At 72.1% G+C, this 182,414-nt stretch carries 161 protein-coding genes; 94 read left to right on the top strand and 67 right to left on the bottom strand.

The window, feature by feature from the left end; all coding sequences use genetic code 11:
* Positions 1 to 268: 268 nt before the first annotated feature.
* The 7 genes from FHS13_RS04555 (at position 269) to FHS13_RS04525 (ending at position 10,727) form a co-directional block, all read left to right on the top strand.
* Positions 269 to 1,117, top strand: coding sequence for a lytic transglycosylase domain-containing protein (locus tag FHS13_RS04555; protein WP_184287908.1), 849 nt, complete (start codon positions 269 to 271; stop codon positions 1,115 to 1,117).
* A gap of 177 nt (positions 1,118 to 1,294) precedes the next feature.
* The gene (locus FHS13_RS04550) at positions 1,295 to 3,016 is read left to right on the top strand and encodes a glycerol-3-phosphate dehydrogenase/oxidase (protein ID WP_184287905.1); all 1,722 of its coding nucleotides are present in this window, start codon (positions 1,295 to 1,297) and stop codon (positions 3,014 to 3,016) included.
* Positions 3,017 to 3,037: 21 nt separating this feature from the next.
* Positions 3,038 to 4,054 carry a hypothetical protein gene (locus tag FHS13_RS04545; protein ID WP_184287903.1) on the top strand — a complete coding sequence of 339 codons (1,017 nt, stop codon included), beginning with the start codon at positions 3,038 to 3,040 and terminating at the stop codon, positions 4,052 to 4,054.
* Positions 4,055 to 4,097: 43 nt separating this feature from the next.
* Positions 4,098 to 4,529, top strand: a complete 432-nt coding sequence (locus FHS13_RS04540; RefSeq protein WP_184287900.1) for a transporter — start codon at positions 4,098 to 4,100, stop codon at positions 4,527 to 4,529.
* 55 nt (positions 4,530 to 4,584) lie between these two features.
* Entirely contained in the window at positions 4,585 to 6,096 is a 1,512-nt protein-coding gene (locus FHS13_RS04535) for a 3' terminal RNA ribose 2'-O-methyltransferase Hen1 (protein WP_184287897.1), read from the top strand.
* Complete coding sequence (locus FHS13_RS04530) at positions 6,093 to 8,684, top strand: polynucleotide kinase-phosphatase (protein ID WP_184287895.1); 2,592 nt, start codon at positions 6,093 to 6,095, stop codon at positions 8,682 to 8,684. Before FHS13_RS04535 ends, FHS13_RS04530 begins: the two co-directional genes overlap by 4 nt.
* A 177-nt stretch (positions 8,685 to 8,861) precedes the next feature.
* Entirely contained in the window at positions 8,862 to 10,727 is a 1,866-nt protein-coding gene (locus FHS13_RS04525; protein WP_343064895.1) for an endonuclease/exonuclease/phosphatase family protein, read from the top strand.
* A gap of 41 nt (positions 10,728 to 10,768) precedes the next feature.
* Here the strand turns inward: FHS13_RS04525 and FHS13_RS04520 are convergent, their stop codons facing one another.
* From FHS13_RS04520 to FHS13_RS04500, 5 genes are all read right to left on the bottom strand, one after another.
* Positions 10,769 to 11,515: an ABC transporter permease gene (locus FHS13_RS04520; protein ID WP_184288027.1), complete on the bottom strand. Its 747-nt coding sequence runs from the start codon at positions 11,513 to 11,515 to the stop codon at positions 10,769 to 10,771.
* Between the two features lie 5 nt (positions 11,516 to 11,520).
* Complete coding sequence (locus FHS13_RS04515) at positions 11,521 to 12,270, bottom strand: ABC transporter permease (RefSeq protein ID WP_184287889.1); 750 nt, start codon at positions 12,268 to 12,270, stop codon at positions 11,521 to 11,523.
* The gene (locus tag FHS13_RS04510) at positions 12,270 to 13,166 is read right to left on the bottom strand and encodes an ABC transporter ATP-binding protein (protein WP_184287886.1); all 897 of its coding nucleotides are present in this window, start codon (positions 13,164 to 13,166) and stop codon (positions 12,270 to 12,272) included. The genes FHS13_RS04515 and FHS13_RS04510 overlap by 1 nt, the downstream gene beginning before the upstream one ends.
* A gap of 109 nt (positions 13,167 to 13,275) precedes the next feature.
* Positions 13,276 to 13,968 (bottom strand): response regulator, encoded by a 693-nt coding sequence (locus FHS13_RS04505; RefSeq protein ID WP_184287867.1) that lies wholly within the window; start codon positions 13,966 to 13,968, stop codon positions 13,276 to 13,278.
* The gene (locus FHS13_RS04500; RefSeq protein WP_184287864.1) at positions 13,965 to 15,182 is read right to left on the bottom strand and encodes a sensor histidine kinase; all 1,218 of its coding nucleotides are present in this window, start codon (positions 15,180 to 15,182) and stop codon (positions 13,965 to 13,967) included. Before FHS13_RS04500 ends, FHS13_RS04505 begins: the two co-directional genes overlap by 4 nt.
* Positions 15,183 to 15,587: 405 nt before the next feature.
* Between FHS13_RS04500 and galE the strand changes: the two genes are divergently transcribed.
* Both galE and guaA read left to right on the top strand, forming a co-directional pair.
* Positions 15,588 to 16,616: a UDP-glucose 4-epimerase GalE gene (gene galE, locus FHS13_RS04495; protein WP_184287861.1), complete on the top strand. Its 1,029-nt coding sequence runs from the start codon at positions 15,588 to 15,590 to the stop codon at positions 16,614 to 16,616.
* 275 nt (positions 16,617 to 16,891) lie between these two features.
* Positions 16,892 to 18,469, top strand: a complete 1,578-nt coding sequence (gene guaA / locus FHS13_RS04490) for a glutamine-hydrolyzing GMP synthase (RefSeq protein ID WP_184287858.1) — start codon at positions 16,892 to 16,894, stop codon at positions 18,467 to 18,469.
* A 116-nt stretch (positions 18,470 to 18,585) separates the two neighbouring features.
* On the opposite strand, the gene FHS13_RS04485 is transcribed toward guaA, so the two are convergent.
* Positions 18,586 to 20,460 carry a serine/threonine-protein kinase gene (locus FHS13_RS04485; RefSeq protein WP_184287854.1) on the bottom strand — a complete coding sequence of 625 codons (1,875 nt, stop codon included), beginning with the start codon at positions 20,458 to 20,460 and terminating at the stop codon, positions 18,586 to 18,588.
* Between the two features lie 262 nt (positions 20,461 to 20,722).
* Between FHS13_RS04485 and FHS13_RS04480 the strand changes: the two genes are divergently transcribed.
* From FHS13_RS04480 to FHS13_RS04470, 3 genes are all read left to right on the top strand, one after another.
* On the top strand, positions 20,723 to 21,685 hold the full coding sequence (locus FHS13_RS04480) for a 4-(cytidine 5'-diphospho)-2-C-methyl-D-erythritol kinase (RefSeq protein WP_184287851.1): 963 nt from the start codon (positions 20,723 to 20,725) through the stop codon (positions 21,683 to 21,685).
* Positions 21,686 to 21,783: 98 nt separating this feature from the next.
* Positions 21,784 to 23,562 carry an ABC-F family ATP-binding cassette domain-containing protein gene (locus FHS13_RS04475; protein ID WP_184287848.1) on the top strand — a complete coding sequence of 593 codons (1,779 nt, stop codon included), beginning with the start codon at positions 21,784 to 21,786 and terminating at the stop codon, positions 23,560 to 23,562.
* Positions 23,563 to 23,600: 38 nt separating this feature from the next.
* The gene (locus FHS13_RS04470; protein WP_184287845.1) at positions 23,601 to 23,837 is read left to right on the top strand and encodes a hypothetical protein; all 237 of its coding nucleotides are present in this window, start codon (positions 23,601 to 23,603) and stop codon (positions 23,835 to 23,837) included.
* Positions 23,838 to 23,877: 40 nt separating this feature from the next.
* On the opposite strand, the gene FHS13_RS04465 is transcribed toward FHS13_RS04470, so the two are convergent.
* The 4 genes from FHS13_RS04465 to FHS13_RS04450 form a co-directional block, all read right to left on the bottom strand.
* Positions 23,878 to 24,891 carry a GDSL-type esterase/lipase family protein gene (locus tag FHS13_RS04465; RefSeq protein WP_184287843.1) on the bottom strand — a complete coding sequence of 338 codons (1,014 nt, stop codon included), beginning with the start codon at positions 24,889 to 24,891 and terminating at the stop codon, positions 23,878 to 23,880.
* An 83-nt stretch (positions 24,892 to 24,974) separates the two neighbouring features.
* The gene (locus tag FHS13_RS04460; protein WP_184287840.1) at positions 24,975 to 25,484 is read right to left on the bottom strand and encodes a MarR family winged helix-turn-helix transcriptional regulator; all 510 of its coding nucleotides are present in this window, start codon (positions 25,482 to 25,484) and stop codon (positions 24,975 to 24,977) included.
* Positions 25,485 to 25,558: 74 nt separating this feature from the next.
* Positions 25,559 to 26,158 (bottom strand): TetR family transcriptional regulator, encoded by a 600-nt coding sequence (locus tag FHS13_RS04455; RefSeq protein WP_420221223.1) that lies wholly within the window; start codon positions 26,156 to 26,158, stop codon positions 25,559 to 25,561.
* A 58-nt stretch (positions 26,159 to 26,216) separates the two neighbouring features.
* The gene (locus tag FHS13_RS04450) at positions 26,217 to 27,185 is read right to left on the bottom strand and encodes an acyl-CoA desaturase (RefSeq protein ID WP_184288024.1); all 969 of its coding nucleotides are present in this window, start codon (positions 27,183 to 27,185) and stop codon (positions 26,217 to 26,219) included.
* Between the two features lie 548 nt (positions 27,186 to 27,733).
* Here FHS13_RS04450 and glmU point away from each other — a divergent pair.
* The 4 genes from glmU to pth all read left to right on the top strand — a co-directional run bounded on the left by glmU (position 27,734) and on the right by pth (position 31,793).
* On the top strand, positions 27,734 to 29,221 hold the full coding sequence (gene glmU, locus FHS13_RS04445) for a bifunctional UDP-N-acetylglucosamine diphosphorylase/glucosamine-1-phosphate N-acetyltransferase GlmU (protein ID WP_184287834.1): 1,488 nt from the start codon (positions 27,734 to 27,736) through the stop codon (positions 29,219 to 29,221).
* A gap of 17 nt (positions 29,222 to 29,238) precedes the next feature.
* Positions 29,239 to 30,207 (top strand): ribose-phosphate diphosphokinase, encoded by a 969-nt coding sequence (locus FHS13_RS04440; protein WP_184287831.1) that lies wholly within the window; start codon positions 29,239 to 29,241, stop codon positions 30,205 to 30,207.
* Positions 30,208 to 30,532: 325 nt separating this feature from the next.
* A complete protein-coding gene (locus tag FHS13_RS04435) occupies positions 30,533 to 31,111 on the top strand; it encodes a 50S ribosomal protein L25/general stress protein Ctc (RefSeq protein ID WP_184287828.1) in 579 nt (192 codons plus the stop codon).
* Between the two features lie 106 nt (positions 31,112 to 31,217).
* Positions 31,218 to 31,793, top strand: coding sequence for an aminoacyl-tRNA hydrolase (gene pth, locus FHS13_RS04430; RefSeq protein WP_184287825.1), 576 nt, complete (start codon positions 31,218 to 31,220; stop codon positions 31,791 to 31,793).
* 44 nt (positions 31,794 to 31,837) lie between these two features.
* Here pth and FHS13_RS04425 read toward each other — a convergent pair whose 3' ends face one another.
* On the bottom strand, positions 31,838 to 32,977 hold the full coding sequence (locus FHS13_RS04425) for an endo-1,4-beta-xylanase (RefSeq protein WP_184287822.1): 1,140 nt from the start codon (positions 32,975 to 32,977) through the stop codon (positions 31,838 to 31,840).
* 161 nt (positions 32,978 to 33,138) lie between these two features.
* On the opposite strand from FHS13_RS04425, the gene FHS13_RS04420 reads away from it, so the two are divergent.
* The 11 genes from FHS13_RS04420 to FHS13_RS04370 all read left to right on the top strand — a co-directional run bounded on the left by FHS13_RS04420 (position 33,139) and on the right by FHS13_RS04370 (position 46,610).
* Positions 33,139 to 34,164 carry a substrate-binding domain-containing protein gene (locus FHS13_RS04420; protein WP_184287819.1) on the top strand — a complete coding sequence of 342 codons (1,026 nt, stop codon included), beginning with the start codon at positions 33,139 to 33,141 and terminating at the stop codon, positions 34,162 to 34,164.
* A gap of 121 nt (positions 34,165 to 34,285) precedes the next feature.
* A complete protein-coding gene (locus tag FHS13_RS04415; RefSeq protein ID WP_184287817.1) occupies positions 34,286 to 34,999 on the top strand; it encodes a polysaccharide deacetylase family protein in 714 nt (237 codons plus the stop codon).
* Between the two features lie 299 nt (positions 35,000 to 35,298).
* Positions 35,299 to 36,804 (top strand): sugar transferase, encoded by a 1,506-nt coding sequence (locus FHS13_RS04410; RefSeq protein WP_184287814.1) that lies wholly within the window; start codon positions 35,299 to 35,301, stop codon positions 36,802 to 36,804.
* Positions 36,805 to 36,807: 3 nt separating this feature from the next.
* On the top strand, positions 36,808 to 37,599 hold the full coding sequence (locus FHS13_RS04405; protein ID WP_184287811.1) for an inositol monophosphatase family protein: 792 nt from the start codon (positions 36,808 to 36,810) through the stop codon (positions 37,597 to 37,599).
* Positions 37,600 to 37,645: 46 nt separating this feature from the next.
* Positions 37,646 to 38,578, top strand: a complete 933-nt coding sequence (cysD, locus tag FHS13_RS04400) for a sulfate adenylyltransferase subunit CysD (RefSeq protein ID WP_184287808.1) — start codon at positions 37,646 to 37,648, stop codon at positions 38,576 to 38,578.
* 61 nt (positions 38,579 to 38,639) lie between these two features.
* Positions 38,640 to 39,908, top strand: coding sequence for a sulfate adenylyltransferase subunit CysN (cysN, locus tag FHS13_RS04395; protein WP_184287805.1), 1,269 nt, complete (start codon positions 38,640 to 38,642; stop codon positions 39,906 to 39,908).
* 704 nt (positions 39,909 to 40,612) lie between these two features.
* Positions 40,613 to 41,230 carry a hypothetical protein gene (locus tag FHS13_RS04390; RefSeq protein WP_184287802.1) on the top strand — a complete coding sequence of 206 codons (618 nt, stop codon included), beginning with the start codon at positions 40,613 to 40,615 and terminating at the stop codon, positions 41,228 to 41,230.
* Between the two features lie 417 nt (positions 41,231 to 41,647).
* Complete coding sequence (locus FHS13_RS04385; RefSeq protein ID WP_246404400.1) at positions 41,648 to 42,787, top strand: S8 family peptidase; 1,140 nt, start codon at positions 41,648 to 41,650, stop codon at positions 42,785 to 42,787.
* Between the two features lie 395 nt (positions 42,788 to 43,182).
* Positions 43,183 to 44,343 carry a S8 family peptidase gene (locus tag FHS13_RS04380; RefSeq protein ID WP_184287796.1) on the top strand — a complete coding sequence of 387 codons (1,161 nt, stop codon included), beginning with the start codon at positions 43,183 to 43,185 and terminating at the stop codon, positions 44,341 to 44,343.
* 212 nt (positions 44,344 to 44,555) lie between these two features.
* The gene (locus FHS13_RS04375; RefSeq protein ID WP_184288022.1) at positions 44,556 to 45,446 is read left to right on the top strand and encodes a sulfotransferase; all 891 of its coding nucleotides are present in this window, start codon (positions 44,556 to 44,558) and stop codon (positions 45,444 to 45,446) included.
* Between the two features lie 141 nt (positions 45,447 to 45,587).
* Entirely contained in the window at positions 45,588 to 46,610 is a 1,023-nt protein-coding gene (locus FHS13_RS04370; protein WP_221442391.1) for a glycoside hydrolase family 26 protein, read from the top strand.
* Positions 46,611 to 46,645: 35 nt separating this feature from the next.
* On the opposite strand, the gene FHS13_RS04365 is transcribed toward FHS13_RS04370, so the two are convergent.
* The 8 genes from FHS13_RS04365 to FHS13_RS04330 form a co-directional block, all read right to left on the bottom strand.
* The gene (locus FHS13_RS04365) at positions 46,646 to 48,148 is read right to left on the bottom strand and encodes a glycosyltransferase (RefSeq protein ID WP_184287791.1); all 1,503 of its coding nucleotides are present in this window, start codon (positions 48,146 to 48,148) and stop codon (positions 46,646 to 46,648) included.
* Positions 48,145 to 48,603 (bottom strand): glycosyltransferase family 28 protein, encoded by a 459-nt coding sequence (locus tag FHS13_RS04360; protein ID WP_184287788.1) that lies wholly within the window; start codon positions 48,601 to 48,603, stop codon positions 48,145 to 48,147. Before FHS13_RS04360 ends, FHS13_RS04365 begins: the two co-directional genes overlap by 4 nt.
* Positions 48,604 to 48,642: 39 nt before the next feature.
* Complete coding sequence (locus FHS13_RS04355; RefSeq protein WP_184288019.1) at positions 48,643 to 50,148, bottom strand: lipopolysaccharide biosynthesis protein; 1,506 nt, start codon at positions 50,146 to 50,148, stop codon at positions 48,643 to 48,645.
* On the bottom strand, positions 50,118 to 50,981 hold the full coding sequence (locus FHS13_RS04350; RefSeq protein ID WP_184287785.1) for a sulfotransferase domain-containing protein: 864 nt from the start codon (positions 50,979 to 50,981) through the stop codon (positions 50,118 to 50,120). Before FHS13_RS04350 ends, FHS13_RS04355 begins: the two co-directional genes overlap by 31 nt.
* Before the next feature lie 38 nt (positions 50,982 to 51,019).
* A complete protein-coding gene (locus tag FHS13_RS04345) occupies positions 51,020 to 52,237 on the bottom strand; it encodes an aminoglycoside phosphotransferase family protein (RefSeq protein ID WP_184287781.1) in 1,218 nt (405 codons plus the stop codon).
* Positions 52,234 to 53,622, bottom strand: coding sequence for a ligase (locus FHS13_RS04340; RefSeq protein WP_246404398.1), 1,389 nt, complete (start codon positions 53,620 to 53,622; stop codon positions 52,234 to 52,236). The genes FHS13_RS04345 and FHS13_RS04340 overlap by 4 nt, the downstream gene beginning before the upstream one ends.
* Positions 53,622 to 55,352 (bottom strand): chain length determinant family protein, encoded by a 1,731-nt coding sequence (locus tag FHS13_RS04335; protein WP_184287778.1) that lies wholly within the window; start codon positions 55,350 to 55,352, stop codon positions 53,622 to 53,624. The genes FHS13_RS04340 and FHS13_RS04335 overlap by 1 nt, the downstream gene beginning before the upstream one ends.
* 136 nt (positions 55,353 to 55,488) lie before the next feature.
* Positions 55,489 to 55,881, bottom strand: a complete 393-nt coding sequence (locus FHS13_RS04330) for a DUF4190 domain-containing protein (protein ID WP_184287775.1) — start codon at positions 55,879 to 55,881, stop codon at positions 55,489 to 55,491.
* A gap of 317 nt (positions 55,882 to 56,198) precedes the next feature.
* Here FHS13_RS04330 and purN point away from each other — a divergent pair, with 317 nt between their 5' ends.
* Genes purN through FHS13_RS04315 form a run of 3 tightly spaced genes read left to right on the top strand, consistent with a single transcriptional unit; the run spans position 56,199 to position 59,271 of the window.
* On the top strand, positions 56,199 to 56,834 hold the full coding sequence (gene purN, locus FHS13_RS04325; protein WP_184288013.1) for a phosphoribosylglycinamide formyltransferase: 636 nt from the start codon (positions 56,199 to 56,201) through the stop codon (positions 56,832 to 56,834).
* Positions 56,831 to 58,399: a bifunctional phosphoribosylaminoimidazolecarboxamide formyltransferase/IMP cyclohydrolase gene (purH, locus tag FHS13_RS04320; protein ID WP_184287773.1), complete on the top strand. Its 1,569-nt coding sequence runs from the start codon at positions 56,831 to 56,833 to the stop codon at positions 58,397 to 58,399. Before purN ends, purH begins: the two co-directional genes overlap by 4 nt.
* Positions 58,400 to 58,425: 26 nt before the next feature.
* Positions 58,426 to 59,271 (top strand): bifunctional methylenetetrahydrofolate dehydrogenase/methenyltetrahydrofolate cyclohydrolase, encoded by an 846-nt coding sequence (locus FHS13_RS04315; RefSeq protein ID WP_184287770.1) that lies wholly within the window; start codon positions 58,426 to 58,428, stop codon positions 59,269 to 59,271.
* Between the two features lie 630 nt (positions 59,272 to 59,901).
* Here FHS13_RS04315 and FHS13_RS04310 read toward each other — a convergent pair.
* Positions 59,902 to 60,507: an FHA domain-containing protein gene (locus FHS13_RS04310; protein ID WP_184287767.1), complete on the bottom strand. Its 606-nt coding sequence runs from the start codon at positions 60,505 to 60,507 to the stop codon at positions 59,902 to 59,904.
* 409 nt (positions 60,508 to 60,916) lie between these two features.
* Between FHS13_RS04310 and FHS13_RS04305 the strand changes: the two genes are divergently transcribed.
* Together FHS13_RS04305 and FHS13_RS04300 are read left to right on the top strand one after the other, a co-directional pair.
* Positions 60,917 to 61,246, top strand: coding sequence for a DUF3017 domain-containing protein (locus FHS13_RS04305; protein ID WP_246404506.1), 330 nt, complete (start codon positions 60,917 to 60,919; stop codon positions 61,244 to 61,246).
* A 184-nt stretch (positions 61,247 to 61,430) separates the two neighbouring features.
* Positions 61,431 to 62,648: an NADP-dependent isocitrate dehydrogenase gene (locus FHS13_RS04300; RefSeq protein ID WP_184287765.1), complete on the top strand. Its 1,218-nt coding sequence runs from the start codon at positions 61,431 to 61,433 to the stop codon at positions 62,646 to 62,648.
* A gap of 490 nt (positions 62,649 to 63,138) precedes the next feature.
* Here the strand turns inward: FHS13_RS04300 and FHS13_RS04295 are convergent, their stop codons facing one another.
* Both FHS13_RS04295 and FHS13_RS04290 read right to left on the bottom strand, forming a co-directional pair.
* The gene (locus FHS13_RS04295) at positions 63,139 to 64,416 is read right to left on the bottom strand and encodes an LCP family protein (RefSeq protein WP_184287762.1); all 1,278 of its coding nucleotides are present in this window, start codon (positions 64,414 to 64,416) and stop codon (positions 63,139 to 63,141) included.
* A gap of 157 nt (positions 64,417 to 64,573) precedes the next feature.
* Positions 64,574 to 65,695 (bottom strand): galactokinase family protein, encoded by a 1,122-nt coding sequence (locus tag FHS13_RS04290; protein ID WP_184287759.1) that lies wholly within the window; start codon positions 65,693 to 65,695, stop codon positions 64,574 to 64,576.
* 304 nt (positions 65,696 to 65,999) lie between these two features.
* On the opposite strand from FHS13_RS04290, the gene FHS13_RS04285 reads away from it, so the two are divergent.
* From FHS13_RS04285 to FHS13_RS04270, 4 genes are all read left to right on the top strand, one after another.
* A complete protein-coding gene (locus FHS13_RS04285; protein WP_184287756.1) occupies positions 66,000 to 67,169 on the top strand; it encodes a glutamate--cysteine ligase in 1,170 nt (389 codons plus the stop codon).
* A 31-nt stretch (positions 67,170 to 67,200) separates the two neighbouring features.
* A complete protein-coding gene (locus FHS13_RS04280; protein WP_184287753.1) occupies positions 67,201 to 68,442 on the top strand; it encodes a M20 family metallopeptidase in 1,242 nt (413 codons plus the stop codon).
* A 113-nt stretch (positions 68,443 to 68,555) separates the two neighbouring features.
* On the top strand, positions 68,556 to 69,653 hold the full coding sequence (locus tag FHS13_RS04275; protein ID WP_184287750.1) for an adenosine deaminase: 1,098 nt from the start codon (positions 68,556 to 68,558) through the stop codon (positions 69,651 to 69,653).
* Complete coding sequence (locus FHS13_RS04270; protein WP_184287745.1) at positions 69,653 to 70,288, top strand: PH domain-containing protein; 636 nt, start codon at positions 69,653 to 69,655, stop codon at positions 70,286 to 70,288. Before FHS13_RS04275 ends, FHS13_RS04270 begins: the two co-directional genes overlap by 1 nt.
* Positions 70,289 to 70,791: 503 nt before the next feature.
* On the opposite strand, the gene FHS13_RS04265 is transcribed toward FHS13_RS04270, so the two are convergent.
* Entirely contained in the window at positions 70,792 to 71,619 is an 828-nt protein-coding gene (locus FHS13_RS04265; protein WP_184287742.1) for a purine-nucleoside phosphorylase, read from the bottom strand.
* Between the two features lie 296 nt (positions 71,620 to 71,915).
* Here FHS13_RS04265 and FHS13_RS04260 point away from each other — a divergent pair, with 296 nt between their 5' ends.
* The 3 genes from FHS13_RS04260 to FHS13_RS04250 all read left to right on the top strand — a co-directional run bounded on the left by FHS13_RS04260 (position 71,916) and on the right by FHS13_RS04250 (position 74,398).
* Positions 71,916 to 73,298, top strand: coding sequence for an NAD(P)H-quinone dehydrogenase (locus FHS13_RS04260; protein WP_184287739.1), 1,383 nt, complete (start codon positions 71,916 to 71,918; stop codon positions 73,296 to 73,298).
* A 94-nt stretch (positions 73,299 to 73,392) separates the two neighbouring features.
* Positions 73,393 to 73,734, top strand: coding sequence for a zf-TFIIB domain-containing protein (locus FHS13_RS04255; protein ID WP_184287737.1), 342 nt, complete (start codon positions 73,393 to 73,395; stop codon positions 73,732 to 73,734).
* Between the two features lie 22 nt (positions 73,735 to 73,756).
* Positions 73,757 to 74,398, top strand: a complete 642-nt coding sequence (locus FHS13_RS04250; RefSeq protein ID WP_184287735.1) for a P-loop nucleotide/nucleoside kinase family protein — start codon at positions 73,757 to 73,759, stop codon at positions 74,396 to 74,398.
* A gap of 67 nt (positions 74,399 to 74,465) precedes the next feature.
* On the opposite strand, the gene FHS13_RS04245 is transcribed toward FHS13_RS04250, so the two are convergent.
* A complete protein-coding gene (locus FHS13_RS04245) occupies positions 74,466 to 75,725 on the bottom strand; it encodes a chemotaxis protein CheA (RefSeq protein ID WP_184288008.1) in 1,260 nt (419 codons plus the stop codon).
* 226 nt (positions 75,726 to 75,951) lie between these two features.
* Here FHS13_RS04245 and FHS13_RS04240 point away from each other — a divergent pair, with 226 nt between their 5' ends.
* Entirely contained in the window at positions 75,952 to 76,569 is a 618-nt protein-coding gene (locus FHS13_RS04240) for a Uma2 family endonuclease (RefSeq protein ID WP_420221193.1), read from the top strand.
* Positions 76,570 to 76,617: 48 nt separating this feature from the next.
* Here the strand turns inward: FHS13_RS04240 and FHS13_RS04235 are convergent, their stop codons facing one another.
* The 4 genes from FHS13_RS04235 to FHS13_RS04220 form a co-directional block, all read right to left on the bottom strand.
* Complete coding sequence (locus FHS13_RS04235) at positions 76,618 to 78,069, bottom strand: cation:dicarboxylate symporter family transporter (protein ID WP_184287729.1); 1,452 nt, start codon at positions 78,067 to 78,069, stop codon at positions 76,618 to 76,620.
* Positions 78,070 to 78,567: 498 nt separating this feature from the next.
* Entirely contained in the window at positions 78,568 to 80,328 is a 1,761-nt protein-coding gene (locus FHS13_RS04230; protein WP_184287726.1) for an ATP-binding protein, read from the bottom strand.
* Between the two features lie 69 nt (positions 80,329 to 80,397).
* The gene (locus FHS13_RS04225; RefSeq protein WP_184287723.1) at positions 80,398 to 80,619 is read right to left on the bottom strand and encodes an acyl-CoA carboxylase epsilon subunit; all 222 of its coding nucleotides are present in this window, start codon (positions 80,617 to 80,619) and stop codon (positions 80,398 to 80,400) included.
* A complete protein-coding gene (locus FHS13_RS04220) occupies positions 80,616 to 82,226 on the bottom strand; it encodes an acyl-CoA carboxylase subunit beta (RefSeq protein ID WP_184287720.1) in 1,611 nt (536 codons plus the stop codon). The genes FHS13_RS04225 and FHS13_RS04220 overlap by 4 nt, the downstream gene beginning before the upstream one ends.
* 336 nt (positions 82,227 to 82,562) lie before the next feature.
* Between FHS13_RS04220 and FHS13_RS04215 the strand changes: the two genes are divergently transcribed.
* The 4 genes from FHS13_RS04215 to FHS13_RS04200 all read left to right on the top strand — a co-directional run bounded on the left by FHS13_RS04215 (position 82,563) and on the right by FHS13_RS04200 (position 88,016).
* Positions 82,563 to 85,130 carry a phosphoenolpyruvate carboxylase gene (locus tag FHS13_RS04215; protein ID WP_184288005.1) on the top strand — a complete coding sequence of 856 codons (2,568 nt, stop codon included), beginning with the start codon at positions 82,563 to 82,565 and terminating at the stop codon, positions 85,128 to 85,130.
* Between the two features lie 80 nt (positions 85,131 to 85,210).
* On the top strand, positions 85,211 to 86,065 hold the full coding sequence (locus FHS13_RS04210; protein WP_184287718.1) for a biotin--[acetyl-CoA-carboxylase] ligase: 855 nt from the start codon (positions 85,211 to 85,213) through the stop codon (positions 86,063 to 86,065).
* 208 nt (positions 86,066 to 86,273) lie between these two features.
* Positions 86,274 to 87,278: an adenylate/guanylate cyclase domain-containing protein gene (locus tag FHS13_RS04205; RefSeq protein ID WP_184287715.1), complete on the top strand. Its 1,005-nt coding sequence runs from the start codon at positions 86,274 to 86,276 to the stop codon at positions 87,276 to 87,278.
* 102 nt (positions 87,279 to 87,380) lie between these two features.
* Positions 87,381 to 88,016: an MBL fold metallo-hydrolase gene (locus tag FHS13_RS04200; protein WP_184287712.1), complete on the top strand. Its 636-nt coding sequence runs from the start codon at positions 87,381 to 87,383 to the stop codon at positions 88,014 to 88,016.
* A 100-nt stretch (positions 88,017 to 88,116) separates the two neighbouring features.
* Here FHS13_RS04200 and FHS13_RS04195 read toward each other — a convergent pair whose 3' ends face one another.
* Complete coding sequence (locus FHS13_RS04195) at positions 88,117 to 89,121, bottom strand: LysR family transcriptional regulator (protein WP_184287709.1); 1,005 nt, start codon at positions 89,119 to 89,121, stop codon at positions 88,117 to 88,119.
* Between the two features lie 131 nt (positions 89,122 to 89,252).
* On the opposite strand from FHS13_RS04195, the gene FHS13_RS04190 reads away from it, so the two are divergent.
* Genes FHS13_RS04190 through FHS13_RS04180 form a run of 3 tightly spaced genes read left to right on the top strand, consistent with a single transcriptional unit; the run spans position 89,253 to position 92,593 of the window.
* On the top strand, positions 89,253 to 89,903 hold the full coding sequence (locus FHS13_RS04190; protein ID WP_343064900.1) for a succinate dehydrogenase cytochrome b subunit: 651 nt from the start codon (positions 89,253 to 89,255) through the stop codon (positions 89,901 to 89,903).
* Positions 89,904 to 91,850, top strand: a complete 1,947-nt coding sequence (locus FHS13_RS04185; RefSeq protein ID WP_184287703.1) for a fumarate reductase/succinate dehydrogenase flavoprotein subunit — start codon at positions 89,904 to 89,906, stop codon at positions 91,848 to 91,850.
* Complete coding sequence (locus FHS13_RS04180; protein ID WP_184287700.1) at positions 91,847 to 92,593, top strand: succinate dehydrogenase/fumarate reductase iron-sulfur subunit; 747 nt, start codon at positions 91,847 to 91,849, stop codon at positions 92,591 to 92,593. Before FHS13_RS04185 ends, FHS13_RS04180 begins: the two co-directional genes overlap by 4 nt.
* 68 nt (positions 92,594 to 92,661) lie before the next feature.
* Here FHS13_RS04180 and FHS13_RS04175 read toward each other — a convergent pair whose 3' ends face one another.
* The 7 genes from FHS13_RS04175 to FHS13_RS04145 form a co-directional block, all read right to left on the bottom strand.
* A complete protein-coding gene (locus FHS13_RS04175; RefSeq protein ID WP_184287697.1) occupies positions 92,662 to 93,021 on the bottom strand; it encodes a PRC-barrel domain-containing protein in 360 nt (119 codons plus the stop codon).
* The gene (locus FHS13_RS04170) at positions 93,018 to 93,392 is read right to left on the bottom strand and encodes a hypothetical protein (RefSeq protein WP_246404394.1); all 375 of its coding nucleotides are present in this window, start codon (positions 93,390 to 93,392) and stop codon (positions 93,018 to 93,020) included. The genes FHS13_RS04175 and FHS13_RS04170 overlap by 4 nt, the downstream gene beginning before the upstream one ends.
* Complete coding sequence (locus tag FHS13_RS04165) at positions 93,392 to 94,621, bottom strand: divalent metal cation transporter (RefSeq protein WP_184287691.1); 1,230 nt, start codon at positions 94,619 to 94,621, stop codon at positions 93,392 to 93,394. The genes FHS13_RS04170 and FHS13_RS04165 overlap by 1 nt, the downstream gene beginning before the upstream one ends.
* A complete protein-coding gene (locus tag FHS13_RS04160; protein WP_343064892.1) occupies positions 94,618 to 95,037 on the bottom strand; it encodes a hypothetical protein in 420 nt (139 codons plus the stop codon). The genes FHS13_RS04165 and FHS13_RS04160 overlap by 4 nt, the downstream gene beginning before the upstream one ends.
* A 126-nt stretch (positions 95,038 to 95,163) precedes the next feature.
* The gene (locus tag FHS13_RS04155) at positions 95,164 to 95,790 is read right to left on the bottom strand and encodes a GNAT family N-acetyltransferase (protein ID WP_184287685.1); all 627 of its coding nucleotides are present in this window, start codon (positions 95,788 to 95,790) and stop codon (positions 95,164 to 95,166) included.
* Between the two features lie 95 nt (positions 95,791 to 95,885).
* Positions 95,886 to 96,521 carry a GNAT family N-acetyltransferase gene (locus FHS13_RS04150; RefSeq protein WP_184287682.1) on the bottom strand — a complete coding sequence of 212 codons (636 nt, stop codon included), beginning with the start codon at positions 96,519 to 96,521 and terminating at the stop codon, positions 95,886 to 95,888.
* Between the two features lie 41 nt (positions 96,522 to 96,562).
* Complete coding sequence (locus FHS13_RS04145) at positions 96,563 to 97,252, bottom strand: TrmH family RNA methyltransferase (protein WP_184287680.1); 690 nt, start codon at positions 97,250 to 97,252, stop codon at positions 96,563 to 96,565.
* Between the two features lie 172 nt (positions 97,253 to 97,424).
* Here FHS13_RS04145 and FHS13_RS04140 point away from each other — a divergent pair, with 172 nt between their 5' ends.
* Positions 97,425 to 97,856 (top strand): YciI family protein, encoded by a 432-nt coding sequence (locus FHS13_RS04140; RefSeq protein ID WP_184287677.1) that lies wholly within the window; start codon positions 97,425 to 97,427, stop codon positions 97,854 to 97,856.
* Between the two features lie 286 nt (positions 97,857 to 98,142).
* On the opposite strand, the gene FHS13_RS04135 is transcribed toward FHS13_RS04140, so the two are convergent.
* Both FHS13_RS04135 and FHS13_RS04130 read right to left on the bottom strand, forming a co-directional pair.
* Positions 98,143 to 98,490, bottom strand: coding sequence for a hypothetical protein (locus FHS13_RS04135; RefSeq protein ID WP_184287674.1), 348 nt, complete (start codon positions 98,488 to 98,490; stop codon positions 98,143 to 98,145).
* Positions 98,491 to 98,492: 2 nt separating this feature from the next.
* Positions 98,493 to 98,960, bottom strand: a complete 468-nt coding sequence (locus FHS13_RS04130) for a prevent-host-death protein (RefSeq protein WP_184287671.1) — start codon at positions 98,958 to 98,960, stop codon at positions 98,493 to 98,495.
* A gap of 400 nt (positions 98,961 to 99,360) precedes the next feature.
* Here FHS13_RS04130 and FHS13_RS04125 point away from each other — a divergent pair, with 400 nt between their 5' ends.
* Positions 99,361 to 100,722, top strand: coding sequence for an RNA polymerase sigma factor (locus tag FHS13_RS04125; protein WP_343064891.1), 1,362 nt, complete (start codon positions 99,361 to 99,363; stop codon positions 100,720 to 100,722).
* Positions 100,723 to 100,743: 21 nt separating this feature from the next.
* On the opposite strand, the gene FHS13_RS04120 is transcribed toward FHS13_RS04125, so the two are convergent.
* Complete coding sequence (locus FHS13_RS04120; RefSeq protein ID WP_184287665.1) at positions 100,744 to 101,118, bottom strand: DUF3054 domain-containing protein; 375 nt, start codon at positions 101,116 to 101,118, stop codon at positions 100,744 to 100,746.
* An 85-nt stretch (positions 101,119 to 101,203) separates the two neighbouring features.
* Positions 101,204 to 103,381 (bottom strand): S9 family peptidase, encoded by a 2,178-nt coding sequence (locus FHS13_RS04115; protein ID WP_184287662.1) that lies wholly within the window; start codon positions 103,379 to 103,381, stop codon positions 101,204 to 101,206.
* A gap of 95 nt (positions 103,382 to 103,476) precedes the next feature.
* On the opposite strand from FHS13_RS04115, the gene mshB reads away from it, so the two are divergent.
* Positions 103,477 to 104,343: an N-acetyl-1-D-myo-inositol-2-amino-2-deoxy-alpha-D-glucopyranoside deacetylase gene (mshB, locus tag FHS13_RS04110; RefSeq protein WP_184287659.1), complete on the top strand. Its 867-nt coding sequence runs from the start codon at positions 103,477 to 103,479 to the stop codon at positions 104,341 to 104,343.
* Entirely contained in the window at positions 104,340 to 104,789 is a 450-nt protein-coding gene (locus FHS13_RS04105; RefSeq protein ID WP_343064890.1) for a hypothetical protein, read from the top strand. Before mshB ends, FHS13_RS04105 begins: the two co-directional genes overlap by 4 nt.
* A gap of 215 nt (positions 104,790 to 105,004) precedes the next feature.
* Here FHS13_RS04105 and FHS13_RS04100 read toward each other — a convergent pair whose 3' ends face one another.
* The 3 genes from FHS13_RS04100 to FHS13_RS21265 form a co-directional block, all read right to left on the bottom strand.
* Positions 105,005 to 106,042, bottom strand: coding sequence for a site-2 protease family protein (locus FHS13_RS04100; protein ID WP_184287657.1), 1,038 nt, complete (start codon positions 106,040 to 106,042; stop codon positions 105,005 to 105,007).
* Positions 106,043 to 106,125: 83 nt separating this feature from the next.
* Positions 106,126 to 107,475 (bottom strand): hypothetical protein, encoded by a 1,350-nt coding sequence (locus tag FHS13_RS04095; protein ID WP_184287655.1) that lies wholly within the window; start codon positions 107,473 to 107,475, stop codon positions 106,126 to 106,128.
* Positions 107,476 to 107,661: 186 nt separating this feature from the next.
* Positions 107,662 to 107,916 carry a putative acetyltransferase gene (locus FHS13_RS21265; RefSeq protein ID WP_246404392.1) on the bottom strand — a complete coding sequence of 85 codons (255 nt, stop codon included), beginning with the start codon at positions 107,914 to 107,916 and terminating at the stop codon, positions 107,662 to 107,664.
* 183 nt (positions 107,917 to 108,099) lie between these two features.
* Between FHS13_RS21265 and fdxA the strand changes: the two genes are divergently transcribed.
* Together fdxA and dapC are read left to right on the top strand one after the other, a co-directional pair.
* On the top strand, positions 108,100 to 108,420 hold the full coding sequence (gene fdxA, locus FHS13_RS04090) for a ferredoxin (RefSeq protein WP_184287652.1): 321 nt from the start codon (positions 108,100 to 108,102) through the stop codon (positions 108,418 to 108,420).
* A 162-nt stretch (positions 108,421 to 108,582) separates the two neighbouring features.
* A complete protein-coding gene (gene dapC / locus FHS13_RS04085) occupies positions 108,583 to 109,692 on the top strand; it encodes a succinyldiaminopimelate transaminase (RefSeq protein WP_184287649.1) in 1,110 nt (369 codons plus the stop codon).
* 35 nt (positions 109,693 to 109,727) lie between these two features.
* Here the strand turns inward: dapC and FHS13_RS04080 are convergent, their stop codons facing one another.
* Complete coding sequence (locus FHS13_RS04080) at positions 109,728 to 110,606, bottom strand: hypothetical protein (protein ID WP_184287646.1); 879 nt, start codon at positions 110,604 to 110,606, stop codon at positions 109,728 to 109,730.
* 174 nt (positions 110,607 to 110,780) lie between these two features.
* Here FHS13_RS04080 and FHS13_RS04075 point away from each other — a divergent pair, with 174 nt between their 5' ends.
* Positions 110,781 to 111,617: a 2,3,4,5-tetrahydropyridine-2,6-dicarboxylate N-succinyltransferase gene (locus tag FHS13_RS04075; RefSeq protein ID WP_184287643.1), complete on the top strand. Its 837-nt coding sequence runs from the start codon at positions 110,781 to 110,783 to the stop codon at positions 111,615 to 111,617.
* Between the two features lie 361 nt (positions 111,618 to 111,978).
* Positions 111,979 to 113,043, top strand: a complete 1,065-nt coding sequence (gene dapE / locus FHS13_RS04070) for a succinyl-diaminopimelate desuccinylase (protein WP_184287640.1) — start codon at positions 111,979 to 111,981, stop codon at positions 113,041 to 113,043.
* 73 nt (positions 113,044 to 113,116) lie between these two features.
* Here dapE and map read toward each other — a convergent pair whose 3' ends face one another.
* From map to FHS13_RS04055, 3 genes are all read right to left on the bottom strand, one after another.
* Positions 113,117 to 113,893: a type I methionyl aminopeptidase gene (gene map / locus FHS13_RS04065; protein WP_184287637.1), complete on the bottom strand. Its 777-nt coding sequence runs from the start codon at positions 113,891 to 113,893 to the stop codon at positions 113,117 to 113,119.
* A 970-nt stretch (positions 113,894 to 114,863) separates the two neighbouring features.
* Positions 114,864 to 115,346 carry an ATP-binding protein gene (locus FHS13_RS04060; protein WP_184287634.1) on the bottom strand — a complete coding sequence of 161 codons (483 nt, stop codon included), beginning with the start codon at positions 115,344 to 115,346 and terminating at the stop codon, positions 114,864 to 114,866.
* Positions 115,343 to 115,912 (bottom strand): hypothetical protein, encoded by a 570-nt coding sequence (locus FHS13_RS04055; RefSeq protein WP_184287631.1) that lies wholly within the window; start codon positions 115,910 to 115,912, stop codon positions 115,343 to 115,345. The genes FHS13_RS04060 and FHS13_RS04055 overlap by 4 nt, the downstream gene beginning before the upstream one ends.
* A 397-nt stretch (positions 115,913 to 116,309) precedes the next feature.
* Between FHS13_RS04055 and FHS13_RS04050 the strand changes: the two genes are divergently transcribed.
* The 5 genes from FHS13_RS04050 to FHS13_RS04030 all read left to right on the top strand — a co-directional run bounded on the left by FHS13_RS04050 (position 116,310) and on the right by FHS13_RS04030 (position 120,417).
* Positions 116,310 to 117,101, top strand: a complete 792-nt coding sequence (locus FHS13_RS04050) for an LOG family protein (protein WP_184287629.1) — start codon at positions 116,310 to 116,312, stop codon at positions 117,099 to 117,101.
* 54 nt (positions 117,102 to 117,155) lie between these two features.
* Positions 117,156 to 117,629 carry a hypothetical protein gene (locus tag FHS13_RS04045; protein WP_343064889.1) on the top strand — a complete coding sequence of 158 codons (474 nt, stop codon included), beginning with the start codon at positions 117,156 to 117,158 and terminating at the stop codon, positions 117,627 to 117,629.
* Between the two features lie 146 nt (positions 117,630 to 117,775).
* Complete coding sequence (locus tag FHS13_RS04040; protein ID WP_184287626.1) at positions 117,776 to 118,378, top strand: hypothetical protein; 603 nt, start codon at positions 117,776 to 117,778, stop codon at positions 118,376 to 118,378.
* A gap of 293 nt (positions 118,379 to 118,671) precedes the next feature.
* Positions 118,672 to 118,839, top strand: coding sequence for a DUF3117 domain-containing protein (locus tag FHS13_RS04035; RefSeq protein ID WP_184287623.1), 168 nt, complete (start codon positions 118,672 to 118,674; stop codon positions 118,837 to 118,839).
* A 93-nt stretch (positions 118,840 to 118,932) separates the two neighbouring features.
* Positions 118,933 to 120,417: a leucyl aminopeptidase gene (locus tag FHS13_RS04030; protein ID WP_184287620.1), complete on the top strand. Its 1,485-nt coding sequence runs from the start codon at positions 118,933 to 118,935 to the stop codon at positions 120,415 to 120,417.
* Positions 120,418 to 120,469: 52 nt separating this feature from the next.
* On the opposite strand, the gene FHS13_RS04025 is transcribed toward FHS13_RS04030, so the two are convergent.
* Positions 120,470 to 121,000 carry an O-methyltransferase gene (locus FHS13_RS04025; protein ID WP_343064899.1) on the bottom strand — a complete coding sequence of 177 codons (531 nt, stop codon included), beginning with the start codon at positions 120,998 to 121,000 and terminating at the stop codon, positions 120,470 to 120,472.
* A 377-nt stretch (positions 121,001 to 121,377) separates the two neighbouring features.
* On the opposite strand from FHS13_RS04025, the gene sigE reads away from it, so the two are divergent.
* From sigE to FHS13_RS04005, 4 genes are read left to right on the top strand one after another with little or no spacing between them, the layout of a single operon-like run.
* Entirely contained in the window at positions 121,378 to 121,977 is a 600-nt protein-coding gene (gene sigE, locus FHS13_RS04020; protein ID WP_184287617.1) for an RNA polymerase sigma factor SigE, read from the top strand.
* The gene (locus tag FHS13_RS04015) at positions 121,974 to 122,630 is read left to right on the top strand and encodes a zf-HC2 domain-containing protein (RefSeq protein WP_184287614.1); all 657 of its coding nucleotides are present in this window, start codon (positions 121,974 to 121,976) and stop codon (positions 122,628 to 122,630) included. The genes sigE and FHS13_RS04015 overlap by 4 nt, the downstream gene beginning before the upstream one ends.
* On the top strand, positions 122,627 to 123,682 hold the full coding sequence (locus FHS13_RS04010; protein WP_184287611.1) for a sigma-E factor regulatory protein RseB domain-containing protein: 1,056 nt from the start codon (positions 122,627 to 122,629) through the stop codon (positions 123,680 to 123,682). The genes FHS13_RS04015 and FHS13_RS04010 overlap by 4 nt, the downstream gene beginning before the upstream one ends.
* Before the next feature lie 52 nt (positions 123,683 to 123,734).
* Positions 123,735 to 125,180, top strand: coding sequence for a S1C family serine protease (locus tag FHS13_RS04005; protein ID WP_246404391.1), 1,446 nt, complete (start codon positions 123,735 to 123,737; stop codon positions 125,178 to 125,180).
* 66 nt (positions 125,181 to 125,246) lie between these two features.
* On the opposite strand, the gene FHS13_RS04000 is transcribed toward FHS13_RS04005, so the two are convergent.
* A complete protein-coding gene (locus tag FHS13_RS04000; protein WP_184287608.1) occupies positions 125,247 to 126,386 on the bottom strand; it encodes an Mrp/NBP35 family ATP-binding protein in 1,140 nt (379 codons plus the stop codon).
* A gap of 407 nt (positions 126,387 to 126,793) precedes the next feature.
* Between FHS13_RS04000 and FHS13_RS03995 the strand changes: the two genes are divergently transcribed.
* Positions 126,794 to 127,798: a CPBP family intramembrane glutamic endopeptidase gene (locus tag FHS13_RS03995; protein ID WP_343064888.1), complete on the top strand. Its 1,005-nt coding sequence runs from the start codon at positions 126,794 to 126,796 to the stop codon at positions 127,796 to 127,798.
* Between the two features lie 5 nt (positions 127,799 to 127,803).
* Here the strand turns inward: FHS13_RS03995 and FHS13_RS03990 are convergent, their stop codons facing one another.
* Positions 127,804 to 128,295 (bottom strand): GtrA family protein, encoded by a 492-nt coding sequence (locus tag FHS13_RS03990; protein WP_184287602.1) that lies wholly within the window; start codon positions 128,293 to 128,295, stop codon positions 127,804 to 127,806.
* Positions 128,296 to 128,614: 319 nt separating this feature from the next.
* Here FHS13_RS03990 and FHS13_RS03985 point away from each other — a divergent pair, with 319 nt between their 5' ends.
* Both FHS13_RS03985 and purE read left to right on the top strand, forming a co-directional pair.
* On the top strand, positions 128,615 to 129,772 hold the full coding sequence (locus FHS13_RS03985; protein ID WP_184287599.1) for a 5-(carboxyamino)imidazole ribonucleotide synthase: 1,158 nt from the start codon (positions 128,615 to 128,617) through the stop codon (positions 129,770 to 129,772).
* 32 nt (positions 129,773 to 129,804) lie between these two features.
* On the top strand, positions 129,805 to 130,305 hold the full coding sequence (gene purE / locus FHS13_RS03980) for a 5-(carboxyamino)imidazole ribonucleotide mutase (protein WP_184287993.1): 501 nt from the start codon (positions 129,805 to 129,807) through the stop codon (positions 130,303 to 130,305).
* A gap of 63 nt (positions 130,306 to 130,368) precedes the next feature.
* Here purE and FHS13_RS03975 read toward each other — a convergent pair whose 3' ends face one another.
* Entirely contained in the window at positions 130,369 to 130,941 is a 573-nt protein-coding gene (locus tag FHS13_RS03975) for a TetR/AcrR family transcriptional regulator (RefSeq protein ID WP_184287596.1), read from the bottom strand.
* A 69-nt stretch (positions 130,942 to 131,010) separates the two neighbouring features.
* Here FHS13_RS03975 and FHS13_RS03970 point away from each other — a divergent pair, with 69 nt between their 5' ends.
* Positions 131,011 to 132,519, top strand: coding sequence for an MFS transporter (locus tag FHS13_RS03970; protein WP_184287594.1), 1,509 nt, complete (start codon positions 131,011 to 131,013; stop codon positions 132,517 to 132,519).
* A gap of 49 nt (positions 132,520 to 132,568) precedes the next feature.
* Here FHS13_RS03970 and FHS13_RS03965 read toward each other — a convergent pair whose 3' ends face one another.
* The 3 genes from FHS13_RS03965 to FHS13_RS03955 all read right to left on the bottom strand — a co-directional run bounded on the left by FHS13_RS03965 (position 132,569) and on the right by FHS13_RS03955 (position 136,258).
* Positions 132,569 to 133,900 carry a nucleotide sugar dehydrogenase gene (locus FHS13_RS03965; RefSeq protein ID WP_184287591.1) on the bottom strand — a complete coding sequence of 444 codons (1,332 nt, stop codon included), beginning with the start codon at positions 133,898 to 133,900 and terminating at the stop codon, positions 132,569 to 132,571.
* A 233-nt stretch (positions 133,901 to 134,133) separates the two neighbouring features.
* Positions 134,134 to 134,760 carry a YIP1 family protein gene (locus FHS13_RS03960; protein ID WP_184287589.1) on the bottom strand — a complete coding sequence of 209 codons (627 nt, stop codon included), beginning with the start codon at positions 134,758 to 134,760 and terminating at the stop codon, positions 134,134 to 134,136.
* A 25-nt stretch (positions 134,761 to 134,785) separates the two neighbouring features.
* Positions 134,786 to 136,258: an LCP family protein gene (locus FHS13_RS03955; RefSeq protein ID WP_184287586.1), complete on the bottom strand. Its 1,473-nt coding sequence runs from the start codon at positions 136,256 to 136,258 to the stop codon at positions 134,786 to 134,788.
* 308 nt (positions 136,259 to 136,566) lie between these two features.
* Here FHS13_RS03955 and FHS13_RS03950 point away from each other — a divergent pair, with 308 nt between their 5' ends.
* Together FHS13_RS03950 and FHS13_RS03945 are read left to right on the top strand one after the other, a co-directional pair.
* Entirely contained in the window at positions 136,567 to 136,806 is a 240-nt protein-coding gene (locus FHS13_RS03950) for a TM2 domain-containing protein (RefSeq protein ID WP_184287581.1), read from the top strand.
* 164 nt (positions 136,807 to 136,970) lie between these two features.
* On the top strand, positions 136,971 to 137,966 hold the full coding sequence (locus tag FHS13_RS03945) for a glycosyltransferase (RefSeq protein ID WP_184287578.1): 996 nt from the start codon (positions 136,971 to 136,973) through the stop codon (positions 137,964 to 137,966).
* Positions 137,967 to 138,476: 510 nt separating this feature from the next.
* Here the strand turns inward: FHS13_RS03945 and FHS13_RS03940 are convergent.
* Both FHS13_RS03940 and FHS13_RS03935 read right to left on the bottom strand, forming a co-directional pair.
* On the bottom strand, positions 138,477 to 139,250 hold the full coding sequence (locus FHS13_RS03940) for a glycerophosphodiester phosphodiesterase (RefSeq protein ID WP_184287575.1): 774 nt from the start codon (positions 139,248 to 139,250) through the stop codon (positions 138,477 to 138,479).
* Entirely contained in the window at positions 139,247 to 139,993 is a 747-nt protein-coding gene (locus tag FHS13_RS03935; RefSeq protein ID WP_184287572.1) for an IspD/TarI family cytidylyltransferase, read from the bottom strand. The genes FHS13_RS03940 and FHS13_RS03935 overlap by 4 nt, the downstream gene beginning before the upstream one ends.
* 478 nt (positions 139,994 to 140,471) lie before the next feature.
* Between FHS13_RS03935 and FHS13_RS03930 the strand changes: the two genes are divergently transcribed.
* The 7 genes from FHS13_RS03930 to FHS13_RS03900 all read left to right on the top strand — a co-directional run bounded on the left by FHS13_RS03930 (position 140,472) and on the right by FHS13_RS03900 (position 146,948).
* Positions 140,472 to 141,320: an ABC transporter permease gene (locus FHS13_RS03930; protein WP_184287569.1), complete on the top strand. Its 849-nt coding sequence runs from the start codon at positions 140,472 to 140,474 to the stop codon at positions 141,318 to 141,320.
* Positions 141,320 to 142,183 carry an ABC transporter ATP-binding protein gene (locus FHS13_RS03925; RefSeq protein ID WP_184287566.1) on the top strand — a complete coding sequence of 288 codons (864 nt, stop codon included), beginning with the start codon at positions 141,320 to 141,322 and terminating at the stop codon, positions 142,181 to 142,183. The genes FHS13_RS03930 and FHS13_RS03925 overlap by 1 nt, the downstream gene beginning before the upstream one ends.
* 83 nt (positions 142,184 to 142,266) lie before the next feature.
* Positions 142,267 to 142,821, top strand: coding sequence for a hypothetical protein (locus tag FHS13_RS03920; protein ID WP_184287563.1), 555 nt, complete (start codon positions 142,267 to 142,269; stop codon positions 142,819 to 142,821).
* Positions 142,822 to 143,295: 474 nt separating this feature from the next.
* Positions 143,296 to 144,027, top strand: coding sequence for a phosphocholine cytidylyltransferase family protein (locus tag FHS13_RS03915; RefSeq protein ID WP_184287560.1), 732 nt, complete (start codon positions 143,296 to 143,298; stop codon positions 144,025 to 144,027).
* Positions 144,028 to 144,032: 5 nt separating this feature from the next.
* Positions 144,033 to 145,082, top strand: coding sequence for an iron-containing alcohol dehydrogenase family protein (locus FHS13_RS03910; RefSeq protein ID WP_184287557.1), 1,050 nt, complete (start codon positions 144,033 to 144,035; stop codon positions 145,080 to 145,082).
* Positions 145,060 to 145,830, top strand: a complete 771-nt coding sequence (locus FHS13_RS03905; RefSeq protein WP_184287554.1) for a CDP-alcohol phosphatidyltransferase family protein — start codon at positions 145,060 to 145,062, stop codon at positions 145,828 to 145,830. Before FHS13_RS03910 ends, FHS13_RS03905 begins: the two co-directional genes overlap by 23 nt.
* A 287-nt stretch (positions 145,831 to 146,117) precedes the next feature.
* A complete protein-coding gene (locus FHS13_RS03900; RefSeq protein WP_184287990.1) occupies positions 146,118 to 146,948 on the top strand; it encodes a glycosyltransferase in 831 nt (276 codons plus the stop codon).
* Positions 146,949 to 147,003: 55 nt separating this feature from the next.
* Here FHS13_RS03900 and FHS13_RS03895 read toward each other — a convergent pair whose 3' ends face one another.
* The 4 genes from FHS13_RS03895 to FHS13_RS03880 all read right to left on the bottom strand — a co-directional run bounded on the left by FHS13_RS03895 (position 147,004) and on the right by FHS13_RS03880 (position 152,383).
* Complete coding sequence (locus FHS13_RS03895) at positions 147,004 to 147,609, bottom strand: malonic semialdehyde reductase (protein ID WP_184287551.1); 606 nt, start codon at positions 147,607 to 147,609, stop codon at positions 147,004 to 147,006.
* 97 nt (positions 147,610 to 147,706) lie between these two features.
* Positions 147,707 to 148,888: a glycosyltransferase gene (locus tag FHS13_RS03890; protein ID WP_184287547.1), complete on the bottom strand. Its 1,182-nt coding sequence runs from the start codon at positions 148,886 to 148,888 to the stop codon at positions 147,707 to 147,709.
* A 219-nt stretch (positions 148,889 to 149,107) separates the two neighbouring features.
* The gene (locus FHS13_RS03885; RefSeq protein WP_184287545.1) at positions 149,108 to 150,472 is read right to left on the bottom strand and encodes a nucleotide sugar dehydrogenase; all 1,365 of its coding nucleotides are present in this window, start codon (positions 150,470 to 150,472) and stop codon (positions 149,108 to 149,110) included.
* Between the two features lie 105 nt (positions 150,473 to 150,577).
* Positions 150,578 to 152,383, bottom strand: a complete 1,806-nt coding sequence (locus tag FHS13_RS03880) for a glycosyltransferase family 4 protein (RefSeq protein ID WP_425491124.1) — start codon at positions 152,381 to 152,383, stop codon at positions 150,578 to 150,580.
* Between the two features lie 153 nt (positions 152,384 to 152,536).
* Between FHS13_RS03880 and wecB the strand changes: the two genes are divergently transcribed.
* The 3 genes from wecB (at position 152,537) to FHS13_RS03865 (ending at position 157,746) form a co-directional block, all read left to right on the top strand.
* The gene (gene wecB, locus FHS13_RS03875; protein ID WP_184287542.1) at positions 152,537 to 153,649 is read left to right on the top strand and encodes a non-hydrolyzing UDP-N-acetylglucosamine 2-epimerase; all 1,113 of its coding nucleotides are present in this window, start codon (positions 152,537 to 152,539) and stop codon (positions 153,647 to 153,649) included.
* Positions 153,650 to 153,725: 76 nt separating this feature from the next.
* Positions 153,726 to 155,486, top strand: coding sequence for a hypothetical protein (locus FHS13_RS03870; protein ID WP_184287539.1), 1,761 nt, complete (start codon positions 153,726 to 153,728; stop codon positions 155,484 to 155,486).
* A gap of 58 nt (positions 155,487 to 155,544) precedes the next feature.
* Complete coding sequence (locus FHS13_RS03865; RefSeq protein ID WP_343064887.1) at positions 155,545 to 157,746, top strand: glycosyltransferase; 2,202 nt, start codon at positions 155,545 to 155,547, stop codon at positions 157,744 to 157,746.
* Between the two features lie 226 nt (positions 157,747 to 157,972).
* On the opposite strand, the gene FHS13_RS03860 is transcribed toward FHS13_RS03865, so the two are convergent.
* The 3 genes from FHS13_RS03860 to FHS13_RS03850 form a co-directional block, all read right to left on the bottom strand.
* Positions 157,973 to 159,259: a sensor histidine kinase gene (locus FHS13_RS03860; protein WP_184287536.1), complete on the bottom strand. Its 1,287-nt coding sequence runs from the start codon at positions 159,257 to 159,259 to the stop codon at positions 157,973 to 157,975.
* A gap of 66 nt (positions 159,260 to 159,325) precedes the next feature.
* Entirely contained in the window at positions 159,326 to 159,994 is a 669-nt protein-coding gene (locus FHS13_RS03855; protein WP_184287533.1) for a response regulator transcription factor, read from the bottom strand.
* Positions 159,995 to 160,263: 269 nt separating this feature from the next.
* On the bottom strand, positions 160,264 to 162,393 hold the full coding sequence (locus tag FHS13_RS03850) for a bifunctional metallophosphatase/5'-nucleotidase (protein ID WP_184287530.1): 2,130 nt from the start codon (positions 162,391 to 162,393) through the stop codon (positions 160,264 to 160,266).
* Positions 162,394 to 162,564: 171 nt separating this feature from the next.
* Between FHS13_RS03850 and FHS13_RS03845 the strand changes: the two genes are divergently transcribed.
* Complete coding sequence (locus FHS13_RS03845) at positions 162,565 to 163,116, top strand: hypothetical protein (protein ID WP_184287527.1); 552 nt, start codon at positions 162,565 to 162,567, stop codon at positions 163,114 to 163,116.
* 80 nt (positions 163,117 to 163,196) lie between these two features.
* Here FHS13_RS03845 and FHS13_RS03840 read toward each other — a convergent pair whose 3' ends face one another.
* Entirely contained in the window at positions 163,197 to 164,411 is a 1,215-nt protein-coding gene (locus FHS13_RS03840) for an ROK family protein (RefSeq protein WP_221442290.1), read from the bottom strand.
* A 60-nt stretch (positions 164,412 to 164,471) separates the two neighbouring features.
* Between FHS13_RS03840 and xylA the strand changes: the two genes are divergently transcribed.
* Both xylA and xylB read left to right on the top strand, forming a co-directional pair.
* Positions 164,472 to 165,656, top strand: a complete 1,185-nt coding sequence (gene xylA, locus FHS13_RS03835) for a xylose isomerase (RefSeq protein ID WP_420221159.1) — start codon at positions 164,472 to 164,474, stop codon at positions 165,654 to 165,656.
* 9 nt (positions 165,657 to 165,665) lie between these two features.
* Entirely contained in the window at positions 165,666 to 167,120 is a 1,455-nt protein-coding gene (gene xylB, locus FHS13_RS03830; protein ID WP_184287521.1) for a xylulokinase, read from the top strand.
* A gap of 107 nt (positions 167,121 to 167,227) precedes the next feature.
* Here the strand turns inward: xylB and FHS13_RS03825 are convergent, their stop codons facing one another.
* Positions 167,228 to 168,286, bottom strand: a complete 1,059-nt coding sequence (locus tag FHS13_RS03825) for a serine/threonine-protein kinase (RefSeq protein WP_184287518.1) — start codon at positions 168,284 to 168,286, stop codon at positions 167,228 to 167,230.
* 138 nt (positions 168,287 to 168,424) lie between these two features.
* Here FHS13_RS03825 and FHS13_RS03820 point away from each other — a divergent pair, with 138 nt between their 5' ends.
* From FHS13_RS03820 to FHS13_RS03785, 8 genes are all read left to right on the top strand, one after another.
* The gene (locus FHS13_RS03820) at positions 168,425 to 169,510 is read left to right on the top strand and encodes a hypothetical protein (protein ID WP_184287515.1); all 1,086 of its coding nucleotides are present in this window, start codon (positions 168,425 to 168,427) and stop codon (positions 169,508 to 169,510) included.
* 79 nt (positions 169,511 to 169,589) lie between these two features.
* Positions 169,590 to 170,000 carry an MmcQ/YjbR family DNA-binding protein gene (locus FHS13_RS03815; protein WP_184287512.1) on the top strand — a complete coding sequence of 137 codons (411 nt, stop codon included), beginning with the start codon at positions 169,590 to 169,592 and terminating at the stop codon, positions 169,998 to 170,000.
* Between the two features lie 16 nt (positions 170,001 to 170,016).
* Positions 170,017 to 172,302 (top strand): SF1B family DNA helicase RecD2, encoded by a 2,286-nt coding sequence (gene recD2 / locus FHS13_RS03810; protein WP_184287510.1) that lies wholly within the window; start codon positions 170,017 to 170,019, stop codon positions 172,300 to 172,302.
* Between the two features lie 11 nt (positions 172,303 to 172,313).
* Positions 172,314 to 172,751 (top strand): NUDIX domain-containing protein, encoded by a 438-nt coding sequence (locus tag FHS13_RS03805; RefSeq protein WP_184287507.1) that lies wholly within the window; start codon positions 172,314 to 172,316, stop codon positions 172,749 to 172,751.
* A gap of 131 nt (positions 172,752 to 172,882) precedes the next feature.
* On the top strand, positions 172,883 to 174,775 hold the full coding sequence (gene typA / locus FHS13_RS03800) for a translational GTPase TypA (protein WP_184287504.1): 1,893 nt from the start codon (positions 172,883 to 172,885) through the stop codon (positions 174,773 to 174,775).
* Between the two features lie 75 nt (positions 174,776 to 174,850).
* Positions 174,851 to 175,516, top strand: a complete 666-nt coding sequence (locus FHS13_RS03795) for a DUF6758 family protein (RefSeq protein ID WP_184287501.1) — start codon at positions 174,851 to 174,853, stop codon at positions 175,514 to 175,516.
* Positions 175,517 to 175,534: 18 nt separating this feature from the next.
* Positions 175,535 to 176,410, top strand: a complete 876-nt coding sequence (locus FHS13_RS03790; protein WP_184287498.1) for a PHP domain-containing protein — start codon at positions 175,535 to 175,537, stop codon at positions 176,408 to 176,410.
* A gap of 101 nt (positions 176,411 to 176,511) precedes the next feature.
* Positions 176,512 to 177,378: an MBL fold metallo-hydrolase gene (locus tag FHS13_RS03785; RefSeq protein ID WP_184287495.1), complete on the top strand. Its 867-nt coding sequence runs from the start codon at positions 176,512 to 176,514 to the stop codon at positions 177,376 to 177,378.
* Positions 177,379 to 177,435: 57 nt separating this feature from the next.
* Here the strand turns inward: FHS13_RS03785 and FHS13_RS03780 are convergent, their stop codons facing one another.
* Positions 177,436 to 178,344: an alpha/beta fold hydrolase gene (locus FHS13_RS03780; RefSeq protein ID WP_184287492.1), complete on the bottom strand. Its 909-nt coding sequence runs from the start codon at positions 178,342 to 178,344 to the stop codon at positions 177,436 to 177,438.
* A gap of 169 nt (positions 178,345 to 178,513) precedes the next feature.
* Positions 178,514 to 180,097 carry a DEAD/DEAH box helicase gene (locus FHS13_RS03775; protein WP_184287489.1) on the bottom strand — a complete coding sequence of 528 codons (1,584 nt, stop codon included), beginning with the start codon at positions 180,095 to 180,097 and terminating at the stop codon, positions 178,514 to 178,516.
* 578 nt (positions 180,098 to 180,675) lie between these two features.
* Here FHS13_RS03775 and FHS13_RS03770 point away from each other — a divergent pair.
* From FHS13_RS03770 to FHS13_RS03760, 3 genes are all read left to right on the top strand, one after another.
* Positions 180,676 to 181,383 (top strand): ferritin-like fold-containing protein, encoded by a 708-nt coding sequence (locus tag FHS13_RS03770; RefSeq protein WP_184287487.1) that lies wholly within the window; start codon positions 180,676 to 180,678, stop codon positions 181,381 to 181,383.
* 141 nt (positions 181,384 to 181,524) lie between these two features.
* On the top strand, positions 181,525 to 181,836 hold the full coding sequence (locus tag FHS13_RS03765; protein WP_184287484.1) for a DUF6401 family natural product biosynthesis protein: 312 nt from the start codon (positions 181,525 to 181,527) through the stop codon (positions 181,834 to 181,836).
* Between the two features lie 265 nt (positions 181,837 to 182,101).
* Positions 182,102 to 182,344 carry a hypothetical protein gene (locus FHS13_RS03760; RefSeq protein WP_184287481.1) on the top strand — a complete coding sequence of 81 codons (243 nt, stop codon included), beginning with the start codon at positions 182,102 to 182,104 and terminating at the stop codon, positions 182,342 to 182,344.
* Positions 182,345 to 182,414: the final 70 nt, after the last annotated feature.

Here is a 182,414-nt window from a genome sequence, read left to right as displayed (position 1 = left end):
CCGGCCCGGGGCCCGGGCGGGGCTGTTCCTGGCCCCCGCGGGCCCCGCCCCCCCCCCGGCGGCCCCCGCGCCCGGGCGCCCCCGGGGGGGGGGGGGGGCCGCCGGCCCCCCCCCCGCCCCCCCCCCCGGGGGGGGGGGGGCCCCCCCCCCCCGCCCCCCCACCCCTCCCTCTCTTCCCCGGGGGTGTGTGAGCGATGGCTTTGTGCAACTATGTCCCCTGTTTCGGAGTCACATGATCCGACACGGTCCCGAGGGAAGAAGGAACTCCATGGGTGACAAGAGCGGTGCGCGGCGGAGCAAGGGACCGCTGGTCGCCGTCAGCGTGGCCCTGACGCTGTGCCTGCTGGTGGCCGGGGGCGTGGTGTACCTGGTCGGCAGGATCTCCGCAGCGGTCGACGGGTGGGAGCCGCCCACGGCGGCGGAGACCCTCTCCGCGATTCCGACCCCTCCGCACGACCAGCTCACCGGACCTCCCGCGCCGGCCGAGGTGGCCCCGGACGGCGCCGCCTCCGCCGACCCCGAGGCCGACGAGCAGCAGACCCCCGGTGCGTCCGCCGCACCGCGCCCCGGCGACGTGTGGCTCGACGAGGTGTCCGAGGCCACCACCGTTCCCCGCCGCGCGCTGGAGGGGTACGCCACCGCCCAGCTGGTGCTGGCCCAGGAGCAGCCCGAGTGCAACCTGTCGTGGCCGACGCTGGCCGGGATCGGTTACGTGGAATCCCTGCACGGCACGTACGCGGGCGGCGAGATCGGCCCGGACGGGACCACGACGGTGGACATCATCGGCATTCCGCTGAACGGCACCAACAACACCCGCGCCATCCGCGACACCGACGGCGGCGAGCTGGACGGGGACACCGAGTGGGACCGGGCGGTCGGCCCCATGCAGTTCATCCCCACCACGTGGGAGCGCTGGGGCGCCTCCCCCGACGGCACCGACCCCGACCCCCACGACATCGACGACGCCGCGCTGACCGCCGGGCGCTACCTGTGCGCCGAGGGACGCGACCTGACGGTGGCCGAGGACTGGGAGGCCGCGGTCTTCGAGTACAACCACTCCGGCCAGTACATCGCCGACGTCCTGGCCTACGCCCACGCCTACGCCGACGCCTCCTGACGCCGGGCGGCCGTGCCCGCCGGCCCGGTGCGGGCCCGGCGGCTCCCCCCGCGCCCCGCGCGCCCGCTCCTGTGTCCGGCCCGGTCGCCGCCCCGGGGGCGGGCGCGGCCAGGTGGGCGGAGGCCCTCGATGGGTAGAGCCCGGGAGGAGGGAAACACCACACGGGAGGAACGCGGGATGACGACCACCAGGCTGGGACCGGCGGGGCGCGACGAGGCACTCGCCTCGATGGCCGAGGAGGAGCTCGACGTCCTCGTCGTCGGAGGGGGCATCGTCGGTGCGGGCATCGCGCTGGACGCGGTCTCCCGCGGGCTGTCCACCGGGCTGATCGAGGCGCGCGACTTCGCGTCGGGCACCTCCAGCAGATCCAGCAAGCTCATCCACGGCGGGCTCCGCTACCTGGAGCAGTTCGACTTCGAGCTCGTCCAGGAGGCACTCCGGGAGCGCGGCCTGCTGCTGACCACGATCGCCCCCCACCTGGTCCGCCCGGTGCCGTTCCTCTTCCCGTTCGCCCACCACTGGGAGCGCTTCTACATCGGCGCGGGCGTCACCCTCTACGACGCCCTGGCCCACACCTCCCGCAACAACCGGGGCCTGCCCGCCCACCGGCATCTGACCCGCTCGGGCGCGCTGAAGGTCTTCCCGGCGCTGCGCCGCGACGCCCTGGCGGGGGCCGTCCAGTACTGGGACTGCCAGGTCGACGACGCCCGCTTCGTCACCACCGTGCTGCGCACCGCCGCCGGACTGGGCGCCAAGGTCGCCTCCCGTGTCCAGGCGGTGGGATTCCTGCGCGAGGGCGAGCACGTCGTCGGGGCCCGCGCCGCCGACCTGGAGAAGGGCCGGGAGATCGACATCCGGGCCCGCCAGGTGGTCAACGCGGCCGGAGTGTGGACCGACGAGATCCAGGAGATGGTGGGCGGACGCGGCCAGATCCACGTGAGCGCCTCCAAGGGGATCCACCTGGTGGTGCCGCGCGACCGCATCCAGGCCTCCTCCGGGATGATCCTGCGCACCGAGAAGAGCGTGCTGTTCGTCATCCCGTGGGGCCGCCACTGGATCGTCGGCACCACCGACACCGCCTGGAACCTGGACAAGGAGAACCCGGCGGCCAGCCGAGCCGACATCGACTACGTCCTGGACCGCCTCAACCGGGTCCTGCGCACCCCGCTGACCAGGGACGACGTCGAGGGCGTCTACGCGGGTCTGCGCCCCCTGCTGTCCGGGGAGTCGGAGGAGACCTCCAAGCTCTCCCGCGAACACACCGTCGCCCACCCGGTGCCGGGCCTGGTCCTCATCGCCGGCGGCAAGTACACCACCTACCGGGTGATGGCCAAGGACGCCGTGGACGCCGTCGCACACGGCCTGGGCGGCGCGGTCCCGCCCTCGGTCACCCACAGGCTCCCGCTGGTGGGGGCCGCGGGTTACGAGGCGCTGGTCAACCAGAGGCACCGGCTGGCCCGCGAGTCGGGGCTGCACGTCTCGCGCGTCAGCCACCTGCTGCGCCGCCACGGCACGAACGCGCGCGACCTGCTCGACCTGGTGCGCGAACGGCCCGACCTGGGCCGGTCGCTGGCCGGCGCCGACGACTACCTGCGCGCCGAGGTGGTGTACGCGGTGGAGGCCGAGGGCGCCCGCCACCTGGAGGACGTGCTGTACCGGCGCACCCGGATCTCGTTCGAGTCCTGGGACCGGGGCATCGCCGCGGCCGAGGAGGCCGCCGAGCTGATGGCGCCGCTCCTGGGCTGGAGCGAGGACCAGGTCGAGCGCGAGGTCGAGTTCTACCGCAAGGGGATCGAGGCCGAGCGCGCCGCCCAGGAGCAGGACACCGACCAGGAGGCGGACGCCATCCAGCACGGCGCCCCCGAGATCGTCCCCGAGGCGCGTATCCTGCGCCCCTGACCTGCCGGTAGCGTCAAGGGCATGTGGCGATGGAACCCCGCTGCCCCGAGGCCGCTCCGCGGGCACGAGATCGAGGCGCACCTGGCACCGGCGTCGCTGGGCACCGACCCCCTGCTCCGGGCCGGCGCCGAGGCGGTGCTCGACGGAGACACCCGGGCGGGGCTGACCCTGCTGGCCGACAGCCGCGACGACCCGGAGCGGAGGGTCCTGGAGGCCGAGGTGCTCGGCCGCGCCGCGATCGACCGGTTCGAGGAGCTGACCGAGCACCTGGACGGCGGGGCCGACCGGGCCGACCTCCTGCTGTGGATGGGCAACACGCTGCTCGCCCGGGCCCGGCGGTCGGGCGGGGGCACGGCCGACCGCAAGGCGGCCGTGGCCGTGCTCGGCGACGCGGTGCAGCTGCTGCTGACCGCGGCCGGGTTGCGGCCCGACGACGCGGCCCCGTGGGTCGCGCTCCAGACCGCCGCCATGGGCGCGGGTGCGGAGCGGGAGGAGAAGGACCGGCTCTGGCAGGAGGCCGACCGGAGGGCGCCCCACCTGTTCGCCGCGCACATGACCCGGGTGCGGTCGCTGTCCCCGCTGCGGGGCGGCTCGGAGGAGGAGATGTTCGCGTTCGCGGGCGCCGCCGCCGACGGCGCGCCCGAGGGCGACCCGCTGCCCGCCCTCCTGGCCCTGGCCCACGCCGAGTTCCTCCGGGCCGAGCGCAGGCGGCTGAGCGGCGAGGTGTTCCTCGGGTTCATCGCCGAGCAGGCGGCGGGGCGCCTGCGCGGCGAGGCCCTCCAGGAACTGTTCGAGTCCGCCCGGGGATGGGCCGCGAGTGCCCGGCCGCACCCGTGCGACGTCCAGGCGCACCACCTGTTCGCCTGGGCGTTCCACCGCACGGGGGCGGCGGAGGCGGCGCGCTGGCACCTGGAAGCGGCCGGAAACGTCTACTGCGAGATGCCGTGGTCCTTCTTCGGCGACCCGCGCGCCGCGGTCGCCGCGGCGATGGCCGAACTGGGGGTGCACCCCGGCCGCCCCGCTCCGGAGGTTGAGTAGCGCTACTCAGGCGGGTCCGGGGCGCGGCGGAGAAACTGGGAACATGAACCCCGGCACCCACCCTCGCCCCCGCCCCGCCGCCGTCGCGGCCCGCGCCTCCCTGGCCGCCCTGGCCTCCTACGCCCTGGCCTTCCTCGCCGCCGCCGGCATCACCGCCCTCATGCTGGCGGCGGACGGCCCCGAGGCCGACGCCAACATCGGCGCGGGACTGGTCTACCTGGGCCTCCCCTTCGTCCTCGCCCCGGCAGCGGCCTGGCCCGCGGCGCGGATCGCGGGACTGGCCCGTCCCCTGGCCACGGTGGCGGCCGCCCTGCCCCTGCACCTGGTCCTGTCCGGTGCCGCCCTGTGGGTGGTCACGGGCACCGACGGCGCCTTCGCCGCGACCCCCGCCTTCGACGCCGTCCTGTTCGGGTCGGGGGCCCTGTCGCTCGCCGTCTCCCTGACGGCGGCGGCGCTCCTCCTCCGGAGGCGGTGAGGCCGCGGGGCGAAAACACCTGGCCCTTCCCCGCCGGGGCCGGAACAATGTACGCGTGCTACTGACGATCACCGCCACCGCGACCCCGGAGGCCTCCGCCACGGACCTCGGCTTCCTGCTCCACAAGCACCCCGACAAGGTGCAGGAGTTCGAGCAGTCCTTCGGGACCGCGCACGTCTTCTACCCCGAGGCCACGCGGGACCGCTGCACCGCGGCGCTCCTGCTGGAGGTCGACACGCAGGCCCTGCTGCGGGCGCGCACGTCCGTGAGCACACCCGACTTCGCCCTGGCCCGGTACGTCAACGACCGGCCCTTCGCCTCCTCCTCGCTGTTCACGGTGGCCCTGGGCAAGGTCTTCCGCTCCGCCATGAGGGGGTCCTGCCCCTCGCGTCCCGAACTGGCGCGCACGCCCCTGCCGCTGGAACTGCACCTGCCGGCCGTGCCCTGCCGGGCCGGGGCGGAGAAGGCGCGGGCCCTGTTCGAGCCGCTCGGCTGGCGGGTGACCGCCGAGCCGGTGCCGCTCGACCCCGGGCTGCCCGGATGGGGCGACTCCCACCACCTGTCGCTCACCCTCACCGGGGAACAGGTGCTGTCGGAGGCGCTCAGCCACCTGTACGTGCTGCTGCCGGCGATGGACGCCGGCAAGCACTACTGGACGGACCGCAGCGAGATCGACAAGCTCCTGCGCGCCGGCGGTGCGGCCGGGACGGGGGAGGAGGGCGCGGAAGGGGATGCCGAGGAGGGTGCCCGGCCCGGATGGCTGGCCCGCCACCCCGAACGGGCCTGGATCACCCGCCGCTACCTCGACCGCCGCGACGGCCACGTGCGGACCGCACTGGCGCGCCTGTCCGAGGTTCTCGGGGAGGACGGGACCGGCGACGACCCCGCCGCCGAGGAGGCGGAGGAGGCCGAGGAACGCGGACCCTCCCTGGCCGAGCAGCGCGCCGGCGCGGTCCTGGCCGTGCTCCGCGCCGAGCGGGTCTCCAGCGTGATCGACCTCGGCTGCGGGTCGGGCCGGCTGCTGGCCCGCCTCGCCGAGGAGCCCGGGCTGGAACGGGTGACCGGCGTGGACGTCGACACCGTTGCCCTGGAGCGCGCCCACCGCCGCGTGTGCCGGGGGTGCGAGGGCGGCCCCGGACGGCACCGCCCCCTGCTCGCCGGTGCGTCCGGGCGCCGGGGCGGACCGAGCGGGCCCGAACTGCTCGTCGGTTCGGTCGTCCACCGCGACCGGCGCTTCGAGGGCCACGACGCGGCCGTCCTCATGGAGGTGGTCGAGCACATCGACCCGTCGCGGCTGCCCGCGATGGCGGAGAGCGTCTTCGGCCTGGCCCGGCCGCGCGTGGTGGTGGTCACCACCCCCAACGCCGAGTACAACGTCCACTACGAGGGCCTCGCCGACGGCAGCCTGCGCCACAGCGACCACCGCTTCGAGTGGACCCGCCCCGAGTTCACCCTGTGGGCGGACTCCGTGGCCCGCAGGTACGGCTACGGTGTCCGCCACCTGCCGGTGGGGGACGAGCGCCCCGGCACCGGCGCACCGACCCAGATGGGAGTCTTCACCCGATGAGTGCGACAGAAGCGGCACCGGCCGCCGCGCCGCCCGTGCTCGGTGTGCCCGAGATGGGGCTCGTCGTGCTGGTCGGCGTGTCCGGCTCGGGCAAGTCCACGTTCGCCGCCAAGCACTTCCGCCCCACCGAGGTGGTCAGCTCCGACCGCTGCCGGGGCATGGTCAGCGACGACGAGAACGACCAGGGCGCCAGTGCCGACGCGTTCTCGCTGCTGCACACCATCGTCGACATCCGGCTGCGCCGCGGCCTGCTCGCGGTGGTCGACGCCACCAACGTGCAGAGCCGGGCCCGCCAGGAACTGGTGCGCATCGCCAAGGACAACGACGTCCTGGCCACCGCCGTCGTCCTCGACGTACCCGAGTCCCTGGCCCTGGAGCGCAACCGCACCCGGCCCGACCGCGACTTCGGCGACCACGTCGTCCGGCGCCAGCGGCGCGACCTCCGCCAGGGGATCAAGCGCCTGCGCAAGGAGGGCTTCCGCAAGGTGTACGTCCTCCGGGGCCCCGAGCAGATCGACGCCGCCGTCGTCGAACGCGAACGCGCCTGGCCCGACCGGACCGAGCTCACCGGCCCGTTCGACATCATCGGCGACGTCCACGGCTGCCGCGCCGAGCTGGAGGAGCTGCTCGGCGAGCTGGGCTACACCCTCACCCGGGACGGCCGGGGCAGGGCGGTCGGCGCACGCCACCCCGAGGGGCGCACCGCCGTGTTCGTCGGAGACCTCGTCGACCGGGGTCCCGACAGCCCCGGCGTGCTGCGGCTGGCCATGGGTATGGTCCGCGACGGCGACGCCCTCTGCGTGCCCGGAAACCACGAGAACAAGTTGGTGCGCGCCCTCAAGGGCGCTCAGGTGCGTACGACGCACGGGCTCGCCGAGACACTGGAGCAGCTGGAGCGTGAGAGCGACGAGTTCCGGGCCGAGGTGCTGGAGTTCTGCGACGGACTGGTGAGCCACCTCCTGCTGGACGGCGGAAAGCTGGTGGTCGCCCACGCCGGTCTCAAGGAGGCCTACCACGGCCGGGCCTCGGGCCGCGTGCGTTCCTTCGCGCTCTACGGAGACACCACGGGGGAGACCGACGAGTACGGCCTGCCGGTGCGCCTTCCCTGGGCGCGCGAGTACCGGGGGAAGGCGGCGGTCGTGTACGGCCACACGCCCACCCTGCGGGCCGAGTGGCTCAACAACACCCTCTGCCTGGACACCGGCTGCGTGTTCGGCGGCAAGCTGTCCGCGCTGCGCTACCCCGAACGCGAGGTCGTCGAGGTCAAGGCCCACAGGACGTGGTACGAGCCAGCCCGACCCCTGGCCGAGCCCGCCGCTCCGGAGGACGGGCGCCCCGAGGCCCTCGTGGACATCGAGGACGTGGGGCTGGGCGCGGCCGGGGCCGGCCTGCACGTGGAGACCCGGTACGGGCACGTCCACGCCGACGCCGGGAGCTGTCTGGCGGCGCTGGCGGTCACGAGCCGCTTCTCCGTCGACCCCCGGTGGCTGCTGTACCTGCCGCCGACCATGGCCCCGGCGCCCACCAGCGCCGAACCGGGCCTCCTGGAGCACCCGAACGAGGCGCTGGCCGCCTACCGCGGTGCGGGGATCGGCCAGGTGGTGTGCCAGGAGAAGCACATGGGCTCGCGCGCGGTCGCGGTGCTGTGCCGGGACGAGGAGGCCGCCGGGCGGCGCTTCGTGCCCGGGGAGCTCGGCACCGTCTACACGCGCACCGGACGGCCCTTCTTCTCCGACCCGGTACTGGGGGCCGAGGTCGTCGGCCGGCTGCGCGCCGCGGTCACCGAGGCAGGGCTGTGGGACCGGCTGGGCACCGACTGGATCGCCCTGGACGGGGAGATGCTGCCGTGGTCGGCCAAGGCTCGCACGCTGATCCGCGACCAGTACGCGTCGGTGGGCGCCGCCGCCCGGGCGGCCCTGCCCGCCGCCGGGCGGGCCCTGGCCGCGGCCGCCGCCCGGGGCCTGGACACGGACGCCCTCGCCGCACGGACGGCGCGCCGCGCCGACCAGGTGGAGGAGTTCAGCCGGGTGTACCGGCGCTACTCGTGGGACACCGACGGCGCCGCCGGGCTCAGGTACGCGCCGTTCGCGGTGCTGGCCACGGAGGGACGGGAGTACACCGACGCCGACCACCTGTGGCACATGGGGATCGCCGAGCAGCTCGCCGAGACGGGCGGGATGGTGCGCGGCACCCGCTACCTGGCCGTGGACGCCACCGACCCGGACGCCTGCGCCTCCGCCGTCGCCTGGTGGCGCGACCTGGTGTCGGCCGGCGGCGAGGGCATGGTCGTCAAACCCGTCCTGGGTGCCCGAGCCGAGGGGGCGAAGGGGCTCGCCCAGCCGGGTCTGAAGGTGCGCGGCCCCGACTACCTGCGGATCGTCTACGGACCCGACTACACCGACCCCGAACGGCTGGAGGTGCTCAAGCAGCGCAACACCGGCCGCAAGGCGGGCCTGGCGATGCGCGAGCACAAGCTGGGGCTGGAGGCCCTGGCCCGGCACGCGCGCCGCGAACCGCTGTGGCGGGTCCACGAGGCCGTGTTCGCGGTCCTGGCCCTGGAGTCGGAGCCGGTGGACCCCCGCCTGTGACAGGTCTCCGGCGGGGCGCGGTTGGAGGATCGGACATGCGCTGCTTCCGAGGGTGATCGTCCGATCACACCAATTGCGCCCCGCTCGGCCCCGCCCTCGCGCTTCCGGTTTCGCCGGGGTCCCCCCTGGGTCATGATGGCTGGGTTATTACTCCCCAGTACCCCCGGAGAGAAGAACGTGTCCTCCACCCGCCCCCGGCGCGTACCCGCGCCGACGTCCGCCGCGGCCGCCCTGCTCCTGGCCGCCGGGCTCGCCCCGGCACCCGCCCTCGCGGACGCCCCCGCACCGGCCGCCGGTGACGTGCGTGTCCACGACATCCAGGGCACCACCCGCACGTCCCCGTTCGCCGGGACGGAGGTCTCGGACGTTCCCGGCACGGTCACCGCCGTGAACGCGTTCGGCAGCGCCCGCGGCTTCTGGTTCCAGGACACCGAGGGCGACGGCGACCCGCGCACCAGCGAGGGCCTGTTCGTCTTCACCGGCCGCGAGACCCCCGATGTCGCCGTCGGCGACGAGGTCCTGGTCAGCGGCCGGGTCGACGAGTACCGGCCCGCAGAGGGCGCCCAGACCGTCACCCAGATCGGCGGGGCCGACTGGACCGTCCTGTCCGGCGGCAACGAGCTGCCCGCGTCGGTCCTGCTCGACGAGAACGCGATCCCCCGGGCGCAGGCGCCCGACCACGGCGGCGACATCTCCGGCCTGGAACTGTCCCCCGGCGAGTACGCCCTCGACTTCTGGGCCGCGCACGAGCACATGCTCGTGCGCGTGGAGGACGCCCCGGTCGTCGGCGCCACCGACGGCTACCACGCGCTCTGGGTGACCACCCGCCCCGACCACAACCCCAGTGCCAACGGCGGCACCGTCTACGGCTCCTACGACGACCCCAACACCGGCCGGGTCAAGATCGAGTCGCTGATCGACCGGGCCGAGCGCCCCTTCCCCGAGGCGGACGTGGGCGACACCCTCGCCGGCGTGACCGAGGGCCCCGTGTACTACACCCAGTACGGCGGCTACCTCGTCCGCGCCACCACGCTGGGCGAGCACGTCCCCGGCGGCCTGGAGCGCACCCCGGTGCGCGACCGCCGCCGGCACGAGGTCTCCGTCGCCACGTACAACGTGGAGAACCTCGGGGGCCGCGACCCCCAGGACAAGTACGACGCCCTGGCCGCCGGCATCGTCGAGCACCTCCGCTCGCCCGACATCATCGGCCTGGAGGAGATCCAGGACGACAACGGCACCGTCGACGACGGGACCGTGGACGCCGGAGTCACCCTCGACCGCCTCACCGAGGCGATCGCGGCCCGGGGCGGGCCCGAGTACGAGTGGCGCCAGATCAACCCGCAGGACAAGCAGGACGGCGGCGTCCCGGGCGGCAACATCCGCAACGCCTTCCTCTTCGACCCTGCCCGGGTCCAGTTCGTGGACGTGCCCGGAGGCGACGCCACCACCGCCGTCGAGGTGGTCCCCGGCAGGCGCGGCAGCGCCGCGCTGTCGGTCTCGCCCGGTCGGATCAGCCCCGCCGACGAGGCCTGGGAGGAGAGCCGCAAACCGCTGGTGGGCCACTTCCGCGCCCTCAACCGCGACATCTACGTGGTGACCAACCACTTCAACTCCAAGGGCGGCGACCAGCCGCTGCACGGCGTCGTGCAGCCTCCGCGGCGCTCCAGCGAGGCGCAGCGCCACGCGCAGGCCGCACTGGTGCGGGAGTTCGCCGAGGAGCTGCTCGCGGTCGACCCGGACGCCGACCTGGTGGTCATGGGCGACCTGAACGACTTCCAGTTCTCCCGCACCCTGGAGATCCTCACCGAGGACGGGCCGCTGCACAACCCGATGACCGCCCTGCCCGCCTCGGAGCGGTACGGCTACGTGTTCGACGGCAACTCGCAGGCACTCGACCACATCCTCGTCAACGATGCGGTCCGGCACCGGGCCGACTACCGGGTCGTGCGGATCAACTCGGAGTTCCACGACCAGGTCAGCGACCACGACCCGCAGGTGCTGTGGCTCGACACCCGCCGCAGCACCCCGCCGGGGCGCGGCTGACGCACCGCGCGCCCGGCCGGGAGACGGCCGGGCGCGCGCCGTCAGCGCACGTCCCTGCGGCTCAGCACCGCCGATCCGAGCGCCCACAGGAGGAGGGTGAGCGCGGCCGACGCGACCGCGACGGGCGCCGCCGTCGACAGGTCGAGGACGCCCGCGTCGGAGACGGCCGTGCCGCCGAGGCTGAGGGACCTGATGACCAGGGCCTGGGGGACGAGGTAGGGGACCGCCCCGCCGATCCCCGCGTAGAGGATGCCCACCCCGGCCACGCACCCCAGCAGGCCGAGGACGACGGGTGCGGCGAAGGAGCGGATCAGCATCGACAGCACCGACTGCAGGGCGACGACCGGCAGCGCGGCCACGATGCCCAGCAGCGCCGCGGCGACGCCGTTCCAGGGCAGGAAGCCGTCCAGGCCGAGGACGAGCTTCCCGGTCAGGACCACCATCAGGAGCAGGACGAGCTGCATGACCGCGACCACCAGGGCCAGGGCGGCGATCTTGGCGCCGACGACCGACCGGGCCCGGGCGGGCACGGCCATCAGCAGGTTCCAGTTGTGGCCGCGGTGCTCCATGCGCCAGGCGGCCGAGGCCAGCACCGCGATGGCCGTCGACATGAACAGCATTCCGTAGAAGATCGTGACCTGCGACCAGTAGGACGTCCATCCGGCGGAGAGGGCACCCTGATTGGCGCTGTAGTTGACGGTCCCCGTGATGACCGTGAGCAGCGGCAGCACCGCCGCGACGATCCACAGGGCCGAGCGGCGCAGCTTGGTGAGTTCGGCCAGGACCATGCCCGTCACCCCTCCGTCCGGTCGAAGCGGTGGCAGGCCGCACCGAACAGGGCCGCCACGACCAGCAGGAACACGGCCAGCCAGCCGTATCCGGGGGTGATCACCCGGAGGGCGTCCTCGCCCATCGCCACCGGGGAGACCACCGCGTAGTAGCCCCACGGCAGGGCACGGGCCAGGGCCGGCGGCATCAGCAGGGAGAACACCCCGCAGAACGAGCCGAGCAGACCGATGCCCATCCCGACGAGCTGGTTGTCCACCCGCGCGGCCAGCCATATGTGCAGGCACAGCAGCGCCAGGTCCACCAGGAACAGGCACACCGCGTACCGGACCCAGATTCCTGCCTGCAGGGGCACGGTGATCCCCGCAGCCAGGCCCGCCGCGACGACCAGGGAGGTCTGGACGGCCACCAGGGCGGCCAGGACCGCACCCAGCACGGCGGCCTTGGCGCGGCACAGCCGCCCCGGGGAGAGCCCGGCCACCTGCGACAGCATCCAGCCCCGGCCCTGGTGCTCCACGTCGACCTGCCGGGAGGCCAGCACCGCCACCAGGAGGGGCGAGGTCATCGCCGACACCAGGACGTAACTCAGGAGCAGGGTCTCCCACGGTTGGGCGGCGGGGTCGCCGAAACCGGCCCGTGCGGAGTCGGACATCAGGCCCGCGCACGTCAGGGCGGTGACGGCGGCCACCATGACCGCGCACACCGGTGCGACGCGGAGCCTGCGCATCTTCTGTACCTCCAGAACCGCCGCGCGCATCACAGGAGCCCCTCGCGGCCGGTGAGGTCCATGAAGACCTCTTCCAGACTCTGCTGGACGCGCCGCACGCCGTGGACCGGTACGTCGTGCTCGACCAGCTGCCGGACGAGGCGGGCCGTGTCGCGGTCGTCGAACCCGGACAGGCGGATGCCCCGGTCCGCGCGCACGGCGGGGATGCCCAGCGCGAGGGCCCGCTCGGGTTCGGGGGTGTCCACGAGCAGGTCCGGCAGGCTGCGGTGGAACAGCTCGGTCCGCGTGCCCTGGAAGATCAGCCTCCCCCGGCCGAGGATGCCCAGGACCGACGCCATCTTGTCGATCTCGTCGAGCAGGTGGCTGGAGACCATGACCGTGATGCCCTCGCCCGCCAGTGACACCAGCAGCTCGCGGATCTCCTCGATGCCGGCGGGGTCCAGGCCGTTGGTGGGTTCGTCGAGGACGAGCAGGCGCGGCTCCCGGGCCAGGGCCATCGCGATGCCCAGGCGCTGCTTCATGCCCAGCGAGTAGGCGCGGACCAGCTTGTCCATGTGCTCCTGGAGGCGCACGACGGCGACCGCGTCGGCGATCTGGCGGTCGCCGAGCCCGAGCATCCGCTGGACGATCGCCATGTTCTCCCGCCCGGTCAGGTGGGCGTACCCGGGCGGGGCCTCGATGAGCGAGCCGATCTCCCGCAGGAGTCCGGGGCGCGTCTCCCGGTTCATCGGTCTGCCGAAGACGCTGATCTCGCCCCGGGTGGGCCGGACCAGCGACAGCAGCATCTTCATGGTGGTCGACTTGCCCGACCCGTTGGGGCCCAGGAAGCCGTACACGCAGCCCTGCGGCACCCGGAGGTCGAGGGAGTCGACGACGGTGCGGGACCCGTAGGCCTTCGTCAGGCCGCGGGTGGTGATGATGTCCATGGAACTCCTTCCGCGGACAAGCCTCCGGCCCGGCCGCCGGGGAGGGCATCGTGCCGGGGGACGAAGAACGCGGTCGTACCCCGGTAGGAGAGCCCGGCGGCGCGGCCGGTCAGGCCTCCCGGAGCAGGTCCTCCCGGTCCACCAGCCCCGCGCGGAAGGCGAACAGCACCGCCTGCACCCGGTCCCGGGAACCGGTCTTGGCCAGGATGTGGCCGATGTGGGTCTTGACGGTGGGCATGGAGAGCACGAGACGCTCGCAGATCTCCGTGTTCGTGTACCCGAGCGCCACGGCGGTGAGGACCTCCTGCTCGCGCGGGGTCAGCGACTCGGCGGCGCGGCGGGTGTCCCGGTCGAGCGGGGCGGAGGGGGAGGAGCCGCCGAGCAGCGGGCGCACGTGCTGCAGGAGCCTGCGCGTGGAACGGGCGGAGACGACGGAGTCGCCGCTGTGCACGGTGCGCACGGCCGCCAGAAGCTCCTCCGGTGGGGTGTTCTTGAGCAGGAAGCCCGCGGCCCCCGCCTCGACGCCCTCGACCACGTACTCGTCGGTGTCGAAGGTGGTGAGGACGACGATGCGGCAGCCCGCCCCCGACGAGACGAGGGTGCGCGTGGCGCTCAACCCGTCGGTGCCCGGCATCTGGACGTCCATGAGCAGGACGTCGACAGGGTCCGACCGCTGGAGCCGGACGGCCTCCGCCCCGTCGCCCGCCTGCCAGGCGACGGACATGTCCGGCTGGGAGTCCACGACCATCGCCAGGCCGGCGGTGAACAGCCGCTGGTCGTCGGCCAGTCCCACGCGGATCACGCGTGCTCCCAGGGGATCACCGCGTGCACCCGCCAGCCGCCGGTCGCCTCGTCGGTCCCGGCCTCCAGGGCGCCGCCGTGCAGGCCGACGCGCTCGCGCATGCCGATCAGGCCGTGGCCCCGCCGGCCTTCCTCGGGCGCACCTCCCTCGGGCACGGCCGCGGGGACGGGGTTGGCCACGAGCACCTCGGCCCGTCCGGGCGACCAGGTGATCTCGACCCGGACCGGAACGGGGCCCGCGTGCCTCAACACATTGGCGAGTGACTCCTGCACGACGCGGTAGACCGTCAGGGACGCGGCCGCAGGCAGCGCCGGCTGCTCCCCGTGCCGGGACAGGCGGATCCGCAGCCCGACCCGGCGGTACTCCTCGACGAGGACGGGCAGGTCGTCCGCGCCGGGAGCCGGGGCGGTCCCGCGGGCCTCGCCGTCGCGCAGCACGTCCAGGAGCCGGTGGAGTTCCGCCGCGGACTCGCGTCCCACCTGGGCGATGGTGTCCAGGGCGGCCACCGCGCGACCGGGGTCGGCGGCCGCGGCGTAGCGGCCTCCATCGGCCTGGGCGACGACGACGTTCAGCGAGTGCGCGAGGATGTCGTGCATCTCGCGGGCGATGCGGGTCCGCTCGGCGAGCGCGGCCAGGCGCACCTCCTGCTCCTGCTGGGTCTCCAGCAGGCGGGCGTGCTCGACGACGCGGCCGAACTCCTCGCGGTTCCGGCGGCGGAGCGCTCCCAGCAGGGAGAACAGCACGACGGCCGTCCAGCCCGAGAGGACGGTGTTGAGCCGGAGCCGGGGATCCGCCGCGATGTGCTCCGGGGCGATGTCGAGGATCGCCCACACCGTTCCTGCGGTGAGCACGGCGAATCCGGCGGTGCGCCACGGGCCCGGCAGCTCGGCCTGCACCGTGTAGGCCCCGACCAGGGCGGCGACCCCGGCCAGCGCCGTGAGGTGGTCGAACCACAGGACGTGGACCGCCATCAGCGCCCCGAGCGCGGCCAGGGCCGGGAGGGGGCGGGTGCGGCGCAGCGCCAGGGCGGCGCAGGAGGCGGCCGCCAGACCGAGGTAGACCCACGCCTCGGCGGTGTGGAGTCCGTCCCTGGGCCGGGTCGCCACCAGCAGGACGAACCAGAGTGCCGCCCAGCACACGTCCACGGCGAGCACGTGGCGGCGGGCCCAGAGCGTCGCGCGGTCCAGAAGGGCGCGCGGGGACAGGTCAGACATTCCTCCACGATATAAACGCGCAGGCGGCGGGGCCTCGTACCCCGGTACGAGATCGGCGCGGCCCCCGCCCGGCTCCCGTGTGATCTTGCACCGGGGGCCGACCTCACCCTGACCTGCTGCTGTCCGGTATCCGGTCAAGGTGACCGCAGGTACAAGATCACGGCAGGAAAAGGTCATGGCCGGGGGGACCGGGAACCTTCGGCCGGACCTTCCCCGGCCGGACCTTCCTCCGCGGCATCGGAGGACGGGCGGCGGACGGGCGGAGGACGGGCGGAGGACGGGCGGCGGCGGGGGGCGGTGGCCCGCCGCGGGACCGGCGCGGCCGGGAGATGTCCCGGGAGGGGACACCTATCCTGGGAGCGCCCGCGGCGGCGCGGGCCCACCTCAACACCCAGGGGAGCGCGGATGAACATTCTGCTCACCGGAGGGGCCGGCTACATCGGTTCCCACGTCGCGGTCGAACTGCTGGAGGCCGGACACGGGGTCGTGGCCCTGGACTCGCTGGTCAACAGCCACGAGGAGGCCCTGCGGCGGGTCGAGCGGATCACCGGGGCGGCCCTGTCCTTCCACCGGGCGGACTGCACCGACCCCGCGGCGCTGCGGCGCGTGTTCGAGGCCCACGACATCGACGCCGTCATCCACCTCGCCGGGCTCAAGGCCGTCGGCGAGTCCGTCGAGCAGCCCCTGCGCTACTACCGCAACAACCTCGACGCCCTGCTCACCCTCCTGGAGGCGATGGGCGAGCACGGGGTGCACCGCCTGGTCTTCAGCTCCTCGGCGACCGTCTACGGCGACCCCGAGCGGGTGCCCATCACCGAGGACTGCGCCCTGGACGCCACCAACCCCTACGGCGCCACCAAGCTCTTCGCCGAGCGGATCCTCGCCGACGCGGCGGCCGCCGATCCGCGCCTGCGGATCATCTCCCTGCGCTACTTCAACCCCATCGGGGCCCACCCCAGCGGACTCATCGGCGAGGACCCCCAGGGGGTGCCCAACAACCTGTTCCCCTACATCGCCCAGGTGGCCGCGGGCCGGCGCGAGCAGCTGCGGGTCTACGGGGACGACTACGACACCCCCGACGGCACCGGCGTGCGCGACTACCTGCACGTGGTGGACCTGGCGCGCGGCCACCTCGCCGCGGTCGACCACCTGGCCGACGCCCCGGGCCACCGGGTCTACAACCTCGGCACCGGCCGGGGCACCTCCGTCATGGAGGCCCTGCGCGCCTTCGAGAGGGCCGTCGGCGCACCGATCCCGCACACCGTGGCCGATCGCCGCCCCGGCGACATCGCCGTCTGCTACGCCGACCCGGGCGCCGCCGCCCGCGACCTGGAGTGGAAGGCCGTGCGCGGTGTCGAGGAGGCCTGCGCGGACGCCTGGCGCTGGCAGACCGCCAACCCGTACGGCTTCGCGGGCCCGCCGGAGCGCCTCTGAGCGTGACAGCACACCCGGCACAGCCCGTCGGGGGACGCCGAAGCCCCAGGCCCTGTTGTGTGGATCATCTCGGGCTGCACGGCCACCAGACGCTCCCGTGCCGCGCCGGAGAGCTTGCGAAGCCACACCGGGCTGAGCTGCGCTCTCCGCCTCGCAAGGGAACGCCTGGTTGGCCGTTCGCGGGGGGATCGGCTCCGCCGATACGGCGAGAGCATCCACAGAACACGGCCTAGACTGGGGCCATTCCCTTGAACTCCTGCGGAAGGTCCTCCGTCGTGTCCGTTGCTGCTGACAGCACGTTCGACACCGTCCTCGTCGTGGACTTCGGCGCGCAGTACGCGCAGCTGATCGCACGGCGGGTGCGCGAAGCGCACGTGCACAGCGAGATCGTGCCCTCGACCATGCCCGTCGAGGAGATGCTCGCCAAGAAGCCGAAGGCGATCATCCTCTCCGGCGGCCCCTCCTCGGTGTACGCCGAAGGGGCCCCGGTCGTGGGCGCCGAGCTGTTCGAGACCGGGGTGCCCACCTTCGGGATCTGCTACGGCTTCCAGGCGATGACCCGTGCCCTGGGCGGCACGGTCGCCCGGACGGACCTGAGCGAGTTCGGCCGCACCGAACTGACCGCCGTCACCGACTCCGTGCTGTTCCAGGGCATGCCCGCCGAGCAGCTGGTGTGGATGTCGCACGGCGACTCGGTGTCCGAGGCCCCGGCGGGCTTCCGTGCCGTCGCCAGCACCGCGGGCGCCCCGGTCGCCGCGTTCGAGGACGCCGAGCGCCGCCTCTTCGGCGTGCAGTTCCACCCCGAGGTCCTGCACACCGAGCACGGCCAGGAGGTGCTGCGCCGCTTCCTGTACGAGGGCGCGGGCTGCCGCCCGACCTGGACGATGGTCAACATCGTCGAGGAGCAGGTGGAGCGCATCCGCGAGCAGATCGGCGACAAGCGCGTCATCTGCGCCCTGAGCGGCGGCGTGGACTCGGCCGTGGCCGGTGCCCTGGTGCAGCGCGCCGTCGGCGACCAGCTCACCTGCGTGTTCGTCGACCACGGCCTGCTGCGCAAGGGCGAGGCCGAGCAGGTCGAGAAGGACTACGTCGCGGTGACCGGCGCCCGGCTGAAGGTCGTCGACGCCGAGGAGCGGTTCCTGTCGGCGCTGGCCGGGGTGACCGACCCCGAGACCAAGCGCAAGATCATCGGCCGCGAGTTCATCCGCGTCTTCGAGCAGGCGGCCCGCGAGGTCGTCGCCGAGAGCGGGGAGGAGGCCGAGGTCGAGTTCCTGGTGCAGGGCACCCTGTACCCGGACGTGGTCGAGTCCGGCGGCGGCAGCGGCACCGCCAACATCAAGTCGCACCACAACGTCGGCGGCCTGCCCGACGACCTGCAGTTCACCCTCGTCGAGCCGCTGCGCGAGCTGTTCAAGGACGAGGTGCGCAAGGTCGGCGAGGAGCTCGGCCTGCCCGCGGAGATGGTCTGGCGCCAGCCGTTCCCCGGCCCCGGCCTGGGCATCCGCATCATCGGCGAGGTCACCCGCGAGCGCCTGGAGATCCTGCGCGAGGCCGACGCGATCGCCCGTGAGGAGCTCTCCCGCGCCGGGCTGGACCGCGACATCTGGCAGTGTCCGGTGGTGCTGCTGGCCGACGTCCGCTCGGTGGGTGTGCAGGGCGACGGCCGCACCTACGGCCACCCGGTGGTGCTGCGTCCGGTCAGCAGCGAGGACGCGATGACCGCCGACTGGTCGCGCGTCCCCTACGACGTGCTCGCCAAGATCTCCAACCGGATCACCAACGAGGTCCGCGAGATCAACCGCGTGGTGCTCGACGTCACCAGCAAGCCCCCGGGCACCATCGAGTGGGAGTAGGCCTCCCGTGAGGTGAGGGGGCTGGCGCACCTGGTGCGCCGGCCCCCTCTTGCGTCTTCTCCGTCCCCGGCGGCCGGCCCGTGCGGTCGGGCCGGACCCGATCGCGGGGCCGCGTGTCAGTCGACGAGGCCGCTGACGGCGATCCTGGTCTCGGGGCCGCCGGGCCTGTGGCTGAGCACGAGCGTCTCGGGGCCGTCGTCCGCGGAGAGGATGAACACCAGCTCGCCCGCGGCCGCCTCGCCCGGGGCGATCCCACCGCTCCACAGAGGCTCCTCGTACTCGGTCCGGCTCGGGGTCTCGGCCTCCAGGGTGCTGCCTTCGCGGGTCAGCATGCCCTGGGCGTCGTGGTCGAACGCGAGCACCTCGTCGCTGTGGTTCTCCAGTCGCAGGCTGATGACGCAGTACTGGCCCGAACGCAGGGTGGAGCGGCTCTCGACACGCTCCATGCCGCAGTCCGCGCGGGCGATGCCGTAGGTGACCATGCCGTCCGCCGAGGACACCGGGGCCTCCCCGGGTGTCGGGGCGGGGTCCTTCTCGGGGACCTCGGAGCCGTCCTGGCCGCCGTCCTCCCCGGGGGCGGGGGCGCCGGTTCCCGACTGCTGGGCGCCGCCGGGAGCCGCGGAGCCGTTCGAGTTCACCACGACGAACACCGCTGTCAGCAGTGCCACCAGCAGGGCCACGCCGGCCGCCGCGGCGATGACGAGCAGGCTCCGCCGGCGGCCGGGGGCCGCGGGGCGGTGCGGTGGCGGCGGTACGGGCGGGACGTAGGGCTGCGGTCCGGGCCGGGGCGCCTGCTGGTCGGCGGGCGGCACCATCGGGATCGGTCCCGTGGAGGCGGGGTGCTGGGCCGGAGGGTGGCCGGCGTGGCGCTGCTGGGCGCCCTGCTGCGGGTGCCCTCCCGGGTGGGCCGGAGGAGGCGCCTGCTGCGGGTGCACGAAGTTGCCCGTCTGGTGCGCGGGAGCCCCCGGATGCGCCGTCTGGGGACCGGGCCCGCCCTGGGGGACGGGGGAGGACGGGGCCTGGTAGTGGCCCGGGTGCATCCCCGCCATGCCCGGGTGGTGCCCCTGCTGCGGGTGCGGCGGGGCGGTCGGCGGGAGGTTGGGGCGCCAGGACTGGTGCAGCGCGTGCGACACCATCTCGTTCGGGTTGGTGCTCTCCTCGCCCCCCGCGAGCTCCAGCAGGAGGTCCTGGGCGGTGGGGCGCCGGTTCGGGTCCTTGTCCAGGGCGCGCAGCACCAGCCGGTCCAGAGGGCTGTCGAGGTTGCCGATCTGGGGCTCGGCGAACAGCACCCGCTTGCCCAGCGTCATGGCGTCGCCGTTGCCGAAGGGGTGGGTGCCGTTGCCGGCGAAGGCCACCAGACACCCCCAGGCGAAGATGTCGGCCTTGGTGGTGACCTGCTCCTCCAGCAGCTGCTCGGGTGCCATCCACCCGGGACTGCCCATGACGATGCCGGTCTGGGTGTGGTTGGTGGCGGTGTTCATCGCCCGGGCGATGCCGAAGTCGATCACGCGCGGACCCGACAGCGACAGCAGCACGTTGGCGGGCTTGAGGTCGCGGTGGACCAGGCCCGTGCGGTGGATGGCCGCCAGGGCCGCGGCGACGCCCAGGGCGAAGCCGTGCAGGGTGGAGGAGTCCAGCGGACCGTTCTCGGCGATGTGCTCGGCCAGCGCGGTACCGGCGATGTACTCGGTGACCATGTAGGGACGGTTCTCGAACGTCCCGTGGTCGAGCACTTTGGCGGTGCAGAAGGAGGCGACCTTGCGGGCGTTCTCCATCTCGTCGCGGAAGCGCGCCCGCGTCGCCTCGTCGAAGGCGAGTTCGGGGCGGATGACCTTGATCGCTACCTGGTTGCCCCGGTCCGGCAGGCTGCCCAGGTACACGGTGCCCATACCGCCGCTACCCAGCTTCCCGGACAGCACATAGGGACCGATGGTGGCCGGATCCCCGGCGGCCAGCGGTTCCAGGTTCTTCGGGAGCCCATCCGACGGCAAGCGACCCTCCCCGACGGTGTCCAAACCCCGCCTTGCCCCAAGGTAGCGGGGTTTGTGCCCTGATTCCCACTCGCGGACCGCATCGGGCCGCTCGGTTCCAGGACGGTTGACATGACAGTGATGACGATCCCCGAACCGCGGCCGTGGTTCCCGCCTTCTCCGTACCGTTGTGTTCTCGCCGGCGGGAGGGTGTGAACACAGCGGCTCCCCGCCGGGGGTGTGTGTTCACACAAGGTGGAGGTTCCTTTACGATTGGGGACTCGTGACCGTTAGTACCACCGTAACCGTGCGGGTTCCCGCGAAAGTGAACCTGCAGTTGGCGGTGGGGCCCAGACGTGAGGACGGGTTCCACAACCTCGTCAACGTGTTCCACGCCGTCTCGCTGTTCGATGAGATTACCGTCCGGGAGGCGCGGCCGCGCCGCGGGCGCCCCGACAGCGGCGTCGTCGCCGGTCTGACGGCCGGCGGTGACCTGGGATCCCACCTGGCCCGTGTGCCGCTGAACTCCTCCAACCTCGCAGCGGGGGCCGCGGCCCTCCTGGCGAAGGAGACGGGCCGGGGCGCGCCGGTCGAGATCCACCTGGCCAAGAGCATCCCCGTGGCGGGCGGCATGGCCGGGGGCAGCGCGGACGCCGCGGCCGCCCTGGTGGCCTGCGACCGCCTGTGGGGAACCGGGCTGTCCCGGGCCGAACTGCTGCGCCTGGCCGCCGAACTGGGCAGCGACGTGGCCTTTCCCCTCGTCGGCGGCACCGCGGTGGGCCTGGGCCGCGGAGAGCTGCTCACCCCGATGGACAGCCCCGGACGCTACCGGTGGGTGTTCGCGCTGTCCCCGCACGGGCTCTCGACGGGGGCCGTCTTCGCCGAGTACGACCGGCTGCGTCCGGACGCCCCCGAGCCGGAGCCGAGCGCGCCTCTGCGCGAGGCGCTGGCGGCGGGCGACGCCCGCGCGCTGGGTGCGGCCCTGGCCAACGACCTCCAGGAGGCCGCGCTGTCGCTCCTGCCCGAGCTGGGGCGGACCCTGGAGGCCGGCCGTGCGGCGGGCGCCCTGGGGGCCCTGGTGTCCGGCTCGGGGCCGACGTGCGCCTTCCTGGTGGGCGGCGGCTCGGAGGACCGGGAGACGGTGTCCGGCCGGGAGGCCGCCGTGGTGGCGGCCCTGGAGGCGAGCGGGCTGTGCGAGCAGATCGTGTCGGCCGACGGCGACGTCCCGGGAACCGTGTTCGTATGAGGCACATCACGCCGGCTTCTCCGGTGGTGGAGGGCCCCTCCTGACCCGAACCCCTTCCGCGGTCCGGGCACCGGGCGGGAACCGGGACAATGGAGGGGATGACGAATCTGGTCAACCTTCAGGACGTGTCCCTGGCCTACGGGCCCCTCGTGCTCCTCGACAAGGTGTCGCTGGGAGTCGACGAGGGCGAACGCATCGGCGTGGTCGGCCGCAACGGCGGCGGAAAGTCCACGCTGATCTCGGTGCTGTCCGGAGTGATTCCGCCCGACTCGGGCCGCGTGGTGCACAACCGCGGCCTCCGGGTCGGCTTCCTCCAGCAGCGCGACGACTTCCCCGACAGCACCGTCGGGCAGTTCGTGCTGGGTGGGCGGGCCGAACACGAATGGGCGGGCGACGCGCGCATCCGCGACATCCTGCGCGGCCTGCTCAGCGGCTGGGACCTCGACACCCCGATGGCGGGCCTCTCCGGCGGTGAGCGCCGCCGCAGCGGGCTGGCCCGCCTCCTGGTCGACGACCACGACCTCATCGTCCTCGACGAGCCCACCAACCACCTCGACATCGAGGGCATCCACTGGCTGGCCGAGCACCTGAAGGGCCGCCCCGAGGCGCTCGTGGTCGTCACCCACGACCGCTGGTTCCTGGACGCGGTCACCACCCGTACCTGGGAGGTCGGCCGGGGCGCCGTCGAGCGCTACGAGGGCGGCTACGCGGCCTACGTGCTGGCCAAGGCCGAGCGCGCCCGCCAGGCGGCGGCGTCCGAGGAGCGGCGCCAGAACCTCATGCGCAAGGAACTGGCCTGGCTGCGGCGCGGTGCGCCCGCCCGCACCTCCAAGCCCAAGTTCCGGATCGAGGCCGCCAACCAGCTCATCTCCGACGAGCCGCCGCCGCGCGACACGGTCGAGCTGGTGCGCTTCGCCGGCTCCCGGCTGGGCAAGACCGTCATCGATCTCAAGGACGTGACGGCGACGGTTCCCGGACGCACCCTTCTGGACCGCCTCACCTGGCAGCTCGGCCCGGGCGACCGGGTCGGACTGGTGGGTGTCAACGGGGCGGGCAAGTCCACCCTGCTGCGGATCCTCGCCGAGGAGCGCGCACCCGAGTCGGGGAGTGTGCGCACCGGCAAGACGGTCCGGCTCGCCCACCTGTCCCAGAACATCGCCGAGCTCGACCCGGAGGCGCGCCCCCTCCAGGCGGTCATGGACGTGCGGGAGCACGTCACCATCGGCAAGCGCGACTACACCGCCAGTCAGATGCTGGAGAAGTTCGGCTTCCGCGGCGAGCGGCAGTGGACGCCCGTCGGCGACCTGTCGGGCGGTGAGAAGCGGCGGCTGCAACTGCTGCGGCTGCTCATGGACGAGCCCAACGTGCTGCTGCTGGACGAGCCCACCAACGACCTGGACATCGAGACGCTCACGGAGCTGGAGGACCTGCTCGACGGCTGGCCCGGCTCGATGGTGCTGGTCTCCCACGACCGCTACTTCCTGGAGCGCGTCACCGACCGCGTGCTGGCGCTGATGGGCGACGGAACCCTGGCCTTCCTGCCGGGCGGCGTGGACGAGTACCTGGAGCGGCGGGCCGCGAGCCTGGGTGAGGCGGCCGTACCCACGGCCTCCTCCGGCTCCGCACCGGCCGGGAGCGCGCCCGAGCCGGCGGTGTCGGCGGCCGAGCGGCGCGCCGCCCAGAAGGAGATGCAGCGCATCGAGCGGCGCATGGACAGGATCGCCGCCCGTGAGGCCGAGCTGCACGGGCTCATGGCCGAGGCCGCCGACGACTACACGCGGCTCGCGGAGCTGGACACCGAGGCCAGGGCCCTGGCCGCCGAGCGCGAACAGCTCGAGGAGTCCTGGCTGGAGCACGCCGAGACCGCGGGGGACTGACCCCCGGGGTCCGGGCCCCCTGTGGCTATGGTGGTCCCATGGCCATGTGGGCGGCGGACAACAGGGCGGGTCGTGTGCGCGAGGGGCTGACGCTCCTGCTGTCGCAGGGACTGATCGAGGACTTCGAGATCAGGCCCGACGACGAGCATCCCTATCGGGTGACCATGCCCGCCGGAGTGATCGCCCTGAACGAGAACCAGGTGGCGCACTTCCTCCTGGGCGTCGTCACCGCGCGCTTCGGTCCCCTCGCCCGCCGGTGCGGCAGCGGATCCTGACCGCCTCCGCGGGCGGCGCGGACCGCCCGCGGCCCCTCCGTCAGGAGAGATGGGCCCGGAAGGCCTCGGCGATGACGCGGGCGCCCTCGCTGTTGGGGTGGATGTCGGGACCGCGTTCGGTGTTGCACATCCACGTCAGGTCGCAGACCGCCTGGACGTTGGCGGGCCAGCCGGTCCCGCTGTCCTCGGGAACGTCGAAGTCGGTGGAGTCGAAGGCCGCCTCCACGTCGGCGACCTGGATGTCGGCGGCGGCGTAGGCCGAGCGCAGCGACTCGTTCATCTGCTCCAGGACATCGGTGGCGTAGCCGCCCAGGGACGCGTCGAGGGGCAGCTCGCCCTCGGCCTCGGCCAGGGACGGCCCCGCGTCGGGGTCGATCTCCGGCTCCGCGTCCTCGGCCTCCTCCGGGGAGGGCTCCTCCGACGGCTCCGCCTCCGCCTCGGCCTCCAGCAGCATGGCGGCCAGGAAGGGGTTGTAGTAGGTCATCCCGATGATCTGGGTGTCCGGGCCCGCCGCCGTGCGCAGGCGGTCGGCGATCTCGGGGGCCTCCGACTCGATGCGCTCCAGGCCGTCGTCGACGCAGTCGGTGTCGAGGACCGCCGAGGAGACGTCCTCCGTGTCGCCGAGGCCCTCGACGCACCGGGTGAAGTTGTTGCCGCCGATGGTGACGGTCACCAGGGAGACCTGCCCCTCGTGCTCGGACAGGAAGTCCTCGGCCGCCTCGATCTGGGGTGCGCCGTCGTAGCGCTTCTCACACGAGGGGAGGCCGCCTTCGAGGAAGGTCGTCGTGTCCTCCCCGCCGCAGCCGATGCGCTCGTGGCGCAGCGTGGAGTCGGAGTCGTAGAGGTGCCGGTACAGCATGTCGGTGTAGCTCTCGGAGGTCTCCTGGGGGATCCGGTCCTCACCGGGCTGCACGCCCACGGTGATCGAGTCGCCCAGGGACAGGTAGTAGTGCGGTCCGGCCGCGGCCGCGCCGCTCTCGTCGCTGCCGCATCCCGTCAGGGCCAGCAGTGCAGCGGCCGCCGCGGCCGACGCCGCGCTCCACCGGTTTCTCACGTCTCTTCTCCAACCAACGCGTGGGCACAGGGAACACTCGCGCCTGACAGCGGACCCCGGTGAGGGGCGGATGCCGCATGCGGTCAGCCTTGCGGACCGGACGGGTCCATGTCGAGGGGAGCGAGAAGGCATCTCAGTAACGATGCCAGATGCCGGCGGTCCTCAAACGGCATGGGGGAGAGGAGGGACTCCTCGTAGCTCAGCAGGGAGGCGAGGGCGGCGTCGATGAGCTCGGCGCCCTTGTCGGTGAGGCACACCAGTACACCGCGCTTGTCGGCGGGGTCGGGGCGGCGCCGGACGAGCCCGGCCGCGGCCAGGCGGTCCACGCGGTTGGTCATGGTCCCCGAGGTGACCAGGGTGGCGCGGAGCAGGCGGCCGGGACTCAGTTCGTAGGGCGGCCCCGAGCGGCGCAGCTCGGCGAGCACGTCGAACTCCCAGGGTTCCAGCGAGTGCTCGGTGAACACCGTGCGCCGGGCACGGTCCAGGTGGCGCGCGAGCCGCGAGACCCGGCTGAACACCTCCAGCGGCGTCACGTCAACGTCGGGGCGTTCGGAGCGCCACGCCTCGATAAGCCCATCCACCTCATCGCGCATGGGAACAGTTTATCTCTTGACATCAAGATAGCGGGGCGGGTATGCCGTGCACACCCGCCCCGCAGAGCGCTTTCCTACCGGCGCCGGGTCTGGAGCCGAGGCTTGGGATCCAGGTTCGACAGGCCGTTCCAGGCGAGGTTGACCAGGTGCGCCGCCACGACCTCGCGCTTGGGCTTGCGCACCTCCAGCCACCACTGGCCGGTGAGCGCCCACATGCCCACGAGGGCCTGGGCGTACATCGGGGCGAGCACGGGGTCGTATCCCCGCTGGTCGAACTCGTCCACCATGATGTACTCGACCTGGCTGGCGATGTCGTTGATCAGGCTCGCGAAGCTGCCCGTTCCCGAAGCCACGTGGGAGTCCCGGGTGAGCACCAGGAAACCGGTGGTGTGCTCCTCCACGTAGCGCAGCAGCGCCAGGGCCGCCTTCTCGATCTTGTTGCGCGCGCCCTCGGCACCGAGGGCCTCGCTCACCATGTCGACGAGGATGCGCATCTCCTGGTCGACCACGACCGCGTAGACGCCCTCCTTGCCGCCGAAGTGCTCGTAGACCACGGGCTTGGACACGCCGGCCCGCGCCGCGATCTCCTCCACGGAGGTCGCGGCGAAGCCGCGTTCGGCGAACAGCTCCCGGCCGATCCCCACCAGCTGTCGTCGCCGTTCCTCGCCCGTCATGCGCTTGCGGCGCGTGCGGACTCCCTGATGATCGACTGCTCCCATGATGGTGGAGATCCTAGACGCTGACCCGCTTGGCAGCCAGTCGTTCGTTGTTGGGCCAGCGCACCTTGGTCGCCCAGCCCACCTTCTCGAAGAACCAGATGACGCGGGCGGAGATGTCGATCTGCCCCTTGAGCACGCCGTGCCGGGCGCAGGTGGGGTCGGCGTGGTGCAGGTTGTGCCAGGACTCGCCGAAGGACGGGATGGCCAGCCACCACACGTTGCGGGAGCGGTCGCGCACCTCGAAGTTCTCCTCGCCGATGGTGTGGCAGATGGAGTTGACCGACCAGGTCACGTGGTGCAGCAGCGCGACGCGCACCAGGCTCGCCCAGAAGAACGCGGTGAAGGCGCCCCACCAGGACATCGTCACCAGGCCGCCGATGAGGGCGGGCGCTCCGAGCGAGAAGAGCACGATCGGCACGAACAGCTTGTCGACGAGGACGATGTCCTTGTCCTTGAGCAGGTCGGGCGCGAAGCGGCGCGGCGAGGTCTTCTTCTCGTCCAGGTACATCCAGGCCATGTGCGCGTAGTAGAGGCCCTTGGCGACCGAGCGCCAGTCGTCCCCGAAGCGCCACGGGGAGTGCGGGTCGCCCTCGGCGTCGGAGTACTTGTGGTGGCGCCGGTGGTCGGCCACCCACTTGATGACGCTGCCCTCGATGGCCATGGAGCCGGCGACCGCCATCGCGATCTTCAGTGCCCGGTTCGCGCGGAACGAGCCGTGGGTGAAGTAGCGGTGGAAGCCGACCGTGATGCCGAGCCCGCTGATCACGTAGAAGACGACCGCGATGGCCACGTCGACCAGGGTCAGGCCCCAGCCCCAGAAGAAGGGCACCGAGGCGAGCAGGGCGATCAGCGGGACGAACACGAACGCGAAGACGGTGAAGCGCTCGGCCTTGCCGCGCAGTTCGGGCTCGTACTCGGGTATCGGCTCGCGGCGTGCGCCGGGGCGCTGCGCTTCGGTGGATACGTCGGGAGCGGCGGTCATGGGTCTCACCCAATCTTCCTGATCTTCGAAAAACGTCGTCGTGGTCAGGACCAGCGTCCGAAGGGCGCTACCCGTCGCGACTACCCAACCTATACCTACGTAACCGTAACCTACGATCCCGTAGGTTTGGCAAGGGTTGATCAGGAGGCGCTATGTTGGTGCTTGTCATGCGGGCGCGGCCTGTACGCGCCCTGCGTGTTCCCGGATGATGTAATCGGCAGCATGTGGGGTTTTGGTCCCCGTCGTCCAGGTTCGAGCCCTGGTCCGGGAGCTGGGTGCCTTCCGCCGCCCGGCCGCCGCGCGGTTTCGGCCGCACTGCGGAGCGGCGCATGTCACACACCGGTACTCCGAGCCGTTACCGCAGGCCACACAGGGGCTGCGGGCGCCCTCCACGTGGTGGGGAGCGGTCTCCGGGAGCCCCGAACCCGCATGTATCCTTCCCCTGTCGGCCGCTGGTCATCCGACGGCCGCCCGCGCGGCATGCGGGACGCGCCGCCGAAGGGTGAGCCGACAGGTCAATCGCCAGCTATCGCGAGGGGTCTCCTTCAGTGAGCGTGAACCGCCCGGCTGCCGTCGTCGTCCTTGCCGCAGGCGAGGGCACCAGGATGAAGTCCAGACTTCCCAAGGTCCTTCACGAGATCAGCGGACGCAGCCTCGTCGGGCACGTGCTGGCCGCCGCCGACGAGCTCGACCCCCGGCGAACGGTCGTCGTCGTGGGACATGCCCGGGAGCAGATCCGGGAGCACCTGGCGCAGATCGCGCCCGAGGCCCTCACCGCGGTCCAGGAGGAGCAGAACGGCACCGGGCACGCGGTCCGCATGGCCGTCGAGGACCTCGCCGCCCAGGGTGTCGAGCTGAGCGGGACCGTCGTCCTCACCTGCGGCGACACCCCCCTGCTGCGCGGCTCCACCCTCACCGAGCTGGTCGCCTTCCACGAGAAGGAGGGCAACGCCGTCACGGTGCTCTCCGCGCGCGTTCCCGACCCCCACGGCTACGGGCGCATCGTCCGCGACGCCGACGGGGACTTCACCGCCATCGTCGAGCACGCCGACGCCACGCCGGAGCAGCACGCCGTCGACGAGATCAACTCCGGCATGTACGCCTTCGACGGCGCCCTGCTCACCTCCGTCGTCCAGCGTCTGACCAGCGACAACGCCAAGGGCGAGGAATACATCACCGACGCGGTCGCGCTCCTGCGCGGTGACGGCCACCGGGTGGACGCCTGGGTCGCCGAGGACTGGCAGGAGGTCCAGGGCGTCAACAACCGCGTCCAGCTCGCCGAGGCCCGCCGCGTCCTCAACGACCGCATCCTGCGCGACCACATGCTGGCCGGCGTCACCGTCGTGGACCCCGCCACGACCTGGGTGGACGCGCAGGTCCGCATCGGCCGCGACGCCCTGATCGAGCCGGGGACCCGCCTGCGCGGCTCCACCGTCATCGGTGAGGACGCCGTCGTCGGCCCCGGCGCGGACCTGGCGGACACGGTCGTGGGCGCGGGCGCCGCCGTCCGCGAGACCACCGCGGAAGGGGCCGAGATCGGACCGGGGGCCACCGTGGGCCCCTACACCTACCTCCGGCCGGGCACCCGCCTGGCCGAGCGGGCGAAGGCCGGCGCCTTCGTCGAGGTCAAGAACGCGAACGTCGGCGCCGGATCCAAGATCCCGCACCTGACCTACGTCGGGGACGCGGACATCGGCGAGGGCAGCAACATCGGCTGCTCCTCGGTGTTCGTCAACTACGACGGCGTCAACAAGTCCCGGAGCACCATCGGCGACCACGTGCGCATCGGCAGCGACAACACCATCGTCGCGCCGGTCACCGTGGGCGACGGTGCCTACTCCGGGGCCGGGACGGTGATCCGCGACGACGTTCCGCCGGGAGCCCTGGCCGTGTCCGAGGGGCACCGCCAGCGCAACGTGGAGGGGTGGACCGTGCGCAAGCGCCCGGGCAGCCCTTCCGCCGAGGCGGCGCAGAAGGCCGTGGCGGCCGAGGCCGGTACGGACAGCGATCGGCACAGAGCCGACGACAAGCAGTGACTGTGGGGGAGAGACACGTGACCGGGATGAAGGCCACCGGCCAGAGGAACCTGATGCTGTTCTCGGGGCGCACGCACCCGAGCCTGGCCGAGGAGGTCGCGAAGGAACTGGGGATCGAGACGGTCCCCACCCGGTTCGACACCTTCGCCAACGGTGAGATCTTCGTCCGCTACCTGGAGTCGGTCCGGGGATCGGACGCGTTCGTCATCCAGGCGCACGCCGATCCGATCAACGAGGCGATCATGGAGCAGCTGATCATGGTCGACGCGCTCAAGCGCGCCTCGGCCAAGCGGATCACCGTGGTCACCCCGTTCTTCGGATACGCCAGGCAGGACAAGAAGCACCGCGGCCGCGAGCCCATCTCGGCCCGCCTGATGACCGATCTGTTCCGCACCGCGGGCGCCGACCGGATGATGGCCGTCGACCTGCACACCGACCAGATCCAGGGCTTCTTCGACGGCCCGGTCGACCACCTGTTCGCGCTGCCGATGCTGGCCGACCACATCGCCTCCCGCGTCGACCTGTCCGAGATCACCGTGGTCTCCCCGGACGCGGGCCGCGTGCGGACCGCCGACCGCTGGGCCGACCGCCTCGGCGCCCCGCTGGCGATCATCCACAAGCGGCGCGACCCGGACGTGGCCAACCAGGTGCGCGTTCACGAGGTCGTCGGCACGGTCCGCGACCGCGTCTGCGTGCTGGTGGACGACATGATCGACACCGGCGGCACCATCGTCAAGGCCGCCGACGCGCTGTTCGAGCAGGGCGCCCGCAAGGTCGTGGTGGCCGCCACGCACGGCGTGCTGTCGGGACCGGCGGCCGAGCGCCTGCAGAACTCGCAGATCTCCGAGGTGGTCATCACCAACTCGCTGCCCGTGCCCGAGGCGCGCTCCTTCGAGAAGCTGACCCAGCTCTCGATCGCCCCTCTGCTGGCCCGTGCGATCAGCGAGGTCTTCACGGACGGCTCGGTCACCAGCCTGTTCGAGTAGGAGTCCGGTGCCGGGGCCTCGGCCCCGGCACCCCGGCCGGGGCGGGGCATGTTCTGAGTCGTCGGTTGAGCCGGTAGACTTGACAGAGTGTCCCCGTGCCCGGGCGGAGCCTCCGCAGAGGCTGCGCGCGGAGGTTCGGGCAGGGGTGCGCGACGAGCGTTCCCGGGCCCGCGGGTCCGGTGGCTGCTCGCCGGGCACGCCTGGAACCAGGGCGTCCGCGCCCTCCCCGAGGGGGCCCCGCGCTTTCCCCGCCGAGAGCGGGAATCGTTCGTACTACTGGAGTCGTGTTCCCCGTGTAGCGGGGTTGAACCCGAGGAGTTTTGTCGTGTCCGAGGTACGTATCGCTGCCGAGCCCCGCACGGAATTCGGCAAGGGCGCCTCCCGTCGCGCCCGCCGCGCGGGTAAGGTGCCGGCCGTCCTCTACGGCCACGGCACCGACCCCCGCCACCTGAACCTGCCGGGGCACGAGCTCATGCTCGCCCTGAAGACCCCGAACGTCCTCCTGCGCCTGGACGGCCTGGACAAGGACAACCTCGCCCTGCCCAAGAGCGTCCAGCGCGACGCGATCAAGGGCTTCCTGGAGCACGTCGACCTGCTGGTCGTCACCAAGGGCGAGAAGGTCGAGGTCGAGCTGCCCATCACCCTCACCGGTGAGATCAAGGCCGGCGGCGTGATCTCCCAGGAGCTCGTGACGGTGACCATCGAGGCCGAGGCCACCCGCATCCCCTCGGACGTCGAGCTCAGCGTCGAGGGCATGGAGGTCGGCACCGTCGTGAACGCCGGCGACCTGAAGCTGCCGGAAGGCGCCGTCCTGGCGATGGAACCCGACATGATGATCCTGAGCATCGCCGCCGCACAGGTCGAGAAGGCCCAGGACGAGGACGGCGAGGACGCCGCCGAGTAGGCGTCGGCCGCAGACCTTTCGACGAACGCGCGGTTCCCTTCCGGGGACCGCGCGTTCGCCGTGTCGGTAGGGTTTCCCTGTGCTGGGATGGCTGAGGAAGAGAGACATGGCGGAGACCGAGCGATGGCTGGTCGTCGGACTGGGCAATCCGGGGCCCAAGTACGCCGGGAACCGGCACAACGCCGGGTTCATGGTGGTGGAGGCGCTGGCCGGCGGTGAGCGCTGGAAGGCGCACAAGGCGCACGCCGAGGTGGTGGAGACCCGCCTGGGCGGCGTCCCGGCGGTGCTGGCCAAGCCCCGCAGCTTCATGAACCTGTCCGGGGGGCCGGTGTCGGCGCTGGCCAGGTTCTACAAGGTGCCGATCGAGCGGATCGTCGTCGTGCACGACGAGATGGACATCGACTACGGCGCCCTCAAGCTCAAGAAGGGCGGAGGCTCGGGCGGGCACAACGGGCTCAAGTCGGCGACCGCCTCGCTGTCGAGCCCCGACTACCTGAGGGTGCGCTTCGGGGTGGGCCGCCCGCCGGGGCGGATGGACCCGGCGGCGTACGTGCTCAAGGACTTCTCGTCGACCGAGCGCGCGGAACTGGAGCTCAACGTGGAGCGCGCGGCCGACGCCGTGCGCACGATCCTCACCGAGGGTCTGGAGCGGGCGCAGAACATCTACCACACCGCCGCCTGACCTGTCCCCGGGCCGGTCCGCCGCGGACCGGCCCGGGGGATCGGCTACCTGCCGCCGTGCCTGCTCTCCAGCAGGGCGGACCACAGGGAGAAGTAGGCGGGCTTGGGGCCGAAGTTGTCCCACATGACCGTCGCGGCTCCCTCCCCCTCGAAGAACACCGGCACCCAGGAGTACTTGTCGGTGAAGCCCCAGATGGTGAAGGAGTCGCAGCCCTCCACGCCCAGGCACGCCGAGAGCGCCCGACCGTAGTAGTCGGCCTGCTGCTCCAGCTGGGCCCAGGTCGGGCGGCCGTTCTCCGGCAGCTGCATGCGCACGTCCACCTCGGTCAGGGCGGTGCCCAGGCCGAGGTCGTCGAAGCGCTGGAGGTTCTCCTGGAGCGAGGACGGGAAGCCGTACTGCATGCTCAGGTGCACCTGGGCGGAGAAGCCGTGCACCGGCACGCCCTCGGAGAGCAGTTCCCGGACGAGCTCGTGGTAGGCGTCGCTCTTGGCGTTGACGTCCTCGACCCCGTAGTCGTTGAAGTACAGCTCGGCCTCGGGGTCGGCCTCGTGGGCCCAGCGGAAGGCGTCGGCGACGATCTCGGGCCCGAGCTCACGGATCCAGATGTTCTCCTCGGTTCGCAGCTGCCCCGACTCGTCGAAGATCTCGTTGGCCACGTCCCACTGGTCGATCCGGCCGGCGTAGCGGCCGACGACGGTCGTGATGTGGTCGTGCAGGATCTCGCGCAGCTCCTCCTCGGAGAAGTCGCCCTCCTCCAGCCACTCGGGGTTCTGGCTGTGCCACAGCAGGGTGTGGCCGCGCACGTCCTGGCCGTGGCGCTCGGCGAACTCGACGATGGCGTCGGCCATCCCGAAGTCGTACTCGCCCTGCTCGGGGTGGATGTACTCCCACTTCATCTGGTTCTCGGGGGAGACGGAGCTGAACTGGTCGGCGAGGATCCGCCGGTACCTCTTGTCCGAGGTGAAGGGGTCGGGGTAGTCCTGCTCCAGGTGGTGGCCGCCGCCGGCGACGGCGGTGCCGATGACGAAACCGTCGGGCGCCGCCCAGCGCAGTGTGCCGGGCTTGTCGTGCCGGGAGTGCCCGGGGCGGTCGCCGTGGTGCGGACCGGCGGAGGCCGGGGCTGCCAGGGGGAGCACCAGTGCCGTCGCGGCCGCGAGCGCGGTGAGAAGGCGAACCGGTTTCATGGGGGGTCTCCAGTTCTGGTATCGGTATGTTTCCGGAAACTTCCGGAACTATGTGAGCACGGACACTAGAGCTCCGGTGCGCGGCGAGTCAAGATCGGGCCCCGCCCGGTGACCCGCAGAAGGCCCGACTCGTACTCTGGGGGCGGCACAAGGGAGGGCCAGTGACCGATACTCCGTCGCGAGAAGTCACCATTTCCGTCATTGCCGCGGAGGCGGGCGTGTCCGCTCCGACGGTGTCCCGCGTCCTCAACGGCCGGGGCGACGTCGCCCCGGCCACCCGGGAGCGGATCGAGTCCCTGATCCGGGCCCACGGCTACCGCCGCCGGGGCGGACGCTCCCGGGAGCGGATCGGTCTGCTCGACCTCGTCTTCAACGACCTGGACAGCCCGTGGGCGGTCGAGATCCTGCGCGGCGTCGAGGATGCCGCGCACACCGTCGGGACCGGCATCGTGGTCTCGGCCATCCACCGCAGGGCCGGTTCGACCCGGCGCTGGCTGGAGAACGTGCGTTCGCGCTCCAGCGACGGTGCCATCCTCGTGACCACGGACCTGGATCCCGCCCTGAAGGCCGAGCTCCGGGAGCTGCACGTGCCCGCGGTCGTCGTCGACCCGGTGGGCATCCCCGACCTGGACACGCCCACCATCGGCGCCACCAACTGGGCCGGGGGGCTCAGCGCGATCGGCCACCTGACCGCTCTCGGGCACCGGCGGATCGCCTTCGTCGCGGGACGCCCCGAGCTGTGGTGCAGCCGCGCCCGGCTCGACGGGTACCGGGCGGGGCTGGAGACTGCCGGCCTGGCGGTGGACGACGATCTCGTGGTGCCGGGGGAGTTCGACTACGAGTCCGGTTTCCGCGCGGGGGAGCACCTGATGGGCCTCGCCGATCCGCCCACGGCGGTGTTCGCGGCCAGTGACCAGATGGCCCTCGGCGTCTACGAGGCCCTGCGGCGCGGCGGCCTGCGGGTGCCGGCCGACGTCAGCGTGATCGGCTTCGACGACCTTCCCGAGGCGCACTGGGCCTCGCCGCCGCTGACCACGGTGCGCCAGCCGCTGGCGGACATGGGCCGGCTCGCGGTGCGCACGGTGCACAGGATCGTTCGGGGCGAGGCGATCGAGAGCCCGCGCGTGGAGCTGGCGACCGAGCTGGTCGTGCGGGACAGCACCGCGCCGCCGCCCGGAGAGGGCTGACACGGAAGCTGTCGTCACGTTTGGTGCGGAGATGTTGACTCTCCGCAGGAATTCTCTTTAGGCTGGCTTTGCTTGCCGGAATCTTCCGGTAACTCCCCTGACCCCTTGCGAGGAGACCTGCGTGAAGACCAGCCGCCGCCGTGTGAGAGGCCCCCTCCTCGCGGTCCTGCTCACCCTCGGCCTCTCCCTCTCCGCGACCCCCGCGTCGGCCTTCCCCGGATCTCCGGGGCCCGCCACCCCCGACATCGTCGACTCGACGGAGCACGGCGGCCGCACCGTGGCCCTCACCTTCGACGACGGTCCGAACCCGGAAGACACCCCCGAGCTGCTCGACGTGCTGCGCCGGCACCGGGTCCGGGCCGTGTTCTGCCTCCAGGGGGACCAGGTACAGCGGCACCCCGGCATCGCCCGGCGGATCGCGCGGGAGGGGCACACCCTGTGCAACCACTCGATGTACCACGGCGACATGGGGGACTGGTCGGAGGAGGAGATCCGCGCCGACCTGCTGGAGACCGATGCGGCGATCCGTGAGGCGGTGCCCTTCGCGCGGATCCCCTACTTCCGCGCGCCCTACGGGTCGTGGGGGCGATCCCCCGGGGTCGCGGCCGACCTGGGCATGCAGCCGCTGGGCTGGAGCCTGGCCGTCGAGGACTGGGTGCCGCCCGGCACCGACGAGCTCGTCCGGCGCGTGGAGGAGGGCGTCGGCCCGGGGGCGGTCGTGCTCCTGCACGACGGCGGGGGCGACCGCAGCCAGACGGTCGAGGCCGTGGCCCGGGTCGTCCCCGAGCTGAGGTCCGCGGGCTGGCGCTTCACCCTTCCCGCCCGGCGCGGCTAGGAGGTCCCGGCGGTGGCCCTGCGGGGGTCCCGACCCGCGGGGCCCCTGCTCCTGGCGGCCCCTGCCGGAGCCCGACCGCGCCGCCGGAGGCCCTCCCCCGGCGGCGCGGTCGGGCTCGCGATGCCTCCGACGACCGAAAACCTGACGCGACTAATCGATCACTTTTGGTTACCATGCGGGTGGTATCCGTGTTCCCGGCCCGGACGCGCGCTCCGCCCCTCCCCCGAGTGGAGGTCCGAGGTGCCGGATGCGGTCACTCGACGTGAGGATTTCGGTTCCACGGCAGCCTTGGGGGGCGCATGGTCGCAAGCAGCGGGGTGGAGGCGGTTCGCAGCGGAAGGGCGGAGGGGCGGCCGACGGTGTCCGTTCCGCGGGTCGGAGCGGAGCCCCCGCGCCCCCGCTCCTGGATCCGTGCCTACGTCGCCGGTCTGGTGGCGCTCGACCTGACCGCCGCGCTCCTGGCGGCCGGGGCCGGAACCGCGGTGCGCTTCCACGATGCGCTCGGCGCCCCGAGCACCGCCCCCTACCTGTACCTCTTCCTGCTGCTGCCGCCCGTGTGGGTCCTCTTCGTCCAGCTCGGCGGGGGCTACGAGCGCCGCTTCGTCGGGCTGGGCACGGAGGAGTACCGCCGCGTCGCGTCCGCCGCCCTGGCACTCACCGCCGCCGTGGCGATCGGTGCCTACGCCGCCAAGTTCGACCTGGCCCGGGGGTACCTGCTCGTCACCCTTCCCCTGCTCCTGCTGGGGAGCCTGGTCCTGCGCTACGTCCGGCGCAAGGCGCTGCACCGGCGCCGCGCCCTCGGGCAGTGCATGAGCGGGGTCGTCGTGGTCGGCCACCGGGTCGCGGCGGCCGAGCTCATCCGGTGCCTCCGCGCCCGCCCCCACCACGGCATGCGGGTCGTGGGGGTGTGCCTGCCCACCTCCGACGCCGGGGAGGGGGACGCGGAGGTGGAGGGCTGCCCCGTCGTCGGTGCCTTCCCCGACGCGGCGGACGCGGCCGCCCTCGTCCGTGCGGACACCGTGGCCGTCCTGGCCTGCCCGGAGATGGACGGCGCCGAGCTGCGGCGGCTGGCCTGGCGGCTGGAGAAGAGCGGCACCGACCTCGTCGTCGCCTCGGCCCTCATGGAGGTGGCCGGGCCGCGGACGACCATCCGCCCCGTGGCGGGGCTGCCCCTGCTGCACGTGGAGCATCCCGAGCTCGCCGGGGCCCGGCGTGTGGCCAAGGGGGCCTTCGACCGGTGCGCCGCCGCGCTCGCGCTCATCCTGCTGTCGCCGCTGTTCCTGGTGCTGGCGGTGCTCGTCCGCGCGGAGGACGGCGGCCCGGTGTTCTTCGGGCAGACCCGCGTGGGCAGGGGCGGGGCCGAGTTCACCGTGTACAAGTTCCGTACGATGGTCGTCGGTGCCGAGGCGCTGAAGGCGGCGCTGCGGCCCCTCAACGAGCACAACGGTGTGCTGTTCAAGATGCGACAGGACCCCCGGGTGACCCGGGTGGGGACATGGCTGCGCCGGTACTCGCTCGACGAGCTTCCCCAGCTCGTCAACGTGCTCCGCGGAGAGATGTCCCTGGTCGGCCCCCGGCCACCGCTTCCGGAGGAGGTCGCCCGCTACGGGCACGACGTCCGGCGCAGGCTGGTGGTCAAGCCCGGGCTGACGGGGCTGTGGCAGATCAGCGGCCGCTCCGACCTCTCCTGGGAGGAATCGGTCCGCCTGGATCTGCGGTACGTGGAAAACTGGTCGCTGACGTTGGACATCCAGATCCTGTGGAAGACGTGGTCAGCGGTGATCCGTGGGGCGGGGGCTTACTAACCGGTGAAGAGCATCCGAGACGATCATGAGGTGGCCCGCGACCTGGCCACCGAGGCGGGGCAGCTGCTGATGCGGCTGCGGGCCCGGCACGGCTTCGCCGAGCCCGACGTGCTGCGCACCCTGGGCGACCGCACCTCGCACGAGTTCCTGTTCTCCGCCCTCGGGCGCCTGCGCCCCAGCGACGCGGTGCTCTCCGAGGAGGGGGCCGACGACCCCGCCCGGCTGCGGTCGCGGCGCGTGTGGATCATCGACCCGCTCGACGGCACCCGCGAGTTCGCCGAGCCCGGCCGCACCGACTGGGCGGTGCACGTGGCCCTGTGGGAGAACGGCGAGCTGGCCGCCGGGGCGGTGGCGCTGCCCGCCCAGGGCAGCACCCTGTCGACGGTGGACCCGCCGTGGCTGCCCGAGGAGCGCCCGGCGGGACAGCGGCTGCGCATCACCGTGAGCCGCACCCGCCCGCCCGCGTTCGTGCAGAGGATGGCCACCCGGCTCGGTGCCGAACTGGTCCCGATGGGGTCGGCCGGCGCGAAGATCTGCTCGGTGCTGCTCGGCATGGCCGACATCTACGTGCACGCGGGCGGCCAGTACGAGTGGGACAGCGCCGCCCCTGTGGCGGTGGCCCGGGCGGCGGGCCTGCACGCCTCGCGGATCGACGGCACGGAGCTGTGTTACAACGAGGCCGACCCGCTGCTCCCCGATATCCTTGTATGTCGACCGGAATTGTCGGGTATGTTGTTGGCAAGCATCCGCGATGGCGCGGACCTCGACAGCGCCGGTCCGCACGCGGGGGGCTGAGGCCCAGACCCTCCGCCGCGGCGGTGTCCCAGCGGAAGGCGGATTCATGGGTCAGGCGAGTCAGCAGGCGCCCGGGCGCTACCAGCTCTCCCAGCTGGACGTCCTGGAGGCCGAGGCGATCTTCATCATGCGCGAGGTGGCCGCGGAGTTCGAGCGACCGGTGCTGCTCTTCTCCGGGGGCAAGGACTCCGTCGTCATGCTGCGGCTCGCCGAGAAGGCGTTCTGGCCGGGGGCGATCCCCTTCCCGGTCATGCACGTGGACACCGGGCACAACTTCCCCGAGGTCATCGAGTTCCGCGACCGCCGTGTCGCCGAGACCGGTGTGCGCCTGGTCGTCGCCTCCGTGCAGGAGCAGATCGACGCCGGCAACGTCACGGAGCCGACCGGCCGCTGGGCCAGCCGCAACCGCCTCCAGACCGCCGCGCTGCTGGACGCGATCGAGGAGAACGGCTTCGACGCGGCCTTCGGCGGCGCCCGCCGCGACGAGGAGAAGGCGCGCGCCAAGGAGCGCGTCTTCTCCTTCCGCGACGAGTTCGGCCAGTGGGACCCCAAGAACCAGCGCCCCGAGCTGTGGAGCGTGTACAACACCCGGATCAACCGGGGTGAGCACATCCGGGTCTTCCCGATCTCCAACTGGACCGAGCTCGACGTGTGGGACTACATCCGGCGCGAGAACCTGGAACTGCCCTCCATCTACTTCGCCCACGAGCGCCGCGTGTTCGAGCGGGACGGCATCCTGCTGGCGGACTCGCCCGTCATTCAGCGCGACGAGTCCGAGGTGCCCTTCACCGAGACCGTGCGCTACCGCACCGTCGGCGACCTGACCTGCACCGGAGCGGTCAGATCCACCGCCGTGGAGCTGGACGACATCATCTCCGAGATCGCCGCGACCCGGATCACCGAGCGCGGACAGACCCGGGCCGACGACCGCGCGAGCGAGGCAGCGATGGAGGACCGCAAGCGCGAGGGTTATTTCTAGGCCCTCCTGCCGACCCGTTCCCCCGTCCAGACCGCTCCCACCCACCTAGGACCAGGCAAGCATGAGCAACGACATCCTGCGGTTCGCGACGGCGGGCTCCGTCGACGACGGCAAGAGCACCCTGATCGGCAGGCTGCTGTACGACTCCAAGTCGATCTTCGAGGACCAGCTCGCGTCGGTGGAGCGCACCAGCGCCGCGCGCGGCGAGGAGCAGGCCAACCTGGCCCTGCTCACCGACGGCCTGCGGGCCGAACGCGAGCAGGGCATCACCATCGACGTGGCCTACCGCTACTTCGCCACCCCCAGACGCACCTTCATCATCGCCGACACGCCCGGGCACATCCAGTACACCCGGAACATGGTCACCGGTGCCTCCACCGCCGACCTGGCGATCATCCTCGTGGACGCCCGCAAGGGCCTGCAGGAGCAGAGCCGCCGCCACGCCTTCCTCGCCACGCTGCTCCAGGTGCCGCACCTGGTCCTGGCGGTCAACAAGATGGACCTGGTCGGCTACGACCAGGACCGCTTCGAGGAGATCAGGGCCGAGTTCGCCGACTTCGCCGCCAAGCTGGAGACCCGCGACCTGACGTTCGTGCCGATCTCGGCGCTGCACGGCGACAACGTGGTGGACCGCTCGGAGAACATGCCCTGGTACGAGGGCCCCTCCCTGCTGCACCACCTGGAGAACGTGCACATCGCCTCGGACCGCAACCTCATCGACGCGCGCTTCCCGGTGCAGTACGTGGTCCGTCCGCACAGGTCCCGGGACCCCGAGCTGCACGACTACCGCGGCTACGCGGGCCAGGTCGCGGGCGGGGTGCTCAAGCCCGGCGACGAGGTGGTCCACCTGCCCTCGGGGCTGAACACGCGCGTGGCCTCGATCAGGACGGCGGACGGCGAGGTCGCCGAGGCGTTCTCGCCGATGTCGGTCACCCTCCTGCTGGAGGACGAGATCGACATCTCGCGCGGCGACATGATCTGCCGCCCCGGCAACATGCCGACGGTCTCGCAGGACATCGAGGCGATGGTGTGCTGGATGACGGACACGCGCAAGCTGTCACCGCGCGCCAAGCTCGTCGTCAAGCACACGACGCGCACCGCGAAGGTGGTGGTCAAGGAGCTGCGGTACCGGCTGGACGTCAACACGCTGCACCGGGACGAGCAGGCCGACCACCTGGAGCTCAACGAGATCGGGCGGGTGCGGCTGCGCTCCACCCAGCCCCTCTTCGTGGACGAGTACAACCGCAACCGGCAGACGGGCGGCTTCATCCTCATCGACGAGGCCACCAACACCACCGTCGGCGCGGGAATGGTCGTCAAGGCCGACTGACGCGGGCCCCGCAGGGGCCCGGAGCTCCCGTGTTCCGAGGAAGGGGTACGGGGGTGCGGGAAGATGGCGCAACGGGCATGCGGCCCTACGGAAAGTGGTGTCCCGACGACTCCGCGATCCTTCGGGCCCGTGCCCGTTCTCGCATGTCAGGACCTGGGCATGCCCCGCACTTCGTTCAGGGCCGACCTTCGTGCGTTTTCCAGGAAAGTACGTGAAATCCGGGGCCTTGGTCCTTACTCGTGCGAAATCGGTCATAAGTGCGAGATCGGTTGAGTTCGACCGGTGATCGGCAGACGCGGCAGCGTTGAGACGGGGTTCCCGTGGATTTCGGACGCTTTCAGGACCGGCCGAAATCAGGAACGGTCCTTGTCGGCGGCGACGAGGAGAAACATCGCCCCTCGACTCGGATCCGGCATGGTCAGGCGCTTGCCGAAAACCCTCCGCGTGGCCGATGCGGCTGTTCTTGTCCGTGTGCCGGGGCACATGGCGAAAAATCAGCAGATGCGCGTATCCTGGGCAGCTGTGCGGCATGACAAAGGCCGATGATCAGGCTTTCTGCGGAATCCCTTCGCCCTTCGTGAAATCTTCAAGGTCGATATGGCATGTTTGACGCATCATGTCCGAAACGCCAAGGGTGTATCGGCGCGGCAGACCAGGCAGAGCCGAGACCAGCGGCTTTCCACCACACCAAGGAGACCCCCAGCGTGACCTCCCACACGACCCCCACCAAGACACTCGCGGTCGCGGGTGCGGCCGCTCTGCTGGCCCTGACCGGGTGCTCGGGCGGAACAGCCGTCTTCGACTTCACCGAGCCCATGGTGGAGCCGGCGCAGAGCATCAAGTTCCGTGTTCCGGATGAACTGATCGACATAAGCGAGGACTACGCCGAGGTACGCGTGCAGGAGTCCGTCACCGTGAGCTCTGTCGAGTCGGAGGACCCCTCGCAGTGCGCCGTGGGATACCGGTTCGAGTACGTCGACGGCGGCTTGGAGCGCCTCCTCGCCTCCCTCGAGGAGGAGGGCGACAAGGACCAGAGCGAGGAAGAGCGGATGGCCCGCGCCCTGGTCGGCGAGCCGCTGGATTCGATCGAGCTCAGCGAGGACTACAGCTCCGCGGTGGTGCCGGTGAGCTGTGCCGTTTCTCCGAACGACACCGAGAACACCGTGAAAGTGCGGCTCAAGCAGACCCCTGAGAGTGGGGAAAGCAGTTTTGCCTGGGCCGAAATCACCGTCATGAAGAGTGGTGATCTGTTCGTCCACGAGCCCGAGATCAGTGACGACTGGCAGCTCGACTCCGACGGCAACTGGATCCAGGTCGGCTAGATCCCGGCCCCCTCTCGGGGAGAAATTCGGCCGTCGGCCGTCACCGGGTGGAAGAGCCTCGCCTCCGGAGGCAGGGTCCGCACCGATCCGGACAGGACTCTCCCACCCCCGGACGTCAGCCGGAACCGGACCGCAGGGGTGTGGAACGTGAGGGTTCCCGGCCCTGCAGGATTCCGCCGCATGTGTACGGGGCCGCCCCTGCGGGCGGCCCTTTTCCTTTTCCGGACCGGAACGGTCCACCGGGAGCGCTGTGAGCGTGTCCTCGCTGGTGGGAGGGCCTGACTGTGTCATTCTTCTCGCGTCTTCCGGACATCGTCCGGGGTGCGGCAGGGGGAAATACATTGGGTTTTCTCCGGTTGTGCGACCTTCTTGCCGCTGGAAACGCCCGCAAGGAGATCATTTATGCACAATGCCCGAATGCGGAGGGCCCTCCTCGGCGCCGCGGCGGCCGGGGCGCTCGTACTGCCCCTGGCCGCGGCGGTACCGGCCGCGGCCCAGGAACCGGCGCCCCTGTACACCAGCGCAGCCCCGGCCGAGGGCGAGTGGTTCGTCGTCATGGAGGAGGGTGCCGGCCCGGCCGCGTCGAGCCCCGAGGCCCTGGGCATCCCCGCGGAGAGGATCAACCACACCTACACCGAGGTCGTCGACGGCTACGCCGCGACGCTGACCCAGGCCGAGGTGGAGGAGGTGCGGGCCCGGGACGGTGTGGCCTACGTCGAGCAGGTCGGCGTCGCCGGCATCCGCGTCACGTGGGGCCTGGACCGCATCGATCAGCAGGACCTGCCCCTGGACGGCGTCTACGCCACCTACGGCGACGGGTCGGGGACCTCCGCCTACGTCATCGACACCGGTATCGACCCGGACCACCCCGACTTCGGGGGTCGGGCCTCGGTGGCCTTCGACGCGCTGGGCGGAAACGGCTACGACGGGCACGGGCACGGGACCCATGTGGCGGGCACCGTCGGCTCCGCCACCTACGGTGTGGCCCCCGGCACGGAGCTGTTCGGTGTCAAGGTCCTGGCCGACGACGGCTGGGGCACCTTCGACGACGTCATCGCGGGGGTCGAGTGGGTGGCGCAGAACGCGCCGCCCGGATCGGTGGCCAACATGTCCCTGAGCGGACCGCCTTCGGAGACGGTCGACGCCGCCGTCACCGCGCTGGCCGAGTCCGGGGTGTTCGTGGCGGTCGCCGCGGGCAACTTCGCCGAGGACGCCGAGGGGGGTTCCCCGGCCCGGGCCCCGGCCGTGACGACGGTGGCCGCCTCCGACATGAACGACGCCTCTGCCGACTTCACCAACTTCGGACCGCTCGTGGACCTGTACGCCCCCGGTGTGCTCGTGGAGTCCACCATTCCCGGCGGCGGGTCGGCGGAGCTGGACGGCACGTCGATGGCCAGTCCGCACGTGGCCGGAGCGGCAGCGCTGTACAAGGGCATGTACGGCAACCGCGGCCAGGACGAGATCAACGGCTGGCTCGTCGCCAACGGCGTCCATGGCAGGCTGACGGGAGTTCCCGCGAACACGGTGAACATCCTGCTCAACGTCCAGGGTCTGTAGGAGGACGCAGGGGGACCGCTTCCCGGCGGTCCCCCTTTTTTGTTTTTCGGGAGTTCGACCGTCGCATCTTCCGCGTGGTGTTTTCATCGGTAAAAGCATGTTCTGTCTTTGATGGGCTGTCGGCGAGGGGGGTGGACAAGGATTTTCCGTGAAGTTGTGGGAGCGCTCCCGATCGCTGTTGCAGCTGTACATACGCTGCCTGCGGGCGGGGGCGCTACCCAGAAAAGGTCGGAAATCACATGGCGGAGGGGAAGAAACTCTTCTCCCCGGGGAGGTGCGATTCTGGCGATCCCCTCACTGGCGTGTCGACTCGCGGCAAGTGTGTAATGATGTGAACACGTACGGTTATGTACCTTTGTTGTGCATGTTTTGTCCGACTTCTGCAAGGAGAACACATGAACAACCTCCCCAGCCGGCGCTCCCTGTTCGGCGCCCTCGCCGCGGGCGTCCTCTCCCTGCCACTGGCCTTCGGCGGCACCGCCTCCGCCGGCGCCGACGACCTGGCTCCCCTGTACACCAGCGCCGACGCGGTGGACGGTGAGTGGTTCGTCGTCCTGGAGGACACCGTCGGCGCGGACTCCGCCGGACCCGACGCGCTGGGCATCTCCGCCGACAGGATCAGCCATACCTACGAACAGGTCCTCAAGGGCTACTCGGCCACGCTGACCGAGGCCGAGGTCGGTGAACTGCGGGCCCGGGAGGGCGTGGCCTACGTCGAGCAGGTGGGCGTCGCCCGCACCACCGTGACGTGGGGCCTGGACCGCATCGACCAGGAGGACCTGCCCCTGGACGGCGCCTACAACGTCGGCAGCGACGGCTCCGGCGTCTCGGCCTACGTCCTCGACACCGGTATCGACCCGGACCATCCCGACTTCGAGGGCCGGGCCTCGGCGGCCTTCGACGCGCTGGGCGGGGACGGATACGACGGCAACGGGCACGGGACCCATGTGGCGGGCACCGTCGGCTCCGCCACCTACGGTGTGGCCCCCGGTGTCGAGCTCTTCGGTGTCAAGGTCCTGGCCGACGACGGATCGGGCTCCTACGACGACGTCATCGCCGGCATCGACTGGGTGGCCCGGAACGCGGGGCCGTCCTCGGTCGCCAACCTGTCCCTGGGCGGCACCCCCTCCCAGGCGCTCGACGACGCGGTCAACGCGCTGGCCGCGTCGGGGGTGTTCGTGGCGGTCGCCGCGGGCAACGACGGGACCGACGCCGGAAACAACTCCCCGGCCCGCGCCTCGGGCGTGACCACCGTGGCCGCCTCCGACAGCAGCGACACCGCCGCTGAGTTCTCCAACCACGGCTCCGCGGTGGACCTGTACGCCCCGGGTGTGGCGATCGAGTCGACCGTTCCCGGCGGCGGCACCTCCGCGCTGGACGGCACGTCGATGGCCGGCCCGCACGTGGCCGGAGCGGCGGCACTGTACAAGAGCGCCAACGGCGACGCCTCCCAGGAGGCCATCCAGGACTGGCTGGTCTCCAACGGCGGCTCCGACAAGCTCGACGGGGTCCCGCCGGGCACGGCGAACATCCTGCTCAACGTCCGAGGACTGTGATCCGGGCGGCGGCCGCCGGCTCCCCGTTCGCCCGCGGCACGCCCGAAACGCGCGCTCCCCGGACGTGTTCCGCCGGGGGCCCGGGCCGGTGCGCCGCACCCGTCCGGGTGCCCGCGCCCACCAGGGGTCATCACTCCTCGGACCCATGTGGTCACGGAAGGCAATAGCCTGGTCCTGTGGACGGTGCGTATCGACTGGTGTTCGTCGGAGGGATGGGGCGCTCGGGATCGACGCTCATCGAACGGCTCCTGGGGGAGCTCCCCGGGTTCTGTTCGGTGGGCGAGACGGTGCACCTGTGGCGCCGAGGGCTTCTGGAGAACGAGCTGTGCGGCTGCGGGCGGCCGTTCGCCGACTGCGGCTTCTGGACCGAGGTGGGCATGCGGGCCTTCGGGGGATGGGAGCACCTCGACGTCCGCGAGGTGCTGCGGCTCAAGGCGGGGATCGACCGCACCCGCTACCTGCCGGTCCTGCTCCACGCCTCCGACCGGGGCGCGGTCGCCGCGCGGGGGGAGTGCTACACCGCGTTCTACCACCGCCTGTACTCCGCGGTCGCCCAGGTCAGCGGCGCACGCGTGATCGTCGACGCCAGCAAGCACGCCTCGCTCGCCGCCTGCCTGCGCCGGCGGTACGGCACGGGCATGCGCCTGCTGCACGTGGTGCGCGACCCGCGGGCGGTGGCGTACTCGTGGGGCAAGCGGCTGCCGCGGCCCAGCGCCTCGGCGGCCAGCAGCGAACCGGAGATGGCCCGCTGCTCGCCCGGGCGGGCGGCGGTGCGGTGGATGGCCCAGAACGCCTACCTGGACGCCCTGGCCCGGCGCGGTGTCCCCACGCTGCGTGTGCGCTACGAGGACTTCGTCGCGGATCCGGGCGGGGAGTTCGGCCGCATCGCCGCGTTCGCGGGATACGAGGGCAGGCCGCCCGACCCGGGGGAGGAGCGGCTGCCGGCGGCGGAGGGGCACGCGATCTCGGGCAACCCGATGCGCTTCTCCCCGGGGCCGGTCGGGGTGCGCGCGGACCACGGGTGGCGCGAGGGCCTGGCGCCCTGGCGCAGGTCCCTCGTGAGCGCGGTGACGGCGGGACACCGGAGGCGCTACGGGTACTGAGTCCGCCCGTTTCGCCTGTTCGGCGTGGTGTTCGGACGCTTCCTGACGTAAGGTGTCAGCTCAATCACTCAGAGTTGCATTCAGGGGGCGTGCGCTGTGGGCAGGGGACCGGTACGGGGAACGGCGGCGGCGGGGGCGGCCCTGCTCGTCCTCACTCTGGGAGGGGAGGGGCACGCCGAGCACACCTCCGGGTACGAGTGCACGATCTCCGAGATCCTGGAACCCTCCTGCGGTGTCTGGTGGGGCGCCAGTCCCTACAAGGACCGGATCGAGCCGCTGGAGGAGGCGGTGGGCCGGCGGATGGACATCGTCTACACCTGGCGCGGCATCGACCAGGCCTCCGTGCCCGGTGAGCGCGAGCGCGCACTGGTCGCCGAGGGCCGGTTCGTCCACACCAACATCGAGGCGCGCCGGTTCACCCGCCCGGGGCATCCCGCCGTCGACTACGGCTCCATCCTGCGGGGCGACTTCGACGAGTCGCTGCGGTCCCAGGCCCGGGGCGTCGCCGAGCTGAAGGTGCCCTATTTCGTCACCTTCGACCACGAGGCCGACGCGGGCAAACGCTACGACCGGCGCGGCACCCCCGAGGAGTTCGTACGGGCCTGGCGCCACATCGTGGACCTGTACCGGGAGGAGGGCGCCGACAACGCCGTGTGGGTGTGGAACGTGACCGGCTGGAAGGGCAACCTCGACCGGCTCCCGGGGCTGTGGCCGGGCAACGACCACGTCGACTGGATCAGCTGGGAGGCGTACAACATGAGCGGCTGCGACCTCCACCCGGACTGGACGGAGCCGGTCTCCTTCGAGGAGGCCCTGCGGCCCGCCTACGAGTGGATCCAGGAGGAGGGGCCCCGGCACGGCATCGACCCCGGGAAGCCGGTGATGATCGGCGAGATGGGTACCACGTACATCGGACCGGAGCGGACGCGGCAGTGGTACGCCGAGATCCCGGAGGTGCTCCGGCGCTACGAGCGGGTGCGCGCCGTCAAGGTGTGGGACAACCGCGTCTCGGACTGCGACTTCCGGGTCGGCGCCCACGAGCACGCCCGCGAGGGCTTCGCGGAGGCCGGGCAGGACCCCTACGTGAACCTGCCCGACCAGATACGGGAGTTCGTCGCGTCCGCCGAGCAGCGCGCCGGGCGCGGTCTGCCCCGCCTCCCCTGACGCCTTCCCCGCGGCCCGCGACGCCTCCGGCGGGCCTAGACGCCCCTGCCGCGCAGGTGCAGGGCGCGCAGGATCCAGCCGGGCGGTATTCCGCACACCACCAGCAGGGCGAGGTGGGCGCGCGGCTCGGCGGGGCGCCGGCGCAGCGTCGCGGCGATCCAGCGCAGGGCGGCACCGCGGCGCCCCGACGCGGCCTCGGCGAAGGCGATCTGGCCCGACACGCGGGCATGGCCGCGCGGAACCAGGGCGAACTCGGGGTAGCGGTCCAGGAGCCAGCGCAGCGCCGTGGAGGTGGTCTGCCATCGGCCGGCGAAGTGGGAGTGCCGGTGCCACAGCACCCGTACGCCCGCCTCGGGGACGTTGCGGACCGGGCGGCGCCGGGCCAGGCGCAGCAGGAGCTCGTAGTCCTCCGCGTAGCTGCCGGGAATCTCCTCGCTGACGGGGCCGCAGCCGCCGACCAGTGCGCGGCGCCGGATGAGGAACGTCGACGGATGCAGCTCGGTCAGCCGGGATCCGAGCAGGTCGCCGAAGGAGACGCTGGTCCGCTCCAGGACGCGCACGCACTCGGTCCTGTCGTAGACCACCGTGATGCCGCAGCAGACCACCTCGGTGTCCGGCTCCTCGAGCATCACCCGCACCTGGGCCCGGAGCTTGCCCGGCAGCCAGATGTCGTCGTCGTCGCAGAAGGCCACCAGGTCGGTCCCGGCGGCCGCCACACCGGTGTTGCGGGCCCCCGCCAGACCGGGGGTGAGCGTGTTGGAGAGCACCCGCACCGGGCGATCGCCCCCCTCCCGCGCCAGGGAGGGGTCGGGCCGCCCGTTGTCGTAGACCACGAGGGTGGTGATCCGGCCGGGATAGTCCTGCTCGGCGACGGCCCGCAGGGTACGGCGCAGCAGCTCGGGGCGGTCGCGCGTGGGGACCACGACGGTGACCTCGGGCCAGTCGGCGGGCCCCTGCGGTGCGGCCGGAACCCCTGCCGGGGCAGGACCGGGTTCGGGGTCCACCAGCAGGTCGATGAGCGCACCCGCGCGCAGCGCGGCCTGCTCGGGCTCGTCGGCGCCGCTCACCCGGAAGTCCTCCGGGTTGTCCAGCGCCTTGTCGATCAGCGCCGCCAGCTGCTGCGGGGTGGAGCAGGAGCGCACCCGCCCGGCCTCCTCCAGCCTCTGGACGAAGAGCAGCTGGTGGTCGTCGACGTGCTCGTCCAGCTCCGGGTCGCGGGCGACCACGACCGGCAGGTGCCCGGCCGCGCGCGCCTGGACGATCGTTCCGGGACCGCCGTGGGTGACCACGACCCTGGCGGCGCGCATCTGATCGCCCAGCTCCGTGCCGGACAGGAAGGGCGTGCCCGGCACGTCGCGGGGCGCGCGGCTGTGCCCGTGCTGGACGAGGAAGCGCAGGTCGCGGCGGCGCCTGGCGTAGTCGTCGATCCACCGTACGAGCCGGTCGAAGGCGTGGTGGTCGGTACCGACGCTGACGACCACGTCGGGGTGGTCGCTGAGCCCGGGCCGGGGTTGCGGGTGAGCGGTCTGTTCTGTCACAGGAGCGGTCCTACGGTGATGGCGGTCGGCATGAAGGCGCGCTGCTCCTCCCACTGGGCGAGGTACAGGCGGGTGAAGGGACGGCACAGGCGCGAGGTCAGGGTGGGGGTGTCGACGCGGTCGTAGACCTCGATGTAGACGGTGGGGACGCGCAGCAGCCAGGCCAGGGCGAAGAACGGCAGCGCCACCCCGGCCCCGGTCGTCACGACGGCGCCCGGGCGACCTCGGGACAGCACCCGCAGGGCCAGCGCCGTGTTGCGCACCAGGTTGCCGAGGTGGCGGGTGGTGGGATGGAAGGCCCACCACACCCGCTCGCCCTCCAGGGCCGCTTCGGCGTCAGGGGTCCGGAAGGTCACCCAGACGCGGTCGCGCCCCTGCCACCAGGGGCGGAGTGAGCGCAGCTGGGCGAGGTGCCCGCCGCTGGAGGCCACGAGGAGTATCGGTCGCGCAGACATAGAGTAATCATGCCATGACAATTTGTAATCAGAGGGGTGTCATCGCCGGAGGCGGAGAAGGCCGCGCATCGCCCACACCGTCGCCAGGTGCCCGGCCGCGCCGGCGGCCACCGCCGCGACCGGAAGGAGGACGCCTCCACCGGAGAGTGCCCGCGTCAGCAGGGGCAGGGCACCGCACCACAGCAGCGCGCTGCCCGCCGCCGCCAGCACGGAGGGGCAGAGCGGGTGCGGGGCCGAGGTGGAGCGCAGCTGCCACAGCGGCAGCAGTTTGCGGACCAGCACGGCCCCGGCCAGGGCGGCGGCCGCGCCCACAGCCCCCAGCGGCGGGACGAACAGTACGCACAGCAGCACGTTCGCGGCCAGGGCCAGCACGTTGTTGAGCAGGTTCATCCCCGTGCGGCCGGTCATCGACAGCACCAGGTCGCCCGGGCCCAGGGCGGTGGCCGCCATCTGCCCCGCGCACACGACGGCCAGGGCGGCGGCTCCGGAGGCGTAGGCGGGCCCGAACAGGCCCATCACCTCACCGGAGAACACCAGAACCGTCAGGTACAGCGGCCAGTTCAGACACACCAGCCATGCCGCCACCGCCCGGTACAGGTTCCGCGCTCCGGCGTGGTCGCCCGCCGCGACCTGTTCGGCGAACCGGGGCTGGGCGGCGTGCAGCACCGCCTGCGCGGCGGTCTGTCCGGCCACGGTGATCCTCGTCGCGGCGGTGAACAGCGCCGCCCCCGCGAGCCCGCCCAGCAGCGCGGTCAGCACCACGCCTCCGCGCTGCACACCCAGCTGCGCGCAGCCGGCCGCCGCGCGCGGCAGCGCGAACGACCAGAACTCCGCCCGGGAGACGGCGGCCCCCGCCCGCGGGGCCTCGTCGGCGGGGGCGGTCCGCCTCAGGATCCGGCCGAGCCAGAACCAGGCCACCGCCGCCGCGGGAAGGTACGGACCCGCCCAGGCCACGGCCAGCAGCCCTGCCGAGCCGGTCGCGGCGACCGCTCCCACCAGTGCCAGCTGGGCCAGCGGCCGCCCCACCCGTTCCACGGCGACGGTCCCCGCCATGTCGTGGTGGGCCCGTCCGGCCGCCAGTGCGGTCTCGGCCAGCACCGCCGCGGGCAGGAACGCCGCGAGCAACCGCAGGTAGGAGGCCGCCTCCCCGGTACCCATCGCACCCGCCACGGGCTCCGCGCACACCACCAGGACCGCCGAGGCCGCGCACGCACCCAGCACGGCCGGCCCCACCGCCGTCCTCAGCAGCTCCCGGACACCCTCCCGCCGCCCCAGCACCCGCAGCCGGGCGGTGAAGTACACGAGGCCGTCGGGCGCCCCCGCGTTCGCGACCGCCGCCGTGATGAGGAACACCGAGGTGGCGGAGAACAGCAGACCCGCCTCCTCCTGGGAGAAGGCGCGGGTGACCGTGACGATCAGCGCCAGGTTGAGCACGGTGCCGATCCCGGCCCCGGCCGCGCCCAGGGCACCACCGCGCAGGACGCGGCGCAGCCCCGAGCCCTCGGCGGTGGCGGTCACGCGCGCCACGAAGGTGTGCGGCCCCACCACCGGGCCAGGCGGGCGTCGCTCTCGGCGAACCGCTCGGACAGCTCCGCGCGCAGCTCCTCCGGCATCATGCCCCGGCGGCGTGCGTTGTGCTTCCCCGGGGGCCGCCCCGGTCCCGGCCCCAGACCGAGGAACCGCTCGATCTCCTCCAGCTCGCGGGTGGTCCCGTCGAAGAGGTCCGCGTGGTCGGACACGTGGATCCGCTCACGGCCCAGGTGCCGCTCCAGCCGGAGCAGCTGGTCGATGTAGTGCCCCCGGGCGACGTACCCGTGGTGCTGGTGGGAGTGCGAGCGGTAGCTCGGGTCCGCGACGAGCTTGTCCTCCTCGCCGGCCAGACGCGACTCCTCCAGTTCCAGGGCGCGGCGCAGCGGCTCGGTCTCGAACCCCCGGGCGCTCTCGTGCGCGTGCGCGGAGAAGGCGCGCTCGACCGGGTCGCGCAGAACCACGACCACCCGCACCTCCGGCAGGTCGCGGGCGATCCGCTCCGCCGCCAGCGGGTGGAACAGGTAGTACGGGCTCGACTCGAACACCTTGCGCCCGCGCAGCAGGGCGCGCAGCGGAAAGTGCGACCGGTACCAGACCGGTCCCCGGTCGTACCCGGTGTCGAAGTAGTGCACCCCTTTGCGCAGGACCGGCCCGACCACCTCCGGATGGCTGCTCAGGGCCTTGAACAGCGACGTGGTGCCGCAGCGCTGGGCCCCGCAGACGAGGAAGTCCGGCAGCGCCCGTGCCGGGGCGGTGGCCCGGCCGGCCCCGTCGACCAGCGACAGGAGCGTCCGGCGGGCCGGACCGGCCAGCCGTCGGGTCAGGGTGGGTGAGGCATGCCGTGGCATGGCGTGGTTCCCTTCGCAGGTGTCGTCCTACCGGCCGCTCACAAGACCCTCGCGGCCTCGTGCGCGGCCCTCTCCTGGAGCCCTTCGAGAGCGGGCAGCAGCCAGTCGTCCACCGCGGCCATGCGCGCGCCGCTCTCCTCCTGGCGGTCGTGCAGGTAGCGGGTGGCGAGGTCGATCAGGTACAGGGCCATCACGGTGGACACCGTGTCCGGGTGCACCCCCAGGTCGGCCATGAGCGGATCGCGCAGCAGGCGCGCACCGCTCTCCAGCCACCGGTGCACCCCCGGGTGGACCCCGTCCTGCACGCACTCGTTGAGGTCGTAGTGCAGGGCGTCGAACCCCGCGGGGGCGTCCAGGGAGAGCCTCTCCCAGTCCCACACGAATGCCCTCCGTGCCGTTCCCGCGATGTTCCACCTGGTCAGGTCGCCGTGCCAGGCGCCGAAGGCCAGGTGCACGTCCGGGAGCCGGTGCAGTGCCTCGGCCAGCGGAGCCGCCTCCGGACGCGCTCCCAGGGCGTCGATGCGCTTTTCCAGGGACCTCCGGTAGGGGCTGTCGGACAGCCGCCGCTCGCGCACCTCGACCAGGCCCGCGATACGGCTGACGCAGCGCAGCAGCTGCCGCCGGGTGGGCCGGTCGGTCTGGCTGCCCACCGGCAGCGGTTCCTGCACCAGCAGAGGCCGGCCGTTCCACTCTCCCTCGTACAGGAGCCGCGGAACGGTGACGTCGGCCAGGCGGGCGTCGGCGAGCACGCGCAGAGCCTCCGCCTCCGCGCGCACCAGGCGCGAGGTCAGTTCGTTGACGGCGACCTTGGCGTACCCGATCGTCCGGCCGCCGGGGGTGAGCAGGAGCAGGACGGGCTTGCGGTTGGCCCGGGGCGGACCGAGGTGGACGGCGACGGCCAGTTCGCGGTCGAGCGCGGCGGCGAGCGCGTGCTCGATCCCCGGTCCCTCGCCCACGTACAGCCGGTCACGCAGCAGCAGGGGCGCGATCCCGGTGGCGAACGCCCCCGTCAGGAGCAGGGCGCGGAGGCGCTCGCGCAGGGAGTGCCTCTGGGAGAAGGCGGAGATGCCGCGCACGGCCGCCGAGCGGTTGTGGGCGGGCAGGAGCAGCCGCGGGCCGCGCGCGTTCGGGACGGGCAGGTACTGCTCTCCCCTCCGGATCCGCGGGCGCATGCTCCCGTCACCCGGGCCGAGGAGACCCCCGCACGGCCACAGCACCGCCGCGAGGTCGGTCAGGAAGGTCGTCTCGCTGGTCACCGGCGGCCCCCGGGGATGTGGTCGGCGCGCGACGGCTCCCCCTCCCGCCACAGCACCGCGACGGCCACCACGGTCACGGCCAGCGGGGACATCAGCGCGACGTAGAAGAACATGTACCAGAACAGCAGCAGCACGCACAGGAGGGCGCCCAGACCCACCGGGGACGACACCCGCCGGTAGCGCCACGCCACCGACGCGAAGAACGCGAGGAACAGCGCGGTGCCTCCCCAGCCGTGGGCCACGAGGAGCGTCCACAGCTGCCCGGCGTTGCCGATGACGTGCCGGCCGCAGGCGGGGCACTCGGCCGTGGGGCCGACCGCGATCGAGTCCGCGCTCCCCGGGGCCTCCCGGGTGGTGCCCCAGCCGATCACGGGGGACAGGTCGGCCGCGGCCACCGCCGCGGAGTTGGAGGCCGAGCGCCCGCCGTCGCTGTGCGGAGAGGAGAACCGGTCGGCCACCATGCCGGCCAGAGGGGAGAGGGCCAGGACGAGGAGGGCGAGCAGCGCGACGGCGGAGCAGGCGGCCACCAGGGCGATGCGTCCGCCCCGCAGCAGTACCGCGCCGCCGTACAGGAGGGAGAGGACCAGGCCCGCCCACAGCGCCCGGTTGAGCGAGTACACGGCCGGGAGCACGGAGAGCGCGGCGACAGCCGGGGCGCCCCAGCGCACCAGGGGAGACGAGCCGTGCGTCCGCCAGGCCACCACGAGCCACACCAACAGCAGAGAAAGCATGTAGCCCCAGACGTTGGTGTACTCCCACGGGGCCTTGGGGCGGGCGTAGTCGTCTCCGAAGATGTCCATGACCTGGGCGGACGCCGGATGGATCAGGTCCTGCACGTAGCTGTCGGAGACCAGCGGCTCGGGCAGCAGGTACTCCAGGGGCGCCCGGAACTCGAAGTGCGGTGCGAGCATGCCCAGGTAGCCGCCCGCGACCGTGGCCAGGCACAGCAGCGACAGCGCCCCCGCCACGGCGCGCGGAGATAGCCCGCGCGCGTTGCCGACGTAGAGCAGCAGGACGGTGAGCACCAGGTAGTCGGCCACCCGTACCAGGGCGCCGCCCCAGCCCCCGCTGTCGGGAACGGTCCCCGGCGTCTCCAGCGGGACCGCGGCCAGGCCGACCACGGCCCACACCAGGAAGAGGGCCCACAGCCAGAACCCCGGAGGGACGCGCAGGCCCTCGGCCCGATGGCGGCGCACCAGCTCAGCGGCCATCGGCACGGCGAACAGCCAGTACGCGAACCGGCCGAGGCCGAGGGCCCACCACAGCGGGTATCCCGCCAGCAGCCACACCAGAAGCCTGTCCGCCGGCGCGGTGCCGCCGGCGGACAGGGAGGCCCCGGTCGGCCCGGCGCCGCGTTCCCGGGCACGGGAGACGGGGGCGGCCATCAGCTCCGTGTCCCGGCCGTGTCGGCGGGGATGACGACCTCGGTCTCCTCGGTCTCCTCGGTCTCCTCGGGCTCCCCGGTCTCCTCGTCGCCGGGCTCCTCCTGCCGGGGAGAGCTCCCCGGCAGGTCCTCGACCACCGTCTCCGGCGCGGGACCGGGCAGCGGCTGGAGCGGTAGCACGACCGCCCCGGCGACCTCCGCGCCCAGGCGGGACACGGACGCCACCAGCTCCGCGACGTCGGAGCGGCGGGTGCGGCCCGCCTCGACCACCGGAACGACCAGGTCGGCGGAGGGCGCCACGGCGTGGACGTCGGCGCTCTCACTCATCGGCGCGACGAGGACGATCACGCAGTCGGCGCCTCCGCGCAGCAGGTCCAGCAGTTCGGCCGTGCCCGAGCCCTGTACGGGGGCGGACACCCCGGGACGCCCGTACCGCAGGACGCGCAGGCGGGGCGCGACGTCCGGGCGCACCTCCAGGGCCGCGGGGTCCTCGCCCTCCATCAGGGCCTCGGCCAGACCGGGGCCCTCGGGCAGCCCGAGCAGTTCCCCGACGGTGTCCGTACGCGGGTCGGCGCACACCAGCAGCGTCTCGGAGCCGGTGCGGGCCGTCGCGGCGGCGAGGTTCACCGCGGCGGCGGCGCCCGCGCGCCCCGGCGTGGTGGCCGCGACGACCACCACCCGGCCCCCCGGGCCGCGGTCCCGCGCGCCGAGCCGGACGCGCAGCAGGTGGGCCAGGGCGTTGACCCGCTGACCGTCCGGTCCGCCCTCGCCGAGCAGGCCGGGGAAGCGCTTCCTCCCGCGCCTGCCGGGGCGTGAGAGGTCGAGGAGGACGGGCAGGCCGCCGACGCGCCCGGTGCCCCCGGCCCCGAGCAGCCGCGGATCGAGCCGGTCCCGGACGACGGCCAGCAGCAGTCCCGCGAGCAGGCCCAGTACCGCGCCCCCGGCGGCCCACAGAACGGGCCTGGGGCTCCCGGGCTCCTCCGGAAGAGTGGCGGGGGTGAGCACGCGGCCCGGTTCGACGGTCTCGCGCAGGGCACGCAGCGGGCCGGTGCCGCCGCCGAGCGCGGCGATCTCCTGGCGCAGCGCCTCTGTTCGCGCGGTGTCCCCCGAGGTGCCCGGGGGCTGCCCCGGTGCCTGACCCGGGACCTGCTCCGGAGCCGGGCCCGCCACCTCGTCCAGCTCCGCGTAGAGAGCCTCCTTCTCCTCGCGCAGCGCCTCCAGCTGCCTCTCGACGAGGGCGTCGAGGCGGGCTCCCCGCAGCTCCAGGTAGGCGTCGGCATAGGCGGCCGCGCCCCGGCGGGCCTCCTCCGGGTCGCCTGCCGAGAAGTGGATCTCCAGGACGCTGCTGTTGGGCGGCACGGTCACCTCGATGCTCTCGGCGAGTTCGGCGGGGTCGGGCGCGCCCTCCGGGCCGAGCCGTTCCGCGACGGCGTCCGCGACCTGGGCGGACCCGACCACCTGGGCCTCGGTGTCGAGGTTGACCTCACCCGCGAGGCGCCCTGAGCGCTCGCCGGTGAACTCGGCCATGCCGCTGGGCAGGACCTGTACCGCGGTGACGGAGGTGTAGGTCTCGGGAACGGCGAGCACCCCGCCGACGGACAGGAGCAGACCGCCGAGCACACCCGCGCAGACCAGGTGCCCGCGGCGGCGCAGCAGAGCGGTGTATTCCCCGAGTTCCGTCCCCGGCAGCGAGGGGGCGTCGGCGTCCATCGAGTCCTCTCCACACAACATGCGACACTTTTAGTAAACGATTGAACACTAAGTGTAGTCGCTTGGGTGGTGTCTGACACCTGGCGAAACAGCCGTGTGCGGCTCCGGACACGAAAAAGGGCGGCGGGAGCACCCCGCCGCCCCGGAAGGGCGCCCGTCAGCTGCCGACGGCCCAGGTGGGAACCGCGGTCCCCTCCAGCCATGCCTCGTCACAGGCCTTCTGGCTGGTCACGGTGTGCGCGAGAGCCGAGCAGTCCCGGTACTCCAGCAGCTGCTCCTGGAAGACCATGACCACGGCGAGCATGGCGACGGACACCACGAGGCCCGCCACCCCCACCGCCATGCTCATCAGGGCGAGCGGGGCCTCGGAGCGGTTCTGACGCGCGGCGCGCCGGGCCCGCGCCCCCTGCACCAGCCCGAACGCGGACAGCACGACCCCGTAGGGAGGCAGCAGCAGTCCGGCGAGCCCGAGGAAGAGGCCCCACAGGCCTCCTCGTTCGATGCGGGGAGGTTCCTCCTGGGAACGCGGGTCCGGGTGGTTGTCGGTCAAGGTTCACTCCTTCGGGGGCGCCCTCCCGGGCGCCGAGGTGCGCTGTTCCTGGACGGAGCGCGCCCGCTGTCACAAATCTCGGGGCCGGGTCGGGTCCCCGGGGGCCGACCCCCGGCTGCCGACGCCCGACTCCCCGTGGGGTCGACGCTACCCGGCCCGATAAGGTGGTGACGCGGACGGGTCGACAGACCCCGTGCCTGGCGTCTGTACCAGGTGCACGCGAAATCCGGATGCTGCGCCGTCCCCCGGTGCCCCCGGAGCGGGAGGAGGACTCCCGCACTGTTCTCTAACGCATGGGAGAAGCATTGTCCGCGCGAGTGGTGGTCCTCATATCGGGCACGGGCAGCAACATGGCCGCCCTCCTGGAGGCGGCCCGAGACCCTGCCTACGGGGTCCGCGTCGCCGCCGTCGGCGCAGACCGCAGAGGAACCCGCGGCATCGAGCTGGCCGAGGCCGCCGGTGTACCGACCTTCGTCGTACCCTTCCGCGACTACACCGACCGCTCCACGTGGAACGCGGACCTGGCCGAGCGTATTTCCGAGTACGCGCCCGACCTCGTCGTCTCCGCGGGGTTCATGCGCATCCTCGGCCCCGAGGTCGTCGGCAAGTACCCCGCGGTGAACATCCACCCCGCGCTCCTCCCCTCCTTCCCCGGCGCGCACGCGGTACGCGACGCGCTCGCCCACGGTGTCCGCATCACCGGCACCACCATCCACTTCCTCGACGAGGGCGTCGACTCCGGGCCGGTCATCGCCCAGACGGCGGTCCCCGTCGAGGACGACGACGACGAGTCCAGCCTCCACGAGCGCATCAAGGCCGTGGAGCGCCAGATGCTGGTCGACAACGTCGGCCGCCTCTGCCGCGAGGGCTGGACCATCGACGGCAGGCACGTGCGGTTCGGCCGCACGGCGCGAAGCGTCGCGGATGCGACCGACCCGAAGGAGAACCGGTGACACAGCAGGCCATCAGGCGTGCGCTGATCAGCGTGTACGACAAGACCGGCCTCGACGACCTGGGCAGGGGACTGGCCGAGGCCGGGGTGGAGATCGTCTCCACCGGCTCCACCGCCTCGCGGCTGCGTGACGCGGGCGTCCCCGTCACCCCCGTGGAGGACGTCACCGGCTTCCCCGAGATCATGGAGGGCCGGGTCAAGACCCTGCACCCGTCCGTGCACGCCGGCCTCCTCGCCGACCAGAACAACCCCGAGCACACCGCCCGGATCCAGGAACTGGGCATCGCCCCCTTCGACCTGGTCGTGGTCAACCTCTACCCCTTCGGAGACACCGTCGCCTCCGGCGCCTCCGAGGCCGACTGCATCGAGAAGATCGACATCGGCGGCCCCGCCATGGTGCGCGCCTCCGCCAAGAACCACTCCAGCGTCGCGGTCGTCGTCGACCCGGCCGCCTACGGCTCGGTCCTGGAGGCCGTGCGCGCCGGCGGCTTCGACCTGGCCGAGCGCAAGCGCCTGGCCGCCCTCGCCTTCCGCCACACCGCGGGCTACGACGCCGCGGTCGCCGAGTGGTTCGCCGGCACCTACGCCCCCGACGAGACCGCGGCAGAGACCGCCTGGCCCGACTTCCGCGCCGCCGTCCACACCCGCAAGGACGTCCTGCGCTACGGCGAGAACCCGCACCAGCGGGCCGCCCTGTACACCGTCGACGGCGCCGCCCCGCACGGCCTGGCCGGGGCCGAGCAGCTGCACGGCAAGGCCATGTCGTACAACAACTACGTCGACGCCGACGCCGCCCTGCGCGCCGCCTCCGACTTCGACGAGCCGTGCGTGGCGATCATCAAGCACGCCAACCCGTGCGGCATCGCCGTGGGCGCCGACAACGCCGAGGCCCACCGCAAGGCCCACGCCTGCGACCCCGTGTCGGCCTTCGGCGGTGTGATCGCCACCAACCGCCCCGTGGGTGCCGAGCTCGCCGGACAGATCGCCGAGATCTTCACCGAGGTCGTCGTCGCCCCGGGCTTCGCCCCCGAGGCCGTCGAGATCCTCACCCGCAAGAAGAACATCCGCCTCCTCGTGGTGAAGGACGCGCCCTCCGCCGCACGCGTGGAGACCCGCCAGATCAGCGGCGGCCTGCTCGTCCAGTCGGTCGACCTCGTCGACGCCGAGGGCGACGACCCCGCCAACTGGACCCTGGCCACCGGTGAGCCCGCCGACAAGGCGGTCCTGGCCGACCTGGCCTTCGCCTGGCGGGCGGTGCGCGCCGTCAAGTCCAACGCCATCCTGCTCGCCTCCGGCGGCGCCACGGTGGGCGTGGGCATGGGCCAGGTCAACCGCGTCGACTCCGCCCGCCTGGCGGTCACGCGCGCGGGCGGGCGAGTGGACGGATCCGTGGCCGCCAGCGACGCCTTCTTCCCCTTCCCCGACGGCCTGGAGATCCTCACCGAGGCCGGCGTACGGGCGGTCGTCCAGCCGGGCGGTTCCGTGCGCGACGAGGAGGTCGTCGCCGCGGCCGAGGCCGCCGGCGTGACCATGTACCTCACCGGCACCCGCCACTTCTTCCACTGAGTCCCAAGACGGACGAGGAGCAAAGCATGAGCGCGACCGTTCTCGACGGCAAGGCCGTCGCCGGGTCCATCCGCGAGGAGCTCGCCGGGCGGGTGGCCCGGCTCAAGGAGCGGGGGATCACCCCCGGCCTGGGCACCGTGCTGGTGGGCGACGACCCCGGCAGCCACTCCTACGTGCGCGGGAAGCACCGCGACTGCGCCCAGGTGGGCATCGCCAGCATCCGCCGCGACCTGCCCCAGGACGCCACCCAGGAGGACGTGGAGCAGGCCGTCCGCGAGCTGAACGAGGACCCGGCCTGCACCGGCTACATCGTGCAGCTGCCGCTGCCCCGCGGCCTGGACGAGAACCGGGTCCTCGGCCTGATCGACCCGGCCAAGGACGCCGACGGCCTCCAGCCCTCCAACCTGGGCAAGCTGGTGCTGATGCAGGAGGCTCCGCTGCCGTGCACCCCGCGCGGCATCGTGGAGCTGCTCTCCCGCTACGACGTCCCCCTCAAGGGCGCCGAGGTGGTCGTGGTCGGGCGCGGTGTCACCGTGGGCCGCCCGCTGGGCCTGCTGCTGACCCGCCGCTCGGAGAACGCCACCGTCACGCTGTGCCACACCGGCACCCGGGACCTGGCCGAGCACACCCGGCGCGCCGACATCGTCATCGCGGGCGCGGGTGTGCCCGGGCTGATCACCAAGGACATGGTCCGCCCCGGCGCGGCCGTCCTGGACGTCGGTGTCTCGCGCACCGACGCCGGACTGGTCGGCGACGTCGCCCCCGACGTCGCCGAGGTCGCCGGCTTCCTGTCGCCCAACCCGGGCGGCGTGGGCCCGATGACCCGCGCGATGCTGCTGGTCAACGTGGTGGAGGCCGCCGAACGCCAGTAGGGCTGTGCTTGCCTTGGGGCCTCCGCTTCGCTTCGGCCCCGGTTCGGGCGCCTTGGGGGCGGGGTTCTTCGTCGCTGCGCTCACATCCTCGTGCCTCGGATGTTCGCTCCACTCCTGCAGAACCCCGCCGGCGCCCTCACTGTGTTTGCTTTGGGGCCTCCGCTTCGCTTCGGCCCACCCGTCGCCCGCCACCACCCTCAACGGACGGCCTACGGCCGAAGCCCCCTTGTTCGGGCGCCCCTCAAGGCGGGGTTCTTCGTCGCTGCGCTCACTGTGCTTGCTTTGGGGCCTCCGCTTCGCTTCGGCCCCTGCTCGGGCGCCTTTGGGGCGGGGTTCTTCGTCGCTGCGCTCACATCCTCGTTCCTCGGATGTTCGCTCCGCTCCTGCAGAACCCCGCCGGCGCCCTCACGGCACACCCCCTGGGGCTCGGCTGTGATTGCGGGTGACCGGCGCTTCGCTCCACTCCTGCAGAACCCCGCCGGCGCCCCTGTACCCCTTTGGGCTTCCGCTTCGCTTCAGCCCGGTTCGGGCGCCTTTCGGGCGGGGTTCTTCGTCGCTGCGCTCACGCCCTCGTTCCTCGGGCGTTCGCTCTGCTCCTGCAGAACCCCGCCGGCGCCCTCACAGGCGGGGTCAGCTGGCTCGGCGGGTGGCGGCGCCGGCGGGCATGGGGCGCACCAGCCCCAGGGCGACGACCTCGTTGGCCAGGCGGGTGCGCCTGTTCTGGCCCTCGGGGATGCGGAACTTCTGGTACAGGCGCAGGAGGTGCTGCTTGACCGCGGCCTCGGTGACCACGAGGACCCCCGCGATGTCGCGGGCCGTGGCCGGGGCCACGAAGGCCTCCTCCGACAGGGCGGGGCGGCACAGGGCGTTGAGCACGTCCAGCTCCCGGCGGGTGAGCTCGGGGGCGGTGCCGCGGCGCAGGTCGGCGTCGGGGCTGATCTGCTCGCGGGGCAGGCCTCCGATCCGGCAGCGGGCGCTGCCGAAACTGATCACGTCGCCCTCCTCCAGGACCCGGCGGGCGATGGGGCGGCCGTTGACCCTGGTGCCGTTGCGCGACAGCCCGAGGTCGACCACGTAGACGTAGGGGCCCCGGCGGACCAGTTCGGCGTGCAGCAGCGAGACGCTCGTGTCCGAGAGGCGGATGTCGGTCCCCGCCCCGCGGCCGACGGTGGTGACCTCGCCGGTCAGCTGACAGATCTCTCCGCTCTCCTCGACCCGGAGATAGGGCCCGTCCACGGTGACTCCTCCCGGACTGGGGTGGCGCTGCCGGTGGCTGTGGGGGCGCCGGTGGGAGAGGGACTGCTGGCGGGGGACGGGAGTTGGTTCTGCGCGTTGAGTGGGCTTCATCAGGGGGTGGTCCTCGCTCACCGGTGCACTCACATCTCCAGTCGGGCTACCCGGCTGCCGTGCGTTCTACGCGCTTACTCCGGAGACAGACGGACAAGTCGCGCAAATACGCCTCTGTAGCCCTGGCGGAAGGTGGTAACGGTCACCCGGCCCCTCCGAGCGGAGCCGGGCCGTTTCCGTGACTGGTGGGAGCCGGCGGGGCGCCGCGCAGCGGGGCGGGCATCCGCGGAACACACCCTAGACTGGCGCTCGATACCGAACAGGCAGGGACGCGGTGGACAGTCTGGAGCTGACGGAGTTGGCGGACACGGGCGAGCAGGAGGCGGACGCTCAGGGGGAGCCGGCCGAGGAGCGCGCGGAGCCCGCCTGGCTGGCACAGGTGCCCTACGCGCTCGTGCTCTCCGCGCTGGCGGCGGGGATCGTCGTCGTGGCAGCGGCCTACTTCAAGCGGGGACCGGCGATCATCGCGGGTGCCCTGCTCCTGGCCGCGGCGTTCCGGGCCTTCCTGCCCGAGCAGTGGGTCGGCATGCTCGCGGTCCGGCGCCGCTGGGTCGATCTGGTGACCCTGGTCGGCCTCGCCGTGCTCCTCATCGCCCTGGCATGGGTGGCGCCGCAGCTGTCGGGATAGCCGTCTAATAAGCTTGACATCGAGATACCGCGACACCGACAAGCCACCGTCTCCCCGGAGAGCACGGAGACCGGGCGGGATCAGGGTATTGCCGAGCGCGCGGGAAACGGCTCCGGCCACGAGCCGGAGGCCGCCACCGCCGCACGAGGCGGTGGCGGAGACTTGAAGGGACAGCCACACAGCCATGGCCAAGATCAAGGTCGAGAACCCCGTAGTAGAGCTCGACGGCGACGAGATGACCCGGATCATCTGGTCCTTCATCAAGGACCGTCTGATCCTCCCCTACCTCGACATCGACCTGAAGTACTACGACCTGGGCATCGAGGAGCGCGACCGCACCGATGACCAGATCACGGTCGACGCTGCCAACGCCATCAAGGAGCACGGGGTCGGCGTCAAGTGCGCCACCATCACCCCGGACGAGGCCCGGGTCGAGGAGTTCGGCCTGAAGAAGATGTGGCGCTCGCCCAACGGCACCATCCGCAACATCCTCGGCGGCGTGGTCTTCCGCGAGCCCATCATCTGCTCCAACGTGCCCCGCCTGGTGCCCGGCTGGACCAAGCCGATCATCATCGGCCGCCACGCCCACGGCGACCAGTACAAGGCCACCGACTTCAAGGTTCCCGGCCCCGGCACGGTCACCATGACCTACACCCCGGAGGACGGCAGCGAGCCGATCGAGTTCGAGGTCGCCAACTTCCCCGAGGCCGGCGGCGTGGCCATGGGGATGTACAACTTCCGCAAGTCCATCGAGGACTTCGCGCGCGCCAGCCTCAACTACGGCCTGGACCGCAACTACCCGGTCTACATGTCGACCAAGAACACGATCCTCAAGGCCTACGACGGCATGTTCAAGGACGTGTTCCAGGAGGTCTTCGAGACGGAGTTCAAGGACAAGTTCGCCGCCGCCGGGCTCACCTACGAGCACCGCCTCATCGACGACATGGTCGCCGCGTCCCTCAAGTGGGAGGGCGGCTACGTCTGGGCCTGCAAGAACTACGACGGCGACGTCCAGTCCGACACCGTCGCCCAGGGCTTCGGCTCGCTGGGCCTGATGACCTCCGTGCTGCGCACCGCCGACGGCCGCACCGTGGAGGCCGAGGCCGCCCACGGCACCGTGACCCGCCACTACCGCCAGCACCAGCAGGGCAAGCCGACCTCCACCAACCCGATCGCCTCCATCTTCGCGTGGACCCGCGGTCTGGAGCACCGGGCCAAGCTGGACAACACGCCCAAGCTCCAGGAGTTCGCCACCACCCTCGAGGACGTCGTCATCAAGACCGTCGAGGGCGGCCAGATGACCAAGGACCTCGCCCTGCTCGTCGGCGGCGACCAGGAGTGGCTGACCACCGAGCAGTTCCTCGCGGCTCTGGACGAGAACCTGTCCAAGCGCCTCGCCTGACCGTTTCCCGGGGCGCTCTGAGCCGGCGCCCCGAGTGAGACCTTCGCCACGTCCGGTCACCCTCCGTAGGGAGAGTGGCCGGACGTCGGCATGTGGAGGCGGAACGGGTCAGAAGGGCCGGAAACACCCCCTGGGGGGCGCTCGCGGACACGGCGGCAGAAGATTTTCTCGGGGAGTTTTCCGTGTTCGGTGCACATGGAGGCCCTGCTGGTGGGAAGATGGCGGAGCCGGATCACCGCCGTGGCGCGTCGGTGCGACATAGGCCACGTGACCTCGATTCGCGCCTTCCACGAACTTTGACTTACAGTGGAGTCACGCCGGTGAGAACCGGCAGGCCAGAGCAGGTTTGCAGCCGCTCTGCCACATGAGCCGACGTGCCGTCGGTGCGCCCGCTGGGGGGTAGGCGCGCACAGTACGGAACGTCACCAAGGAGGGCCCGTCGCTTCGGCGACGGGCCCTCCGCTCTTTGTGCGGCCTCCTGCGGCCGGAGTCACTCCTGGAAGGCGCTCTCGGGGATCGGCTCGCCCTCGCGCATCGCCGCGAACATCTCCTCCGACCGGACCTCGTCCCAGACCACCACGGAGCCCACCCCGTCCAGGGTCGGCGTGCTCCCCACCGGGATCGCGGTGGTCTGCGTTCCGCCGCGCATCGCCAGCAGCAGGGTGCCCAGGTGGCGCAGCTTGTCGCCCTCGTCGACGGTGAAGGTGTCGGTGCCGGCCAGCACGAGCGGGACCGATTTGAACGGGTTGTACAGCGTCGACGGCTCACCGGCGCTCCGCACCAGCGCGGAGAAGAACTCCCGCTGCCGGGCGATGCGGTCCAGGTCGGCGCGCGGCGAGTTGCGGGTGCGCACGTAGCCCAGTGCGGTGCCGCCGTCCATCGTCTGGCAGCCGGCCTCGATGTCCAGCCCCGCCTTCGGGTCCTCCATCGGCTCCTCGGGGCACAGCTCCACGCCGCCGATGGCGTCCACGATGCCCACGAACCCGCCCATACCGATCTCGACGTAGTGGTCCACGCGCACACCGGAGGCCCGCTCGAAGGTCTCCACCAGCGGCGCGGGGCCGCCGCAGACCTCATCGCCCTCGTCGCCGGTGCCGCACACCGCGTCGGCGTAGGCGGCGTTGATCTTGTTCTGGCCCCATCCGGGGACGGCCAGTTCCACGTAGGAGTCCCGGGGCACACTGACGATGGTGGGCTCGCCGTCGCCGTCGGGGACGTAGAGCAGCATGATCGTGTCGGTGCGGCGCCCCTCGGCATAACCGGTCGCCAGCTCCCGCATCTCCTCCTCGTCCAGCCCGTCGCGGCTGTCGGACCCGACGATCATGTACACGGTGCCGGGCTGGCGGTCGGGACGGCCCTCGTGGTCCGTGATGGCCTCCACCCGCGCCAGGCGCGAGTTCGACCAGAGGTAGAACCAGGTGGGGAGCGCCACGACCGCGGCCAGGAACACGCACAGAACGATCAGGGCGGTCCGCCCGGTGGTACGGGCGAGTTTCTGCCGCGTCCTGCGTGCCCGCGTCCTGCGGCCGCTGCCGTCGTACTCGCGCCCCGAGTAGTGGGTCCGGCGCTCCCGGCGCGTACGGGGCGGCACCTCCTCCGCCGGAGGCAGGCGCCGCGTCTCCCCGAGGACCTTCTGCTCGGACTCCCGGGGCCGGTACAGCTTCTCGAACGCGTCGGGCTTGTCGGGGTCGCCCGCGCGCCGGAACACGCCCTGCCTGTCGTGCTCACCGCTCGGGGAGGAGTCGCCCCGGTTCCGTCGGTCTGCCATTGCATCGCCCATCCGCTCAGCGCGTGAAGTGCTTCGTCGCCGCCAACACCCTGTTGGATCGCAGAAAGCGTAGCGAGGTTCGCCCGAGCGGAACCGGAGTGTCCCCTTTTCCGAGGAGAAGGGCGGAAGAGACACCGCCTCGCGGCCGCGCGGACCGTCAGCGCAGGCGGTGCGCCCCGGCCGAGGGAACGGCGGCGCGTACACGCGGCGGTGTCCGGTCGCGGGCGGTGAACTCCCTGACCAGGGCCTCGCGGACCCGGTCCACCCGTTCCCGCGCGGCCAGGGCGAGGGCGGTCCCGGCCCAGCCGGACAGGCGGACGCCGCGGGCCCCCGCGCGGGAGGCGGCCTCGACGGCGACCTCCACCTCCGGCAGTGGCAGTCCGGTGCGGCGCAGGGACAGGTGGGACGCCGACAGCACCGGACCGACATCGCCGAAGCGCTCGGCGCGCAGCAGCCCCACCGCGGCGTTGAGCCGGTGCACCTCCGTCACCGCGAACTCCACCCGGCGGCGCGCTCCCGGTGCCGGGATCTGGCGCAGGGCCCCCGGCAGGTCGCGCACCGACCGCAGGGGCCCCAGGGTCTCCTGTGCGCGCTCCAGCTCCGAGGTGTGCCGCGGGCGCGGGTCCCGCCTGGGCAGGGCGCCGGTGTCCACCACGAGCAGGCACAGGCCGTCGGCGGCCGGGTCGAACGGCAGGACCGTGGTCCCCCACGTCCGCAGGTTCACCCGGACGGCGCAGCCCGGCCGGGCTGCCAGAGCCACCCGCTGGTCGACGGTGTCCCCCTCCGGGGGCGGGCCCCCGGCCATGTCGGCCAGCGCGAGGGAGACGGCCGCCCCCACGGCGCCCGTGAAACCCAGGGAGGCGTGTTCGGGAAGATCGGACCCCAGCACCACGCGCAGCCCCTGGTCGGCCCCCAGAGCGCCTCTGCGGCGCGCGGCGGCCACGGCCGCGGCGACCGCGCGCGCCGCCGGGACCCGGGAGCGGAGGGGGCCCCGCACCGTCGCCACGTCCACCTCCGGGCCGGGGGCCGGGCCGACCGCGGCCGTCACGCCCCAGGGCAGGGCCGCGTACAGCCCGGCGCCGCCCGAGGCCGCGGTGTGCTCGCCCATGAGCGCCAACCGCCCGGGCGCGTGCCAGACCCCTGCGGGGGAGCTGCCGTGGCGGGCGGCGAAGCGCTCCGACAGGGTGCCGGGGTCCGGTGCCTCCGCCGGCCACTCCCCCCGGGGCCCCGCCGACCGAACCCCCAGCACAGCACGCACCCGTGCTCCCGCGCCCCCCACGCCACCGTCCCCTTCCGGTCCGTCCGTCCCTCCAGTCTGCCCGTGCCCCTGAGCGCCCTGTGTGCGCCCTGGCCACTCGGCGGCCTTCCGGGCCGGAGGGCACGGAGGAAGGGGGCGAGTGGCTGATGCGCCGTGGTGCCAACCGTGAGGCGTGAAAGGAGAAGGCCGTCCCGAAAAGGTTCCAGAAGGTCTGGTTATCCCGTATGTACGCGCTGTCAGGAGGGTAGTCCTCCCGTGTCCCGGTTGACCGGGAACGTCGGTGCGCCGACCGAGCCATGGCCGGCAAACACCCCTCGGAGGGTAGATGGGAACCGCATTCAAGTCGTCCGAACGAGCGACGATCGGCGTGGAGTGGGAGCTCCAGCTCGTCGACCGCCGCAGCCGTCGCCTGAAGCAGGAGGCGCAGAAGCTTCTCTCCGAACTTCCCGAGCTCAGCGACCAGGACGCGCCGCCGCTGCGCCACGAGCTCATGCAGTCCCAGGTGGAGGTCGTCACCGGGATCTGCGACACCGTCGGCGAGGCCAAGGCCGATCTCGCCCGCAGCATCGACCGCATGCGCGACGTCCTCGCCCCCTGGGGGACCACGCTCACCTGCTCGGGCACCCATCCGCTGGACAGCTGGCGGGACCAGGAGCTCAGCCCCGGGGTGCGCTACCGCGAACTGGTCGACCAGATGCAGTGGATCGCCCGGCGCATCCTCACCTTCGGGGTGCACGTCCACGTCGGTGTGCGCAACAGGGACAAGGCCATCCCCATCGTCAACGCGCTCACGCAGTACCTCCCGCACTTCCTTGCCCTGACCGCGTCCAGCCCGTACTGGGGCGGGGAGGACACCGGGCTGGCCTCGGCGAGGTCGGTGGTCTTCGGGTCCCTGCCCACCGCGGGGCCGCCGCCGCACCTGCGTGACTGGGCGGCTTTCGAGGAATACCTCGAAACCCTCCTCCGTGCGGGTACCATCGCCTCTATCAAGGAAGTGTGGTGGGACATCCGGCCGCACCCGGACTTCGGAACCATCGAGATCCGGATGTTCGACGGGATTCCCACCCTGCGCGAGGTGGGAATGGCCGCCGCGCTCTCCCAGAGCCTGGTGGAGCTGTTCGATCACCAGCTCGACCGCGGGTACGGACTGCCCAGCCCGCCGTCCTGGGTGGTGAGGGACAACAAGTGGCGCGCCACCCGCTACGGGCTCGACGCGAGTGTCATCACGGACGCGCGCGGAACCACCGTTCCGATCCGTGACGACCTCCGGGAGTTGGTCCGCGAGCTCACGCCGGTCGCGACCCGCCTGGGCTGTGCCGAGGACCTGGACCTGGTCTCCGAGACCCTGGACAAGGGCGCGTCCTACGAGCGGCAGCGCGCGGTCGTCGCCGACGGCGGATCACTCGACGACGTCGTCGACATGCTGGTCGCCGAGCTCGACGCAGGCCCCGCCCGCGCAGGGGACGGCACCCGGAGCGGAGCCGGCCCGCGCTAGGACATGAGCGAAGCGAAAAGGGGACCCTCGCATGCAGGGACATGACCTGCCGGAACAGTTGACGGCTTTTCTGACGCGCCGTGAGCGGGACTTCATCGGCTTCCGCCGCGACCTGCACATGCACCCCGAACTCGCCTTCGCCGAGCACCGCACCACCGGCCGTATCGCCGCGTACCTGCGCGAGGCCGGTCTGACCCCCAAGGAGCTGCCGGCCGGCACCGGCCTGATCTGCGACATCGGCTCCGGGGGCGGCCCCACCGTCGCCCTGCGCGCAGACATCGACGCACTCCCCCTCACCGACGAGAAGGACGTCCCCTACCGCTCCACCGTCCCCGGGACGGCTCACGCCTGCGGGCACGACGTCCACACCGCGGTCCTGCTGGCCGCGGGGGTCTTCCTCGCCCAGCAGGACCGGGCCGGTGCCCTGCCCGGCAGGGTCCGGCTCATCTTCCAGCCTGCCGAGGAACTGCCCGGCGGCGCCGTGGAGGTCGTCAACTTCGGGGCGATGGACGGAGTGGACCGCGTCTTCGCCCTGCACTGCGACCCCCGCCTGACGGTCGGCCGGGTCGGCCTGCGCACCGGCGGCATCACCGCGGCCTGCGACCAGATCGCGGTGCGCCTGTCGGGCCCCGGAGGGCACACCGCGCGCCCCCACCTGACCGCCGACCTCGTCTACGCACTGGGCAAGGTCGTCACCGAGCTGCCTGCCGTGCTGTCGCGCCGGATCGATCCGCGGGCGGGCTTCTCCCTGGTCTGGGGCCGCATCAGCGCGGGCTCCGCACCCAACGTCATTCCGGACGACGCCGTGGCGGAGGGCACCATCCGCTGCCTGAACGACGAGGCCTGGCACGCCGCTCCCGACATCGTCAAGGGGCTGGTGGAGTCGGTCGCCTCCGACTACGGCGCCGAGGCCGAGGTCACCTACAAGCGCGGCGTCCCACCCACCATCAACGAGGAGACCAGCGTCGACATCATGCGCGAGGCGGTCGGCCTGGCGCTCGGTCCGGACGCGGCAGCGCCCACCCCGCAGAGCCTGGGCGGCGAGGACTTCGCCTGGTACCTGGAGCACGTTCCCGGCGCGCTGGCGCGCCTGGGCACCCACTCGCCGGACTGGGACGGGCCCATGCTGGACCTGCACCGCGGCACCTTCGACGTCGACGAGCGCGCGATCGGGGTGGGCACCAGGGTCATGGTGACCACCGCGCTCACCGCCCTGGACGCCGACGGCCGGGCCCGTACCCGGGAGGAGGCCGAGGAGCAGGCCCTCGCCTGAACCCCTCGGGCGGACCGCGCGGGGGCCGCGACCGGAGGCGTCTCCTGCCGGATGTGTGTCAACTCCGTGCTCGGATGGCGGGCCGGCGGGTTCCGGGTGGCATTCTGAGATACATGAAGCAGCCACTCACCTCTGAGCAGATCAGGCGGGCACCGAAGGTGCTCCTGCACGACCACCTGGACGGCGGGCTGCGCCCGGCCACCGTCGTGGAGCTGGCACGGGAGGCCGGCTACGAGGGACTGCCCACCTACGACGCGGAGGAACTGGGCCGCTGGTTCCGGGACGCCTCCGACTCCGGTTCGCTGGAACGCTACCTGGAGACCTTCGCGCACACCACGGCGGTCATGCAGACCCGCGACGCCCTGGTGCGCGTCGCCGCCGAGGCGGCCGAGGACCTGGCCGCCGACGGCGTGGTCTACGCCGAGCAGCGCTACGCCCCCGAACAGCACCTGGAGGGGGGCCTGACCCTGGAGGAGGTCGTCGAGGCCGTCCAGGAGGGCCTGGAGCTGGGGGAGAAGCGGGCCGCCGACGCGGGGCGCAGGATCCGCACGGGACAGCTGGTCACCGCCATGCGGCACGCCGCGCGCTCCTCGGAGATCGCGGAGCTGGCGGTCCGCTACCGGGACGCGGGCGTCGTCGGTTTCGACATCGCGGGCGCCGAGGCCGGCAACCCGCCCACCCGGCACCTGGACGCCTTCGAGTACCTGCGCCGGGAGAACTTCCACTTCACGATCCACGCCGGTGAGGCGTTCGGGCTCCCTTCCATCTGGGAGGCCCTCCAGTGGTGCGGCTGCGACCGGCTCGGCCACGGCGTGCGCATCATCGACGACATCGAGGTCGGCGAGGACGGGGTGCCGCGGCTGGGCCGCCTGGCCCAGTACGTGCGCGACAAGCGGGTGCCGCTGGAGATGTGCCCCAGCTCCAACGTGCAGACCGGTGCCGCGCTGTCGATCGCCGAGCACCCGATCGGGCAGCTGCGCGACCTGCGCTTCCGGGTGACGGTCAACACCGACAACCGCCTCCAGAGCGGTACCACCCTGTCGCAGGAGTTCGCCAAGCTCTCCGAGGCCTTCGGGTACGACTGGGACGACCTGCAGTGGTTCACGGTCAACGCCATGAAGTCGGCGTTCCTGCCCTTCGACGAGCGGCTGGCACTCATCAACGGCGTCATCAAGCCGGGGTTCGCCCAGCTCAAGTGGACGGCCGGCTGATGGCGACCGCGGAAGGAACCCCGACCGTCCACTACTCCCGGCGGTCCCGCCTGCTGGCGATCGCCTGGATCGCCGTCGCGGTCCTGCTCCTGATCGACCTCCTCCTGCGCGGTGAGGGGGCCCAGGTGGCGACCTACGGCTCCGTGCTGCTGGCGAGCGTCGCCCTGGTGTACCTGGTGTGGCTGCGGCCGCGCGTGGCGGTCACCGAGCGCGGGTTGCGGGTGGTCAACCCGCTGCGGGAGACGTTCGTCCCCTGGTCGGCCGTGCTGTGGGTCGACGTGGTCGACGTCCTGCGCGTGCACACGCCCGAGCGGATCGTGCGCTCCTGGCCGCTGCGCGAGACCAAGCGGCAGCGGGTCCGCGAGAACCTGCGCCGCGAGAGCGGCCTCGCGGACCCCGAGGACGACGTCGAGCCCGAGCAGATGCGGCCGGTGGAGCTGGCCGCCCACCAGCTGCGCCGGGACGCCGAGCGCCACAAGGCCCGCCCCCTCAGCGGTCCGGTCAAGGACGTCGGTGAGGCCGGGCCCGCGGCGCTCGGTGCGCAGGACCGGCCGCAGACGATGGTCCCCCTCGAGGTCATCGTCCTCCTCACCGCCGCCGTGGTGCTGCCGGCGGCGGCGTTCCTGCTGTTCTGAGAGGTGTCCCCGAAGCCGGACCCGGCCCTGGCCGGGTCCGGCCTTTTCCGTGTCCGGGCTTGACGGAGGATTCAGGTTCTGCTTAGGTAAGGCATGCCTAAGGAAAAGGTTCCGGGCGGGTCGGCTTCGCGCGGATGGCCCTCCGCCCGGACCCTTCTTCCGAGTGGCGCGCGGTTCAACTGAACAGAGTCAGGAAAGGTGCCCGGTCGCGAGTCCAACGGGATCTGCGGGGATCCCGCGCGTCAGGGCACCGAGGGGGCAGTTCTCCGGCCGTCCCGGCCGGTACCGTCCGTCCCAAGGCCTCGGGACGAACGCTCGCCACGCCGGTACCGGGCAGGTCGCCCGGAGACCGCCCCGGACGGTGTTCCGGCGGCCGCGCCGCGCGTACAGGGATCTGCGGGGATCCCGCGCGGTGCGCCCCGGACGGTCTCCACCTCTTCTGCACGGATGGCCCGAGGGGCCCGGTCCGATCTCGGCCGGGTCCCTCGGGCGTCCTTCCGTTCTCAGACCCGGGTGAGCACCTGCTTGAGCAGGTCCCCCAGGGGATGCGCCCGCCGGGTGACCACGTCCCTGGCGCGCTCGACCTCGGCGGGGTCGATCACCGCTCCCACCGCGTCGTTGCTGACGATCGCCAGCCCCAGCACCTCGGCGCCCGCCTCCGCGGCGGCGATGGCCTCCAGGGCGATCGAGCGCCCCACCACGTCCGCTCCCGCCTGGCGGAGCACCTGGAGCTCCGCGGGGGTCTGGAGCTGGGGACCCACGGTGCACACGTACACGCCTTCCGCCAGGGCGGGGGCCACCTCGCGCACGATGCCCCGGAGCCGGGGGCTGTAGGCCTTGCTCAGGTCGACGAACGACGGTCCGGCCAGGGGAGACCGCGAGGTCAGGTTGATGTGGTCGCGGAGCACCACCGGCTGGCCCGGTGCGATGTCCACCCGGAGGGACCCCGCGGACCCGGTCAGCACGGCCGTCCGCGCGCCCGCCGCCAGGCCGGTGCGCACCGCGTGGACCGCCTCCATCGCACTGCGGCCCTCGTAGAGGTGGACGCGCCCCATGAACACGACCACGCGTTTGTCGTCCACCCACATGCTGCGGACCTTCGAGGTGTGGCCCTCCGCGGTGGGCACGTGAAAGCCCGGCAGCTCGGCCATGTCGAACTCGATGTCGGGGGTGCCCAGCGTGTCCGCGGCGCCCGCCCACCCGGAGCCGAGCACCACCAGGGCGTCGAAGCTGTCGGCGCCGGTGCGGGCCAACAGCTCGTGCGCCGCGGCGGCAGCCAGCTCCTTCGCCTCCTCGGTCGTCCTCGGTGTCTGATGCTCTGTTTCGTTCACGAGTCGGATGCTACCTCTGTGTAGTCTGATAGTTCCGGAACGCAACGCAGGGCGGTCCGCCGAGGGGAATGCGGGGAAATCTCTGGTTCGCGGCGGCGCGGGAGGGTACGGGATGCGCGCAGTGGCCTCCGTCTCCCCGTCCGGGGCCTGCGGCAAGCAGCCGCTGCCGCTGCCGATCCGGCGAGCGGGATGGCCGACAATGGAGGTAAGCGAGAAAACAGGGTGCTGACCGTCGTGCCCAGACTTCCCCGATCGGGAAGCCGGGCGCAGGCCGGCCGCAGAGGAAGTGAGGCGAAGTGACGAAGGTCGTGATCATCGGAGGCGGTCCCGGAGGCTACGAGGCGGCACTGGTCGCCGTGCAGCTGGGTGCCGACGTGACCGTCGTCGACCGCGACGGGATCGGCGGTGCCTGTGTCCTCACCGACTGCGTACCCTCCAAGAGCCTCATCGCCACCTCCACCCGGGCCATCTACATGGGTGAGTCCGAGCGCCTGGGCATCCAGGTGGACGACCAGATGGACGGCAAGTCCTCCGTGCGGGTCGACCTGCCCACCGTCAACGCGCGTATCAAGCGCCTGGCCCGGGCGCAGTCCGACGACACCCGCGCCCGCCTGATCAAGGAGGGCGTCGAGATCATCGCCGGCGAGGCCCGGCTGGTGGATCCGAGCATCGTCGCCGTCGGCGACCAGCGGATCCGCGCCGACGTCGTCCTCGTGGCCACGGGAGCCCACCCCCGTGAGCTGCCCACCGCCCGCCCCGACGGGGAGCGCATCCTCACCTGGCGCCAGATCTACGACCTGGAAAAGCTTCCGGAGAAGCTCATCGTGGTCGGTTCGGGCGTCACCGGTGCCGAGTTCGCCGGCGCCTACCAGTCCCTGGGCTCCGACGTCACCCTCGTCTCCTCCCGCGAGCACGTCATGCCCACCCAGGACACCGACGCCGCGGCGCTCCTGCAGGAGGTCTTCGCCCGGCGCGGCATGACGGTGCTCAACCGCACCCGCGCCGAGTCCGTGGTGCGCACCGACGACGGCGTCCTGGTCACCCTCTCCGACGGGCGCACCGTCGAGGGAAGCCACTGCCTGATGACCGTCGGCATGATCCCGAACACCGACGGCCTGGGCCTGGAGGAGGCCGGCGTCCGGCTCGGCCGGGGCGGTTTCGTCGAGACCGACCGCGTCTCGCGCACCACCGTGCCGGGTGTGTACGCGGCGGGCGACTGCACGGGCGTGAACATGCTGGCCTCCGTGGCGGCCATGCAGGGGCGCATCGCCATGTGGCACGCCCTCGGCGAGGCGGTCACCCCGCTGAGGCTGTCCAGCGTCGCCTCCACCGTGTTCACCCACCCCGAGCTCGCCGCGGTCGGGGCCAGCGAGGAGGACGTACGCAGCGGCCGGGTCGACGGCCGGACGGTCACCCTTCCCCTCCCCACCAACCCGCGCGCCAAGATGAACGACGACCAGGAAGGCTTCGTCAAGCTCATCTGCCGCCAGCACACGGGCATCGTCCTGGGCGGGGTCATCGTCGCCCCGCGCGCCAGCGAGCTCATCCTCGCCGTGTCGGTGGCGGTGCAGCAGCGCCTGACCGTGGACGACCTGGCGCACACCTTCGCGGTCTACCCCTCGCTGTCGGGCAGCGTCACCGAGGCCGCCCGCTCCCTGATGCTGGCCACCCCCGAGTAGGAACCCGCGAGCAGTGGTCCGGGCCCGCCGCGCCTCCGGGACGCGGAGCGGGCCCTTTACCTTTTCTTGACTTCCGTCTGCGTACTGTCTTGCCGTGATCTGTCCCAAGTGCCAAAGCCCCATGCGTACCTTCGACCGCCAGGGTGTTCACATCGAGCGGTGCGACGGCTGCCAGGGAATCTTCCTGGACCGGGGCGAGCTGGAGCGTATCGTCGAGGCCGAGCAGCGGCACTACGGCGTCGCGCCTCCGCCCGTCCCGCCGGCGGCGCCCCCGGTCGCCCACCCGCAGCCCGGCGGCTATCCGCAGGGCTACCCGCAGCGCGGGTACGCCGACTCGCCCCGCGGATACCGGAACTACCCGGACTCGCCGCGCGGCTACCGCGACTCGCCGCGCCCCTACCGCCGCAAGAGCTTCCTCGAGCAGCTCTTCGACTGAGGCGCGACGACACACGTACTCCATGCACCCGCTGATCTGTACGCACTGCGGGGAGTGGGACGAGACCCCCGACACCACGGCGGGGGTCTCCGTGCTGCTCTGCCCCCACTGCGAGCGCACGCGCCCCTTCCTGCGCCTTCCCCTGTACTGCGTCTCGGGCCCCAGCGGCACGGGCAAGTCCACCATCGCCGGAATCCTGCTGGAGCGCCTCCGGGACCGCTTCGTGGTGCTCGAACAGGACCTTCTGTGGGTCGGCGGCCTGCGTGACCCGGCCGGGCACCACCGCCTGTTCCGCTCCACGTGGCTGCGCACCGCCGCGATGGTGCAGCAGAGCGGGCGCCCGGTAGTGCTGTGCGGGACCGTCGTCCCGCCCGAGTTCGAGCCCCTGCCCGAGCGCGCGCTCTTCTCCGACATCCACTACCTGGCGCTCACCTGCGACCCCGACGTCCTCGCCGACCGGCTGCGGGCCCGCCCCGCCTGGCGGGAGTGGGACGAGGAGCGGATCACCGAGACCCTGGAGTTCGCCTCCTGGATCGGCACCGAGGCAGACCGGCTCGACCCGCCGCTGACCCTCGTCGACACCACCCGCGCCGAACCGGCGGCCACCGCCGCCGCCGTGTGCCGGTGGATCGAGGACCTGCACGCCCGCTCCCCGGGCCCGTGACGGGCCGCGAGCGCGAAGGAGGCCCCGGGCACGTGCCCGGGGCCTCCCCCATGTCCTTGCCGGCGGATCAGAAGTCGAAGCCGCCGAAGTCGCCGCCGCCGAAGTCCCCTCCGCCGAAGTCGCCTCCGTCGAAGCCGCCGGCGTCGCCGGACATGTCCCCCGCACCGAGGCCCATGCCCATTCCCATTCCCATTCCCATCATGGACCCCATCATGGAGCCCATCATCATGCCGGTGAACATGCCCGCCATCATGTCCATGCCGAAGTAGCCGCCGGCGTAGGGCGCATAGGCCGGGCCCGCGTCGTAGTAGGGGCGGCGCTCTCCGCCGACCTCGACCAGGCGCACGTCGGGCTGTCCGCCGATGCGCACCGCCTGCGCGCAGTCCGCGCACGCGGTGACCGTCCGGGGAGCGCCGCCGGGCGGGGCCCAGGTCACGTCCGTCACCGACGGGCCGTGCTGCGGGTTGAAGAAGCAGGGGCCGCGCCGCTCGGGCACGGGCTCACCGCTCATGCGCGCCCGCGTGGCCGTCATGTAGTAGCGGCCGTCCTCCAGCGCGCTGGTGACCAGGCGCACCTCGTCGGGCTCCCGGATCGTGTCGAGCCGGCTCTTGGCCTGGTCGTAGGCGTCCATGGCCCGCGAGTAGTCGGCCCGGGTGGCGTCGTCGACCCGCGACAGGTCGATCTCCAGCCGGGCGACGTCCTCGCCCAGCCGGACGACGTCCTCCGTGGCCATCTGCCTGATCTCGGCCAGCTGCCGGGCCTTCTCCTCCTCGCGGCGCTTCTTGCCGCGGTAGGCGGACCAGACGACGAGCCCGCCGATCCCGAGCAGTACGGCGAGCAGGACCAGCCCCGTGGTCGCGCCTGCGGCCTCGGCGTCCTCCACCTGCTGGGCTGCGTCGGGCACCGCGACCAGGGTGTCGATCTGGTTGCCGCCGCCCTCCGCCATGGCGGTGTCGCGGATGGCCTCGGTGTCCTCGACGTCCGGCGACATCACACGGAAGGCCTGGTCACCGGCGAACACGCCGTAGAGGCCGTCGCCGACCTCGTCCATGACCGGGTCCATCAGGGCTTCGAGCGAGGCGTCCGAGCCCACTGCGCCCGTGGGCAGCAGCACGTAGTAGACGGGTGTGTCCGCCCCGGCCGCCGCGGCCTCCAGGGCGCTCTCCTCGCCGGCCGGGATGGTGGTGATGCCCGGGTCGATGAAGACGCCGTCGTCCTGCAGCTCGTCGACGACGACCTGGACCTCGGGTGGTTCGGGCGCGGTGTCGGCCGCGGCGGGCGCCGCCGCGGCGCCCAGCACCGCGGCCGCGATCCCCGCGGTCAGCACAGTGGGTGTTACCAAGCGGCGCATGTCGTTCCTCTCGCCTCCGTCACTGACAAGGACGAACAGCGGCCCCCGAGGGTTCCCTCTGTGCCCTTTCTCTCCCCGGGGCGGGCGCCGGCAACCCCGCCGGCGGGGTGTGGGTGCGAGAATCCGTGGAAAACACCGTGGTGAGGTGATCGGGATGGCTGCGCTGGGCGACGAGAACGATCCGACGACCGAAGGCGGTGGCATGCCTGTTTCCCCTGTGGTCCCGCCTTGTGAACCGGTTTCCCGGTGGTCTCCGCTGATGCCCCCTCAGGACGGCTACCGGGCGGAGGACCTCGATCGCATTCCGGATCTTCCGCCGCACACCGAGCTCATCGACGGAAGCCTGGTCATCGTGAGTCCCCAGAAGCGTTTCCACATGCACATGCTGCGGCTGCTGGAGACGCAGCTGCTGGAGCAGGCACCGGAAGGGCTCGAGGTCATCAGGGAGATGACGGTCGTGCTGGGTGAGCGGCAGAGGCCTGAACCCGACCTCATGCTGATCGACGCCCGTACCGAGTACGGCATGGACGCCACCTGGATACGGGCCGAGGACGTGAGACTGGCCGTGGAGGTGGTCTCGCCCGAGTCCGAGATCCGGGACCGCCGGCGCAAGCCCCAGCTCTACGCTCAGGCGGACATCCCGCACCTGTGGCTGGTCGAACAGGAGCGGGGAAGCCTGGCCACGGTGCACGTGTACCGGCTCGACCCGGTCAACCGGAGCTACACCCACACGGGCAGCCACCGGGACCGCCTCAAGACCGACACGCCCTGCGACCTGGACATCGACCTCACCTGGACCCCGCGCTCCCGCAGGGGGTGAACGGCAACGGCCCGCCGGTTCCCCGGCGGGCCGTGTGCGTGCGGCAGGTCAGTCCTTGGCCGCCGCCGTGGCGGTCACGGGCTCCTCGGCCGCGGGCTTCTCGTCCGCGGACGGGGTGAGCTCCGGGTTCAGCTCCTCGGGGGCGCTGTCCTCCTCGTCCAGGGGGACGAAGCCGGAGGCGTCGCGCGGGGCGTTGTAGCGGTCCACGTCGAGGATGCCCTCGCGCTTGGCCACCACCGCCGGGATCAGGGCCTGGCCCGCCACGTTCACCGCGGTGCGGCCCATGTCCAGGATCGGGTCGACCGCCAGGAGCAGGCCGACGCCCTCCAGGGGCAGACCCAGGGTGGACAGGGTGAGCGTGAGCATCACGGTCGCGCCCGTGGTGCCCGCCGTCGCGGCCGAACCCACCACCGACACCAGCACGATCAGCAGGTAGTCGGCCAGGTTCAGCTGGATGTCGAAGAACTGGGCGATGAAGATCGCCGAGACAGCCGGGTAGATGGCGGCGCACCCGTCCATCTTGGTCGTGGCGCCGAACGGGACGGCGAACGCCGAGTAGTAGCGGGGGACGCCCAGGTTCTGCTCGGTGACCCTCTGGGTGACGGGCAGGGTGCCCATCGAGGAGCGGGACACGAAGCCGAGCTGGACGGCCGGCCACACGCCGCTGAAGTACTTCAGCGGGGACAGCCCGTTGAGGCGGGCGACCAGCGGGTAGAGGACGAACAGCACCAGGGCCAGGCCCAGGTAGACGGTCAGCGCGTACTTGCCCAGCGCGCCGATGGTCGTCCAGCCGTAGCTGTAGACGGCGTTGCCCAGCAGGCCGACGGTGCCGATCGGGGCGAGGCGGATGATCCACCACAGCGCCTTGAGCACGACCTTCAGCGCGGAGTCGGCGAAGTCGATGAACGGCTCGGCCGGCCTGCCGACCTTCACCGCGGCGATGCCCAGCACGACCGAGATGACGATCAGCTGGAGCACGTTGAACGACAGCGAGGTGCTCAGGGCGCCGTCGGCCTCGGAGGTGGAGGCCTGGAGGGCGAGGAAGTTCGTGGGGATCAGGCCCTGGAGGAAGTCCAGCCAGGTGACCTCCCGGCCGATGTCCTGGGCGCTGGACGCGTCCACCCCGCTGTCGACGCCCGGACGCAGGACCGTGCCGAGGCCGATGCCGATGGCCACCGACACCAGTGCGGTGACGGCGAACCACAGCAGGGTCTGCCCGGCCAGGCGGGCGGCGTTGGTGACGTTGCGCAGGTTGGCGATCGAGGAGATGACGGCCAGGACGATCAGCGGCGGGACGACCGTCTTCAGCAGGGAGACGAAGGCGGACCCGATGATCTGGAGGGCCTCGGCCAGGCCGTTGGTGACCGATCCGTCCTCGGGCGGGCTGATCTGGAGGGCGGCGAAGCCCAGGGCGACACCGATGAAGAGGGAGGCGATGACCTGGACGCCGAACGACGGCATCCGGAGGCGCCGCCCGACCTTGGTGGTCTGTGCGGACACGGGTGGGACTCCAAAGGGTGACAGGTACCGGAGGAGGCGCACGGCGCAGCGATCGGCTCCGCGTGCGGGAGACGTCCGGTGGAAGGGGAGAAGGTGAACGGGGCGCCGTGTACGGCGCGGGGAGGCGTGTGGGCGCGTCAGGAGCCGGTGGCCGTCGGGCCACCCTTCGAGGGGTGGCGGCGGGCGACGGGCTCGGGGAGTGTCGGCCGCCGGGCCGTCCTAGGGGCGCCCCTGGCCCCCACAACACGCATCGCTGTCGCGCCGGCACAGATCAATGTGCCAGCGTCGCGTCAGCCCCCAGATGTTCGTCACGGAAGAGAACGATAGCCCTCTTTGTCCATCTTTTCCATGGGTATCTGTCCAGGACCGTGCCCCTGAGAGGGCAGGATGTCCGGCGGTCAGGGGCTTCACGGGCTTCTTCCTGGTCCGCGGTGCGGGAAGTGTCACCCCCGGGACACACGCCGGGGGAGGCACCGTGCGGTACCTCCCCCGGATCCGTCAGACGTCCTCGATCTCGCAGACGACCGCGCCGGAGCCGACGGTCTCGCCCGCGGCGACCTTCAGCCCGGTCACCTTCCCGGCCCTGTGGGCGGTCAGCGGCTGCTCCATCTTCATCGCCTCGATCACCACCACGGTGTCGCCCTCGGAGACCTGCGCGCCCTCCTCGGCCACGACCTTGACCACGGTGCCCTGCATCGGCGAGACCAGGGTGTTCCCGCTGACCGCAGCGGCGCCCCCACCTCCCTTGCGGGCGGCGCGCTTCTTCCTGGAGCCACCTGCGGACGGGGCCGCGGCGGTGCCCAGCGACGCCGGCAGCACGACCTCCAGGCGCTTGCCGCCCACCTCCACCGTCACCGTCTCGCGCCCGGCCTCCACGGCCTCGCCCGGGGTGCCCGACCACGGCTCGATCCGGTTGTCGAACTCCGTCTCGATCCAGCGGGTGTGGACCTCGAACGGCCCGTCCCCGGCGGGGGCGAACGCCGGGTCCTCCACCACGGCCCGGTGGAAGGGCAGCACGGTGGGCATCCCGCCGACCTCGAACTCGGCCAGTGCCCGCCGGGAGCGCGCCAGCGCCTCGGCGCGGGTGCGGCCCGTCACGATCAGCTTCGCGATCATCGAGTCGAACGCCTGCGGCACGGTGAACCCCGCCTCGCAGCCGGTGTCCACGCGCACGCCCGGGCCGCCCGGCAGCGCCAGCTCGGTGATGGTGCCCGGCGCGGGCATGAAGCCCCGGCCGGCGTCCTCGGCGTTGATCCGGAACTCGAAGGAGTGGCCGCGCACCTGCGGGTCGCCGTAGCCGAGCTCCTCGCCGTCGGCGATGCGCAGCATCTCCCGCACCAGGTCGATACCGGTGACCTCCTCGCTCACCGGGTGCTCGACCTGCAGACGGGTGTTGACCTCCAGGAACGAGATCGTGCCGTCGGCGCCCACCAGGAACTCGCACGTGCCCGCGCCCACGTAGCCGGCCTCCCGGAGGATGGCCTTGGACGCGCTGTAGAGGCTCTCCACCTGCTCGGGGGTGAGGAACGGCGCGGGGGCCTCCTCCACCAGCTTCTGGTGGCGGCGCTGCAACGAGCAGTCGCGGGTGGAGACCACCACGACGTTGCCGTGGGCATCGGCCAGGCACTGGGTCTCCACGTGGCGCGGCCGGTCCAGGTAGCGCTCGACGAAGCACTCCCCGCGACCGAACGCGGTGACGGCCTCGCGCACCGCCGACTCGTAGGCGTCGGCCACGTCCTCCAGCTCGTGGGCGACCTTGAGGCCGCGGCCGCCGCCGCCGAAGGCGGCCTTGATCGCGATGGGCAGCCCGTGCTCCGCCGCGAAGGCCACCACCTCCTCGGCACCCGAGACCGGGTCGGGGGTGCCCGCCACCAGCGGGGCGCCGACCTTCTGGGCGATGTGGCGCGCCTGCACCTTGTCACCCAGCGCGGTGATCGCGGCCGGAGGCGGGCCGATCCAGGTCAGTCCCGCGTCGATGACGGCCTGGGCGAAATCGGCGTTCTCGGCCAGGAACCCGTAGCCGGGATGGACGGCGTCGGCACCGGAGCGGGCGGCGACATCGAGCAGCTTGGCGATGTCGAGGTAGGAATCGGCGGGGGTGGACCCGCCCAGGGCGTAGGCCTCGTCGGCGATCCTGGTGTGGAGAGCGTCCAGGTCGGGCTCGGCGTAGACGGCGACACTGGCCAGTCCGGCGTCGCGGCAGGCGCGGGCGATGCGGACGGCGATCTCGCCGCGGTTGGCGATCAGAACTTTACGCACGGTGGGAAACCCTTCTGCTGAGGCGTGGGGCGGATGCGCGCCGACCGCTCCCGAGGTCTGCTGGTGGGACTACCTGGCGCTCGTGCGCCAGGCACCGGGGCCGGGGCGCAGCGGGGTGCGCAGGCCCCGTGCGCGGTTCCGCCAGCCGGACGGGCGCTCGGCCGGAGCCTCGTCCGCCGAGCGCGCGGCGGCGGCCCGGGCCGCCAGCACGGCGGTGAGGGCGGCGATCTCCTCGGGGCCGGCCCCGCCCCGGACGACGGACAGGAGCGGCTGCTTCTCGTGCGTGCTCACAGCGGAACGTTCCCGTGCTTCTTGGGGGGCAGCTGCTTGCGCTTGTTGCGCAGTGCCCGCAGTGCCTTGGCGACCTGGACCCGGGTCTCCGAGGGCAGGATCACCCCGTCGACGTAGCCGCGGTCGGCCGCCGCGTAGGGGTTGAGGAGCGTGTCCTCGTACTCGGAGACCAGCCGGGCGCGCTCGGCCTCGACGTCCTCGGCGGCGGCGAGGGTCCTGCGGTGCAGGATGTTCACCGCCCCCTGGGCGCCCATGACCGCGATCTGCGCGGTGGGCCAGGCGAGGTTGACGTCGGCGCCCAGGTGCTTGGAACCCATGACGTCGTAGGCGCCGCCGAAGGCCTTGCGCGTGATGACCGTGATGAGCGGGACGGTCGCCTCGGCGTAGGCGTACAGCAGCTTGGCGCCGTGGCGGATGATGCCGCCCCACTCCTGGTCGGTGCCGGGCAGGAAGCCGGGCACGTCCACGAAGGTCAGCACCGGGATGTTGAAGGCGTCGCAGGTGCGGACGAAGCGCGCGGCCTTCACCGAGGCGTCGATGTCCAGGCAGCCCGCCAGGCTCATCGGCTGGTTGGCGACGACGCCGACGGAGCGGCCCTCCACCCGGCCGAAGCCCACCACCATGTTGGTGGCGAACTGGGCGTGGACCTCCAGGAAGTCGCCGTCGTCGAGGACGGTCTCGATGACCGTCCTGATGTCGTAGGGCTGGTTGGCCGAGTCGGGGATGAAGGAGTCCAGGGCCAGGTCGCCCTCGGAGGGCTCCTCACCCTGCTCGTCCTCGGGCTCCACCGGCGGGGTGTCCTCGAGGTTGTTGTCGGGCAGGTGCGACAGCAGGGCCTTGACGTAGTCGAGGGCGTCCTGCTCGTCGGCGCCCATGTAGTGGGCCACGCCCGACTTCGTGTTGTGGGTGCGGGCGCCGCCCAGCTCCTCCATGGAGACGTCCTCGCCGGTGACGGTCTTGATGACGTCGGGTCCGGTGATGAACATCTGCGAGGTCTCGTCGACCATCACGACGAAGTCGGTGAGGGCGGGGGAGTAGACGTGCCCGCCGGCGGCGGCCCCCATGATGAGGGAGATCTGGGGGACGACCCCCGAGGCGTGGGTGTTGCGTTTGAAGATCTCCGCGTACAGGCCCAGGGAGACGACGCCCTCCTGGATGCGCGCGCCGCCGCCCTCGTTGATGCCGACGACCGGGCACCCGTTGGTGAGGGCGTGGTCCAGGACCTTGCAGATCTTCTCCCCGTAGACCTCGCCGAGGGAGCCGCCGAAGACGGTCACGTCCTGGCTGAAGACGGCGACGGGGCGGCCGTCCACGGTTCCGTGCCCGGTGACGACGCCGTCGCCGTAGGGGCGGTTGCCCTCCAGCCCGAAGCCGGTGGACCGGTGGCGGGCCAGGGCGTCGAACTCGACGAACGAACCGGGATCGAGCAGGGCGTCGATCCGCTCGCGCGCGGTCATCTTGCCCTTGGCGTGCTGCTTCTCGACGGCGCGGGCGGATCCGGCGTGAACGGCCTCGTAGCGGCGCCGTTGCAGATCTGCGAGCTTGCCCGCGGTGGTGTGGATGTCGATCTCGTCCGCGGAGAGCGGTTCTGGGGCTTCGGTGGCCATGACTACGCAGGTTAGCCGCGTGGGGGTGCCCCAGAAGCAGCCACCCCCGGGTTTGCCCGGCGGCGGCCCGGAGCCCCCGAGCGCGCCCTCCGGGTGCCGGAAAGGTGGAAAAAGGCTGCGCGAACGGCGTGGAAAACGTGATTCGATGTGAATGGGAACTGCTTCCGGAACAATTGTTAACGTGCTGGCAAAGATGCGGAAATGCCTCCCCGGGGCGCCTCTCCTCCATGCGATCTCTGTATTGTCGGCCCCATGACAGCGGTGAGTGCAGAGCGTGACAGCGCGCGGCAGGAAGTACCCGAGCAGCTTCGCAACGACGTCAAACTGCTGGGGGAGATGCTCGGGACCGTTCTTGCCGAGAGCGGAGGCGAGGACCTGCTCGCCGACGTCGAGAAACTCCGGCACGCGGTGATCGGTGCCCGGGACGGCTCCGTCTCGGGGGAGGAGATCACCGCCCTCGTCGCCTCCTGGCCGCTGGAGCGCGCCAAGCAGGTGGCGCGCGCCTTCACCGTGTACTTCCACCTGGCCAACCTGGCCGAGGAGCACCAGCGCATGCGCGCCCTGCGCGAGCGCGACGACGCGGCCAACCCGCCCCGCGAGTCCCTGGCCGCCGCCGTGCGGGCCGTTCGGGACGAGCACGGAGGGGAGCGCCTGGCCGAGCTGATCGGCGGCATGGAGTTCCACCCCGTCATCACCGCGCACCCCACCGAGGCCCGGCGCCGCGCCGTCTCCACCTCCATCCTGCGCATCAGCAGCCAGCTCGACGCCTGGCACGCGGCCCACGAGGGCAGCACGGCCGCGGCCGAGGCGCACCGCCGCCTCCTGGAGGAGATCGACCTGCTGTGGCGCACCTCCCAGCTGCGCTACACCAAGCTCGACCCGCTCGACGAGGTCCGCACCGCCCTGGCCGCCTTCGACGGCACGATCTTCGACGTCGTCCCGCAGGTCTACCGGGCCCTGGACGCGGCCGTGGACCCCGAGGGCACCGGAACGCGGCCGCCCCGTGCCAGGCCCTTCGTGCGCTACGGCAGCTGGATCGGCGGCGACCGCGACGGCAACCCCTTCGTCACCCACGACGTGACGCGCGAGGCCGTGCTCATCCAGTCCGAGCACGTCCTGCGCGGCCTGGAGCGCGCCTGCGAGAGGGTCGGACGCACCCTCACCGCCTACGCGAACCTCACTCCCCCCTCCGCCGCGCTGCGCGACGCACTCGCCACCGCGCGGGCCGGCCACCCCGACACACTGGCGGAGATCGACAAGCGCTCCCCCAACGAACCGCACCGCCGGTTCCTGCTGCTGGCCGCGGCCCGGCTGCGCGCCACCCGCGAGCGCGACGCGGACCTGGCCTACCCGGGGGCCGAGGCCTTCCTCGACGACCTGCGCACCGTCCAGGAGTCCCTGGCCGCGGCCGGCGCGGTCCGCCAGGCCTACGGGGAGCTCCAGCACCTGATCTGGCAGGCGGAGACCTTCGGCTTCCACCTCGCCGAGCTGGAGATCCGCCAGCACAGCGAGGTGCACGCCGCCGCGCTGGCCGAGCTGCGCGAGAAGGGCACCGACGGGCCCCTGTCGGAGCGCACCCGGGAGGTGCTGGACACCATCCGCGTCATCTCCTGGATCCAGGAGCGCTTCGGTGTGGAGGCCTGCCGCCGCTACATCGTCAGCTTCACCCGCTCGGCCGAGGACATCGCCGCCGTCCACGAGCTCGCCGACCTCGCGCTCCCCGCCGGACGCCGGCCCGTCCTGGACGTCATCCCCCTGTTCGAGACCGGCGCCGACCTGGACGCCTCGCCGCACGTGCTCGACGGCATGCTCGAACTGCCCCGGGTCCGCGAGCGCCTGGAGCAGAGCGGGCGCCGCATCGAGGTCATGCTCGGCTACAGCGACTCGGCCAAGGACGTCGGCCCGGTCAGCGCCACCCTGCGCCTGTACGACGCCCAGGCCCGCCTGGCCGACTGGGCCGGGCGCCACGACGTGCGCCTGACCCTCTTCCACGGCCGCGGCGGCTCGCTCGGCCGCGGCGGCGGCCCGGCCAGCCGCGCCCTGCTCGCCCAGGCACCGGGCTCCGTCGGCGGCCGCTTCAAGGTCACCGAGCAGGGCGAGGTCGTCTTCGCCCGCTACGGCCAGCACGACATCGCCCGCCGCCACATCGAGCAGGTCGGCCACGCCGTCCTCATGGCCTCCACCGACCGGGTCCAGGAGCGCGAGCGCTCGGCCGCGGCCGCCTACCGCCCCTACGCCGACACCATCGCCGCCGCGGCCCAGGAGGCCTACCTGGAACTGATCGGCGCGGAGGACTTCGCGGTGTGGTTCTCCCGGGTCAGCCCGCTGGAGGAGCTGGGTGAACTGCGGCTGGGTTCGCGCCCCTCCCGGCGCGGCGCGGCCAAGGGCCTGGGCGACCTGCGCGCCATCCCGTGGGTGTTCGCCTGGACCCAGACCCGGGTCAACCTGCCCGGCTGGTACGGCCTGGGCACCGGCCTGGACGCCGTCCCCGACCCGGCGGTGCTGCAAGAGGCCTACCGCGAGTGGCCCATGTTCGCGTCCCTGCTGGACAACGCGGAGATGAGCCTGGCCAAGACCGACCGGACCATCGCCGAACGCTACCTGGCTCTGGGCGGGAGGCCCGAACTCACCGAGCGGGTGCTGGCCGAGTACGACCTCACCCGCCGGCTGGTCCTGCAGGTGACCGGGCACAGCCGCCTGCTGGAGAACCGCAGGGTGCTCTCCCGCGCCGTCGACCTGCGCAACCCGTACGTGGACGCGCTCTCCCACCTGCAGCTGCGCGCCCTGGAGGCCCTGCGCTCCGACGGCGCCGACGACCTCGACCCCGAGGACCAGCAGCACCTGGAGCGCCTGCTCCTGCTGTCGGTCAACGGTGTCGCCGCCGGCCTGCAGAACACGGGCTGACGCCGTCCGCCGCGGTGCCCCCGCCCCGTGCGCGGGGGCACCGTCCGGCGGTGCCGGTCGCGTGCTGCTGTAATGGGGGCATGACCGGCAGCCCCTTTCCCCGCCCCCCGCTCGACGCGGACGCCCTCACCTCCGCCCTGGTGCGTCCGGGGAGCATGTGGTCGCGGATCCTGGTGGCGGACGAGGCCGGCTCCACCAACACCGAGCTGGCGGCGCTGGCCCGTACCGGGGCACCGCACGGAACGGTCCTGGCCGCCGAGCACCAGACCGCGGGCAAGGGCCGGCTCGGACGGGAGTTCGACACACCGCCGCGGGCCGCGCTCACGATCTCCCTGCTGCTGCGGCCCGAGGTGCCCGCAGGGCGGCTGGGGTGGCTGACGGCCCTCATGGGAACGGCGGCCGTCGGTGCGATACGCCGGACGACCGGGGTCGGGGCCGCGCTCAAGTGGCCCAACGACGTCGTCGTCCCCGAGGAGCTGCCGGGCGGCCCAGCCGGCGGGGAGGGCAAGCTCGCGGGCATCCTCGCCGAGGCCGAACTCTCCTCCGACCGGCCCGGTGTGGTCGTGGGGATCGGTGTCAACGTGTCCCAGGACCGCTCCGAGCTGCCGGTGGACACCGCCGTGTCCCTGAGAGGCGCCGGCGTCGCGGCCCCGGACCGGACCGAGCTGCTCATCGCCCTGCTGGAGGAGTTCGAGAAGCTGTACGCGGGATGGGCCGGGGCCGGCGGCGACGCCGAGGCCTGCGGTCTGGCCCCCCTCTACCGGAGTATGTGCACCACCCTCGGCCGGCGGGTGCGCGTCCATCTGCCCGGCGGCCGGGTCCTGGAGGCGCCGGCGACCGGCGTCGACGCGGACGCGAGGCTGGTCGTGTCCGGTCCGGCGGGGGACCAGGCGCTGAGCGCGGGCGACGTGGTGCACGTGCGCCCTCGCCCCTGACCTCCCCGGAGTGCCGTCCACAAGGGGCTGCGGCTTCTCCCGCGGCGGGCCGTGTTATGCCATTATCACCGGTACGGCTGTCGCGGACCGGGCCTCGGGAGGCCGCGGGCCCGGGCGTAAGCTGGATGTGACCCGGGCCGCACCACCGGTACGGTGACGAAGTGCTCGCTCCCCGCTCCAAGCGGGAAAGGTTCCTGAAAGAGAACGTATGCCCTCGCGTCCTGACCCGAAGACGATCGAGACCGCCCTGCTCGGCGGTGAGGTGATCTACACGAGGAAGCAGGCGACCGAGTTGGCGGGGGCCGACCCAGTGCTCGCCGGACGCATCTGGCGCGCTCTGGGCTTTCCCACCGAGAGCGAGGACGCGGTCGCCTTCGCGGAGAGCGACGTCGAGGCGCTGCGGCTCGCCAACGGCCTTCTGGAGGAGGGTGTCCTCGACGAGGAGGGCGTGGTCCGCTTCGCCCGCGCCATGGGCCAGATGCTGGCCCGGCTCGCCGACTGGCAGACCGGCATCCTCAGCACACTCATCTTCCAGCGTGCCCAGGGTGACGGCAGCGAGGCGGCGATTCCGCTGATGGGCCAGGTCAAGGACCTGATCCCGGACGTCGAGCGGATGCTGCTGCACATCTGGCGCCGGCAGCTCGCCGCCTCCACCTCCCGCACGCTCGCGGTCATGACCAACGGCGGCCACGGGACACCCAACTACTACCCGCTCGTCGTCGGGTTCGCCGACCTCGTCTCCTTCACCACACTCAGCCGCGAACTGGACGAGGTCGAGCTCGCCGGTGTGGTGGAGACCTTCGAGGCCACCGCCGCCGACATCGTCGCCTCCGGGGGCGGACGCGTCGTCAAGACCCTGGGCGACGAGATCCTGTACGTGGCCGACACCGCCGCCGCGGCCGCCGACATCGCCCTGCGCCTGGCCTCGGGCATCGAGACGCACGTCGAGGTCCCCGACGTGCGCGTCGGCCTGGCCTCCGGGCCTGTGCTGACCCTGCACGGCGACGTCTTCGGCACCACCGTCAACCGCTCCAGCCGCCTGACCTCCTTCGCCCGCCCCGGCACGGTGCTGATCGACGAGAGCCTCGCCGAGAGCCTCGCCGACGAGGAGGGGCTGCAGGTGGTCAAGGTGCGGGCCCGCCACGCCCACGGCCTCGGCCTCATCCAGCCCTACACCCTGCGGCGCAGCTTCGAGGCGGGGGTCCACCCCTGACCCGGCTCCCCGCTCGGGGCCGTCCGGGGGTGTGGCACGGCAGCGGCCGGGGATAGGTTCGGTGAGGCCGGAACACATCCAGGACAGGTGGTGGAGACTTTCGTGAGCGACACTTCCCCCGTCGTCCGCCTGCGCATCCCGGGCACCTCCCTCCCGGAAGAGGGCGGGCTTCCCCCGGAGAGCAACGTGTGGGTCGTCGGCGACGAGGAGAGCGCGATCGTCGTCGACGCCGCGCACGACCACGAGGCGATCGCCCGCGGCCTGGGCGACCGCGAGCTGATGGCCATCGTGTGCACCCACGGCGACGCCGACCACGTCGGCGCGGCGGCGGCCCTCGCCGACCTCACCGGCACCCCCGTGCTGCTGCACCCCGCCGACGGCCGCCTGTGGGAGCAGGTGCACCCGGACCGCGAACCCGACGCCCCGCTCCTGCACGGAGAGGTACTGGTCGCAGGGGGGATCGAGCTGCGGATCCTGCACACACCAGGGCACACCCCGGGAGGTGTGTGCCTGTACGCGCCCGAGCTCGGCGCGGTCTTCACCGGGGACACGCTCCTCGCCGACGGCCCCGGGGCCACGGCCCGGTTCTTCTCGGACCTGCCGACCCTCGCCGCCTCGGTGCGCGACCACCTGGCGGTCCTGCCCGGGGAGACGGCGGTCCACCCGGGGCGCGGGGAGTCCGCCACCGTCGCGGAGGCCACCGCGCGGCTCGACTCCTGGACCGCGGGCGGTTTCTGACCGACGTCCTTTTCCGCCTCCGTTCCGGAACACGGCCGAGGAAAAAGTATTTTTCTGGCGCCTTTGTCGGTAATTGCCTGATTTTACGCCGCTGCGGCTCTCATTCCCCGGCCGAAGGCCCCCGCGCATCACCCGGTGAGGGTTTCGGCTTTCGCGGACCGCCCGCGTCGGGACTGGTGATGAGCACCTCCAGGTCCGGTCCCAGCTGCTCCGGCGTCAGGTCCAGCAGGTACTCGTTGAGGTGGCGGCGGAAGGCGTCGGCCGAGTGGGAGGGCTCCACGTCCCTGCGCCGGGCCACCGCCACCGTGCGCAGCAGACGGGGGCGGGCCAGCGGCGTTCCGCGCAGGCCCGGGCGGTTCCTCAGCACCATGCTCGGAACCACGGCCAGGCCCAGACCCGCCTCCACGAACCTCAGCACGGCGTCCATCTCGCCGCCCTCGACCGCCAACCGCGGCTCGAAACCCGCGGCCCGGCAGGCGCGCAGTGTCGCCTCGCGCACGTCGTACCCCCGCCGGAACATCACCAGGGGCCGGTCGCGCAGCTCCAGGATCCGGATCGAGGCCCGGCCGTTGGGGGAGGGCTGCGACGACGGGCTCACCACGACCAGGTTCTCCCGCAGGACGGGGGTGGTGGTCAGGTCCGGGTCGCTGCTCTGCAGCGGCAGGATGATCAGCGCCAGGTCGAGCTCGCCCCGCCCCAGGTTCCGGATGAGGTCGCGCGACCCGCTCTCCTCGACCCGCAGCTCGATTCCCGGGTAACGTCGGTGGAAATCGGCGAGCACGTCCGCCAGCAGACCCGCACACAGGGAGGGCGTGGCGCCCAGGCGTACCCGGCCGCGACGCACACCGGCCAGCTCCGCCACCTCCCGGCGCGCGGTCTCCAGGTCGGTGAGGATGCGCTGGGCCAGCGGAAGCAGCACCTCGCCGGCCGGCGTGAGTGTGATATTTCCCCGGGCACGACTGAATAACGGTGCACCCAACTCCTGCTCAAGGCTCCGGATCTGTTTGCTCAAGCTCGGCTGTGCGACCCGTGAAAGCTCGGCTGCGCGGGTGAAATGGCGCGTGCGGGCCACCGCGACGAAGTAGGCCAGCTGCTGGATCTGCATGGTCCATAGACTAGGGCTATGGACACAAGAGTCCTCATGCCTTGGACGTCAGACTTAACTCGAAATTAAAGTGACAGGCTGTGGCGAACAGTACCTTGACCAAGAAGCGGTCTACGGCCTACGGGTCCACGGTGGCGCTGAAGGCAGCGATGGCGATCACCGGTGCGATCCTTGTGCTGTATTTGATCGCGCACATGTACGGCAACCTGAAGATCTTCTCCGGCCAGGAGGCCTTCGACGGCTACGCCCACTCCCTCCGGGAGCTGGGCTACCCGCTCCTGCCCTACGAGGGCTTCCTCTGGATCGCTCGCATCGTCCTGCTGGCGAGCATCCTCATCCACATCTACGCGGTCGTCGTCCTGTGGCGCCGCAACCACAGGGCCAGGACCGCCAGGTACCAGGTGACGAAGAGGGTGCAGCGCAGCTACTCCTCGTACACCATGCGCTACGGCGGTATCCTGATCGCACTCTTCGTGGTCTTCCACATCCTGCACCTGACCACGAACAACATCGCTCCCGGCGGCAGGTCGGACAGCCCGTACGAGCGCATGGTGAACGGGTTCCAGCCCGAGTTCTGGTTCGTGACCCTGTTCTACCTCGCCAGCGTCGTCGCGGTCGGACTCCACCTGCGGCACGGCATCTGGAGCGCCGTGACCACCCTGGGCGGCAACAAGGCCGGCCGCCAGGGCAAGCTCAACGCCCTTGCCACCGCGATCGCGCTGATCGTGGCCGTCGGCTTCGCGATCCCGCCTCTGGCAGTCACCTTTGGACTGGTGAGTTAATTGTCTGACACCGACTACTTCATCGTCGGAGACCCCGTTCGGGACGAGAAGGCTCCCGAGGGCCCGATCAACGAGCGCTGGGACAAGCGCCGCTTCTCCGCGCGCCTGGTCAACCCCGCGAACCGGCGCAAGCTCTCCGTCATCATGGTCGGCACCGGCCTGGCCGGTGCCGCCGCGGCCGCCACCCTGGGTGAGGCCGGCTACAACGTCACCACGTTCTGCTACCAGGACAGCCCGCGCCGCGCCCACTCCATCGCCGCACAGGGCGGTATCAACGCCGCCAAGAACTACCGCAACGACGGCGACAGCATCTACCGCCTCTTCTACGACACCGTGAAGGGCGGCGACTTCCGCTCCCGCGAGTCGAACGTCTACCGCCTGGCCCAGACCAGTGTCGAGATCATCGACCAGTGCGTGGCCCAGGGCGTGCCCTTCGCCCGCGAGTACGGCGGTCTGCTCGACAACCGCTCCTTCGGCGGCGTGCAGGTCTCCCGCACCTTCTACGCGCGCGGCCAGACGGGCCAGCAGCTCCTCATCGGCGCCTACCAGGCCCTGGAGCGCCAGATCGCCGCGGGCACGGTCGAGATGAACACCCGCCACGAGATGCTCGAGCTCATCGTGGTGGACGGCAAGGCGCGCGGCATCATCGCCCGTGACATGGTCACCGGTGAGATCGAGACGCACTTCGCCGACGCGGTCGTGCTCGCCACCGGCGGCTACGGCAACGTGTTCTTCCTGTCCACGAACGCCATGGGCAGCAACGTCACCGCGACGTGGCGGGCCCACCGCAAGGGTGCGCTCTTCGCCAACCCGTGCTACACGCAGATCCACCCGACCTGCATCCCGGTCAGCGGCGACTACCAGTCCAAGCTGACCCTGATGAGTGAGTCGCTGCGCAACGACGGCCGCATCTGGGTGCCCAAGAAGCAGGGGGACACGCGCGACCCGCGCCAGATCCCCGAGGACGAGCGCGACTACTACCTGGAGCGCATCTACCCGTCCTTCGGCAACCTGGTGCCCCGCGACATCGCCTCCCGTGCCGCCAAGAACGTCTGCGACGAGGGCCGCGGTGTCGGCCCCAGCGGCCTGGGTGTGTACCTGGACTTCGCCGACGCGATCCAGCGCATGGGCATCAAGGCCGTCGAGGCCAAGTACGGCAACCTGTTCGACATGTACCAGCGCATCACCGGCGAGAACCCCTACGAGGTTCCGATGCGCATCTACCCGGCCGTCCACTACACCATGGGCGGGCTGTGGGTCGACTACGACCTGCAGAGCAACATCCCGGGCCTGTTCGTCACCGGTGAGGCCAACTTCTCCGACCACGGGGCCAACCGCCTCGGTGCCAGTGCGCTGATGCAGGGTCTGGCGGACGGCTACTTCGTCCTGCCGAACACCATCAACGACTACCTGGCCGACGGCCCGTTCGAGAAGATCGACGAGTCGCACCCCGAGGCCGTCGCGGCCAAGGAGCAGGTCACCTCCCGGATCGACAAGCTCCTGTCCCTCCAGGGCTCCCGCACCGTCGACTCCTTCCACAAGGAGCTCGGGCAGATCATGTGGGAGTACTGCGGCATGGAGCGGACCGAGGAGGGCCTGACCAAGGCCATCGGCCTCATCCGCGAGCTGCGTGCGGAGTTCTGGCGCGACGTCAAGGTGCTGGGAACCAACGACGAGCTCAACCAGGCCCTGGAGAAGGCCGGCCGCGTGGCCGACTTCCTGGAGCTGGGCGAGCTCATGTGCATCGATGCCCTCCACCGCCGCGAGTCCTGCGGCGGCCACTTCCGCGCGGAGAGCCAGACCGAGGACGGCGAGGCGCTCCGCCACGACGACGAGTTCGCCTATGTCGCGGCCTGGGAGTTCGGCGGTGATGACAGCAAGCCCGTGCTCCACAAGGAGAACCTGGAGTACGAGTACGTCGAGATGAAGCAGCGGAGTTACAAGTGAACATCACTCTGCGCGTTTGGCGCCAGAAGGGCCCCGACGACAAGGGGCGCATGGCCACCTACAAGCTCACGGACGTCTCGTCCGACATGTCCTTCCTGGAGATGCTCGACGTCCTCAACGAGAAGCTCACCCTGGAGGGTGAGGACCCGGTCGCGTTCGACCACGACTGCCGCGAGGGCATCTGCGGTGCCTGCGGTGTCGTGATCGACGGCGAGGCGCACGGCCCGGAGATGACCACCACCTGCCAGCTGCACATGCGCAGCTTCAATGACGGCGACACCATCACGGTGGAGCCGTGGCGGGCCAAGGCCTTCCCGGTCATCAAGGACCTGGTCGTGGACCGCGGCGCGTTCGACCGGATCATCCAGGCGGGCGGCTACATCAGCGCCCCGACGGGTACCGCTCCGGACGCCCACGCCACCCCGGTGCCCAAGGCCGACGCGGACCGCGCGTTCGACGCCGCGACCTGCATCAGCTGCGGCGCCTGCGTGGCGGCCTGCCCGAACGCCTCGGCGATGCTGTTCACCGCCGCGAAGGTCACCCACCTCGGCATGCTCCCGCAGGGGCAGCCGGAGCGGGCCGCGCGCGTGGTGAAGATGGTCAACCAGCACGACGAGGAGGACTTCGGCAACTGCACCAACATCGGTGAGTGCGCCGCCGTCTGCCCGAAGGGCATCCCGCTGGACACCATCTCCCAGCTCAACCGGGACCTGCTCGGCTCCCTCGCCAAGGGCGTCGGCTGACGGATCCCCGTCCGCGGGGCCGCATCCTTCGGGGTGCGGCCTCGCGCCGTTTCCGGGCCTGTACGGCGTCAGCCCCGTCCCGGCTCGTCGCCGCTGTGTCCGCGGCGGCTGCCGGGCAGGGTCGCCGACCCCACGCGGAGAACGATCTCCGGGCCGTCGAGACCGAGGACGTCGGCCCACTCCACGTACCGCTCGTGACCGCGCATCCAGCGCAGCAGCGGCCGCCACGGGAAGGGCGGTTCCAGTGAGCCCTCCCTGCCGCTGTAGCCCAGGCGGCCGGCCAGGGCGGAGCGGCCCATCACCAGGCCCAGCAGCTCGTAGCGGCCGTTCACGCGGCCCACGACGACGTCCTGCACGGTACCCACGGGATCGCCGTCGCTGTCGACCGCCCTCCTGCCGATCAGGTCGCTGGTGGTGAAGGTCCTCACGAGCCGCTCCCCGGAATCCTGCCGATGACGTGCTCGCGCAGCCAGTCCTCGACGATGACGGCGTTCTCCGGCGCGGCGGTGCGCAGCCGGGTGCTGGGACTGAACTCCTCGACGTCCTCCACGGGTACGCGGACGGGTTCGTCGGAGGTCGGACGCATCCGCTGCATGACCGTGCGCCAGAACCGGCCCAGGCGGCCGCTGAGTCGCGGGCCCAGGGCCGCGGTGTCGGTGAGCAGCGCGGTCATGACCGGGGCCCGCTTCCCGTCCCACGTGAACTCGACGTCGTCGACCTTGCCGGTGTTGTTCCCCTCGCGGTCGACGATCTGGCGGTCCAGCACGGTGAAGCCGAGCCGGAGGACGACGTCGGGCATCATTGCCCCGCTTTCGTGAAGAGCATGAGTGGAATGGCAGCCACCGACACCACCAGAAGAATCACCAGGTACACCGACCCCAGCAGGTTGGTCAGCCACGAGTTGGTGCGCTCACCGAGGTACTCGCGGTCGTTGGCCACGACGAAGATCGGCAGGTAGGTCAGCGGCAGGGCGGCCGCCGAGAGCACGAGGCTGTACTCGGTGACCATGATCGGGTCGACCCCGGTGAGCATGAACAGGGCGCCGGCCACGATGCTCAGCAGCAGGACGGTCTGGAAGGCCGCGGCCCGGCGGGGCGGCAGCGACTTGCCCCACGGCCAGCCGAAGTACTGGGACACGCTGTAGCCGGCGGCCAGTGCCGCCTCCAGAGAAGCCCCGAAGGTGGCGGCGAGGAAACCCACCAGGACCACGACCAGCCCCAGCTCACCCAGGGCGGAGATCACCGGGAGCGCCACCTGGCTCAGGTCGGTGACCCGGACGTCGGCGGGGGCCAGGTGGACCGCTGCGCAGGCCATGACGGCCAGCGACAGCAGACTGCCCAGCGGGAGCCCGAAGAAGACGTTGACCCGCGCCGTGGCCAGATCCCCGACCGTCCACTTCTCCTCGACCCCGCCGGAGGAGAAGAAGAGCACGGTGTAGGGCGTCATCGCCGAGCCGAAGAGCGCCACCCCGTAGTACGTCCAGGCGGCCCACCCCTCGTCCGGAGGAGGGGAGAAGGAGACCGCGTCGGCGGCCAGGGCGCCCCAGTCGGGGCCCAGCAGCCACAGGGCGACGGCGAACACGATCAGAGCCGTCCCGAGCAGGCCGTAGGAGGTCTCCATGCGCTCGAACGGCAGCTTCCACAGCACGATCCAGATCAGCACCGCTGCCACCGGCACCCACAACAGGTGGTGCAGGCCGCTCGCCAGTTCGAGTGTCAGGGCGATACCGCCTATCTGGGCGGACAGGGTCAGCAGGGTGATGAGGTAGGAGGCCAGCAGATTGGCCAGCCCGGCCCGGGCCCCCAGGCGCTCGCGGACCAGGTCGAAAGTGGCCCGGCCGCTGACGGCGGTCACCCGGGCCGACATCTCGGTGAACACCATCAGGCCGACGACACCGAGGACGATCACCCAGGCCAGGGACATCCCGAAGCGGGCTCCGGCTATGGAACCGGACACCAGGTCGCCGATGTCGAGGAAGCCGCCGATGGCGGTGAGCATGCCGAGGGTGAAGGCCTTGAGCCACTTCACCGCAGGGATTCCTCGACGTCGGCGAGTCCCCGCGCCGTGTCGCGTAGCGCACGGGCCGCCTCCTGTGTGCCCGCCCGGTCACCGCGGCGCACGGCCACGCGCAGGTCCGACAGCCCCCCGACCGCGTCGTCCCCCAGGGCGGTGATGCGTCGGCGCAGCCCGTCGAGGCCCGGGGAGGGAGGCTGGAGCGTGCCGAAGGTGTCGGAGACGGACCGGGCGGTGTCCTCCGCGTCGGTGGCCGTGACATCGAGGTAGGGGGTGAACGCCTTGCCGTCCTCGGCCAGCTCGGCGGCCAGGACACCCGTGCGCACGGCGGAGAGCAGTTCCGTCGCCGACTGGAGGGCGTCGCTGCGGTAGGCCCCTTCGGTGAGCGCGGGGGCGGTGCAGCCCGTGGCGCAGAGCACGAGGGCAACCACCGCGGTCAGGACGCGCCGAGAACGGAGTCGCGCAGGTCGCGGCGAAGGGGAACCCATGACAGAACGGTAACCCTGCGTCGAAGGCCCGTAACTCTTCGCGTGGGGCGTGTTGTGCCGCTTCCGGGGTCAGTGCATCGGCGAGCGCATCAGACCGTAGGAGGTCGGGGCCCCGGGCGCGGTGACCGTGTTGACCACGTGGAAGTCGAAGCGTTCGTAATAGCCGATGTTGTGCGGATTCATCGTCTCCAGGTACAGCGGTACCCCGTCCGCCTCCGCCTGCGCGATCCCCCAGCGGATCAGGCGTCCGCCCAGGCCGCGGTGGGGCGTGGCCGGATCCGCCGCGAGGTAGGTCAGATACCAGTGCGGCTCCGACGGGGTGGCCGCCGTGAGCCGGTTCATGTAGCGGGCGAAGCGCAGCAGTTTCGCCGGTCCCAGCAGTTGCAGCCAGTGCGGCAGCGCGCGCATACCCGCCGCCAGACCCTCGGGAGCGCTTCCGGGAGACGCCCACAGGGCGGCTCCCCGGACAACGTCCTCGGACACGGCCACGGTCGCGTGGCCGCCGGGAACGTAGGCGAACCCGGCGAGCAGGGCGCACGCCCGCGTGGCCTGCGCCATCCGCCGGCTGTCGTCGGGGAACAGCCAGATGAAGAGGGGATCGTCGTAGAAGGCGCGACCCAGGACGCGCGCGATGGAGGGCACGTCGCCGGCGCTCGCCGTGCGAACACCCTGGGCCGCGGTTGCCGTCGGGGTCAAAGCTGTGTCTCTTCCCTCGTCACAGATGCTGGGGCACCGCCCATGCTAGACGGCGGGCACTCCCCATACGGGGTGTTTCGTGCAAGTGCCGCCTCTCACCGGCGGTCGCGCAGGAGGGAGTGGCTGGTGACGCCGTCCATGGACGCGGACTCCCGCACCACCCGGAAGCCGAAGGCCTCGTAGAGGCCGACGGACTTGGGGTCGAGGACCTGGGTGAACACCGGCAGGCCCTCCGCGTCGGCCCGCTCCAGGCCGGCGGTGAGAAGGCCCTTCGCGATCCCGTTCCCGCTGAAGGCCGGATCCACCCCGAGGGCGGCCAGGTACAGGTGGGGCTCCTGCGGCTCGGCCATCTTCCACTCGGCGAAGACGCGGAGGAAGGCGCCCCTCCGGTCGCGGCCGATCAGCTCCGCCCAGTGCGGCCACGTCCGCAGCGACACCAGCCTGCTCTCGGGGGTGTGCCCGGCGGCTGCCCACAGGGCGGCACCGCGCACCGAAGGGGGCCCGTCCGGCTCCTCGGCGGCCTCGGCGACGCGGGTGTCCCCGAAGGGGACGTAACCGAACCCGGCGGTCAGCGCGAAGAACCGGCGCGTCCTGGCCACACGCGTCGCGTCGTCGGGGAAGAGCCACCGGAAGAAGGGCGTGTCGTACAGGGCCCCGCCCATGACACGCACGATCGAGGGGACGTCGTCGAGGGCGGCGGGCCGGTCGGCCTTCGTGAGGATCGGAGTCATCTCTCTGCTTTCCGGTAGGGGGTTCTCGCCCCCATGTTAGATCACAGGTGTGTCACGAAAGGCGGCGGCGCCGCGGGTCCGACTGAGTTCCGGACCTCCTGGCCGAACACGTGGGCCCGCACCCAGGCGTGCATGGCGATCGCCGCGGCGGCGCCGGCGTTGATCGAGCGGGTGGACCCGAACTGGGCGATCGACAGCACGGCGCGGGACACCTCGCGCACCTCCTCCGACAGTCCCGGTCCCTCCTGGCCGAACACCAACACGGCCTCGCGCGGCAGCGGGTAGGTCTCCAGGGGGACGGCACCGGGCAGGTTGTCGATGCCGATGAGAGGAAGGTCGCGCTCCGCCGCCCACGCCACGAGGGCGTCGGTGTCCGGGTGGTGGTGCACGTGCTGGTAGCGGTCGGTCACCATGGCACCCCGGCGGTTCCAGCGACGCCGCCCCACGATGTGCACGGCGGCGCAGCCGAAGGCGTTCGCGGTGCGTACGACCGAGCCGATGTTGAAGTCGTGGCTCCAGTTCTCCACCGCCACGTGGAACGGATGGCGGACCGCGTCCAGGTCGGCCACGATCGCCTCGCGCCTCCAGTACCGGTAGCGGTCCACGACGTTGCGCCGGTCGCCCTCGGCCAGGAGCTGGGGGTCGTAGTGCTCTCCCTCGGGCCAGGGGCCGGGCCAGGGGCCGACTCCGACCTCACGCACTTCGTCCGTGGTCTGGGGTCTCTCGTTCACCTCTTCAGCTTAGGGATCCTCCGCCGGTGGATGTCCCCGTGCGCACCGCTCGGCCGGGCTCTCCCGGACGGCGGAAAAAAATTTCTCCGGAGGTGTCGATCCGGCGGGTTCCCGTTCGACGTGTGGACGAGAGCGGGGGAGAGGAACCCCCGCCGCACGGAAGGTGAACACCATGCGTTACATGATGACGATCATGTCCGACCCGCAGTCCGAGAAGGCCGCCGAGCCCACGCCCGAGGTCTTCGAGGCGATGGCCGCCTACAACGAGGCGATGATCAAGGCCGGCGTCCTGCTCGCCGGGGACGGCCTGGCCCCTTCCTCCGAGGCCACCCGGGTCTCCTTCCGCAACGGCCGGGCCACCGTCACCGACGGCCCCTTCGCCGAGGCCAAGGAGTTCATCGCCGGGTACTGGGTCCTTCAGGTCTCCTCGCACGAGGAGGCGATCGAGTGGGCCAAGCGCTGCCCGCACCCGTCGGAGGGCGACGACACCGGGATGAACCTGGTGCTGCGGCGCATCCTCGGCACCGACGACTTCGGCGACGAGATGCCCGAGCACCTCAAGGAGCGCGAGCGGGAGCTGAGGAGGGAGGGGTACGCCCACTAGGCATTGTTCGTGGAAGTGAGAGCGGAGCAGGGCCTGCTCCGGCAGGCTTGGTGAACGTGCCCGGCTGTCGTGAACTCACCGATGCCGGGTGGGCCCTGCTCGCCCCGCTCGTGCCCGACGTCCCCAGCAAAGGCGAGAAGCGGGCCGGTCACCGCTCTGTCGCCGACATGGTCCTGTTACGCATGCGCGCCGACACCCACAGCGGGGAAGAGCTCATCGCCGGTATCGACTCCACCGATGCCGTCGAGTGCGAGACGAGACGGCACCCTGACCATCCCGACGTCCGCTACTTGGTCTCGTTCGGGTGGCTCGTGTGCACCTGCTCCAGATAGACGGTCCGTCCGTCGACGAAGTACCAGATGCGCGCGGTGCCTTTCGCCGTCGGCTTGTGTTGCCAGCGCTCGTGGGCCGTCCCGCCGCGCTGGATCGTGCCGAGCTCGCCCTTCAGCCGATAATTCGTCCGAGTCGTCACCAAGGGTGTGCGGGTGAGGAAGTCCCACGTCTCCGTCATCGGGTTGCGGATCGTCGCCACCAGGTCGCGCCAGCCCTTCTTCGCGTCGGCGGTGGCGAAGCGGATCTCGTACTCGACCTTCTTCGGGGGGCGGGGTACCAGCTCACCCTTCTTGGCAGCCACGGTCAGGGACGCTCCACGGCCTCGGCGGCATCGTCGCCGTCCAACCACTCGAGATCAGCGTTCCCCAGACCCGCCGCAACCGCAGCGGCCGTCTCCTTCCAGGACGTCAGCTCAGCGATCGCCAGATGCGGCTGGCCGGTGGAGAACGAGGCGCGCGCAGCGTCGACGAGGTCCTGCGCACAGGTCTCGCGGTCCGCAGGCGACAGTGCCAGCATCCACGGGAACGACTTCGCCATGCGCTCGGCGAGCGTGCCGCTGTCGTCGAGCGTGACCGTGATCAGCTGCGCGGCGAAGTTCAGCAGACGGGCACGGCCCTCGGCCTCGCGCTGGGACATCAGGACCAGCGCCTCGCCGTCGCGGCGGGTCACCGTGACGGGGTGGTTCTCGGCCTCGGCGAAGACCTCGGCCGAGTGCTTACTCAGGTCCGAGGAGCGTCGCGTGGCGACGGGGAGGTTGGCTGCGATGGTCATGAATCCATCGTATTCGGAACGTGTTCGGAATTCCAGTGGGTGGCTGAACGGTATCGGTTCTGGATGAGGAGACGCCTGATGAGGCGATGACCAGTTGGATCCGCCCTCAGCACAGGGGGCCCTTCGTGTGTTTCGTGCCGGGTCTGATGGAGGCTCTCAAACCTGGGAAGGACGAGAGTCATGCCGGCACCGAGGGAATGTCCCGATGAGCTGCGCGAACGCGCCACCCGCACGGCCGTACGAGCCCGCCAGAACCCGGCCGCACGAGACGGAGCGATCGCCCGCACCGCCGATTGGGTCACCCAGGCCGAGGTCGACGCCGACCACCGCCCTCAGGGGTCGGCCTGCGGCCGCAGTGCCTGCTTGCGGCGGCGCGGGCCGCGGCGCTTGGATGGGTGGTGTGGACCACAAAGAGACGACACGCGCGGTGGAGGCGGTCTGGCGCATCGAGTCGGCCCGCCTCGTCGCCGCGCTCACCAGGATGGTCGGCGACGTCGGCCTGGCCGAGGAATTCGCACAGGACGCCCTGGTCAGCGCGCTGGAGAAATGGCCGACGGAAGGGGTGCCCGACCGTCCGGCCGCCTGGCTGACCACCGTCGCCAAGCGCCGGATCCTCGACCGCTGGCGGCGCGACGGGCGCTTCCAGGAGCGCATGGCCGAACTCGGCCGCGAGATCGCCGAACACGACGGGCAGGCGGAATTCGACGCCGTCCTGGAGGAGGACTACGGCGACGACCTCCTGCGGCTCATGTTCGTGTGCTGCCACCCGGTGCTGTCGACGGAGGCCCGGGTCGCGCTCACCCTGCGGCTGCTGGGCGGACTGGCCACCGACGAGATCGCCCGCGCCTTCCTGGTGCCCGAGGCCACCGTCGCCCAGCGCATCGTGCGCGCCAAGAGGACCCTGGCCCGCAAGCGCGTCCCGTTCGAGGTGCCCGCAGGACAGGACCGCGACGCCCGCCTCTTCTCGGTGCTGGAGGTCGTCTACCTGGTCTTCAACGAGGGCTACGCCGCCACGTCGGGACAGGACCTGGTCCGCCCCGAGCTGTGCGAGGAGGCCATGCGGCTGGGCCGGGTGCTCGCCGGTCTGCTGCCCGAGGAGCGCGAGGTACACGGCCTCCTGGCCCTCATGGAGCTGCACGCCTCACGCCTGCGCGCCCGCGTCGGCCCGGACGGCGGGATCGTGCCGCTGGCCGTCCAGGACCGGTCCCGCTGGGACCGCCTCCTCATCACCCGCGGCATGGCGGCGCTCGTGCGGTCGCTGCCGCCGGACCCCGCGCAGCCGCGCGGCCCCTACGCACTCCAGGCCGCCATCGCGGCCGAGCACGCCCGCGCCGCCGTCCACGAGGACACCGACTGGACGGTCGTCGCAGCCCTGTACCTGGCCCTCGTCCGGGTCACCGGGTCGCCGGTGGTGGAGCTGAACCGGGCCGTGGCGGTGTCGATGGCCCACGGGCCGGATGCGGCGCTGCCCCTCGTGGACGCCCTGGCCGACGCGCCCGGGATGGAGGGCTACCACCTGCTCCCCGCCGTTCGCGGGGACCTCCTCCTGCGGCTGGAGCGGCCCGCCGAGGCCCGCGCCGAGTTCGAGCGTGCCGCCCGTCTCACCCGCAACGAACGCGAACGCACCCACCTGCTCTCCCGCGCCCGCTCCTGCTCGGCGGCGGCCGTGCCCGAGAAGTCCGAGGCCGGAGTCCCCGGCCCCCGCGCCTCCGCCGATCTCGGTGCACCGGATCGCGCGCGGCCTTCCCCGCGTTCGGGGTGACCTTCCACGCCCTCGGAGGCGTCAGGCCGTGCGCCGGCTCCTCCGCGCGCCGAGAAGGGCGACCAGGCGCCAGCCCAGCATGGTGGCGGCGAGGAACAGCGAGGTGACGACGGCGAACGACAGCGGCGCTCCCTCGCCGGTGAACAGGCGCAGCACCATTCCCCCGCTCACGGTCACCGCCCACACGAACACGCCGGTCGGCCACACCCGGGTGGGCGAACGCCACGCCAGCGTGACCACCCAGCCGAGGAGCGCACCGGCCAGGAACGGCCATGCCGTCGCCGCCACGGCCGGGACGGCCGTACCGGTGTCGTGGTCGACCTTGCCGATCACGACGAAGGAGAGGACACACACGAGGTCGGCCAGCAGGGCGAGCGGCACCGCATACGAACGCATAGTCCCAGGCTACGGCCGCTCTTCCGGAGGCCCGCGCCGCCCCCGCTGCTTCCGGCAGGGGCCGGAAGCGGCGGGGGCGGGCCCCTCAGGCCTCGACGCGGAGGCTGTTCTTGAGGAACTCGACCTGGAGCAGCAGCAGGTTCTCCGACACCGTCGGGTCCGAGGGCGAATGGGTCACGCCCGACAGCGGCAGCACCGTGTGGCGGCGCCCCGCCGCGAGCAGGGCCGAGGACATCCGCTGCGTGTGCGCGAACACCACGTTGTCGTCCGACAGGCCGTGGATCATCATCAGCGGGCGCTCCAGCTTGGCGGCGTCGGCCAGCAGGGAGCTGCGCTCGTAGGCCTCCGGCTGCTCCTGCGGGGTGCCCAGGTAGCGCTCGGTGTAGTGGGTGTCGTAGAGCCGCCAGTCGATCACCGGGGCGCCCGCGACCGCGGCGTGGAACACATCGGGCCGGCGCAGCACCGCCAGCGCCGCCAGGTAGCCGCCGAAGGACCAGCCGTGGATGCCCACCCGCGAGGTGTCGAGGAAGCCGAACCGGTGGGCCGCGTCCTCCAGCGCCGCCACCTGGTCCTCCAGCACCGCCGTGGCCAGGTCGAGGTGGACGGCCTGCTCCCACTCCACGCCGATGCCCGGGGTGCCCCGGCCGTCCGCGATGAGCACCGCGAACCCCTGCTCGGCGTACCACTGGGCGCTCAGGAACGCGCCGCGCGTGTTGAGCACCCGCTGGGCGTGCGGCCCGCCGTAGGGAGCCATCAGCACGGGGAGCCTCTGCCCGTCGCCGCGGTACCAGGAGGGCAGGACCAGCGCGCACGGGATCCGCCGCTCGCCCGCGCGCCAGGTCTCCACCCTCAGCTCGGGCAGGTCGGGGGACTCGGCCAGGCTCTCGATCGTGCCGTACTCGCTGTGCACGCCCGATTCGCCGTCCCGCATCACCAGGGTGCGCACGCCGGGGAAGTCCGTCGACCGGTGCTGCACCACCAGGGTGTCGCCGCGCAGGCGGCCCGAGCGCAGGCCGCTGTGCGCCCCGGAGTCGGTGCCCTTGGAGCAGCCGTGGCCCGGCACCTCCACCGGGCCGGAGCGCTCCCCGTCCCGGGTGGCCAGCCACAGCGACACGTCGGCCGGGCCGTCCTCGGGCGAAGCCGAGTACAGGACGCGGTCGCCGTCGACGTCGACCACGCCGCGGACGTACACGCCGGGCGGGCTGACCGGTGTGTCCCCCACGTACACGCGGCGCTCCCCCGCACCGTTCTCGCGGCCGATCCACACCAGTTCGCCCGAGGCGGTCCAGGAGGGCACGCCCGGCATGAGCTCCACCCACACGCCGTCGCGCTCGGTGCGCACCGCCTCGCCGCGACCGGTGGCCGGGTCGGCCTTGAAGAGGGTCAGCGTCCTCTGGTCGCGGCTCTGCGCGGTGAACACCACCGACGCCGCCCCCTCGGGCCCGGCCTTCCAGCCCGCCGTCGCGAGGTAGGGCAGCTCCTCCCGGTCCCACTCGACCCAGACCGGATCCGGATCGCTCCCGTCCGCGGAGAGCACCGCCAGCCGTACCTCCGGGTTGTCGGTGCCCGCGGCCGGATAGCGCATCGCCGTCGGCTCCTGCTCGGGGGCGGCCGGATCGTCCACGTACCAGCGGGCCACGGGCGACTCGTCGACCCGGGCGGCCAGTACCGCGGACCCGTCCGGCGCCCACCAGAAGCCCCGGTAGCGCCCCATCTCCTCGGCGGCGACGAAATCGGCCAGACCCCAGGTGACGTTCTCCGCGTCCGGGGAGGCCAGGACGCGGTCGCCCCGGCCGTCGGCACCGATGACACGCAGGGCGCCCCCGCTGACGTAGGCGATCCGCCGACCCCCGGCGTCGATCCTGGGGTCGACCACGGGCGCGGTGGCGGGCAGTTCTCGGGGGTCGGCGCCCCCGTCGGCGAGGTCGACGCAGAACAGCCGCCCCGACAGGGCGAACACCGCCCGGGTGAAGTCGCGGTCGACCGTGTAGGCCACGATGCCTCCGCCGCTCTCGCGCAGCCGCTCGCGGCGCGCCCGCTCCTCCGGCGGGAGGTTCTCGTCGTCGGCACCCAGGGCGCGCGGGTCGGCGACCACCCTCTCGGTGCCGTCGTCGGCGTCGTACACCCACAGGCAGGTGGCCGTGTCCACCCCGTCCCGGCCTCTCAGGAAGGCGATGCGCCGGCCGTCCGGCGAGATCTCGAACGATCTGGGCACTCCGATGGTGAACCGCTGGGTACGTGCCTGCTGGCGAGGAAAACTCATGGGCCGATTGTGTCCCACATCGCGGACGCGTGCCCAGCCCCGGCGGACGGGTGTGCCGGGAGGCCGGAGCGTGTCCGGCCGGTATTCTTCGCTGTGTGAGCGACAGGCGACTGATGATGGTGCACGCGCACCCGGACGACGAGAGCATCGTCACCGGGGCCACACTGGCCAAGTACGCGGCCGAGGGGGCCGGGGTCGCCCTCGTGACCTGCACCCTGGGGGAGGAGGGCGAGGTCATCCCCGAGGACCTCGCGCACCTGGCGGCGGACCGGGACGACACCCTGGGCGAGTACCGGATCGGCGAGCTCGACAAGGCCTGTGTCGCCCTGGGCGTGCGCGACCACCGCTTCCTCGGGGGCCCCGGACACTACCGGGACTCGGGCATGATGGGCGCCCCCTCCAACGACCACCCGAAGGCGTTCTGGGGCGCGGACCCCCACGAGGCGGCGGCCCTGCTCGCCGAGACCATCCGGGAGTTCCGCCCCCATGTCGTGGTGACCTACGACGAACACGGGGGCTACGGCCATCCCGACCACGTCCAGGCCCACCGGGTCACCCGTCTGGCCTGCACCAGGGCGGGAGACCGGAGTGTTCCCGGTACACCCTGGCAGGTCCGCAAGATCTACGCGATCGCCCAGCCGGTGTCGCGCCTCGAGGAGTCCGTCGCCCGGCTGAACGAGGAGGCGGGCCCCTTCACCCCGCCCCGCGAGGTCTCCGACATCGCCCTGGGTACCCCCGACGAGATCGTGACCACCCGCATCGACGCCGACGACCACTGGGCCGCCAAGGTCCTGGCCATGCGCGCCCACGCCACGCAGATCACCGTGGACGGCGAGCGGTTCGCGCTGTCGAACGACATCGCCCAGGAGATCGACGCCGTCGAGTACTTCACCCTGCTCGCCGGGCCCTCCGCGCACATCCCGCGGGGCGGGTACGAGACCGACCTCTTCGAGGGGCTGTGACGGCCTCCGGCGGCGACGGCCGCCCACCCGCAGCGCAGGGCGGCGTGCTCTCCGGACTGCTGTCCGCGGCGACCGCCGTCGTACTCCTCGCCCTCGGCGCCGCGACCGGCCTGGTGGCGGCGCCCGCCGCCGGCTGGCTCACCCGCTACTGGGAGGCGGGGATCACCGCCCAGGTGCTCGGGGCAGCCGGTCTGGTCGCCCTCCTGGCGGTGTTCTACGCGGCCTGCCGCCTGTGCGGCTGGGGCAGCCGCAGCGTTCTCGGCGCGGCGTGCTTCGCCGGCGGGTTCGTCGTGGTGACCATGGCGCTGAGCGCCTACGTGCCGGGCGGAGACGTCGTGCTCCAGGGCCATCCCGTCCACTACGGGTACCTCTTCGGCTCGATGGCGGTGCTCGCGCTCGCGGTCGTCCGCAGCATCCCGAACCCCGTCCCCTCCTTCACGCCCTGAGCCCTGTTTTCGGATCATCTCGGGCTGCACGGCCGGAGGATCGGCTCCGCCGATACGGCGAGAGCATCCAAAAAGCAGGGCCTGGGAATTCCCCCCGGAGCGCCTCGGGACGGCCGGATACCGCACGGACGGAGGACCGGGATCCTCCGTCCGCGCGGCACCCGGGCCCCGCGCGTGGGCAGGCGGCGGGGGCCGCCGCCGCGGCGTGCGGCCGGTCAGGCGTTCCAGAACTGTAGGAGCAGTTCGCCGAGGAAGGCGAAGCCCTGGAAGGCCGGGTTGGGCAGCACCGCGTGGAACAGCGCGTACACGAGCTCCACGAGCTTGTCGTGGACGGAGGGGAACCACAGGACGGCGAACACCAGTACCGAACCGAACAGCGCGTTCGCCCGGGCGGCACGCACCCAGGGCCGGTCGCCCACCGCCGCGGCCAGGACCTCGAAGCCGTCCAGACCCGGCACCGGCAGCAGGTTGACCAGGGCCGAGGTCAGGTTGGCGAAGGCCAGGAACGCCATCGCGGCGATTGCCCAGTTGGTGGTGTCCTGGCCCGCGGGGACCAGGAACGAGACCGTGCCGGCCAGTGCGGCGAACAACACCAGGTTGGCCAGCGGACCGGCCAGCGCCACCAGCACCCGCCGGCCGGGGCCGATCCTGTCCCAGGACACCTGGGCGGCCGGGCCGTTCATGCCGAAGGCGCCGAAGCCGAGGTAGAGCACCGGAAGCACCAGGCCGGCGAAGGCGTGCTGGTAGGCGAAGGGGTTGAGGCGCAGGTAGGCGCTGCCGCGCAGCGACCGGTCCCCCGCCAGGTGGGCGGCGAGGGCGTGCGCGAACTCGTGGACGGCGCACGAGACGATCCAGCCCAGCAGGATCATGAGCGGCGGGATCAGCGGGGTGACGCTCGTGTCCTCGGCGGCCCAGTCCAGTTCCACGGCCTGCCACGAGAGCCATCCGGCGAACCCGGTCAGGCCGAGGAGGAGCACGAACACCGGGCTGGGCAGGAAGTCCGCCCAGCTCTCGGCCCTGGCCGCCTCCCCGCCGCCGGTCTCCCCGCCGTCGGCCTCTCCGCCGCCGTCGGGACTCCCGGCGGCGGGGGAGGCGCCCTCGTCCTCCCGGTCCTCCCCGGCACCGGCGGCCCCGGGGCGGTTGAGGGCGTCCTCGGGCATGCGCTCCCACGGGTCGTCTGCTACCTTCCCGCCCTCCGGGGTGACGGGCGTACCGGTGGTCTCCGCCTTCTCCGGCGGTTCGGGCGTGGGCATGGTGCTCCTGCTGTTCGCGCGGGTCGTCCGCGCTCCAGACTAGGCCCTGTCCGGCACCGGACCGCTTCGGGCGGGCCGACCGGTCACACCACCGCCGGGGGAGCCACCGCCGACTTGTGGAGGCAGGCGATCGCGAACACGCGCCCCAGGTCGGTCAGCTCCCGGTACCCCGAGCCGTCGTCCGGGGTGAGGAGGTCCAGTGCCTCCAGGAGCCAGCACACCGCCGTCACCATCGCACGGACCTGGTCCGAGGCGGCCTCCGCGGCCTTGCGATGGGCCGCGGCGTGGCGCCCCGGTGCCTGCGGTTCGGGAAACGTCCACCCCGAGGAGGTGAGCAGTCTCTCGGCCGCGTCGGCGTCGGACTCCCTCCGGCCCGGGTCCGCGCCGTCCTGGGGCGTGCGCGACAGCAGCATGCCGAGCAGGGTCTCCGCGGCGGCCTGCTCCAGGCCGCCCGTACGGCACACCGATTCGGTGGCCGCCTGCCACAGCGCCTCGGGATCCTCCCTCAGCTGCCTGCCGCGCCGGGTGAGCACCAGGCGCCGCCCGGAGCGGCGCACCGCCCGCATGGCGCGCAGCGTCTGGTGCAGGGCGATGAGCTGGGTGACGTCGGTCTCGCTGCGCGGAGGCTCGGGGGAGGTGCGCCATCCGAAGTCCTCGCACATCTGCCGCACCACGACGGGGGAGAGGTAGCCGATCTGGGTGAGTGCGATGCCGTCGTCGGCCAGGTCCAGCAGCCGCTGCAGCGGGGCCGTCGCGATGTGGGCCGAGCGGGGTACCTCGGCCCCGGCGATGATCTGCCCCACCAGGGGCCACAGCTGCCGGCGGTAGGGGTGCGCGGGGGAGTTCAGCCAGCCGCGCACCCTCTCCTCGCGGATGCGGTCCAGGTGGCTCAGTCCACCGTCCCCGGGCCGGGTGAGGAAGGAGCGGGCGAAGCGCTCCTGGGCGGGCCGCCACCCGCGCTTGCCGGGGCGCACGTCGCCCAGCGCGATCGCCAGTTCCAGGGCGGAGGCGGTCTCCTGGCGGGCCCGGATCTCGGCGTCGCCGACCACCATTCCCCACGTCAGCTCGGGCAGATCGGGCGGTTCCACCCCCGACTCCCACATGAGGCGCTCGTACATGACCAGTCCGGCCCCGTACTCCTCCTCGTACACGTCCAGGAGCGTCTCGGTCTCCTGCGAGGAGCAGACCTGCGCGTACCTGTGCAGTTGGAGCAGCGAGAAGAGGTCTGCCAGGGCCCGTATCGCCGGCCTGCGCTCCTCCTGACTGAAGCGCGCGGGCAGCTCCAACCAGCAGAACCGCTGCACGGTGTGCTGGTTGAGCTGTTCGAGATTGCGCTCCGGAGCCAGAGTGTCCAGTGCCTGCCGAGCCATCTCGGCCGCGGCCCCGTCCCGCCGAGCCATCTCGGCGAGGGCTGACGCCACTGCTTCGCCCATGACGGTGCTCACCACCTCCCCGCGTGCCTGGCGCCCGTACCGTACGGGGGTGCCGACGGGGGCGCAGCGCTTGTTCTCGACCCGGCCTGGGGGATACAGCCGGGGCTGAGCCTCTCCTACCCCGGTCGGGGCGAAGAATGCCTCTGGACAGACGTGCGGCACACGCCCTGGCGGGAGCCCCGGAACCTAGGACGCCTCCGGAGGAGGCCCTCCGCGGCGCGGCGGCACCGGGGGGACGACACGGCTGGCAGCGATGTCCGACTCCGCGACCCGCCGGACGGAACCGTCCCTCCGGCGCAGGGCGAGCACTCCGCCCTCCCAGGACTCCACGACGCCGACGATATCGGTGAAGCCCCCTCCGGGGAGGCGAATCCTGACAGAGACCCTCCTGCCGGTGTCCTGCGGCGTGATCCGGTGGACCAGGCGACCACGCAGATGCAAGGTGCCCCCCGAGTGTGCGCGAGCGGTGTTTCGCCCCCATACTAGGAGCACGACATCTGTGCCAATTGCTTAACAGAGTCCGGAGCGGGAGGGCACGGCGCCCGCACGCCGGTCCCGACGCCCGGTTCTCTGGGAGGTCCCCGCCGCCCCAGTGGGACGCGGGGGTGAGACAAGGAGTACGACGTGACCTACGTCATCGCGCAGCCCTGTGTTGATGTACTGGACAAGGCGTGCATCGACGAGTGCCCCGTGGACTGCATCTACGAGGGCGACCGCATGCTCTACATCCACCCGGACGAGTGCGTTGACTGCGGCGCGTGCGAGCCTGTCTGCCCGGTGGAGGCCATCTACTACGAGGACGACCTGCCCGAGCAGTGGTCCGACTTCTACAAGGCCAACGTCGAGTTCTTCGACGACATGGGCTCCCCGGGCGGTGCCTCCAAGGTCGGCAAGATCGACCGCGACCACCCGCTCGTGGCCAAGCTGCCGCCGCAGGCCGAGTAGTACGGCCGGGAGGCCGCGAGACGCACCTGCGTGGCGCAGAGGGTGCGCGCGGCCCCGTGCGCACCGTCGCGCCGACCCCCTGAAGCCGGGGGTCGGCGCGACTGTCGTGAGCGGTACCGAACACAGGGGGAGCGCCCCCGAGATCCGATGGAGAGTGCACCGATGGCCGAGCGGCGATCCGTGAAGGACCGGCTCCCGACCTTCCCCTGGGACCGGCTCGCGCCCTACAAGGAGAAGGCCGCGGCGCACCCCGGCGGCATCGTCGACCTGTCCGTGGGCACCCCCGTGGACCCGGTCCCCGCCTCCCTGCGTGCCGCACTCGCCGACGCCGCGGACTCGCCCGGCTATCCGCAGACCTGGGGCACGCCGAAGCTGCGCGCCTCCGCCGCGGGCTGGCTGGAGCGCCGCCACGGTGTCCGCGTCGCCGAGGAGGCGGTGCTGCCCGCCGTCGGCTCCAAGGAACTCGTGGCCTGGCTGCCCACCCTGCTCGGCCTGGGCGAGGGCGACACGGTCGTGCACCCCGAGCTGGCCTACCCCACCTACGACATCGGTGCCCGGATCGCCGGGGCCACCCCCGTCGCCTCCGACGGCCTCGCCGCGCTGGGCCCGGCCCGCGCGGGCCTGGTGTGGGTCAACTCGCCCAGCAACCCGACCGGCCGCGTGCTCGGCGTCCCCCACCTGCGCAAGGTCGTCGAGTGGGCGCGCGAGCGCGGTGCCGTCGTCGCCTCCGACGAGTGCTACCTCGACCTGGGCTGGGACGGCACCGAACCGGTGTCGATCCTGCACCCCGACGTGTGCGGCGGCTCCCACGAGAACCTCCTGGCGGTGCACTCGCTGTCCAAGCGCTCCAACCTGGCCGGCTACCGCGCCGCGTTCGTCGCGGGCGACCCCGCCCTGGTCTCCGAGCTGCTCGCCGTGCGCAAGCACGCGGGGATGATCGTGCCCGCCCCGGTCCAGGCGGCCATGTCCGCCGCGCTGGACGACGACGCGCACGCCGCAGAGCAGAAGGAGCGCTACCGCGCCCGCCGGGAGCGTCTGCGCGCCGCCCTGGAGGGGGCCGGCTGGCGGATCGAGCACTCCGAGGCGGGCCTGTACCTGTGGGCGAGCCACCCGGGGCACGACGCCTGGGGCGCCGTCTCCCACCTCGCCGACCGCGGTGTCCTGGTCGCCCCCGGGGAGTTCTACGGGCCCCGGGGCGCGAGCCATGTCCGGGTGGCCTTCACCGCCACCGACGAGCGCGTCGAGGCCGCCGCCGGGCGCCTGGCGCGCTGACGCCGGGCGGGTGCCCCCGCCGGGGGCACCCGGGCTCAGCCCAGGACGACGCGGCCCTCGGTGTCGACACCTGTGCTGCGCCACTCGCGGGCGTCCTCCGTGCCGTCCGAGGCACTCCAGGTGCGGTCGGCGTAGGACACCGACGTCAGTCCGTACTCCTCGGCGTGGGCGACCGCCCACAGCGCCATGGCCCAACCCAGGTCGCCGGTCCGGGGCTCCTCGTCCAGCGACAGGGGCAGCTCGGCGGGGTCGGTGCCGAAGACCCTGGCCATCTCCTCCTCGGCGCCGGCGACGTCGGCGGTGCCCGACTCCAGGGCCTCCAGGGTCTCCGCGTCGTACCAGCAGGTCAGGGCGGAGCCCCGGTCGCCGGTGAACACCTCGTTCATCCGCTGCGACAGCGCCTCGTGCTGGTCGTAGGCGTAGCCGTCGGCGCTGCGCTGCACCGCCTGGGCCGCCTCGAACACCGGTATGGAGTCCCAGCCGTCGATCTCGTCCAGCGCGTCGTAGAAGGCGCCGCTGGCGTACACCGGGTCCATGATCTCCTCGGTGTCACCCCAGTCCTGGGACGGCCGCTGCTGGAACAGCCCGACGGAGTCCCGGTCGCCGTAGTCCAGGTTGTAGAAGGCCGTCTCCTGCCACACCGTGGCGAAGGCCACGGTCACCGCCTCCGGGGGGAGGTCGCGGCTGAAGGCGACACCGCTGACGGTCGCGGCGCTCATGGCCTGCTCGGGCTCCATCGGATACCTGCCGTCGGCCAGGTCCAGGCGGCACCCCGGCTCGATCTCGGGCTGGATGTCCAGCGGCTCGACCGTGGTCAGCACGTAGTAGGCGCCCCCGACGAGGGCGCCGCACACGAGTGTCAGCGACAGCAGGATCTTGACGAAGGCGGAGAATTTCCGGCGCTTGCTTGGCACAGGTCAACCATGGGTTCGGAAACGGGTGGTGCGCCGACAGGAGAACGATGTGCGACGCTTCGGGCGAATTGTAGTCAACACCGAGCGCTGAGGAAGGAGAAGCCGGAGAGGTCCCCCGCGCATCCGGCGGGGGGACGTCGGGGTACCGCCCGCGAACTACTAACGTGTCTCTACATGACCAGCTCGTACTCCAGCCCGCTGCCCGACCAGATCGACGAGCTCTGGGAGCAGCGTTCCGAACTCACCCCCGGCCACACCGAGGCCCGGGAGATCATCACCGGTGCCATCGACCAGATCGACGAGGGCAAGGCCCGCGTCGCCTTCGTCGACCCGGAGACCGACGAGGTCGTGGTCGACGAGCGCGCCAAGCGCTCCATCCTGCTGGGCTTCAAGGTCCTGGACATGCAGGAGTCGCAGGTCGGTGACTTCTACCACCACGACCGCATGCCGCTCAAGAAGCGCTTCGACGGCGTCCGCGTCGTCCCCGGTGCGATCGCCCGCTGGGGCGCCCACCTGGCCCCGGGCGTCGTCCTGATGCCGTCCTTCACCAACATCGGCGCCTACGTCGACTCCGGCACGATGGTCGACACCTGGGCCACGGTCGGCTCCTGCGCCCAGGTGGGCAAGAACGTCCACCTGTCCGGCGGCGTCGGCGTCGGCGGCGTCCTGGAGCCGCCGCAGGCCTCCCCGGTGATCATCGAGGACGACGCGTTCCTCGGCTCCCGCAGCATGGTCGTCGAGGGCGCGCGCGTGCGCACCGGCGCCAAGCTCGGCGCGGGCACCATCCTCACCTCGTCCACCCGCGTCTTCGACGCCGAGACCGGTGAGGAACTGGCGCGCGGCGAGGCTCCGGCGTGGTCGGTGTGCGTCACCGCCAACCGGGTCAAGAGCTTCCCCGGCGGCGACTTCGGCATGCCGGTGCTGCTCGTGCTCAAGCGCCTCCAGGAGGGGCAGGAGCACGACAAGCTCGCACTCAACGACCTGCTCCGCGAGCACGGCGTCAACGCCTGACCGGCCTTCGCGCACGGGGCGCCCTCCGCACAGGGGGCGCCCCTTCGCGTACGCGGCGCCCGGTGGACGGGGCGGGGCCGGCGGCCCTCCCGCCTCCCGCGTCACCCACCTCTCAGATCACTGCAACCAGGCCCTGTTGTGTGGATCATCTCGGGCTGCACGGCCGCCAGGTGCCCCCTTGCCGCGTCGGAGAGCTTGCGAAGCCCGCCAGGCTGAGCGGCGCTCCCCGCCTTGCACGGGAACGCCTGGCCGACCGTTCGCCGGAGGATCGGCTCCGCCGATACGGCGAGAGCATCCACAAAACAGGGCCTAGGCTGGCCGGGTACCGTGCAGCCGACCGAACTCACGAAACGGGACAGACATGCTCGACCTGACCTCGGACGTCGTGGACCTGACCGCCGCCCTCGTGGACATCCGCTCCGAGAGCGGGGACGAGAAGGTCCTCGCCGACGCGGTCGAGGACGCCCTGTCGGCGCTGCCCCACCTCACCGTCACACGCGACGGGGACGCCGTCGTGGCCCGCACGGACCTCGGACGCGCCCGGAGGGTGGTCGTCGCCGGGCACATCGACACGGTCCCGATCGTCGACAACGTCCCCTCGCGGGTCGAGGGCGGGCGCCTCTACGGATGCGGCACCTCCGACATGAAGGCCGGGGTGGCCGTCCAGCTCAAGCTGGCCGCGCTGGTCCCCGAACCGGTGCACGACGTCACCTACGTCTTCTACGACAACGAGGAGGTCGACGCCGAGCGCAACGGCCTGCGCCGCCTGGCCCGCAACTCCCCCGAACTGCTGGCGGGGGACTTCGCCATCCTCATGGAACCCACCGACGGGGTCATCGAGGGCGGCTGCCAGGGCACCATGCGGGTGGAGGTCGTCGCGCGGGGCGAGCGCGCCCACAGCGCCCGCTCGTGGATGGGGGTGAACGCCGTCCACGGCGCGGGGGAGATCCTGGACGTCCTGCGCGCCTACACCCCGCGTGAGCCCGAGGTCGAGGGGCTGCGCTTCCACGAGGGGCTCAACGCCGTGTTCATCCGCGGCGGGGTCGCGGGCAACGTCATCCCCGACGAGTGCGTGGTCACGGTGAACTACCGCTTCGCCCCCGACCTGTCGGTCGCCGATGCCGAGGCGCACCTGCGCGAGGTCTTCGGCGGGTTCGAGGTGCGGGTCACCGACGCGGCCGCGCCGGCCCGGCCCGGCCTGGACGACCCGTCGGCCGCGGCCTTCGTCTCTGCGGTGGGCGAGGGGAGGGCCCGCGCCAAGCTGGGCTGGACCGACGTGTCGCGCTTCTCCGAGCTGGGGGTGCCGGCGGTCAACTACGGTCCGGGAGACCCGACCCTGGCCCACACGAGGGACGAGTACGCGGAGACGGACAAGATCCGCGAGGCGGAGAAGCGCATGGTGGCCTGGCTGAGCGGCACGCGCTGACACCGGGGAGGGCGGGGAGGGACCGCCGCTCCCTCCTCGGCCGAGGCCGGACCGGCGGATCTCGGACCGGCGGCTACGCCTGCCGCGGCAGGGTGAGGATCTCGGCCCCGTCATCGGTGATGGCGATCGTGTGCTCGGTGTGCGCCGTCCGGCAGCCCGTCGCGCTGCGCAGCGTCCATCCGTCGGCGTCGGTGACGAGTTCGGCGGTGTCCGCCATGACCCACGGCTCCAGTGCCAGCAGGAGCCCGGGACGCAGCTTGTGCCCGCGACCGGGTCGTCCGGAGTTGGGGACGTGCGGCTCCTGGTGCATCGTCGACCCGATGCCGTGGCCTCCGAACTGGGTGTTGACCGGATACCCCGCCTCGTGGAGGACCGCGCCGATGGCATGGGAGATGTCGCCGGTGCGGGCCCCCGGGCGGGCGGCCGCGATCCCCGCGGCCAGTGCGCGTTCGGTCGCCTTGATCAGAGCGATGCTCCCGCGGGGCCTCGCGTCACCCACGACGAAGCTGATGGCGGCGTCTGCGGCGACCCCGTCCCTGGAGACGGCGAGGTCGAGTGTCAGCAGGTCGCCGTCGGCGAGCGTGTAGTCGTACGGCCGCCCGTGGAGTACGGCGTCGTTGACACCCGTGCAGATGTAGTGGCCGAACGGGCCGCGGCCGAAGGACGGCGCGTAGTCGACGTAGCAGGACACCGCACCGGCCTCGGCGATCATCGCCTCGGTCCACCGGTCGATGTCCAAGAGGTTCGTGCCGACGGTGCTGCGCCGTTTCAGCGTCTGCAGGATGTCAGCGACCAGGGCGCCCGTCTCCCTCGCGCGGGCCAGTTCGGTGGAGTTCAGGATCTCGATCATGCGGCGCCTTTCTCATGAACCCAATAACTATACCGGCCCTGCGGTGCCGACAGCCGACCTCGGGTACGTGACCGCCCTGTCGCCCGACCTCCTCGACCCTGGTCTCGCCTCCGCGGTGGCCCGAGTGGGAACAGGCACAGGTGCGAGCGCGGGAACAGGCACAGGTGCGAGCGCGGGAACGGGTACGGACACAGGTGCGGGTACGGACACAGGCGGAGCGTGGCCGAAGGCCTCCGGTCGCCCCACCCCGGCCAACGCCCTTTCTTCCCGTGATCTTGTATCCACGGTCACTTTCACTGAATACCGGGACACCAACAAGACAGGACGAAGTTGGCGCTAGGTACAAGATCACGGGAAATAGGGTGTAGCTGAGAAAGGGGGCGCGGGTTTTCTGGTCGAGCCAAGGCCTTCGGTCCGCCTCCTGGTCGACTCGATTTGGTCCCTTCTCTCATCCCAGCCGGAAATCAGCCTCACCACTCTGGCCAGCCTCCTTATTTCCCGTGATCTTGTACCTGCGGTCACTTTCGCTGTATGAGGGAGGGTGGCAGGGTGGGGTGAGGTTGACGCTAGGTACAAGATCACGGGAAATAAGACACAGCCAAGAGAGAAAGCGCCGACTTCCCAGTCGGGTCGAGACCCCAGGGGCCTCAAGGGTCTCAGGTCCGCTCCTGACTGCTTCGGTTCGGGGCCTTCCTTGCCTTGGCCGGAATTCGGTCTTTCCCTCTGGTCAGAGGCTTTCTTGCCGTGATCTTGTACTTGCGGACACTTTCGCTGGGTACTGGGAAGTAGAAAAGGGGGTGAGGTTGGTGCTGGGTACAAGATCACGGGGGATAGGGCGCAGCCGAGAAAAGGGAGTGCGGGTTTTTCTGGGTGTGGAGGAGGGGGCTCCTCGGTCTTCCGAGAAGCCCCCACCGTTGGGAGAGGTCAAGGAGTCCCCACCGTTGGGAGAGGTTGAGGAGTCCCGGCTGTGTCAGCGGGTGAAGATGTAGGGCTTCAGGTGCGGTGGGGGTGTGGTGCCGTCGGTGAGGGGGACCAGGGCCCAGGTGTGGGTTCCGGTGTCGGTCCAGGGGCAGGTGCGGTCATATCCCCAGGCGACGGAGAGTGCCTGGACCATGAGGAGGCCTCGCTGGCCCTCGGCCTCGTCCCACTCGGTGGCGGTGCGCTCGGTCGGGATCTGCGGGATGCGGCCGCTGCCTCCGTCGTCGGTGAAGCCCAGGCGCAGCAGGCGTCCGCGACGCAGGCACAGGGTGCGGAGAACCTGGCCGTCTTTCTGGCCGGAGGCGGTGTACTTGCAGGCGTTGGCGAACAGCTCACTGGCACACAGCACCAGAGTCTGGACGGCTTCGTCGGGGAAGCCGGTCAGGTCGGTGGCCAGGTCTTTCCGGACCTGCTTGAGCTGGGACAGGTCACCGGGGTAGGTGCGGTGTTCCCAGAAGGCGCGCTGCACGCTCATGCGGGCACCCCCATCTGGAGGTTCTGCCGCTGGGTGTGCCACATGCGGGTGAGCCGGGCCAGTTCACGGTCCAGCTCGGCCTCGTCCAGGCGGTGGTGACGGCCCCGCGCAGGTACGGGCGCAGGGCCAGGCACCGACAGCGGCAGAGATACAGGCTCGGGGAGGGGGATGGTTTCGCCGGCGAGCAGGTCGCCCTCGGGGATGCGCGGCTCGGGCAGCTGGGGCGCCTGGGGCTTTTGCGGGAGTCGAGACGGCTGGGGCGCCTGCTTCGGCTGGGTGTCAGCGGCGAAGGCAGCGCGCATGCGGGCCACGTGCTTTTCGTGGGCCTCGTAGTAGGGCCGCACCAGCGCCACGTCGTCGGCGCTCAGCAGCCGACGGGGCTCGGCCGGACGGGGCCGGGGCCGGGGAGGCTCGGGGGTGTGTCGCGGAGCGGCCGCCGGGGCGGGGGCGGCCACATAGCGGCGGACCCGCGTCGACCTGCGGCGACGGGAGAGGAGACCGGAACCGCAGTGGCGGCCGCGGGACGGGAGGATCAGCGCCAGGAGCGTACCGAGGGTACGGCTCACAAGCGCAGCACTAAACTGGTGCACGCCGGCAATCCTGTTCTTAAAGAGGTGTGTTGCTGGCCACGACCCCGGGCGCTGGATGGCGTCGCGGGGTCACGTGTTCATTTGTTTGGAAAGCAGCATAGAGGATGGGTGGGGGTCGGGGTGAGGTAAAGGCGGGGAACTTCGAAAAATTGGTGTCCGCGCAGGTCACGGCGGTGGAAAGACTTTTTCGACTTATCTGGCATCAATTATCTATTCGGGCATTTTGGGCTCGGTTTCCCGCCGATCGGGGGCCGGGAACCCGGGACAGCCCCCGCCGCTCCCCTCGGGGCAGGGGCCCGAGGGGAGCTTTCTGTCACCGGTGTGCCACATGGGATTCAGGTGTGGGTCGCACCTGCGTGGATAGCTTTACTGCATGACGGAAGAAGCCAAGCACAAGCAGACGAGGTCGGCCGGTCCCCTCACCTACCGGGGCGACTCCATCCCCCGCACCACCACGGACCAGAGGCTGCTGGACCGGCGCGGGCCGTCCGACTGGGTGCACACCGATCCCTGGCGGGTGCTGCGCATCCAGTCGGAGGTCGTCGAGGGGTTCGGTCTGCTGTCCGAGATGCCCTCCGCGGTCAGCGTCTTCGGATCGGCCCGGATCCAGCCGGGAACCCCCTACTACGAGCTGGGGGTCCAGGTCGGCCGCAAGATCGCGGAGGCCGGGTACGCGACGGTCACCGGTGGCGGCCCCGGCATGATGGAGGCCGCCAACAAGGGCGCGCAGGAGGCGGGAGGCCTGTCCGTCGGGCTCGGCATCGAGCTCCCCTTCGAACAGAACCTCAACCCCTACATCGACATGGGGGTGACCTTCCGCTACTTCTTCGTCCGCAAGCTGATGTTCGTGAAGTACTCGCAGGCCTTCGTGGTGCTCCCGGGCGGTTTCGGGACCCTGGACGAGCTGTTCGAGGCGGCCACGCTCGTACAGACCGACAAGGTCACCCGGTTCCCCGTCGTGCTCGTCGGCACGGAGTTCTGGGGCGGTCTGGAGAAGTGGGCCCGGGAGAGCCTGCTGGAGAACGGGCTGATCAAGCCCGGTGACATGGACCTGCTCCGGATGACCGACGACCCCGACGAGGTCGTCGAGATCATCAAGAAGGCGCACCTCGACATCGCACATCGGGAGAACGGGAGCGGCGAGGGCGCCGGACCCGAGCAGTAGGAGGCCGGCGGGACCGCTCCCGCAAGGCGTCCGGATTGTGGCACGATCGGTCCCGTGCCCGAACTCATCATGATCCTGGTCGCGCTGGCTGCCCTGGCCGTGCTCGTCGGCGTCGTGTACGTCGTGCTCGGCAAGGGCGGCCGGCTCGCCCGGTACGAGGCCGACTACCCCCCGCTGGAACTGCCCGACGACCGCCCGGTGAAGGCGGTGGAACTGGGTCGGCTCGTCCTCCCCCTGGCGATGTGGGGCTACCACGTGCGCGCCGTGGACGAGCTGCTGTTCCGACTGACCGCCACGCTGCGGGACCGGGAGTCCCGGATCGAGGACCTGGAGTGGCGCCTCTCCCGCCTCGACCCCTCCTACGTGCCCCGGGGCAGCGGTCCCGTTCCGGGCTCCGACCTGCCCGGCGACCCCGACGAGGCGGTTCCCGCGCCCCCGCTGCCCGACGACGCCTACGCCCCCGAGACGTCCGGGGCGGAGGAGGCTCCCGTGACCGCGGAAGGCGGCGACGGCGACACGAGGAGCTGATTCGGCGCTCCTATGTCGTGCATCACATCCAGGGTGCACTTTTTTGCCGGATCTGTGGCGATTATGTGTTCTATTCTCGGTCGCTGTACTTTCGTACCCCCCGTTCCGCCCCCTGGGACGGGTGCAGCCCTGTAAGGATGACGAGGATGGAAGCAGCAGCCGAACTCGAGTCGGGAACCGACGGCGGGGATGATCGGCCCGGGACCGGGACGACCCCCATCGTTCCCGTGCGGCAGCTGTCCCTGTGGCCGCCGCCCAGGACGGTTCGCACCAATGCCAGGCGCCGCCGTCAGATCGGCGCGGGGATCGCGGCCGGGCTGGCCGTGCTACTGGTCGCCGGAGGTGCCGCCGCGGTGTGGGCACTGTCCGGTGACAGCGAGGAGGAGGCCCCGGCGGTCACCGTCGGGGCAGAGGTTTTCGTCGGGTCCTGGTCCGGTGAGATGGTCCAGACCGACACCGAGGGCAACCACGTCGCCGACTGGCACGCGGAGGTACGGATCGAGGAGGGCGCCGAGCGCGGCAGCACCGCGTGGACGACCTTCAACTGCTCCGGCACGCTCGCGCTGACCGCCGCGGACAACGACCGGCGCGTCTACACCTACACCGAGACGGCGGATCCCGAGGAGCGCTGCGTCGACGAGTCGGAACTGACGGTGTGGCCCGCCTCCGAGGGCAAGGGCCTCGAGGCGGAGTGGTCCTCGGTCACGCGCGAGGGGACCCGGATGGTCTCCACCGGGCCCCTGCTCTGAGGAGGCCGGGGCCGCGCGGCCCCGGCTCTCCACGGGGTTTCGGCCAGTCCCGATATATCATCAGGGATTGACGATTCCTCGTTGGTGCGTGTGTGCGGTCCCTGTGGCTGTTGCCTGGCGCACACACGGGGGCGAACCTCCGAGATAATGGTCGAAGAGCGATTCCCGTCCCTTAAGTCACACGGACGCGAGTCACACGGAACCGGCCCACGGCTCCGGAGCCGAGACGGCACTCGGATCGGCGCCGGTGCTGTGGCCCGGCCACCGCGAGGAAAACGAGAAAGGGGAATGGCATGGCGGCGATGAAGCCGAGGACCAGCGACGGGCCTTTGGAGGTCACCAAGGAGGGTCGCGGCATCATCATGCGTGTTCCGCTGGAGGGAGGTGGCCGCCTGGTCGTCGAACTGACACCGAGCGAGGCCGCCGAGCTCCGGGACGCGCTTCAGGGTGTCATCGGCTAGGGCCGGAGAACTACCTTCCCCACCTGGGCCGCAGGGCCCTGACACCCCCCGAGGCAGAAGTCTCGACAACGAGTGAACGATTGTGAGCGGCCTGTGCCATTCGCCACGGAGATCCACCCCGTCACCGGAACCCTCACCGACTCCTCCGCGGACCTTCTGGTCCTCCCCGTCACCACGGGGGACGGCGGACCGTCAGCGGTCGAGGGGGTGGGCGAGGGCGGACTCGGACGGCTCCTCCCGGCGCCGCTCGCAGACCTGTTCACGCACTACTCGCTCACCGGCAAGGCCGGGGAGTGGGCCCAGTTCCCGGTGGCACGGGAGCAGGGCCTGGCCAGACTGGCACTTCTGGGGGTCGGTTCGGGCTCGCCCGACGACCTCCGGAAGGCCGGGGCGACACTGGCCCGGTCTGCACGCGGCCGGGAGCGCGTCGCCTTCGCCTGGACCGGCGCCGGCGACGCCGCCGCCACGGCCTTCGCCGAGGGCGTGCTGCTCGCCTCCTACACCTTCGACATGAAGAGCCAGGAAAGGCCCGCCGACCAGCGCCCGGCCCCCGTGGTCGAGGCGGTCGGGGCGCAGGGGTCGGAGGCGGCCCTGCGCCGGGGCGGCGACCTGGCCGCTGCCGCCGCTCTGGCCCGCGACCTCATCAACACGCCCTCCCAGGAGAAGGACCCCGCCTGGATGGCGGAGCGCGCCCGCGAGGCGGCCGCACGCGGCGGCCTGGAGGTGCGGGTCTGGGACGAGAAGGAGCTGGAGGAGGGCGGCTTCGGCGCGATCCTCGGCGTCGGCCAGGGCTCTCCGAGGCCTCCGCGCCTGGTTCAGCTCTCGTATGTCCCCGAGAACGCCGACCGGCACGTCGTGCTCGTCGGCAAGGGCATCACGTTCGACACCGGCGGCCTCTCGCTCAAGCCCACCGACAACATGGCGCTGATGAAGACCGACATGAGCGGAGCGGCGATCGTCCTCGCCGTGCTGTCCGCCCTGTCGGCCGTGTCCGCCCCCGTGCGCGTGACCGGCCTGCTCGCCCTGGCCGAGAACGCCTTCTCCGGTGACGCCACCCGGGTCGGGGACGTCCTCACCACCTACTCGGGCACCACCGTCGAGGTGCTCAACACCGACGCCGAGGGGCGGCTGGTCCTCGCCGACGCCCTGGGCTATGCCGTCGACCGGCTGGAGCCCGACCTCCTGGTGGACGTCGCCACCCTCACCGGCGCCGCCAGGGTGGCGCTGGGCAGCGGCACCGGCGCGCTCTTCAGCACCGACGACGACCTCGCGTCCCAGATCCTGGCGGCCTCCGAGGAGGCGGGGGAGCCGCTGTGGCGGATGCCCCTGGTCGAGGCCTACACCGAGACCCTCCGGTCCAGGGTCGCGGACCTGGCCAACATCGGTACCCGCGGGGAGTTCGGGCCGGCGGGCGCCACGGACGCCGCGCTCTTCCTGCGCGAGTTCACCGGCGGCCTGCCGTGGGCCCACCTCGACATCGCGGGCCCCGGCCGCTCGACGCGTGAGGACGGGATCCTGAGCAAGGGCGGGACCGCCTTCGCCACCCGGACCCTCCTGCGCTGGCTCTCGGGGCTGTAGGGCCGGACCGCGGGGCGGCGGTCACAGGGGTCCGCCGCCCCGGGAGGGCGTCTCAGGGGCGGATGGCGGCCAGGAGCCCCTCGCCGAGGGGGAGCAGGAGAGGGACCAGGTCCTCCTGCTCGCGCACCGCGCGGACCGTGCCGTGCACCGCCGCCTCGGCGGGATCGGGCACGCGCAGGGGTCCGTCCGGACCGGCGGGGCCGGCCAGGATGCCGTGCAGGACCACCATGCCCCCCGGGCGCAGCAGCCGCATCGCCTCGGCGAGGAAGTCGGGGTAGGACACCGGATCGGCGTCGACGAACACCATGTCGTAACCGCCGTCGGCCAACCGGGGGAGCACCTCCTGGGCCGTCCCGCAGATCAGCCGGGCACGGCCGACCCCGAAGCCCGCGCGGGTGAACACCGAGCGCGCCCGGTCCACGTGGGCGGCGTCGGCGTCGACCGTCGTGAGGATCCCGTCACGGGCCATGCCGCGCAGCAGCCACAGTCCCGAGGCGCCGCACCCCGTGCCGATCTCCACCACGGAGCGCGCCCCGGTCGAGGCCGCGAGGAAGCGCAGCGCCGCACCCGCGGCCGGCGCCACCGGCGGTGCCGTGGACCGGTTGCCCGCGTCGTAGGCATCGGCGAGGGGGCCGTCGGCGAGGGCCTCCTGCTCGAACCTGCTCTGCTCCGCCCCGGCCCAGGTGGGTCGGGCCGCTGTCTCTCCAGTGCCGGCGATGACGGCCTCCCGCTGCTGTCGACGCGTTCGGGGCCGGGCTGACCAGCAGATGGTCACCCAACGTGGAAGGATGGTCGCTGCCCCGCCAGAAGCCTAACGCGATCCGGTACCAACTCCGAGCGGGGAAACGGAACTTAACGGGCGCCCTGCGGCGTTGAACCCGGATGAACGTACGTTGATCGCCACGAAGCAGTACTCCCCCCGGGACTGGTCGGCGCATCGACGGAAGGAAGGGAGAAGCGGTGCCAGAATCCGGCTCAGCCGTCGAATTCGAGGCATGGGAACCGCCGAGCTGGGACGAGGTCGTCCGCACCCACTCCCCTCGGGTGTACCGGCTCGCCTACCGGCTCACCGGCAACAGGCACGACGCCGAGGACCTCACCCAGGAGGTCTTCATCCGGGTGTTCCGCTCCCTGGCCAACTACACCCCCGGTACCTTCGAGGGCTGGCTGCACCGCATCACCACCAACCTCTTCCTCGACACGGCCCGGCGCAAGGCCCGGATCCGCTTCGAGGGCCTGGCCGAGAACGCCGACGAGCGCCTGGAGGGCCGCGAACCCTCGCCCGCCCAGCGCTACGACGACCGGCACTTCGACGCCGACATCCAGGCCGCCCTGGACGCCCTGCCCGCCGAGTTCCGCGCCCCCGTGGTCCTCTGCGACATCGAGGGGCTCTCCTACGAGGAGATCGCCGCAACGCTCGGCGTCAAGCTCGGCACCGTCCGCAGCCGCATCCACCGGGGCCGCGCCCAGCTGCGCCGGGCCCTGGAACACAGGCGGAGCCTGGCTGCGGCCCAGCGGCAGAAGGACGGCGCGAACGCGACCAACGGGGAGGCGGAGTGAGTAGGGACCACCTGGGGGAACGGCTCTCCGCGCTGGTCGACGGAGAACTCGGGCCCGACGAGCACGAGACCGCCCTCATCCACCTCGCCAAGTGCGAGAGCTGCCGGTTCGAGGCGGACATGCTGCGCCGTCTCAAGAGACGGCTCCACGGCCTGTGCGAGCCCGAACCCGACCACGACTTCATGGGCAGGCTGGCCGGCCTCTCCCGGGACCCCGGCGTCGGCGGAGGGCCCTTCGGAGGCCCTCCGGGGCCACCGCCCGGGAGCTTCGGCTCCAGCGCGCCCCTGGGTTCCTCACGCCCGCTCGGAGGCTTTCCCGGCGAGGTGCCGGCGGTGGATCCGGCACCGGACGCCGGCGGGCGGACCTCCGCCCCGGGGCGGTCCTCCCGGCGCCGCACGGACCGGTTCCCCCACCTCTTCCCCGGTTTCCCGGGCGGCCGCTACGCCGTCGCGGGGATCGCCGTGGCCACCGCGCTGCTCGGCAGCGCCTTCGTGGCCGGGGGCAGCACCGAGGAGGCCCCCGTGGTGGAACCGCGCCTGGCCGACTTCGCCCTCGAGCACGCCGTCACCAGCCGCCACTTCACGGTGGCCGGGACCGGTGCGGACGAGGTCGGCGGTGCGGACGAGGCCGGTCCCGCACCGGCTGAGCGGTGAGGGCGGGGAACCCCTCCGCGCGTACCGCGCCGGCTCCTCTCCAGGCCCTGGCACTGCTGTGCGTCCTCCTTCTGGCGGGAGCGGTCTCTCCCGACGCCGGGGACGTACCCGCCGAGGGCCCCGACGACGGGATGCCCGTGCTGCGCCGCGCCGCGGAGGCGGCGGACGAGGTCGCCTACAGCGCCGTCCGCGAGGTGACCGGGGAGGACGGGGAGAGCGACCTCCTGGTGCGTGTGGTCAACCGCCCCGGTGACGGCATCGCCCTCCTGCCCCTCGAAGGCGCGGAGGACGCCCTGGTCGTCCGCGACTCCTCTCTCCAGGCGCTCGACGACAGCCTGCTGAGCACCTTGGAGGACGTCTACGCCGTCCGCGACGCGGGCAGGGACGAGCTGGGCGGGCGGAACGCCCACCTGGTGGAGGCCCTGCGCGCCGACGGCACGGCCGCGGGCCGGTTCTGGGTGGACGCCGGCACCGGCGTACTGCTCGGCAGCTCCGTGTACGGCGAGCGGGGCGAGCGCGTCCTGGGCTTTCGCACGACCGGCCTGGAGATGGGCGACGAGCACTGGCCCGACCACGCCTCCGGGGACGAGCCCTGGGGTGACGTCCTCACCGGCGGGGAACGGGAGGAGCTGCGCGAACAGGGATGGGTCCTTCCCGAACGCCTCGCCTGGAACCTGTGCCTGGTCGACGCCCGCAGCACCAGTTACGGGGACCAGCGCGTCATCCACGCGGTCTACTCCGACGGGCTCTCCCAGGTGTCCGTTTTCATCCAGCGTGGGAGACTGGACACGGGAAGCCCCGCTGTGCTCCGGAACGGATACCTCGGAACCGGGACGGGGGGAAGCGGCGTCACACCACAGCACGACACGATCCCCGGTGGCGACACGGGCCGGTACCACAGCGTGTGGCAGGCGGACGGATTCGTCTTCACGGTGCTGGCGGACGCCCCCGCGGGTCTGGCCTCGTCCGCGGTGACGGCCCTCCCCGGCCCGGAGGACTCCGGGTTCTGGTCCCGGGTGCGGCGGGGCATGGCCCGGCTCGGCTTCCTGTAGGCCGGCGGGACCGGGCCCGGCCGACACGCCACAGCGACATACGGAGCAGGTCTTGAGTGAGGAACACGGCGGCCCCGGCGGACCCGAGCGGCCGATCCCGCCGACCGGAGGTCCACCCCCCGGATCCGGTGGGGCACCGCAGCCGACCGGCCCCGCCTCCGCCGAACAGCACAGGCCTCCGGGCACCGCCCCCGGCGGCTCGCCCCTTGCCCCCGGACCGACCCAGGGCCGCGCCGCGCAGGGCCCGCCGCGTCAGGGGCCCCAGGGTCCGGCCCTGACCGCTCCGCATCCGGGGGGCGAGCCGCGGCCCCCGGGGCCGCCCCGCGAGCAGAACGCCGGCCGCTTCGGCGGCGCCCCGCCGGACGGGCCTCCTCCTCCGATCGGACAGCCGGCCCCGGCCCGGCCGGGCGGGCGGAGGATCCCCCTGTGGGCGGCGCTCGCCTGCATGCTCGCCGCGGCCCTCGTCGCGGGCGTCGCGGGCGGGGCCGTGGGCGTACTCGCCACCGGCCCGGCCCGGCAGGAGGTCGTGCCCGAGCAGGAGGGCCCGGCCAACAACGAACCTCCTCCCGAGGCACCTCCGCGCGACCCCGACACCATCGCGGGCGTGGCCCAGCGGGTCGGTCCCAGCGTGGTCTCCATCAGCAGCGCGGGCCGCACGGTCCTCACCAGCGGGTCGGGGTTCGTCATCGACGGGAACTACGTCGTCACCAACGACCACGTCTCCAGCGAGCTGGAGGCCGACGGCATCCTCGTCGAGTACAGCGACGGCAACCTCTCCACCGCCGAGGTCGTGGGTGCGGACCCCAGCTCCGACCTCGCGGTCCTGTCGCTCGACGAACCGGTCGAGGTCGAACCCCTGCAGTTCGGCGACTCCGAACAGGTCGTCGTCGGTGACGAGGTGATCGCCATCGGCGCCCCGCTCGGCTACACGGGGACCGTCACCCAGGGCATCATCAGCGCGGTCAACCGGCCGGTGACCTCGGGCGAGGGCCCCGACGCCAGCCGCTTCTACGCGCTCCAGACCGACGCGGCGATCAACCCCGGCAACTCCGGCGGCCCTCTCGTGGACACGCAGGGAAGGGTCATCGGGGTCAACTCGATGATCGTCACCATGGGCTACATGGGAGAGGCCGCGGGCAACATCGGCCTCGGTTTCGCCATCCCCTCGGTCGAGGCCGAACGCGTGGTCCGCCGGCTCATCGAGAACGGTGAGACCACCTATGCCGACATCGGCGCCGACATCGACCTCGACAGCCCCATCGCGGGCGCGGTCGTGGCCGAGGGAACGGGTGCCGTCGAGCCGGGCGGCCCCGCCGACGAGGCGGGCCTGCGCTCGGGAGACGTCATCGTCTCCTTCGCCGGCAACCGGGTGCACTCGGGCCAGGAGTTTCTCGCGATGCTGCGCGACCGCATGCCGGGCGACGAGGTCGGCCTTCGCTACGAGCGCGACGGCGAGCCCCGGGAGACCAGTATCGTCCTCGGCTCCACGAGCGACTGACGCACGGGAGCGGCACATACGAAGCGGCCCCGGCGAGATGCCGGGGCCGCGTTCCGTACGGGGTGCCTAGCGTTTGGTGGGGGAGATGCCCAGCTGCATCCCCGCGAGCCCGCGCGGGCGGCCCACCAGGTTCTCGGCGATCGAGGAGATCACCTTGGAGGCCTCCGCCTCGGGGTCGGTCAGGACCAGGGGCTTGCCCTCGTCCCCGCCCTCGCGCAGGCGGGTGTCCAGCGGAACCTGGCCCAGCAGCGGGATCTGGGCGCCCAGCGTCTTGGTGAGGGCGTCGGCGACCGTCTGGCCACCGCCCTCGCCGAACAGGTGCACCTTCTCGTCGCTGCCCGGAGGCGTGTAGTACGACATGTTCTCGATGACGCCCGCCACGCGCTGGTGGGTCTGGGCGGTGATGGCGCCCGCGCGCTCGGCGACCTCGGCGGCGGCCTGCTGCGGGGTGGTCACCACGATCAGCTCGGCGCCCGGCAGGAGCTGGGCGACGGAGATGGCGATGTCACCGGTGCCCGGGGGCAGGTCCATCAGGAGGACATCCAGGTCTCCCCAGTACACGTCCGACAGGAACTGCTGGAGAGCCCGGTGCAGCATCGGACCGCGCCAGACCACCGGCTGGTTCCCCTGGGTGAACATGCCGACCGAGATGACCTTGATGTCGTGCGCGGTCGGCGGGAGGATCATGTCCTCGACCTTGGTCGGGAAGTCCGAGGCCCCCAGCATGCGGGGCACCGAGTGCCCGTAGATGTCGGCGTCGACGACACCGACCTTGTGGCCCTGGGCGGCCAGGGCCGCGGCCAGGTTCACGGTGACGGACGACTTGCCGACGCCGCCCTTGCCGGAGGCGACGGCGAAGACCTTGGTGAGGGAGTTGGGCTTGGCGAAGGGGATCTCCTTCTCCGCCTGGCCGCCCCGCAGCTTGGTCTGGAGCTCCTTGCGCTGCTCATCGCTCATCACGTCGAGTTCGACGCTGGCGGAGGTGACCCCGGCGACCTTGGTCACCGCCTCGGTCACGTCCTTCTCGATGCGCCCGCGCATCGGACAGCCCGCCACCGTGAGGTAGATGCCGACTCGGACGGAACCGTCGTCGGCGATGTCGACGCTCTTGACCATTCCGAGGTCGGTGATGGGACGGCGGATCTCCGGGTCGTGCACCGTCGACAGGGCTTTCTGCACCTGCTCGGTGGTTGGTGTGGAGGACATGTAGCCAATCGTAGGTCAGCGGGGACAGAACCTGGCCAGTGGTGTCTCTCACCGGCCCACCTGTTCCAACCGGGAAGGGCGCCTCCCTATTCCGGTCACCGGCTCCCGTCAAGGGATACAAGGGTGGAAAAGTGGAGCAAAGGACCGTTCCGGAGGGTAACCACCTGATGGAGACGCGGCCTTAACGTCGGCGATACATGGCCGGATAGTAGTCTCGGCCCACGATGGGAAATGCGTCGCGACCGCCTGGTTCCTCCTGGCCCTCCGCCCCGAAGGGGCCGGAGGGACGGACGGAGCATGCTCAGGAGCAGACGTGGGCGGACCCGCCGGGAGGGGGGAGCGAGGCGTCCCCAGGCGGGCGTTCGGAGGCCGATCGGGGCGTGTGGGCCTGGCCGCCGCCGAGGCCCGTGCGGACCAGCCAGTTCACCCCCGCGGAGATTCCCGGGGGTGAGTTCTATCACAGGCTCGGTCGCACCCGGCACTACCGCTGGTGGACCCTGCCCCTGACCCTGCTGGCGTTCGCCGTCCTGCTGTTCTTCCTGGGGGTCGGCATCGCCCTCGCCACCACGCTGGTCTCCGTGCTGGGCGGCAACAGCCTGATCTCGGACTCACCCCTCAGCGAGATCGGCCAGCTCGCCTTCGGCCTGCTCAGCGTGGCGCTGCTGGCCCCCATCGTGCTGTTCCTCGTGCGCGTGGTGCAGTGGCGCCGGACCGGGACGCTGCTGTCGGTCGAGGGGCGTGTGCGATGGCGCTGGCTGGGTCTGTGCACCGCCCTGGCGATTCCTCCCGCGGCCGTGTGCGCGGCGGCCTTCCTGCTGCTGGCCGAACTGCTCCGGCCCGAACTGGTGCCCAACGAGGACGCCGGGGGAAAGGTGGTCTTCGCCGCGGTCATGGCGGTCGTCCTCCTGCTGGTGCCGTTCCAGACGGCGGCCGAGGAGATCACCACGCGCGGCCTGTTCATGCAGATGGTCGGGGCGCTCGGCCCGCGGCCGGGGGAACCCGGCGGCGACGGCGCGGCCGCCCGTGTCCTGCGGTCGCCCTTCACGGCCGTCACGGCCAGCGGTGTCCTGTTCGCCGCGGTCTACGCGGCCACCCACCCCGGGGACCTGTGGACCACCGCCTCGCTGGCGGTGTTCGGCCTGGCAATGTCCTGGCTCACCTGGTACACCGGGGGGCTGGAGGCCGCCATCGGCCTGCACATGGTCGCCGGCCTGATCCAGTTCACGCTCTGCGCCTTCGAGGGCAGGACCGCGGAGATCGGCACCGGCGCCGTCGTCGGCGCGGGCCTGCCGCTCGGCTCGGGCACGCCTCTGGTCCTCCTCCTGACCTTCGCCCAGACCGCCCTGTACGCGATCGCGGTGCTGTGGGCTGCCCGGCGCCGGAACGTGCGCCGCGTCAGCGCCCGCTCCTGAGGTGCTCAAGGAGTGTGGGTCCCGGCGCCCTCGGCGGCCCCGTCCGACGGCGTCCCCGGGGGCCGGGACCGGGGAAACACCCAGGTGCGGTAGGAGAAGAAGCGGAACAGCGTACCCAGCCCCACACCCACCACGTTGCCCGCGATGTTCTGGGCCAGGGGGCCGTCCAGGCCCAGCACGTACACCGAGAACCCCTGGCACGCCAGCTGGATGAGCATCCCCACGCCGTTCATCGCCAGGAACAGCAGCGTCTCGCGCCCGTAGCCGGTCCGGGCCCGGTCCCGGAACGTCCAGAACCGGTTGCCCGTGAAGGCCACCGCGATCGACAGCAGCGTGCCCAGCACCTGGCCTGCCAGCGGGCCCATGCCGACCACGCCCCACAGCAGGTTGGTCGAGGCGATCTGCACGACGTAGGCGAGGGCGCCGACGGAGCCGAACCTGCCCACCTCCGCGGCGAGCCCGGCCGCCCGTGGGTGCCGGGAGAGGAACGCGCGCATGTTCTGCCTCCAGTCGGTGCGGGGGGCGGCGCCGGAGAACCGGTCACCAGGGCGTGTCCGGCGGACGGCCGCCCCGAGGTGCGGCGCCCCGGCACGTTCCCCAGCGCGTCCGGGCCGGCCGCCGGGGAACCGCCACGTCCCCTCCCGCCCCGGGAGAAACGCACCGGCACACCGCTCGTGACGGGCGGCGTCCACCGGACACACCCTAGACTCTGACCGGAGGCGAGGCCCCGGCCGCCGGCTCCGGGCCGCTCCGGTCGCCCGTGGTGTGCGGGAGCCGCCCCTCACCGCGGTTGTCGAGCATGTGAGTTGAGGAACTGTGAGCGAGCGTAACCGCACTGTCCCCCGCGTGGGAATGGTGGGAGGCGGGCAGCTCTCCCGGATGACCCACCAGGCCGCCATCGCCCTCGGGGTGGACTTCTCGGTGCTGGCCGCCGACCCGGCCGACAGCGCCGCACTGGTCTGCGGCAGTGTCACCCTGGGCGACGACCGCGGGCTCGAGGACGTCCTGGCCTTCACCAAGGCCCAGGACGTGGTCACCTTCGACCACGAGCACGTGCCCGAGGACGTCCTGCGCGCGGTGGAGGAGGCGGGGGGCCTCCTGCGCCCGGGCCGCGCCCCTCTGCGCTTCGCCCAGGACAAGCTGAGCATGCGCACCCGCCTGGCGGAACTGGACGCGCCCGCTCCGCGCTGGCGGGCCGTCTCCGAGCCGGGACACGTCGAGGAGTTCGCACGGGAGACCGGTTGGCCGGTCGTCATCAAGGCCTCCCGCGGCGGTTACGACGGCAAGGGCGTGTGGGTCGTCGGGGACGGGTCCGAGGCCCGCGCGGTCGTCGAACGCGCCGCTGCCGAGGGCGTTCCCCTCCTGGTGGAGGAGAAGGTGGCCTTCCGCCGGGAGCTCGCGGTCCAGGTGGCGCGCTCCCCGCACGGGCAGGTCGCCGTCTACCCGGTGGTGGAGACCGTCCAGCGGGGCGGCGTCTGCCACGAGGTGATCGCCCCCGCACCCGGGCTGTCCGAGGACAAGGCGCTTCGTGCCCAGCAGCTGGCCATCGAGATCGCCCGGGCACTGGACGTCACCGGGATGCTGGCCGTGGAGCTGTTCGAGACCGAGGACGGCGTGGTCGTCAACGAGCTGGCCATGCGCCCGCACAACTCCGGTCACTGGACCATCGAAGGCGCCCGCACCTCCCAGTTCGAGCAGCACCTGCGCGCGGTGCTGAACCTGCCCCTGGGCTCGCCGCGCACCAACGCGCCCTTCACCGTCATGGCCAACCTGCTGGGCGGCGAGGACCCCGAGGTCTACCGCCGCTACCTGCACGTCATGGCCCAGGACCCCGAGGTCAAGGTGCACTTCTACGGCAAGGAGGTGCGCCCCGGCCGCAAGATCGGACACGTCACGGTGACGGGTGAGGACCACCGCGACCTGCTGCGGCGCGCCCGCGCCGCCGCCGACCACCTGCGAGGAGACGACCAGTGAGCAACAGCCAGGCCCCGGCCGTGGGCATCGTGATGGGATCGGACTCCGACTGGCCGGTGATGCGCGAGGCGGCCGAGGCGCTGCGCGAGTTCGACGTTCCCTTCGAGGCCGATGTGGTGTCCGCGCACCGGATGCCGCACGAGATGATCTCCTACGGTGCCGAGGCCGCCGGGCGGGGCCTGAAGGCGGTCATCGCCGGCGCGGGCGGCGCCGCCCACCTGCCGGGCATGCTCGCCTCGGTGACCACGCTCCCGGTCATCGGCGTTCCGGTACCGCTCAAGTACCTGGACGGCATGGACTCGCTCCTGTCCATCGTGCAGATGCCCGCCGGTGTCCCGGTGGCGACGGTCGCGGTGGGCGCGGCCCGCAACGCGGGCCTGCTGGCGGTGCGGATGCTGGCCGCGCACGACCCCGAGCTGGCCGACCGCATGGCCGCCTTCCAGGAGGACCTGAGGAAGCAGGCCCACGCCAAGGGCGAGCGCCTGCGCCGTGAGGCCGCCTCGGGCGACCGCCCCACGGGCTTCGGCAGGTAGGCCGACCGGTGCTCTCGGCCCCGGACCCGCCCCGCGGCGGGCCTCCGGGGCCGTTCCGTGCTCTCAGCCGTCCGACCGCAGGAGGGAGTGCAGCCCCTCCATCGCCTGGTCGACGGTCGGGAGAGCACCGGGATCGACGAGGTACTGGATGACGTATCCGGTGATGAGGTTGTACAGGAGCGATCCCGTGCCCGCGGCCGTCGCGTTGTCGACCTCGTCGGAGGGCACGTCGAGGACGAGCGCGGCCAGTTCCCGCCGCCCCTCGGCGATGCCCGCGGCCAGGGCCTCGCGGACCGTCGCGTCGAACTGGGCCTGGGTGTAGGCCTGGACACTGGCCACCAGCAGGTCACGCTGCTCGGGGAGCGTCTCGAAGAGCGAGGAGAGCAGGGCCCGCAGCCGCTTGGAGGGCGCCTCGGCGCGCGAGGCCACCACGGCCCTCTCGAAGACGTCGCCCCACTCGCCGGTCGCCTCCAGCACGGCGGCGTTCATGAGGTTGTCCTTGGACCCGAAGTGGTAGCCGATGGAGGCCAGGTGCGCGCCCGAGGCGGCGACGATGTCGCGCGCGGTGGTCTTGTGGTAGCCCTTCTCGACCAGGCACTTGCGGGCGCCGGCCAGGAGGTCCTCGCGTTGGCTCATGGCTCCACCCTAGCATTTTGTACGTACGTACATATTGACGCGAGATTTTGACGTACGTACGATCAAGGCATGTCGACCGCGACCTCCGAAAGCCGGGCCACCGCCCGCACCTGGGTCGGACTGGCCCTCCTGCTGATTCCCGCACTCCTGGTGTCCATGGACCTCTCGGTCCTCTTCGTCGCCGCGCCCGCCATCACCGAGGCGCTCGCCCCCACCTCCGCCCAATGGCTCTGGATGATGGACATCTACGGCTTCGTCCTGGCCGGACTCCTCGTCACCATGGGCGCGCTCGGCGACCGCATCGGGCGCCGCAAGCTGCTCCTCGGCGGCGCCCTGCTCTTCGGAGCGGCCTCCGCACTGCTGTCCCTCGCCCCCACCGCCGAACTGTTCATCGCCGGGCGCGCTCTGCTCGGGGTGGCGGGAGCGACGCTGGCCCCCTCCACGCTCTCCCTCATCCGGGACATGTTCACCGACCCTCGCCGACGCAGCACCGCGGTCGCCGCCTGGACCACGGCCTTCACCGGCGGTGCCGTCGCCGGGCCGATCCTCGGCGGAGCACTCCTGGAGTTCTTCCCGTGGGGCTCGGTCTTCCTGGTCAACCTGCCCTTCATGGCCCTGCTGGTGGCCGCGGCCCCGTTCCTGGTCCCCGAGTCGCGGGGCAGCGGCGCCGCCGGATTCGACCTGCCCGGTGCGGCCGCCTCGCTCGTCGGCGTCCTCGGCCTGGTCTACGCGCTCAAGCGCTTCACCGAGCACGGCGCCGACGTCTGGGGCCTGGCCGCCCTCGCGGGAGGTGTCCTCCTGCTGGCGCTCTTCGTCCTCCGGCAGCGCCGCGCCGCGCACCCGCTGATGGACATCACGCTCTTCAGCCGGCCCGCGTTCACGGCGGCCGTCGGCGGCAACACCGCGGTGGCCTTCGCCACCGCCGGGCTGGGCCTGCTGACCCTGACCTTCCTGCAGACCGTGCACGGCCTCGGCCCGCTCCAGGCCGCACTGTGGTCCCTGCCGACCATGGCCGGCACCGTGCTGGGGGCGGTCCTGGCCGGAACGCTCTCCGCGCGTGTGCGCCCGGGGCTCCTCATGGCCGCGGGCCTGCTCGTGGGCGCGGGCGGGTTCGCGGTGGTGGGCACGGTGGAGCCGCACGACCCGCTCACGCTGATCATCGGCGGCTACACCCTGCTGACCTTCGGCATCGGCATCGTGGCGACCCTCGCCAACACGCTGGTCCTGGCAGCGGCGCCGCCCGAGCGGGCCGGATCGGCGGCCGGGGTCGCCGAGACCAGCAGCGAGTTCGGTGCCGCGCTGGGCATCGCCGTTCTGGGCACGGTCGCGGCCGCGGCCTACCGCACGGGGGTGCGGGAGGCACTGCCGCAGGTGGACGGGGCGGCGGCCGAGACGGTCGCGGGCGCCCTGTCCGAGGCTCCGCGGGCGGCCGACCCGGCCGCTCTGCTGGAAGCGGCCTTCACCGCCTACACGGACGGACTCACCACCGCGGCCCTCACCGGGGCGGCGGTGCTGGCGGTGGTCGCCCTCCTGGCCGCGGTGGCCCTGCGGGGGCTGCGCCCCGAGGCCTCCGAGTGACGGAACGGCCCCGGCACCGCACTGCGGTGCCGGGGCACGGAAGAGGGGACTACTGCCGGCCCAGCGCCCGGTAGGTCCAGCCGGCCGAGCGCCAGAAGGTCGGGTCGAGCGCGTTGCGCCCGTCCACGATCCGCTTGTCCGCCACGACCTCGCCCAGGGCCTCCGGGTTGGCCTCGCGGAACTCCTGCCACTCGGTGAGCAGCAGGACCACGTCGGCGCCGGCCGCGGCCGCGAGCATGGAGTCCGCGTAGTTCAGCTCCGGGTGCTCCTGCCGGGCCCGCTCCAGGGCCTGCGGGTCGTACACCGTCACGCGGGCGCCCAGCGAGGCGATCGTGGCCGCCACGTCCAGCGCGGGCGAGTCCCGGATGTCGTCGGAGTTGGGTTTGAACGCCGCGCCCAGCACGGCGACCGTGCTGCCCGCGAAGTTGCCGCCGATCAGCTGGCGGGCGATGTCGATGGTGCGTGCGCGGCGGCGCTGGTTGATCGCGTCCACCTCGCGCAGGAACGACAGCGCGGGCTCCACGCCCAGCTCGTCCGCACGGGCCATGAACGCGCGGATGTCCTTGGGCAGGCAGCCGCCGCCGAAGCCCAGACCCGGACCCAGGAACTTGCCGCCGATCCGGTCGTCGTAGGAGAGCGCCTCGGCCAGCTGGATGACGTCGGCGCCGGCGACCTCCGACACCTCCGCCATCGCGTTGATGAAGGAGATCTTGGTGGCCAGGAAGGCGTTGGCCGCCACCTTGACCAGCTCGGCCGTCTGCAGGTCGGTGAGGAGGAAGGGGACACCCTCGTCGATCTGCTGCTGCCACAGGGAGCGCACGGCCTTCTCGACCCGCGGGGAGTCGGTGCCCAGGACGATCCGGTTCGGGTGCAGGGTGTCCTCCACCCCGAAGCCCTCACGGAGGAACTCCGGGCTCCACCCCAGTTCGGCCTCCTCGCCGACAGGTGCCAGCGCGGCCAGGCGCGCGGCCAGCGTGGCGGCGGTGCCCACCGGGACGGTGGAGCGCCCCACGACCACGGACGGCCGGGTCAGATGCGGGGCCAGCTGGTCCACCGCGGAGTTGACGTAGCGCAGGTCGGCGGCGCCGGACCCCTCCTGCTGGGGCGTGCCCACACAGATGAGGTGCAGGTCGGCGAAGGCGGCGGCCTCGGCGAAGGAGGTCGTGAAACCGAGGCGGCCCGCCTGGAGGTTCCGTTCGAGGAGCTCGTCGAGACCGGGCTCGTAGAAGGGCACGCTGCCGGCGCGGAGCGTGTCGATCTTGGCCTTGTCGACGTCGAGCCCGAGCACCTCGAAGCCCATCTCGGCCAGACAGGCCGCGGTGGTGGCGCCCAGGTACCCCGTACCGATGACGGAGACGCGCATACGGTCCGCTTCGACCACTGGTTGTGTCCTTCCCCGCTTCCATCCGCCCTCGTGCTGCTGATGATGCCCGCCGGAGCCGGTCACCACGCCGCTTGAGGGCAGAAATCGGACATGCTTTGGCCACCAGAGAAGCACCCGGTGGTGCGGAGCATCACCTTACGCGCCGCCTTGTGGCGCACGACCGAACACGACATGAACAGTCAGGCGCTCAGGTTACCGCCGCGTCCGGGCACACTCCGTACCGGAGGGGCTCAGCGTGTCTCCCCTCCCGCGTCCGGGTTCAGCGGCGCCCACACAGTACCGCTCTCGTCGCGCACGAAGGGAGTGGTGGTCTTGTTCGGATCGCCCGCGGAGGAAGGGTCCACGACCACGGTCGGCGGGACCTCCGGCGGTTGCGGAACGGTGTCGGGCACCGGTGCCGGGGGCTCCGTGTCCTCGGGGACGCCGAAGACCTCGGGGGCCGCCGCGGGGGCGGCGGGGACAGCCGTCCGCCAGCGGGACGGGACCGCCGCGGAGAACAGCAGCAGTGCGCCCAGCAGCAGCGCCGTACCCGTGCCGGGGCCGCCCGGGTACAGGGAGCTCTCGTCGTTGAGCCAGGACAGCGCACTCCCCATCGACGCGGGGTGCACCGCCGGCCACAGGGCCAGGGCGGTGAGCAGCGCCCCCGACGCCCCGGCGGCCAGGGGAGAGATCCTCGCCGCCGCCACATAGGCGGCGGCGAAGCCCGCCAGGCACAGCACCGCGGCCGATGCCACGGAGGCGAAGGACACCTCGCCCTCGACGAGCCGGGGCAGGGACCCCGAGGCCCAGGCGACGGCAATCCACAGCACAGGGGCCAGGGCGACACCTGCGAGCAGGCCTGCCAGATGGCGGAGCACGGAAGCACCCTCCTTCGCGGGGATCTCACCCGCAGATGTTGTCCCGGGCGGTCGAGGTCTCCGGAGCGCCGGAGGACTCCCCCTCCGGCGCCGCGGTCCCGGACCCGGGAGAGTCGAACGTCGTGTAGTTGGCACCGATCACGATCTGCAGCTCACCGGCCAGGGTGGCGTCCTCGACGGCCTCGGAGCCGGGGACGAGCGAGGACAGGTACTCGGCCGCCTCCGCGTCCTCGGGACCGTACCTGACCTGGGTGATGTCGACGCCGCTGCCGTCCCAGTTGGTCGCGGGGGCGGCCACCCCGAAACCGGCCTCCTCCAGTGCCGCGTCCAGCTGCGCGCCCAGACCGGAGGTCGCGGTGGCGTTGAACACCCGCACGCTCAGGTCCTGGGGGCGCACCTCGGGGGAGTCCTCCTCCGGTTCGGTGACGGGCCGGTCCGCGCGGACCGCGGCGAACAGCTCCCGGGCCGCGGGCTCGTCCCACAGCAGGGCCACGTCCCCGTGCGGCGTCCGGTAGTCCATGTCGGCGATGGGGACCTTCGTGAAGGCGACGGCGGACAGGTCCAGGTCGCGCATCTGGTAGGCGAGGTCGTTGAGGGCGGAGGTGTCCAGGCCGTCGTCCACGGTCACCGACGACAGCGCGCTCTCCAGGAACGCGGTCAACTTGGCGGGGTCGGACAGGGTCTCGGTGTCGAGGGCCCGGTCCAGCATCGCGGCCAGGACCTGCTGCTGGCGGTCGATGCGGTCCAGGTCGCCGTGTGTCGTGGCCCGGGTGCGGGCGAAGGCCAGGGCGCCGGTCCCGTCCACCTCGTGGGTGCCCGCCGCCATGTCCAGCTTCGCCTTGGGGTCGTGGATGGGTTCGGGCAGGCAGACCCGGATTCCGCCCAGGGCGTCGACCACGTCCACGAATCCGGCGAAGTCCACCTCCACGTAATGATCGATCCGCACGTCCGTGACGGATTCCACGGTCCGCACGGCCAGCTGCGGGCCCCCGAAGGAGTAGGCGGCATTGATCTTGTTGCTGCCTTCGCCCGGGATCTCCACCCACAGGTCGCGCGGAATGCCGACGACGGTGACGCGGTCGCGTTCGTGGTTGAGCCGCACCAGCATCATGGTGTCGGAACGGCGGCCCTCGGAGGCGCCGCCGCCGAGTTCACCGCTCTCGTCCTCCCGGCTGTCGGAGCCGATCACCAGGAAGGTCAGACCGCCGGTCGCCTCGGGGCGGTCCCCCTCGGTCAGGCCGCCGAACACGTCGAACCGGTTCAGTGCCCCCGACATCCAGCCGGTGAACGCCCACGAGGTGCCCGACGCCAGCAGGACCAGGACGGACAGGGCCGCCATCAGCACCACACCCGTGCGGCGCCGCCGCACGGCCCGGCTCGGCACGGTGATCCGACCCGATCTCGGCGACCGGCGCCCCTCGGGGGGCAGGGGCTGGGAGCGCTCGCGCCGGAACGCGTCCGCACCAGGTCGCTGCGGTCCTCCGCTGTCGTCGTTCATCGTCCCCGTCCCACCCCGGTCACGGTGTCTTTACCCCTAGGTTGTCACCTGATCCCACGAAGGGAGCAGGATGTCGGACCTCGGCGTGTTGTCTTTCTTTTCGGCCTTCCGGTGTATCCGGAGATGTGCTTTCCCCGGATGCGTCCATCTGGCCGGACTCTGGTAATTTCATTTCCCGCCGTGCGGCGACAGGATGCCGTACGGCTTTCAGGGAACGCGAGGATTTCTCCTCGACCCCCTGTCTTCCCCCGGACACGGAGACGGAATTCGTGTTTCGTTCCCCGGTCCCCTTCCACGGAGCTGCACGCATGGCTGCGCACTACCCCACGGAACCGGTCTCCGACAAGGACTGGCTCGTCACCCTCCTGCTCACCTTCCTCGTCGGAGGCTTCGGCGTCCACCGCTTCTACGTCGGCAAGATCGGCACCGGCGTCCTCATGTTGCTGACCTGCGGTGCCCTCGGCATCTGGACCCTGATCGACTTGATCATGGTCATCGTCGGCAACTTCAAGGACGCCCAGGGCCGTCCGATCCGACGCACCGCCTGAGACCGACAGGCCCTTCCACCCGGGCCCGGCCGACCCGTTCGGCCGGGCCCGGGGGTGCAGTACCGTTGACGCGCGTACACCCCGCCGTCGCACGCCGATGCGCCCCGTACGGCTGTGGCCGCGTACCCCGTCGTTCCGACACGTCTTGATCTTGGGAAGTGCCCGTGTCCTGGCCGCCAGTCTCCGTCGTCATGCCCGTACTCAACGAAGAGCGCCACCTCGCCGCGGCGGTGGAACACGTCCTCGCCCAGGACTACCCCGGCGACCTGGAGGTCGTGCTCGGTGTGGGGCCCTCGACGGACCGCACCCGCGAGGTCGCCGACGCGCTGGCCGCCGCCGACCCCAGGGTCAAGGTGGTGGACAACCCCACGGGCAAGACCCCGGCAGGGCTCAACGCCGCCATCGGGGCCTCCTCGCACGACATCGTGGCCCGCATCGACGGGCACGCGATGATGCCGTCCGACTACCTGCGTGTGGCGGTGGAGACCCTGCGCGAGACCGGGGCCGACAACGTCGGCGGCATCATGGCGGCCGAGGGCACCACCCCGTGGGAGAAGGCCGTCGCGGCCGCGATGACCTCCAAGATCGGCGTGGGCAACGCCCGCTTCCACACCGGCGGCGAGGGCGGCCCCGCCGACACCGTCTACCTCGGTGTCTTCCGGCGCTCCGCGCTGGAGCGCGTGGGCGGCTACGACGAGGCCTTCCTGCGGGCCCAGGACTGGGAGATGAACCACCGCATCCGCCAGACCGGTGGAACGGTGTGGTTCCAGCCGCGCATGCGCGTGTCCTACCGCCCCCGCCGCAACGTCCGCCTGCTCGCCAAGCAGTACTTCCACTACGGTCGCTGGCGGCGGGTGGTCGCACGCCAGCACAAGGGCACCATCAACCTGCGCTACCTCGCCCCGCCGATCGCCCTGGCCGGAGTGGTCGCCGGGCTGCTCGGGGGCTTCCTCCTCTGGCCGCTGTGGCTCGTGCCCGCCGCCTACGCCGCCCTGATCGTGCTCGCCTCGGTGCCGCTGGGCCGAGGCCTGCCCGCCGCGAGCCTGCCGCTGATCCCGGTGGCCCTGGCGATCATGCACATGTCATGGGGCGCGGGCTTCATCACCAGCCCGCCCGGCCTCGGCTCGGACTCCCGTACCGCCCAGGCCGCCAGGGCCTAGTTTATTTTGGGGCCTCCGCTGTGTTTGCCTGGGGCCTCCGCTTCGCTTCGTCCCGCCCGTCGCCCGCCACCACCCTCAACGGACGGCCTTCGGCCGCAGCCCCCTTGTTCGGGCGCCTTTCGGGCGCGGTTCTTCGTCGCTGCGCTCACTGTGCTTGCTTTGGGGCCTCCGCTTCGCTTCGGCCCCTGCTCGGGCGCCTTTGGGGCGGGGTTCTTCGTCGCTGCGCTCACATCCTCGTTCCTCGGATGTTCGCTCCGCTCCTGCAGAACCCCGCCGGCGCCCTCACGGCACACCCCCTGGGGCGCGGGTGTGCTTGCGGGTGACCGGCGCTTCGCTCCGCTCCTGCAGAACCCCGCCGGCGCCCCTGTGCTTGCTTTGGGCTTCCGCTTCGCTTCAGCCCGCCCGTCGCCCGCCACCACCCTCGACGGACGGCCTGCGGCCGCAGCTCCCTTGTTCGGGCGCCTTGAGGGCTCGGGTGGGTCTGCTGGGGGCTGTGCTTCGGGGGCGGCCTCACGGTTGGAGGGTGGGGCTGCTTTCGAGGGCGGCGACCGTGCCGGGGACGTCGTCGACCACGACCGCGTCCACACCGGTCTCGGCTAGGAGGGCGGCCTCGGCCGGGTCGGGGCACCACACGGCCATCTCCAGGCCTGCCCGGTGCGCCAGGTCCACGGTGTACGCCACCGGGCGGCGGCCGGGCAGGGAGCCGTCCCCGGTCAGGCCGAAGGAGCGCACGTCCACCGCGACCACGGGGCAGCCGAGGCCGACGGCCCCCGCCACCGCCTGGTCCAGGGGGTTGCGGACGAAGGGCATCCACGCGGTCGGCACCTCCGGGGCGCCGTCGCGGACCGCCGTCAGGACCCCCGGGTCGAACGAGCAGACGAACACCCGGCGCCGCGCCGCCTCGCGGCGGAGGTGGGGCATCAGCAGGGAGACGGTCCGCCGCGAGGGGGCGTCGACCGCGTCCTCCATCACCGTCTTCACGTCGACGTCGAGGCCCGTTCCGGCCGGAATCGCCGCCAGCCCCTCCGCCAGGCCGGCCAGACCGGCGGCGCGGCACTCCTCGGCGGAGAGGTCCACGATCATGCGCCCGTCGTCCAGGGCGGCGTTGTGGTACAGCACCAGCTCGTCGTCGGCGGTGCGGCGCACGTCGATCTCGACCCAGTCCGCGCCGGACGCCACCGCGGCGGCGAAGGACGCGGGGGTGTTCTCCCGGGCGCCGTCCACCACGCCCCGGCCCGCGCCCCGGTGCCCGATCACCTCGGTGGCGGAGAAGACCCTGCTCATGCCCGACCCCCGTCCGGAACGGACGCGTTCCGCAGCCGGCGCAGCAGCGTCTCGGCGAGTTCCACGTCTCCCGGGTTCGTCACCTTGATGTTCGTCTCCTCACCCGGCACGATCCGGACCTCCTCCTCCGGCAGGTAGCGCAGGACGACGCCGCAGTCGTCGGTGGCGACCAGGTCCGGGTCGGCCGTCGCCAGTTCGTAGGCCCGGCGCACGGTCCCCAGCCGAAAGCCCTGGGGCGTCTGCATCCGGCGCAGCTGCGAGCGCGGCGGAACCTCGGCGATCGCCTCGCCGCCGCGCCCCGGCGCGACCCGAACCACGGTGTCGGAGCTGGGCACCGCCACCCCCACCGCGTTGGCCTCCGCCAGCGCCGACACGCACGCGCTGATCGTCGCGGGCCGCACCAGCGGGCGGGCGGCGTCGTGGAGCAGGGCGATGTCGGTGTCCGCGGCGCCCTCCATCGCGGCGAGCGCGGCGCAGGAGGTGTCGGTGCGGGTGGCCCCGCCGGGGAGCACCCGGCTGACCTTGGTGAACCCGGCCTCGGCGACGATGTCCTCGACCCGGCCCACGTGCTCGGCCACCATCAGGACGACGACCTCGTCCACGTCCGGGCACGCCTCGAACGCGGCGACGGTGTGCTCGATGATCGGCCTGCCCTCCAGGGGCAGCAACTGCTTGGGGAAGGAGGCGCCCATCCGGGCACCGACCCCTCCGGCCAGAACCGCCGCGATCACGCGCGGGCCCATGCCCTCACCTCTTGCTCTTCCACAGCTCTCACGGCCACCCTCCCAATCGAAGGGAAATCGATACAGGAGACCCCCGCGGGCAACGAACCGGGCGCGAACTCACTCTTCTGCGACAGACCCTGCGCACCGCGTGACAATGCCCACGTCCCGGACCCGGGTTTCCCCGCCGTGAGGCTAGCGGATGCCCGGCAGGGTTCGGGAGGTCACATTCGGGATACGGATGTGCGGCAGCTCGGTGGGCGCACTCCGGCCGTCACAGCGGTAACCTATGGACGCCTGTTTGGCGTGCCCGGTACAGATCTCCCCTGATTCGGTCGTGGAGCCGGGCGCGGTCCATGACATCCCCCGGGTCCCCGGACACACCCCCCGTCGTACAGGGACCGGGCACGGGGCGGACCGCGTGTGCCGGTCCGTGCGCGCAGGCGAGTACGAATCACGCCTGTCCGGCACGTCGTGGACCGGACGAGAATCTCAATTCTTGGAGGTGGCGGTGGCGTCAAGGGCGCTGGCCGTCTGGGAGCACCGGAAGGTCGTCGGCCTCCTGGTCCGGCGCGACCTGAAGGTCAAGTACCAGCAGTCCATACTCGGCTACGCGTGGACGATGTTGGAGCCGCTGGCTCTGACATTGGTCTACTTCTTCGTCTTCGGGGTCGTCCTGAACGCGGACCGGGACATGCCGGCCGAGGCGATGGCGCAGGGCGGCTTCCTCCTCTTCCTGGTGGCCGGGATCCTGCCGTGGACGACCTTCGGCGCGATCCTCAACGAGGCGCCGCGCGCGATGATCACGCACTCCAAGCTGATCACCACGATGAAGGTGCCCCGGGAGATCTTCCCGATCGCCACGGTGGGCACGAAGTTCGTCGAGTACCTGCTCACGTGGCCGGTGCTGCTGCTCTTCGTGTTCTTCCTCGGCGGCCGCCCGTCGTGGGAGGGCGTGCTGCTCTGGCTGCCGCTGGCCGTGGTGCTGCAGTTCGTGATCGGCCTCGGCCTGACCCTGCTGCTGTCCTCGATCAACGTCCTGGTGCGCGACGTGGAGCGCCTGGTGCGCATCGCCTCCCGGATCCTGTTCTACGGATCGGCGATCCTCTACCCGGCGCTCATGGTGCTCGACTCCGACCAGGTGCCCGAGTGGCTCAAGACCGCCTACCAGATCAACCCCCTGCTCGGTATCTTCGAGATGCACCGGGCCGTGTGGTTCTCCGGTTTCGAGGAGCTGACACCCGGCCCGATCGCGTTGACCTCCGCGGTGGTGGGTTCGCTTCTGGTGCTCGTCATCGGATACTGGACGTTCCGCCGTCTGGAGATGTCCGTTTTGAAGGAGTTGTGATGGCGCAGACCGACTACGGCGCCGAGCTCGGGAGCGGGCCGGTCATCGAGGCCAAGGGGCTCGGTGTCAAGTTCGCGGTGAACCGCCGTCGCAAGCGCAGCCTGCGCGAGATGTTCATCCACGGGACCAAGCGCGACCCCAACGCCGCGGGCGACGAGTTCTGGCCGCTGCGCGACGTGTCCTTCGAGATCGCCCGGGGCGAGTGCGTCGGCATCGTCGGCAAGAACGGCACCGGGAAGTCGACCCTCCTCAAGCTGATCGCCGGCGTCCTCCTCCCCGACGAGGGCGAGGTGCAGGTGCGGGGCAAGGTGGCTCCTCTGCTGGAGCTGCGGGCGGGGTTCAACGACAACCTCACCGGCCGGGAGAACGTGTACCTGGTCGGCTCCCTGCACGGCATGACCGAGAAGCAGATCGACGAGCGCTTCGACGAGATCATCGAGTTCGCCGAGATCCAGCCGAAGTTCATCGACACCCCGGTGCGGCACTACTCCAGCGGTATGAAGGTGCGCCTGGGCTTCGCCCTGATCTCCCAGCTGGAGCATCCGATCATGCTGGTCGACGAGGTGCTCGCGGTGGGTGACAAGGCGTTCAAGCGCAAGTGCTACGAGGCCATCGAGCGGATGCTGGCCAACCAGCGGACGATGGTGCTGGTCTCCCACAACGAGGGCGACCTGCGCAGGTTCTGCGACCGGGGCCTCTACATCAGGGACGGCGGCCTGGCCCTGGACACCGACATCGAGGCGGCCCTGGCCGCCTACAACGAGGACACCAAGGCCGAGATCGCCAAGCGCAAGAAGGCCGAGGCGGCCAAGAAGGCCAAGAAGGACGGGACCGGGGGCAAGGACGGCGGCCAGGCGGCCTGACCCCGGCCGGGGCGTGTCAGTGGTTGAACGACCACACTCCGTGGGAAACGGTGACTCTCACCGGAACCTGAGAGGGCACGCCCATGGCCGACACCGGCGCCGCGCGGTCGACCGCGCGGACCCTGGAACGCAGACGCGCCACTCCCGAGGGGGCGGCCCGCCTCGGCGTCGTGGTGGCGGCCGGCGCCGCGCTCTGCTTCACCCGGACCGATCCGGTCGGGGCCCTGGCCGGGTCCGCCCTCCTCGGGGCGGTCCTGTTCTGCGACGTGGCCCGGGCGCGCATGCGCTCCCACCGGCGCGGGGTCCCCGCCCCGTGGCTCGTGGCGATGCTGTCCCAGCTGCGGGAGTACGTCGTCTACCTCGGCCTGGCCGTGGGAGGGGCCCTGGCCGGGGTCCCCGGTTCGTGGGGATGGGCGGCAGGGGCGCTGGTGGCGCTGGCCCTGCGCGACTCGCTCCTCTCGAGCCGGGACCGGGAGGGCGCCCTCCGCGTTCTGGCCTTCCCCCAACCGGTCCGGTTCCTCGTGATCGCGGTCGCCGCCACGCTGTGGGACCCCAGGGCGGCCTTCGCCGCGGTCATCACCGGATGCGTCCTCGCCGTCACCGCCGTGCTCGTCCACCCGGCGGGGAGCCGCCGCTGACCGCCGCCGCGGGCGGTCCGGCGGCCCTCCCCCGTCCCGCCGCGGGGCGGGGGAGGGCTGCCAGGCATTACCCTGTTCGCACCGGTTGCCGCCCTGGTACTGTCTGGACTGGTCCCGAGACGTCCTGCGGCGGCTGCCCCGACAGACTCGTGCCGACCGTGCCGCCCCCCGAACGAGCAGGAAGACCCGGTGGCCACGGAAGCGGCCTCCGACGCACCCGTCCCCTGTTCTCCGTACGCTTGACAGCGGTCACCCGCCGCAGCGACAGGACGGCACGTCCTGCCGCCGGCGCCGTGAGCCCGGTCGTCCGCAGCCCCCGAGAGGACGGGCGCACACCCGGCAGGACCGCAGTCCCCGGCAGTGGTGCTCAGTGCCGGGGCATCCCGGACCGAACACCGCAACGGCGGCGAGCCTGTCGCCGGAACGAGCGGGGAGGCGTAGAGACCCTCCCCGAATAAGGAGGAACACGCCCGCATGCTCGGAATGGTTCTCGCCGCAGGCGCGGGTCGACGCCTGCGCCCCTACACCGACACGCTGCCCAAGGCCCTGGTGCCCGTCGACGGTGAGACGACCATCATGGACATCTCGCTGCGCAACCTGGCCGCCGTCGGCCTGACCGACGTCGTCGTCGTGGTCGGATACCGCGCGGAGGCGGTGGAGGCCCGCAAGGAGGCGCTGGAGGAGCGCCACGGGGTCAGGCTCACCCTCAGCTACAACGACAAGGCCGAGGAGTGGAACAACGCCTACTCCCTGTGGACCGCGCGCGAGTACTTCTCCGAGGGCGTCCTGCTGGTCAACGGCGACACCGTGCACCCGGTCGGTGTCGAGAAGACGCTACTCGCCGCACGGGGTCCGGAACTCCTCCTCGCGGTGGACGACGTGAAAAGCCTTGCCGACGAGGAGATGAAGGTGACCCTCGACGAGGAGGGCCACCTGCGCACCATCACCAAGCTCATGGACCCCGCGACGGCCGCCGGTGAGTACATCGGCGCGACCCTCATCGAGGGCTCCCTCGACGCCCGCCTCGCCGACGCCCTCAAGGCCACCTGGGAGCGCGACCCCCAGCTGTACTACGAGGACGGCTACCAGGAGCTCGTCAACCGCGGGGAGAAGATCTCCGTCGCCCCCATCGGCAAGGTCGACTGGGTGGAGGTCGACAACCACGACGACCTCGCCAAGGCCAGGGAGATCGCGTGCCGCTACTAGCTCGAATGCTGCCCTCCCCGGTGGCGATCGACGTGCGCCGCGGCGCCGTCTCCTCTCTCGGGGACGTGCTCGCCGACCGGCGCATCGCCACCGAGGGCCGGATCGCGGTCGCCGTCGGACCGGGGCAGGGAGAGCAGATCGCCGCGGACCTGGACCTGCCCCAGTGCGAGGTCTTCCGGGTCGAGGAAGGCACCGTCGACGCCGCCAACGAGCTGGGCAGGAAGCTCCGCTCGGGCGCCTACGAGGCGGTCGCCGGCATCGGCGGCGGCAAGACCATCGACGTCACCAAGTTCGCCGCCACCATGGCGGGCATCCCCATGGTGGCGGTCGCCACCAACCTGGCCCACGACGGCATCGCCTCCCCCGTCAGCTCCCTGGAGCACGAGGGCGGCAAGCCGTCCATCGGGGTCACCATGCCCATCGCCGTGGTCATCGACGTCGACTACGTCCAGGCCGCCCCTCCGCAACTGGTGCGCTCAGGGGTCGGCGACGTGATCAGCAACATCTCCGCCATCGAGGACTGGGAGCTGGCGGGCCGGGTCAACGGCGAGCCGGTCGACGGCATGGCCGTCACCTTCGCCCGGGTCGCCGCCGAGGCGGTCCTGCACCGGCCGGACTCGATCGAGTCCGACGCCTTCCTCACGGTCCTGGCCGAGGGGCTGGTCCTCTCGGGCATGGCCATGTCGGTGGCCGGCTCCAGCCGCCCCGCCAGCGGCGCGTGCCACGAGATCCTGCACGCCGTCACCCAGCTGTACCCGGGGGTCAGCAACCACGGCGAGCTCGCGGGGCTGGGGACGCTGTTCGCCTCCTTCCTGCGGGTGCGGCACCTGGGCTGGCCGGAGGCGCGGATGAACGAGATCCGCGACTGCCTCCTCCGCCACCAGCTGCCGGTCGTGCCCTCGGACGTCGGACTCGACGAGGAGGCCTTCGCCCGCGCGGTGGTCCGCGCCCCCGACACCCGGCCGGGCCGGTTCACGATCCTGGAGCACCTCCGGCTCTCCGAGGACGAGATCGAGCGGAGTGTGGCCGACTATGTCGAAGCCTTCGGTCGCTGAGGTCCGGGCGGGCGGGCAGCCCGCCGGGATCAAGGAGCGCACGAACGAGGAGCACTGGGCGGGCCGCCTCTACATGAGGGACATCTCGCCGTACCTGAGCACGCTGTTCGTCCGGCTCGGCGTCCCACCGAACCCGATCACCTACCTGATGATGGTGTTCGGGGTGCTGGCGGGTGTCGTCGTCGCCTTCGGCGGGCTGTGGTCGGCGGTCGCCGCCGCGGTCCTCGTCCAGATCTACCTCCTCCTGGACTGCTCGGACGGCGAGGTCGCCCGTTACACCGGGCGGACCAGTGTCGCGGGCATCTACCTCGACCGGATCGGGCACTACGTGTCCGAGATCGCCCTCCTGATCGGCCTGGGCGTGCGAGCGCAGGGCGAGTGGGAGGCCGGGAACTGGGTCGTCCTCGGCATGGCCGCGGCCATCGGCGTCGCACTCATCAAGGCGGAGACCGACAACGTGGTGGTGGCCCGCGCCAAGGCGGGACTGTCCGAGACGGTCACCGACGAGGCGATGCGCCCCCGCTCCTCGGGCCTGAGCCTGGCCCGCCGGGCGGCCTCCGCCCTGAAGGTCCACCGGATCATCCAGGCCGTGGAGCTCTCCCTGATCATCGTGGTGGCCGCGGTCGTGGACGCCTTCCTCGGCGACCTCACGGCCACACGGGTCCTGGTGGCCGTCTGCGCCGCGGTGGGCGTGCTGATGAGCTTCGCCCACTTCGTCAGCGTGGTCTCCTCGCGCAGGCTCCAATGACGCAGAAGTGACGTTCCCGTCACATGTGGGGCCGCGGCGGTCCTTCCGGCCGCGGCTCCTGCGTTTCCCTCTTATTCTGTCGTTGATCTGTTTCTGCGACTGTCGGTTCGAGTCAACCTGCCGGCGGTCCGCTGTCCACTGATACGGTCCCGAACATGACCACACCCGTGATTCCGCCCCAGCCGGGCCCCGGTGAGTCCGTGGCGGAGACCTCCAGGGGGCCCAGAGCCGAACGGAGCCGTCCCCAGGTGTCCGGTAAACCCACCCTCTCCTGCGTCCTGCTCACCATGGGCAACCGCCCGGCCGAGCTGCGCCGCGCCATCACCAGCGTGTTCGAGCAGGAGGGCGCCGACGTCGAGGTGGTCGTGGTCGGGAACGGCGCCGACCTGCCCGAGCTGCCCGAGGGCGTGGTCACGGTGCGGCTGCCGGAGAACGTGGGCATCCCCGAGGGGCGCAACCACGGGGTGAGGGCGACCACCGGCGACATCATCCTCTTCCTGGACGACGACGGGTGGTACCGCTCCACCGACCTGGCCCGGCACGTGCGCGACCGCTTCGCCGCCGAGCCGCGCCTGGGTGCCCTGTCCTTCCGGATCGCCGACCCCGACGGCGGCCCCGACCAGCGCCGCCACGTACCGCGGCTGCGGGTGGGCGACCCCCGCCGCTCCAGCGTGGTCACCACCTTCCTGGGCGGTGCCTGCGCGATCCGCCGCACCGCCTTCGAGGAGGGCGGCGGCCTGCCCGGCGAGTTCTTCTACGCCCACGAGGAGACCGACCTCGCCTGGCAGATCATGAACGCCGGCTACACCATCGAGTACGACGCCGAGGCGGTCATGTACCACCCGGCCGTCGCGCCCACCCGCCACGAGAACTTCTACCGCCTCAACGCCCGCAACCGGGTCTGGCTGGCCCGCCGCAACCTGCCCTGGCCGCTGGCCTTCGCCTACCTGGGCACCTGGATCGTCCTGACCGTGCTGCGCGAGCGCAGGCCGGACGCGCTCAAGGCCTGGTTCGCGGGCTTCCGCGAGGGCTGGCGCGAGGACGCGGGTCGGCGCACCCCGATCCGCTGGTCCACCGCCTGGCGCATGACCCGCGCCGGACGCCCCCCGGTCATCTGACCCCGCGCACGACGAGGGCCGGGCACCGCACGGTGCCCGGCCCTCGTGCACGGGGTCAGATCTCGTTGACGACGACCTCGTGGTCGAGGCGGGGGAGGCGGTCGAACCAGGCGTCAGGGCCCGGCTTGCCGATGTTCATGACGACGACCGGGCGCAGCGGGGAGTCCTCGCCGAAGAACTCGCGGCGCACACCGTCGGCGTCGAAGCCGGTCATCGGTCCGGCCGCCAGGCCGGCGGCGCGCACGCCCATGATCAGGTAGGCGATCTGGAGGAAGCCGTTCTGGACGGCCATGCTCTCGCGGGCCTCCAGGGGCATCCCGGCGAAGTTCTCACGGGCGTCCGGCGCGATCGGGAAGGTCGTCGGGAAGTGCTCGTGGAAGTCGGTGTCCACGGACAGGATCAGCGAGAGCGGCGCGGTCGAGGTCTTGGGGGCGTTGCTGCCCGCCATGTGCCCGACCAGGCGCTCGCGGGCCTCGGGGGAGCGGACGACGGTCACGCGCAGCGGCTGGTTGTTCATCGCGGTCGGGCCGTACTTGACCAGGTCGACGATGTCGCGCACCTGCTGGTCGGTCACCGGCTCGTCGGTGAAGGTGTTGGCGGTGCGGGCGCTGCGGAACAGCAGGTCCTGGGCGGCCTTGTCGAGGACCAGCGTCTCACTCATGTGTCAACCTCGTGTGTTTCGGTGTCTGCGGACACGCGGGGCTCGGCGTGTCATGTGCGACAACAAAGGTTGACCAGGAAGCTATTTCCTGAAGAGGTTAAATGTGGTCGCCCTCACGTTCCAGGGCGCGCCGGCTGCTCCTGGGCCGGGGCACGCGGACGGGCCGGGGCGGGCGGACGACCGCACCGGACGACTCCGCCACCCATTCCTCCAGCTGCTTGACGAACAGCCGGGCCTGGACCGGCCAGTGGAAGGACGCCTGGGCGATCGCGTGCCCGGTGCTCCCCATCCGGGTGCGCAGCTCCTCGTCCCCGCTCAGGCGCAGCACCGCGTCGGCCGCTGCCCGCACGTCGCCGAAGGGCACCACCAGACCTGCCGGGCCCTCGGGGCGCTCCGCCACCAGGGCCTGGGCGACCGGGCTCGGCGAGCTGACCACCGGGATGCCGTGCGCCATGTACTCCACGATCTTGGTGGGCATCGAGTGGCGGTAGTTGGGCGTGTCGTGCAGCAGGCTCAGCCCCGCCGCCGCCCCCGCGCACATCCGCAGGGCCCGGTCGTTGGGCACGAAGCCGTACCAGGTCAGCGCGCCCTCCTGCTGGGCCTCGCGCAAGAGCGGACGCACGTCGGGGTCGGCGCCGCCGATGATCTCCAGCCGCACCCCGTGCCGGCGCAGGATCCGGCCCAGCCCCACCATCTCGCGGGCGCCCCGGGCCACGGACACGTGGCCGAGGTAGACCGCCCGGTCACCGCCCGGCACGCGCGCCGGGACCGCCGGGACGTCGGTGGTGTTGGGCACCACCGGGTGCGGGCGGCGGAACCGGGACCGGTAGCCCTCTTCGGCCAGCAGCAGCCGCATCCGGCGTTCGGCGCGCCGCTCGAAGGAGCGCACCACCGTGCCGAGCGGCCGCCGCAGCGGTCGGGGGACCCACGGTTTGGTGAGCAGCGCTGCGGCGGTGTCCTCGTGGACGTCCCACACCGTCACCGGGCGCCGCGAGGGCAGCGCCAGCAGCAGCTCGGGATCGTGGAAGAGCAGCAGGTCCGCCCGGGGCGCGTGTTCGGTGAGTGCCGCACGTGCGGCACGCAGGGCCCGCAGCCGCTCCCGGCCGGCGGCGCGGGGCACGTCGATCGAGTGCAGCGACCGCCACGGTGTGACCCCGCATTCGCGGAACGGGGCCATATAGGTCACGGTGTGCCCCGCATCCAGGAGGGCGCGGACCTGCCGGTGCAGGATCCGCGCGTCCTCCGGATGGTGGACGACGGTGGCCACGAGCGCGTGCATCAACATCACCTACCTGGGTCACCGGATGTTTCGTCTCCATGGAGATGATCCGCCTCTGGCTCGGCGGCACCGGCACTACGACACGGTATTCATCAGCGGAAACAGAAGGCGGAAAGCCCGGTGGACGGAGGAAGGGGATGCGGTGAACCTTCCACGAGGCGCGGGTGAACGCAGAGGGGCACACCGCCGACCGGCGGTGCGCCCCCGGAAACCGGTTCCTCAGAGAACCTGGACCCCTTCGCGTCCGATGCTCCGGCGCAGCCGGCCGGAGACGTCCGGGGTCTCGTCGGGCTCGGGGCGGCGCAGCACGCCGCGGGTGTCCAGCAGCAGGCGCGCGTACCGCTCCAGCAGCTTGGGCCGGTACTCGCTGTGGTCGGTGAGCAGGATGGTCAGGTCGGCCTCGGCCAGGGCCTGCTCCAGGATCTCCGAGCGCGGCACGTCCGCGCCCTCGACCTGCCACGACTCCACGTGCGGGTCGTGGTAGGTGATCTGGGCCCCCTTGGCGAGAAGCTTGCGCGCGACCGGGCGTGCGGGCGACTCGCGCTGGTCGGCGATGTCGGCCTTGTAGGTCACGCCCAGCAGCAGCACCTTGGAGCGCGACAGGGCCAGGCCCGACTCGTTCAGCAGCTCCTGGGCGCGCTGGATGACGTAGGCGGGCATCCGGTTGTTGATCTCCTGCGCCAGCTCGACGAACCGGAACGGGTAGCCCAGGGTCTTGACCTTGTACGACAGGTAGTTGGGGTCGATCGGGATGCAGTGCCCGCCCACGCCGGGGCCCGGGTAGAAGGCCTGGAAGCCGAACGGCTTGGTGGCCGCCGCCGCGATGGAGTCCCACAGGTCGACGCCGAGTTCCTGGCAGAAGACGGCCATCTCGTTCACCAGCGCGATGTTGACGTGCCGGTAGGTGTTCTCCAGGAGCTTGGCCATCTCGGCCTCGCGCGTGCCCCGGGCCCTGACCACGGTGCCGATGAAGCGGCTGTAGAACTCCGCCGCGGCCGCCCCGCACTCCTCCGTGAGGCCGCCCACGACCTTCGGGGTGTTGGCGACGCCGAAGGTCGGGTTGCCCGGGTCGATGCGCTCGGGGGAGAAGGCCAGGTGGAAGTCGGCGCCCGCGACCAGGCCCGATTCCTCCAGGATCGGGCGGACCACCTCTTCGGTGGTGCCCGGGTAGGTGGTGGACTCCAGGACGACCAGGGTGCCCGGGGTCAGGTTCCGCGAGATCGTCCCGGCGGCGGCGGTCACCGCGCCCAGGTCCGGTCCGCCCTCGGAGGAGAGCGGGGTCGGAACACAGATGACGATGGTGCGCGCGGTGGACATGCAGAGCGGATCTGCCGTGGCGCTGAACCCCTTGTCCAGCATGGTCGCGACGTCCTCGTCGGAGAGGTCGTCGATGTGCGAGACGCCGTCGTTGAGTCCGGCGACGACGTGCTCGCTCACGTCGAAGCCGGTGACCTTGAGGCCGGCCGACACGGCTTCGGCCGCCAGAGGCAGGCCGACGTAGCCGAGACCGATGACGACGAGGTCGCTGACCGCTGCGGCGGACTGCTCGGGTGCGTGGGCTGGGTTGGAGACTGCGGCATCCACTTCGTTGTCACACTCGCATTCGTTTCGTGAACGGGCGCAGATATATCGGGAACCGCCAGAACGTCACACTGCCGGATGTCGAGTGTAAACATCAGGAGCCCTCGTTCACGGGATTTGGCCTGGTTCGGACACTTGCCGAACAAGACTCCGGTACGCCTGGTCATAGCGGTACGAGGCCTCGGTCCAAGTGCGTTCCGCGCCGACACGTCCACGGCCCGCGAGACCGTAGGATTCTCGCATTTCACGACTGTAAGCGAGTTTTGTCAGGACATCGGCTAGAAGTGCTGATTTGCCCGGAGGAATTAACTCTCCTGTCACTCCTGGTTCCACAATCTCCCGAAGAGCAGGAAGATCACTGGCGACAACAGGAAGTCCGCCGGCCATCGCCTCGACAGGCTTCAGAGGAGTCACCAGCCGGCAGACCCTGTCGTCGCGCCGCGGCACCGTGAACACGTCCATGGCGGCGTGGTGCTCCCGCACCTCCGAGGCGGGGACCCGTCCGGTGAAATGGGCGATCCCGTCCAGTCCCAGGCCGCGCGCCCGCGACCTCAGCGCGGGCAGCTCGGGGCCGTCACCGACGATCAGCGCGTGCGCGCGCTCCCCGCGTTCGCGCATGAGCGCCACCGCGTCGAGCAGCGAGTCCAGTCCCTCGTAGCCGAAGCAGCTCGTCGTCGTGCCCGCCACGAACTCGTCGGAGCCGATGCCCAGGCGCGAGCGCACCGCCGAGCCCGCGGGCAGAGGCTCCAGGAACGACTCGTCCACGGCGTTGGGCACCACCAGGAGCCGCTGGGGCGCCACCCCCCGGGCCTCGATGTCTGCGCGCATCGCCTCCCCCAGGGTCACCACCAGGTCCGCGGAGAGCATGCACTCGGTCTCGGCTGCGCGCTCGGCGCGGTAGAAGGCGTCGTCCGGGCTCCGGGACGGGTCCCGCGACAACCACGACTCCTCCAGGAAACCCCGTGCCTCGTACACCACCGGCAGGCCGAAGCGGCGTCCCAGCTCCAGGGCCAGGCGGCCGTTGCGGTGGTTGCTCGCCGCGTGCAGCACGTCCGGGCGCAGCGCCTCCACCAGGCGCGACGCCATCTCCAGCCCCGCGGCGAGCTCCGCCTCGGGACCGCTCGGGGCCGTCCACGGGAGGAGCCGGTGGTAGGCGACCCCGTCCAGGCGCACCAGGGTGCGGGGATCGGCCACCCCCTTGGTCAGCGGATAGCCGACCCGTGTGACCACGTGGACGTCCGTCCCCGCCGCACGCTGGGCGGTCGCGATGCGATGGGTGCGCTGGGTGTAGCCGGCATTGGTGTGGGGGAGCGCGTTGGTGACCAGGTGGAGCACCCGCAGCCCCTTGCCGGGGGCTGCCCGGTCCGTCGCCGTATGCGGTGGTTCATCGGTGGATGCCTCCGGTCGCCGAGCGTTCACCGTGTCGTCGGGCCGTGTTCGGGCACGGCGGGTTAACGTGATCCCGTGGTGGTCGGGCGGTCCGGCCGAGGACGCGGGGACGATCCGCCCCGCGGCCAGGTCCGCCCGGCGCTCGGCGGCCTCCCGAACCGGACCCCGGGGAAGGAGCTCGACCAGATCGCGGGCGGTCTCCGCGTCTCCTGCCGCGAGGCAGGCGGCCACGAGGCGGCCCAACCCGCGGGGAGAGGCCGAGCGGGCCGCGGAGAGCACCGCACCGCGCGCGTCCTCGCGCCGACCCTGGTCCCACAGGGAGTAGGCGAGGGCCGCTCCGCCCGCCCGGGCAGCCAGCCCGCGCGCGGTCCGCCGCACGGGGCCCGGCATCAGCCGAAGGCCCAGCAGCGGAAGGCGGGCCGGGTCGGAACGCAGGTGCCGCCAGGCCAGCGACACGGTGAACGTCGCAGCCCGCACCCAGCGGGTACGGGGACGGACGACTGAGGAAGTCTGGGTGTCATGCACGGTCAGCCACCCAACCACGGAGACGTGGCCGGAGGGTGACGCCACGGCGACACGGACGGGACGACCGGGAAACACCGCTCCCCGGCCGGGGCCGCAGCAGTCCCGCCGGCCGGGGCGGGAACAGTATTTCGAGCAGAAGGAAACGTGAGAGCCGTGGCAGCGAGCGCACCCCCTGGGAGCCGGGACACCGCGATCGTGCACGTCGTCGGTGCCCGACCCAACTTCGTCAAGGCCGCGCCCGTCGTCTCCGCACTGCGCGGGCGCGGCGCCCATCAGGCGGTCGTCCACACCGGGCAGCACTACGACGACCGGATGTCGGCGGTCTTCTTCCGCGACCTCGGCCTGCCCGAGCCCGACGTCGACCTCGGCGTGGGCTCGGGTTCGCACGCCGCCCAGACCGCCGCCCTCATGGTCGGACTGGAGAAGGAGTTCACCGAACGCGCGCCCGGCGCGGTCGTCGTCTACGGCGACGTGAACTCGACGGTGGCCGCCGCCCTGGTCGCCGCCAAACTCGGCATCCCGGTCGCCCACGTGGAGGCCGGCCTGCGGTCCTTCGACAACACCATGCCGGAGGAGATCAACCGCCGGGTCACCGACCAGCTCAGCGACCTGTGCTTCGCCACCAGCCCGGAGGCCGTCGGCCACCTCGCGAACGAGGGCATCGCCCCCGACCGGGTGCACCTGGTCGGCAACCCCATGATCGACACGCTCCTGGCCAACCTCGACCGGTTCGACGCCGACGCCCTGCGCGCCCGCCTCGGCCTGCCCGAGCGCTACGTCGCCGCGACCCTGCACCGGCCCGCGAACGTGGACGACCCCGACACCGTCGCCCGCCTGGTCGCACGACTGCACGAGATCGCCGACCTCGCGGACGTGGTCATGCCGGTACACCCGCGGGGCAGGGCCGCCTTCGACCGCGCAGGGCTCGGCGGCCACCCGCGCGTGCGCCTGCTCGAACCGCTCGGCTACCTCGACTTCGTCGCCCTCACGCGGGGCGCCGCGGCCGTCGTCACCGACTCCGGCGGTGTGCAGGAGGAGACCACCGTTCTCGGCGTCCCCTGCCTGACCCTGCGGCCCAACACCGAGCGGCCCGTCACCCTCACCCACGGCACCAACCAGCTCGTCACCGAGGCCGACCTGCCCCAGGCCGTCGCCAAGGCGCTGGACGGACGCCGGGACGCCACGGCCGTCGACAGCACGCCGCCGCTGTGGGACGGCCGTTCCGGGGAGCGCATCGCCGCGGTCCTCACCCGGTGGTCGGGGTGAACCCCGTGGCCCGCCCCGTCCACCGCTCCGCCCCGGCACTTCCTGCCCGTCCGACCAGAACACGAGGTGGCAGACCGTGAAACGGCGTGAACAGAGCCAGACCGAACAGCTCAGGCAGGCCCTGGCCGAGCGCGAGGCCCAGCTCCAGGAGGCGCGGGCCCGGCTCGCCGCCCTGGAGGACTCCACCTCGCTCCAGGTGGGCCGTGCGCTCACCAGCGCGGCCAAGAAGCGCGGGCGCTCCCTGGTCAGGCTCCCACGAGACCTCTACCGGCTCTGGCGGCGCAGCGGCGACACGAACCACACCGAGCGCCGCCGCACCACCGAACCGGTCCGCTCCTTCGAGGCCGAGCGCCAGGAGTCCCGGCTGCTCTCCGGGCTCGCCGGCGGCGGTGCCGACCTCCTGGTCGCCGCCACCGTCCTCGGCCCGGCGGTCCAGGCCGCCGTCGACCCCTACATCCGCGCCGTACCCCTGCGTCCGCACGACGCCCAGATCGTCATGGACGGATCGGACGTCGACCTCGTCCTGGTGTCGGCGTCCGCGGCGTCCCCCGGCTCCCTGTGGGCCCACGTCGGCGACCCCGCCGCGGCCGACCGCACCCGGGCCCTGCGCTGGGTCCTGGAGTCGGCCGCGGCCCGCGGTGTCCCCGCCGTCCTGCTCGACGACGCGGTGGCGCCGCCCGCGCTGCGCGAACTCGGCTTCGACCGCATCCACCAGGGGGACGCCGGGGTGCCCCTGCACCTGTTCAACCCGGTCGCGGCCGAGCTGGCGGAGGGCCCCGAGGCCGTCTTCGTCCGCGACACCCCCGAGACGCCCGTCCCCGGCATCCTCACCGAGCTCGGGGCCGGGGCCGTCGACGCCGACGCCGCCCACCTGGCCGAGGCCCTGCGCGCCGCCAACGTCGCGGTCGTGCCGGCCACCGGGCCGCGCAGCGCGCCCCTGCGCCGGCGCGCCCTGGCCTGCGGTACCCGCGTCGTCACCCACGGCCCGGCCGAGGTGGCCGACACCGAGGGGCTGGCCGTCACCGTGCCGCGCCTGCGCGCGGCCGGCCCCGCCCCCGCCGAACAGCGGAGCATGCTCCGTCAGATCTTCCTGGAGGAGGCCACCCCGGTCCGCCTCGCCGGGATCCTCGACGGCCTGGAGTTCCCGCCCGGCACCCCCGGGCCGGAACTGCCGCTGCGGGGCCGGGCCGTGGCGGTCCTGGCCGACCCCGCCGGAGAGGCCGAGGCCGACGAGCTCGCCGAGTCCCTGCTGTCCTCCCTGCTGCGCCCGGCCGAGGTCGTCGTCCCCGACACCGCCGCGCGCCTGCCCGGACTCCAGAGGCTGCGGGCCGAGGGGGTCACCGTGCGCACGGCCCGCTTCAGCGCCCCCGACACCCCCGAGGAGCTCACCCGGGGCACCGACCGCGGTGCCGTGCGCGTGGGAGGCCTCGGCCCCGACCGCTGGGCCGTGCTGGCCGAACGCGCCACCTCGCCCTGGGCCCACCTGTGGACGGGGCCCCTCGGCCCGGGACGCCTGGCCGACCTGGTGTGCGCGGCCGAGTGCTCCGACGCCGACGCCGTCGGCGCCTCCGACGGCGCACCCGGCGAACAGGCCGCCGCTCCGGGAAGCCGCGGCTTCTTCGACCGCCCGACCGGGGCGCAGTACGTTTTCGTCAGTTCGGTCGTCCCCGAGCTGGCCCGCACAGCACTGCTGCGGCGGGGCTGGGACCCCGCGGAGTGGAACCGCAGGGGCACCCGACTCCTGGCCCTGGGGCCGGACCACGGCCCCGGTACCGGCTCCGGCGCCGAGGACTCCGCCCGGGGCGCCGCCGATGCCTCGACCGGTGCCGTCGGTTGACCTCGGGCAGCACCGGCCGCCCCGCACGGGCCACCCGCAAGCATCTGAAGGGAAGAACGTGAGCACACCTCCTCCGCGCGCACTCCTGTACGGGGACGTGGACCTCAACATCATCGACGGTTCCGCGATCTGGGCGCAGTCGATGGCACAGGCCCTGGCCGCCGCCGGATGCGAGGTCACCCTCCTCCTGAAGGCGCCCGTGCGCACAGACCGGCTCACCGCGCCCCTGGCCGGGACCCCGGGGATCCGCCTGCTCCGCCCCTACGAGGACAAGCTCCTGTCCGACCTGGGTCCGCGCGGGCTCACCCCCGAGCAGGCCGCCGCGCTGATCGCCGCCCGGCACGAGCGCAGGCCCTTCGACCTGGTGGTCGTGCGCGGCCGCCGTCTGGCCGGGCTCGTCGCGCAGGAGGAGTCGCTGTCCGGACGGCTGTGGACCTACCTGACCGACTTTCCCCACAGCGTCGGCGAGCTCACCGCCAGCTCCGTCGCCGAGCTCACCGAGATCGCCCTGGCCTCCCGGTTCCTGCTCTGCCAGACCGAGGAGCTGAGGGCCTTCCTGGAGTCGTCGGTGCCCGCCGCCTGCGGTCGGTCGGTGCTCTTCCCCCCCGTTGTCGTGGTCCCCGAGGGGCTGCGCGCCGCCGGGGAGGTGCACGCCCGGACACGCCTGGCCTACACCGGTAAGTTCGCCCCCCGCTGGAACACCCTGGAGATGGCCGGGCTGCCCGCCGAGCTCGAACGCCTGGGTGTGGACGCCGAGGTCGTCATGATCGGCGACAAGATCCACTCCGAGCCCGCCGACTGGTCCAAGCGCATGCGCAGGGCGCTGGAGGACACCCCGAACGTGGACTGGCTTGGCGGCATGTCGCGCGCCGACGCGCTCCGCCGGTCCGCCGAGTGCGACTTCGGACTGTCGTGGCGCGACCCGTCCATGGACTCCAGCCTGGAGCTGTCCACCAAGGTGCTGGAGCTGGGTGCGCTTGGCCTGCCCGTGGTCCTCAACCGCACCCCCATGCACGAGAACCTGCTCGGTGCCGACTACCCGCTCTTCGCCGGGACCGACCTGGCGTCGGTCGCCGAGGTGGTCGCCCGGGCCTACGCGGACCGGGCCGTCTACGCCGACGCGGCCGAGCGCTGCCGCGCCGCCGCCGCGGACCACACCCTGGAGCGCGCGGCGGAGCGCCTGCGCGGCTACCTCGCCGAGGCACTGCCCCCGGCACCGGCCGGCGCCGATCCCGGCCGCCCGCTCAAGGTCGTCGTGGCGGGGCACGACATGAAGTTCTTCACCCGCCTGGCCGAGTACCTGGACTCCCTGCCCGGCCTGGAGGTGCGCATGGACGAGTGGGAGGGCCTGAGCACCCACGACCAGTACCGCTCCCGGGAGCTGGCCGCGTGGGCCGACGTGGTCATCTGCGAGTGGTGCGGGCCCAACGCGCTGTTCTACGCCAAGTGGAAGCGCCCCGGCCAGCGGCTGATCGTCCGGCTGCACCGGTTCGAGCTGTACGCGGAGTGGCCGCGCAAGCTCGACATCGACAAGGTCGACGCGGTGGTGTGCGTCAGCCCCCACTACGCCGACCTGACCCGGGAGATCACCGGCTGGCCCGGTGACAAGGTCGTCGTCGTGCCCAACTGGGTCGACGACGAGCAGCTGGACCGGCCCAAGCTGCCGGGTGCCGAGTACTCGCTGGGGATGATCGGGATCGCCCCCTCGCGCAAGCGCCTGGACCGGGGCCTGGACGTGCTGACCGAGCTGCGGCGCATGGACCCCCGCTACACGCTGTCGGTCAAGACCAAGCAGCCGTGGGACTACTGGTGGATCTGGAACCGCCCCGAGGAACGCGCCTACTTCGAGCGGGTCTACCGGCGGATCCAGCGTGAGGAGCCGCTGGCCGCGGGGGTGGTGTTCGACCCCTTCGGCCCCGACGTGGCGACCTGGCTGCGCCGGGTGGGGTTCGTGCTCTCCACCAGCGACGACGAGTCCTTCCACCTGGCACCGGCCGAGTGCGCCGCCTCCGGCGGGGTGCCCGTGCTGCTGCCGTGGCCGGGTGCCGACACCATCTACGACCCGCACTGGATCCATGCCGACGCGGTGGCGGCGGCCGAGTCCGTCCACGCCGTTGTGAGCGGGGGCCACTTCGCCGCGGAGGCCGAGAGGGCCAGGGAAGAGGTGACCAAGGCCTACGGGCTGGGGCGGGTGCGCTCGCTGTGGACCGACCTCGTGGTCCGGGGCAAGGCGCCCGCACCCGTGTCCGCCGCGCCCTAGAACCGTGTTGTGTGAACGCTCTCGCCGTGTCGGCGGAGCCGATCCTCCGGCGAACGGTCGGCCAGGTATTCCCTTGCGAGGCGGGCGTTGGCGTGGGTAGCGTGGGCCATCGAGGGCCTCCTGACCTTCTTCAGGTGTTGATCCAAGCAATCCACACCTATGTCGGAGGCCCTCTCTTGTTGTCAAGCCACTGCCGGGCTGTTCCTCACCTCTGTGGTCATTACACCTAGACCGGCCCCGCCGTCTTCGACAGCCCGCCGGCTCCGGCGGGCAGGAAGAGCGCGAAGGTGGTCGGCCTGGCCTGCACCAGCTCGATCCGGGCTCCCGCGGCCTCGGCGATGTGCCGGGCCAGTGCCAGCCCCAGGCCGGTGCCGCCGCTTCCGCTCACCTCGCGTTCGAAGATGCGCCCCGACAGGTGTTCGGGGACGCCCTCGCCCTCGTCGCTCACCTCGACACGTACCGAGCCCCCGGTGTCGAGGCGGCGGATCGTCACCGTGCCCGCGCCGTGCTTGTAGGCGTTCTCCACCAGGGTGGCCAGGATCTGCCTGAGGTCGGCGGGGACCGTCAGCGCGGTCAGGCCGGGATCTCCGGTGACCACGAGCGTGCGCTTCTCCTGCTGGAGCACGGGCGCCCACTCGCTCTGGACGTGGTCGAGGACCGGATCGATCTCGGCCTTCTCCACCTTGGCGTTCTGGCTCTTGCGCGCCCGCCCGAGCAGGCTCTCGACGGTCTCGACGAGGCGCTCGGTCTGGGCCAGGGCGGCCGCTCCCTCCTCGCGGACCACGTCGGGGTCCTCGGCCTCCGCGATGATCTCCTCCAGGCGCATCGTCAGCGCGGTGAGAGGCGTGCGCAGCTGGTGCGAGGCGTCGGTGGCGAAGTGGCGCTCGGTGGCGATCAGGTTGGCGATGCGCAGGGCGCTGCGGTCCAGGACCTCGGCGACCCGGTCGGCCTCGGCGATCCCGTAGCGGTGCCCCCACGGTGACGCGACGCCCGACCCCAGGCGTTCGGCGGTGGTCGCGAGGTCCATCAGCGGCAGGGTGAGGCGCCTGGCCTGGAACATCGACAGGCCGACCGCGACACCGACGGCCAGCAGGACCAGGGAGGCGATGCCCATCCAGCCGCGGGCGATGCTCTCCTGGATCTCCTCGGTACCCATCCAGATCTCGACCACGGTGCCCCGGCCTGTGGTCGTGGTGGCCCGCAGCAGGGTCGACGCGTCGGCGGTCCCGGGGTCGAGCGCCGGGTCGCCCGCGGTCACCGGTTCCGAGTCCCCCGCAGGGGTGATCCTGACGAAGCGGCCGGGGTGCTCCCGCTCGAACTCGGTGAGGTCGATCTCGCCGTAGGCCTCCAGCATGGTGTCGCTCTCGGCACCGATCAGCTCCGCCTGCCCTTTCAGCTGACGGTTGCTCTCGTCGTGCACCGTCTTGTACGTGAGGACGGCGAGGGGCAGCCCGAGCAGCAGGACGGCGATGGCGGTCACCGCCAGGGTGGAGAAGAGCATCCGCCTGCGCATGGTCACCTCACCCGTCCGGCCGGGCAGTGGGCGACCGGCACGGGGCGGGCCGGACCCACGGGCTCGTCAGTCCCGCTCGAACCGGAAACCCACGCCCCGGACGGTCGTGATGTACGACGGCTGGTTGGCGTCGTCGCCGAGCTTGCGGCGCAGCCAGGAGATGTGCATGTCGAGGGTCTTGGTGGACCCCCACCAGTTGGTGTCCCACACCTCGCGCATGATCTGCTCGCGGGTGACCACCTTGCCGGCGTCCCGCACGAGCACGCGCAGGAGGTCGAACTCCTTCGTGGTGAGCTGGAGTTCCTGGTCGCCCAGCCAGGCGCGCCGGGAGTCGTTGTCGATGCGAACGCCGTGCACCACGGGCACCTCGGCGCCGCCCCTGCGCAGCAGGGCCCGGACACGGGCCAGCAGCTCCGCCAGGCGGAAGGGCTTGGTGACGTAGTCGTCCGCCCCGGCGTCGAGGCCCACGACGGTGTCGACCTCGTCGGCTCGGGCCGTGAGGATGAGGATCGGGGTTCCGTGGCCTTCGGCGCGCAGGCGTCGTGCCACCTCCAGCCCGTCCATCTCGGGCAGGCCCAGGTCCAGGACCAGGAGGTCGATGTCCCCTGCACGGGCGCGGTCGAGTGTCTCAACACCGTTGACGGTCACATCCACTGTGTAGCCCTCGCGGCGGAGTGCGCGCGCGAGTGGCTCGGAGATCGAGGTGTCGTCTTCGGCCAGCAAAACACAGGTCATGCTGCCGATCGTAGGTCCGGGGTCGTGCATTTCCCTATTATGCGCGCCGGATGCCCCAAGCTTGGTTGGAAATGCGTCAACCTCATATCGGACAAATCACACAAAAGGGACGTCTGGCGACTCTCTTTGCCTTTCCTTGGCGAAGAGATGCCATTCGCAGGAAGAGGGGATGCGCATAGTGAAGAAGCGACTCCGGTGAATGCCTTGGGAAGGGGTCGGGAATACGCAAAGGGGCCGCCCCGGAGGGCGGCCCCTTCACACCCGGACGGTCAGCCCTCGGAGGGCTCGTCCCCGGCACTCCGGTCGCGGCGCCCGCGGCCCAGGAGCAGGGCGGCGCCACCGAGCACCACCGCGGCGACCGCGGCCGCGACGAGGCCGGTCAGCGCGGCACCGGTTCTGGGAAGCGGCTTCCCGCCGTCGCCGCCCGGCCCCTCGCCGGAAGGGGCGCTCGGGCCCTCGCCGGGGGCGGTCGGTCGCGGCTCCGCCGGCTGCGGGTCGGCCGGTTCGCCGCCGGGCTCGGTCGGCTGCGGGTCGGTCGGCCCCGGCTCGGACGGTCCGGTGCCGGGAACGGTGGCCCGCTCGCCCACGACGATGCGGCCGGAACCGCCCTCGGGGTAGGACTCCTCGGTCACCCGCCCCTCCAGGGTCCCGGTGAGGAAGCTCTCCAAGGCGCCCTGGTAGGTGGTTCCCACCACGGTGAAGTCGGCGCCGCGGAAGGGGTAGCTGTCACCGCCCCTGGCGGAGAAGTCGTTGGTGGCGACCCCGACCGGGTCACCCTCCACGACCTCGCCGTCCTCGACGATCACCGTGCCGTCGTGCAGGATCGCGCTGCGGACCCGCTCGCCCGGGGTGGTCACCGTGCCGTCCTCGGCCACCACCTGGGCGGTGCGCTCGGGGTCGTAGGCGAAGTTCACGCCGGCGACCTGCATGAACGCCCCGTCGGCGGCCGGCGCCGCGGCCACGCCCCGTTCCAGCAGCTCCTTGATCTGCGATCGCGGGAGGTCGGGTACGACGGCCACCTGGTTGGCGAAGGGGGCGATCGAGTAGGTGTCCAGGGAGGACAGCGGTCCCGCCGGGATCACCGAGTCGTTGCGGATGCCGCCGCCGTTCTGGATGCCGATCTGCGGCCGGGGGACTCCGTACTCCTCCGCCCTGCGCACACCGGTGTCCAGCAGGGCGTCGGCCATCAGGTTGCCGAGGTTGGTCTCCTGGGTGCGCACCCCCGGGTCGCGGACGCCGTTCAGGGCGACCTCGCTCCGGGCGACCTCGGTCCCGGCCAGCCCGGCGACGTGGTCCGCGACCGGATCGGTCACCTGCTCCTGCACGGCGGGGTGCGGATCGACCGCGTCGGCGCCGGTGCCCGAGACCCGGACCGCACCGGAGCGCTCGGAGACCGACACCAGATCACCGTCGGCGTCGAAGTTGACGACCAGGCGGCCCACGTACTTGTAGTCGGACCCGGCGGTCACGATCGGCACCGCGTCCCCGTCGGGGTTGGTGGCGATCAGCGGGTAGGAGAGCGGCTCGCCCGTACCGGGGTGGGCGGTGACCGTGTCACCGGGGACCAGGGCGTCGTCCGGGTTCGCCATGACCTCGTGCCCGCCGCCGGCGACAATCACGTCGACCCCGGTCAGCTGCCGCGCCACCTGCTCCTCGTAGGTGATGCCCTGGAGGTGCGAGATCAGGACGATCTTGTCGATCCCCTCGGCGGTGAGGCGGTCGACCTCGGCCTGTACCGGGGCGACCAGGTCCTCGACCACCACGTCGCGGGGGCTGGTGATGGTGGCCAGCGGCGGGTAGAGGGCGCCGACGAGGCCGATCTGCTCGCCGCCCGCGTCCACGACGGTGCTGGGCGCGATCCGACCCTCGTCCGCCAGGGCGGCCAGGGACGGCTCGCCGGACACGTCGACGTTGGCGGCCAGCACCGTGGTGCCGGGGAGCTGCCCCAGGAAGTCCGCGTACAGGTCCGGACCGAAGTCGAACTCGTGGTTGCCCATGGAGATCGCGTCGTAGCCCGCGTGTCCGGCGGCGATCGCGTCGTGGAACGGGGCGCCCTCCTCCAACGAGGCGGACAGCTCCGGACCGGGCAGGTACATGTCGCCGGAGTTGACCGTGACGACGCCGCGCCGGTCGGCCTCGTCGTCCCCGGCCTCCAGGCCGACCTCCTCGGCGGCGCGCAGCTCCTGGAGCAGCGTGGTGAAGCGGGCGGCGCCGCCGAAGTCCTCCTGGTCGGCGGCGTGCAGCAGCTGCGACTCGGGGTCGTTGGCGTGCAGCAGGGTCAGGGTGAAACCGGTGCCGTCGGCGGGCTCCGCGGGAACGGCCGCCGCGGCCGGTGCGAGCGGGACCGTGAGGGCGCCCGCGAGTATCAGCGCGGCCGAGGCGCGCGCGGGTCCGAACATGTGCGGGGGGCTCCTTCGGGGAAGCGGGGGAAGGGGTCTCGGATCGAAAGACTAGAGGGCCGAGGGGGATCGGTCATGTCCCTGCGGGTTACGATTCGCCGAGATCCGCTCCGCCGGGTCCGCCGCCCTACCATGGACGGGCAAGCAGATCCGACCCCTCGGAGGACGTTCGTGTTTCCCCCTGGCCAGGACCCGTACGATTCCGACGGGCACCGGGACGGCGTTCCGCCGCACCCGGGACCGGCGCACCGGACCGGTCCCGCTCTCAGCCCCGACGCGCCGCTGCCCCGCAAGGTCGCGACCGTGCGGAACCTGATGTTCGTGGGCGGCGCGTCGGGCCTCGCGCTGGCGGTGCTGTTCGTGCTCGGTCTGAGCACGCCGCCCGAGGAGATGGCCCTGGTCCTGCGGGAGCAGGCCGCGATCGCCGAGGAGCAGGGCGTCGAGTTCCCGTTCACCATCGAGGCGATGCGCAGCGCCATGACGGTCATGGCGGCGGTCACCGGCGCCTACGGGCTGCTGTCCACCGTGCTCGCGACACGGATCCGCACCCGGACGGTCGGCGTCTTCTGGGGCGTGGTGCTCTTCCAGACCGCCGCGGGCGCCCTTCTGCTGTGGATGCTGCTGGCGGGCGACCTCCTCCTCGCCGTCCCGCTGGGCTTCGCCGTCTTCATGGTCACCGCCATGCTCTCCCGCGAGGGCCGCGCCCACTACGGGCTTCTCTAGGCCTTGTCCTTCGGATCACCTCGGCCGTTCGCCGGGGGATCGGTTCCGCCGACACGGTGAGAGCGTCCACACAGCAGGGCCTAGCGGAGCCAGCGCGCCGGGTCGGCCACGACACCGGCGAGCTCCAGGAGCGCCGCGCCCGCCGCACCCGGGGCGGGGCCGGCCGGGCAGGCCTCCACCCGGGGCGTCACCCAGCGGCCGGACAGCACGCGCCGGCGCAGGTGCTCCCGCAGCGGCGGCAGCAGGCGGTCGGCGACGTCGGCCAGATGGCCCCCGAGCAGGACCACGGGGATGTCGAGGATGTTGACCGCTCCCGCCAGCGCGATACCCAGGGCCCGTGCCGCGCGGTCGAGGGCCCGCTCGGCGGCCGGGTCTCCCGCGCCCGCGCGGTCGGCCAGATCGGTCAGGGGGTGGTCGACGGGCAGCCCGGCCGCGGCGAGCAGGGCGCCGCGCCCCGCGTACTGCTCCAGGCAGCCGGTGGAACCGCACCGGCACGGCGGCCCGTCGGGGTCCACGCAGACGTGCCCGATCTCCCCCGCCCAGCCGTGGCGGCCGGCCAGTACCGAGCCGTCGAGCACCGCGGCCCCGCCCAGGCCGATCTCGCCCGAGAGGTAGACGAAGTCCGGCCAGGGGCCGGGCCGCCCGGGGGAGGCCTCGGCGACCGCCCGGGCCGCCAGGTCCGCCTCGTTCCCCACACGCAGGGACAGACCGGCACGTGCCGTGCGGGTCATGAGGTCCGCGGGCCGTACGTCCGACCAGCCCAGGTTGGGTGCCACCAGCAGCGTCCCGGTGTCGGCGGAGACGATTCCGGGTAGGGCCAGACCCGCGCCGACCAGGCGCGTACCGGAGGGGACCCGCGCCACCAGGTCCGCGGCGAGTGCGTCGAGCCGCTCCAGAACGGGGCCGGGATCGCTGTCGCGGAAGTCGCCGGGCTCGCGCCGCTCGGCCAGGACGTCCCCGGACAGGCCGACGACGCGCCCGGCCAGGAAGGTGACGCCCGCCTGGAGGCCGACCGCCGCGATGGCCCCGCCCGCCGCAAGGGGGCGTGCCGGCCGCCCCCGGCCCTGGGCCGCCTCCTGTTCCTGCTCCGCGAGGATTCCGCCCGCGACGAGCTCGTCCACGAGGCGTGCGGCGGTCGCACGGGTCATGCCCGTCGCCGCCGCCACACCCGCCCGGGACAGGGGGGTGGGGGAAGCCAGCACGGTGCGGGTGGCAAGGGCGAGGTTGGCCTCGCGGATGGAGGACTGCCGCGCCCCGGTCGAGGCGCGGACAGGGGTCGGGAAAGCATGTGGCACGCCATTGACTCTAGCGGGCCGCAGGATTATGTTCATCTGCGAAACAAAATGAGGAAGGGGATGCCGATGACTCGCCGGCCCACACCTGAGGACAAGTTCTCGTTCGGCCTGTGGACGGTCGGCTGGACGGGCGCCGACCCGTTCGGCGCGGCCACCCGACCGGCTCTTGAGCCCTGGGAGTACACCGAGCGCCTGGCCGAGATCGGTGCCTGGGGTGTGACCTTCCACGACAACGACGTGTTCCCCTTCGACGCCGACGAGGCCGCCAAGGACAAGATCCTCGGCCGCCTCAAGGAGGCCACCGACCGGGCCGGGCTCGTCGTCGAGATGGTCACGACCAACACCTTCACGCACCCCGTCTTCAAGGACGGCGGCCTGACCTCCAACGACCGCTCCGTGCGCCGCTTCGGACTGCGCAAGGTCCTGCGCGCGGTCGACCGCGCCGCCCAGATGGGCGCCACCACCTTCGTGATGTGGGGCGGACGCGAGGGCAGCGAGTACGACGGCTCCAAGGACCTCTACGCGGCGATGGAGCGGTACAAGGAGGGCCTGGACACCGTCGCGGGCTACATCAAGTCCCAGGGTTACGACCTGCGCATCGGCCTGGAGCCCAAGCCCAACGAACCGCGCGGCGACATCTTCCTCCCCACCGTCGGCCACGCCCTCGGCCTCATCGCCGAGCTGGAGCACGGGGACATCGTCGGGCTCAACCCCGAGACCGGCCACGAGCAGATGGCGGGGCTCAACTACACCCACGCCCTCGGGCAGGCGCTGTGGAGCGGCAAGCTGTTCCACATCGACCTCAACGGCCAGCGCGGCATGAAGTACGACCAGGACCTGGTGTTCGGCCACGGCGACCTGATGTCGGCCTTCTTCACCGTGGACCTGCTGGAGAACGGCTTTCCCGGTTACCCCGACGGGCCGCGCTACACCGGCCCCCGCCACTTCGACTACAAGCCCTCCCGCACCGAGTACATGGACGGCGTGTGGGAGTCCGCGAAGGCCTGCATGTCCACCTACATCATGCTGGCGGAGAAGGCCCGCGCCTTCCGTGCCGACCCCCGGGTCCAGGAGGCGCTGGAGCACGCCGGTGTGCCCGACCTGGCGGTCCCCACCCTGGGAGAGGGCGAGACGGTGGAGCAGTTCCTGGCCGCGGACGACGGCTTCGACCCCGAGGAGGCGGCCAAGCGCGACTTCGGCTTCGTGCGCCTGCAGCAGCTCGCCCTCGAACACCTCATCGGCTGAGGGGGCGCCATGGCTCTCGTCGCAGGCGTCGACTCCTCGACGCAGTCGTGCAAGGTCGTCATCCGCGACGCGGAGAGCGGCGGGCTCGTCCGGCAGGGTTCCGCCGCGCACCCGCCCGGCACCGAGGTCCACCCCGAGGAGTGGTGGTCCGCCCTCCGGCGGGCCGTCGAACAGGCGGGCGGACTGGACGACGTGTCCGCCCTCTCCGTCGCCGGGCAGCAGCACGGCATGATCTGCCTCGACGACCGCGGCGAGGTGATCCGCCCGGCCCTGCTGTGGAACGACACCCGCTCGGCCGGGGCCGCGGCGGACCTGGTCACCGACCTCGGCGACGGCGACCGGGAGGAGGGGGCGCGCCGCTGGGCCTCCGAGACCGGAACGGTCCCGGTCGCCTCGCTCACCGCCGCCAAGCTCCGGTGGCTGGCCGACCACGAACCCGGGAACGCGGCCCGGATCGCCGCCGTCGCGCTTCCGCACGACTGGCTCACCTGGCGGCTGTCGGGGTCGGTCGGCGCGGAGACGCTGGTGACCGACCGCTCCGACGCCTCGGGCACCGGCTACTTCCAGGCGGCCGCCGACACCTACCGGTACGACCTGCTCGCCCTGGCCCTGCGCCGGGACGAGGCGGAGGCGCGGCGCATCGTCCTGCCCCGCGTGCTCGGCCCGGGGGAGCGGGCGGGGACGGGCGACCCGGATGCCGGGCTCTCCCACCTGGTGCTGGGTCCCGGCAGCGGCGACAACGCCGGGGCGGCGCTGGGCCTCGGGCTCCGCACCGGCCAGGTCTTCCTGTCCCTGGGCACCTCGGGCGTGGTCGCCGCCGTCTCGGAGGTGCCCGCCGCCGACCCCAGCGGCCTGGTCGCCGGATTCGCCGACGCCACGGGGGCCCACCTCCCCCTGGCGTGCACGCTCAACGCCGCCCGCGTCCTCGACGCCGCGGCGCGCGTTCTCGGCATCGGCCTCGACGAACTGGGCGAGCTCGCGCTGCGGGCGGAGGCCGGGGCCGGAGGGCTGGTCCACGTGCCCCACCTGGAGGGGGAGCGGACCCCCAATCTGCCGGACGCCACCGGTTCCCTGCACGGTATGACGCTGTCCTCCATGACACGGGAGAACCTCGCCCGCGCGGCGGTCGAGGGCATGCTCTGCCTCATGGCCGAGGCCATGGAGGCCGTCCGCGCCCAGGGCGTCGGCGTCGAGCGCATCACCCTCGTCGGCGGCGCCGCCCGTTCGGAGGCCGTGCGCCGAATCGCCCCGGCCGTCCTGGGGGTGCCCGTGGACGTCCCCGAGCCGGGGGAGTACGTGGCCGACGGCGCGGCCCGGCAGGCCGCCTGGGTGCTGTCCGGCGAAGAGACGCCTCCGCGCTGGGAGACGGGGCGGAGCCGGACGTACACGGCACCGCACGCGCCCGAGGTCCTCGACCGCTACCGCGAGGCCGCCGCCCGCGAGGCGGCCGCCCACGGCGCCTGACCCCCACCGCGCCCCGCCAGGGGCACGGGCCGCCCGGGAACCCCCTGCCCGGGCGGCCCTCCGCCTGCTCCGGCCCTCCGTTCCCGCGGCCGGCGCCTCCGGTCGGCCTACCGGGGATCCCCCGGCCGGGGGAGGCCGAAGAGGCGGGCGTCCTCGCGCGGGGGGCGGGGCGGGCGCACCGCCGTCTCCGTCCACCGGCGCTCCAGGAAGCGGCGCACCACCGCGGTGCCCGTGCCCGGCTCCCCGCCGCCCTCCAGTGCCAGCACCCCGCGCAGCAGCTCGGCGGCATCGGGCCGATCCTCGGGGTCCTTGGCCGTCGCGGCTGCCACCAGTCGCTCCAGACCCGGCGGCAGGTGCTCCAGGTCCGGCTCCTCCAACAGCACCCGCCGGGCCATCTCCTTGGTGCCCGCACGCCCGAACGGGTCGTGCCCCAGGGCCGCGAACGCCACCGTCACGCCCCACAGGAACACGTCGGACCTCTGCGTGGTGGGCCGGTGCCGGTACTGCTCCGGGCTGATCCACCCGGGGGTGCCCAGCCTGTCGACCTGCACGGCGACGCGCTCGTCGGGCAGCGCCTCCGGAGACGGCAGCCGCAGGTCCCGGTAGGCGCGGCGCATGCGGCGCAGACGGATCCACTTGGTCGGATCCGGATCCTCCACCGGATGCGCGATGCCGAAGTCGAGCAGCTTGGGCCCCGTGCCGGACAGCACCACGTTGCCCGGTTTGAGGTCGCGGTGGACCACCCCCGCCCCGTGCACGGCCCGCAGCGCCTCGGCGGTGCCCGCCGCCAGGCCCAGCAGCATTCCTCCGCGCAGGCGGCCGTGCCGCTCCACGTGGTGGCGCAGGGTGGGGCCCGGCACGTACTCGGTGATCAGCCACGGCACCTCCGCCTCCACGTCGGCGCGCACGAACCGCGCCACCGAGGGGCTGTTGACCCGCGCCAGCAGCCGCGCCTCCAGGGCGAAGCGCTCCCGGAAGCGCCGGTCGGACGCATGCCGGGCGTGGAGCACCTTGACGGCCAGGTATCCGCGCACACCGGGGGAGGCGGCGGCGTAGACGGTGCCCATACCGCCGGAGCCGACCCGCCCCAGGACGCGGTGCCCGCCGATCTCGCGGGGGTCCCCCGGCTCCAGGGGGTCGAGCCTGCGCACACCTCGTGCCTTCATCGGGGCTCCAGAGCGGGTGGGAGACGTGACGGTGCGCGGATTGTATCCGTGCTCCGCCGCGGCCGGAGGGCCGAAATCGCCTGTCCCGTCGGGCATTCCGGGCGATAAACTCTTCGGTGCGGACGAAGGGGGCGCGCTGTGGAGATCGTTCTCTCAGGCGGCCGGAGGGTCGTTCTCGGGCCGGCCGCGGTGGAGGCGCTGGCCTCGGCCGAGCCCTTCCCCGGCAATCCCGACGTGTGGTGCCCCCAGGGGGACAACGCCGCCCTCAACGCCTCCCTGATCTCCCAGGGACTGGCGGAGCGCACCTCCGAAGGGCTCCTGGTCCTCACCCCACGCGGCGTGGAGGCCCGCGGGCGGGCGCGGCGGCTGGCCTCCGCCCTCGGCCCCGGCACCTCCTCCGGCAGGGTGGTGATCGACCCCCACCTGGGTGAGAAGGAGGCGAAGGCCCTGCGCCGCTCCCTGGAGCGCCCGGTTTCCGCAGGGGCGGACGAGGGCGCGCTCGTCCCCGCCGCGCGGGTCCTCTACGGGATGATGTTCGCCGTCTTCGCCGGCATCGTCATCCTGGACCTGCCGGTACTCGCCAACCTCCTCCTCGCCGCGGCCGCGGCCCTCGCCCTCGTCCTCCCCCAGGGCCTTGCCGCCCGCCGCGGGCGCCGGGAACGGGCCGAGGCGCTGCTCGCCGAGTCGCTCACCGGCCACCACGTCTCCCCCGAGATGCTCGACGAGGACTGCCGCGGCCTGCTGAGGCGGGCGCAGGGAGCGGTGGACGCGGTCCTGTCCTCCTCCCTCCACGAGGAGGGCCTCCTCCTCGACAGCGTCCGCAACCGCGTCGTTCTGGCCGATGCCGAGTGGTCCGTCGCCGAGGGGCTGCTCCGGCAGACGCGCGAGCGCGAGCGCATGGCCGGACTGCCGACCCCGGGGGAGCTCAGCCGCAGGGCGTCCGACCGGGCCCTCGCGGCCCTGGACCGCGACCTCGGGCGGATCGCGGAACGCGTCCGGCTCCTGGAGGAGTACGCCGACCGGGTGAGGGCCGCCGAGGACGAGCGGCAGGACCGCGCTTCGGCGCGGGAGTTCGACGCCATCGCCGAGCGGGCCGCGGTGGAGGGAGCCGCCCACCGGCAGCAGGAGGAGGCCCTCGCCTCCCTCGTGCGCGCCCAGGAGACGGCCCTGCGCGTCGCCGAGTTCGACGTGTCCGGCGACCCGGGACCGCAGCCCTCGCCCTGACGGGTCCGCCCACGGACGGAAAGGGCCTTCGAACGTCGCGGCTCTCTGGCAGGCTCGGGTGGGAGCGGAAGGAGACGCCATGGCCCCCGAGCAGTTCATCGACGCGGCCCTGTGGTTCCCCGAGGCGGAGGAGAGTGAGCCCTTCGGCCCCGGTCACCTGGTCCACAAGATCGCCGGGCAGAAGATGTTCGCGCTGCTGGGCGGCGACCGGGAGGCAGCCTGGGTCAACCTCAAGTGCGACCCCGGGCTCGCCCTGGAACTGCGCGAGGAGTTCCCCGGCGTCACCCCCGGCTACCACATGGACAAGAGGCACTGGAACACCGTGTCCCTGTCCGAGGTCCCCGACGACGAGATCCTCGAGATGCTGAGACACTCGTACGTACTGGTGGCGCGGGGCCTGCGCAAGGCCGACCGCGACCGGGTTCTCGCTGCCCTCGGGGACGGCATCCCCCACCTCCCGGGCACCGGGAAGCCCACCGGAGCCGTGTGAGACGGGAGGAGGCCACGTGCCAGAGGACAGCGGGAGACGTCCCCCGGCCGTCGTCCAGGGGGTCCTGGAGCGCATCACCTACGCCAACGAGGACACCGGCTACACCGTCGCACGGGTGGACACCGGGCGCGGCGGCAGCGACCTGCTCACCGTCGTGGGCAGCCTCATGGGCGTCCAGCCGGGCGAGGCCCTGCGCATGCAGGGCCGGTGGGGCTCCCATCCCCAGTACGGGCGCCAGTTCCACGTGGACGACTACACCACCGTCCTGCCCGCCACCGTCCAGGGCATCCGGCGCTATCTCGGCTCGGGGCTGATCAAGGGGATCGGCCCCAAGATGGCGGAGCGGATCGTCGAGCACTTCGGCACCGACGCGCTCGACGTCATCGAGGACGAGCCGGAGCGGCTGATCGAGGTGCCGGGCCTGGGCCCCAAGCGCACCAGGCTCATCGCGGACGCCTGGGAGGAGCAGAAGGCCATCAAGGAGGTCATGGTCTTCCTCCAGGGGGTGGGCGTCAGCACCTCTCTGGCCGTGCGTATCTACAAGAAGTACGGCGACGCGTCCGTCGAGGTCGTGCAGAAGGAGCCCTACCGGCTGGCCACCGACGTGTGGGGCATCGGCTTCAAGACCGCCGACACCATCGCCCAGGCCGTCGGCATCCCCCACGACAGCCCTCAGCGCGTCATGGCCGGGATCCAGTTCACCCTCTCGGAGTCCACCGGGGACGGGCACTGCTACCTGCCCGAGGAGAAGCTCATCTCCGCCGCCGTCAAGATCCTCGGCGTCGAGGCGGGGCTGGTCATCGAGTGCCTGTCCCGGTTGGTCGAGGAGGAGGGCGTGGTCCGCGAGGAGGTCCCCGGGCCGGAGGGCGAGCCGGTGCGGTCCGTCTACCTGCTGCCCTTCCACCGCGCGGAGATCGGCGCGGCCGCCGGACTGCTCACCCTCCTCAACTGCCCCCAGGACCGGCTGTCGGCCTTCTCCGGTGTGGACTGGGAGGTCGCCCTGGGCTGGCTGCGCGAGCGCACCGGCACCGACCTCGCCGAGGAGCAGCGCCGCGCCGTGGTCCAGGCCCTCACCGAGAAGGTCAGCGTCCTCACCGGCGGCCCCGGCTGCGGCAAGTCCTTCACGGTCGCCTCGATCGTCACCCTGGCCGCCGCCAAGCGGGCGAACATCGTCCTGGCCGCCCCCACCGGGCGCGCGGCCAAGCGCATGACCGAGCTGACCGGCCACGAGGCGCGCACCGTGCACCGGCTCCTGGAACTGCGCCCCGGAGGAGACGCCGCCTACGACCGCGACAACCCCCTCGACTGCGACCTGCTGGTCGTGGACGAGGCATCCATGCTCGACCTCGTCCTGGCCAACAAGCTCGTCAAGGCCGTTCCGCCCGGGGCGCACCTGGTGTTCGTCGGCGACGTCGACCAGCTGCCGTCGGTGGGTGCCGGGCAGGTCCTGCGCGACCTGCTCGCCGAGGGTTCCCCCGTGCCCAGCGTGCGCCTCACCCAGGTGTTCCGCCAGGCCCAGGAGTCGGGAGTGGTCACCAACGCCCACCGGGTCAACCGCGGCGAGCCGCCCCAGTTCCAGGGGATGCGCGACTTCTTCCTCTTCCCCTGCGAGGAGACGGAGGACGCCGCCGCGATGACCGTCGACGTCGTCGCCCGCCGCATCCCCCGCACGTTCGGCCTCGACCCGCGGCGCGACGTCCAGGTACTCACACCCATGAAGGGCGGCGCGGCCGGCGCCGCGAACCTCAACACCGAGCTCCAGGCGGCCGTCACCCCCGCCGGCGACGGTGTTCCCGAACGGCGCTTCGGCAGCAGGGTCTTCCGGGTCGGGGACAAGGTCACCCAGATCCGCAACAACTACGAGAAGGGCGAGAACGGCGTCTTCAACGGCACGCTCGGTGTGGTCACCGCCATCGATCCGGTCGCCCAGGAGGTGAGCGTGCGCACCGACGAGGACGAGGAGGTCTCCTACGACTTCGCCGAGCTCGACGAGCTCGCCCACGCCTACGCCATCACCGTGCACCGCTCGCAGGGCAGCGAGTACCCGGCCGTGGTGGTGCCGGTCACCACCAGCGCCTGGATGATGCTCCAGCGCAATCTGCTCTACACCGCCATCACCCGGGCCAAGAGGCTCGTCGTCCTGGTCGGTTCGCGCCGGGCCCTGGCCCAGGCCGTCCGCAACGCCTCCTCCGGGTACCGGCACACCGCCCTGGCCCACCGGCTCCGCACCATGGGGGCGCCGGACACCTCCCGAGAGGTCGCCGCGTCCGGCCAGGACGTGTATCCGCCCGACATGCCCTAGGCTGGGACACCGTGGAACAGCAGACCCTGATCGTCGTGGGTGCGGCCATCGTCAGCGACGGCCGCGTCCTCGGCGCGCAGCGGGCCGAGCCCGCCGCACTGCGGGGCCTGTGGGAGTTCCCCGGCGGAAAGGTCGACCCGGGGGAGACCCCCGAGGAGGCCCTGGTCCGCGAATGCCGGGAAGAACTCGGCGCCGCGATCCGCGTCCTGGACCAGATCGGCGCGGACGCGCCCTTCCCGCCCTCGCCCGACCGCAGGCACACCCGCCCGGCGGTCCTGCGGCTGCTGCGCGCCGAGCTGGTCGGCGGCGAGCCCCGTGCCCTGGAGCACCTCTCGCTGCGCTGGCTGTCGGGCTCCGAACTGCACACGCTCCCCTGGCTGCCCGCGGACGTGCCCTTCCTCGACCCCGTCGCGGCACTCCTCGTCCCCGATTCCGCAGCCCTTCCTTGAATTTCTTCCCGGCGCGGGTGTGAGCAGGGCTGCGCCCGCGCTCCCGGAAGAGACCGTCGCGACCGCATAAAATGACCACGGGCCGTGGCACTCTGCGGTTCTTCCCAGTACCAGGAGATCGAGACTTCTTCATGTCCACCGCTACGCCCGTCGAGGGCTCCGCACGCCGTAGCGACCTTCGCAACGTCGCCATCGTGGCCCACGTCGACCACGGGAAGACCACCCTTGTCGACGCCATGCTCTGGCAGTCCGGCGTCTTCCGCGAGAACCAGGACGTCGACGACCGCGTGATGGACTCCAACGACCTGGAGCGCGAGAAGGGCATCACCATTCTCGCGAAGAACACGGCCGTCCACTACACCACGCCCGAGGGCGAGGACGTGGTCATCAACATCATCGACACCCCCGGCCACGCCGACTTCGGCGGCGAGGTCGAGCGCGGCCTGTCGATGGTCGACGGCGTGGTCCTGCTCGTGGACGCCAGTGAGGGCCCGCTCCCGCAGACCCGCTTCGTGCTCCGCAAGGCCCTCCAGGCCAAGCTCCCCGTCATCCTCGTCGTCAACAAGGTCGACCGGCCCGACAGCCGTATCGCCGAGGTCGTGGACGACGCCTACGAGCTGTTCCTGGACCTGGACGCCGACGAGTCGCAGATCGAGTTCCCCATCGTCTACGCCTGCGCACGCGACCGCAAGGCCTCTCTGGAGCGCCCCGCCAACGGCACCGTCCCGGAAAACGACAACCTCGTGCCGCTGTTCAGCACCATCCTGAACACCATCCCGGCTCCCGAGTACGTCCCCGGCGCGCCTCTGCAGGCCCACGTCACCAACCTGGACGCCTCGCCCTTCCTCGGCCGCCTCGCGCTGTGCCGCATCCAGCAGGGCGAGATGCGCAAGGGCCAGCAGGCCGCGTGGATCCGTGCCGACGGCACCGTCCAGCAGGTCCGCATCACCGAGCTGCTCATGACCGAGGGCCTGGAGCGCAAGCCCGCCGAGAAGGCCGGGCCCGGCGACATCGTCGCCATCGCCGGCATCGACGAGATCATGATCGGCGAGACCCTCGCCGACCCGGAGAACCCGGTCGCGCTGCCGCTGATCCAGGTCGACGAACCCGCCATCTCCATGACCATCGGCACCAACACCTCGCCGCTGGTCGGCCGGGTCAAGGGCGCCAAGGTCACCGCGCGCCTGGTCAAGGACCGCCTCGACAAGGAGCTCGTCGGCAACGTGTCGCTGCGCGTCCTGCCCACCGAGCGGCCCGACGCCTGGGAGGTGCAGGGACGCGGTGAGCTGGCGCTGGCCATTCTGGTCGAGCAGATGCGCCGCGAGGGCTACGAGCTCACCGTCGGCAAGCCGCAGGTGGTCACCAAGGTGATCGACGGCAAGGTGCACGAGCCCGTCGAGCGTCTCACCGTGGACGCCCCCGAGGAGCACATGGGCGCCATCACCCAGCTCCTCAGCGTCCGCAAGGGCCGCATGGAGAACATGGTCAACCACGGCACCGGCTGGGTGCGCATGGACTGGCTGGTGCCCTCGCGCGGTCTCATCGGCTTCCGCACCGAGTTCCTCACGGAGACCCGCGGCACCGGTATCGCCCACCACGTCTTCGAGAAGTTCGAGCCGTGGTTCGGCGACCTGCGCACCCGCGCCAACGGCTCCCTGGTGGCCGACCGGGCGGGGCAGGCGATGAGCTACGCCATGTTCAACCTCCAGGAGCGCGGCACGCTCTTCGTCGACCCGGGCACCGAGGTGTACGAGGGCATGATCGTCGGCGAGAACTCGCGCTCCGACGACATGGACGTCAACATCACCAAGGAGAAGAAGCTCACCAACATGCGCTCCGCCACCGGCGACGAGCTGGAGCGCCTGGTGCCGCCGCGCAGGCTCTCCCTGGAGCAGGCCCTGGAGTTCTGCCGCGAGGACGAGTGCGTCGAGGTGACCCCCGACGCCGTGCGTATCCGCAAGGTCATCCTGGACCAGAAGGAGCGCGGCCGGATCACGGCCAACAAGAAGCGCCAGCAGCAGTGACGGGCTGACGGCGGGGCGGGCCCGGAAGGGCCCGCCCGAGTTTTCCCGCAGGTCAACCGGGTAGACCGCTAGGACATGAAGACCGATCCCTCATGTCCTCGATGCGGTCGCGCGGTTCAGCCTCCGGGGCTCTGGTCCAGCGCGTGGGAGTGCGACGCCCACGGGCCCGTCGCCCCGCTCCAGCCCGTGCGGGCCCCCGGCCGGGCCGGCCTGGAGGCCCTGCTGCACCGGGCCGACGTCCCGGTGTGGATTCCGTGGCCCCTGCCCGCGGGATGGGTGGTCACCGGTTTCGCGGAGGCGGGTGACGAGCGCAGCGGCGCTCTGGCCACCGCCGTCGCGCTCTCCGGCCCCGGCCCCCTCGGGGGCGTCGGCGAGATCGCGGTCGTCGCGGAGGATCCCGGCATCGGTCTGGGAGCGCGGCTGGCCGGCCTGGAGGGGCCCGATCCCGGGGACGGCTTCGACACCGCAGCGCCCGACGCCAAGGTCCGCTTCGACGGCCACGACATCGCGCTGTGGAACCTGGACCTGGGCCGCGACCGCGCCGCCTACGCGGGTGAGGCCCTCGCGCACTGGCTGTGGCTGGTGTTCGCCTCCGCCGACACCGGAATGCTCATGTGCGAGATCAGCGCCCTGCGCGACCTGCGCGGCATCAACGACGGCGGTATCGCGCTGGAGCCGCCCTTCGGGGCCCCGAGCCCTTTCCTGTCCCGTGTCCTGGCGCCCGAGAGGTCGCAGGAGTAGGCGGCGTACAATCGCCCGGTGACTCGTATCGACCTGCACTCCCACAGTTCCGTCTCCGACGGCAGCGACACCCCCGCCGAGGTGATCGGACACGCGGTCGCCGCGGGTCTCGACGTCCTGGCCCTCACCGACCACGACACGGTGGGCGGTGTCCGAGAGGCGGCGGAGCACCTGCCGAAGGGCTTCACCCTCGTCCCGGGAATGGAGCTCTCCTGCGCCTACCGGGGATCGAGCGTCCACCTCGTCTCCTACCTGTTCGACCCGGAACACCCCGCGCTCGTGCGGGAGCTGCGCCGGATCCGCTCCGACCGGGCCTCCCGCGCCGGGGAGATGGTGGACAAACTCCAGGCACTGGGCGTCGCCGTCACCTGGGAGCGGGTCCTGGAGATCGCGGGAGCGGGCCGCGACGAGTACGCCGACGCCAACACCATCGGCCGGCCGCACATCGCGCGGGCGATCGTGGAGGCGGGCGCGGCCCGCGACGTGCAGGACGCCTTCGACCGCTGGATCGGCTCCGGCGGCCCCGCCTTCGCCTCCCGCTACGCGCTCGATCCGGTCCGTGCGGTGGAGCTGGTCCGCGCGGCGGGCGGGGTGTGCTCGCTCGCCCATCCGGGCCGGGCGGAGGGCGCCCTCAACGACGCGGTCCCCCTCGAACTCGTGGAGCGCATGGCAGCGGCGGGCCTGGGCGGTATCGAGGCCGACCACCCCGCGCACAACCGCGAGGAGACCGGGTACTGGCGCGGCGTCGCCGCGGACCTGGGCGTGGTGGTCACCGGTTCCAGCGACGACCACGGCAGCCTCACCAACCGCCGTCTGGGGTGCAGGACCACCGACCCCGCGGCCTTCGAGGAACTCGTGGCCCCCGCCACGGGAGCCGCCCTGATTCTCGGATAGCCGCTTTCGAGCCTCCGGGGACGTTCGATACGGTACCGACCGCTGCGACAATGGTCACAGCGTAATCACTCATAACAGACGAAGCGGAAAGGTCGGACACCGTGTTCTGGAAGCGGAAGTCGAAGAAGCAGGAAGGCCAGGAGGCCCCCGATTCCGCTGCGGAGCCCGCGGCGACCGACGAGGAGACCGAGGCCGCGGCCACCGCGGCGGAGGAGCCCGCCGCGGCCGAGGAGTCCGCCCCCGAGGAGGCCGGGGACGCGGCGGACGAGAAGCCCGGGACCGGGGAGGAGTCCGCCCCGGACATCTTCGCCGACGAGGGGGAGGAACCCGGCGTCACCGGCCCCGACCCCGAGGGCATCACCCGCGTGCGCACCGCGGGGGTCTTCGAGTTCGACGACGAGAAGTACGAGGTCGTCAGCAACACCTGGATCGTCGACGCCGACGACGAGGGTGTCGTCGTCATCGACCCCGGCCACGACGCCGAGGCGGTCCTCGAGGCCGTCGGTGAGCGCGACATCTACCTGGTGGCCTGCACCAACGCCTACAGCCCGCACATCGAGGCGGCCGTGAAGGTGGCCGAGGAGGCCGAGGCCCCCGTCGCCCTGCACGCGCGTGAGATGCGCCTGTGGCGACGCCTGCACGGCGCCGAGTACCGCCCCGAGGTCGAGGTCGAGGGCGGCGGCAGCATGACCGTCGGCGATCTCCAGATCGACATCCTCGCCCTGCCCGGCACCTCGCCCGGCACGGTGGGCTACTACATCAGCCAGCTCGGCGTCGTCTTCAGCGGGGACACCCTGCGCAAGGGTGAGCCCGGCATGGTGGGCAACACCTACATCGACTACACGACGCAGCTGGCCTCCATCGGGGAGTCGCTGCTGACCCTGCCCCCGGCGACCCGTGTCCTGCCCGACCGGGGTCCCGCCACGACCTCCGGCGCCGAGAGCAAGAACTTCGACGAATGGGTCTGACCCGCCCCGTGCCCCCGGCCCGTCCGGGGGCACATCCGTGTCCCGGGAGAGGCGTTCTCAGCGCCGTCCCACCGACTCCACCTCGTTCCAGAACGCGGTGAAGGCGCTGGAGGTGGTCTCGGGGGCGTCCACGTTCGGGGAGTGCCCCGCACCGGGGATCACGAGCCGCTTCGCCTCCAGCCGCTTGGCCATGGCGTCCTGGGCCTCCAGCGGCCAGGCGTCGTCGTTCTCCCCGTAGACGACCATCGCGGGCAGGCCCGTCCCGGCCAGTTCCCCGACGCGGTCGTCGGCGGAGGAGAGCTGTTCGGCCAGGCGGAGGAGGCCCAGGGCACTGCTGTTGAGCAGCCGGTCCCTGAGGAAGTCCCGGACGCCGGGGTCGGGGACGCGGCGGTGCGCGTCGGCCTCCAGCCCGCCGTCCCACAGCTCCCGCAGGCGCTCGCTCGTGGGGTTTCCCGCCAGGGCCGAGACGACCAGCTGGACGCGCAGCGCGCCGGGACCGGTGAGAGCGCCGGGGCCGCTGCACAGAAGGACGAGGGAGGCCAGGTCGACCAGACCGGACAGCGCGGTCTCCCGGACGACGAGGCCGCCCAGGGAGTGGCCCACCAGGTGGACGGGGGAGCCGCCGCCGACCTGGTCGACGACCTCGGCGACGACGGCGCCGAGGGAGCCCAGACCGTAGTCGGGCATCTGCACGCCGGGGGGAGCGGTGAGGGTCTCGGGGCCTGGGGACTCGTAGGTCCCCGGCAGGTCGATGGCGACCACTTCGCGCCCCGCCTGGGCCAGACTCTGCAGGAGCGCGATGAAGTCCTCCTTGCTGCCCGTGAATCCGTGCACGAGGACGGCGGGTGCGAGGTCGGCGCTGCCGGACACGGGCAGGGCGCGCAGCGCCGCCACCGGGCCGTGGGACAGATCCAGGTCCGTGCGCCGCACGCCTGGAGGCAGATCGAGGAACTTAGGTGTACTCACGTCGGGTCACCCTAGACGATCACCGGTCCGGCGGATGAGGAGGCGGGCCGTCGACGGGGCGCCCGGCACCGCGTGCCGGACGCGGTGCCCGTACCTCTCGGTCCGCCGTGGCGCTCGCTCGGGCGGCCGCGCCACGGCTCTCTCGTTCGGGGCCGTACCCGCCCCGGTGTCAGGTGTTCTCGGGGTCCCTGCGGGCCGCGGCGCGCGTGCGGCGACGGCGGCGGATCTGGCGGGTGCCCTCGGCGGACTCGGACTCTCCGGAGGCCTTGGCCGCGGGAGCCTTCGCCTCGGCGGTCCTCGCGCCGGCCTCCGCCGCGCCTCCGGCGGCACCGGTTCCCACGGACTGCCCGCCGCGGGTGCGCCGACGGCTGCGGCTGCGGCGGGGGCGCTCCTCACCGGAACCGTGGTCCTCGCCCCGGCTCTCGCCCCGGCTCTCGCCGCGGGCGGAGCTCCCGCCCCGGTTCTCGTTCCGGCCGCGACCCCTGCCGCGGCGCCCGCGCTCCGCGTGCGGCCCGCCGGTGTCGCCGATGTCCTCGATCTCCTCGGCCTCGAGCCCCTCGTGCTCGGAGCGCTTGTCCAGGGCCAGCTTGCCCTTGGTCCCCCGGGGGATGCCGAGCGCCTCGAAGAAGTGGGGAGAGGTGGAGTAGGTCTCCTCCGGCTCGTTGAAGGACAGGCCGAGCGCGCTGTTGATCAGCTTCCAGCGCGGCATCTCCTGCCAGTCCACGAAGGTGACGGCGGTGCCGGTGCGCCCCGCACGGCCGGTGCGGCCGATCCGGTGCGTGTAGGTCTTCTCGTCCTCGGGCGTCTCGTAGTTGACGACGTGCGTCACGTCGTCGACGTCGAGCCCGCGGGCGGCCACGTCGGTGGCGACCAGGATGTTGATCTTGCCGTTGCGGAACGCGCGCAGGGCCCGCTCCCGCTGGCTCTGCCCGAGGTCGCCGTGGACGGCCGCAACGGCGAAGCCGCGCGCCTCCAGGTCGTTGGCCACCCGGTCGCAGGTGCGCTTGGTCTGGCAGAACACCATGCTCTGGCCGTGGCCCTCCGCCTGGAGGAGCTTGGCGAGCATCTCGATCTTGTCCATCTGGTGGGTGCGGAACGCGTGCTGGGCGATCCGGCTGGTGATCGCGGACCCGTCGATCTCGTTGTCGTCGCCCGCGCGCACGTGCGTGGGACGCCGCAGGTACTGCCGGGACAGGGCGACGATCTCGCTCGGCATGGTGGCCGAGAAGAGCATCACCTGGCGCTCGGCGGGGATCCGCTTGAGGATGCGCTCGATGTCGGGCAGGAAGCCCAGGTCGAGCATCTTGTCGGCCTCGTCGAGGACCACCGCGCCGACCCCGTCCAGGCGCAGGTGCTTCTGCTTCTCCAGGTCCAGGAGGCGTCCGGGGGTGCCGACGACGACGTCCGCGCCCTCCTTGAGCCCGTTGATCTGCGGCTCGTAGGAGCGGCCGCCGTAGACGGTCAGGATGCGGGCGCCGCTGCGCTTGCCCGCCGTGGTGAGGTCGGCCGCGACCTGGATGGCCAGCTCGCGGGTGGGCACCACGACCAGGGTGCGGGGGCGCTTGGACGAACCGGGGGCCTCCTGCGCGCGCTGGAGCAGGGGGATCCCGAAGGCCAGGGTCTTGCCGGTGCCGGTGCGGGCCTGCCCGATGATGTCGCTGCCGTTCAGCGCGATGGGCAGGGCGAGTTCCTGGATGGGGAAGGGTTCGACGATCCCCTCGGCCTCCAGGGCGTCGGCGATCTCCTCGCTCACACCGAGACCGCGAAAGGTGATGCGTGGGTTCTGTGTGTCGTCTTTGCTGCTCAGGGCTCAGGCCTCCATATCGGCGGTCCGCTGTATCGGTGCGGCCGCGTCGGAATGCGGTTGCGGCCGGCTCCGGGCCGCCGCGGAAAGGCGCGGCTCGTCGGCCGTCCCGTTCGTTCGGAACTGCGCGGCGGCGCTGCCGTCCGGGTCCGTGCGGCCCGGGGGGCTACCCGGCCGTGGGCGGATCCGTCCGCTCGATCCGCTCCCTGGTTGGCGGGAGCGACCGTGGGTCATCGTTTCCTCGCGCACTGTCGACCGCCGGCGGGACCGTTCGCGCTCGGGCGGCGTCCTCTGCACGGCACCGCTGTGTGCGGGAGATCCCCGCGTGTGTTGAGGAGAGGTCCGCTTCGGCCGCACACGCAGGTCATCAGTGAGAGTCTAGCTGCTGACTTCCCCGGTGGACATAGCAGTTCACCGGGCTTCTCGGACGGCAATGGCGTACCCGCTTCCCCGTGTGTGCAACCGCCCGCAGGCCCTGTTTAGTCCCGGCTTCTCCGCGCGGAGCACCTGGCGATACCCTGGCGGTCATGACCACAGGCCCCTCCACCAGCTCAGGCCCCTCCGCCGATCGGGGGGTGATCGACCTCCTCGGTCTGCTCGCCTACGCCGAACTGGGCTCCTTCTTCCGCCTGGCCGCCGATGCCGGTCTCGCTCCCTCCCTGCGCAGCCAGGGCCGGTTGGCCGCGATCGCGGCCACCGAGCAGGTGCACTACCAGGCGATCCGGGACAGGCTGGTCGAACTGGGCGCCGACCCCGAGGAGGCCATGGCCCCGTTCGTGGAGCCCCTGGACGCCTGGCACGAGCGCACCCGGCCCAAGACGTGGCTGGAGAGCCTGGTCAAGACCTATGTCGGTGACGGCATCGCCGGCGACTTCTACTGCAAGGTCGCGGAGCTGGCCGACGACGGAACCCGGGCCGTCGTGGAGAGCGCGACGGCCGAGACCGGCCGCGCCGAGTTCATCGCGGAGACGGTGCGCGAGGCGGTGGAGAAGGACCCCGCGCTGTCCGGCCGCCTGTCCCTGTGGGCGCGCCGACTGGTCGGCGAGGCGCTCAGCCAGGCGCAGTCGGTGGCGGTGAGCCGTCCGGAGCTGGCTGCGCTGCTGGCCTCCGGGACCGGGGACGGGGCCGAGGAGGGCACGGCCGCGCTGGGGCACCTCGCCGAGGTGAGCCGGATGTTCGCCGCGCTCACCGCCCGGCACTCCGCCCGGCTCGAAGCCATGGGGCTCACCGCCTGACCCTGCGGGGTTCTTGACCGAATCATGGTTCGGACATGACCGAACCCGGGTTATTTCCAACACTTTCGTGACGATCGGATGGGGACGGGACGTAAACTCGATACCGTTCCCCGTCTTCCCAGCCCGTGAATAGGTACTTCCATGCCCCGTGGGACCTCTGTGCGCCACCCGCTGGCCGGCCTCACCCGTGACTTCCACCGGATCGGCCCGCTCGACGGTCCGCTCGAACCCTGGATGTGCGCTGAGCTGGACCAGCACGCCGCACAGGTGTGCGGAGCCATCACCTCCTCCGGCGGCGAGGTGACCGCCCGGACCCTCGGAACCTACCTCCACGGCTTCCTCGACGGGTGCCTGGAGCGGGGCTGGGACTCCGAGGCCGTGGAGTACGACTGGGAAACCCTCCGCATCCTCGCCATCTGCCGCCTGGCCAAGGAGCGCGGTCTCGTCCGCTAGGTTTGTGTCATCGCAGTGCCGGTGTGACCGACGGTGCCCGGCTGCTCGGCCGCTCCTCCTTCCGGAACTCCAGCAAAAACCCCTCCGTGGGCTTACGCTGTGAGCACGGCCGACCACAGCGGCCGGCCACGGACCCGTCACCTCCGTGGTCGAAACAGAGCACTGCGGAATGCAACGTGGTAATTGCGGCGTTATGTCGGTCCGAAGCGGGCCGACGAGCCGTGACTGGCGGAGCGGCCCGCGAAGCCGCGAGAAAGGAATGCGAATGAGGAGCGGTCGGCATGGGGCGGCGCGCCCACCGGTCGGCGTCCTGATCCAACAGGACCGCGTCGACTTCGCGCTTTTCGCACTGATCTTCGTCATCGCGCTGCTGTCGATGTTCTTCACCGGTCCGGGCAACATCGCCTTCTGGCTCGCCCTGATCCCGATGGTGTCCACGGTGGTGCTGGCCTTCCGCAGGATCGAGCACCTCTCGCGGCTGGAGCTGAGCGACTCGGAGTTCCTGTAGGGAGCACGACCGGTGTGCGCACGGAAGGAGGGCGGGGCCGCAGGGCCCCGCCCTCCCTCTCTTGTGTGTG

Source organism: Nocardiopsis algeriensis, from assembly GCF_014203695.1.
Classification (GTDB): domain Bacteria; phylum Actinomycetota; class Actinomycetes; order Streptosporangiales; family Streptosporangiaceae; genus Nocardiopsis; species Nocardiopsis algeriensis.
The sequence above is the reverse complement of the archived record's forward strand: the minus strand, read 5'-3'. Positions and strand labels throughout refer to the sequence as shown.

Excerpts from the sequence above, each read along its gene's own strand:
- FHS13_RS04555 (WP_184287908.1), top strand. The coding sequence starts at position 269 with ATGGGTGACAAGAGCGGTGCGCGGCGGAGCAAGGGACCGCTGGTCGCC.
- FHS13_RS04550 (WP_184287905.1), top strand. The coding sequence starts at position 1,295 with ATGACGACCACCAGGCTGGGACCGGCGGGGCGCGACGAGGCACTCGCC.
- FHS13_RS04545 (WP_184287903.1), top strand. The coding sequence starts at position 3,038 with ATGTGGCGATGGAACCCCGCTGCCCCGAGGCCGCTCCGCGGGCACGAG.
- FHS13_RS04540 (WP_184287900.1), top strand. The coding sequence starts at position 4,098 with ATGAACCCCGGCACCCACCCTCGCCCCCGCCCCGCCGCCGTCGCGGCC.
- FHS13_RS04530 (WP_184287895.1), top strand. The coding sequence starts at position 6,093 with ATGAGTGCGACAGAAGCGGCACCGGCCGCCGCGCCGCCCGTGCTCGGT.
- FHS13_RS04520 (WP_184288027.1), bottom strand. The coding sequence starts at position 11,515 with ATGGTCCTGGCCGAACTCACCAAGCTGCGCCGCTCGGCCCTGTGGATC.
- FHS13_RS04515 (WP_184287889.1), bottom strand. The coding sequence starts at position 12,270 with ATGCGCGCGGCGGTTCTGGAGGTACAGAAGATGCGCAGGCTCCGCGTC.
- FHS13_RS04510 (WP_184287886.1), bottom strand. The coding sequence starts at position 13,166 with ATGGACATCATCACCACCCGCGGCCTGACGAAGGCCTACGGGTCCCGC.
- FHS13_RS04500 (WP_184287864.1), bottom strand. The coding sequence starts at position 15,182 with ATGTCTGACCTGTCCCCGCGCGCCCTTCTGGACCGCGCGACGCTCTGG.
- galE (WP_184287861.1), top strand. The coding sequence starts at position 15,588 with ATGAACATTCTGCTCACCGGAGGGGCCGGCTACATCGGTTCCCACGTC.
- FHS13_RS04475 (WP_184287848.1), top strand. The coding sequence starts at position 21,784 with ATGACGAATCTGGTCAACCTTCAGGACGTGTCCCTGGCCTACGGGCCC.
- FHS13_RS04470 (WP_184287845.1), top strand. The coding sequence starts at position 23,601 with ATGGCCATGTGGGCGGCGGACAACAGGGCGGGTCGTGTGCGCGAGGGG.
- FHS13_RS04460 (WP_184287840.1), bottom strand. The coding sequence starts at position 25,484 with ATGCGCGATGAGGTGGATGGGCTTATCGAGGCGTGGCGCTCCGAACGC.
- FHS13_RS04455 (WP_420221223.1), bottom strand. The coding sequence starts at position 26,158 with ATGACGGGCGAGGAACGGCGACGACAGCTGGTGGGGATCGGCCGGGAG.
- FHS13_RS04450 (WP_184288024.1), bottom strand. The coding sequence starts at position 27,185 with ATGACCGCCGCTCCCGACGTATCCACCGAAGCGCAGCGCCCCGGCGCA.
- pth (WP_184287825.1), top strand. The coding sequence starts at position 31,218 with ATGGCGGAGACCGAGCGATGGCTGGTCGTCGGACTGGGCAATCCGGGG.
- FHS13_RS04425 (WP_184287822.1), bottom strand. The coding sequence starts at position 32,977 with ATGAAACCGGTTCGCCTTCTCACCGCGCTCGCGGCCGCGACGGCACTG.
- FHS13_RS04410 (WP_184287814.1), top strand. The coding sequence starts at position 35,299 with ATGGTCGCAAGCAGCGGGGTGGAGGCGGTTCGCAGCGGAAGGGCGGAG.
- cysD (WP_184287808.1), top strand. The coding sequence starts at position 37,646 with ATGGGTCAGGCGAGTCAGCAGGCGCCCGGGCGCTACCAGCTCTCCCAG.
- cysN (WP_184287805.1), top strand. The coding sequence starts at position 38,640 with ATGAGCAACGACATCCTGCGGTTCGCGACGGCGGGCTCCGTCGACGAC.
- FHS13_RS04385 (WP_246404400.1), top strand. The coding sequence starts at position 41,648 with ATGCGGAGGGCCCTCCTCGGCGCCGCGGCGGCCGGGGCGCTCGTACTG.
- FHS13_RS04380 (WP_184287796.1), top strand. The coding sequence starts at position 43,183 with ATGAACAACCTCCCCAGCCGGCGCTCCCTGTTCGGCGCCCTCGCCGCG.
- FHS13_RS04375 (WP_184288022.1), top strand. The coding sequence starts at position 44,556 with ATGGGGCGCTCGGGATCGACGCTCATCGAACGGCTCCTGGGGGAGCTC.
- FHS13_RS04360 (WP_184287788.1), bottom strand. The coding sequence starts at position 48,603 with ATGTCTGCGCGACCGATACTCCTCGTGGCCTCCAGCGGCGGGCACCTC.
- FHS13_RS04350 (WP_184287785.1), bottom strand. The coding sequence starts at position 50,981 with ATGCCACGGCATGCCTCACCCACCCTGACCCGACGGCTGGCCGGTCCG.
- FHS13_RS04340 (WP_246404398.1), bottom strand. The coding sequence starts at position 53,622 with ATGGCCGCCCCCGTCTCCCGTGCCCGGGAACGCGGCGCCGGGCCGACC.
- FHS13_RS04335 (WP_184287778.1), bottom strand. The coding sequence starts at position 55,352 with ATGTTGTGTGGAGAGGACTCGATGGACGCCGACGCCCCCTCGCTGCCG.
- FHS13_RS04315 (WP_184287770.1), top strand. The coding sequence starts at position 58,426 with ATGAGCGCGACCGTTCTCGACGGCAAGGCCGTCGCCGGGTCCATCCGC.
- FHS13_RS04300 (WP_184287765.1), top strand. The coding sequence starts at position 61,431 with ATGGCCAAGATCAAGGTCGAGAACCCCGTAGTAGAGCTCGACGGCGAC.
- FHS13_RS04295 (WP_184287762.1), bottom strand. The coding sequence starts at position 64,416 with ATGGCAGACCGACGGAACCGGGGCGACTCCTCCCCGAGCGGTGAGCAC.
- FHS13_RS04285 (WP_184287756.1), top strand. The coding sequence starts at position 66,000 with ATGGGAACCGCATTCAAGTCGTCCGAACGAGCGACGATCGGCGTGGAG.
- FHS13_RS04280 (WP_184287753.1), top strand. The coding sequence starts at position 67,201 with ATGCAGGGACATGACCTGCCGGAACAGTTGACGGCTTTTCTGACGCGC.
- FHS13_RS04275 (WP_184287750.1), top strand. The coding sequence starts at position 68,556 with ATGAAGCAGCCACTCACCTCTGAGCAGATCAGGCGGGCACCGAAGGTG.
- FHS13_RS04270 (WP_184287745.1), top strand. The coding sequence starts at position 69,653 with ATGGCGACCGCGGAAGGAACCCCGACCGTCCACTACTCCCGGCGGTCC.
- FHS13_RS04250 (WP_184287735.1), top strand. The coding sequence starts at position 73,757 with ATGCACCCGCTGATCTGTACGCACTGCGGGGAGTGGGACGAGACCCCC.
- FHS13_RS04240 (WP_420221193.1), top strand. The coding sequence starts at position 75,952 with ATGCCTGTTTCCCCTGTGGTCCCGCCTTGTGAACCGGTTTCCCGGTGG.
- FHS13_RS04220 (WP_184287720.1), bottom strand. The coding sequence starts at position 82,226 with ATGGCCACCGAAGCCCCAGAACCGCTCTCCGCGGACGAGATCGACATC.
- FHS13_RS04215 (WP_184288005.1), top strand. The coding sequence starts at position 82,563 with ATGCTCGGGACCGTTCTTGCCGAGAGCGGAGGCGAGGACCTGCTCGCC.
- FHS13_RS04210 (WP_184287718.1), top strand. The coding sequence starts at position 85,211 with ATGACCGGCAGCCCCTTTCCCCGCCCCCCGCTCGACGCGGACGCCCTC.
- FHS13_RS04205 (WP_184287715.1), top strand. The coding sequence starts at position 86,274 with ATGCCCTCGCGTCCTGACCCGAAGACGATCGAGACCGCCCTGCTCGGC.
- FHS13_RS04195 (WP_184287709.1), bottom strand. The coding sequence starts at position 89,121 with ATGCAGATCCAGCAGCTGGCCTACTTCGTCGCGGTGGCCCGCACGCGC.
- FHS13_RS04170 (WP_246404394.1), bottom strand. The coding sequence starts at position 93,392 with ATGCCCGACGTCGTCCTCCGGCTCGGCTTCACCGTGCTGGACCGCCAG.
- FHS13_RS04150 (WP_184287682.1), bottom strand. The coding sequence starts at position 96,521 with ATGACTCCGATCCTCACGAAGGCCGACCGGCCCGCCGCCCTCGACGAC.
- FHS13_RS04140 (WP_184287677.1), top strand. The coding sequence starts at position 97,425 with ATGCGTTACATGATGACGATCATGTCCGACCCGCAGTCCGAGAAGGCC.
- FHS13_RS04130 (WP_184287671.1), bottom strand. The coding sequence starts at position 98,960 with ATGACCATCGCAGCCAACCTCCCCGTCGCCACGCGACGCTCCTCGGAC.
- FHS13_RS04120 (WP_184287665.1), bottom strand. The coding sequence starts at position 101,118 with ATGCGTTCGTATGCGGTGCCGCTCGCCCTGCTGGCCGACCTCGTGTGT.
- FHS13_RS04115 (WP_184287662.1), bottom strand. The coding sequence starts at position 103,381 with ATGAGTTTTCCTCGCCAGCAGGCACGTACCCAGCGGTTCACCATCGGA.
- FHS13_RS04100 (WP_184287657.1), bottom strand. The coding sequence starts at position 106,042 with ATGCCCACGCCCGAACCGCCGGAGAAGGCGGAGACCACCGGTACGCCC.
- FHS13_RS04095 (WP_184287655.1), bottom strand. The coding sequence starts at position 107,475 with ATGGGCGAAGCAGTGGCGTCAGCCCTCGCCGAGATGGCTCGGCGGGAC.
- dapC (WP_184287649.1), top strand. The coding sequence starts at position 108,583 with ATGGCCGAGCGGCGATCCGTGAAGGACCGGCTCCCGACCTTCCCCTGG.
- FHS13_RS04075 (WP_184287643.1), top strand. The coding sequence starts at position 110,781 with ATGACCAGCTCGTACTCCAGCCCGCTGCCCGACCAGATCGACGAGCTC.
- dapE (WP_184287640.1), top strand. The coding sequence starts at position 111,979 with ATGCTCGACCTGACCTCGGACGTCGTGGACCTGACCGCCGCCCTCGTG.
- map (WP_184287637.1), bottom strand. The coding sequence starts at position 113,893 with ATGATCGAGATCCTGAACTCCACCGAACTGGCCCGCGCGAGGGAGACG.
- FHS13_RS04060 (WP_184287634.1), bottom strand. The coding sequence starts at position 115,346 with ATGAGCGTGCAGCGCGCCTTCTGGGAACACCGCACCTACCCCGGTGAC.
- FHS13_RS04050 (WP_184287629.1), top strand. The coding sequence starts at position 116,310 with ATGACGGAAGAAGCCAAGCACAAGCAGACGAGGTCGGCCGGTCCCCTC.
- FHS13_RS04040 (WP_184287626.1), top strand. The coding sequence starts at position 117,776 with ATGGAAGCAGCAGCCGAACTCGAGTCGGGAACCGACGGCGGGGATGAT.
- FHS13_RS04035 (WP_184287623.1), top strand. The coding sequence starts at position 118,672 with ATGGCGGCGATGAAGCCGAGGACCAGCGACGGGCCTTTGGAGGTCACC.
- FHS13_RS04000 (WP_184287608.1), bottom strand. The coding sequence starts at position 126,386 with ATGTCCTCCACACCAACCACCGAGCAGGTGCAGAAAGCCCTGTCGACG.
- FHS13_RS03990 (WP_184287602.1), bottom strand. The coding sequence starts at position 128,295 with ATGCGCGCGTTCCTCTCCCGGCACCCACGGGCGGCCGGGCTCGCCGCG.
- purE (WP_184287993.1), top strand. The coding sequence starts at position 129,805 with ATGGGATCGGACTCCGACTGGCCGGTGATGCGCGAGGCGGCCGAGGCG.
- FHS13_RS03975 (WP_184287596.1), bottom strand. The coding sequence starts at position 130,941 with ATGAGCCAACGCGAGGACCTCCTGGCCGGCGCCCGCAAGTGCCTGGTC.
- FHS13_RS03970 (WP_184287594.1), top strand. The coding sequence starts at position 131,011 with ATGTCGACCGCGACCTCCGAAAGCCGGGCCACCGCCCGCACCTGGGTC.
- FHS13_RS03955 (WP_184287586.1), bottom strand. The coding sequence starts at position 136,258 with ATGAACGACGACAGCGGAGGACCGCAGCGACCTGGTGCGGACGCGTTC.
- FHS13_RS03950 (WP_184287581.1), top strand. The coding sequence starts at position 136,567 with ATGGCTGCGCACTACCCCACGGAACCGGTCTCCGACAAGGACTGGCTC.
- FHS13_RS03940 (WP_184287575.1), bottom strand. The coding sequence starts at position 139,250 with ATGAGCAGGGTCTTCTCCGCCACCGAGGTGATCGGGCACCGGGGCGCG.
- FHS13_RS03935 (WP_184287572.1), bottom strand. The coding sequence starts at position 139,993 with ATGGGCCCGCGCGTGATCGCGGCGGTTCTGGCCGGAGGGGTCGGTGCC.
- FHS13_RS03925 (WP_184287566.1), top strand. The coding sequence starts at position 141,320 with ATGGCGCAGACCGACTACGGCGCCGAGCTCGGGAGCGGGCCGGTCATC.
- FHS13_RS03920 (WP_184287563.1), top strand. The coding sequence starts at position 142,267 with ATGGCCGACACCGGCGCCGCGCGGTCGACCGCGCGGACCCTGGAACGC.
- FHS13_RS03915 (WP_184287560.1), top strand. The coding sequence starts at position 143,296 with ATGCTCGGAATGGTTCTCGCCGCAGGCGCGGGTCGACGCCTGCGCCCC.
- FHS13_RS03910 (WP_184287557.1), top strand. The coding sequence starts at position 144,033 with ATGCTGCCCTCCCCGGTGGCGATCGACGTGCGCCGCGGCGCCGTCTCC.
- FHS13_RS03905 (WP_184287554.1), top strand. The coding sequence starts at position 145,060 with ATGTCGAAGCCTTCGGTCGCTGAGGTCCGGGCGGGCGGGCAGCCCGCC.
- FHS13_RS03900 (WP_184287990.1), top strand. The coding sequence starts at position 146,118 with ATGGGCAACCGCCCGGCCGAGCTGCGCCGCGCCATCACCAGCGTGTTC.
- FHS13_RS03895 (WP_184287551.1), bottom strand. The coding sequence starts at position 147,609 with ATGAGTGAGACGCTGGTCCTCGACAAGGCCGCCCAGGACCTGCTGTTC.
- FHS13_RS03890 (WP_184287547.1), bottom strand. The coding sequence starts at position 148,888 with ATGCACGCGCTCGTGGCCACCGTCGTCCACCATCCGGAGGACGCGCGG.
- FHS13_RS03860 (WP_184287536.1), bottom strand. The coding sequence starts at position 159,259 with ATGCGCAGGCGGATGCTCTTCTCCACCCTGGCGGTGACCGCCATCGCC.
- FHS13_RS03855 (WP_184287533.1), bottom strand. The coding sequence starts at position 159,994 with ATGACCTGTGTTTTGCTGGCCGAAGACGACACCTCGATCTCCGAGCCA.
- FHS13_RS03850 (WP_184287530.1), bottom strand. The coding sequence starts at position 162,393 with ATGTTCGGACCCGCGCGCGCCTCGGCCGCGCTGATACTCGCGGGCGCC.
- xylA (WP_420221159.1), top strand. The coding sequence starts at position 164,472 with ATGCCGATGACTCGCCGGCCCACACCTGAGGACAAGTTCTCGTTCGGC.
- xylB (WP_184287521.1), top strand. The coding sequence starts at position 165,666 with ATGGCTCTCGTCGCAGGCGTCGACTCCTCGACGCAGTCGTGCAAGGTC.
- FHS13_RS03825 (WP_184287518.1), bottom strand. The coding sequence starts at position 168,286 with ATGAAGGCACGAGGTGTGCGCAGGCTCGACCCCCTGGAGCCGGGGGAC.
- FHS13_RS03815 (WP_184287512.1), top strand. The coding sequence starts at position 169,590 with ATGGCCCCCGAGCAGTTCATCGACGCGGCCCTGTGGTTCCCCGAGGCG.
- typA (WP_184287504.1), top strand. The coding sequence starts at position 172,883 with ATGTCCACCGCTACGCCCGTCGAGGGCTCCGCACGCCGTAGCGACCTT.
- FHS13_RS03795 (WP_184287501.1), top strand. The coding sequence starts at position 174,851 with ATGAAGACCGATCCCTCATGTCCTCGATGCGGTCGCGCGGTTCAGCCT.
- FHS13_RS03770 (WP_184287487.1), top strand. The coding sequence starts at position 180,676 with ATGACCACAGGCCCCTCCACCAGCTCAGGCCCCTCCGCCGATCGGGGG.
- FHS13_RS03765 (WP_184287484.1), top strand. The coding sequence starts at position 181,525 with ATGCCCCGTGGGACCTCTGTGCGCCACCCGCTGGCCGGCCTCACCCGT.
- FHS13_RS03760 (WP_184287481.1), top strand. The coding sequence starts at position 182,102 with ATGAGGAGCGGTCGGCATGGGGCGGCGCGCCCACCGGTCGGCGTCCTG.